This window comes from Bradyrhizobium sp. NBAIM08, assembly GCF_020193935.1.
Taxonomy (GTDB): Bacteria; Pseudomonadota; Alphaproteobacteria; order Rhizobiales; family Xanthobacteraceae; genus Bradyrhizobium; species Bradyrhizobium yuanmingense.
This window is the reverse complement of record NZ_JADYVR010000004.1, coordinates 502,287-685,000: the sequence shown is the minus strand read 5'-3', so window position 1 is coordinate 685,000 and position 182,714 is coordinate 502,287. Positions and strand designations below refer to the sequence as shown.

Annotated in this window: 166 protein-coding genes, 1 tRNA gene and 8 pseudogenes (2 of these 175 cut by a window edge); 108 read left to right on the top strand and 67 right to left on the bottom strand. The window is 62.7% G+C overall.

From position 1 onward, the window contains the following. From I6F37_RS17935 to I6F37_RS17915, 5 genes are all read right to left on the bottom strand, one after another. On the bottom strand, positions 1 to 16 hold the 5' portion of the coding sequence (locus I6F37_RS17935) for a TRAP transporter substrate-binding protein (protein WP_035996972.1). Its footprint begins 1,073 nt before the window's first position; 16 of the gene's 1,089 nt are visible here — the first part of the coding sequence; the start codon lies at positions 14 to 16; the stop codon falls past the left edge of the window. Positions 17 to 196: 180 nt separating this feature from the next. Further along, positions 197 to 1,510, bottom strand: a complete 1,314-nt coding sequence (locus I6F37_RS17930) for an NAD(P)H-dependent oxidoreductase (protein ID WP_109142262.1) — start codon at positions 1,508 to 1,510, stop codon at positions 197 to 199. A 153-nt stretch (positions 1,511 to 1,663) separates the two neighbouring features. Continuing rightward, positions 1,664 to 2,464 (bottom strand): phytanoyl-CoA dioxygenase family protein, encoded by an 801-nt coding sequence (locus I6F37_RS17925; RefSeq protein ID WP_036020838.1) that lies wholly within the window; start codon positions 2,462 to 2,464, stop codon positions 1,664 to 1,666. Positions 2,465 to 2,612: 148 nt separating this feature from the next. Beyond that, positions 2,613 to 3,290 (bottom strand): GntR family transcriptional regulator, encoded by a 678-nt coding sequence (locus I6F37_RS17920; RefSeq protein WP_225152213.1) that lies wholly within the window; start codon positions 3,288 to 3,290, stop codon positions 2,613 to 2,615. A 141-nt stretch (positions 3,291 to 3,431) separates the two neighbouring features. Then, on the bottom strand, positions 3,432 to 4,331 hold the full coding sequence (locus I6F37_RS17915; RefSeq protein WP_225152211.1) for a sigma-70 family RNA polymerase sigma factor: 900 nt from the start codon (positions 4,329 to 4,331) through the stop codon (positions 3,432 to 3,434). Between the two features lie 100 nt (positions 4,332 to 4,431). Between I6F37_RS17915 and I6F37_RS17910 the strand changes: the two genes are divergently transcribed. Beyond that, the gene (locus I6F37_RS17910; protein WP_225152229.1) at positions 4,432 to 4,887 is read left to right on the top strand and encodes a carboxymuconolactone decarboxylase family protein; all 456 of its coding nucleotides are present in this window, start codon (positions 4,432 to 4,434) and stop codon (positions 4,885 to 4,887) included. A 1-nt stretch (position 4,888) separates the two neighbouring features. Here I6F37_RS17910 and I6F37_RS17905 read toward each other — a convergent pair whose 3' ends face one another. Further along, entirely contained in the window at positions 4,889 to 5,701 is an 813-nt protein-coding gene (locus I6F37_RS17905; protein ID WP_225152209.1) for an alpha/beta fold hydrolase, read from the bottom strand. 2 nt (positions 5,702 to 5,703) lie between these two features. Then, positions 5,704 to 6,522 (bottom strand): alpha/beta fold hydrolase, encoded by an 819-nt coding sequence (locus tag I6F37_RS17900; RefSeq protein ID WP_225111502.1) that lies wholly within the window; start codon positions 6,520 to 6,522, stop codon positions 5,704 to 5,706. A 134-nt stretch (positions 6,523 to 6,656) separates the two neighbouring features. On the opposite strand from I6F37_RS17900, the gene I6F37_RS17895 reads away from it, so the two are divergent. Beyond that, on the top strand, positions 6,657 to 7,199 hold the full coding sequence (locus I6F37_RS17895) for a methylated-DNA--[protein]-cysteine S-methyltransferase (RefSeq protein ID WP_035997007.1): 543 nt from the start codon (positions 6,657 to 6,659) through the stop codon (positions 7,197 to 7,199). Positions 7,200 to 7,327: 128 nt separating this feature from the next. Here I6F37_RS17895 and I6F37_RS17890 read toward each other — a convergent pair whose 3' ends face one another. Both I6F37_RS17890 and I6F37_RS17885 read right to left on the bottom strand, forming a co-directional pair. Continuing rightward, complete coding sequence (locus tag I6F37_RS17890; protein ID WP_035997010.1) at positions 7,328 to 8,872, bottom strand: acyl-CoA synthetase; 1,545 nt, start codon at positions 8,870 to 8,872, stop codon at positions 7,328 to 7,330. Between the two features lie 117 nt (positions 8,873 to 8,989). After that, positions 8,990 to 10,162, bottom strand: a complete 1,173-nt coding sequence (locus I6F37_RS17885) for an acetyl-CoA C-acetyltransferase (protein WP_035997013.1) — start codon at positions 10,160 to 10,162, stop codon at positions 8,990 to 8,992. A 232-nt stretch (positions 10,163 to 10,394) separates the two neighbouring features. Here I6F37_RS17885 and I6F37_RS17880 point away from each other — a divergent pair, with 232 nt between their 5' ends. The 7 genes from I6F37_RS17880 to I6F37_RS17850 all read left to right on the top strand — a co-directional run bounded on the left by I6F37_RS17880 (position 10,395) and on the right by I6F37_RS17850 (position 18,770). Continuing rightward, positions 10,395 to 10,973 carry a TetR family transcriptional regulator gene (locus I6F37_RS17880; protein ID WP_244608878.1) on the top strand — a complete coding sequence of 193 codons (579 nt, stop codon included), beginning with the start codon at positions 10,395 to 10,397 and terminating at the stop codon, positions 10,971 to 10,973. A gap of 55 nt (positions 10,974 to 11,028) precedes the next feature. Further along, positions 11,029 to 11,787 carry an SDR family NAD(P)-dependent oxidoreductase gene (locus tag I6F37_RS17875; protein ID WP_024337318.1) on the top strand — a complete coding sequence of 253 codons (759 nt, stop codon included), beginning with the start codon at positions 11,029 to 11,031 and terminating at the stop codon, positions 11,785 to 11,787. Positions 11,788 to 12,030: 243 nt separating this feature from the next. Beyond that, positions 12,031 to 12,837 (top strand): enoyl-CoA hydratase/isomerase family protein, encoded by an 807-nt coding sequence (locus I6F37_RS17870; protein WP_035997031.1) that lies wholly within the window; start codon positions 12,031 to 12,033, stop codon positions 12,835 to 12,837. A gap of 43 nt (positions 12,838 to 12,880) precedes the next feature. Continuing rightward, entirely contained in the window at positions 12,881 to 14,752 is a 1,872-nt protein-coding gene (locus I6F37_RS17865) for an AMP-binding protein (RefSeq protein ID WP_035997034.1), read from the top strand. A 158-nt stretch (positions 14,753 to 14,910) separates the two neighbouring features. Beyond that, entirely contained in the window at positions 14,911 to 16,038 is a 1,128-nt protein-coding gene (locus I6F37_RS17860; RefSeq protein ID WP_035997037.1) for an acyl-CoA dehydrogenase family protein, read from the top strand. Positions 16,039 to 16,156: 118 nt separating this feature from the next. Further along, positions 16,157 to 17,398 (top strand): acyl-CoA dehydrogenase, encoded by a 1,242-nt coding sequence (locus tag I6F37_RS17855; protein WP_035997041.1) that lies wholly within the window; start codon positions 16,157 to 16,159, stop codon positions 17,396 to 17,398. Between the two features lie 127 nt (positions 17,399 to 17,525). Continuing rightward, complete coding sequence (locus I6F37_RS17850) at positions 17,526 to 18,770, top strand: acyl-CoA dehydrogenase (protein WP_225152207.1); 1,245 nt, start codon at positions 17,526 to 17,528, stop codon at positions 18,768 to 18,770. A 69-nt stretch (positions 18,771 to 18,839) separates the two neighbouring features. Here the strand turns inward: I6F37_RS17850 and I6F37_RS17845 are convergent, their stop codons facing one another. Next, positions 18,840 to 20,435: an ABC transporter substrate-binding protein gene (locus tag I6F37_RS17845; protein WP_035997046.1), complete on the bottom strand. Its 1,596-nt coding sequence runs from the start codon at positions 20,433 to 20,435 to the stop codon at positions 18,840 to 18,842. Positions 20,436 to 20,634: 199 nt separating this feature from the next. On the opposite strand from I6F37_RS17845, the gene I6F37_RS17840 reads away from it, so the two are divergent. The 12 genes from I6F37_RS17840 to I6F37_RS17785 all read left to right on the top strand — a co-directional run bounded on the left by I6F37_RS17840 (position 20,635) and on the right by I6F37_RS17785 (position 33,706). After that, a complete protein-coding gene (locus tag I6F37_RS17840) occupies positions 20,635 to 22,296 on the top strand; it encodes an ABC transporter substrate-binding protein (protein ID WP_109142274.1) in 1,662 nt (553 codons plus the stop codon). Between the two features lie 193 nt (positions 22,297 to 22,489). Further along, complete coding sequence (locus I6F37_RS17835; protein ID WP_074447673.1) at positions 22,490 to 23,443, top strand: ABC transporter permease; 954 nt, start codon at positions 22,490 to 22,492, stop codon at positions 23,441 to 23,443. Between the two features lie 3 nt (positions 23,444 to 23,446). After that, positions 23,447 to 24,352, top strand: a complete 906-nt coding sequence (locus I6F37_RS17830; RefSeq protein ID WP_035997066.1) for an ABC transporter permease — start codon at positions 23,447 to 23,449, stop codon at positions 24,350 to 24,352. 3 nt (positions 24,353 to 24,355) lie between these two features. Next, positions 24,356 to 25,417 carry an ABC transporter ATP-binding protein gene (locus tag I6F37_RS17825; RefSeq protein ID WP_035997070.1) on the top strand — a complete coding sequence of 354 codons (1,062 nt, stop codon included), beginning with the start codon at positions 24,356 to 24,358 and terminating at the stop codon, positions 25,415 to 25,417. Beyond that, complete coding sequence (locus tag I6F37_RS17820) at positions 25,414 to 25,611, top strand: hypothetical protein (protein WP_035997073.1); 198 nt, start codon at positions 25,414 to 25,416, stop codon at positions 25,609 to 25,611. The genes I6F37_RS17825 and I6F37_RS17820 overlap by 4 nt, the downstream gene beginning before the upstream one ends. Further along, a complete protein-coding gene (locus tag I6F37_RS17815; RefSeq protein WP_225152204.1) occupies positions 25,608 to 27,023 on the top strand; it encodes an amidase in 1,416 nt (471 codons plus the stop codon). Before I6F37_RS17820 ends, I6F37_RS17815 begins: the two co-directional genes overlap by 4 nt. Beyond that, positions 27,020 to 27,997 (top strand): ABC transporter ATP-binding protein, encoded by a 978-nt coding sequence (locus I6F37_RS17810; RefSeq protein ID WP_036020911.1) that lies wholly within the window; start codon positions 27,020 to 27,022, stop codon positions 27,995 to 27,997. The genes I6F37_RS17815 and I6F37_RS17810 overlap by 4 nt, the downstream gene beginning before the upstream one ends. Before the next feature lie 100 nt (positions 27,998 to 28,097). Continuing rightward, on the top strand, positions 28,098 to 28,367 hold the full coding sequence (locus I6F37_RS17805; RefSeq protein WP_035997080.1) for a GlsB/YeaQ/YmgE family stress response membrane protein: 270 nt from the start codon (positions 28,098 to 28,100) through the stop codon (positions 28,365 to 28,367). 254 nt (positions 28,368 to 28,621) lie between these two features. Then, positions 28,622 to 30,370 (top strand): type I secretion system permease/ATPase, encoded by a 1,749-nt coding sequence (locus tag I6F37_RS17800; protein ID WP_035997082.1) that lies wholly within the window; start codon positions 28,622 to 28,624, stop codon positions 30,368 to 30,370. 10 nt (positions 30,371 to 30,380) lie between these two features. Then, a complete protein-coding gene (locus tag I6F37_RS17795; protein ID WP_225111513.1) occupies positions 30,381 to 31,712 on the top strand; it encodes an HlyD family type I secretion periplasmic adaptor subunit in 1,332 nt (443 codons plus the stop codon). Positions 31,713 to 31,880: 168 nt separating this feature from the next. After that, the gene (locus tag I6F37_RS17790; RefSeq protein ID WP_225111514.1) at positions 31,881 to 33,350 is read left to right on the top strand and encodes an AMP nucleosidase; all 1,470 of its coding nucleotides are present in this window, start codon (positions 31,881 to 31,883) and stop codon (positions 33,348 to 33,350) included. Between the two features lie 89 nt (positions 33,351 to 33,439). Beyond that, the gene (locus I6F37_RS17785) at positions 33,440 to 33,706 is read left to right on the top strand and encodes a DUF1488 family protein (RefSeq protein ID WP_225152202.1); all 267 of its coding nucleotides are present in this window, start codon (positions 33,440 to 33,442) and stop codon (positions 33,704 to 33,706) included. Positions 33,707 to 33,722: 16 nt separating this feature from the next. Here the strand turns inward: I6F37_RS17785 and I6F37_RS17780 are convergent, their stop codons facing one another. Further along, the gene (locus tag I6F37_RS17780) at positions 33,723 to 34,205 is read right to left on the bottom strand and encodes a CinA family protein (RefSeq protein WP_225140821.1); all 483 of its coding nucleotides are present in this window, start codon (positions 34,203 to 34,205) and stop codon (positions 33,723 to 33,725) included. A gap of 145 nt (positions 34,206 to 34,350) precedes the next feature. On the opposite strand from I6F37_RS17780, the gene I6F37_RS17775 reads away from it, so the two are divergent. The 3 genes from I6F37_RS17775 to I6F37_RS17765 are packed head-to-tail and all read left to right on the top strand — an operon-like array spanning position 34,351 to position 37,012. Continuing rightward, entirely contained in the window at positions 34,351 to 35,409 is a 1,059-nt protein-coding gene (locus I6F37_RS17775; protein WP_225129046.1) for an amidohydrolase family protein, read from the top strand. Between the two features lie 25 nt (positions 35,410 to 35,434). Continuing rightward, entirely contained in the window at positions 35,435 to 36,547 is a 1,113-nt protein-coding gene (locus I6F37_RS17770; RefSeq protein ID WP_225152201.1) for an amidohydrolase family protein, read from the top strand. 51 nt (positions 36,548 to 36,598) lie between these two features. Further along, a complete protein-coding gene (locus tag I6F37_RS17765) occupies positions 36,599 to 37,012 on the top strand; it encodes a Rieske (2Fe-2S) protein (protein ID WP_109142280.1) in 414 nt (137 codons plus the stop codon). Positions 37,013 to 37,089: 77 nt separating this feature from the next. Here I6F37_RS17765 and I6F37_RS17760 read toward each other — a convergent pair whose 3' ends face one another. Beyond that, complete coding sequence (locus I6F37_RS17760) at positions 37,090 to 38,418, bottom strand: MFS transporter (RefSeq protein WP_109142281.1); 1,329 nt, start codon at positions 38,416 to 38,418, stop codon at positions 37,090 to 37,092. Positions 38,419 to 38,562: 144 nt separating this feature from the next. Next, positions 38,563 to 39,462, bottom strand: a complete 900-nt coding sequence (locus tag I6F37_RS17755) for a transcriptional regulator GcvA (RefSeq protein WP_225152199.1) — start codon at positions 39,460 to 39,462, stop codon at positions 38,563 to 38,565. A gap of 110 nt (positions 39,463 to 39,572) precedes the next feature. On the opposite strand from I6F37_RS17755, the gene I6F37_RS17750 reads away from it, so the two are divergent. Together I6F37_RS17750 and I6F37_RS17745 are read left to right on the top strand one after the other, a co-directional pair. Then, positions 39,573 to 39,776, top strand: a complete 204-nt coding sequence (locus I6F37_RS17750) for a DUF1127 domain-containing protein (RefSeq protein WP_128266734.1) — start codon at positions 39,573 to 39,575, stop codon at positions 39,774 to 39,776. Positions 39,777 to 39,844: 68 nt separating this feature from the next. Then, the gene (locus tag I6F37_RS17745) at positions 39,845 to 40,468 is read left to right on the top strand and encodes a GNAT family N-acetyltransferase (protein WP_225152197.1); all 624 of its coding nucleotides are present in this window, start codon (positions 39,845 to 39,847) and stop codon (positions 40,466 to 40,468) included. Positions 40,469 to 40,648: 180 nt separating this feature from the next. Here the strand turns inward: I6F37_RS17745 and I6F37_RS17740 are convergent, their stop codons facing one another. Both I6F37_RS17740 and I6F37_RS17735 read right to left on the bottom strand, forming a co-directional pair. Then, complete coding sequence (locus I6F37_RS17740) at positions 40,649 to 41,479, bottom strand: enoyl-CoA hydratase (protein WP_109142285.1); 831 nt, start codon at positions 41,477 to 41,479, stop codon at positions 40,649 to 40,651. A gap of 123 nt (positions 41,480 to 41,602) precedes the next feature. Then, complete coding sequence (locus I6F37_RS17735; protein WP_225140827.1) at positions 41,603 to 42,304, bottom strand: SDR family oxidoreductase; 702 nt, start codon at positions 42,302 to 42,304, stop codon at positions 41,603 to 41,605. Positions 42,305 to 42,338: 34 nt separating this feature from the next. Here I6F37_RS17735 and I6F37_RS17730 point away from each other — a divergent pair, with 34 nt between their 5' ends. From I6F37_RS17730 to I6F37_RS17720, 3 genes are read left to right on the top strand one after another with little or no spacing between them, the layout of a single operon-like run. Then, positions 42,339 to 42,542: a hypothetical protein gene (locus I6F37_RS17730; protein ID WP_035997131.1), complete on the top strand. Its 204-nt coding sequence runs from the start codon at positions 42,339 to 42,341 to the stop codon at positions 42,540 to 42,542. Further along, complete coding sequence (locus I6F37_RS17725) at positions 42,526 to 44,310, top strand: acyl-CoA dehydrogenase family protein (RefSeq protein ID WP_225152195.1); 1,785 nt, start codon at positions 42,526 to 42,528, stop codon at positions 44,308 to 44,310. The genes I6F37_RS17730 and I6F37_RS17725 overlap by 17 nt, the downstream gene beginning before the upstream one ends. 44 nt (positions 44,311 to 44,354) lie before the next feature. After that, complete coding sequence (locus I6F37_RS17720) at positions 44,355 to 45,443, top strand: Zn-dependent alcohol dehydrogenase (RefSeq protein WP_035997137.1); 1,089 nt, start codon at positions 44,355 to 44,357, stop codon at positions 45,441 to 45,443. Positions 45,444 to 45,587: 144 nt separating this feature from the next. Here I6F37_RS17720 and I6F37_RS17715 read toward each other — a convergent pair whose 3' ends face one another. The 6 genes from I6F37_RS17715 to I6F37_RS17690 form a co-directional block, all read right to left on the bottom strand. Continuing rightward, positions 45,588 to 47,060, bottom strand: a complete 1,473-nt coding sequence (locus tag I6F37_RS17715) for an amidase (RefSeq protein ID WP_225152193.1) — start codon at positions 47,058 to 47,060, stop codon at positions 45,588 to 45,590. A 144-nt stretch (positions 47,061 to 47,204) separates the two neighbouring features. Then, entirely contained in the window at positions 47,205 to 48,353 is a 1,149-nt protein-coding gene (locus I6F37_RS17710; protein WP_276573779.1) for an alpha/beta hydrolase, read from the bottom strand. A 167-nt stretch (positions 48,354 to 48,520) separates the two neighbouring features. Beyond that, a complete protein-coding gene (locus tag I6F37_RS17705) occupies positions 48,521 to 49,387 on the bottom strand; it encodes an MBL fold metallo-hydrolase (protein ID WP_225152191.1) in 867 nt (288 codons plus the stop codon). A 15-nt stretch (positions 49,388 to 49,402) separates the two neighbouring features. Beyond that, a complete protein-coding gene (locus tag I6F37_RS17700) occupies positions 49,403 to 50,014 on the bottom strand; it encodes a glutathione S-transferase family protein (protein WP_035997146.1) in 612 nt (203 codons plus the stop codon). A 133-nt stretch (positions 50,015 to 50,147) separates the two neighbouring features. Then, on the bottom strand, positions 50,148 to 50,990 hold the full coding sequence (locus tag I6F37_RS17695) for a fumarylacetoacetate hydrolase family protein (protein WP_225152189.1): 843 nt from the start codon (positions 50,988 to 50,990) through the stop codon (positions 50,148 to 50,150). 84 nt (positions 50,991 to 51,074) lie between these two features. Further along, positions 51,075 to 51,923 (bottom strand): MBL fold metallo-hydrolase, encoded by an 849-nt coding sequence (locus I6F37_RS17690; protein ID WP_225152187.1) that lies wholly within the window; start codon positions 51,921 to 51,923, stop codon positions 51,075 to 51,077. A gap of 125 nt (positions 51,924 to 52,048) precedes the next feature. Between I6F37_RS17690 and I6F37_RS17685 the strand changes: the two genes are divergently transcribed. Further along, positions 52,049 to 52,525, top strand: coding sequence for a DUF3775 domain-containing protein (locus I6F37_RS17685; RefSeq protein WP_035997316.1), 477 nt, complete (start codon positions 52,049 to 52,051; stop codon positions 52,523 to 52,525). A gap of 160 nt (positions 52,526 to 52,685) precedes the next feature. On the opposite strand, the gene I6F37_RS17680 is transcribed toward I6F37_RS17685, so the two are convergent. Together I6F37_RS17680 and I6F37_RS17675 are read right to left on the bottom strand one after the other, a co-directional pair. Beyond that, positions 52,686 to 53,468: an SDR family oxidoreductase gene (locus I6F37_RS17680; protein WP_035997153.1), complete on the bottom strand. Its 783-nt coding sequence runs from the start codon at positions 53,466 to 53,468 to the stop codon at positions 52,686 to 52,688. 130 nt (positions 53,469 to 53,598) lie between these two features. After that, positions 53,599 to 54,111: a CvpA family protein gene (locus I6F37_RS17675; RefSeq protein ID WP_225152185.1), complete on the bottom strand. Its 513-nt coding sequence runs from the start codon at positions 54,109 to 54,111 to the stop codon at positions 53,599 to 53,601. 121 nt (positions 54,112 to 54,232) lie between these two features. On the opposite strand from I6F37_RS17675, the gene I6F37_RS17670 reads away from it, so the two are divergent. Continuing rightward, positions 54,233 to 54,994 (top strand): SDR family oxidoreductase, encoded by a 762-nt coding sequence (locus I6F37_RS17670; protein ID WP_225152183.1) that lies wholly within the window; start codon positions 54,233 to 54,235, stop codon positions 54,992 to 54,994. 188 nt (positions 54,995 to 55,182) lie between these two features. Here the strand turns inward: I6F37_RS17670 and I6F37_RS17665 are convergent, their stop codons facing one another. Then, complete coding sequence (locus I6F37_RS17665; RefSeq protein WP_225152181.1) at positions 55,183 to 56,781, bottom strand: GMC family oxidoreductase; 1,599 nt, start codon at positions 56,779 to 56,781, stop codon at positions 55,183 to 55,185. 388 nt (positions 56,782 to 57,169) lie between these two features. Between I6F37_RS17665 and I6F37_RS17660 the strand changes: the two genes are divergently transcribed. Then, positions 57,170 to 57,246, top strand: a tRNA-Met gene (locus tag I6F37_RS17660). Here the strand turns inward: I6F37_RS17660 and I6F37_RS17655 are convergent. Continuing rightward, positions 57,203 to 58,861, bottom strand: a complete 1,659-nt coding sequence (locus I6F37_RS17655; protein ID WP_225152227.1) for a recombinase family protein — start codon at positions 58,859 to 58,861, stop codon at positions 57,203 to 57,205. The genes I6F37_RS17660 and I6F37_RS17655 overlap by 44 nt on opposite strands. A gap of 543 nt (positions 58,862 to 59,404) precedes the next feature. Here I6F37_RS17655 and I6F37_RS17650 point away from each other — a divergent pair. Genes I6F37_RS17650 through I6F37_RS17630 form a run of 5 tightly spaced genes read left to right on the top strand, consistent with a single transcriptional unit; the run spans position 59,405 to position 65,363 of the window. Beyond that, on the top strand, positions 59,405 to 59,707 hold the full coding sequence (locus I6F37_RS17650) for a hypothetical protein (protein ID WP_036044850.1): 303 nt from the start codon (positions 59,405 to 59,407) through the stop codon (positions 59,705 to 59,707). Further along, a complete protein-coding gene (locus tag I6F37_RS17645; protein ID WP_036044852.1) occupies positions 59,704 to 60,135 on the top strand; it encodes a PIN domain-containing protein in 432 nt (143 codons plus the stop codon). Before I6F37_RS17650 ends, I6F37_RS17645 begins: the two co-directional genes overlap by 4 nt. A 10-nt stretch (positions 60,136 to 60,145) precedes the next feature. After that, on the top strand, positions 60,146 to 61,534 hold the full coding sequence (locus I6F37_RS17640) for an SIR2 family protein (RefSeq protein WP_036044854.1): 1,389 nt from the start codon (positions 60,146 to 60,148) through the stop codon (positions 61,532 to 61,534). Between the two features lies 1 nt (position 61,535). After that, positions 61,536 to 63,530 (top strand): ATP-binding protein, encoded by a 1,995-nt coding sequence (locus I6F37_RS17635; RefSeq protein ID WP_036044856.1) that lies wholly within the window; start codon positions 61,536 to 61,538, stop codon positions 63,528 to 63,530. 60 nt (positions 63,531 to 63,590) lie between these two features. Further along, positions 63,591 to 65,363: a TOPRIM nucleotidyl transferase/hydrolase domain-containing protein gene (locus tag I6F37_RS17630; protein WP_157785248.1), complete on the top strand. Its 1,773-nt coding sequence runs from the start codon at positions 63,591 to 63,593 to the stop codon at positions 65,361 to 65,363. Positions 65,364 to 65,965: 602 nt separating this feature from the next. Here I6F37_RS17630 and I6F37_RS17625 read toward each other — a convergent pair. After that, on the bottom strand, positions 65,966 to 69,079 hold the full coding sequence (locus I6F37_RS17625; RefSeq protein ID WP_036044861.1) for a hypothetical protein: 3,114 nt from the start codon (positions 69,077 to 69,079) through the stop codon (positions 65,966 to 65,968). Between the two features lie 317 nt (positions 69,080 to 69,396). Here I6F37_RS17625 and I6F37_RS17620 point away from each other — a divergent pair, with 317 nt between their 5' ends. Next, a complete protein-coding gene (locus I6F37_RS17620) occupies positions 69,397 to 70,167 on the top strand; it encodes a hypothetical protein (RefSeq protein WP_157785250.1) in 771 nt (256 codons plus the stop codon). A gap of 20 nt (positions 70,168 to 70,187) precedes the next feature. Beyond that, positions 70,188 to 70,382: a hypothetical protein gene (locus tag I6F37_RS17615; protein ID WP_036044866.1), complete on the top strand. Its 195-nt coding sequence runs from the start codon at positions 70,188 to 70,190 to the stop codon at positions 70,380 to 70,382. Positions 70,383 to 71,220: 838 nt separating this feature from the next. Here I6F37_RS17615 and I6F37_RS17610 read toward each other — a convergent pair. Both I6F37_RS17610 and I6F37_RS17605 read right to left on the bottom strand, forming a co-directional pair. Next, the gene (locus tag I6F37_RS17610; protein ID WP_225152179.1) at positions 71,221 to 71,760 is read right to left on the bottom strand and encodes a hypothetical protein; all 540 of its coding nucleotides are present in this window, start codon (positions 71,758 to 71,760) and stop codon (positions 71,221 to 71,223) included. Next, complete coding sequence (locus I6F37_RS17605) at positions 71,757 to 72,095, bottom strand: hypothetical protein (protein WP_225152178.1); 339 nt, start codon at positions 72,093 to 72,095, stop codon at positions 71,757 to 71,759. Before I6F37_RS17605 ends, I6F37_RS17610 begins: the two co-directional genes overlap by 4 nt. A gap of 254 nt (positions 72,096 to 72,349) precedes the next feature. On the opposite strand from I6F37_RS17605, the pseudogene I6F37_RS17600 reads away from it, so the two are divergent. The 6 genes and pseudogenes from I6F37_RS17600 to I6F37_RS17575 all read left to right on the top strand — a co-directional run bounded on the left by I6F37_RS17600 (position 72,350) and on the right by I6F37_RS17575 (position 83,285). Then, positions 72,350 to 73,532 (top strand): annotated as a pseudogene (locus tag I6F37_RS17600) (DUF932 domain-containing protein). A gap of 173 nt (positions 73,533 to 73,705) precedes the next feature. Further along, the gene (locus I6F37_RS17595; RefSeq protein WP_036044870.1) at positions 73,706 to 75,850 is read left to right on the top strand and encodes a ParB N-terminal domain-containing protein; all 2,145 of its coding nucleotides are present in this window, start codon (positions 73,706 to 73,708) and stop codon (positions 75,848 to 75,850) included. Between the two features lie 100 nt (positions 75,851 to 75,950). Next, positions 75,951 to 76,364, top strand: coding sequence for a hypothetical protein (locus I6F37_RS17590; RefSeq protein WP_036044874.1), 414 nt, complete (start codon positions 75,951 to 75,953; stop codon positions 76,362 to 76,364). Positions 76,365 to 76,638: 274 nt separating this feature from the next. Beyond that, positions 76,639 to 80,970, top strand: a complete 4,332-nt coding sequence (locus tag I6F37_RS17585) for a bifunctional class I SAM-dependent methyltransferase/DEAD/DEAH box helicase (protein ID WP_225152176.1) — start codon at positions 76,639 to 76,641, stop codon at positions 80,968 to 80,970. Then, positions 80,970 to 82,031: a toprim domain-containing protein gene (locus I6F37_RS17580; protein ID WP_036046485.1), complete on the top strand. Its 1,062-nt coding sequence runs from the start codon at positions 80,970 to 80,972 to the stop codon at positions 82,029 to 82,031. The genes I6F37_RS17585 and I6F37_RS17580 overlap by 1 nt, the downstream gene beginning before the upstream one ends. Positions 82,032 to 82,355: 324 nt before the next feature. Further along, entirely contained in the window at positions 82,356 to 83,285 is a 930-nt protein-coding gene (locus tag I6F37_RS17575) for a DUF2493 domain-containing protein (RefSeq protein WP_036046488.1), read from the top strand. A gap of 13 nt (positions 83,286 to 83,298) precedes the next feature. Here I6F37_RS17575 and I6F37_RS17570 read toward each other — a convergent pair whose 3' ends face one another. Beyond that, positions 83,299 to 84,570 carry a HEPN/Toprim-associated domain-containing protein gene (locus I6F37_RS17570; protein WP_063710716.1) on the bottom strand — a complete coding sequence of 424 codons (1,272 nt, stop codon included), beginning with the start codon at positions 84,568 to 84,570 and terminating at the stop codon, positions 83,299 to 83,301. Between the two features lie 393 nt (positions 84,571 to 84,963). On the opposite strand from I6F37_RS17570, the gene I6F37_RS17565 reads away from it, so the two are divergent. Together I6F37_RS17565 and I6F37_RS17560 are read left to right on the top strand one after the other, a co-directional pair. Beyond that, the gene (locus I6F37_RS17565; RefSeq protein ID WP_193375114.1) at positions 84,964 to 85,128 is read left to right on the top strand and encodes a hypothetical protein; all 165 of its coding nucleotides are present in this window, start codon (positions 84,964 to 84,966) and stop codon (positions 85,126 to 85,128) included. Between the two features lie 152 nt (positions 85,129 to 85,280). Then, positions 85,281 to 85,721, top strand: coding sequence for a hypothetical protein (locus tag I6F37_RS17560; RefSeq protein WP_036046512.1), 441 nt, complete (start codon positions 85,281 to 85,283; stop codon positions 85,719 to 85,721). Positions 85,722 to 85,775: 54 nt separating this feature from the next. Here the strand turns inward: I6F37_RS17560 and I6F37_RS17555 are convergent, their stop codons facing one another. Beyond that, on the bottom strand, positions 85,776 to 86,522 hold the full coding sequence (locus I6F37_RS17555; protein WP_036046490.1) for a bifunctional 2-polyprenyl-6-hydroxyphenol methylase/3-demethylubiquinol 3-O-methyltransferase UbiG: 747 nt from the start codon (positions 86,520 to 86,522) through the stop codon (positions 85,776 to 85,778). Positions 86,523 to 86,975: 453 nt separating this feature from the next. Here I6F37_RS17555 and I6F37_RS17550 point away from each other — a divergent pair, with 453 nt between their 5' ends. The 3 genes from I6F37_RS17550 (at position 86,976) to I6F37_RS17540 (ending at position 88,600) form a co-directional block, all read left to right on the top strand. Then, positions 86,976 to 87,182 (top strand): cold-shock protein, encoded by a 207-nt coding sequence (locus I6F37_RS17550; protein ID WP_036046514.1) that lies wholly within the window; start codon positions 86,976 to 86,978, stop codon positions 87,180 to 87,182. 265 nt (positions 87,183 to 87,447) lie between these two features. Beyond that, positions 87,448 to 88,062: a hypothetical protein gene (locus tag I6F37_RS17545; RefSeq protein WP_036046493.1), complete on the top strand. Its 615-nt coding sequence runs from the start codon at positions 87,448 to 87,450 to the stop codon at positions 88,060 to 88,062. A 211-nt stretch (positions 88,063 to 88,273) separates the two neighbouring features. After that, the gene (locus I6F37_RS17540; protein ID WP_036046495.1) at positions 88,274 to 88,600 is read left to right on the top strand and encodes a DUF736 domain-containing protein; all 327 of its coding nucleotides are present in this window, start codon (positions 88,274 to 88,276) and stop codon (positions 88,598 to 88,600) included. Between the two features lie 107 nt (positions 88,601 to 88,707). Here the strand turns inward: I6F37_RS17540 and I6F37_RS17535 are convergent, their stop codons facing one another. Then, positions 88,708 to 89,124: a hypothetical protein gene (locus I6F37_RS17535; RefSeq protein WP_036046498.1), complete on the bottom strand. Its 417-nt coding sequence runs from the start codon at positions 89,122 to 89,124 to the stop codon at positions 88,708 to 88,710. A gap of 164 nt (positions 89,125 to 89,288) precedes the next feature. Continuing rightward, positions 89,289 to 89,522, bottom strand: coding sequence for a helix-turn-helix domain-containing protein (locus I6F37_RS17530; protein WP_036046501.1), 234 nt, complete (start codon positions 89,520 to 89,522; stop codon positions 89,289 to 89,291). A gap of 219 nt (positions 89,523 to 89,741) precedes the next feature. Here I6F37_RS17530 and I6F37_RS17525 point away from each other — a divergent pair, with 219 nt between their 5' ends. The 17 genes and pseudogenes from I6F37_RS17525 to I6F37_RS17445 all read left to right on the top strand — a co-directional run. Further along, entirely contained in the window at positions 89,742 to 90,005 is a 264-nt protein-coding gene (locus I6F37_RS17525) for a hypothetical protein (protein WP_036046503.1), read from the top strand. Between the two features lie 112 nt (positions 90,006 to 90,117). Then, positions 90,118 to 90,327, top strand: a complete 210-nt coding sequence (locus I6F37_RS17520) for a DUF6499 domain-containing protein (RefSeq protein WP_081493989.1) — start codon at positions 90,118 to 90,120, stop codon at positions 90,325 to 90,327. Further along, positions 90,239 to 90,904 carry a DUF2285 domain-containing protein gene (locus I6F37_RS17515; RefSeq protein ID WP_225152226.1) on the top strand — a complete coding sequence of 222 codons (666 nt, stop codon included), beginning with the start codon at positions 90,239 to 90,241 and terminating at the stop codon, positions 90,902 to 90,904. The genes I6F37_RS17520 and I6F37_RS17515 overlap by 89 nt, the downstream gene beginning before the upstream one ends. A gap of 196 nt (positions 90,905 to 91,100) precedes the next feature. Continuing rightward, positions 91,101 to 91,352 (top strand): AlpA family transcriptional regulator, encoded by a 252-nt coding sequence (locus I6F37_RS17510; RefSeq protein WP_225152175.1) that lies wholly within the window; start codon positions 91,101 to 91,103, stop codon positions 91,350 to 91,352. A gap of 13 nt (positions 91,353 to 91,365) precedes the next feature. Beyond that, on the top strand, positions 91,366 to 92,481 hold the full coding sequence (locus I6F37_RS17505; RefSeq protein WP_225152173.1) for a replication initiator protein A: 1,116 nt from the start codon (positions 91,366 to 91,368) through the stop codon (positions 92,479 to 92,481). After that, positions 92,478 to 92,981, top strand: coding sequence for a ParA family partition ATPase (parA, locus tag I6F37_RS17500; protein WP_081494005.1), 504 nt, complete (start codon positions 92,478 to 92,480; stop codon positions 92,979 to 92,981). Before I6F37_RS17505 ends, parA begins: the two co-directional genes overlap by 4 nt. Continuing rightward, entirely contained in the window at positions 92,978 to 93,232 is a 255-nt protein-coding gene (locus tag I6F37_RS17495) for a hypothetical protein (RefSeq protein WP_036046882.1), read from the top strand. Before parA ends, I6F37_RS17495 begins: the two co-directional genes overlap by 4 nt. Beyond that, complete coding sequence (locus I6F37_RS17490; protein ID WP_036046883.1) at positions 93,229 to 93,747, top strand: DUF2840 domain-containing protein; 519 nt, start codon at positions 93,229 to 93,231, stop codon at positions 93,745 to 93,747. The genes I6F37_RS17495 and I6F37_RS17490 overlap by 4 nt, the downstream gene beginning before the upstream one ends. Further along, positions 93,744 to 94,289: a S26 family signal peptidase gene (locus tag I6F37_RS17485; protein WP_225152171.1), complete on the top strand. Its 546-nt coding sequence runs from the start codon at positions 93,744 to 93,746 to the stop codon at positions 94,287 to 94,289. The genes I6F37_RS17490 and I6F37_RS17485 overlap by 4 nt, the downstream gene beginning before the upstream one ends. 34 nt (positions 94,290 to 94,323) lie before the next feature. Further along, the gene (locus I6F37_RS17480) at positions 94,324 to 94,659 is read left to right on the top strand and encodes a DUF736 domain-containing protein (protein WP_097669224.1); all 336 of its coding nucleotides are present in this window, start codon (positions 94,324 to 94,326) and stop codon (positions 94,657 to 94,659) included. Between the two features lie 4 nt (positions 94,660 to 94,663). Continuing rightward, entirely contained in the window at positions 94,664 to 95,572 is a 909-nt protein-coding gene (locus tag I6F37_RS17475; protein WP_225152169.1) for a lytic transglycosylase domain-containing protein, read from the top strand. A 468-nt stretch (positions 95,573 to 96,040) separates the two neighbouring features. Further along, positions 96,041 to 97,780, top strand: coding sequence for a VirD2 family relaxase/mobilization nuclease (locus tag I6F37_RS17470; RefSeq protein ID WP_225152167.1), 1,740 nt, complete (start codon positions 96,041 to 96,043; stop codon positions 97,778 to 97,780). Between the two features lie 41 nt (positions 97,781 to 97,821). Continuing rightward, positions 97,822 to 99,804 (top strand): conjugal transfer protein TraG, encoded by a 1,983-nt coding sequence (locus I6F37_RS17465; protein WP_225152165.1) that lies wholly within the window; start codon positions 97,822 to 97,824, stop codon positions 99,802 to 99,804. A 7-nt stretch (positions 99,805 to 99,811) separates the two neighbouring features. Next, positions 99,812 to 100,276 (top strand): CopG family transcriptional regulator, encoded by a 465-nt coding sequence (locus I6F37_RS17460; RefSeq protein ID WP_225152163.1) that lies wholly within the window; start codon positions 99,812 to 99,814, stop codon positions 100,274 to 100,276. 245 nt (positions 100,277 to 100,521) lie between these two features. Then, positions 100,522 to 100,923: a transposase gene (locus I6F37_RS17455; RefSeq protein WP_225152161.1), complete on the top strand. Its 402-nt coding sequence runs from the start codon at positions 100,522 to 100,524 to the stop codon at positions 100,921 to 100,923. Beyond that, on the top strand, positions 100,920 to 101,267 hold the full coding sequence (gene tnpB / locus I6F37_RS17450) for an IS66 family insertion sequence element accessory protein TnpB (RefSeq protein ID WP_035701064.1): 348 nt from the start codon (positions 100,920 to 100,922) through the stop codon (positions 101,265 to 101,267). Before I6F37_RS17455 ends, tnpB begins: the two co-directional genes overlap by 4 nt. 45 nt (positions 101,268 to 101,312) lie before the next feature. Continuing rightward, positions 101,313 to 102,727: pseudogene (locus tag I6F37_RS17445) on the top strand (IS66 family transposase); the annotation flags it as partial. 17 nt (positions 102,728 to 102,744) lie between these two features. Here I6F37_RS17445 and I6F37_RS17440 read toward each other — a convergent pair. Continuing rightward, positions 102,745 to 103,789: pseudogene (locus I6F37_RS17440) on the bottom strand (IS110 family transposase); the annotation flags it as partial. On the opposite strand from I6F37_RS17440, the gene I6F37_RS45920 reads away from it, so the two are divergent. Both I6F37_RS45920 and I6F37_RS17430 read left to right on the top strand, forming a co-directional pair. After that, positions 103,733 to 104,017 carry a hypothetical protein gene (locus I6F37_RS45920; protein ID WP_225152231.1) on the top strand — a complete coding sequence of 95 codons (285 nt, stop codon included), beginning with the start codon at positions 103,733 to 103,735 and terminating at the stop codon, positions 104,015 to 104,017. The pseudogene I6F37_RS17440 and the gene I6F37_RS45920 sit on opposite strands and share 57 nt — an antisense overlap. A gap of 153 nt (positions 104,018 to 104,170) precedes the next feature. Next, a pseudogene (locus I6F37_RS17430) lies at positions 104,171 to 104,440 on the top strand (transposase domain-containing protein); the annotation flags it as partial. Between the two features lie 297 nt (positions 104,441 to 104,737). On the opposite strand, the gene I6F37_RS45555 reads toward I6F37_RS17430, so the two are convergent. Together I6F37_RS45555 and I6F37_RS17420 are read right to left on the bottom strand one after the other, a co-directional pair. Further along, on the bottom strand, positions 104,738 to 105,205 hold the full coding sequence (locus I6F37_RS45555; RefSeq protein WP_225152225.1) for an SPASM domain-containing protein: 468 nt from the start codon (positions 105,203 to 105,205) through the stop codon (positions 104,738 to 104,740). Positions 105,206 to 105,800: 595 nt separating this feature from the next. Next, on the bottom strand, positions 105,801 to 107,198 hold the full coding sequence (locus I6F37_RS17420) for a hypothetical protein (RefSeq protein WP_225152159.1): 1,398 nt from the start codon (positions 107,196 to 107,198) through the stop codon (positions 105,801 to 105,803). 427 nt (positions 107,199 to 107,625) lie between these two features. Between I6F37_RS17420 and I6F37_RS17415 the strand changes: the two genes are divergently transcribed. The 8 genes and pseudogenes from I6F37_RS17415 to istB all read left to right on the top strand — a co-directional run bounded on the left by I6F37_RS17415 (position 107,626) and on the right by istB (position 117,567). Then, positions 107,626 to 108,591 (top strand): glycosyltransferase family A protein, encoded by a 966-nt coding sequence (locus tag I6F37_RS17415; protein WP_225152157.1) that lies wholly within the window; start codon positions 107,626 to 107,628, stop codon positions 108,589 to 108,591. Between the two features lie 202 nt (positions 108,592 to 108,793). After that, complete coding sequence (locus tag I6F37_RS17410) at positions 108,794 to 110,089, top strand: MFS transporter (protein WP_225152155.1); 1,296 nt, start codon at positions 108,794 to 108,796, stop codon at positions 110,087 to 110,089. Between the two features lie 270 nt (positions 110,090 to 110,359). Continuing rightward, the gene (locus tag I6F37_RS17405) at positions 110,360 to 113,029 is read left to right on the top strand and encodes a valine--tRNA ligase (protein ID WP_225152153.1); all 2,670 of its coding nucleotides are present in this window, start codon (positions 110,360 to 110,362) and stop codon (positions 113,027 to 113,029) included. A 414-nt stretch (positions 113,030 to 113,443) separates the two neighbouring features. Next, positions 113,444 to 114,442, top strand: coding sequence for a P-type conjugative transfer ATPase TrbB (trbB, locus tag I6F37_RS17400; protein ID WP_225152151.1), 999 nt, complete (start codon positions 113,444 to 113,446; stop codon positions 114,440 to 114,442). Further along, positions 114,439 to 114,780 (top strand): TrbC/VirB2 family protein, encoded by a 342-nt coding sequence (locus I6F37_RS17395; protein ID WP_225152149.1) that lies wholly within the window; start codon positions 114,439 to 114,441, stop codon positions 114,778 to 114,780. The genes trbB and I6F37_RS17395 overlap by 4 nt, the downstream gene beginning before the upstream one ends. Beyond that, positions 114,780 to 115,055, top strand: a complete 276-nt coding sequence (locus I6F37_RS17390; RefSeq protein ID WP_225152148.1) for a VirB3 family type IV secretion system protein — start codon at positions 114,780 to 114,782, stop codon at positions 115,053 to 115,055. Before I6F37_RS17395 ends, I6F37_RS17390 begins: the two co-directional genes overlap by 1 nt. Positions 115,056 to 115,204: 149 nt before the next feature. After that, positions 115,205 to 116,774: pseudogene (istA, locus tag I6F37_RS17385) on the top strand (IS21 family transposase). After that, entirely contained in the window at positions 116,731 to 117,567 is an 837-nt protein-coding gene (istB, locus tag I6F37_RS17380; RefSeq protein WP_306469132.1) for an IS21-like element helper ATPase IstB, read from the top strand. The pseudogene istA and the gene istB overlap by 44 nt, the downstream one beginning before the upstream one ends. Positions 117,568 to 117,855: 288 nt before the next feature. On the opposite strand, the gene I6F37_RS17375 is transcribed toward istB, so the two are convergent. Genes I6F37_RS17375 through I6F37_RS17360 form a run of 4 tightly spaced genes read right to left on the bottom strand, consistent with a single transcriptional unit; the run spans position 117,856 to position 122,477 of the window. Further along, entirely contained in the window at positions 117,856 to 119,667 is a 1,812-nt protein-coding gene (locus I6F37_RS17375) for a hypothetical protein (protein WP_225152146.1), read from the bottom strand. A 37-nt stretch (positions 119,668 to 119,704) separates the two neighbouring features. After that, positions 119,705 to 120,538 (bottom strand): hypothetical protein, encoded by an 834-nt coding sequence (locus I6F37_RS17370; protein ID WP_225152144.1) that lies wholly within the window; start codon positions 120,536 to 120,538, stop codon positions 119,705 to 119,707. 35 nt (positions 120,539 to 120,573) lie between these two features. Beyond that, the gene (locus I6F37_RS17365; protein WP_225152142.1) at positions 120,574 to 121,413 is read right to left on the bottom strand and encodes a S1/P1 nuclease; all 840 of its coding nucleotides are present in this window, start codon (positions 121,411 to 121,413) and stop codon (positions 120,574 to 120,576) included. A 23-nt stretch (positions 121,414 to 121,436) separates the two neighbouring features. Next, on the bottom strand, positions 121,437 to 122,477 hold the full coding sequence (locus I6F37_RS17360) for a DUF3616 domain-containing protein (RefSeq protein ID WP_225152140.1): 1,041 nt from the start codon (positions 122,475 to 122,477) through the stop codon (positions 121,437 to 121,439). A gap of 246 nt (positions 122,478 to 122,723) precedes the next feature. On the opposite strand from I6F37_RS17360, the gene I6F37_RS17355 reads away from it, so the two are divergent. Together I6F37_RS17355 and I6F37_RS45550 are read left to right on the top strand one after the other, a co-directional pair. Continuing rightward, positions 122,724 to 125,729 carry a DNA/RNA non-specific endonuclease gene (locus I6F37_RS17355; RefSeq protein WP_225152138.1) on the top strand — a complete coding sequence of 1,002 codons (3,006 nt, stop codon included), beginning with the start codon at positions 122,724 to 122,726 and terminating at the stop codon, positions 125,727 to 125,729. A 9-nt stretch (positions 125,730 to 125,738) separates the two neighbouring features. Next, positions 125,739 to 125,912, top strand: a pseudogene (locus I6F37_RS45550) (ATP-binding cassette domain-containing protein); the annotation flags it as partial. 1,289 nt (positions 125,913 to 127,201) lie between these two features. On the opposite strand, the gene I6F37_RS17345 reads toward I6F37_RS45550, so the two are convergent. From I6F37_RS17345 to I6F37_RS17330, 4 genes are all read right to left on the bottom strand, one after another. Further along, positions 127,202 to 127,486, bottom strand: coding sequence for a hypothetical protein (locus I6F37_RS17345; protein WP_225152136.1), 285 nt, complete (start codon positions 127,484 to 127,486; stop codon positions 127,202 to 127,204). A gap of 955 nt (positions 127,487 to 128,441) precedes the next feature. After that, complete coding sequence (locus I6F37_RS17340; protein ID WP_225152134.1) at positions 128,442 to 128,711, bottom strand: hypothetical protein; 270 nt, start codon at positions 128,709 to 128,711, stop codon at positions 128,442 to 128,444. A 99-nt stretch (positions 128,712 to 128,810) separates the two neighbouring features. Next, on the bottom strand, positions 128,811 to 129,191 hold the full coding sequence (locus I6F37_RS17335) for a hypothetical protein (protein WP_225152133.1): 381 nt from the start codon (positions 129,189 to 129,191) through the stop codon (positions 128,811 to 128,813). Positions 129,192 to 129,495: 304 nt separating this feature from the next. Next, complete coding sequence (locus I6F37_RS17330; RefSeq protein ID WP_225152131.1) at positions 129,496 to 130,059, bottom strand: hypothetical protein; 564 nt, start codon at positions 130,057 to 130,059, stop codon at positions 129,496 to 129,498. A 175-nt stretch (positions 130,060 to 130,234) separates the two neighbouring features. Here I6F37_RS17330 and I6F37_RS17325 point away from each other — a divergent pair, with 175 nt between their 5' ends. The 10 genes from I6F37_RS17325 to I6F37_RS17280 all read left to right on the top strand — a co-directional run bounded on the left by I6F37_RS17325 (position 130,235) and on the right by I6F37_RS17280 (position 137,654). Then, complete coding sequence (locus I6F37_RS17325; protein WP_225152129.1) at positions 130,235 to 130,657, top strand: hypothetical protein; 423 nt, start codon at positions 130,235 to 130,237, stop codon at positions 130,655 to 130,657. A 1,141-nt stretch (positions 130,658 to 131,798) separates the two neighbouring features. After that, the gene (locus I6F37_RS17320; RefSeq protein ID WP_225152127.1) at positions 131,799 to 131,984 is read left to right on the top strand and encodes a hypothetical protein; all 186 of its coding nucleotides are present in this window, start codon (positions 131,799 to 131,801) and stop codon (positions 131,982 to 131,984) included. A gap of 109 nt (positions 131,985 to 132,093) precedes the next feature. Then, positions 132,094 to 132,501, top strand: a complete 408-nt coding sequence (locus tag I6F37_RS17315) for a hypothetical protein (RefSeq protein ID WP_225152125.1) — start codon at positions 132,094 to 132,096, stop codon at positions 132,499 to 132,501. Further along, positions 132,491 to 132,832: a hypothetical protein gene (locus I6F37_RS17310; protein WP_225152123.1), complete on the top strand. Its 342-nt coding sequence runs from the start codon at positions 132,491 to 132,493 to the stop codon at positions 132,830 to 132,832. The genes I6F37_RS17315 and I6F37_RS17310 overlap by 11 nt, the downstream gene beginning before the upstream one ends. 860 nt (positions 132,833 to 133,692) lie before the next feature. After that, positions 133,693 to 133,968, top strand: coding sequence for a hypothetical protein (locus I6F37_RS17305; protein ID WP_225152121.1), 276 nt, complete (start codon positions 133,693 to 133,695; stop codon positions 133,966 to 133,968). 484 nt (positions 133,969 to 134,452) lie between these two features. Next, positions 134,453 to 134,986 carry a hypothetical protein gene (locus tag I6F37_RS17300; protein WP_225152119.1) on the top strand — a complete coding sequence of 178 codons (534 nt, stop codon included), beginning with the start codon at positions 134,453 to 134,455 and terminating at the stop codon, positions 134,984 to 134,986. After that, positions 134,986 to 135,276, top strand: coding sequence for a hypothetical protein (locus I6F37_RS17295; RefSeq protein ID WP_225152118.1), 291 nt, complete (start codon positions 134,986 to 134,988; stop codon positions 135,274 to 135,276). Before I6F37_RS17300 ends, I6F37_RS17295 begins: the two co-directional genes overlap by 1 nt. Positions 135,277 to 135,734: 458 nt before the next feature. Continuing rightward, positions 135,735 to 136,307, top strand: coding sequence for an HK97 family phage prohead protease (locus tag I6F37_RS17290; protein ID WP_225152116.1), 573 nt, complete (start codon positions 135,735 to 135,737; stop codon positions 136,305 to 136,307). A 620-nt stretch (positions 136,308 to 136,927) separates the two neighbouring features. Further along, positions 136,928 to 137,128 (top strand): hypothetical protein, encoded by a 201-nt coding sequence (locus tag I6F37_RS17285; protein ID WP_225152114.1) that lies wholly within the window; start codon positions 136,928 to 136,930, stop codon positions 137,126 to 137,128. Positions 137,129 to 137,261: 133 nt separating this feature from the next. Next, positions 137,262 to 137,654 (top strand): hypothetical protein, encoded by a 393-nt coding sequence (locus I6F37_RS17280; RefSeq protein WP_225152112.1) that lies wholly within the window; start codon positions 137,262 to 137,264, stop codon positions 137,652 to 137,654. Here I6F37_RS17280 and I6F37_RS17275 read toward each other — a convergent pair. The 3 genes and pseudogenes from I6F37_RS17275 to I6F37_RS17265 all read right to left on the bottom strand — a co-directional run bounded on the left by I6F37_RS17275 (position 137,651) and on the right by I6F37_RS17265 (position 140,924). After that, a complete protein-coding gene (locus tag I6F37_RS17275; RefSeq protein WP_225152111.1) occupies positions 137,651 to 138,520 on the bottom strand; it encodes a hypothetical protein in 870 nt (289 codons plus the stop codon). The two genes, I6F37_RS17280 and I6F37_RS17275, sit on opposite strands and share 4 nt — an antisense overlap. Before the next feature lie 618 nt (positions 138,521 to 139,138). After that, positions 139,139 to 139,750 (bottom strand): annotated as a pseudogene (gmk, locus tag I6F37_RS17270) (guanylate kinase); the annotation flags it as partial. A 799-nt stretch (positions 139,751 to 140,549) separates the two neighbouring features. Then, a complete protein-coding gene (locus I6F37_RS17265) occupies positions 140,550 to 140,924 on the bottom strand; it encodes a cupin domain-containing protein (protein WP_225152109.1) in 375 nt (124 codons plus the stop codon). A gap of 314 nt (positions 140,925 to 141,238) precedes the next feature. Here I6F37_RS17265 and I6F37_RS17260 point away from each other — a divergent pair, with 314 nt between their 5' ends. From I6F37_RS17260 to I6F37_RS17250, 3 genes are all read left to right on the top strand, one after another. Next, positions 141,239 to 141,406: a hypothetical protein gene (locus I6F37_RS17260; protein ID WP_225152107.1), complete on the top strand. Its 168-nt coding sequence runs from the start codon at positions 141,239 to 141,241 to the stop codon at positions 141,404 to 141,406. 231 nt (positions 141,407 to 141,637) lie between these two features. After that, positions 141,638 to 143,017 (top strand): AAA family ATPase, encoded by a 1,380-nt coding sequence (locus I6F37_RS17255; RefSeq protein WP_225152105.1) that lies wholly within the window; start codon positions 141,638 to 141,640, stop codon positions 143,015 to 143,017. 303 nt (positions 143,018 to 143,320) lie between these two features. Beyond that, positions 143,321 to 144,025, top strand: a complete 705-nt coding sequence (locus I6F37_RS17250) for a hypothetical protein (RefSeq protein WP_225152103.1) — start codon at positions 143,321 to 143,323, stop codon at positions 144,023 to 144,025. Between the two features lie 51 nt (positions 144,026 to 144,076). Here I6F37_RS17250 and I6F37_RS17245 read toward each other — a convergent pair whose 3' ends face one another. Both I6F37_RS17245 and I6F37_RS17240 read right to left on the bottom strand, forming a co-directional pair. Then, positions 144,077 to 144,232 (bottom strand): hypothetical protein, encoded by a 156-nt coding sequence (locus I6F37_RS17245; protein WP_225152101.1) that lies wholly within the window; start codon positions 144,230 to 144,232, stop codon positions 144,077 to 144,079. Between the two features lie 188 nt (positions 144,233 to 144,420). Further along, positions 144,421 to 144,693: a hypothetical protein gene (locus I6F37_RS17240; RefSeq protein WP_225152099.1), complete on the bottom strand. Its 273-nt coding sequence runs from the start codon at positions 144,691 to 144,693 to the stop codon at positions 144,421 to 144,423. Positions 144,694 to 144,998: 305 nt separating this feature from the next. On the opposite strand from I6F37_RS17240, the gene I6F37_RS17235 reads away from it, so the two are divergent. Continuing rightward, positions 144,999 to 145,535: a hypothetical protein gene (locus I6F37_RS17235; RefSeq protein WP_225152097.1), complete on the top strand. Its 537-nt coding sequence runs from the start codon at positions 144,999 to 145,001 to the stop codon at positions 145,533 to 145,535. Then, positions 145,535 to 146,116, top strand: coding sequence for a hypothetical protein (locus tag I6F37_RS17230; RefSeq protein ID WP_225152095.1), 582 nt, complete (start codon positions 145,535 to 145,537; stop codon positions 146,114 to 146,116). The genes I6F37_RS17235 and I6F37_RS17230 overlap by 1 nt, the downstream gene beginning before the upstream one ends. Here the strand turns inward: I6F37_RS17230 and I6F37_RS17225 are convergent. The 5 genes from I6F37_RS17225 to I6F37_RS17205 all read right to left on the bottom strand — a co-directional run bounded on the left by I6F37_RS17225 (position 146,088) and on the right by I6F37_RS17205 (position 152,121). Further along, positions 146,088 to 147,329: a site-specific integrase gene (locus I6F37_RS17225; RefSeq protein WP_225152093.1), complete on the bottom strand. Its 1,242-nt coding sequence runs from the start codon at positions 147,327 to 147,329 to the stop codon at positions 146,088 to 146,090. The two genes, I6F37_RS17230 and I6F37_RS17225, sit on opposite strands and share 29 nt — an antisense overlap. Positions 147,330 to 147,467: 138 nt before the next feature. Beyond that, complete coding sequence (locus I6F37_RS17220; protein WP_225152091.1) at positions 147,468 to 148,097, bottom strand: RadC family protein; 630 nt, start codon at positions 148,095 to 148,097, stop codon at positions 147,468 to 147,470. 132 nt (positions 148,098 to 148,229) lie between these two features. Continuing rightward, a complete protein-coding gene (locus tag I6F37_RS17215; protein ID WP_051057161.1) occupies positions 148,230 to 149,492 on the bottom strand; it encodes an adenylate/guanylate cyclase domain-containing protein in 1,263 nt (420 codons plus the stop codon). Between the two features lie 373 nt (positions 149,493 to 149,865). Beyond that, positions 149,866 to 150,684, bottom strand: a complete 819-nt coding sequence (gene map / locus I6F37_RS17210) for a type I methionyl aminopeptidase (protein WP_036014218.1) — start codon at positions 150,682 to 150,684, stop codon at positions 149,866 to 149,868. 120 nt (positions 150,685 to 150,804) lie between these two features. Then, complete coding sequence (locus tag I6F37_RS17205; protein ID WP_036014217.1) at positions 150,805 to 152,121, bottom strand: mechanosensitive ion channel family protein; 1,317 nt, start codon at positions 152,119 to 152,121, stop codon at positions 150,805 to 150,807. A gap of 208 nt (positions 152,122 to 152,329) precedes the next feature. Here I6F37_RS17205 and I6F37_RS17200 point away from each other — a divergent pair, with 208 nt between their 5' ends. After that, a complete protein-coding gene (locus I6F37_RS17200; protein ID WP_225127050.1) occupies positions 152,330 to 154,123 on the top strand; it encodes a potassium/proton antiporter in 1,794 nt (597 codons plus the stop codon). Between the two features lie 136 nt (positions 154,124 to 154,259). Next, positions 154,260 to 154,520: a PepSY domain-containing protein gene (locus I6F37_RS17195; protein ID WP_036014215.1), complete on the top strand. Its 261-nt coding sequence runs from the start codon at positions 154,260 to 154,262 to the stop codon at positions 154,518 to 154,520. A 15-nt stretch (positions 154,521 to 154,535) separates the two neighbouring features. On the opposite strand, the gene modC is transcribed toward I6F37_RS17195, so the two are convergent. The 4 genes from modC to mepA all read right to left on the bottom strand — a co-directional run bounded on the left by modC (position 154,536) and on the right by mepA (position 158,060). Beyond that, entirely contained in the window at positions 154,536 to 155,198 is a 663-nt protein-coding gene (modC, locus tag I6F37_RS17190) for a molybdenum ABC transporter ATP-binding protein (protein WP_036014214.1), read from the bottom strand. A 2-nt stretch (positions 155,199 to 155,200) separates the two neighbouring features. After that, complete coding sequence (gene modB, locus I6F37_RS17185) at positions 155,201 to 155,896, bottom strand: molybdate ABC transporter permease subunit (RefSeq protein ID WP_225114603.1); 696 nt, start codon at positions 155,894 to 155,896, stop codon at positions 155,201 to 155,203. 67 nt (positions 155,897 to 155,963) lie between these two features. Further along, a complete protein-coding gene (modA, locus tag I6F37_RS17180) occupies positions 155,964 to 156,749 on the bottom strand; it encodes a molybdate ABC transporter substrate-binding protein (protein WP_225152089.1) in 786 nt (261 codons plus the stop codon). Positions 156,750 to 157,115: 366 nt separating this feature from the next. Next, positions 157,116 to 158,060, bottom strand: a complete 945-nt coding sequence (mepA, locus tag I6F37_RS17175; protein ID WP_225147220.1) for a penicillin-insensitive murein endopeptidase — start codon at positions 158,058 to 158,060, stop codon at positions 157,116 to 157,118. A gap of 410 nt (positions 158,061 to 158,470) precedes the next feature. Between mepA and I6F37_RS17170 the strand changes: the two genes are divergently transcribed. Together I6F37_RS17170 and I6F37_RS17165 are read left to right on the top strand one after the other, a co-directional pair. Continuing rightward, positions 158,471 to 160,678, top strand: coding sequence for a bifunctional diguanylate cyclase/phosphodiesterase (locus tag I6F37_RS17170; protein ID WP_225152087.1), 2,208 nt, complete (start codon positions 158,471 to 158,473; stop codon positions 160,676 to 160,678). A 246-nt stretch (positions 160,679 to 160,924) separates the two neighbouring features. Beyond that, positions 160,925 to 161,089 carry a helix-turn-helix domain-containing protein gene (locus I6F37_RS17165; RefSeq protein WP_162131183.1) on the top strand — a complete coding sequence of 55 codons (165 nt, stop codon included), beginning with the start codon at positions 160,925 to 160,927 and terminating at the stop codon, positions 161,087 to 161,089. Positions 161,090 to 161,984: 895 nt separating this feature from the next. Here I6F37_RS17165 and I6F37_RS17160 read toward each other — a convergent pair. The 3 genes from I6F37_RS17160 to I6F37_RS17150 form a co-directional block, all read right to left on the bottom strand. Next, a complete protein-coding gene (locus I6F37_RS17160; RefSeq protein ID WP_036014210.1) occupies positions 161,985 to 162,446 on the bottom strand; it encodes a GNAT family N-acetyltransferase in 462 nt (153 codons plus the stop codon). Positions 162,447 to 162,528: 82 nt separating this feature from the next. After that, a complete protein-coding gene (locus I6F37_RS17155; RefSeq protein ID WP_036014208.1) occupies positions 162,529 to 163,476 on the bottom strand; it encodes an ABC transporter substrate-binding protein in 948 nt (315 codons plus the stop codon). 190 nt (positions 163,477 to 163,666) lie between these two features. After that, a complete protein-coding gene (locus I6F37_RS17150) occupies positions 163,667 to 164,887 on the bottom strand; it encodes an MFS transporter (protein ID WP_036014207.1) in 1,221 nt (406 codons plus the stop codon). A 305-nt stretch (positions 164,888 to 165,192) separates the two neighbouring features. Here I6F37_RS17150 and I6F37_RS17145 point away from each other — a divergent pair, with 305 nt between their 5' ends. The 3 genes and pseudogenes from I6F37_RS17145 (at position 165,193) to I6F37_RS17135 (ending at position 168,320) form a co-directional block, all read left to right on the top strand. Next, positions 165,193 to 166,383, top strand: coding sequence for a serine hydrolase (locus I6F37_RS17145; protein WP_225152085.1), 1,191 nt, complete (start codon positions 165,193 to 165,195; stop codon positions 166,381 to 166,383). A 143-nt stretch (positions 166,384 to 166,526) separates the two neighbouring features. Further along, complete coding sequence (locus I6F37_RS17140; protein ID WP_225152083.1) at positions 166,527 to 167,480, top strand: tetratricopeptide repeat protein; 954 nt, start codon at positions 166,527 to 166,529, stop codon at positions 167,478 to 167,480. A 428-nt stretch (positions 167,481 to 167,908) separates the two neighbouring features. Next, positions 167,909 to 168,320: pseudogene (locus I6F37_RS17135) on the top strand (SRPBCC family protein). Positions 168,321 to 168,467: 147 nt separating this feature from the next. Here the strand turns inward: I6F37_RS17135 and I6F37_RS17130 are convergent. Beyond that, positions 168,468 to 168,713, bottom strand: coding sequence for a hypothetical protein (locus I6F37_RS17130; protein ID WP_036014203.1), 246 nt, complete (start codon positions 168,711 to 168,713; stop codon positions 168,468 to 168,470). A gap of 181 nt (positions 168,714 to 168,894) precedes the next feature. Here I6F37_RS17130 and I6F37_RS17125 point away from each other — a divergent pair, with 181 nt between their 5' ends. The 5 genes from I6F37_RS17125 to I6F37_RS17105 are packed head-to-tail and all read left to right on the top strand — an operon-like array spanning position 168,895 to position 174,185. Further along, the gene (locus I6F37_RS17125) at positions 168,895 to 169,149 is read left to right on the top strand and encodes a DUF2933 domain-containing protein (RefSeq protein WP_036026429.1); all 255 of its coding nucleotides are present in this window, start codon (positions 168,895 to 168,897) and stop codon (positions 169,147 to 169,149) included. Beyond that, positions 169,149 to 169,823, top strand: a complete 675-nt coding sequence (locus I6F37_RS17120) for an isoprenylcysteine carboxylmethyltransferase family protein (RefSeq protein WP_225152081.1) — start codon at positions 169,149 to 169,151, stop codon at positions 169,821 to 169,823. The genes I6F37_RS17125 and I6F37_RS17120 overlap by 1 nt, the downstream gene beginning before the upstream one ends. 48 nt (positions 169,824 to 169,871) lie before the next feature. Further along, positions 169,872 to 170,579 (top strand): ABC transporter ATP-binding protein, encoded by a 708-nt coding sequence (locus I6F37_RS17115; protein WP_225152079.1) that lies wholly within the window; start codon positions 169,872 to 169,874, stop codon positions 170,577 to 170,579. A 4-nt stretch (positions 170,580 to 170,583) separates the two neighbouring features. Then, positions 170,584 to 172,947, top strand: a complete 2,364-nt coding sequence (locus I6F37_RS17110) for an ABC transporter permease (RefSeq protein ID WP_036026435.1) — start codon at positions 170,584 to 170,586, stop codon at positions 172,945 to 172,947. Positions 172,948 to 172,949: 2 nt separating this feature from the next. After that, positions 172,950 to 174,185, top strand: a complete 1,236-nt coding sequence (locus I6F37_RS17105; protein ID WP_225152077.1) for an efflux RND transporter periplasmic adaptor subunit — start codon at positions 172,950 to 172,952, stop codon at positions 174,183 to 174,185. Between the two features lie 210 nt (positions 174,186 to 174,395). Here I6F37_RS17105 and lepA read toward each other — a convergent pair whose 3' ends face one another. Next, positions 174,396 to 176,207 carry a translation elongation factor 4 gene (lepA, locus tag I6F37_RS17100; RefSeq protein ID WP_225147229.1) on the bottom strand — a complete coding sequence of 604 codons (1,812 nt, stop codon included), beginning with the start codon at positions 176,205 to 176,207 and terminating at the stop codon, positions 174,396 to 174,398. Positions 176,208 to 176,319: 112 nt separating this feature from the next. Between lepA and I6F37_RS17095 the strand changes: the two genes are divergently transcribed. Beyond that, complete coding sequence (locus I6F37_RS17095; protein WP_225152075.1) at positions 176,320 to 177,945, top strand: glycosyltransferase family 39 protein; 1,626 nt, start codon at positions 176,320 to 176,322, stop codon at positions 177,943 to 177,945. Between the two features lie 65 nt (positions 177,946 to 178,010). On the opposite strand, the gene I6F37_RS17090 is transcribed toward I6F37_RS17095, so the two are convergent. The 5 genes from I6F37_RS17090 to I6F37_RS17070 all read right to left on the bottom strand — a co-directional run bounded on the left by I6F37_RS17090 (position 178,011) and on the right by I6F37_RS17070 (position 181,992). After that, positions 178,011 to 178,328, bottom strand: a complete 318-nt coding sequence (locus tag I6F37_RS17090) for an HPr family phosphocarrier protein (RefSeq protein WP_036014186.1) — start codon at positions 178,326 to 178,328, stop codon at positions 178,011 to 178,013. Then, complete coding sequence (locus tag I6F37_RS17085; RefSeq protein WP_007597752.1) at positions 178,325 to 178,726, bottom strand: PTS sugar transporter subunit IIA; 402 nt, start codon at positions 178,724 to 178,726, stop codon at positions 178,325 to 178,327. The genes I6F37_RS17090 and I6F37_RS17085 overlap by 4 nt, the downstream gene beginning before the upstream one ends. A gap of 133 nt (positions 178,727 to 178,859) precedes the next feature. Beyond that, positions 178,860 to 179,384, bottom strand: coding sequence for an HPr kinase/phosphorylase (locus I6F37_RS17080; protein WP_036026439.1), 525 nt, complete (start codon positions 179,382 to 179,384; stop codon positions 178,860 to 178,862). Further along, positions 179,381 to 181,177 carry a sensor histidine kinase gene (locus I6F37_RS17075; RefSeq protein ID WP_225152073.1) on the bottom strand — a complete coding sequence of 599 codons (1,797 nt, stop codon included), beginning with the start codon at positions 181,175 to 181,177 and terminating at the stop codon, positions 179,381 to 179,383. Before I6F37_RS17075 ends, I6F37_RS17080 begins: the two co-directional genes overlap by 4 nt. A gap of 113 nt (positions 181,178 to 181,290) precedes the next feature. Next, entirely contained in the window at positions 181,291 to 181,992 is a 702-nt protein-coding gene (locus I6F37_RS17070; RefSeq protein WP_008542552.1) for a response regulator transcription factor, read from the bottom strand. Positions 181,993 to 182,233: 241 nt separating this feature from the next. On the opposite strand from I6F37_RS17070, the gene I6F37_RS17065 reads away from it, so the two are divergent. After that, positions 182,234 to 182,714, top strand: the 5' portion of a protein-coding gene (locus tag I6F37_RS17065) for a HugZ family protein (RefSeq protein ID WP_036026441.1). 269 nt of this gene lie beyond the right edge of the window; the window shows 481 of its 750 coding nt (coding positions 1-481); its start codon is at positions 182,234 to 182,236; the stop codon falls past the right edge of the window.

Below are 182,714 nucleotides of genomic sequence, written 5' to 3'. Positions count from 1 at the left end.
ATTTACGACGTTCCATGCGTTTCCCTCCTGCGGTGTCGTGTCCTCGACGAGGGATCGCGGTCTTGACGCCGCTTCATCTTTCGCCGGTGGCCGACGTTTCTTGGTGTCCGAAATTCAATGTTCCCGGATCGCAGGCAGCATGACCAAAGGGGAACAGCAAATCAAGCTCGCTTTGGTTGTGCGCCTGCCAAGCCGATCAATGCTGCGGCGCGAACGCGGCTTCCATGGCCTTGCGCGCCTTCACCGTTTCGTTGCCCGGGTCGAATTCGACATCGCTCCACCGTACCAACGTGCCATGGGCGACGTCGTGCTTAAGCTTGAGGCGATGTGCGAGCCCGATCGGCAGGGCCCCAGCCCTGAGGCTCGCGGCCGCCGGTATCAGCTTGCCCCATACCGTGTAGCCGCCTTCGCCGTCGAGCATCTCCCCGGCACGCAAGTTACGTTTGGCCACGGCGGCGACGTCGCCGCGAAAGCCGTAAGGCTGCCCGGTGGGCTCGCCCCGCAGCGCGGCCGACAGCACCGAGATGTTCAGCTCGAGCCCGATCAGATGGTAGGGCTTGTACATCGCGGCATAGCGTCCGCTCCCATCGGTCTTGAGGCCGTATTGCCTGAAGCAATCGGCGGCATAGTCGTTGGGCGCCTCCAGTACCACATAGACGCCCCAGCGCAGGTCGCGAAACACCGGCCGGCCGTCGCGCTCGAGCGAGGAGACGACTTCGACGACACCGGATCGCTCCAGCACACCGCCGCGCGAGCGCGGCCGCATGATGTGCGGCAGATCATCGACGCCGCACGGCGGAAAAGCCAGGCCGTCCGCGGGCACGTCGAGGCCGCAGGCATTGGCGATCGCGGCCATCTCGATCGCCGATTTGGTGCCGTCGAGGAACGAGTTGAACATCTGCGGATTCATGCCGGCCGACTGCGCTTCGCCCGCGGTCAGGCCGTAATGCTGCCAGACACCGTCGGGCGTCACGTCGTGATAGGCCGGCAGGTACTTCGTGCCCTTGCCGGCGGCAATGACGTGAAATCCGGTGGCGCGGGCCCAATCGACCATCTCCGCCGTCAGCGCCGGCTGGTCGCCATAGGCGAGCGAATAGACCACGCCCGCTTTTCGCGCTTCGTCGGCGAGCAGCGGGCCCGCCAGCACGTCGGCTTCGACATTGACCATCACGATATGCTTGCCCGCCGCGATCGCGGCGCGCGCGTGGGCAATGCCGACGGCGGGATTGCCGGTCGCCTCTACCACCACGTCCATGGCGCCGCCGGCAATGGCGCGCGCGCCGTCATCGGTGAACACGGTCGCGGCGATGCGTTCGGCATCCCAGCCGACGGTCCGGCAGGCCTCGCGGGCCCGGTCGCGGTCGATGTCGACGATGATCGGCACCTCCAGCCCCGGCGTGTGCGGCACCTGTGCGAGGAACATCGAGCCGAACTTGCCGGCGCCGATCAGCGCGACACGGACAGGCTTGCCGGCGGATGCGCGGGCTTGCAGGAGGCGGAAGAGGTTCATGGGGGGTCCGAGATCGCTATGGCTGTCAGGTGACACTGTCAAACTTCGTCATTCCGGGGCGCGCGAAGCGCGAGCCCGGAATCCATTTCTCCACAAGCACTGCGGCCCGATGGATTCCGGGCTCGACGCTCCGCGTCGCCCCGGAATGACAGGTTACTCCGCCGCCTGCCGCGGTGCCCGTGCCAGCCGCAGCAGCGCGTCGTCGTCCACCGTCTTGATCGGCGTGAAATCGCGATGCGCGATGTAGTCCGGCCGGGTCGGTGTACGGATATGGTTCGAGACCGCATTCAGCGTCAGGTACACGATCTTGCGCGGATAGGGCGTGATGTTGCCGCTGGAGCCGTGCACGAGATTGCCGTGGAACATCAGCATGCCGCCGGGCTTGCCGGTGGGCGCGACGATGCCGCCTTGCTTGACGAGGCGCGTGACCGTATCCTCGTCCAGCGTCCATAGCGGATAAGAGGTGGTGGCGAGATCGTGCGAAGCCTCGAGATCGCCGGCGTTCTGGCTGCGCGGCACCAGCATCAGGGGACCGTTGATCGGCATCACCTCGTCGAGGAAGATCGCGATGTTCATCGCCCGCGGCTCCGGCATGCCGTCATCGCGCTTCCAGGTGCCGTAATCCTGGTGCCATTGCCAGACGTCGCCGGTGAAGGCCGATTTCGCGTTGATCTTGAACTGGTGCATGTAGACGGGCTCCCCGAACACCTGCTCGACCGGCTCGATCATGCGCGGATGCGCGCCGAGGATCGCGAACGCCTCGTTGTAGAGATGCGCGGCAAAGGCCGTGCGCGGCGCTCCGCTCTTCTCGCGCCAGACCTCCGGCCGGTTGGCCTCATAGATGGCGACCGCCTCGCGCGCGAGCAGGTCGACCTCCTCTTGGGCGAACAGCTCGGGCAGGAACAGCCAGCCCTCGCGGTGGAAGAACTCCAATTGCTCCTGAGACAGTTTCATGGGTCGTCCTCCTTGGTTTTGTTTGTTTTTGTCATTCCGGGGCGCGACGAAGTCGCGAGCCCGGAATCCATTTTCCCCGCAGTCTCTGCCGCCCGATGGATTCCGGGCTCGATGCTTACGCATCGCCCCGGAATGACGGTGGCAATCGCTACGCCGCCGCCTCTTCCGTCGCCCGCAATCTCTCCTCGGTCATCCGTCCCGCCGTCTGCGCGTGCGCGAGCGCGGCGCGTTCGGCCGCTTTCGCGTTGCCGCTGAAAATGTGCGCGGCAATATCGGCATGCTCCGCCCAGGCGCTGGCGCGATAATCGAGCTCGGAGAGCACCGTCGCCATCGAGCGACGCATGTGCGGCCATTGCGGCGCCATGGTCTCCTCGATCACGGGATTGCCGGCGAGCTGATAGATCGCGCGGTGAAAATCGACGTCGAGCGCGATGAGCTCGGATAGCGTGGTGTCGCGGTCGCTGCGGCGTCCGGCGGCGAGCGCTGCCTCCAGTCGCGCGCGTCCCGCTGCGTCGCTGGCCGCGCGCTGAGCGGCCAGCCCGGCCGCCAGCGCATCGATGGCGCCGCGCACCTCGTAGAGCTGACGGATGCGCGCGGGATCGAGCTGTGTCACTTCAAAGCCGCGGCGGCCGCTCTCGGCGACCAGGCCCTGCCGATGCAACAGATGCAGCGCATGCGACACCGGCTGGCGCGACACGCCGAGCCGATCGGCGAGCTCGTTCTGCCGGATGCGCTGGCCGGGCCGAAGCGTGCGGTCGGAGATCGCCTCCAGGATCCGCGCATAGACTTGGTCGATCAGGTTCGGGAGCGGGTCGAGAGGGATCACGCCGGCAGCTCCAGAAGAACGAAGGAATACGGAATTCCGTATTCGAACTTACGCTCGGCGAGGTGGAGCGTCAAGCCGTATCTCGGGCGATCCCAAGGGCTTCACGTCACCCGGGTAAGCTGTTGATTTTCCCAAGTCCGTCTACTGTGCATGGGGTTGTTTTCGCGACAACGGGTCCGGATCTGAGCCATCCAGCACCTGCACCTCCATCGCGGCGATGTCGTCCGCATCGGCAACGGCCTCGATCGCGCCGATCCGCTCGCCCGCGAACGTCACGCGCAGCGCGACCCGCAACTGTCCGCCGAGGATGACGGCAGCACCCATCTCGCCATCGACCAGCGCCGTGCGCGCCGTCCGGGCGCGGCCCTTGTAGAGCTGCGCGACAGCCTCGGCGCCGCGCACCTCCGCCAGCGAGCCGAGCCGCACCGCCGCCTGATCGGCGCGGAATACCACGTCGGGATCCAGCACCGCGAGTAGCCCTTCGAAATTGCCCTCGCGCGACGCTTTAAGGAATGCATCTACGATCCTTCGCTGCTGCGTCCGATCCGTCTCTGGCACCGGCGCGCCCTGCACGCGCCGCCGGGCGCGGCTCGCCAGTTGCCGCGAGGCATCGACCGAACGGCCGACGATCGGCGCGATCTCCTCGAACGGGACGGCGAACATGTCGTGCAGCACGAAGGCGAGCCGCTCCGCGGGCTGCAGCGTTTCCAGCACGACCAGCAGTGCCGCGCCGACGGAATCGGCCATCTCCGCCTCTCGCTCGCGGGTATCGTCGACCGGCTCGGGTACGTGCGGACCCATCGGATCCTCGCGACGCGACTTCCGGGCGCGCAGCATGTCGAGGCAGATGCGCGCCACGACCGTGGTCAGCCAGCCGCGCAAATTCGCGATGTCGGACAGGTCGTAGCGGCTGACCCGCAGCCAAGCCTCCTGCACGGCATCGTCGACCTCGGCGCGCGAGCCCAGCATTCGGTAGGCGACCGCACGCAAATGATCCCTGCTCGCCTCGAACTGCTCGGTCAGAAAATTCTCTCCGGTCATCGGTCACATTCCCTCGTCGCGATCCGTCATGCCCATGACGAAGCCAATCCGGCCGATGTGACCGGAACCTTCTAAATTCGACAGATGGAGACGCAACATGATGCACGCCCGCATGAATCATCCCGTCATGGTCCTGCCGGAGGCCATGAAGGTCCTTCAGTCCCTCGGCAACCTGACAAAGCAGGGTCTGCCGGAAAGGCTCCTCGAACTGGTGCACCTGCGCGCCAGCCAGATCAATGGTTGCAGCGTGTGCGTCGATATGCACCCGAAGGTCGCCCGCAGACTGGGTGAGACCGACGAGCGCTTGTTCGCCGTATCCGCCTGGCGCGAGGCGCCCTATTTCACGGACCCCGAGCGCGCCGCGCTGGCCCTGACCGAAGCCGTCACGCGCCTCGCCGATCGCGAGGATCCGGTGCCCGATGCGATCTGGAACGAAGCCGCCAAGCACTTCGACGAGCGCGAGCTCGCCACGCTGATCGTTGCGATCGCGACGATCAACGTGTGGAACCGCCTGAATGCGGCGATCAAAATGCCCGTCGGCGTGTGGAAGGTGTGAGCTACTTCGCCAGGAATCTGCTCACCACCTCGCCGAACTCGAGCGGCGCCTGCTCGAACATCCAGTGGCCGGCGTTCGCGATCACCGCCGTCTCGGCGCCCGCGATGTGCGCGGCCAGCACGCGCCACATCACCGACAGGCTGCCGGTGGTGGCGCCGCCGCCGATCAGCAGCGTCGGCGTCCTGATCGCCTGCGCATCGCTGAGGGTGTAGGGCCGGCGCTGCTCGTTGATCTGGCCAAGGAAGGTGAGCGCGTTGTCGCGGAGTTGTTGCTTGGCCGCAGCCGGCACGCGCCGCCAGGAACCGTCGCCCTCGATGCCTTCGTAGAAATTCTGCAGCGCGCCCTCGAGGTCGCCGCCGCGGATCATCTCGACCGATCGCGCCGTGCGGGCCGCCAGCGACGGATGCGCGGGCGTGCCTTCCGGCACAGGCAGGGATGCGTCGAGATCGCCGCCGGGCTCGGCCAGCACCAGCTTGTGCAACAGATCAGGCCGCGCCTGCGCCACGCGAAAGGCGATGTGTCCGCCGCGCGAATGGCCCATCAGGTCGACGGGGCCGGGCCTGACCTGCTCGATGAAGGCGATCGTATCGGCAACGTGCTGCGCCATCTTGTAGTCCTCGCCGACGGCGTCCCAATGCTCGGGAAAGAAGTGCCGCAGGCTGACCGCGATCACGCGATGGGATTTCGACAGCGGACCGAGCACGGAATACCAGGTGCGGAAATCACCGAGTGTGCCGTGCACGCAGACCAGTGGCGGGCCCTCACCGACCTCGAGATAGGCCATGTCGTAACCATTGACGCGGAAGCTTTGCATGGTCAGCTCGCCAGAAAATCCAAAACCACTTCGGAGAATTTCTGCGGCGCCTGCTCGAACATCGGATGCGTCGCGTTCGGGATGATCGCCGTCTTGGAATAGGGCACATGCGTGGCCAGCGCATGCAGCACTTTCGGCAAGAGGCCCTTGGTCCGCGCGCCCAGGATGAACAGCGTCGGCATCTTGATCGCCTCCGCATCCGCCTTCGAGAACGGCGGGCGGCTGTCGCGGACCTGGCCGATCAGCGTAAAGGCATTGTCGCGCAGGTTCTGCTTCACCATCGCGGGCAATCGCGGCCAGGTGCCTGGGCCTTCCAGCGTGTCAACGAAGACGGCGAGCCCGCCGTCGACATCGCCGGCCGCGATCTTCTCGGCCGAGGCCGTGAAGCGCGCCAGCAGCGGCGAGGGGCCGCCGACGTAGTCCGGATCAAGGCTCGCATCGAGCTCGCCCCCGGGCTCGGCCAGGATCAGCCGGCGTAAGAGATCGGGCCGCTGCTGCGCCACGCGGAAGCAGATATGCCCGCCGCGGGAATGGCCCATCAAATCGACCGGTCCCACATCGAGCTTGTCGATGAAGGCGATGACGTCCTCGACATGCTGGGCGATCGAATAGGTGTCACCGACGCCGTCCCAGCGCTCCGGGAAGAAGTGCCGCAGGCTGACGGCGATCACCCGGTGCCGCTGCGTCAGCGGCCCCAGCACGCAGCCCCAGACGCGGAAGTCATTCAGCGATCCATGCACGCAGACCAGAGGCGGACGGCCCCTGTCTTCGCCCACATCGAGATAGGGCATGTCGTAACCGTTGACGTGGAGGCTCTGCATGATGGACTCGGGAGAGGATTGGAACGCCTGTGCAAGATTCCCGGAAACCGGGTGGATCGCAACTATTTCCAAGCCTAGATTTGGCACGACATCAAAGTGGGGGCCTGCAACGGAAGCAAGCCAGGAACCTAGACATGACCGACCAGCATTTTGCCCTGTTCGACACAAGGATCGGCCTGTGCGCCATCGCCTGGGGCCCGCGGGGCATCAACGGCACGCAATTGCCGATGGGCGGCGAGCAGAAGATCCGCACCCGCATCAGCCAGCGTCATGCCGACGCCGTTGAGACCGAGCCGACCGCCGAGGTGCAACAGGCGATCGATCGCATGACAAAACTGCTCGCCGGCGAGCCGGATGATCTCACCGACATTCCGCTCGACCTCGACGGCGTGCCCGAGTTCAATCGCAGCGTCTACGACATCGCCCGGGCGATTCCGCCGGGCAAGACCATCACCTATGGCGACATCGCAAAACAGCTCGGCGGCGTCCAGCTGTCTCGCGACGTCGGCCAGGCGCTCGGCCGCAACCCGTGCCCGATCGTCGTGCCCTGCCATCGCGTGCTCGCCGCGGGCAACAAGCCCGGCGGCTTCTCGGCGAATGGCGGCGTGGTCACGAAGCTGAAGATGCTGGAGATCGAAGGCGCGCTGGTGAACCACACGCCGAGCTTGTTCGATTGAAGATACCAAAGCTTGCTCGGCGTCATGGCCGGGCTTGACCCGGGCATCCACGTGTTCCTTTGCGGTACAAAGAACGTGGATGCCCGGGACAAGCCCGGGCATGACGGTGTTGAGAGCGGCCGCTCGCCCTAAATCTTCGTCGCCGTCTTCGGCCAATACCGATCACGCAAATGCCGCTTCACCAGCTTGCCGGTGGGCGTGCGCGGCAGCTCGGCTTCGAAATCGATCGAGCGCGGGCATTTGATGGCGGAGAGGCGGCTCTTGCAATAAGCGATCAAATCGGCTTCGAGCGCCTTGCCGGCGCGGCTCATGTCGTGCGGCTGCACCACCGCCTTGACCTCTTCGCCCATCTCCTCGTTCGGCACGCCGAACACCGCGACGTCGGCGACCTCGGGGTGCGTGATCAGCACGTCCTCGGTCTCCTGCGGATAGATGTTCACGCCGCCCGAGATGATCATGTAGGACTTGCGGTCGGTGAGATAGAGGAAGCCGTCCTTGTCGAGATAGCCGACATCGCCGAGCGTCGACCATCCCTTGGCGTTGTAGGCCTTCTTCGTCTTCTCGGGGTCGTTGTGATAGGTGAAGGCGGGCGCGTCGGCGAAATAGACCGTGCCGATCTCACCGACCGGCTGCTCCTCGTCGTTCTCGTCGAGAATCTTGATCTTGCCGACCACGGCGCGGCCGACGCTGCCGCGATGCTCCAGCCATTGCTGCGAATTGCAGACGGTGACGCCATTGCCTTCAGACCCGGCGTAATACTCGATCAGGATCGGCCCCCACCATTCGATCATCTTGGCCTTGACGTCGATGGGGCAGGGCGCGGCGGCGTGGATCGCGCCCTTCAGGGTGGAGACGTCGTACCTCGTGCGCACCTCGTCCGGCAGCTTCAGCATGCGCACGAACATGGTCGGCACCAGCTGCGATTGTGTCACCTTGTACTTCTCGACCAGCTTCAGGAACTCTTCAGCGTCGAAATGCTCCATGATGATGGAGGTGCCGCCGAGCACGATCGCCATCATGTTGAAGCGCAGGGGTGCCGCATGATAGAGCGGCGCCGGCGACAGATAGGTGCTCTCCGCATTCATGCCGCACATGTCGGCGCAGAGCACGCGGAGGAAGGCGTTCGGCACGTCGATCCTGTTGCCTTCGAAAGCCTTCTTGATTCCCTTAGGGCGCCCGGTGGTGCCCGACGAATACAGCATGTCGTAGCCGGCGACCTCGTCGGCGATCGGCGTCGTCGGCTGCGCGGCGGCTTCCTTGTCGTAGGAGCGGAAGCCGGGCAGCGGGTCGTCCATCATGTAGAAGATCGGCTCGCCGGGCGTGCCTTTGATCAGGCCCTTGATCTGGTCAGCGCATTTCGGCGTCGTGATCACGACCTTGGCGCCGCAATCGGCGATGATGTAGTCGATCTCGTCTTGCTTCAGGTAGCGGCTGATCGCGGTGTAATAGAGCCCGCTGCGCTGTGCCGCCCAGCACAGCTCCATGAAGGCGAGCCGGTTCTCCATCAACAGCGCGATGTGGTCGCCGGCCTTGAGGCCAAGCGAGCGGAACAGCTGCGCGCCCTGGTTCGAGAGCTCGTCGAGCTCGCGATAGGTGATCGCTTTGCCGGTCCCGGCCATCTGGTAGGCGATCTTGTCGGGCGTCGTCTTTGCGTGGATACAGGGGTGGGTCATGGCGTTTCCTCAAAACGCGAATGGCGAGTAGCGAGTGGCGAATAGGGAAGAAGGGCAAACCGCTCTTCGCCTACTCACCATTCGCTACTCGCCACTCGCTACTCGCTTTTGTTCTTCTTACAGCCGCTCCACGATCGTCACATTCGCCATGCCGCCGCCTTCGCACATGGTCTGCAGGCCATAGCGCTTGCCGCGCTGGTGCAGCGCGTGGACCAGCGTCGTCATCAGCTTGGTGCCGGAGCCGCCGAGCGGATGGCCGAGCGCGATGGCGCCGCCGTTGACGTTGAGACGCTCCGGGTCGGCGCCGGTGGTCTTCAGCCAGGCGGTCGGCACCGAGGCGAAGGCCTCGTTGACCTCGAACAGGTCGATGTCGCCGATCTTCATGCCGGCCTTCTCCAGCGCGCGCTTGGTGGCGTGCAAGGGAGCATCGAGCATGATCACGGGATCGCCGCCCGTCATGGTCATGTGATGGATGCGGGCGAGCGGCTTGACGCCGAGCTGCTTCAGGCCCTTCTCGTTCACCACCATGACGCCGGAGGCGCCGTCGCAGATCTGGCTGGCGCTGGCCGCGGTCAGCTTGCCGTTCTCGGCGATCAGCTTGACGCCCTTGATGCCGTCGAGCGTGACGTCGAAGCGGATGCCTTCGTCGATGTGGTGGGTGTCCTTGCTGCCGTCGGCACGGGTGATCTCGAGCGGCACGATCTCCTTCTTGAAGTGACCTGCTTGCGTCGCCGCGATCGCGCGCTGATGGCTGTCGTAGGAATATTGATCGAGCTCATCCTTGGAGAGGCCGTACTTCTCGGCCATCATCTCCGCGCCGGTGAACTGGCTGAACACGATGTTCGGATATTTCCTCTCGATGCCCGGGCTCTTGTAGTTGCCAAAGCCGTTCTTGGCCGGAAGCTGCGATGACAGGCCCATCGGCACCCGCGTCATCGATTCCACCCCGGCCGCGATCACGACGTCCATCGCACCCGACATCACCGCCTGCGCGGCGAAGTGCAGCGCCTGCTGCGAGGAGCCGCACTGACGATCGATCGAGGTGCCTGGCACACTCTCCGGCAGCTTCGAGGCCATGATCGCGTTGCGCGCGACGTTGTTGGACTGTTCGCCGACCTGCATCACGCAGCCCATGATCACGTCCTCGACCTGAGCCGGGTCGACCTTGGTGCGGTCGACCAGCTCGTCCAGCACCTTCGCGGCGAGATCGGCCGGATGCCAGCCGGCGAGACGGCCCCCCTTGCGCCCGCCGGCGGTGCGCGCAGCGGCGACGATGTAAGCCTCGGCCATTTCGGTCTCTCCCATGATTATTTTGGATTGGGTTGTCGGGGCGGATTTAAGAGGCGGATCATCGTTTAGTCAATCGATCAATTAACTCTTGTGATGAGGCGCTGCTTGCGCTTATCTGCGCCCCGCTTCCAGCGGCCAAACAGGGATCTCCGTGGCGACCAGCGTACCGAACAGGCTCCCCAGCGGGAAAAATTCCACGGCAGAGAAATTGCTGGTGGCCGCGAGCGAGCTGATGATCGAACGCTCCTCGATCGAGATCTCGCTGTCCGATATTGCGCAGAAGTCGGGCGCCAACGCGGCCCTGGTCAAATATCACTTCGGCAACAAGGACGGCCTCTTGCTGGCGCTGCTGGCGCGGGATGCCGCGACCGAGATGACCAATCTCGAATATCTGCTGGCACAGCCGATCACGTCGACAGCGAAGCTGAAGCTGCACATCGCCGGCATCATCCGTGCCTATCACCGGTTCCCCTACATGAACCGGCTGATCCACTATCTCTTGCACGAAACCAGCGCGAGCTCTGCCGACGAAGTCTCGAAATTCTTCGTTGCCCCGCTGCTGGACTTCCATCGCCGCCTGCTGGCGGAAGGCGTCAGCCGCGGCGAATTCCGCCCGACTGATCCGGTACTGTTCTACACCAGCCTGATCGGTGCCTGCGATCACCTGTTCTTCGGCCGGCACGCGATGTCCCGCGCCACCGGCGTCGGCCCGGTCACTGACGATGTCTGCCGGCAATACATCAAGCACATGGAAACGCTGATCTGCGGCGGCATCCTCACGCAAGCCGGGGAAGCCGCTGCGGCCGGATAGTCCGGCCGACACGTGACAAGTCTAGAGAAGAAACGCTCAAGGAAAGGTACAAGCGATGCAATTAAAAGACGTAGCCGTTCTCATCACCGGCGGCGGCTCGGGCCTTGGTGCCGCGACCGCCCGCGCCATGGCCGCCAAGGGCGCCAAGATCGGCGTGATCGATCAGAGCAAGGAAAACGCCGAGAAGGTGGCCGCCGAAGTGAAGGGCGTCGCGCTGCACGCCGACGTCACCAGCGAGGAGCAGATCAAGGCAGCGATCGCCAAGGCGGAAGCCGCACACGGCGTCGCCCGCGTGCTGATGAACTGCGCCGGCATCGGCGGCTCGCAGCGCATCGTCGGCCGCGACGGTGTCTATCCGCTCGAAAAGTTCGCACGCATCATCAACGTCAATCTGATCGGCACCTTCAACTGCCTGCGGCTGTTCGCCGAGCGCCTCGTTACTGCGGAGCCGATCGGCGAAGAGCGCGGCGTCATCATCAACACGGCCTCGGTTGCCGCCTACGAAGGCCAGATCGGCCAGATCGCTTATTCGGCCTCGAAGGGTGGCGTCGTCGGCCTGACGCTGCCGGCCGCGCGCGATCTCGCCAGCCAGAAGATCCGCGTCAACACCATTGCGCCCGGCCTGTTCTTCACGCCGCTGCTGATGGGCCTGAACGAAGAGGCCCGCAAGAGCCTGGGCGCCCAGGTGCCGCATCCCTCGCGTCTCGGCGATGCCAACGAATACGGCATGCTCGCGGTGCACATCGTCGAGAACCCGATGCTGAACGGCGAGACCATCCGCCTCGACGGCGCGATCAGGATGGCGCCGAGGTAGGTGCTTTCTTCCTTCTCCCCTTGTGGGAGAAGGTGGCATAGGCGGCCTTAGGCCGCCGTTCTTAAGAACGCCGAAGCGAAGCTTCGGCTACGGCGCCGGATGAGGGGTTGTCTCCACAATCTCATTTGTGGAGGCAGACCCCTCACACAAGCGATTGTGCGGCTAGCGATTTACATGCCCTCTCCCGCAAGGGGAGAGGGCGCAGCAATCGGCGCCGCGACTCGCGGCAAGTGCGAGGCCCCCATGTCCCAACCGCTGCTGATCGAGCATGACGATGGCGTCGACCGGGTGACGCTCAATCGGCCCGAGCACCTCAACGCGCTCGATCCCGCGCTGATCGATGCGCTCAACGATTATTTCCAGGGCCTGCAACGCAATCGCGACACCCGCGTCGTCGTGCTCAAGGGCGCCGGCAGGAATTTCTGCGCCGGCCTCGATCTCAAAGCTGCGATGGCGCGCCGGGCCGGGCAGCAGGAGCCACCCGGTGTCACGGAGTCGCTGGATTCGCAGCGGCGCATCGCCGACATCGTGATGCTGATGCGGCGCTGTCCGCAGCCGATCCTGGCGCTGGTGCAGGGCGCGGCTGCCGGCGGCGGCTTCGCGCTGGCGCTGGCCTCCGACATCCGCATCGCGACGAGATCGGCGCGGATGAATTGCGCTTTCATCAAGCTCGGGCTCGGCGGCTGCGATATCGGCACCAGCTATTTTCTGCCGCGCCTCGTCGGCGTCTCCGTCGCATCCGAGCTGATCCTCACCGGGCGCTTTATCGGAGCGGAGCGCGCGCTCGCGGTCGGCCTCGTCTCGGAGGTCGTGGACGAGGACAAGCTCGATGACGCGGCCGCGTCTTATGTCGAGGCGATGATGACGGCCTCGCCCGTGGGCCTGCGGCTATCCAAGGAATGCCTCAACATGAGCGTCGATGCCGGCTCGCTCGAAGCCGCGATCGCGATGGAGGATCGCAACCAGGTCCTGTGCAGCCGCTCGGAAGAGTTTTCGGAAGGCATCAGGGCCTTCCTTGAGAAGCGAAAGCCTGTCTATATCAGGCGCTGAACGATGAAGATCCGCAAAGGACAATAATTCCGGGAGACGCAAAATGAGTGGAAGCGCGGCGGCAGTGATGACGAAGCCCGCCTTTCGCAAGGTCCAGTGGCTCGCGCGCGACATCGACGTCGAGCGTCGCGGCGACGGCACGGTGGTGCTGAAGTCGCGCATTCCGCTGCAGCCTTATGAGAAGCACATCCCGGCGTCGCTGGCGAAATGGGCGAAGGAAGCGCCCGAACGCATCTGGCTGGCGCAGCGCGGCGGTCCGAACCGCGAATGGCGTAAGGTGTCCTATGGCGAAGCCAAGCGCATTGTGGACGCGCTGACGCAAGGCCTGCTCAATCTCAAACTCGACGGCCGGCCCGTCACGATCCTCTCCGGCAATTCGATCGAGCATGCGCTGATGACGCAGGCCGCGATGCAGGCGCGCGTCCCGGCAGCGCCGGTGTCGCCGGCCTACTCCTTGATGAGCCACGACCACGTCAAGCTGAAGTACCTGTTCGAACTCATCAAGCCGGCCGTATTGATGGTGCAGGACGGCCCGACCTTCGAGAAGGCGCTGAAGGCGCTCGACCTCCGCGGCGTCACAGTCGTTCACGTCGCTCGGCCCTGCGAGGGCATCAAGAGCGTCAGCTTCGCCGAGCTCGCGGCAACGCCTGTCATGACCGATGTCGAGGCATCGATCGCGAAGATTACGCCGCAGACCGTCGGCAAACTGCTGTTCACATCAGGCTCGACCGGCATGCCCAAGGCCGTCATCAACACGCAGGAGATGATGTGCGCCAATGCGGCGATGATGATGCAGGTGCGGCCGCGCGATCCGAACGGGCCGATCTCGACCATGCTGGACTGGATGCCCTGGAACCACACCATGGGCGGCAATGCCGCGTTCCACCCGATCCTGGTCGACGGCGGCACGCTCTATATCGACGACGGAAGGCCGATGCCGGGCCAGTTCGAGGAGACGCTGCGCAATCTGCGCGAGATCTCGCCGACCTATTATGCCAACGTGCCGGCCGGCTATGCCGCGCTGGCAGCGGCCATGGAGAAGGACGACGCGCTCTGCCGTTCCTTCTTCAAGAATCTCTCGATCATGGCCTATGGCGGCGCGCGTCTGCCCGACGATCTCTACAACCGCATGCAGTCGCTGGCGGTGAAGACGACAGGCGAGCGCATCGTGTTCTACACCGGCTGGGGTTCGACCGAGACCGCGCCGACCTCGACCGGCACCTATTGGGACACCGAGCGCGTCGGCCTGATCGGCCTGCCGTTCCCCGGCGTCGAGTTGAAGATGGTGCCGTGCGGCTCGAAATACGAATTGCGCCTGCGCGGCGTCAATGTCACGCCCGGCTATTTCGGCCAGCCTGAGCTGACGAAGAAGATGTTCGACGAGGAAGGTTTTTATTGCATCGGCGATGCCGGCGTCTTCGTCGACGATTCCGATCCGGTGCAAGGCATCATCTTTGCCGGCCGCGTGGTGGAGGACTTCAAGCTCACCACGGGCACATTCGTACATGTCGGCTCGCTGCGGACCGATGCGATCGCGGCCGCCACGCCCGTGGTGCACGACGCGCTGGTCGCGGGGCAGGACCGTCCCTTCATCGGCCTCCTGGCCTGGCCGAACCTGCACGCCTGCCGCCAGCTGGTCGGCAATCCCGATCTCAGCTTTGCGGATGCTGTGAAGCATCCCGAGGTGATCGCTTGCTTCAGGCGCGGCCTGGAAGCCCACAACCGTGAATGCGAAGGCGCCAGCAGCCGTATCATCGCGCGCGCGATGCTGATGGTCGAGCCGCCCTCGATCGACGGCAACGAGCTCACCGACAAGGGCTACATCAACCAGCGTGCCGGCCTGGAACGCCGCGCCGCGCTGGTGGAGCGGCTCTATGCGGACAAGCCGGATCAGGATGTGATCGTGCTGAAATGAAGACGACACTCGCTCCATTCGTCATTCCGGGGCGCGCGCAGCGCGAGCCCGGAATCCATCGGGCCGCATATGCGTGGCGAAATGGATTCCGGGTTCGCCGCTGCGCGGCGCCCCGGAATGACGGCAATAAATGACAACGAATAAGAGGTAAGCCCGCCATGAACTTCGATTTCTCCGACGACCAAAAACAGCTCCGCGACCAGGCGCGCAAGTTCCTCGCCGAGAAATGCTCGCCCAAGGCGGTGCGTGTCGTGCTCGACGGCAAGGCGCCTTACGACAAGGAGCTGTGGAAAGGCCTCGCCGAGATGGGCTTCCTCGGCGTCGCGATTCCCGAGGAGTTCGGCGGCGCCGGCGCCGGTCATCTCGAGCTGTGCGTAATCGCGGAAGAAATGGGCCGGGCCAACGCGCCGGTGCCGTTTTCCTCGACCGTGTACCTCGCCGCCGAAGCGCTGCTGATCGCCGGCAGTGACGCGCAGAAGAAGAAATGGCTGCCGGCGATTGCTTCCGGCGAGGCCATTGGCACGCTGGCGCTGTTCGAGGGCAAGGGCAACCCGTCGCCGAAGAACGTCAAGCTGACGGCTGCGAACGGCGTGCTCAACGGCGTCAAGAAGCCGGTCGCCGACGGTGCGATTGCCGATTTTGCGGTGGTCGCCGCGCGCACGGGATCGAGTGGGCGCGACAATGACATCTCGCTGTTCCTGGTCGATCTCAAAGCCGGCGGCGTCGATGTGAAGAGCCTCACCAATCTTGATCCGACCCGCGGACAGGCCGAGATCACCTTCAAGGATGCCAAAGCCGAGCCGCTCGGAGCTGCGGGCGACGGCTGGAGCATCCTCACCCAGGTGCTCGACCGCGCCGCGGTGCTGTGCGCGTTCGAGCAGGTCGGCGGCGCCGACCGAGCGCTGGAGATGGGCCGCGACTACGCGTTGGACCGCATCGCCTTCGGCCGCCAGATCGGCTCGTTTCAGGCGGTCAAGCACATGCTCGCGGACATGTACGTCTCGGCGACGCTGGCGCGCTCCAACAGCTATTACGGCGCCTGGGCGCTCTCGACCAATGCGGCCGAACTGCCGGAAGCCGCCGCCGCCGCGCGCATCAGCGCGACGCAGGCGTTCCAGCACTGCGCCAAGAACAACATCCAGGTCCACGGCGGCATGGGTTTCACCTGGGAGTTCGACTGCCACATGTACTATCGCCGCGCCAACGCGATGGCGCTCGGGCTCGGCAGCCTCACTTATTGGGAAGATCAGCTGATCGATCGGATGCGGAAGAAGAACGCAGCGTAACGACAGGTGCGTAGGGTGGGTTAGCCGAAGGCGTAACCCACCCTCGACCGGCAGTGCTCGACAGAATTGGTGGATGACGCCTCCGGCTAATCCACCCTACGGACAACAGAGAAGCAAGATGAACTTCGACGACACCCCGCAGGAAGCCGAGTTCCGCGCCACCGCCCGCGCCTGGATCAGTGCCAACGCGCCCAAGCAATACGAGGACGAGCTGCGCAAATCCTCACTCGGCCGCACCGTGCTCAAGAACGCCAACATTCTCGAAGTGGCGAAGGCGTGGCAGAAGAAGAAGGCCGACGCCGGCTGGGCCTGCCTGCACTGGCCGAAGGAATATGGCGGCCGTGGCGCCTCGCCGATCGAGCGCGTGATCTGGCAGCAGGAGGAGGGGCCGTTCGGCCAGCTGTCCCGCATGTTCATCATCGGTCACGGCATGTGCGGGCCGACCATGATGGCGTTCGCGCGCGAGGAGCACAAGCGGACCTATCTGCCGCCGCTCGCCTCCGGCGAGAAGGTCTGGTGCCAGCTGTTCTCCGAGCCCGCCGGCGGCTCGGATGTCGCGGGCCTGCGCACACGCGCCGAGAAGGACGGCGACGACTGGATCATCAACGGCCAGAAGATCTGGACCTCGGGTGCACATTATTCAGACTACGGCATCCTGCTCACGCGCACCGATCCGACCGTGCCCAAGCACAAGGGCCTCACCATGTTCTTCCTGGACATGAAGAGCCCGGGCGTCGAGGTGCGGCCGATCAAGCAGGCGAGCGGCGCCTCGGACTTCAACGAGGTTTATTTCACCAATGTCCGCATCCCCGACCATCAGCGCCTCGGCGAGGTCGGTGACGGCTGGAACGTCTCGCTGACCACGCTGATGAACGAGCGCAGTGCGATCGGCGCGGCCGTCTCGACCGGTTTCCCCGAACTGTTCGAGTACTGCTCCAGCCTGATGCTCGACGACGGCCCGGCGATCGAGGATCGCGCGGTGCGATCCAAGCTGGCGAACTGGGCGGTGAAGGCAAGCGGGCTGAAATACACCAGCATGCGCGCGATCTCGGCGCTGTCGAGGGGCGAACGCCCAGGACCGGAGAACTCCATCGGCAAGCTGGTGGCCGGCTCCATGATCCAGGACGTTGCGACCTATGCGCTCGATCTGCAGGGCGCGTCCGGAATCGTCAGCGGCGAGGATGGCGAACTGGCGGGCCGTTTCCAGGCCATGCTGCTGCGTGCGCCGGGTACACGCGTCGAGGGCGGCACCGACGAGATCATGCGCAACATCATCGCCGAACGGGTGCTGGGCCTGCCCGGCGACATCCGCGTCGACAAGGACGTGCCGTTCAACAAGATCCCGACGAAGGGAAGATGACTTCGAATTCGTAGGGTGGGTTAGCGAAGCGTAACCCACCACGTTCGCAACGATACTCGACAGAAGTGGTGGGTTACGCCTTCGGCTAACCCACCCTACGCACCGCGCAAGGATTGAGAGGTCCGCCATGAATTTCGACGACACCCCGCAGGAAGCCGCGTTCCGCGAGACCGCGCGCAAATGGATCGAGGCCAATGCGCCGAAGGAATTGCAGGCCGAGCTGTCAAAGTCCTCGCTCGGCCGCATCCGCCTTGCCAATCGCGACATCGTCGATGTCGGCAAGGCCTGGCAGAAGAAGAAGTTCGAGGGCAATTGGGCCTGCCTGCACTGGCCGAAGGAGTATGGCGGCCGCGGCGCGACGCCGATCGAAAAGGTGATCTGGCAGCAGGAGGAGGGCGTCTACGGCAAGCTGACGCAGCCGTTCCAGATCGGCGAGGGCATGTGCGGCCCGACCGTGATGGCGTTCGGCAGCGAGGAGGCCAAGCGCCGTTACTTGCCGAAGCTCGCATCGGGCGAGGAGATCTGGTGCCAGCTGTTCTCCGAACCGTCTGCCGGCTCCGACGTCGCAGGGCTTCGCACCCGCGCGGAGAAGAGGGGCGACGTTTGGGTCGTCAACGGCCAGAAGATCTGGACCTCGGGCGCCCATTATTCCGACTACGGCCTTCTGATCGCGCGCACCGATCCCAACGTGCCCAAGCACAAGGGTCTCACGATGTTCTTCCTGGACATGAAGAGCCCCGGCGTCGAGGTGCGTCCGATCAAGCAGGCCAACGGCATGCAGGAGTTCAACGAGGTCTATTTCACCGATGTCGTGATCCCCGACAGCCAGCGGCTGGGCGCCGTCGGCGACGGCTGGAACGTCTCGCTGACCACGCTGATGAACGAGCGCATGTCGATCGGTGCGCGGCTCGCGACCGGCGTGCCCGAGATGTTCGAGCTCTGCTCGAACCTGATGCTGGAGGATGGCCTCGCCATCGACGATCCCGCCGTGCGCTCGAAGCTTGCGAGCTGGGCGGCCAAGTCGAACGGCCTGAAATACGCCAGCTACCGCACAATCTCGGCGCTGTCGAAGGGCGAGCGGCCGGGCCCGGAGAATTCGATCGGCAAGCTGGTCTCGGGCATGATGCTGCAGGACATCGCGACTTACGCCATGGACCTGCAGGGCGCGGCCGGTGTTCTCACCGGAAATGACGAGGAAACGGCCCAGGGCCAATTCCAGCAGATGCTGCTGTCCTCGCCCTCGATGCGCATCGCCGGCGGCACCGATGAGATCCTGCGCAACATCATCGCCGAGCGCGTGCTCGGCCTGCCGGGCGACATCCGCGTCGACAAGGACGTGCCGTACAACAAGATCCCGACCAAGGGGCGGTGATCGCGCGCGCTGAGCATGCACCAAGGGTGGGCAAAGGCGCAAAGCGCCGTGCCCACCCTTGCGTGTTGCTCACTCCACCCCGATCGTCGTCAGATCCTGGAACCAGTGCTGCGCCTGCACGAACTGCTTGATCTTCGGTGACAGCGCGTGCGGGTTGGTATCGTGGACGACCCACACCAGCGTGGCATCGTCCACAATCAGCGCGTGCGCCTGCGCCAGCAATTGGTCCTGCTTGGTGCTGTCGAACGTCTGCTTGGCCTCGTCGATCAGCGCGTCGACCTTGGGGTTCTTGTAGCCGCCCCAATTGACGCCAACCGGCGCGATCTGGCCCGAATGGAAGAAGCGGACGATGGCGTAGAGCGGATCCGAGGTGACATAGGCGATGTTGTTGGAGGTGATGCCGGCGTTCATCTCGTCGGCGGCGCCCTTGCGCCAATGCGTATAGAGCGTCTCCAGCTCGACCACCTTGAAGTCGATCTCGATGCCGATCTCCTTGAAGCTCTGCTGCAGGAATTCGTTCATCGGCAGTGACAGCATCTGGCCGGTGCCGCCTTGCGCGATGATGAAGGTGGTCTTCAGCGGCTTTGCTTTGGAATAGCCCGCTTCCTCCACCAGCTTCTTGGCGGCGGCGAGATCATATTTCAGCTCGAAGCTGGGCTTGCCGAACCACGGGCTCGACGGGTCGACCTGGCCCTTGGCGGGCTTGGCGAGGCCGTTCATCAGCCCGACGACTTCGTCGCGGTTGATCGCAAGATTCAGCGCCTTGCGCAGGCGGATGTCGGTCCAGGGCGAGCCCGGCAGCACGCTGAGGTGATAATTCCACACATGCGGCGTGACGTTGTCGACCAGCTTCATGCCCGCCGCCTTCAGCTGCGGCACGGCATCCGGGGCCGGCGTCTCGATCAGGTCGACCTGGCCGGCGAGCAGCGCATTGGTGCGCGTCAGCGCTTCCGGCATCGGCACCAGCACGATCTTGTCGGCCTTGGGAATGCGCTTCTTGTTCCAGTAGTCCGGATTTTTGCTGAGCTCGGCGAGCTCGCGCGGCACCAGCTTCGTCAGCTTGAACGGGCCGGTTCCGGAGGGCTGGCTGGCGAACTTGTCCCAATCCTTCCCGAGCTTCTCATATTGCGCCGGGCTCGAGACCAGGAACCACAGCATCTGATAGGGGAAGAAGGAATCCACCGTCTTGGTGGTGATCTCCACGGTGAAGTCGTCGATCTTGGCGTAGCTGGCGACGGAGGGAAGGCGGGTCTTGACCTGCGCGCTCTGCCGCTTGTCGAATTGCGGCGCCTTGTCGTTGAGCACCTTGTCGAGATTCCAGATCACCGCATCGGCGTTGAAATCGCTGCCGTCGTGAAACTTCACGCCCTTGCGCAGGGCGAAGCGCCACTTCGTCTTGTCGGCGTCGTCCACCTTCCATTCGGTGGCGAGGCCCGGCACCAGCTTGCCGGGGCGGTCGGCGACGTCCATTTCCCAGGCCACCAGCGGATCGTAGATCGTATAGGCCGTGAACTGATAGGCGCCGGCGCCACGATCTGGCTGGCCAGTGGTGAGTGGAATATCCGCCATCGAGATGCCGTAACGCACCACCGTTTCGGCGTGCGCCGTGATTACGGACACCGCCAATGCAAGCACGGCGAGACAGGTCGATAGGCGAATACGCATGGCCCAAAGCTCCAGGGGGGATCTGGAACCGAACCTGCAATCTTGATGCCAGAATAGGCAGCGCGCCGATTTCGCCCGTGCGTCATCACAAGGACTTGTCGTCGCAGGGGCAATTCGCAGAAAAAGTTTTCCCTTGGCATAGCCATTGCATACGATTGCATCAAAATTAATCATCGGAAGCCGGAAAGGGACTGAGGCGATGTTTATCAAGAACAACAACACACGGGCGGCGCTGATCGCGCTGGTGGCGCTTGGCAGCGCAGCTGCATGGCCGCGGGTGGCGGCTGCCGAAACTGTGCTGCGCATCGGCATGACTGCTGCCGATATTCCGCGCACGCTCGGCCAGCCCGATCAAGGTTTCGAGGGCAACCGCTTCACCGGCCTCACCATGTACGATGCGCTGACCAGCTGGGACCTGTCCTCTGCCGACAAGGCGAGCGTGGTGATCCCCGGCCTTGCCACCGAATGGAAGGTCGACGATGCCGACAAGACCAAATGGGTCTTCAAGCTGCGCCCCGGCGTCACCTTCCATGACGGCTCGCCGTTCAACGCCGACGCGGTGGTGTGGAACGTCGAGAAGGTGCTGAAGCAGGATGCGCCGCAATTCGACGCCAGCCAGGTCGGCGTCACGGCCTCGCGCATGCCGACGCTGGCCTCCGCGAAGAAGATCGACGACATGACCGTCGAGCTCACCACCAAGGAGCCCGACAGCTTCCTGCCGATCAACCTAACCAATCTGTTCATGGCAAGCCCGGCGAAGTGGCAGTCCTTCTACGACAAGGCCGAAGGCGCCGATGCCAAGGCGAAATCGCAGGCCGCATGGACCGCCTTCGCCAGGAGCGCCTCGGGCACCGGCCCGTGGAAGATGGCGAGCTTCACCCCGCGCGAGCGGCTCGAGCTGGTCAAGAACGCGACCTACTGGAACAAGGCGCGCGTGCCCAAGGTCGACAAGATGGTGCTGCTGCCGATGCCGGAAGCCAACGCGCGCACCGCGGCGCTGCTGTCCGGCCAGGTCGATTGGGTCGAGGCGCCGGCACCGGACGCGCTGCCCGAGCTCAAGCAGCGCGGCTTCAAGCTCTATTCCAACGAGCAGCCGCACGTCTGGCCGTGGCAGTTCTCGCGCGTCGAGGGCTCGCCCTGGAACGACATCCGAGTGCGCAAGGCCGCGAACCTCTGCGTCGACCGCGAAGGCCTCAGGGACGGTCTGCTCGCGGGGCTGATGGTGCCGGCGTCCGGCACCTTCGAGCCCGGTCATCCCTGGCGCGGCAATCCCACCTTCCAGATCAAGTACGACAAGGCGGCTGCGCAAAAGCTGATGCAGGAGGCCGGCTACGGTCCCAATAAGAAGCTGACCGTGAAGACGCAGACGTCGGCGTCCGGCTCGGGCCAGATGCAGCCCTTGCCGATGAACGAGTATCTCCAGCAGGCGTTGGCCGAATGCTATTTCGACGTCCAGCTCGACGTCATCGAATGGAATACGCTATTCACCAACTGGCGCCGCGGCGCCAAGGATCCCAGCGCCAACGGCTCGCACGCGACCAACGTCACCTACGCGGCGATGGACCCGTTCTTCGCGCTGGTGCGCTTCCTGCAGTCGGGCATGGCGCCGCCGGTCTCGAACAATTGGGGCTTCATCAACAACCCCAAATTCGACGAGCTGGTGAAGAAGGCGCGCCAGACCTTCGATCCCGCCGCGCGCGACGCCGCACTCGCCGAATTGCACGCAGCCTCCGTCGATGACGCCGCCTTCCTCTACGTCGCCCACGACGTCGGCCCGCGCGCCATGAGCCCGAAGGTGACAGGCGTCGTGCAACCGAAGAGCTGGTTCATCGACTTCTCGCCGGTGTCGATCGCGCAGTAGCTCTGTCGATTTGCTCGGTGCACCCTCTCCCCTTGTGGGAGAGGGTGGCTTCGCTTTAGCGAAGCCGGGTGAGGGGTCTCTCTCCGCGGATGCGGACCCTTCGATTGGAAAAGTTGCGTCCGCGGACCGAACCCCTCATCCGGCGCTTGCGCGCCACCTTCTCCCGCAAGGGGAGAAGGAAGAAAGAAGACCAGTGCTCGCCTATACCGCCAGACGCATTGTCTACGTCGTCCCGATCGTCATCAGCGTCGCGCTGGTGTGCTTCTTGCTCGTGCACATCACGCCGGGCGATCCGCTGGTCGCCGTGCTGCCGGCCGATGCGTCGCAGGAGCTCGCCGCGCAGCTGCGCGCCGCCTACGGCTTCGACCGGCCGCTGCCGGTGCAGTTCGGCCTGTGGCTGTTGCGTGCCCTTCACGGCGATCTCGGCAATTCCATCGCGACGGGGCGTCCGGTGCTGGCCGAGGTGATGCGCGCGGTCGGCAACACCGTCACGCTCGCGATTGCCGCCGCCATCATCGGCTTCACCATGGGCGTCCTGCTCGGCCTGATCGCCGGCTATTTCCGCGAGACCTGGGTCGACAAGGTCGCGACCTCCTTTGCCATCGCCGGCGTCTCGGTGCCGCATTACTGGCTCGGCATGCTGCTCGTCATCATTTTCTCGGTCCAGCTGAACTGGCTGCCCGCGGTCGGCGCCGGCCCCAGCGGCTCCAATTCCTGGGCCTGGGATTGGGCGCACCTCAAATATCTCGTGCTGCCGGCGATCACGACGTCGGTGATCCCGATGGGCATCGTCACCCGCACGGTGCGCGCGCTCACTGGCGACATTCTCTCGCAGGACTTCGTCGAGGCTTTGCGTGCAAAGGGCCTGCGCGAAACCGGCGTGTTCCGCCACGTCATCAAGAATGCCGCGCCCACCGCGCTCGCGGTGATGGGGCTTCAGCTCGGCTACATGCTCGGCGGCTCGATCCTGATCGAGACCGTGTTCTCCTGGCCTGGCTCGGGCTTCCTGCTCAACTCGGCGATCTTCCAGCGTGACCTGCCGCTGCTGCAGGGCACGATCCTGATCCTGGCGCTGTTCTTCGTCTTCCTCAATCTCCTGGTCGACATCGCCCAAGCCGCGATCGACCCGCGCATCAAGCGGGGCTAGCCGATGAGCGAGCTTCCGTTGTCCGCCACCGCCAGCGATGCCGCGCTGCAGGCCGCGCCCGCCACCAAGGCGCGCGGTTATTGGGCGACCGTCGGCCGCCGCATCATGCGCGACAAGGTCAGCATGGCCTGCGCTCTGGTGCTGCTGCTGATCTTCCTGTCCGCGATCCTCGCGCCGTGGCTCGGTCTCGAAGACCCCTACAAGGGTTCGATGATCCGCCGCCTCCGCCACATCGGCACCACAGGCTATCCGCTCGGCACCGACGAGCTCGGCCGCGACATGCTGGCCCGGCTGATCTATGGCGGGCGGCTGTCGCTGGTCATCGGCATCCTGCCGGTGATCCTGGCCTTCTGCATCGGCACCTCGCTCGGCATCATTGCCGGCTATGTCGGCGGCAAGCTCAACACCGCGATCATGCGCACGGTGGACGTGTTCTACGCCTTCCCGTCGGTGCTGCTGGCGATCGCGATCTCCGGCGCGCTCGGCGCCGGCATCCTCAACTCCATCGTGGCGCTCACCATCGTGTTCGTGCCGCAGATCACCCGCGTCGCCGAGAGCGTCACCACCGGCGTGCGCAACATGGACTTCGTCGAGGCCGCCCGTGCCTCCGGCGCGGGCGCTTTCACCATCATGCGCGTCCACATCCTCGGCAACGTGCTCGGCGCGATCTTCGTCTATGCCACCAGTCTGATCTCGGTCTCGATGATCCTGGCGGCCGGTCTGTCCTTCCTCGGCCTCGGCACCAAGCCGCCGGAGCCGGAATGGGGCCTGATGCTGAACACGCTGCGCACCGCGATCTACGTCAATCCCTGGGTCGCAGCCTTGCCGGGCGCGATGATCTTCGCGGTCTCGATCTGCTTCAATCTGCTCTCGGACGGCCTGCGTAGCGCCATGGACATCAGGAACTAGGCCATGAGCGAAACCAACACCTCCGTCGAAATGCTGGAGCCGGTCGAGGACCGCGGTGGGCTCGCGCAGCCGCTGCTGCAGGTCAACGGCCTGACCAAGCATTTTCCGGTGCGCGGCGGCCTGTTCGCCGCCAAGCGCACCGTGCGTGCCGTCGACAATGTCTCCTTCTCCGTCGCCAAGGGCGAGACGGTCGGCATCGTCGGCGAGTCCGGCTGCGGCAAGTCCACGACCGCGCGGCTGCTGATGCACCTGATGCCGCGCGATGACGGCGACATCATCTATGACGGCATGACCGTCGGCCAGTCGCTAAGCTTGCGCGAGCTGCGCCGCGGCATGCAGATGGTGTTCCAGGATTCCTACGCCTCGCTCAACCCGCGCCTGACGATCGAGGAATCCGTCGCCTTCGGTCCAAAGGTCCATGGCATGGCCGATGGCGCGGCGCGCAACCTGGCGCGAGAGCTGCTCGGCAAGGTCGGCCTGCGCCCGGAAAACTTCGCCAACCGCTATCCGCACGAGATCTCCGGCGGCCAGCGCCAGCGCGTCAACATCGCCCGTGCGCTGGCGCTGTCGCCGCGGCTGGTGATCCTGGACGAAGCCGTCTCGGCGCTCGACAAATCGGTCGAGGCGCAGGTGCTCAACCTGCTCGCCGATCTCAAGCGCGAATTCGGCCTCACCTATCTCTTCATCAGTCACGACCTCAATGTCGTCCGCTACATCTCGGACCGCGTGCTGGTGATGTATCTCGGCGAGGTCGTCGAGCTCGGCCCGGTCGACCAGGTCTGGGACAGCCCGGCGCATCCCTATACCCGCGCGCTGCTCGCCGCGATGCCGTCCTCCGATCCTGATCGCCGCACCGAAACGCCGCCGATCACGGGCGACCCACCCAATCCGATCGATCCGCCCTCCGGCTGCCGTTTCCACACCCGCTGCCCGTTTGCGGAGCCGCTCTGCGCAAATGCGACACCAAAGCTCACCGCGCTGGATAATATGGGCCACGAGGCCGCGTGCTACATGGCGATACCGGGTTCAGGCCACAGCCGCGCCCCCAGGGGAGAAACCGCATGACGAGACCGACACCGAAAGAGATCAAGCCGATCGCGCATATCGCCGGCGTCCCCGTGGACGACGAGATCGCAACCCGCATCTCCAATGCCATCGGCACCGCCTTCGAAGGCTTCGCCGCGATCGCCGGCACGCTGCCGTTCGATCTGGAGCCCGCAACTTACGTGCTCGCGCAGACGCAGAAGGTGTCCAAATGAGCCGTGAGCCCGCTCTGATGACGCTCACCGAGGTCGCGCGCGCGATCGCGATGAAGCAGGTGTCCTCGCACGAGGCGACGCGTGCGCTGCTGCAGCGCATCGCGCAGTGGCAGCCGCATCTCAACGCCTTCATGTCGATCGAGGCCGAGGCTGCATTGAAAGCGGCGGATGCCGCCGATGCCGAGCTCGCCAAGGGCAATGTCCGCGGTCCCCTGCATGGCGTCCCGCTCGCGCACAAGGACATGTACTACGATGCCGGCCACGTCGCGACCTGCGGCTCGCTGATCCGCCGCGACTTCGTGCCGAACGTCACGTCCACCGCCTTGCAGCGGCTCAAGGACGCCGGCCAGGTCCGGCTCGGCACGCTGCATCTCGCCGAGTTCGCCTATGGCCCGACCGGGCACAACGCTCATTACGGTCCGGTGCGCAATCCCTGGAACGTCGCCCATATCACCGGCGGCTCCTCGTCGGGCTCCGGCTCGGCGGTTGCCGCGCGCCTGACCTATGCGGCGCTCGGCTCGGACACCGGCGGCTCGATCCGCATGCCCGCGCATTTCTGTGGCGTCACGGGGCTCAAGACCACGGTCGGCCGCGTCAGCCGCGCCGGCGCAATGCCGCTGTCGCAATCGCTCGACACCGTCGGCCCGCTGGCCCGCACCGCCGAGGATTGCGCGCTCTTGCTGGCGCTGATGGCCGGGCCCGATCCCGCCGATTCGACCTGCAGCCACGAGCCGCTCGCGCACTACGTCGCAGCCACCAAGGCTTCGCTGAGGGGTCTCAAGATCGGCGTGCCCGCCTCGTTCTATGTCGACGATCTCGACAGCGAGGTCGCGCGCGTGCTGGACGAGACCATCGCGGTGCTCAAGCGCGAGGGCACCGACATCGTCAAGGTCGAGCTGCCGGACCAGCGGCAATTGTCCTCGGCCAGCCAGCTCGTGCTCGCCGCGGAAGCTGCCGCCTTCCACAAGCGCTGGATGATCGAGCGTCCGCAGGACTATGGCCCGCAAGTCCTGATGCGGCTTCAGAACGGCCTCGCCGTTCCCGCCATCACCTATCTCGAGGCGATGCGTTGGCGCGGGCCGGCGCTCGCGGCCCACAATGCCGCGACCGCAGGCGTCGATGCGGTGATCGCGCCGGCGTCCCCGGTGCCGGCGCCGACGATCGAGGAGAGCGACGTCGGCGGCGGCCCGAACGCGCCGGCGCTGTTGCAGCGGCTGACGCTGTTCACCCGCCCGGTGAATTTCCTGGGCTTGCCGTCACTGACCATTCCTTCGGGCTTCACCACGACCGGCCTGCCGGTCGGCATGCAGCTGATCGGCCGCTCCTTCGACGAAGCCACCCTGCTGACCATTGGCGCCGCGTTCCAGCGCATCACCGACTATCACGACCGATTGCCGAAGCTGCCGTCATGACAAACCTCGTCGAGATCTCAGGCCTCAACATCCGCTTCACCGGCGAGCGCACGGTCTATGCCGTGAACGATCTCAGTCTCTCGCTCGGCAATAGCGAGGTGCTCGGCCTGCTCGGCGAATCCGGTTCGGGCAAGAGCGTGACCTTGCGTGCCTTGATGCGGCTGTTGCCAAAGAAGCGCACGCAGATTTCGGGCACGGTCAACGTCATGGGACAGGACGTGCTAGCCATGAACGACGAGCAGCTGTCGTCGTTCCGCGGCCAGACCGTCTCGATGATCTTCCAGGAGCCGGCGCTTGCGCTCGATCCGGTCTACACGATCGGCGCGCAGATCGCCGAAAGCGTGGTGCGCCACGAAGGCAAGAGCTTTGCAGAAGGGCGCGCACGGGCGCTGGAGATGCTCGAGGTCGTGCGCATTCCCTCGGCCAAGCGCCGGCTGGATGCCTATCCGCACGAAATGTCCGGCGGCATGCGCCAGCGCGCGATGATCGCGCTTGCGCTCGCCTGCCGGCCGAAAATCCTGCTCGCGGACGAGCCGACCACGGCGCTCGATGCGACCGTGCAGATCCAGATCCTGCTGCTGCTGCGCGAGCTGCAGCGCGAGTTCGGCATGTCCGTCATCTTCGTCACCCACGACATCGGCGTCGCCATCGAGATCTGCGATCGCGTCGCGGTGATGTATGCCGGTCAGATCGTGGAGCAGGGGACCTTGCGCGACATCGTCCGCTCGCCGGTGCATCCCTATGCCAAGGGCCTGCTCGCCTCCACCATCCACGGCGCCAAGCGCGGACAGCGGCTGGAGACCATCCCCGGCACGCCGCCGTCGCTGGCCGAGAAGCCGCACAATTGCTCCTTCGCTCCCCGCTGCAAGCTCGCCGAGCCGCGCTGCCTGGAGCAATTGCCCGGGAATGTCGCGGTCGGGCCGGGTCGGGCGGCCAGATGCGTCCTGGCGGAGCCGGCCACCGTGCTGTCATAGTTTGGATGAATTGAGCCGGGCTGAGCGAGCCTCCAGCATTCACACCCCATTCATTCCGGTTCCCGTTCCATGGCGCCGTTCACGCAGAGGAACCTCACGGATGTACATTTCCAACGAAGGCCTGCTCGTCATCCTATTCGTCGGTCTCGTCGCCGGTTGGCTCGCCGGCAAGATCGTGCGGGGCGCCGGGTTCGGCCTGATCGGCGACATCGTGATCGGCATCTGCGGTGCGCTGGTGGCGAGCCTTCTGTTTCCAAAGCTCGGCATTCGCCTCGGCACCGGCTTGATCTCCCAGATTGTCTATTCTGCCATCGGAGCGGTCATCCTGCTGCTGGTGGTACGCCTAGTGCGCGGCGGGGGCCGGCTCTAGCCTCTGCATTCGGCTGAGCGGAACTTGAGCCGCGCTTTTCGCGGAAGCGGCTGAAAGCCTGCAAGAAAAAGCCGCAAGCCTGTGGAATTCCGCACTTGCGCGGAAGGCTATCGGGGGTAGATGTGGCCCATGAGGCCTCGGATTAAATTCGACCGCGTCGGACGGCCGGAAAACAGATGTTAATCCAAGGCGAGTACTCCTTGAATCGCCTTTGAAATCAGGGCTTTGCCCGTTAGCCGAAAGAGATCAGACTGATGGCAGCCATCCCTGGCGTCCGCCGTTCGGAGCTCGGTGACGCCTTGCGCGCTTGTCGCACGGCCTTCATCGGCGTCGGCCTGATGAGCTGCATGATCAACCTGCTCTATCTGACCGGGTCGATCTTCATGCTGGAGGTCTATGACCGGGTGCTGCCGAGCCGCAGCATCCCCACCCTGGTCGGCCTGATCATCCTCGCCAGCTTCCTCTACATGGCGCAGGGCGTGCTGGACATGATCCGCAACCGCATCCTGGGGCGGATCGGCACCGCGCTCGACGAGGCCCTCAACAAGCGCGTGTTCGATACCATCGTGCGCCTGCCGCTGCTGGTCGGCAGCCGCAACGAGGGCCTGCAGCCGCTGCGCGATCTCGACAATGTCCGCTCCTTCCTCGGCAGCATGGGCCCGAGCGCATTCTTCGACCTGCCCTGGCTGCCGCTCTATCTCGCCATCTGCTTCGCCTTCCATGTCCTGATCGGCGTCACCGCGCTGGTCGGCGCCATCATCCTGGTCGGGCTGACGCTGGTGACCGAGTTCATGTCCCGCCAGCCGGCGAAGGAGGCGATGGGCCTCGCCGCCCAGCGCAACGATCTCGCCCAGGCCAGCCGCCGCAACGCCGAAGTGATGGTGTCGATGGGGATGGCCGGCCGGATGAACCAGCGCTGGAGCGAGGCCAACGAAAAATACCTCGCCGGCAATCAGCGGGCGAGCGACGTCGCCGGTGGTCTCGGCGCGGTCGCAAAGGTGCTGCGGATGATGCTGCAATCGGCCGTGCTCGCGGTCGGCGCCTATCTCGTCATCCACCAGGAGGCGACGGCCGGCATCATCATCGCCGGCTCGATCCTGTCCGCCCGCGCGCTCGCGCCGGTCGATCTCGCCATCGCGCATTGGAAATCCTTCGTCGCGGCGCGCCAGAGCTGGCAGCGTCTGACGCGCCTGTTGGAGCAGATGCCGGCGCAGGCGATGCCGACCCAGCTGCAGGCGCCGACCAGCCGGCTCTCGGTCGAAGGCGTCGCCATGGTGCCGCCCGGCGATCAGCGTCTCGTGGTGCAGGATGTCACCTTCGCGCTCGCCGCCGGCAACGGCCTTGGCGTGATCGGCCCGAGCGGTTCCGGCAAGTCGTCGCTGATCCGCGCGCTGGTCGGGGTCTGGCAGCCGGTGCGCGGCAAGGTGCGGCTCGACGGCGCGGCGCTCGATCAATGGACGAGCGACGCGCTCGGCCGCCATATCGGCTATCTGCCGCAGGACGTCGAATTGTTCGGCGGCACCATCGCGCAGAACATCAGCCGGTTCGATCCCGAGGCCACCTCCGAGGCGATCATCGCCGCAGCCAAGGAGGCCGGCGTGCACGAGATGATCATCAAGATGCGCGAGGGCTACAACACCCAAGTCGGCGAGCAGGGCGCCGCGCTTTCCGCAGGCCAGGCCCAGCGCGTGGCGCTGGCGCGCGCGCTCTACGGCAACCCCTTCCTGATCGTGCTCGACGAGCCCAATTCCAATCTCGACACCGAAGGCGACGAGGCGCTGACCCGCGCCGTCCGCTCGGCGCGCGAGCGCGGTGCCATCGTCGTCGTGGTGGCGCACCGCCCGATCGGCGTCGAGGCGGTCGACCAGATCCTGGTGCTGCGCGACGGTCGCATGCAGGCCTTTGGGCCGAAGGAGCAGGTGCTCGCCCAGGTGCTGCAGCCGCGCGTGACGCCGCCGGCGCCGATCAAGATCGTCAGCGAAGGCGGAGTGGCCAAACCATGAGCACGAAGCCATGAGCACGTTGGCCATCGGCGGCACCAAGGCGGCCGCGAAGACCGTCCGCGACTCCATCAGGTTCCACCTGATGCTCGGCCTTGTGATCGTGCTGGTCCTGGTCGTCGGCCTCGGCGGCTGGGCCTCGACCGTCCTGATCTCGGGCGCGCTGATTGCGCCGGGCCAGATCGTGGTCGAATCCAACGTCAAGAAGGTGCAGCATCCGACCGGCGGCGTGGTCGGCGAGGTGCGCGCCCGCGACGGCGACCTGGTCAAGTCCGGCGACATCGTGGTGCGGCTCGACGACACCGTCACCAAGGCCAATCTTGCCATCGTCACCAAGAACCTCGATGCGGCGCAGGTGCGTGCGGCGCGATTGCAGGCCGAGCAGCGCGGCCTCGACCGAATCGAGTTCCCGCAAGGCCTCATCGAGCGGGCGGGCGATCCCGACGTCAAGGCGCTGCTTGCGGCCGAGACCAAGCTGTTCGAGGTCCGCGTCAATGGCCGCACCGGGCAGAAGGCGCAGCTCCGCGAACGCATCACGCAGCTCAACGAGGAGATCGCCGGTCTCAGCGCCCAGGAAAAAGCCAAGGACCAGGAGATCGCGCTGGTGCTGAACGAGCTCACCGGCGTGCGTGAGCTCTACGAGAAGCGTCTGGTGCAGATCTCGCGCCTGACCCAGCTCGAGCGCGACTCGGCCCGCCTCAACGGCGAGCGCGCGCAGTACATCGCCGCGCGCGCCCAGGCCAAGGGCAAGATCACCGAGACCGAGCTCCAGATCATCCAGATCGACAAGGACGTGGTCAGCGAGGTCTCCAAGGACCTGCGCGAAACCAACGACAAGATCGGCGAGCTGATCGAGCGCAAGGTCGCGGCCGAAGACCAGCTCCGCCGCGTCGACATCCGCGCGCCGCAGGATGGCATGGTGCTGCAATCGACGGTGCACACGATCGGCGGCGTCGTCACGGCCGGCGATACCTTGATGCTGATCGTGCCGCAGACCGACGATCTCCAGGTCGAGGCCAAGGTCAATCCGGTCGACATCGACAAGCTCCAGATCGGCCAGAAGACGCTGCTGCGCCTGTCCGCGTTCAACCAGCGCACCACGCCCGAGCTCAACGGTGTCGTCAGCCGCGTCTCGCCCGACGTCACCACCGACCAGCGCACCGGCCAAGGCTACTACACCATCCGCGTCTCGATGCCGCCGGAAGAGATCGCCAGGCTCGGCGACGTCAAGATGATCCCCGGCATGCCCGTGGAAGCCTTCGTCCAGACCGGCGACCGCACCATGCTGTCCTATCTGATGAAGCCGTTTCACGATCAGCTGATGCGCGCGTTCCGCGAGAAGTGATGCGGGACAGCGCGTCGTGATCTCGTAGGGTGGGTTAGGCGAAGCCATAACCCAACGCTTCTCTAACCGCGGATGCAGAAGTGGTGGGTTACGCTGCGCTAACCCACCCTACAACACCGCCTTCTTTGCTATAGTTCGACTCAGGCCCAATCACCTGGCGGTCGAACCATGCAATCTCCACCCTCCATCGCCACCCAATCCTTCACCGACGCGTCCGCGGCTGTCGCGCGGCTCGAGGAGATCTACGAGCGCAACACGAAATTCCTGCGCGACCGGTTCGAAGCCTATGTCGGCGGCGAAGCGATCACGATGCGGGTTCGCGCCTACTATCCCTTCGTCCGTATCACCACTGCGACGCATGCGCGGCTGGATTCGCGCCTTGCTTACGGCTTCGTCGCCGGGCCCGGCGTGCATGAAACCAGCGTGACGCGGCCGGATCTGTTCCGCAGCTATCTCACCGAGCAGATCGGCCTCTTGATCCAGAACCATGGCGTGCCCGTCGAGATCGGCGAGTCCGCCGAGCCGATCCCGATTCACTTCGCCTATCGGCGCGACATCAATATCGAAGCCGCCATCACCACCAGCGAGAATTCGCCCGTGACACGCTCGCTGCGCGATGCGTTCGACGTGCCCGTTCTCGCGACCATGGACGATTCGATCGCCGACGGCACCTTCGAGCTCCAGCCCGGCGCGCCCGAGCCGCTGTCCCTGTTCCGCGCCGCCCGCGTCGATTACTCGTTGCGCCGGCTTTATCACTACACCGGCACCGATCCCGAATATTTCCAGAACTTTGTGATCTTCACCAACTACCAGTTCTATGTCGACGCCTTCGCGCAAGCGTGCCAGCAGCGGCTGCAGTCCGGCGAAGCCGGGCTCGAAGCTTTCGTCGCGCCCGGCAACGTGATCACGAACAGCGGCGGCGCGATCAGCGGCACCGCGCCGACTCGCGCACCGCAGATGCCGGCCTTCCACCTGGTCGCACCTGGCTATCGCGGCATCACGTTGATCAACATCGGCACCGGTCCGTCCAATGCGCGCAACGTCACCGACCACGTCGCGGTGCTGCGGCCGCATGCCTGGCTGATGCTCGGCCATTGCGCGGGCCTGCGCAACACGCAGCGGCTCGGCGATTACGTGCTCGCGCACGGCTATGTGCGCGAGGATCACGTGCTCGATCGCGAGCTGCCGTTGTGGGTGCCGATCCCGGCGCTGGCCGAGATGCAGGTCGCCCTCGAGGAGGCGGTCGAGGACGTCACCGGGCTTGAAGGCTTCGAGCTCAAGCGCCTGATGCGCACCGGCACGGTCGCGAGCGTCGACAACCGCAATTGGGAAATTTCCGGGCCTGAGGTGATCCGCCGCCTGTCGCAATCGCGCGCGGTCGCGCTCGACATGGAATCGGCCGCGATCGCCGCCAATGGCTACCGCTTCCGCGTTCCCTACGGCACGCTGCTGTGTGTCTCCGACAAGCCGCTGCATGGCGAGATCAAGCTCGCGGGCATGGCCAGCGAGTTCTACCGCCGCCGCGTCGGCCAGCACCTCGAGATCGGCCTGAAGGCGCTGGAGCGGCTCAAGCAGCAGGAATCGGAACGGCTGCATTCGCGCAAGCTCCGCAGCTTTGCCGAAGTGGCGTTCCAGTAGGGCCGAAGCCGCACTTTGCTGCTGACAAGCGCAGCGATTTTCAGCATTGTCCGGCGCGGGGGCTCGACCGGGACGACTTGATGCCGCTCATGCGCCACAAGATCATTGGCCATGATCTGGAACGGCTGGCCTTTCGCTTCACCATGTTGAACGACGGCGAGGTCGTGCAGTGCCAGATCAGCGACGCCGCGATGGACGAGCTCGCGGGCATGCAGGGCACCGAAAGCAGCGCACGTCAGGCGCAATTCCTGTCGCTGCGCGAGACCATCGAGCGCATCGCGTCGGACCTCTACGACGAGGCACCGCGATTCCCGGGCTATGTGGTGCGCATTTTCATGCGGCATTTAGGACGGTAGCTGTCGCTCCTCTTTCTCACCCCTCCAGCTTCCTCAGCAGCAACCGCAGCGCCGCCGCTGCGAACATCTGCATGTTGCCGAGCCGGTCATTGCTCCCCGTCTCCAGCGTCATCACCTCCATGGCGGGCCCTGCAACCGCCATGCAGCTATGGCCCGCCGAATCGCCGTAGCGGTTGCCGGTGGGGCCGGCGGCGCCGGTCTCGGACAGGCCCCAGTCGCTGTCGAAGCGCGTTCGCATCTGCTCGGCCAGCAATTGCGCGTAGGGCTCCGACGACGACCGAAAGCCCTTCATTCCTTCGTCCGAAATATCCATCAGCACGCGCCTGGCATCGCGCGTATAGACCACCGCGCCGCCGAGGAAATAGGCGGATGCGCCGGGCACCGCGAGCAGGCTGGCCGCGATCAGACCGCCGGCGGAGGATTCGGCAACCGCAATGGTCTGTTTGCGCGCGATCAGTTTGGCGGCGACCTGTTCCGCAATGCCGACGAGCTCTTTCATGTCGTAACCCCTCATTCCTTCGCAACCGAGCTCAGCCTTCCTAGCATATGACAGGACGCTTGGCCGAGTTGCGGGCGGCGGGCAGGCCTGCTTGAATGGCGGGGACAAGAAGAGACATGCGAGGAAACGTGAGAAGGGAGACGTGATGGCGTCCCTGATCGCCGGCGGCATCGACTGCGACGTGCATCCGGCCGTGCCGCATCTGACCAGCCTGCTGCCGTACCTGAACGATTATTGGCGCGATCAGGTCACGACGCGCGGCATGGTCGACCTTATCTCGCAATCCTATCCGCAGAACTCGCCGATTACCGCGCGGCCGGACTGGCGCCCCGAGACCGGCAAGCCCGGTGAGAGTCTGGCGGACATGCAGCGTCACGTGCTCGATGCTTTCAAGCTCGAATACGCCATCTGCAATCCGCTCTACGGCGTGCAGATGGTGTTTTCGGAAGACATGCAGGCCGCCTTCTGCCGCGCGCTGAATGATTGGCTGGCGAAGGAATGGCTCGATCGCGACTCGCGGCTGCGCGGCTCGATCGTGATCCCCACGCAAAGCGTCGAGAAAGCCGTTGCCGAGATCGAGCGCTGTGCACCGGACAAGCGCTTCGTGCAGGTGCTGATGCTTGTCATGGGCGATACGCCGCTCGGCAAGCGCGCGCTGTGGCCGATCTACGAGGCCGCGGAACGTCTGGAACTCCCGGTAGGCATCCACGCCGGTTCCGCCTATCACAATCCGCCGACCGCCGTGGGTTGGGGGTCCTATCACATCGAGGATTATGTTGGGCAGGCCCAGGCGTTCCAGACCCAGCTCACCAGCCTGATCGTCGAGGGCGTATTCGCCAAATATCCGCGGCTGAAAATGGTGATGCTGGAGTCCGGCGTGTCCTGGATCGCGCCCTATCTCTGGCGCCTGCACAAGTTCTGGCGCGGGGTACGGATGGAGACGCCCTGGGTCGATCGCGCGCCGCTGGAGATTGTGCGCAGCAACATCCGCTTCTCGTTACAGCCATTTGATGCGCCGCCGGAACCTCAGACATTAATTCGCCTGTTTGATCATATGCAGTCGGACGAATTGGTCCTATTCTCCACGGACTATCCGCACTGGCAGTTCGACGGCCAGGACGCGCTGCCCGAAGGTCTGTCCCCCGATCTCGTGCGCAAGATCATGATCGACAATCCGCATGCAACCTATCCCCGCCTGAAATGAGCCCGCTGCCAAAGGAGGCAAGGCGATGAATATCCAGTTCCGCGAGAACCAAGAAGCCGCTTCCCCACTGAACGTCAAAACCGCAATCGCGGACTGCGACATCCATCCGGCGCGTACGACCCACACCGAGCTCTACCCCTACCTCGCCAAACGCTGGCAGCACCATCTCGAGGTTTACGGCGTCCATGCCTATCAGGGCATGATGGAAGGCCCGCCCTATCCGAAAGCCCAGCCCAACGCCTCGCGCCGGGATGCCTATCCGCCGGAAGGCGGCCCGCAAGGCTCCTCGCTCGCCTTCATGCAGAAGCAATTGCTCGATCCCAACAACGTGCAGCTGGGCGTGCTCAATCCACTCAACACCGGGCAGGGCATCCGCAATCACGAGCTCTCGGCCGCTCTGTGCTCGGCCATCAACGATTGGCAGATCGACAAATGGACCAGCAGGGATAAGCGGTTGAAGGCCTCGATCGTGGTCGGCAATGAGGACGGGCTATCGGCCGCCGCCGAGATCCGCGAGCGCGCCGGGGACAAGAACTTCGTGCAGGTGCTGCTGCTCAGCCGCAATGTCGAGCCGCTCGGCCAGCGTCGCTATTGGCCGATCTACCAAGCTGCGGAAGAAGCGGGGCTCCCGGTCGGCGTCCACGCCTTCGGCTTCGGCGGCAACCCGATCACGCCGTCGGGCTGGCCATCCTATTACATCGAGGAGATGGTCGGCCACTCGCAGTGCCAGCAATCGGCTTTGGCGAGCCTCGTGCTGGAAGGCGTGTTCGAGCGCTTCCCGAAATTGAAGATGGTGATGATCGAGGCCGGCTTTGGCTGGGCGCCGTCGCTGTGCTGGCGGCTCGACAAGGCCTGGCAGCGCCTGCGCAGCGAGGTGCCGCATGTAAAACGGCCGCCGTCGGAATATATCCGCGAGCAGGTGTGGTGGACGACGCAGCCGATGGAGGATCCTGAAAGGCGCGAGGATCTGTTCGATGTCATCAAATGGATCGGCTGGGATCGTCTCTTGTTCGCCACCGATTATCCGCATTGGGACTATGACGAGCCGTCGCGCGTGCTGCCGGCGGGAGTCAGCGAGGACAATCGCGAGGCGTTCTATCTCGGCAACGCAAAGAAGCTGTACGGGATAACCGCATGATCCGAAAAAGTGTGAAGCGGTTTTTCGGTCAGATCATGTGGAAAACATAGCATGGCGCGGCATGTGATTGCCGCGGTCGACGAGCTTCCGCCCGGCACGCGAAAATTCCTGGAGATCGACGGGCGGCCGATCGCAGTCTTCAACATCAAGGGCGAATATTTCGGCCTGATGAACCGCTGCCCGCATCAGGGCGCGGCGCTGTGTGAGGGCCCGCTGATCGGTCTCGCACAGTCGAGCAACCCCGGCGAGATCGAATACACCAAGTTAGGTGAGATCATCCGCTGCCCCTGGCACGGCTGGGAGTTCGACATCCGCACCGGCCAATCCTATTGCGACCCCCGCCGTTTCCGCGTGAAGGCCTATCCCGCCCATGTCGAGCCGGGCGCCAGCGTGGTGAAGGGACCGTATGTCGCCGAGACGATTCCGGTCAGGATCGAGAGCGATTACGTGGTGGTGGAGCTGTAGGCGGCACGGGCAGTACGCCCCTCGCCCCGTTCTTACGGGGAGAGGTGAAGAGAGTGCGCGTCCCGAAATGACACCGTCTAGCGGCCCGCCACCGGCTCCGGCACCGCATCATAGGCCGGCACTGTGCCGCCGCCGCGATACACCGTCGAGGCCGCGATGATGCCGAGCAGGGCGGCGAACATCAGCCAGAAGCCGGGCGCGGCCTTGTCGCCGGTGCGCTCGATCAGCCAGGTCGAGGCGAACGGCGTGAAGGTGCCGAACAGGGCGGCGGCGAGCGCGAAGGCGAGCGAGAAGCAGGTGGTGCGCACATGCGCCGGCACGATCTCGACGAGTGCGCCGAGCATGGTGCCGCTGTAGACGCCGAAATAGAACGAGAACATCATCTCGACCGCGAGCAACTTGCCGAACGTCGGCGCGGCCACCAGCCAGTGCAGCGCCGGATAGGCGGTGATGAGCGAAAGGCCCGCGATGGCGAGCAGTACCGGCTTGCGGCCGATGCGATCGGACAGCGCGCCGCCGACCGGATTCCAGACGAAGTTGCTCACCGCCACCAGCAGCGTGACCAGCAGAGCATCCTGGGTCGACAGCTTCAGCACGGTCTTGCCGAAGGTCGGCGTGTACACCGTGACGAAGTAGAACGTCGTCGTGGTCAGGATCGCTATCATCATGCCGAGCACCACGATGCGCCAGTTGGCGAGGGCGGAGGCGAGCACCTCGCGCGTCGTCGGATGCTTTCTCATCGCGAGGAAGGCTGGTGTCTCCTCCAGCGTCCGCCGCAGGACGAAGATCAGCGGAATAATCAGGCAACCGACGAAGAAGGGAATGCGCCAGCCCCAGGCGGCCACCGTGTCGGCCGGCATCACCTCGGAAAGAATGAAGCCGAGGATCGAGGCCACGAAGATCGCGACCTGCTGGCTCGCGGATTGGAACGAGGTGTAGAAGCCGCGATTGCCGGGCGTTGCAATTTCGGCGAGGTACACCGACACGCCCCCGAGCTCGACGCCTGCCGAGAAGCCCTGCAGCAACCGGCCGATCAGCACGATGACCGGCGCGGCGATGCCGATGGTCGCGTAGCTCGGGCAGAACGCGATGACGACGGTGCCGAAGGCCATGATGCCGAGCGTGACGATCAGGCCCTGGCGGCGGCCGATGCGGTCAATATAGGCGCCGAGCACGATCGCGCCGACGGGGCGCATGAGAGCGCCGAGCCAGAACACGCCGAACGTGTTGAGTAGCGAGGCCGTCTCGTTGGTGGAGGGGAAGAACGCCTTGCCGATCGCGGCGGCATAGAAGCCGAACAGGAAGAAGTCGAACTGCTCGAGGAAATTGCCCGAGGTCGCGCGCAGGATGGCGCCGATGCGCGATTTGATCGCGGGTGGATTGGTCGATGCGGCTGATCCAGCCATGGCGTTCTCCCCTTGGAAAGGCGTGGCCTTCCGAAAATCGTTCTTTCGGCAAGGCGACAGATTGATGCTGCGACAATATGCCATACCCCTTCCCGCGCGGGGCGAGGCGAGTCAACCGATTTCGCCGGGGAAGCTGATGAATTTTCAGGCTTTATTTTGCGCTGCAGCGATCATCCAGTCGCGAAAAGCGACCAGCTTTGGCGCCTCGCGACGGCCCTCGGGCGAGACCAGGTAAAAGCCGGCGTCCGCCGGCAGCGCGATCTTGAAGGGGACCACGAGCCGACCCTTGGCGATGTCGTCCTGCACGTAGGAGGTCCGTCCCATCGCCACGCCGATGCCGTCGATCGCCGCCTGGATGGTCATGAAGATCATGTCGAAGGTGATGCCAGGGTGTCTTGCGATATCGGCCGGCAGGCCCGCCGCGGTCAGCCACAGCCGCCAGTCGTCGCTGTTGGTGCTCGACGTGTGCAGCAGCGGATGGTTGCGCAGATCCTCGGGGCGGCGCAGCGGCTTGTCGCCGCGCAGCAGCGACGGGCTGCACACCGGAAACAGCTCGTCCGCCATCAGCCAGTCGGCGCGCAGGCCCGGCCATTGGCCGCGACCATAGCGGATCGCGGCATCGACATTGTCGCGCTGGAAGTCGACGAGGCTGGTCGAGGTGGTGATGCGCACATCGATGCCGGGGTGCTGCTCCTGGAAATCGGTCAGCCGCGGCAGCAGCCATTTGGCGGCGAGCGAGGCCAGCGTCGACACTGTCAGCACCTTGTCCTCGTCCTTGCGCAGGAGACGGTCCGTGGCGAGGCGCAAATCGTTGAAGGCGGCGCGGACGCCCGGCAAATAGTCGCGCGCCTCCGGCGTCAGCGCCAGCGCGCGGTTCTGCCGGATGAACAGGCGGATGCCGAGCTCCTCCTCCAGCCTGCGGATCTGATGGCTGATCGCGGTCTGGGTCACGTTCAGCTCGCTGGCTGCGAGCGTGAAGCTGAGATGGCGCGCGGCGGCCTCGAACGCCCGCAATCCGTTCAGGGAGGGCAATCTGGCAGTCATTTGGCAGCAGGATGCATGACGTTATTTCATGCGAAAAGGTACAAATTGTCGTTTGTCGCGGCGCAGCAGAAGGCAGATATTAGCGCTCAACTTAGCTCCAGGAGCTGAAAATGTCTACATTGACCGACAATTCGATGACAAATCATCATGCACAGGGCGTCCTCTACCAGATCGGCGAGGTCCTCCACGTCTGGCACGAGCGCTACCGGACCCGGCGCGAGCTGACCCACTGGACCGCCCGCGATCTCCAGGACGTCGGGCTGTCCTGGTCCGACATTGCCTACGAGGCAGAGAAACCCTTCTGGCGGGCCTAATAGGCCGCCAGGCCGGCGCCGCCTGAGCACAGGGGCGCCGGCGGTCCCCTTTCCGCCGGGCATGTGTCATGAGCACCCTTCGCCTCGAAGACCTCAAGCAATATTCGGACGTGCTGCGCACAAGGCACGATGAGCGGCTCAATGTCCGCTTCGTCGAGCCGCGCGACACCGATGAGCTGCAGCACTATTTCCGCTCGCTCTCGACCCGCTCCCGCTACAACCGCTTCTTCGGCGCGATCAGCGAGTTGCCCAAGGGCCTGCTGCACGATTTCCTCGAGGTCGGCGAGGGCGATCGCTTCACCATCGTGGCGACCATGATGGTCGACGGCTTCGAGACCATCGTCGCCGAAGCCCGCTATGCCTTCCATGCCGAAACCGCGACGCTCGAGTTCGGCCTCTCGGTCGATGACCGCTGGCAGGGCCACGGCATCGCTACCGCGCTGATGAAGAACCTCGAATGCCGCGCGGCCGCGCTCGGCGCCGAGCACATCTACGGCGACACGCTGCGCTCCAACGAGGCCATGGTCTCGCTCGCGCGCAAATCCGGTTTCACGTTCATCAACCACCCCGATGACTGGAAGCTGGTGCGCTTCGACAAGGAGATCAACCTCGCGCCGCAAGACATTCCCTGCGCCAGCTGGCGCCTCGCCGCCCTTTCCCGTCAGGCCGATAGCCCCTCAGCCTCGGCCTGACACCACTGCAGCCCGGCCTGGTTATCCAGAGCCGGGCCTTTTTTGCGCTCTATCTCCCCTCGTCATTCCGGGGCGCGCGTAGCGCGAACCCGGAATCCATTTCACCGCGCGTTTTGCGGCCCAATGGATTCCGGGTTCGATGCTGCGCATCGCCCCGGAATGACGGCGCTTGTGTCGGAGCTACTTCCCCGTGAACACCGCCTTGCGCTTGTCGATGAAGGCCTGCACGGCCTCCTTGTGGTCGGCGGTCGTGGTGAGGCGGACCAGCCGCTCGGCTTCGTGGTCGCGCGCGGTTTCGAAGTCGAACAGCAGGGCCTCGTCGAGATTGTCCTTCATGTAGCGGAGCGCGAGGCGCGGGCCTTCGGCGAGCGATTTGGCCAGTGCGAACGCCTCGGTCTGCAATTTGTCGTCGGGCACGACGCGGTTGACGAGGCCGATCGCCTCGGCGCGCGCGGCATCGACGCGCTCGCCGGTGAACATCAATTCGCGCGCCCGCGCGGTGCCGACCAGCCGAGTGAGCAACCAGGCGATGCCATAATCGCCGCTGAGCGCGATGCGGGCATAGCCGGTGGCGACGAAGGCGGATTGCGCGGCGATGCGGATGTCGCAGGCCATGGCGATGGCGAGCCCGGCGCCGACTGCGGGGCCGGGCAGCGCAGCGATCGTCGGCTTGCGCACAGACACCAGCGCGCCGGTGAGCAGCCGCTGCCGCTCCTGCAGGTCGGCGACCTTGTCGTCAAAGGACATGTCGAGCTTCGCCTTGTCGCGATGCGCACCCATGCCCTTGACGTTGCCGCCGGCGCAGAAGGCTTCGCCCGCGCCGGTCAGCAGCAGCGCGCCGACATCGGGATTCTCGCCGCAGCTCCGGATCATCGTGCGCAGCGCCGGCGTCAGCGCGTCCGACAGCGAATTGCGCGCCTCCGGCCGGTTCAGCGTGATCACAGCGACGCGGTCGCGGATCGTGCAGAGGAGCTCATTGGTGCCGGTGTCGATGGTGGTTTCCGTGGTCATGGTTTCTCCCTTCCTTCGTCATTGCGAGCGAAGCGAAGCAATCCAGAATCTTTCGGCGGAGACAGTCTGGATTGCTTCGTCGCTTCGCTCCTCGCAATGACGGGTATTGTTGTCAGCTTGCCCTCAAAACCTCTCCACCCAGGGCCGCAGCTCCAGCTCCCAGCTCCAGGCGCTGCGCGGCTGCTGCAGCACGTTCCAATAGCTCTGTGCGATCGCGTCGGGATCGAGCATCGAGTCCGGCTTGTCCGCCGGATCCGTCCGCGCGGCGCTCCTGATGCCGCCGTCGATGACGAAATGCGCGACATGGATGCCCTGCGGCGAGAGTTCGCGCGCCATGCTCTGGGCAAGGCCCCGCAGCGCGAACTTGCCCATCGCGAAGGGAGCGGACTGCGCATAGCCCTTGACGCTGGCGGAGGCGCCGGTGAACAGGATCGCGCCGTGCTGGTTCGGCAGCATGCGCTTGGCGGCCTGCTGCGCCACCAGGAAGCCGCCATAGGCGCTGACCGCAATCGCCTGCGCGACGTCGGCCGGCACGAGATCGACGAACGGCCCGCGCGTGCGGCCGGAGGCGTTGTAGACGACGAGGTCGGGCGTGCCGATCTCGCGCTCGACCAGACCGAACAGCCGCTCCACCTCGTCGGGCTCGGTGGCGTTGCAGGCATAGGCCTTGGCCCCGGTCTCGGTGCAGAGCGCGCCAAGCTTCTCGATCTTGCGTGCGGCGAGCGCGATGCGGATGCCCTGCGCCGCTAGCAGGCGTGCCAGCGATGCGCTGAGGCCTTCGCCGGCACCGACGATGAGGGCGATCTTGTACTTCGGGTGTTCCATGGCGTGATCTCTCGGAAGTAGGAGCCGCTGATCTATGCATGGTCCGCGCAGACAACCAGCCGGCGCGATCACAATTCCGCAGGGCGAGTTGCTCCCTCGCGGCGATCATGCCGCCCTGACATTTTGCGGCTTTATCGCTGTCCGCGACTGGAGCATGATCGACATCATCCAAAGCGGCAAGCGCAAAGAATTGCCGTCGGACGGAAACGAAGAGGACGATCATGCCCGGACCGGTTAAAGCGCAGCCAAAAGATATCGCGGCCGCACCCTCCGGCCTGCTGGCGCCCGATACGTCGGGCATGAATTTCTACCGCGCCGATCCCGCGCTCACGGACCTGCTCCGCATCCATCTCCCGGAGAATCTGTTCCGACACATCGAGCCGCATCTCGACCGGCTCGGTGAGCTCGCCGGCGGCCATCTCGACGAATGCGCGCGGCTCGCCGACCGGCACACGCCCATCCTGCACCAGCGCGACAAGTTCGGCCGCGACGTGCAATGGATCGAATATCATCCGGCCTATCGCGAGCTGGAGAACGCTGCATTCGGCGAGTTCGGCATCCACGCGCTCTCCATCCGCAAGGGTGTCATGGGCTGGCCGGACAAATACCCTGTTGTGGCCAAGCACGCCTTCACCTTCCTGTTCAACCAGACCGAATTCGGCATGGGCTGCCCGATCAACGTCACCGATGGCTGCGCCAAGCTCTTGGCGAATTTCGGCAGCGAGGCGCTCAAGGCGAAATATCTGGATGGCCTGACCTCGACCGACATGAGCAAGCTGACCCAGGGCGGCCAGTTCATGACCGAGAAGGAAGGCGGCTCCGATGTCGGCACGCTGACCACGCGAGCCGTGCAGGAAGGCGACCATTGGCGCCTCTATGGCGAGAAATGGTTCTGCTCGAATGCCGACGCCAAGGTCGTGATGCTGTTGGCGCGCCCTGAAGGCGCCGGCCCCGGTACGCGCGGCGTCGGCCTGTTCCTGATGCCGCGCTTCCTCGACGACGGTTCGCAGAACCACTACCGGATCGTGCGCCTCAAGGACAAGCTCGGCACCCGCTCGATGGCCTCTGGCGAGATCAAGCTTGAAGGCGCGATCGCCTACGCTGTCGGCAAGCTCGACCGCGGTTTCGTGCAGATGGCCGAGATGGTGAACTCCTCGCGGCTCTCCAACGGCGTCAAGTCCACCGCGCTGATGCGCCGCGCTTATCATGACGCGATGACGGTGGCGACCAACCGCGTGGTGTTCGGCCAGCGCATTATCGATCTGCCGCTGGGGCGGCGACAAATGCTGAAGATCATGCTGCCGGTGGAGCAGGGCCTGTCGATGAGCTTCCTCACTGCTGATGCCCTCGACCGTGCCGAGGCCGGCAGCCAGGATGCCGCGGCGCTGCTGCGCATTCTCACGCCGACGCTGAAGTTCCGCGCCACGCGCGATGCGCGCAAGGTTTGCGGCGATGCGCTCGAGATGCGCGGCGGCATCGGCTATATCGAGGAATTCGCCACCGCCCGCCTGTTGCGCGATGCGCATCTCGGCTCGGTCTGGGAAGGCACCGGTAACATCGTCGCGATCGATGCGCTGCGGCGGGCAGTCGGCCGCCACGGCGCGGAATCCGCGCTCGCAGCCGATCTGCACGCCCGGCTCGGCGACAGCGCCTCGGTGCCGCAGGCTTGGCGCGATCATCTGCGTGGCCTCACCGACCGCGCCGTCGACTTCGCACGCGAAGTTGCGGCCAAGTCCGAGAACGAAGCCGATGCGCGCCGCGCTACCAGCGCGCTCTATCACGTCGCCAGCGCAGTCGCGCTCGCCTGGGAAGCACACCGCATTTACGAGATGCGCGGCGATGCACGCCGGCTGCTGCTGTCGCGCCTCGTGATCGACCACCGCGTGGCGCCGAACGATCCGTTCCGGCTGACGGAAAATGCCGCGCAGGCGAAGATGGCCGAACTGCTGCTCGGCGATCGCGCAGCCGGCATGAGCGAGGTTGGCGAACTGGTTCTGGCGGCGTAGGCTGCGCGCTGCGATCAAACAAAAAGCGCGATAGGGAGTGTTCGATGAAGGCCGCCGTCCTCTATGAAGTCAACCAGCCGCTCGTCATCGAGGACATCAGCCTGCCGAAGCCGGGACCGCGCGAGGTGCTGATCCGCACCGCCGTCGCCGGCCTCTGCCACTCCGACCTGCATTTCATGGAAGGGCTCTATCCGCATCCGCTGCCGGCAGTGCTCGGACACGAATCCGCCGGCGTGGTCGAGCAGGTCGGCTCCGATGTCACCTATGTGAAGCCCGGCGACCATGTCGTCACATGTCTCTCCGTCTTCTGCGGCACCTGCGACAATTGCACGACCGGCCGCACTGTGCTCTGCACCGACGCGACGGTGAAGATGCTGCCGGGCGTTTCGAACCGGATGCAGTGGTCGAAGCCGGAGAAGCTGCACCAATTCCTCAATCTCTCCTCCTTCGCCGAGCAGATGCTGGTGCACGAGAATGCCATCGTGAAGATCCGCAAGGACATGCCGCTCGATCTCGCCGCGCTGATCGGCTGCGGTGTCATCACCGGCTATGGCGCGGTGGTGAACACGGCGAAGGTGACGGCCGGCGAGACCGTGGCGGTGATCGGCTGCGGCGGCGTCGGCATGGCCGCGATCAACGGCGCGCAGATCGCCGGCGCCGGCCGTATCATCGCCATCGACACCAATCCCGCAAAACTCCAGCTCGCGACCAAGCTGGGCGCGACCGACATCATCAACCCGGCCGACGGCGATGTCGTGAAGCAGGTCCGCGACCTCACCAATGGCGGCGTGCACCATTCCTTCGAGGTGCTCGGCCGCAAGGAAACGGCCGAGCAGGCCTTCGCCATGCTCGCCTCCGGCGGCACCGCCACCATCGTCGGCATGATCCCGTTTGGGCAGAAGATCGAGCTGCACGGCTTCGACTTTCTGCGCGAGCGCAAGATCCAGGGCTCCTCGATGGGCTCGAACCACTTTCGGGTCGACATGCCGCGCCTGGTCGACTTCTATTTGCGCGGCCGGCTGCATCTGGAAGACTGGATCTCGGCCAAGCTGAAGCTCTCCGAGATCAACGAGGGTTTTGCCAACATGAAGGCAGGCAAGACGCTGCGCAGCGTGATCGTGTTCGATAGCTAGCGGCCGTTACGGTGTCATCGCCCGGTCAAGCCGGGCATGACAGTTCGTAGCCCGGATGGAGCGAAGCGCAATCCGGGATCTTTGTCGCGGATCGGCTGTCCCGGATTTCGCTTCGCTCCATCCGGGCTACAGGACTTCGAAGCATCAATCATCGAACATCTTCGGCGGCACGAAGCCGCCGAACTCGCGCTCGATCAGCTCGGCGAGCTTGAGCGGCGTCCTGTCCTCGAGGAAGGGACCGACGATCTGCACACCGACAGGCAGACCGTGTTTCGACAGGCCGAGCGGAACGGCCGTTGCCGGCAGGCCCGGAAGCGTTGCGATGCCCGGCCAGGCGAGCTGGTCGGAATAGGGGTAATCCTTGCCGTCGATGCTGATCGTTCGCAGGCGTTGTTCCGGCGAATGATCGTGCGGAAAGGCCGGCGTCGGCATGATCGGGCAGATCACCGCGTCGAAGCTCTTGAACAACGCGCGCCATTGCGCGCGCAGGACGGCGCGGGTTCCTGCGTCGAGCACCCAGGCGCGGTGGCTCGCGGTGATGCCGCGCAGTCGCTCCGCGCCGAGGCTGCGATCTTCCGGCGAGAGCTGACTCGCCCGTGCCTGCGCATCCGCCAACTCGTCGGGAGGCAAGAACGCGCCGAGGAAGCCCAGCAGCATGCGCATGTAAAGCCGCGACGTCTCCGCAAAGTCCGGGAGCAGCGCGCTCTCCCCTGCGACGGGGACGCCGGCCTTCGCAAGATCGGCCGCGAGCTTGTCGATCGCGGCGCGGACATCCCGGTCGCTCGGCAGCAGGGGATGGCTGTCGATCACCAGGACACGAAAATCCCGCAGCGACTGATGCCGCGCGGCCGGCAAATCGAGCTTGTAGGCGATACCGGAATCGAGCGGATCGGGCCCCGCCATGACGTCGAGCAGCAAGGACAGATCCGCCGCATTGCGCGCCATCGGCCCGATGACGGCGAGGTCGCCCTCGCGCGGAATGGCTGGAAACGGCGGCGGGGTCTCGCCGCGCGCCGCGCAGAGATTGAGGGTCGGCTTGTGCGCGAACACGCCGCAATGAAATGCCGGCACACGCAGGGAGCCACCGATGTCCGAGCCGGTGGCGAGCGCGCAATAGCCTGCGGCGAGGGCTGCCGCCGATCCCCCGGACGAACCGCCCGGCGTGCGGCCGAGATCGTAGGGGTTGTTGGTGGTGCCGTAGATGTCGTTGTAGCTCTGCCAGTCGCCGAGGCCGACCGGCACGTTGGTCTTGCCGAGGATCACGCCGCCGGCCTGCTTGATGCGGGTCACCGCCAGCGCGTCTTCCACGGGCTTGAAGCCCTTCTGCGGCACGAATCCCCAGGTCGTCGGCAGGCCTGCGATGTTGAAGGATTCCTTGATCGTCGTGGGCAGGCCGAGCAGCGGCTTGTGCTCGTCGCGCGCCAGCGCCGCATCCGCCTCGCGCGCCGCAACGAGCGCGCGATCGAAATCGCGCACGCACACCGCGTTGATCCTGCCGTCGTGCCGTTCGATCCGCGCAATCGCATCCTGCGTGAGCTCGACCGCCGAGACCTTCTTCGCACGCAACGCGGCCGACAGTTCGACCGCACTCTTGAAACTCCATTCCGATCCGGCCACGGCGCTTCTCCCGCTCTTGGATGATGATGCGCAGTCTGGCCGAATCTCGCAATGGCTGTTTGATGGAGATTGATGTGCTGCTAGCCGTAAACAGCGAATGTGATACGAGCTACGCTGCCCCCAGCCGTGGTTCCCCCGTCCAGATCAGGCCGCGCCCGCCTTGGCGAGGAAGTCGAGCAACAACCTGCTCACCGCGGCCGGCTGCTCCTGCTGGACCCAATGGCCGGCGCCGTCGACGAGATGGCAACCGAGCATCTTCGTGCACGCGCTGCGCTGCATCGTCTCGAATACGCCGGGCCGTTGATAGGTGCCCCAATCCTGCTTGCCCGAAATGAAGCAGGAGGGCACGTCGATGCTGCGGCCGGCAAACAATTGCATCTCGTTGTTGAGCATGCCCGACGTGCCGTAGCGGTACCATTGCAGCCCGCCCTGAAATCCGGTGCGGCTGTATTCGGTGCTGTAATAGGCGAGCTCGTGGTCCGGCAGCCATTGATTGGCGGCAATCGCGGCCGGCGAGGGCATTTCCTTCGCGACCGTCTCGGCCATGGTCTCGTGCAAGTCCATCACGTAATAGGTTGGCAGCTTCGCCAGCTCCTGTGCCGACCATGCCTGTAGCGGATAAGGCTTGTTGTCGGTCCAGTCCGCGCTCTTGTGATGATAATAGGCGCGCAGGAAATCATGCACGCCTTGCGGTGCGCGGTGCATGTCGGCGTTTGCCTCCGGCGTCGAATAGTACCATTGATAGTGTTTTCGCGGACGCGGCAGCGCGGCGAGCTCCCGATGGACCAGGTCTTCCACCGCGGGCTTTGCCGGATTGTCGACCGTGCCGAACGGCAGCGCCGGTGGACCGCCGAACGGCGCGCTCATCAACGTCACCGAACGAAACACGTCGGGCCGGATCAAGGCGCACCAGGCCGCGACCGGGCTGCCGAAATCATGCCCGACCACGTCGACCTGCCTGTAGCCGAACGCCGACACCAGGGCGAGCGCATCGCGCACGAGATTGAACAGCGAGAACGGCGCGAGAGGGCCGTCGTAGTCCGCGCTCCAGCCCGTAGTGCGCCCGTAGCCGCGCTGGTCCGGTGCGATCACGTGGTAGCCGGCCGCGCTGAGCGCCGGCATCACCTTGCGCCAGGAGAAGGCGAGCTCGGGAAAGCCGTGCAGCAGCAGGATGCAAGGCCGTCCTTTGGTCTCGAATCCGGCCTCCAGCACATGCATCCGCAAGCCGTTGATGCCCTCGACGTGACGCGAGCGGATGCCGGCGGGCAGGGGGATGTCGGGGAGCGCGGTCATGGTATTCTCCACACGGGCAGTATCGTAGGGTGGGTTAGCCCCGGGGATTGCGCGAAGCGCAAGCCGCGCGGCGTAACCCACCTCTTTATGGAGGCAGAAGTGGTGGGTTACGCTCGGCGTCTGCGCTTCGCGTAGCCGCAGAGCTAACCCACCCTACGACAGCCAGACTAAACCGCCACACATTCGAACGCGTTGCCCTTGCGCCTGATCTTCCCGACCGACGGCGAGGGGAAATGCGCGGTGCAGCACAGCGTGTCGGTGTCGCAATAGCGTTCCAGGAAGCTGCGGCGCGTTTTCGCGGCTTCGGCCGGATCGACGTCGAACTTGATCGACAGCTCCGGATAGAGCGTCTGCAGCGGTGAGTGGATGAGATCGCCCGAGAACACCGCATCGTCCTTGCCGCGGCCCATCGTGATGGCGATATGGCCCGGCGTATGGCCAGGTGTCGGCAGGATGCGGACGTGGTCGCCGATCTCGTGGTCGTTGCCGACGAGCTCGTGCCTGTTGGCCTCGACCACCGGCAACACGCTGTCGACGAAGGGCGGGATCTCCGTCTTCTCGTTCTGCGCGGACCAGTGATCGAATTCCTGCTTGGCGAACAAATAGCGCGCCTTGGGGAAGGTCGGCACCCAGCGGCCGTTCTCCAACCGCGTATTCCAGCCGACATGGTCGACATGCAGATGCGTGCACATCACGAAGTCGATGTCGTCGACCGAAAACCCCGCGGCGCCGAGGCCGCGCAAATAGGTGTCGTCGGTCTTCATGTTCCATTTCGGCCGCGGCTGCGGCTTGTCGTTGCCGATGCAGCTGTCGACCAGGATGGTGTGGTGCGGCGTCTTCACCACGTAGGACTGGAAGCACAGCAGCAGCACGTCCTCTTCGTCCAGCGCCTTCGCCTCGCGCATCCACGCCCGGTTCTCGGCCAGCACCTCGGCCGTCAGCCCCGGCAGCATCTCAAGCGCCGGGACGAACGAGGTCTCCTGCTCGATGACGCGATGGATGGTGAGATCGCCGACCGAGAATCTGAGGCTCATGAGAACTCCTGAACTCTATGCAGGTGGCGGCACCGAGATCTTCACCGAGGGCCGCTCCAGCATCTTCTGGTGGAAGGCGTCGAGCTTCGGATAGGCCTTGCGCCAGCCGCAATCGGCGAAGCGGAAGTCGGCATAGCCGAGCACGCAAACGAGGCCGATCTGCGAGATGTCGAACGGGCCGTTCAGCACGTCAGGCATGTTCTCGAAGCGCGCCATGCCGGTCCAGGCCCTGTTCCAGTGGTCGTCCGACCAAGCCTGCCATTGCAGGCCCTGCGGCCGCACCATCTTCTCGTAGCGGCACAGCAGCATGGAATCGAGCATGCCGTTGATCAGCGAGTGATTGGTCTTGGCTTTCCAGCGCCGCGGGCCGTAATCCGGGATCAGGCTGCCGCCGGCGATCTCGTTGAGATATTCGACGATGACATAGGAATCCAGGATCACGTCGCCGTCATTGGTGATCAGCACCGGCAGCTTCTTCAGCGGCGTGATCTTCGAATAATCCTCGTTGGCGGTGCCCGGCGTGACGCTCGCGGGCACGAGCTCGATCTTGTCGATCAGCCCGAGCTCGATCGCAGCGATGCGCACCTTGCGGGCAAAGGGCGAGGCGGGGGAGAAGGTGAGCTTCATGGAGAGTATCCCACAAATGAACGTTTTGTTTCGTCATTGCGAGGAGCGAAGCGACGAAGCAATCCAGAGTGTTGCCGCGGAGGGATTCTGGATTGCTTCGCTTCGCTCGCAATGACGGCGAGAGGGCGGAGGCTTACGCCGCCACGATCTCCTGGCGCTGCTCGCCGAGGCCCTCGATGCCGAGCGTGACGACGTCGCCGACATTGAGGAACGTCGGCGGCTTCATGCCGAGGCCAACGCCGGGCGGGGTGCCCGTGGTGATGACGTCGCCGGGCAGGAGCGTCATGAACTGCGAGACGTAGGAGATGCACTTCGCCATTGAGAAGATCATGGTCTTGGTCGAGCCGGTCTGTCGGCGCTGGCCGTTGACGTCGAGCCACATCGACAGGTTCTGCACGTCCTTGATCTCGTCCTTGGTGGCGAGCCACGGCCCGAGCGGGCCGAACGTGTCGTGCGACTTGCCCTTGGTCCATTGGCCCAGGCGCTCGATCTGGAAGGCGCGCTCGGAGACGTCGTTGCAGACGCAATAGCCGGCGACGTGATTCAGCGCGTCGGCTTCCGAGACGTACTTGGCGCGGGTGCCGATGATGGCGGCGATCTCGACCTCCCAGTCGAGCTTGGTCGAGCCGCGCGGCTTCTCGACGGGATCATTCGGGCCCGACAGCGAGGTATTGGCCTTCATGAAGATGATCGGCTCGCTCGGGATCTCGGCGCCGGTCTCCTTGGCATGGTCGGAATAGTTGAGGCCGATCGCGACGAATTTCGAGATACCGGTGACGGGGGCGCCGAACCGGGGCTTGCCGGAGACGGCGGGCAGCGAGGCGGGATCGAGCGCGGCCAGCTTCTTCAGGGATTCAGGCGAATAGGCCTCGCCGGTGAGGTCCTTCAGATGCACCGACAGGTCGCGCAACTGGCCGGATCTGTCGATCAGGCCGGGCTTTTCCGCACCCTTCTCGCCATAACGAACAAGCTTCATTCTCGTTTCTCCCTGGGAATGGACCGATCGGTTAACTGCTTCATGGAACAGGGCGGCGGGAAATTCAACCGCCCAAAACGGGCATCACCCCAGCGCCACGAACCTGAATGCGTCGCCGTCTCGCTTGATATGTCCGGCGGAATAATGACCGCCGATCACCAGTGTGGGTGTGTCGGCAAAGCGCGAGAACACCGCGTGCCGGCTTGCCGCCGAACGCGCGGGATCGGTATCCACGGTCGAGCACCAGTCGAGATGGGCCATCTGGCAGGGATGATGGGCAACGTCGCCGGTCAGAAGCGCCTGCTCGCCATCGGACTCGATCAGGACGCTCATGTGCCCCGGGCTGTGACCGGGGGTTGGGATCATTTCGATCTCCTCGCAAAGCCGATGGTCACTCGGAACCAGATCGGCCTGGCCGGCATCGACCACTGGCTTCACGGAGTCGTTGAACACCGCGACCTTGTCCGGCTCGGCCGTGTAATCACGCCAATGCTCATATTCGGTCCTGCCGAAAAGATAGCGCGCCTTCGGGAAGGTCGGCACCCATCGGCCGTCAACCAGCCGCGTATTCCAGCCGACGTGGTCGACGTGAAGATGCGTGCACAGCACGGTGTCGATGCTGTCAGGCGGAAACCCCGCCGCGGTCATGGTCTCCAAGAACGGCGTGCTGCGGTTGTTCCAGGTGGGGACGCCGCGGCCTTGCTTGTCGTTGCCAAGGCCGGTATCCACCACGATCCGGCGCGTCGGCGTCTCCACCACCAGCGAGTGGATCGACATTTTCAGCCGGCCTTCGTCGGTGGCGAAATGCGGGATCAGCCAGGGCAGCTTCTGGATCTCGTCATGGGTGGCTGCCGGCAGGATGAAGCGGGTCGAGCCGACCGTCTCCATTTCGACGAATTTCGTGATCCTGACCTTGCCGACCTTCCACTGCATCCGCCGCCTCCCATTTTCTTGCTCTTGCGCTGGAACATGCACGTTTTCTGCCATCGGGCGCAATGGATCATCTGAGGTGATGTGGCGTTATCGCGGGGAACTGGATGCTAGCCGAAGAGGACGCCATGCCAGAGCTTGCGATTTCCGCGGAAAAGGTCGCCTTTATCATCGAGAAGGCGCGCGAATTCGACGTCAAGGAGGGGGCTTCTGATCCGGACTCCGGCTCGAACGCGGCCGACGACGATATGATGGACGTCCTCGACGACGATGGCTCCGATCCTGTCGTCCAGGAGCTCGGAAGCTTCATGATCGCCTTGAACGAGGACGAGCAGCTCGACCTCGTCGCGCTGACCTGGCTCGGCCGCGGCGACGGCACGATCGATGACTGGGACGATCTGCGCGCCCGCGCGTCGGAGGCGCGCCGTGAATATGGCAGCCCACGCCGCGAAACGGTGCACTATCTGCTCGGCGAGCCCATGCTGGGCGATCTGCTCGCGAACGGGCTCGACGAATTCGGCATCGACTGGACCGATGAGCGCACCACCGCCGATTCCTCCGCTCCGAGCCAGCAGGATGAGGACGAGCCGACCAAGCAGCGGTGATGATTTTACCTCGCCCCGCTTGCGGGGAGAGGTGGGCGCGAAGCGCCGGGTGAGGGGGAGTCTCCGCGAGTCCGACTGTCACCGTGCTTGCGGAGAGAGCCCCTCACCCCAACCCTCTCCCCCGTAAGAACGGGGCGAGGGAGTACATCTGCAAACGCGACTACAGCGTCCCCGGGAACGCGCCACCATCCAGCAGAATGTTCTGTCCGGTGATGAAGCCGGCCTTGGCGCCGCACAGGAAGGCGCAGGCATAGCCGAATTCGTCGGGCTGACCGAAGCGCCCCGCGGGGTTGAGCTTGGCGCGCTCGGCCAGGATCTGCTGCGGTGTGACACCGCGCTTGTCGGCTTCGCCCTTCGCGGTGCTGGTCAGGCGATCGGTCTCGAACGGGCCCGGCAGAAGGCCGTTGATGGTGACGTTGTTGATCACCGTCTTGCGCGACAGGCCGGCGATGAAGCCGGTGAGGCCGGCGCGCGCGCCATTGGAGAGGCCGAGAATGTCGATCGGCGCCTTCACCGCGGCCGAAGTGATGTTGACGATGCGGCCGAACTTGCGTGCCATCATGCCGTCGACCGTCGCCTTGATCAGCTCGATCGGGGTCAGCATGTTGGCGTCGATCGCCTTGATCCAGTCGTCGCGGGTCCAGTTGCGGAAATCGCCGGGCGGCGGGCCGCCGGCATTGTTGATCAGGATGTCGGGCTCGGGGCAGGCCTTCAGCACCGCCTCGCGGCCCGCCGGCGTCGTGATGTCGCCGACGATCTCGGTGACCGTCACGTCGGGATAGGCCTTGCGGATCTCGTCGGCGGTCTTCTTCAGCGCATCAGCGCCGCGCGCGGTCAGCGTGACGTCAACGCCGGCCTCCGCCAGCGAGAAGGCGCAGGCGCGCCCGAGGCCCTTGCTGGATGCACAGACGATGGCGCGGCGACCTTTGATCCCAAGATCCACTGTTTCACTCCCGTAAATGTCAGGCAGGTTTTGGACGGCGGCTACATTAGCCAACTGTGATGCCGCTGATAAGGGATCGGCCCGCACCAAAATGCATGCGCCTCGCGGCTAGCGATGCAAATGCGCCAGATCAGATCCGCCGCTCCTGCTTGAGGCGGTCGATCGCGGCGGCAGCCTCCGGCGGCAGGGACTTGAAGCCCATCTGGCCCGCGGTCGAGAACAGCGGCCGCAGATGCGAGCCGGCGAGGAAGGGCGGCTGGCGGTTCGTCGGCACGATGTGATCGAACACCAGCACCAAGGTGGTGGCGACGAGGCCGACCCTGACGGCGCCGAGCGCCGCGCCGCCGAGCCGGTCGCCGAGGCCGGCCTCGCCGATCGTGTCGTTCAGCGCGATGCGGCCGATATGGCCGAACAGCATGCCGACGACCACGAAGATGGCGAAGAACCAGATCCAGTTCTGCAGCAGCGGCGAGTTCGGATTGCCGGCGATCTGCGGTGCGATCAGCGGCATCAGCGCCACCGCGATCGGGGCGGCGAGCAGATAGGCGAGGATGGTCATGGCGCTGCGTAGCAGCCCGGTCCTGAACCCCAAGCCGACCGCGACTGCCAGCGCGGCATAGACGGCGAGATCGAAACTGTTCATGCGCGAAAGCCCTGCCTCGACGGAACGAATGAACGCCGAGCCGATCATTCCGGTTTCAGATCGCTAAAATCGTCTGTATTGGTGGCTCCAAAGCTTAAAGGAACCGTCCAAGGAACGCGTCATGTCAGACCTATTCGACGTCAGTAAAGAAACCATCCTCGTCACGGGTGCGAGCCAGGGGCTCGGCCGGCAATTTGCCCGGGTGCTGGCGGCGCATGGTGCGGCCGTGGCGCTCGCTGCGCGGCAGACCGACAAATTGAAGGGCCTGGAAGAGGAGATCCGCGGCAAGGGTGGTCGCGCCGCTGCGGTCGCGCTCGACGTCACCGACACTGCCTCGATCGCCAAGGCGGTCGATGCCGCTGAGGCCGCGCTGGGCCCCGTCACCGTGCTGATCAACAATGCCGGCATCGCCATCGAGAAGCTCGCGACCGAGCAGACCGAGGCGGATTGGGACGCCGTGATCGGTGCCAATCTCAAAGGCGCCTATTTCCTCGCAACCGAAGTGGCGCGGCGCATGATCGCGCGCAAGCAGCCGGGCAACATCGTCAACATCGCCTCCGTGCTCGGCACCGGCGTCTTGAAGGCGCTCTCGCCTTACGCGATCTCCAAGGCCGGCATCATCCAGGCGACGAGAGCGATGGCGCTCGAGCTCGCGGGCCAGAACATCCGCATCAACGCGCTGGCGCCCGGCTATATCGACACCGAGATGAACCACGCCTTCTGGTCGACGCCGGCAGGCGAGCGCCTCGCCAAGCGCATCCCGCAACGCCGCGTCGGCGCCGAGTCAGATCTCGACGGCGCGATTCTGCTGCTGGCGTCGAATGCGTCGCGCTACATGACGGGCAGCGTGGTGACCGTGGACGGCGGGTTCCTGCTGAATTGAGCCCAACTGTCGTCCCGGACAAGCGCGCCCCAAGCGCGCGCCGATCCGGGACCCATAACCACAGGACGTGGTTTGCCGAAGACTCGGAGTTGCCATCTCGCGGCACGACTTCTCCCTGTGGTTATGGGTCCCGGATCGGCGCTTACGCTTGTCCGGGACGACAGCGGCATATGACGCGAAACCGTCGCCTAACTCGCCCGCATCTCTCCACGGATCATATCCGCTGCCTTCTCCCCGATCATGATGGTCGGCGCATTGGTGTTGCCGCCGATCAGCGTCGGCATGATCGAGGCGTCGACGACGCGCAATCCTGCCACGCCATGCACCTTCAACGCCGGATCGACCACGGCCATCGCGTCGGTGCCCATCTTACAGGTGCCGACGGGGTGATAGACGGTGTCGACACGCGCGCGCAGAATGGCGCGGATGTCCTCGTCCGTCTTCACGTCGGATGTGAACATGTCCTTCTTCTGCAGCGCCCGCATCGCAGGTGTCTCCATCAGTCGCCGCGTCGTCTTAAAGCCGGCGACCATCGCCTCGAGATCCTCCGCCTCGCCCAGAAAGTTCGGGTCGATCATCGGCGCTGCGAGCGGATCGGCGCTTTTCAGCCAAATGCTGCCGCGGCTCTTCGGCCTGAGCAGACAAAAATGGCATGAGAAGCCCGCCTCCTTGTGTTTCTTGCGGCCGTGGTCGTCGAGCATCGCGATGACGAAGTGGAGCTGGATATCAGGCACGTCGAGATCAGGCCGGGTTTTCAGGAAGCCGCCGCATTCGGCGAAATTGGTGGTCATCACGCCGCGCCGCTCGCGGCGATATCGCTGGATACCGCGCAGCAGGGATGGCAACCGACTGATCGAGGCGTGAACGAAGTGCGGATAGTCGGAGGCGTAGACGAACACGAAGTCCGGATGGTCCTGCAGATTGCGCCCGACGCCCGGCAGGTGATGCACGACGTCGATGCCGTGGGCAGCAAGCGCATCACCATCGCCAATGCCCGACAGCATCAATAGCTGCGGCGACTGGAAGGCGCCGGCGGCGAGGATCACCTCGCGGCGGGCGCGCAGCTGCCTTGTCTGCCCGCCCTGCACATATTCGATGCCGACGGCGCGCCCTGCTTCGAACAGGATCTTCGTTGCCTGCGCTCCCGTCTCGACCCGCAGATTCGGCCGCTTGCCGAGATGAGGAGCCACATAAGCCCGCGCCGCGCTCCAGCGCTCGCCGCCCCGCTGGGTCACCTGGTAGCTGCCGAGCCCTTCATGGTCCTCGGCATTGAAGTCCTCGCGGATCCGGAACTGCGCCTCGCGTGCGGCCTGATGGAAGATGTCGTGAATCGGATTGTCCGAGCGCAGCCGGTTGACATGCAGCGGTCCGCCCTTGCCGTGATACTCGCCGTCGAAATCGGCGTTGTCTTCCGAGCGCTTGAAGTAGGGCAGCACGTCCGCATACGACCAGCCGGAATTGCCGAGCGCGGCCCAATGGTCGTAATCCCATTTGTGGCCGCGGATATAGACCATGGCGTTGATCGCCGAGGACCCACCGAGGCCCTTGCCGCGCGGCTGATAGCCGATGCGGCCGTTCAATCCCTTCTGCGGCACGGTATCGAACGCCCAGTTGGCCGCGGCATAGGGCAACGCGAGCCCGAAGGGCGTGGTGATCCGCCAGGTGTCGTTGCGTCCCCCTGCATCAAGCAGCGCGACGGATGTGCCCGCATCCTCCGACAGCCGCCCCGCAATTGTGCAGCCGCCCGAGCCCGCGCCCACGACGACGAAATCGAATGTGTCGGTCAATGTTGTTTCCCCCCCGTTTACCGTCATTCTGGGGCGCGCGAAGCGCGAACCCGGAATCTCGAGGTTCGCTTCGCCTCCCGGAACGGCACCCCGGCGTTTTCGGCCTTAATCTTGTTGCCGCAGGCTGGCCGTTTGTGGAACTTCTGGCAAGAGCGCGCGGAACGGCGCGGAAACTCGTCGATTCCCCTGTCATGAAGTCGAAAAAAACGTTCCCGCAGCCCTTTCCAAAGGCAGTCCGCCTTGATACATACCCACCGCACCCGACGGGCATTGCCCCTCGGGTCGCCTTCCAAGGAAGCCTTTGGGACGGAAGTGGAAAGCCAGCGCGACCAGCGCCGGCCTCAACCGACCGTCCCCAGGATTTAACCGAAGGCACGCAAAGCTTTAACGCGGGGTGGAGCAGCCCGGTAGCTCGTCAGGCTCATAACCTGAAGGTCATAGGTTCAAATCCTATCCCCGCAACCACCGATGCTTGCGATAGCAAGTCATCCAGAGCCCCGGCCTCCGAGAGGAAGTCGGGGTTCTTCTTGCCCGCCGCAAATCGCAGGATCGCAGCCAGGTCACCGCGCAGGACGATGGCGAGTTGTTCCGCCTCGGGCACGAGCGTCACCTGGTCGACCAACGTACGGAACACCTCCGCCGCCTCGGATCTCTCCTCTTCGCTCTGCAGGCTTTCATAAAGCGCCGAGATGCGCTGCCGATAGATCTCCGCCATGCTCGGGTGCAAGAGCGGCGGGGGGTCTTCGGCGTTCGCGAGCAGATCGGTCAACTCCGCCTTGCGAGCTTCGAGCGCATCCATCTCAGCCTTCATCGACGGTTGATACATGCCATCTTTGATCGCGGCGATGATGCCTCGAATCTGCTTTTCGACTCTTCCCAACTCGCTCTGCCAAGCATCCTGATCGGTTCGACGTTCGATGCGCAGCCGGTTCACTTCACGGGTGAATTCCTCGCAGAACTCCTTGAACAATTCGGGCTCCATCAAGTGCGTCCGGAGGCCGCTCAATACGGATGTCTCCAGCGTATCGCGCCGGATGTTCCGGCGATTATTGCACGTCCCCTTGTTGCGCGCCGTCGCGCAGCCGAGCAGGTCCTTCGAAATCATCGTGTACCCGCCGCCGCAACAACCGCATTTCACCAGGCCGGCGAAGAGATACCTAGGCCGCCGACGGTCATTGAGCTTGTTCTCGCCGGGGGCCGAGGGCTCGTAGGCGAGTGCCTGCTGACGCGCCTTGACAGCGTCCCAGGTATCCTGATCGACGATGCGCAATTCGGGGACGTCCAGGATCACCCACTCGGGTTCGGGGTTGAGCCGAGAAACCCGTTTGCCAGTATCGGGGTCCTTCAGGTAGCGAAGCCGGTTCCACACGAGGCGGCCGACATAGAGTTCGTTGTTGAGGATGCCAACGCCGCGCTTTGGATTGCCGTGAATGGTCGATGGTCCCCATTCGGCGCCTTGTGGTCCGGCCACACGCTCGCGGTTCAGTTCGAAGGCGATCGTGCGCGAGGATTTGCCGCAGAGGTAATCTGTGAAGATGCGGCGGACGACAGCCGCTTCGGCCTCATTGATCGTGCGATCGCCGCGGATTGGCTCGCCATTGGCAGCGAACTGCCTGACGACGTCATAACCGAAGCATCGTCCCCCGCCGGACTTGCCGTCCTCGATGCGGCCGCGCAGACCTCGCCGCGTCTTGTCCGCCAGGTCTTTCAGGAACAGGGCATTCATTGTGCCCTTCAGGCCGACGTGCAGATGCGTGACGTCTCCCTCCGAGAGGGTGACGATCCGCACGCCGGCGAAGGCCATGCGCTTGAAGAGCCCAGCGATATCCTCTTGATCACGGCTGAGGCGGTCCATCGCCTCCGCCAGCACAATGGCGAACTTCCCGCGAGTTGCGTCGCTGATCAGTTCCTGGATGCCGGGGCGAAGCAGCGATGCACCGGAGATCGCCCGGTCGGTGTAGCTGTCGCCGATCGTCCAACCTTGCTTCTCGGCGTGCAGGCGGCAAAGCCGCAACTGGTCCTCGATCGAAGCGTCACGCTGGTTGTCGGAAGAATAGCGGGCGTAGAGCGCAACCTTCATGACGCCTCCTTAGTCCGGGAGACAGTCACGCTTTCGGCTATCCGTCTCGGCTTGAACGAAATCCCGCGCGGCTTGCCGAGCCAGCAGCCGCACCAGATTGATGAGGCGCGGATCAGGCCTCGACGTGACGGACGCAACCGAGGCTCCGGGCGCCGCATCGGCGACCACGCGAAGCCTTTCTGCAGTTGTTCCTCTCGGTCGCGCCACCGCGGCGTCCTTGCTGCTACGCGGATCGCTCCGCATCGTGACAAAGATGGCGAGTTGCAGTCGCAACGCAAGAAGAAATATCCAGTCAGATCAATGCATTGTGGCGTAGCTGTGCGCTGTTCCGGAATGCGGAGCGTAGCGGATCGGGAAATCGCAAAGTCGAGCGCACGAGAAACATTCTCGTGATCACCTCTGCGAGATGCAATTTGCTTGACCCCGACGTCGGACAACGCACCGCCCTCATATTCACCGCTGCCGACGTAACACGAGACTCTAGCGGTCTTGCGGCAAGGTCGAGATTCGGCTATATAACCAGATATACTATGGAGGCGGTCGGTGAGCAATAGCGCGCAGAAAAGGGCGATCGAAAATTACCGATCCCGGCTGACCAAGCGGGGCATCGTGCGGTTTGAGCTCCAAGCCCTCGAGACCGACCGCGACCTCATCAGAACGCTTGCCCGTAAGTTGACCGAGGAAGGGCCAGAAGCTGGGGATCTTCGGCGCACGGTGCAACAGGCCGTTTCTGGCGAGCCACCGAAGGCCGGTGGCATCTTGAGTGCGTTGCGTCGCTCGCCGCTCGTTGGTGCCGATCTCGACCTGACGCGCCCCCGTGAAGAAGGGCGTAAGGCCGATCTGTGACGCGCTATCTTCTCGACACCAACATCATCAGCAACATCGTCAAGCCGAAGCCGTCTGAGTCACTATTGGCCTGGATGGGGGAGCAGCGCGATGAGGATTTGTTCATTGCCTCACTGACAGTGGCCGAAATCCGGCGCGGCATTCTGGAAAAGCCGCACGGCAAGAAGCGCGACGCGCTCGACGCCTGGTTCGCCGGGCCGGAAGGACCGCAAGCGCTGTTTGCAGGGCGCATCCTGTCGTTCGACGACAGGGCTGGCTTGGTTTGGGCGCGGTTAATGGCGGAGGGGAAGGCCGCCGGTCGTCCTCGTAGCGGACTCGACATGATCATCGCCGCCGTCGCCGGTGCGAATGACTGCGTGGTTGTGACGGACAACGAAAATGACTTTGCCGGGCTTCAGATCATCAATCCATTGCGCGGCGGCTTGTAGGGGGAAATGCATGACGGGAGGGGCGCCTGAACCCATCGAGTATCAGCTCATCGGTCTGACTGAGGACGGCAATGCTGGCGACCTCCTGCTTGGGCTTGATCAGAAGCAGGGGCGCATTCGCCTCCAGGCGCTGATCTCCGAATGGCTCCGCATGGAGAACCTCGTTGTGTTGACGGGGTCAGGCACGTCGGTTTCCGCTGGCGGTAAAACCATGGCGAACCTTGAAACCGCCGTCTTCGAAACGATCGAGGTTCTCTCCGACGCGCCCGCCTCAGTTGGGCCTGTCATCAAGGCGCGTCGGGATGCCGTCTCATTGGCCGACTTGCTCGACGAGCCCACCATGGGGTTCGAGCAGTGGCTATCATTTGTTGCCAATTCCCTCGTCGTTGGTAACTCAAAGGACGCACCATTTTCTGGCGTCACTTGGCCGGGCACGCCAGCTCCAAGCCTTGATGACCTCCAATGGTTTGTTGATCGCCTGCGCATGTCGATCTTCTTGGAATGCGCCCTGTCTTTGCCTGACTCTGCCAAAGCGAAGTCTGCAAGCGAGATCGCGCCGCAGCTTGCATTTTTGTCCAAGCTCGTCGCGCGTGACAGCAATCTTGGCCGAACCCATCTCTTCACGCTGAATTACGACACGCTATTCGAGCAGGCACTGGAGTTGCTAGGCATCCAATATTTCGACGGCTTCACCGGCCGCGCAGCCGCTCGCTTCGATCCATCGGTTTATGGGCTCGACGTCTATTATCCGGGTGAGGTTGCCGAAGGCCGGGTGCGGCGCTTCGACAAGTTCCTGCACTTCTACAAACTGCATGGGTCCATTCATTGGTTCGAGCAGGACGGTGAGATGCGCGCGCGGCATCCCGACCTCGTCCCGTTCCGAACCTATGCAGGTTTGAATCCGGATGAGAAGGCGGCCGTGCTCGTCAAATTGGCCGGCGGAACGCCATCGGTTGGTATCCTGCCGACTGCCAACAAGTTCGCGCAGACCCTGACGATGCCCTATGCGCATCTCTTCCGGTCCTTTCAGGTACGCCTCGGTGTCCCCCAGACCTTCCTGCTCGTTCTCGGTTACGGCTTTGGCGATGATCACGTTAGTCGCATCATTGAGAACGCGCTCATGAATCCGTCGTTGGTGATGCTCGTGGTCGAACCTAACCCAGCCAGCCCGGTCATCGAGCGGGTGCGCCGCTATAAGGATCTCGGCAAGCGCGCCTTCGTTTTGTGCCCGACGGATGGCGCCTTTGCTGCTGCCAAGTTCAAACACGCGACGTTTGATGATTTCGCCCGCTCGGTGATGCCCGACGTGCAATGGCTGGACGACTTCCTGCGCCTGCGGCGCTTCGAAAAGCAAATAGCTTCGTCCGCGACGCCCGCTGAACCCGCTCCGGGGGCGTAAGATGGATAATCCACGTCTCGTCGGCCATATTGTCTCGGTTCAAGGCTTCCGGGTGAAGGTGGAATTGCTGCCCGAAACCAGATCGGCCCTGCGCGCGACCCTTGATGGGGTTCAGGCTGCGATCGCGATCAACGCGTATCTGACCTTTTCATTGGGGGCGGGCGAAACCGTCATCGGTATCATTACCGATCTTGAGGCACGCGAGAGCTTCGATCCCACCAGCGGCGATGAACTCAACCTGGAACTCATGAGGCCACGCCGGACCGCCAGCGTGCAGTTGCTAGGTACCATCGAGCATACCGACAATGACCCGTCTTTCAGCCCGGGTATATCCATCCTGCCAACACTCGATACACCGGCAGAAATCGGATCACCCGACATCTTGCGCGCCGTCTTTGAAATCCCGCCCCGTCGCAACAGGCCGGAGGGTTATGATGCGACGGACTTTGACTGCGACTTGAAGATCGGATTTCCGACGGGCCAGGCGCGTAACGTCGTCCGGGCGTCCTACAATGACCTGTTCTCGAGGCCCTTGGCCATCGTCGGCAACACCGGGTCGGGCAAGTCATTCTCGGTGTCGAGCCTCATTCAGAAGGCCATGAAAGCGCTCGACGGCGCAGCAGAGGAGCCGCATGTCTTCATTCTCGACATCAATGGCGAATACGCCAAAGCCTTTCCTGCCACAAAAGCAGCGGTACGCTTGCCGGATCGCATCTATCTCAATGGCAAAGAGTTCGGCCTCCCGCTCTGGTTCCTGAACGCGGAGGAGATCTGTGCATGGCTGAGCGCGGCGGAACAGACACAGGAACCCGTGTTGAAAGACTGGTGGGCGATCGCCAAGGGCGGCAATGCCACGGCTGCGGCCAGTCTCGGTTCGCTGCAGAACGCAATGAGCGCGCTCGATCAACTTCTCAGCGAACTTACCAAGATCAAGAAGAAGGCTGCGGGTTCCTATTGTGACGCCGTTACCGGCCATCTCGCAAACACCGACATCGACACCGCGGCGTTCGATAAACTGTTCACCTCACATCGCTCCGCTAACGACTACAACACCGAGGTCATGAACAATCAGGCTGTGATCGCGGCCGAAGCAGAGAAGCTCAAGGACGCCATCCGATCTAAGATTGTCGGCGGGCGTGATACGGCGGAGGCCGGCGCGCGCACTGCGGACTCTCCACTTCCGATCGCGCGCTCGACATTGACCGATCCATCACTGATCAACCGCGCCGTATCGAAGGAGGACACCTTCCGGGTGGACGCCCATCTCACCACGCTGAAGCTGCGTTTGAAAACCCGCCTTGATGACAAAAGGTGGCGTGCATTCCTCAACTATGAAGACGCTGACACTGCTATCGCTAGTTTGTCCGCCTGGTTCGCTCGTTTCGGATTAGGGGCTACGACCGGTCCAAAGGTGTCGGTGCTCGATCTTTCGATGCTGAGCAACGAAGTGCTGCCCTATGCATGTGCCGTCATCGGGCGCGTGTTGCTGGAGGCGCGGGAACGCTTGCCTGCTGCGTCGCGCTACAAACATCCGTGGGTTCTCGTCCTCGAAGAAGCACATAACTATGCCCGACCCGCTCGCGCGGACGAGGATCGAGGTCATCGTCTGGCGCGACTGACCTTCGAGCGTATCGCAAAGGAAGGGCGCAAGTTCGGCCTGTCGCTCATCATCGCCAGCCAACGTCCGAGCGAGATTAGCCAGACCATCATCAGTCAGTGCGCTAACTTCATCAGCCATCGTCTGCAGAATCCGGACGACATCGACCATTTCCGTCGCATCATTCCGATGCAAGCCCGGCGCTTGCTCGATCAGGTGACGATATTGTCGTCAGGCGAAGCGATTGTCTTCGGCAGCGCCTTCCACATCCCCACACGAGTGCAATTCGATAGGCCCGATCCCAGCCCCTATAGCCAGACGGCGGCGCCTTTCCATGAGTGGTCGAAGGAAGACGCCCCGTTTCCGCTGGGGCAGATTATTGATGCTTGGGGGGCCTAATTCAAAGGTTCTTTCGCCAAGCTTCGCGTGGTGCCCTGACTTTGAATTGAAAGCTTCTCGATGCCTTTGCCGGTACGTGTTACGGATCTGATGATTGATCGAGAGGCCTATCATGTCTGCCGGCTTTTGACCTCGCGCGATTTCGTCAGCTTTTGCCGCGACCGGAACATACCCGTGCAGGCCGAGCGGCTGCGTCATCTGGAGCGGCTCGGCTTGTTCTTCCCGATGCTACGCATTCACCGGATCGATGTCGTCCATAAGGTAGAGTTTCTGGACGGCGGCACCCGGTTCCGTGATCTGGGCCAGTTGCGTCCGGACGAGGCTTGGGATGGCGATGTACAAACCGAGCTTGCGTGGTTCGATTTCAGCCAGCGTGTCATGCAAAGCTGGATAGAGCATGGCAACGCGTGGGATCCGCGCGCGCGGAGTTCGCCCCACGCAGCGACCGTCGATACCGACCCGCGGCGCCATGAGGCTTACTACTCGCAATTTCAGGCATTCGAGCTTGACTACCTTCTTCGTCCGCTGACGGCCACCGTCCATATCGAATGGGCCTTAAGGGACGATGGCACAATCGATCCAGCCTGGGGCGATCAACTCAAGCCGAACCTGTCGGAGTTCGCTACGAATATTGCGAGACACAGAACGCCAAATCCCGATAGAGACTTGAGCGCCCTCTGTCAGATTATTTCGGATCGTTATTATCCAAAGACGCAAGGGGACGAACGCCACATCATGATTTCTACGGGTGGTATGGATCACCCCAGATGGGACTGGTATCAATTTGCGCGAAACTGGGACGCCGCGGCCGTGGCCGCTGCATTGGATCTCGGCAAGGACGAGCTGAGGCGCCTTTATGAGCGCGTGTTCCTTCTGTACCGTACCACCGACCCCCTCGAAAGATGGCAAGGACTGGTACGCTTCATCAGGCTCGATAAACGGCAGCGCTTGAAAGACGATGCGCTGCGAGCCCAGACTTTCGGTGAAATGGCGAAGATGCTTCGGCTGTTCTACCGCGATGCCTTCGGCGAGAGCATCGATCCACGTGGCGAGTTCGGCACGACGGTCATAGACCGCGTGCCGGACATTGTGGTAGAAGACGATCCGCTGCGTGCGCTTGAGCTTGTTGCGAACGATTTCGGTATCAATCCCAAGCCCCAGGTCGTGCTGTTCGTCGAGGGCGCGACGGAGCATGCGGCGGTCCCACGATTGTTCGACAAAATGTTTGCCACGACACCCAATGTCTTCGGCATCGAGCTGGTGAACCTCGGTGGGGTGTCGAACGCGACCGGAGGCAAGGACAGCACGCACAGCACGTTATGGCGGCTGATTGACTATCTGCATCACCATCAAACCATTGCCTTCGTCCTGCTGGACAATGAAGGACTTGCGCCGGTCAATATCGGCAAGGGCCTGCGGCGTGCGCAGTCCATCCATTTTCCGGATCGGCGCGCCACCCGGTCAAACTACGTCAAGCTCTGGAAGCTCTCGTTTGAAATGGACAACTTTAACAACGCCGAGCTGGCAAGAGCGCTGACAAGTTACGCGGAGGGAAGGGCGCGCTTCTCGGCGGCCGATGTCAAGCTTTGCCGGGACAGCGTTCGTACCGCGCGCAAAAACATCAAGCTGCTTACCTTGGAAACGCTTTATACGCAGCGTACTGGCGGTCCTTTAAAGAAGCCTCAGTTCGGCCAGATCCTCGTCGATCTGATGTTCGACCCGTCGACCAAGCGCAAGCCGCAGCACCGGCCAATCGTGCGGTTCCTGGACAAGGTTGCCGGACTGGCTTCGACGCAATCATCAGCCCGTGACGCATGCCATCTGGGAGTATAACCAGCGTACCGGGTATTTCGGGACATTGCGCCCTGGCGCAATCGGTCGCCGCAAAAATCCCTTTGGGCCATCCCGAAAGCGGGCCTCCAAGCCGAAAGGCGGCGGATGAGAGAATGGTTCGGCGCAGCCGACCGAACCCTTCACTTAGAGTAAGACACCCAGGATAGATGCGATAGCGCTGAGGATTGCGGCAGCCCCCGTCCAGACTGCGGCGCGGTTGTTGAGGCGCGATGACTCATGAAATGCAACCTGCGTACTAAGAATATATTGTTCCGGAACGTCGGAGATTGACGCCGATACTTGGGATGTATTGACGCGGCTTGCCTTCCACCAATAGGCCGCTGCGACAATGGCGGCGGCAAGTCCAAGGCCCGCACACACGACCGCAAAGATCCTGATAATTGTCATCCTTCACCCTTTGCTGAGCGGCGGATTGGGTAGAAGGTCGAGATAGCTGCTATCGCCTATGGCTGCGAGATAGTTGATAGCCTCGGCGACCATGCCCACCGTTTCCGGTGCCCCGGTTGCAAGACCATTCACAAAGATCGTCCGAATGTCCGCAGATTGAGTCATGTAGATCCAAGAATCGAAATGCCTGCATTTCACGAGGGATGCGAGAGCTTGTGCCACGCGATCCGGGAGCTTGGGCGATATCTTTGCAAGCCGGTCGAGGACGCTGTACGGATCACTCGGCGCAAAGCCGGCCTCAGACATGGCGATAGTCTGATCCAGAAGCCATTAGACACCGCCCGGGCACGAAATGGATCGGGAAGTTTTTTCTCCGGCAGCTCAAGCTCCACGCCGAGAAACCACATAGCGTGCTGGAGCGCGCGCGTGGGCGCGGTGTTCCAGAATTGCTCAAACACATCATCGGGAAGTGCCGCGCTGATATAGATGATTATCAGGTATTCTGCGAGGCGGTCATCGATGTGCTGCTGATCTCGCTCATTCGCCTTATCGTTTAACCGGCTGATTTCGGTAGCATAGCAGTCGCGCATACGTGGCCCCAAAGCACTAATCGGTCCGCTATCGGCGCTGAGGTGCGCGTGCCACGCGGCATCTCGGAGCGAGATGTCATCCGGAAACAGTCTGTTAAAATGTTCGAGGAGCCAGCCTTCGCCAAAGAAATAGAGCCAATTCAGGTAACTGCCGAGGATCGCGCGAGGAATGCGCCCATCGGGCGTGCCATCAGCCAATTCCGCTTCGAATACCTGCCGGATGGCAGGAAGCTTTTCGATCGCTTCGCGCTGGGCCTTGCCCACCTCACTTTGATCGTCTTTGCTCATCCAGTAGATGAAAAGAACGCAGAGCTCGACGGCGGCGCCGCGTGACGTCGATTGGGCCCCGTGATGCGGGAACCGGCGGTAGCTTTCCTCGAAGTCATCCGTGTCCGGCTTGCGCGGCGCTCCTCGGTAAGATTCAAGGATTACCTGCTGGACACGCTCTGCATGGGCAAAGGATACGCCTTCGGCTCCGCGGCGAAGCCCGGAGGCGAGAAGATCCATGGCTGCCTTTCTTGCCCAGGACCAATCAGGGTCGTCGCCCTCCATGCCGCTTGCCGTCAGTTGGCGGCCCGGTTGCCCCACCACCTCGATGAGGGCGATCACACCTGTCCAGTCCAGTTCATTCGTGTTGTTCGAGGTTAACGAGAGGCCTTCGAGAAGGCGGCGCACATAGATGGGCGGCAGAGCCGAAAATTGCGCGGCCCTGGCTGAATAGCGCAATGGACTAGCCATGGCCGCGTCGCGAAGCTGTTGTGCCAGTGCGGTGGCGGTCTCCCGTCTCTCGCCGGCGGAGGGCCGCCACGTATCGAGAAAAGCGACAATCTCCTCGATGGGGCGCGACGAAAAATCTGGTGCCGCAAGCGGGCTCGCATCGGGCTCGTCAAATTTCGCGCGCCATGCCTCGGGATCGCCGAGCTTTTCGGTCGCTTGTCGACGCTCTATGGGCAGGACGTCTCGCCAGTGCCATACCAAGTCACGTACAATGGATGCGTCACGCGCGCGCTGTTCTTCCTCGGTTGGCGCGCGTTTTTCATATTCTTCGAAGCGCTTGTTCAAGCGCTCGCGATACATCCCGGGCACGGAATCCACATAAGCGAGGATGTCCTGTTGAACGGACGGTGACAGGGATGGAAACCAACTGAGCGCAAGCTGCCCGTATTCAATGCGGCACCATGTGGCATCAATCAACTCCGGGGTGGATAGAAGCGCTTGGGCGGTCTCGGGCGCGCGTTCCGGGGCGAATGAGAGTACGTGTAAGGCAATCCGCATGAATAGCCGCGATGAATGGCCCTTGATGCGCGATACAACATCACCCGCGCACGTCGGATCGGCCTCGATAGCGAGTTTGGCTGCGCGAACGGTTTCGCCAACCAGCGCGTCGATGACATCGTGCTTGGTGCCGTGCTCCGACACCGTGCCTGAGAGGTAATAGCTATAGTCATGCGGCGGGTCGTCGGACACCTTGCCAGCGATATGTAGAGCCTGGTCGAGAAGATCAGCCAATAGCGCGACGCCTTCTACCTTGCAAAGGGGCGCAATCGCCTTGACCGCATCCGGCAAAAAGTGCTCGTACATATGCCGGCTGAAAAGCGTGGCAAGCCGTTCATTTTCCGAGAAGAGCTGGAATACGGCGCGGGTCGTGCGGAGCGCGGCGTGTCCTTTGCCACTCCGCGCGAGATTTCGGATTAGGTCGTGAGGCCCCTGCGCCATGATGAAGCGGGCTGCGGGCGTCAGCCATCCCTCGGCGAGATCGACAAGGGATGCTGATTCATCGGCTGGCAACGCCGTAAGGATTTCCATACCCGTGAGCTGGACATCGGGGTGGGTAGACGAGGCGACGGCCCGAAGGGCGCTAGCCACAAGAATCCGGGCTGCCGGATCGGGTGATTTGGCCATGCGAAGCAAGTAGCGGCCTGCGGGCCATTGGCGCATGGGGAGGCCATTACCGCCGGACTCGTCGTCTTGCGAAAGCGGCGCTACGAGCAGCTTGCGTTGCGAGAGATGCGGCAGCCAATCGGGTGTTTCGAGCTTGTTAAAAAAATGCCAGAGAAGCGGCAGGGCTCCGGGAATCTCCTTGGAGAAGCTTGTGACCGCTGCACTCCGATTTGGCATAGCGACCAACTGGTCGATCCGTCGCATGAACGCTGCGTACTTCCCCTGAAGGGCGACCATGAGGCCGCGCACGACGGTGTCGAACGGCGCCTGCCATTCGGCCCGGAACATGTCATCGACCTCGATTGTTTGATGCAGCGCGCGGGCGCCGTGAGCCAGGCCATGGGCCTGCGAGATGGATTTCCAGGCGTGCGCAATGTCGCCGTCCGGCGCCAGGCCGAGGCGCGTTACGATCTTTTCAATTTCTTCCTTGTGGCTGAGCCGTGGTCGCAACTGATTGGCGACACGCTGCAAGTCTTCCTCGCCGTACCCGATCGCTCGCAATCCCGCCTTGGCCTTTTCGATCCTCTCCATGTCTTGCGGTGTCGGCGGGACGGCCACCTCCATTGGAACGTCGAGGGTTTGCCGCAGGATCGATTCCAGTTCTCGCAAGGCGTGGGCAGCCAAGGGCCTTGACACGCGAAGCGGCAGGCCCCCGGTTGCTAGCCGGCAAAAATCGACATAGCGATCCGCGATGCGCTTGCCGAGCAAGCGCTGCATGAGCGTTGCTGTGTCTTGCTGCTCCCGTGAGAGATCGAGAGTTTTAATCGGCTCGTCCATGCAAGGCTCTTAAGGAAAACATTTGCGCAACAATACTGCACGATCGCACGAACCGTGGACCGCGGGCTAGGCGCGGGGCGCAGCTGAGGTGATTTGGCAAGGGAGCAGCTATTTTCAAGGCTTTCTTGCCATCAATGATGCTGGTTTTCTCATTGAAAAGAACGGACGACTCAGCGATGATCAAGTGGGGATTTGGGCACCTCTGACCTGTCGCCGGGTCAAACGCTCTATTGAAATTACAAGCACTCATTCTGCATCTCACCCTGTGGGCTGCTGCGTAATCGGCGAACTGCGAAGCCTGTTGGAGGAGAATGCACATGTTTGTGCTTCGCATTTCTGTGAAGCCTTTTGCTGTCGACCACGTCAAAGCCGACCTCGCCAGAAGCCTTGAGGAAGTCAAATCGTCTCATCGTGTGGAGGCAGTCGCCCGAGGGCTTGGCTTTCGCAGCTATGCCGCGCTACGAGCAGCATCGCAGCAACCCGCACCGCCGACCGCGACGGTGACGGGCGCGGCTTTTGTCAGCTACCTTGGGGAGCATGGCTTTCAGGTTGAGCCTGTACATCTCTACCGGGCTGCCGCGCTGATCGCTATTCGGAGCGTCCTCGATACGTTTCCAAGATTGCATATTCATGGAGGCGGGTTCGGGCGACCGCAACGCAATACCGATGGCACCCGGCGGATCCCTCAGCAGCAATATGCGGAATTCCTTGAGCATCGGCAGGAATGTCTTGAAGAGAACGCGGTGGAAGCCTTCTTGCGGTCTTTGGCCTTGCTGGCGAGGGTCAAGGAGACCAAAACAATCCGCTCGGGCACCGGCAGCTACCGGCTCAAGCACATTGCCGAGAATTATCCTTGCACCTATCCCGAAGGTACGCCGCTCGGCCCGGACTTTGTGCCCAACGGCATGTTGATCGCCGCCGCCGTCCATATGGGGTTCAAGCACAAGGCCCATATCGACGATCTCGGTTACGGCATGCCGAATGTCACCTTCAATATGTCGAAAGCTGTCATCGACGATCTAGATGCTGAGATCCGCCCTCGAGGCGGCTTTGCGCAGGATCGCGGCCGAAGAAGAGCGATCGCGTAGCCGTTCAAGGAGAGGGACGGATGAATCCGTGGTTCGAAATCCTGAAGCGTCATGCGAGCGATCGAGTGCCCGTCCGCGAAGGCGAAACCGACGAGCAATACCGCGCGCGCTTGACTGAAATACTGACGCCAAGTCAGCGCGCGATGATCGCGGCGAGTATGGTAGAGGAGTCGAAGCAGCTCGAACGGGCGAGGGTGGCTCGCCGCCAGATCTAGGTCGCGACGGCCCGCCTGGCCTTTGATCCTGGTCCGCGGCGCCCTGTGTTGTTTGTCTTCAGTATAAAAGTGTCACCGAGGCGCATCATATTTATCCTTTGTCGCTTCAATTCGATGACGTCTTGAGGGAGCCAGTACAGGAATTCTGCTGGTTGTGCCCGACCCATCACAGCCTCATCCACGAGATAATCGAGTCTCTTATGGCCACTCGGCAGCCACGACTGGAGGGCGTGCCGTTCGACGAACGGGGGAGGCTGGATAAGCTCGGTGTTCGGTTTGTGGAACTACGGCAACGACCGCGGGGAAAGGGGAGCAGCCGTCTCGCAAGTGAAAGGCTCGATGGCGAGTGCGAGCAAGCCGTCTTTGCGCCTTGAGAGTTGGTCGGTACGTACGGCACGGCGTCGTTGTATCGGCGACCATCACATCGAAGGCACCGACACCGCAGCCACCTTCCAAACGGGTGAGCTTCGAGGATGGTTCGACTCGAAAGCCGTTGCGGCATCGAGGCGCAGCTGAATTGGCCGACCGCAAAGACCAAAGCGATGTGGGCGTACTTTGCAGCAAGGCTTTACACTGGCCGAGTACGGTACCTGGGATGGCTTCGCCGATGCCAACGCGAAAGTGACATTGCTCAGCGCGCGCCTCCGGCCACACCGGTCCAGATTCATCACTGGGCCGGTGAGACATTATATTCTAGGTCGATGCCGAGCCGCTCGACACTGTGCGGACCGCACTTAATGCCAGGGACCCGGGCCGTTGCGCGCTCTGGTGTTTTAGGATTGTCGGCGGGATCGACATCAGCTACTTGGGCCGGTCGATCTGTCCGGTGCATGACGCGCTAAGATGCTCCCGCCGGTCTCGCTCGCACCGCGTTCTCGATGTTTTCGACGAAGCTCTTGACCAGGTCGGCCGTGTCCTGAACGAACGCCTTGGTGAAGACCTTCAGCTCGTTCCCGTTTTTGTCGAACCCGTTCCGGTGGACACAGTCATAGCGCAGCATCACCGCCTTGAAGAGGCTCGGTTTGTCGTTGGCCAAGCTCAGGATACGAATGCCAAGCGCAATGTTGTAAAGAGCATCGTCCCTAGCGAGATTGTGATACTGGATCGAGCGAAGATGCTCCCAAACTTTTCTCTCGACGAGCGCGGGGTCCTTCGCAATTTCGGTGAGCGTGAACTTCTCCTTCGCAAGATCATCATCCTGATCGATTAGGCGCTGAAAGGCAGCTGCATCAGCCTCGATGTCGCTTTTCAACTCGTCGGCCAGAAAGGCTTCCATTGCAGTGATCTGATGCGAAAAGATCATACGATTGACCAAATGGCCCCCACTATCGCTTCCATAGTCCGCGAGCAAATCGCGGGTATGGTGATAGGAGCTCATGAAGATCGAGAAGGGGTTATCGGGGATAGAGTAATCGACCCATTCATCAGGCTCGGGTTCGCATGCTCGAGGCCGTACTCAAAATCCTCGATCACCTCATGAGGCCCGGCGTTTGTCTCGTGATAATTCTCGAGGCCGACCGGATACTCCCAAAGGCCCCAGGTCAGCTCCCCTAGTTTGGGATGCTCGACGGCTGCCTCATAGTGGATTTCCGGCCCCATCTGGCGTTCGTCGCTAGCCACTGCATCCCAGTCCAGCTCGTCGCTTTCGATCTCGTAGATTTCGCCGGTCATATTGTGCCTGATGCGAGCTGTTCCCTTGCAGTAGATTTCCATTACTTTCTCCAGACACTCGCATGAATAGGCAACCGTCTGTAGAACACGCGACGGGGGCCCGTTGAACAGCTAACTTTGCAAAACCGCCAAAAAGGGGAAAGCCTTCCCCTGCGCCCGAGCCTGAGGTCTCGGCCGACCCCTTCTGCGGGGAGACCCCGCAAAGCCCCCATTAGAGTGAGAGGACGGATCGGCTTCGCCGTGACGGGTTGAGGATCGGAGGAGAGGCTTCCGGCGCCCGTCATGGAGATTGTCCGATGACCAGCATCGAAGTTCTGAACCCTGACCGCGACCGTGCCGGCGGCTACAAGGTGGACGTGAGCCGCGGCGAGCGCGTCGGCCGAGTATCGTCGGAGTGATTCTCGAGGCCGACGGACGAGCGCTATCTATCGCTGTCTGACCTCTTGCCTCCGTGCGCGGACGGACAGAACGCAGCCGGACCCGGACCGTCGAGAGCGCGGCGATCCGGGTAGAGGCCAGCCGCGACGATGCCGAGCGCCTGGCTCTGCTGCTGCCCGGATCAGACGCGCCAATCGCGCCCACTCACTGGAGCTTCGGCCAACTTGCCAGTCTGGTCGGAGCTCCGGCGACTTACCTCCGTCAGCTTCCGGCGCCACTCGCTGGCATCAACCTGCAGTTCGGCCTCAGCTCTCATCGAGCCGAGCAGGTCAAGACGCTCGAGCGTCGAGCTTCGCGCCGCTACGGGTCCCGAATACGGGCGCATATTTGACCACGAACTCGTGGCGGGCCGTTCAGCGCATCGCCGGCAATGGCACGGGCGACACGCGCTGGAAGATCCCTGGCGTGCTCGACTGGTCGACCGGCGTCTATAACCCGAGCGTCGACATCACCCAGGATACGACGACGCTCTACGCCTCCGACCGGGACGTCTTTCTGTTCTTGGTCGACGACCTTAACCCGATCGAGGCCGGCCGGCTTCGCCACGGCTCGCCGGACCTCTACTTCCGTGGCTTCTACTGCTGGAATTCCGAGGTAGGAGCGAAGACGCTCGGCATGGCGAGCTTCTATCTCCGCGCCGTCTGCCAGAACCGCAATCTCTGGGGCGTCGAGGATTTCGAGGAGATCACCATCCGCCACTCCAAATACGCCGCCTCGCGCTTTGCCCACGAGGCGGCGCCAGCGCTCGCCAGCTTTGCCAACTCCTCACCGATGCCATTCATCAATGGCATCAGGGCGGTGCGAGAAATGATCGTCGCCCGCACCGACGAGGATCGCAGCGAGTTCCTGCGCAAGCGCGGCTTCTCGAAGATAGAGACAGCGAAGATCATCGAAAGAGTGCTGTCTGAGGAAGGCCGCAAGCCCGAAAGCGTGTTCGATTTCGTGCAAGGCATCACAGCGGTTGCGCGGGGCAAGACCCATCAGGATGCACGGCTCGATCTGGAGACCCGCGCGAAGAAGCTACTCGACCGCGCAGCCTGATACCCGGAAAACCGGAGATGCGGAACGGCGTGTCTCCGGCTTCGTGCCTTTCCGTCCTTCCTGGTCGTCGGATTTGTGGCGCGGCCCTTGAGAGGAAGAGGGCCGCGCTGCGCTCCGTGACGGGTTGGAGGCCCAGAGAGAGTCTTTGGGCCGCCCGTCGCGGAGTATCACCCATGGCTAACGCCGTTCAGAAGATCACCCTGTCATCCTCGCGCGACATTCCCTTCAACAAGCTAGTGCTCAGCCAATCAAACGTCCGGCGCGTGAAGGCCGGCGTCTCCATCGAGGAGCTGGCTGAGGACATTGCCCGGCGTACTTTGCTCCAGAGCCTCAACGTCCGGCCGGTCCTAAACCCCGAGGGCACCGAGACCGGCATGTTCGAGATCCCCGCCGGCGGACGGCGCTACCGTGCGCTGGAGCTGCTCGTGAAGCAGAAGCGCCTGGCCAAGACCGCGCCGGTGCCTTGTGTTGTCCGCGATCCGGCAAGCACCATTCTCGCCGAGGACGACTCGCTTGCGGAGAATATTCAGCGTGCGCCGCTGCATCCGCTCGACCAGTTCCGGGCATTCCTGGCTTTGCAGGAGAAGGGGCAGTCCGAGGAGGACATCGCCGCTGCCTTCTTCACCTCGGTCAACGTCGTGAAGCAGCGCTTGCGCCTGGCCGCGGTCTCACCGGCGCTGCTCGAAATCTATGCCGAGGACGGCATGTCGCTCGAGCAGTTGATGGCTTTCACCGTCACCGCGGATCATGGACGCCAGGAGCAGGTCTGGCAGGCTATCTCCGGCTCCTGGCAGAAGGAGCCCTATCAGATCCGCCGCATGTTGACGGAGAAGACAGTGCGTGCCTCCGACCGGAGGGTCGTGTTTGTTGGCCTCGATGCCTATGAGGCCGCTGGTGGAGTGCTGCTGCGCGACCTGTTCCAGTCCGACGATGGCGGTTGGCTCGAGGACGTTGCTCTGCTCGACCGCCTGGTCGCCGAGAAGCTGAAGGCAGAGGCGGAAACGATCGCCGCCGAAGGTTGGAAGTGGATCGAGGTCGCGATCGACTTCCCCTACGGTCATACGCGCGGCTTGCGCGAGCTGGACGGCGTATCCGCCGATCTCACCGCCGAGGAGCAAGCGACCATCGAGGCGCTCGAGGCCGAATATGCCAAACTCGAAGCCGAGCATGACGGCGCGGATGAGCTTCCCGATGAGGTTGACCAGCGCATCGGCGAAATTGAGACGGCTCTCGGCGTCTTCAACGATCGACCCGTCATCTATCAGCCGGCCGACATCGCCCGCGCGGGCGCGTTCGTCGGCATCGACGCCGAAGGCACGCTCTTGATTGATCGCGGCTACGTCCGACCCGAGGACGAAGTGCCCGCGTCCGAACCAGAGCAGGCCAGGAGCAGCGAACCCGATGCCGCGGCCCTGGACGGCGCCGAACCATCAGCGCCCGTTATCCAGCGCGCCATCATCACCATCGGCGGGAAGGTTGCGGAGCCCGAGGACGAGGATGACGATGCGGTGAAGCCGCTGCCGGACCGCCTGCTGACCGAGCTCACGGCGGAGCGGACGCTGGCGCTGCGCGACAAGCTGGCGATTATGCCGTCGGTCGCTTTCCAGGCGGTGCTGCACAAGTTCTGCCTGGACGTCTTCTCCCGCTATTCCTCCTACGGCACGGCGATGGAGATCTCTATGCGCAGCGCCAGCTTCCCCGTGCAGGCGCAAGGGTTGAAGGACACGCCGGCGGCCAAGGCGATCGACGCGCGCCACAAGACCTGGGAGGAGCGCCTGCCCAAGGACAAAGCCGATCTCTGGGACTGGCTCATTAGTCTCACGGGCGACGAGCAGGCAGCGCTCTTTGCGCACTGCGCCTCATTCGGCGTCAACGCGCTCTACGAGAAGGGCGACCGTTACGGCGGCGGCGCTACCCCGCACACAGTCGAGCAGCGCATCGCGGACGCTGATCGCATCGCCTGGGCCGTCGATCTCGACATGGTGGAATCCGGTTGGCGCCCAACCGTCGAGAACTATCTCGGCCGCGTGCCAAAGCGTCGTATCCTGGAGGCGGTACGCGAGGGTGCCGGCGAGCGGGCCGCCCAGCTCATCGACCATCTGAAGAAGGGCGACATGGCCAAGGAGGCCGAACGCCTCCTGGCCGAGACCGGCTGGCTGCCCGAGCCCCTGCAAATGGCCGACGTCGACCAGGCTGCGACCGCCCACGCCGCGGAGCCCGAGGGCGGTGGCGAAGCGCTGCCGGAATTCCTCGCCGGCGACGACGACGAAACCCCGGCTGACGAAGCGGCCGAACCGCACATGATCGCGGCCGAATAGCTCGAGCACGCGGGACGGCTTCCGCCGTCCGCGTCTCTCCACCGTCAATCGCCCCAAGCCCGGCTCGTGCCGGGCCTTCTATATTATTATGGAGGCTCTCGTGCCCCTCTTTACCATCGAGACGACCTATCGCCTGCCGATCCATCGGCAGCGAACTTACGAAGCCGAAACGCTCGACCAAGCCTGCGATCTCGCGATCACCGACGAGGGCTGGGACGACAGCAAGTCGGACGTTGAAGCATCCGGCGATACCTATGTCACTGGTGCATGGGAAGGCCGCGACGCCGCCTATTTCGGCCGACTCCTGTCGTTTCCCTCACGTTTTGACGAGCAGGTCCAGCGCAAGGCCGACCATTTCGAGGTGCTGCTGGGTCTGCTCAAGATACTCACCCACGCTCCGGAGGCAGGCTCAGCGGATGTCGAGCTTTGGCGCCGGCGGGCGGACGCCGCCGTCGCGAAGGCCGAGACCATTCTCGCGCGCGAAAACGATCCGATCGAGGGAGCTGCGTCATGAGCCAGTACATCGTCACCGTCGTCAAGCACGACGCGAGCTACCTCGCAGAAGCCGCCGCCGAGGCTGACGACGGCTAAGGTTGGCATTCTTGGCAGTTTCGATACTGACGAATGCTCTGTGCGCGGCGCGCCGCCATCCGGTGGGGCGCCGTTCCTCATGTCGGGCACCGCCTTGATGCTGAGAGGGAGAGGGCGGCCGGAACGGGTTTGAGCCGGCGCGGTCAGAGAGAGCGCCGATCGGCTCGCCCGTTCCCGCTCTCCCTAAGGCTCCCCTCATGAACCACCTTTTCTCGATTGCGGCCGACGAGGCCGCCCCGATCTCGCCTGTGCGCGCTCCCGAAAGCGTCAGCGTCATCATCGCTGCGGCTCAGCAGCTTCTCCCACATCTTGAGCATGGTCGGCGCATCGACGCCGCAATCCTACGCTCCGCGATGGAAGCGGCCTTCGGCGCATCCGATGCGACAGGCGCATGGGATTGGAAGACGGCCTACGATGCCTGTGAAGCTGCCAGCGCCATATTCCTGCGCAAACACGGAAAGGCGCTGTTCCGCAAAGCCGCTTCTCCGGCTTCACGACTTTCCGCCTTGGACAAGATCGCGAAGCTTCTGCCCACCCACACGTGTCGCTCTGCCGAGAGCGAGACTTTCCAGCAATTCTCGACCCCGATCTCGCTCGGCCTGGCCGCGTTGACCGCGGCCGCCATTACGGCGGCGGATCGAGTGTTGGAGCCATCCGCTGGCACCGGCCTGCTCGCCATCCTAGCCGAGATCGCGGGCGGCGCCCTCGTGCTGAACGAACTGGCCGAGACGCGAGCCATGTTGCTCTCCTCCCTCTTTCCGGCCAGCTCCGTCACGCGCTTCGACGCAGCCCAGATCGACGATCACCTCGATCCGGCCGTCGTCCCGAGCGTCGTGCTGATGAACCCGCCGTTCTCGGCGATGGCGAACGTTTCCGGCCGCATGGCCGACGCTGCCTACCGTCACATCGCCTCGGCCCTGGCGCGTCTTGCCGATGGCGGCCGGCTGGTCACGATATCAGGCGCAAACTTCTCACCCGAAGCCTCCGCCTGGCGCGAGGCCTTCGCCCGCCTGCAGGAACGCGGCCGGGTGGTGTTCACCGCCGCGATCGCCGGAGCTGTCTACGCCAAGCACGGCACCACGATCGAGACGCGCCTCACCGTCATCGACAAGAAGCCGGCCGATGATCCAAACGCGTTCGCGGAATCGCCGGGAATGGCGCCCGATGCCGCGACGCTGCTCCGCTGGATCGGCGAACACGTTCCACCTCGGCTGAGCGTCGCATCAACCGGGCCGTGTCCCATGTCAGCGTCGCCGGCACCTCGCACCGTGCGCGGCTATCTCGCGCGGGCCGCCGCGCAGTCGGTCAACGCACCGGCCGCCGATCCCGAGGGCGTCGACCTCGCCTATGAGACATTCGATTGGACGCCGGCCGAGGGGGCACGCCTCAGCGACGCCATCTACGAAGAATACCGTCTCCAATCGATCCGGATCCCCGGCGCGCAGGCGCACCCGACGAAGCTTGTGCAGTCGGCCGCGATGGCCTCGGTCGCGCCGCCGAAGCCGAGTTACAGGCCCCGGCTGCCGGCCAGCCTCATCAGCGGCGGCGTCCTCTCAGACGCCCAACTTGAGACGGTCATCTATGCCGGCGAGGCGCATGCCAACTATCTCGGCGGCACCTGGACCGTAGACGAGACCTTCGACCTCGTCACCGCCGCCCCCGATGATGCGCCGAATACTGTCCGCTTCCGTCGAGGTTTTATGCTCGGCGACGGGACCGGCACCGGCAAGGGCCGCCAGTCCGCCGGCATTATTCTGGACAACTGGCTGCAGGGCCGGCGCAAGGCGGTCTGGATCTCGAAGTCCGACAAGCTGCTCGAGGATGCGCAGCGCGACTGGTCGGCCCTCGGCATGGAGCGTCTCTTGGTCACGCCGCTGTCGCGCTTCCCGCAAGGGCACGAGATCCGGTTGGCTGAAGGCATCCTATTTTTAACCTACGCTACGCTGCGGTCCGACGACCGCGGCGAGAAGCTTTCGCGCGTCCGGCAGATCGTTCAATGGTTGGGCTCCGACTTCGACGGCGTCATCATTTTCGACGAGAGCCATGCCATGCAGAATGCCGGTGGCGGCAAGGGCGAGCGGGGCGATGTCGCGCCCTCGCAGCAGGGTCGTGCGGGCTTGCGCCTTCAGCATGCGCTGCCGAATGCCCGCATCGTCTATGTCTCAGCGACTGGTGCCACCACGGTCCACAATCTGGCCTATGCCCAGCGCCTCGGGCTCTGGGGCGGCGAGGATTTTCCGTTCGCCACCCGGGCTGAATTCGTCGAGGCGATCGAGGAGGGCGGCGTCGCGGCTATGGAGGTGCTCTCCCGCGATCTTCGCTCCCTCGGCCTCTACACCGCCCGCTCGCTTTCTTACGACGGCGTCGAATATGAACTGGTCGAGCACCAGCTCACCGACGAGCAGCGGCGCATCTATGACGCCTACGCCGGTGCGTTCGCCATCATTCACAATCATCTCGACGCGGCGATGCAGGCCGCCAACATCACCGGCGAGACCGGCACGCTCAACCGTCAGGCCAAGTCGGCCGCGCGCTCAGCCTTCGAGTCCGCCAAGCAGCGCTTCTTCGGCCATCTGCTCACCAGCATGAAGACGCCGACCCTGGTCCGCTCCATCGGGCGAGACCTCGCCGACGGCCATGCCGCCGTGATCCAGATCGTGTCAACGGGCGAGGCGCTGATGGAGCGGCGGCTCGCCGAAATTTCACCTGAGGAATGGAATGACGTGCGCGTGGACATCACGCCGCGCGAGTACGTGCTGCATTACCTCGCCCATTCCTTCCCTGTGCAGCTCTATGAGCCCTTCACTGACAGCGACGGCAATCTCTCATCCCGGCCTGTCTTCCGTGACGGCCAGCCGGTCGAGAGCCGCGAAGCCGTCGCCCGCCGCAATGAGTTGATCGAGCGGCTCGCTTCGCTCCCGCCCGTTCCCGGCGCGCTCGACCAGATCGTGCAGCGTTTTGGCACGGACCTCGTGGCGGAAGTGACCGGACGTTCGCGGCGCGTGGTGCGCCGGGGTGACCGCCTTGCCGTGGAGAACCGTTCGGCCTCCGCCAATCTCGCAGAGACCGCTGCGTTCATGGATGATTTGAAGCGGGTACTTGTCTTCTCGGAGGCTGGCGGCACGGGCCGTAGCTACCACGCCGAGCTCTCGGCGCGGAATCGCCGGCTTCGCGTCCATTATTTGCTCGAGCCGGGTTGGAAGGCCGATGCCGCGATCCAGGGCCTCGGTCGAACCAACCGCACCAACCAGGCGCAGCCACCTCTGTTCCGCCCCATTGCGACCGACGTCAAGGCGGAGAAGCGCTTCCTCTCGACCATTGCCCGCCGGCTCGACACGCTCGGTGCCATCACGCGCGGCCAGCGCCAGACCGGCGGCCAAGGCCTGTTTCGGCCCGAGGACAATCTTGAGAGCCACTACGCCCGCGATGCGCTGCGCCAGCTCTACCTGCTGCTCGCGCGCGGGAAGGTCGAAGGCTGCTCGCTCCAGACCTTCGAGGACGCCACGGGTTTGATTCTCGTGGACGAAAACGGCATCAAGGACGAGCTGCCGCCGATCACGACGTTCCTGAACCGGCTGCTCGCGCTCACCATCGACCTGCAAGGCCTACTGTTCACGGCCTTCGAGCAGTTGCTGAACGCCAAGGTCGAGGGCGCCATTGCCAGCGGCGTCTATGACGTCGGCCTGGAGACTCTGCAGGCTGACAGCTTCGTCGTCACCGATCGGCACCCGATCTACACGCACCCCGCGACCGGCGCGGAAACCCGGCTGCTCACGATCACGGAACGCCGGCGCAACCGTCCAATGACGCTGGATCATGCACTCGATTATCTCGCCGAAGCTCGGGCTGTGCTGCTGGTCAACGAGCGCTCGGGGCGTGCCGCCGTGCAGTTTCCGGCGCCGAGCTTCATGCTCGATGACGGCGAGATCGAACGCCGCGTCCGGCTGATCCGCCCCATGGAGCAGCATCATGCTTCGATGAAGGTGATGGACGAAAGCCACTGGCAGCCTGCAGATCGCGAGACGTTCGCCGCAGCCTGGAACGCCGAAGTCGTCGAGATCCCTGAGTTCGCCGAGAGCACCCTCCACATCGTCGCTGGTCTGCTGCTGCCCATCTGGAAGCGGCTCCCGAACGAGTCGACCCGGGTCTATCGACTTCAGACCGACGAGGGCGAGCGCATCATCGGTCGCAGGGTCTCGCCGGCCTGGGCGGCGAACGCTTGCCCGACAGCGACCTGCAGCTTGACCCCACACGAGGCTTTCTCGGCGCTGATGGAGGGGCGCACCGTCCTTAACCTCGCCGAGGATCTGCAGCTCCGTCGTGTCCGCGTGATGGGCGCCCATCGCATCGAGCTGTCCGGCTTCACCGATACGATGCGTGACCGGTTGCGCGCCTACGGCCTCTTCAGCGAGATCATCTTGTGGAAGCTGCGCATGTTCGTGCCGACAGACGAGACCGGTGCCTCGGTGTTGGCAAAAGTGCTCGACCACTATCCGCTCGCGCGCGTCAATGAGCGGGAGGCCGCCTGATGGCCCGCGACGACGTATCCGAACTGGCCCGCCGTCTCGCGCGTGACGCGGAGGCGGTGTGCCGCCATTATTTGTCCAATGGGCGGCGCCAGGGCCGCTACTGGATGGTGGGCGACGTCCGTAATACGCCTGGTCGCTCGATGTTCGTGCGGCTCGAGGAATCGATTAAGGGACCCGCGGGCAAATGGACTGATGCCGCGTCGGCCGAACATGGCGATCTCCTCGACGTGATCCGCGAGAGCTGCGGTTTTACGAACTTTCGCGATGTCGCCAATGAGGCCCGACGCTTTCTGAGTTTGCCGCGTTCAGAACAGGAGCCCGAGCCAAATCACCGCCGGTCGCGAAATTCGCCCGTGCCCCTCGGATCGCCAGAGGCGGCGCGGCGGCTCTTCGGCATGTCGCGGTCGATCACAGGCACACTGGCAGAAACGTATCTCCGCAATCGCGGTATTACGGCTTTGCACGAAACCGGCTGTCTGCGTTTTCACCCACGTTGCTACTACCGGCCCGATGACCACAGCCCGACCGAGACCTGGCCGGCAATGATCGCCGCCGTCACCGATCTGAACGGCCATCTGACCGGCGCGCATCGCACCTGGCTTGACCCCGGAGGCTTCAGCGAGACGACGCTCGGCAAGGCGTTGATCGACACGCCGAAACGGGCGATGGGCGACCTGCTTGGTCACGCTGTTCGATTTGGCGTAGCTGGTGACGTCATGGCGGCCGGCGAGGGCATCGAGACGATGCTGTCGCTCCGCAGCGTCCTGCCGGCCATGCCGATGGTCGCGGCCCTCTCGGCGGCGCATCTCTCCGCCATCCTCTTCCCGGACACTCTCCGCCGGCTCTACATCGCTCGCGACGACGATCCCGCAGGTAGCGGCGCCATGGCGACCTTGATCGATCGGGCGCAGGAGGTCGGGATCGAAGCAATCGTGATCTCGCCACGGCTCGGCGACTTCAACGAGGATCTTCGCCTGCTCGGATTTGAAGCCCTTCGGGCCGCGAGCCGCGTGCAGATCGCGGCGCAGGACGTCGCGCGCTTTATAGAGCTGGCGGCATAGCCGGAACGGGGAGGGGTGCCGCGGCCGCTTCGTTACCGCGAGGCCGGTGGCCATGCTTCCCTCGGCGCCGGAGAGGACCGCCCCACGGCCTTCTTAAGAGGGCGATCGGGCGGCAAGCGGCCCGGACCGGCAACCTCGTGGGCGACTATTTTCCGTCGGCGGGAGAGCCGCCTTTACATCGCGAGGCAAAATAGTCGGCCCCCTTCGGTCCTCCGCTCCGCTTCGGCCCTTCGCTTCGCTGCGGGTGCAAGTCCGTTCGGCCTGCCGCCTTCGTCGCCATGAAGGCCGCGATGGGCGCGGTCGATCCCGGCGAGGAAAGCCGCAATGACCACCGACCACGACGATGATTTCGAGCCGCACCACAGCTCATCCCCGACCGACCAGGTCCTCCAGGAACTCCAGCTCTATGGCTACCGTGCGTTCCAGGACGAGCCTGATCCGCGGCCGCTTCCCGAAGCGCACATCCTCGCCGGCAGCGTCGCCGACATCTTCGATGGTCTCGTGGTGGCGCTGTCCGATAGCCGTCTCGAGCCCGACCTCGAAGACTTGCTCTGGTCAATGGTGAACGTCTTCCATCGCGCCACCGACAGGATCGAGCGTGAGCTCGACGACAACGAGCTGGCGCAGCAACGCTCGCAGCGGGAGCAGGACGGCAGCGAGATCAAATGCGTCGAGCTGGAACGACTGACGGCGGAAGGGCAGACGCTGATCGAGCGACGAGGCGCCTTCGAGCTGATGCGCGACCACGCCGCCGAGGAGTTCGAACGCCACACCCACTCGAGTTGGCGGCCGCGCAACGGGTCGAAGGTCAACCACCGCAATCTGACCGCCGCGATGATTGACAGCCGCGATTTCCTCGCCGCAAAGAAGCGCGCGAGTAACCAGGTGCTCCTGCCGCTCGGCCCAAAGGTCGCGCTGACCGGCGGTCTCGAGTTCAACGATCACCGGCTAGTATGGGCCAAGCTCGATCAGGTCCACGCCAAGCATCCGGACATGGTGCTGCTGCACGGCGGATCGCCCAAGGGCGCCGAGCTGATCGCCGCCAAATGGGCCGACAACCGCAAGGTCTCGCAAATCGCCTTCAGGCCTGACTGGACGAAGCATGCCAAGGCCGCTCCGTTCAAACGCAACGATGCGATGCTGGAGACGCTACCCATCGGGGTGATGCACTTCCCCGGCACCGGGATCCAGGACAACCTCGCTGACAAGGCCAAGAAGCTCGGCATCCCGGTCTGGAAATTCGGCGGCGCGTGAGCGCCGCAAATTTCTACTGCCCGACTTGAACGACGCGATCGTGCAACTTTCGCTCCGCTTCCTCCCCCGCCTTCTCGACGGCACGAAAGATCGTGGTCCACACTTCAGCCAACTCCGGAAACTCCATCCGTGCCTCGGCCGGATTTGAACAATTCGCCACGGCGCGGAGGAATGCAGCCTCTACCTCGGCTTTTCCCTCGATCTCGCCTTGATAGGCATCGGCGGCGGCATTGTAGCCGCTCCAGCGTACCCGCCGTAGCGCGCCATCCTTCGTCAAAGCCGCTTGGCCGAGGTAAAGCTCGATGCTTGCGGCTTTGCCGTTGACGTCGACGACATGCTCTCCTTGAGGGCCGAAAGTCGGATACTGACGCGCAAGCTCTGTGTCCGGGAGCACGACCACGATCATGTTGTCCGGCAGCCCCAAGGCGCTGGCCTGCCGATACGCCTGACGTCCAGTTGTGTCGTTGTCGAAAACGGCGACGAGGCGCAACGGCGCCCGCGCTGCCGCAAATGCCTTGAGAAATTTCACAAGATAAGCGGCGCCGCCATCCACGCTCAGCTCAGCATGGTTGAAGAACGAGAAGTAATCTTTCCGCTCTGGAAACAGCGCCATGAGCGAGTGTTGTAATATCCGAATGTCCGTACTGCCCTCGGCAAGGATGACCGCTGTTGCTAGCGGACGGGGATCAAGGGGAGCAGAAGCTCTCTTGTCATCGCAAATGCTGGCGCCCGACTCGATCCAACCGCCGCCGATCAGCGCCGTGATGTCGAGAGAGACGTACCGCACGCCAACGCAGGCATCCAACAAAGCCCGGAGGCTCATCAAGGATCCATAGCCATCGAACCAAAGCCAGCCCTCGCCGTCGCGATCACGCATCCGGCGATCGATCTCGTCCGTCGCGTCCTCGCGCGTGTACATGGTCGCGAGCACATCGGGCGCCCGCCGATACCAATCCTCGACAGAGAATGAGTGCAGTGCGGCAGCCGTTTCCTCTGCCCAACCGCCATCGGCGCAGTATTCCTCCCAGATCTCGCGCGTTGTAACGAGCCAAGCCTCCAGCCGTTCACGTGCCGTAGCGGCTGTGCAGCCCAAGAGATCCAGGCGGGACAAGACGACCGCTCGGGGCGCCTCGTAGACGACGTTGGAACTTTCCTCCTCTTCATCGACCGACGGCCTGATGGCTCGGTCGCTTTCCTGGAAGAGCGCGCAGAAATGATCGGGAACGACGGACTTTGCGCCACAGACCTCGGTTCGGTCGAAATAGATTTCGCAGTAACTTCCCATCCATCGCTCCTACAGGCCAATGTCCAGCATGGTGGTGCGATCGGCGAACGGTGGCGGCCCTTCGAACTCCGCCACGTCGGCCCCCCCAACCGCACATCGACTCACAATCCATTCTAGCCGATCAGCCACCGCACCGTGACGGCAACGACGTTCCAGCCGAGAGCCACGCAGCCCTGACAACCACGCGACTGTCTGGTGGGCACCGCCCCGCTGGCTCGGCGCTGATCCTTGATCCAGCCGCAGGCCTGACGCCATCAACCCGCAAGGGGTCGGCTTACGCTGAAGCGTGCCGCCGCTTCGTCTTCGCCTGCGCGGTGATTGCGGCCTACGGCCGGATTCATCGGGCGCCTGTCGCGAGGGGATGGTCCCCGCCTCAGAACAGGAGCCGGACAGATGTCTCAAAGCCTTGCCTTCGCCAACGCATGGAATCTCGCCACCACCCTCATGGTCTGCGTCGTTATCTTCCGCACCGGCATGGGCGGATACGGCGTCATGCCGGCCACCGAATACGACGGCGATCCGGCCGACGTGATTTACGAATTCGATCCCTTCCAATGACGAAGGTGCGCTGCAGATCGCTGGCTGGGTGAGCGGAGGTTCTTTCGGATTTCCGCTCCCCGTCGCCGCCGTTTTTGGTTATGCTGTCGGTTGCGCCGTGGTGGTGGTGGAAGGCGCGACCGTCAGACCTTTATCTCACGGAGACCACCACCATGATCATCTTTGGACCACTGCTTATCCTAGTTGGCATCGGCTTTTTCTGCTGGCTGCTGTTCACGCTCGCTGTCTTCGCACTGCCCTTCTTCGTTGGCCTGACGATCGGCACCTGGGCCTTCCACACCGGCGCCGGAGTGCTCGGTGGCGCAGCAGCAGGGCTCATGGCGGGCGGTGTGACCATTGGCATTGGCCAACTCGCGCTCGCCTTGGTGCAACGAACTTGGCTTCGACTCTCGATCATCCTCATCTATGTCGCGCCTGCTACCTTCGCCGGTTACAGCGCGACGCACGGAATCGTCCAGATGGGGATATCTTCACCCGCGTGGCAGATGGTTTTCGCGGTCGTCGGGGCTGTTGCCGTCAGCATCACGGCCCTGGTTCGCTTCACCGGGATGGCCTTAGACGAACCAGCAAGACAACGCGTGGCGCGAGGCTGACATCAGTGCTGGACGCCCGGCAAGACCTAGTCAGACCGGGTATTACGACGGCTTCTAAGCACTACCGGCAATCGATGTGGACGCAGACACTATCAGCATCATGGGACGCTCCAATTCTTCGGCCAATTGAGGCATCTGCTGGATCTGCTCGCGTGTCGGGGCAAACTCCTCGACCCGCCGAATTTGAAAGCCCGCGCTGATCAGCGTGTTCAGGGTCGTGCCAAGCGTCCTGTGGTATTTCAGGACGTCCTTGGCGAACCAGTCCGTCCGACGTTCACCCTCGACGGAATATCGATTGACCGGCCAGGTTTTGCGGCCCTCCTCATCGGAAATCCAGTGCGGATGTGCCGCGGCCATGAAGATCGGATGCTCAATTGTAAAGACGAAATGCCCGTCAGGAACCAGCGCCTTGCGGATCACGCGCACGAGGCGGCCAAAATCCTGAACATAGTGAAAGGTCAGTGCGCTGTAGGCGAGGTCGAAAGCCGTCTCAGGTAGGTCCAGCGTGTCGAGATCGGCGATGCGATACTCGACGGCGCTATCCGCTGTGTCCGCCTTGGCACGCTCGATCATGTTCTGCGACAGATCCAGACCCAGGACCGAGGCCGCGCCCTGCTCGCGCATCCAGCGCGAGGCCCAGCCGAAGCCACATCCCAGATCGACGACACGTTTCCCGCCCAGATCGGGCAGCATAGCCCGGATCGCGGGCCATTCAGGAGCGCCGTCCAGTCCATGCACCTGCCGGGGCAACTGGCTGTAGCCAGCGAAGAAATCGGGATTGTCGTAAATATTCTGCGCCATGTCTGGCCTGCTATTCGGCTTTTCGCTCTGTCCCGGACAGTTCCTGCAGATCCAAGCAGAATTGTCGCAGTCTACGACGCGTCATGATCCTACTCAAATCAGCTGCGCAAAAGGCATCTTGAATCGGCGGGCTTCTCGCGCCAAAAACGAAAAACCCCGGCATGAAGGCCGGGGCTCCCGTGATGCCACGGCGTACATCCGGCCGCGACAACCAGGCAACACTTAGCACGCGGTTTTCGAAGAAAATGTGACCTTCGCGTCGTCGTTCTTGAATGTCGGCCCATTTCAAGGTGCTTGTACGACCATCACGTCGGGCATTTTATTTCCTCTGTGCAAGACCTGCGACCGGGCGAGACAACGGATCCCTTCAAGCTACTATTCGCGCGGAGACTTGCGACCGGATCGTTGATTGATTTAGATGTGAACGTGTTTTTCCTTTTTGGAGCAAATAACGTGGCGTTAGGGCCTGTTAAGTGGTTCAACCCGACGAAAGGCTATGGATTCATTGCGCCGGATGATGGTGGCAAAGATGTTTTCGTGCACATCTCTGCGGTAGAGAAGGCCGGCTATACCTCGCTCGTTGAAGGCGCGAAGGTCAGCTACGAGCTGGTGACGAACCGCAGCGGCGAACAAGCCGCAGAAAATCTCCGCGTAGGATGAGGCGGAGCGCGACGTCCTGGCAGACTTTGAGCTAGCCTGAATCTCGTGCTTTTGAGACCTTTGGAAGATATCCCAGTTGGCGCTCTAGGGCGGCCAAAGTCGCGCGGGCTGAATCCAAACGTGCGGTCGCCTCGGTTAGGTTGGCCCCGGCTTCGCCATGCCGCCAGAAAGCTGCCAAGCCGATCTTGATGCTATTCTTAAGACACCGCGGGTCTTGGCTGCGTAAGGCGCGCCCCAATTCAGGCAGTATCCTGGTCTGCGCTCGATGCGCAGAACGTTCTTTTCGCTCCAGGCCGTCGACCACGGCGAGGGCCTCGCGATAGTGCCGTATCGCTTCGACGGTTCTGTCTTCGAGGGTGCTATTGTCGCTCATCTGATTCTCTTCTTCCTCGAGCTCTTAACGGGCATCGTCCTGCACGAGATCCTCCGTGGGCTGCGCGGCTCGTATGTCGTGACCTCTGCGCCGTCCGAGGAAGGGCCTGGCGACGGTCGATACGTCACATTGAAAGGGCGGATCAGGCATGCAGCGTGCTCGCGATTCTTGTCCTTGAGCTACACTCAGAGCGGCCCAAGCGTCGAGCCTCGACCGATCATCGCAGAGTGGCAGTTTCGTGGCGGTTCGTATGCCGCATCGACCAAACGGCGACGGATCACAGATACGGCCAGCCTCTCTCGTGAATGTGGTGTGCTGTCGACGCGCTATCGTGGAAGCGGAGATCCGTCCACCTACAATAAAGAGAGCTCATCACCATTGCATTCGGTTGCGGCAACTCTTTCAGTGGACTCGCAGATCGCCACGTTCTCCTTGATGTCAGCTCTGTTCGGACCGAGCGCACCAAACGGCCTCTTCGATGGATTGATCTGGCCGAAGGACGGCTGACGCCTCGACCGCCTATGGCGCAATGGCGCCGATCGACTTTCTTCCCCTGCCGGCTGCGCCGTCATTCCTCGCGATACAAGAAAGTCGCCTGGCTGCCATCCTCCGCTGACGCTTCGGCCCTTCGGGGTGCGCCGTCGATCGCCTCCGGCCTGTCGATCACCATCGAGGCCGCAAGGTGCGGGCTCGGAAACAGAGATCAAGGAGAACTACCATGGCGACCATCGGCACCTTCAAGAAGACCGGCAACAACGAGTTCAACGGCGAAATCGTCACCCTCTCGCTGCAGGCCAGGAACGTCCGCATCGTCCCCGAAACCAGCCGCTCGGGTGACAACGCCCCAAGCCACCGGATCTATGTCGGCCGGGTTGAGATCGGGGCCGCCTGGTCCAAGCGCTCCAACGAGGGCCGCGACTATCTCGGCCTCAAGCTCGACGATCCGAGCTTCACCGCACCGATCTTCGCGAACCTCTTCGCCGATGAAGAGGGCGAGGGCTTCAGCTTGATCTGGTCTCGTCCCAACCGTCGGAACAGCGACTGATCCGATCCGCAATGCCTCGCCCGGCTGGTCCGGGCGAGGCATCGCTAAGCTCAAGAGCTGGCCGTGCAGAGCTTGGCGAGCCGGCGCACATGCCGGATCGATTCCGATCAGCGAGCGCGAGCCTGCCCCGCCTTGATCGGCCGTCTTTGATTGGCCTCCAATACGGTTTCGACGATGTCTCCCCAGTCGGGGCAGATTGCGACCAAGCGATCCAGCACCGTAGGATCGCGCTCGATCTGGCCGAGCGCCTGAGCGCGCCATTGGTCGTTGAAGCTGATGCTCATCAACCCCAAACATTCGCCGACCGAACTGTCAGGCGGCAAGTGTTCCAAGACTGCCGTCACTATGCCAGTCCATTGCTGAAGTAGACGCCAATGCTCAGCGGAGGGTCCGCTCTCCAACTTCTCTTGAAGGAGATCAATCAGCAAGAGGAAGCGAATCCGCCAAGGTTGGGGCCTGAGGTCCCCGACGTAAGCGTCCACGACTTCGCGGATGTCGGCTGGCAAGTGCTCGTACAGGGTCATAAAGCCCACTCCATCTCACTCAGCACGCCCTTCCATCCCTGGACAGGTATGCGTCTCTGGAGACAGACCAGATTTACGTTAGGTCGCCTATCAACTTATGCGTGACGGAATGCCGAGTTGATTCATAACGTGCCAAGGCTGCGATGGAGCACAAATTCGTCACATCATCGAGCGCGATGAGGATGAACCGCCGTTCGTTTGATCAGATCGGTTGCTTCGACCCCTAGCGCCTCCGCGATTCGGCCGAGCACGGTTACGCTGGCCGACACATCGGCGCGTTCAATTGCGCCGACGTAACGGACACTTAGCCCGGCACCATCGGCCAACTCTTCCTGCGTCATCTCCTTCTTATGGCGTATCCGACGCAAATTGATCGCCATGACCTCCTTGAGATCCATGGCGATAAGGGAACTCACATCGGAACGATCGTTCCAGGAACGATCGTTCCGATTCGTGCTCAGCCGTGCTATTCATATCGTCTGGTTTGGGCCGAGTTTGCCACTTCCGGGGAGCGCCGCGATGCGATTTGCGCATCACGGCACAAATCGCGTGCGACGATTTCCCAGCTTGCTTTAGATGAATTCTAATCGCTGCATCGATGCTGAGGGGCAATTGCAATGAACGACGCGCCATTCCAAGACTGGCCGCCAATAACCGATCGCGTCAACGCCTATGACGAGAAACATCTTGCAATCTACGTTCGGTTGTTGATGGCCGAAGAGGAGGGCGCCGACTGGCGTGAGGTGGTCAGTGTGATCTTCGGCCTCGACCCCGCGCGCGAACCGGATCGTGCCAGACTCGTCCATGACAGCCATCTCGCCCGTGCGCGATGGATGTCGGAAGCCGGATATCAGGATCTTTTGCAACCCCGGATGCAGTGAACTGCGCCCCTGTCACGCAAATTGCGATCTCGCGTGATGCAACCTCAGGGTCTAGTCTCTCGTGCTGTCTTTTCGGATCGTGTCATGGGGCACAGAGACGAGAAGACAGACCATGCCGACCCAGTATTGGCGCTCGCCGGAGACCATCGAACGCCTGAATCGCCTTGAGCGTCCGGGTTTTGCCCTCGAATTCCTTCGCCGCAACGCTGACTACCGCCGCGACTTCGCCCGTACTGAGCGCCAGATCCCGCGCGACGGCGCTGATCCCGAAACCATCAGAACGAGTTTCGCACGTCGATGGAGGTTGCGGTGTCGCCCATGACCCCGCCTCTCCGGTTGGGCTCGAACCAACCATTTGGCTGCCCGAGGCTTCACCGGGAACACTGATCCTCCAGTCCGCCCCGCCGGAGTTTGAGACCGTTCATCCGATTGATCGCAAGTCTTTCGGACTGGCGACCGTTGAGCAGACGGATGCTGACGGTCGCGAGCTAGTTGTCTCCGACGGCTCGGGCGAGCTCCATGTCCGGTTGCGCGACGAGCAGGCCATGCGCCACCCCGCCGTGCTTGTGCCGCTCGACAGCATGGGCGAACTGCGCGCCGACGTGGCGCTGCACTTGGCCCGCCGCCTTGCTGGCCAGCGCACTGGTCTTCTGCCGGCGGCGCTGCGGCTGACGTCGTTTCAGAAACGGCGACTGACACAGCTTCTTCACGCCTTCGACGTTCACGATCTGGGTGGCGGCCCGCGAGACGTGGCGGCGAAGGTGCTGGCCTCCGACCACGCGCACCGTCGTTCGGTCGAGTGGAAGGATTCGCATGCCCGCCGTAAGGCGAACCGCCTCATTCATGATTCGATCGCCTTGGTCGAGCGTGGTTATCTGAAACTTCTACGCGGCCTGTGATCGGCCACATCAAGCCATCCGCCCCGATGAGTTAATCCGCGCCTCGTGGCAACGCCTGGCTTCGCCCGGTTGCGAATGTGGGGGACACAAACGCACGTAGATTTTCGTCCACCCCCAACGCCTGAACTCTCCGCCACCTTGGCCCGGACATGCCGCGACTTGGCCGCGGCGCTTCGAGGCAAGACGGAGATCTCCCATGCTCGATAGGCCCGCGCAACTCGCCACCCGCTACGTGCGCACCCCCGAGGCCGCGCGCCTCCTCGGCATCTCGCCGCGCACGCTCGAAAAATACCGCTGCCATGGCAATGGCCCGACCTTTCGCAAGCTCGGCGGCCGCGTTGTCTACGCCATCGGCGATCTCGAAGCCTGGGCCGATCAGGCCGCCTGCAGCTCCACGTCGGATCCTCGCTATCTCGAGGCCCGCGCCGCCAGCAACGCGCATCGCTGAGGCAACGCCCACCATGTCGTCGCGTCGCCTCATCACACCCAGCGAGCGAAGCAAGCTCGACCCGTTCGTTGTCGCTACCGGCGATGCCAGTCCGCGCGATCAGCGCGACCTGATGGAGCGCCCATTCTTTTCGCTCGCCAAGGCCAAGCGCACGACGCCGATCCTTTATGAGGCAGGCGACATCTGCGTCGAGGTTTATGCGGTTCCCGAGCACGGGATGGCGACCATTTGGGATGCCGACGTGCTGATTTGGGCGGCCAGCCAGATTGTCGAGGCTGAGAACGTTGGCCTGAAGACTTCACGTTTCCTGCGCTTCACACCTTACCAGCTTCTGACCGCCGTCGGCCGGCAGACCGGGGCCCGCGACTACAAGCTCTTGAAGGGAGCATTGACGCGCCTGCAGGCGACCGTGATCCGCACCAGTATCCGGCAGGGCGAGCATTGGCGGCGCCACCAGTTCTCCTGGATCAACGAATGGGAAGAATGCGCGCGGCGCGACGGCCGCGTGGAAGGCATGGAATTTGTCCTCCCCGACTGGTTCTATCGCGGCGTCATCGATCGCTCGCTCGTTCTCACGATTGATCCGGCCTATTTCAGCCTGACCGGCGGGATCGAGCGCTGGCTCTATCGCGTCGCGCGTAAGCATGCCGGCCGCCAGCCAAGAGGATGGCGGTTCGAGGTCGCACACCTCTATGCGAAGTCGGGCAGTCTGGTGCGTGTCTCTGATTTTGCGCTGCAGATCCGGCGCATCGCCGCGCGTCAGCCGCTTCCCGGCTACCGCTTGCGCATCGAGCGTGAAGCGCGTCGCGAATTGCTGCGCATTGTTCCGGCCGAACTATCCACTGCCCCTGTGGACGGCGCTGTGGAAGCGCTCGGGACTTCGCACGCAAACCATATCGGGATTCCGCACGCAGCCCTATCGGGACTTCGCACGCGTGAACCGCAACTAACGCTTTGGCCGGAAACCGCGATTCCCGGCCTTAACTTAGAGTCTAACTTAGAATCTAACTGTTGTAGTGGGCCCGTACGTCCTGCGGATGAAGACGACGCTCGCGCTGAGCCACCAACCAAGGACCCAGCCCAACCATCTCTGCCGCTTCCAGGTCGCAAGACGGGAGGCAAGCGATGATCGTCGCCGTGCTCAACCAGAAGGGCGGTGTCGGCAAGACCACGCTCGCCCTGCATCTTGCCGGTGAGTGGGCGCTGCGCGGAAAGAGCGTGACGCTGATTGATGCCGATCCCCAGGGCTCGGCATTGGATTGGTCGCAGCAGCGCGCGCGGGAGAACGTCGCACGGCTGTTCGGCGTCGTTGGCCTCGCGCGCGATACCCTCCACCGCGAGGCGCCGGAGATCGCACGCACCGCCGATCATGTCGTCATTGACGGACCGCCGCGCGTCGCTGGATTGATGCGTTCGGCGCTGCTGGCAGCTGATCTGGTGCTCATCCCCGTGCAGCCCTCGCCTTTTGACGGCTGGGCCTCGGCCGAGACGCTCGCTCTGCTGCGCGAGGCGCGCATCTACCGGCCGCAGCTTGCCGCTCGCTTTGTGCTCAACCGCTGCGGTGCGCGCACGATCATTGCCCGCGAGATCGCCGCGCTCGCGGCAGAAGTTGCGAGGTTCGCGCCATGAGCGAGCGCTCCACCAAACGCGGCTTCGCCTCGCGTCCCGGCGATGCCGAAAGTTGGATCAAGGCCAGCGATGTACCGCCACGCAGCGTGAATGACGTAGCCGCATTCACCGCGCGCCTGACCATCGACGTCACGCCGGCGCTGCGCGGCCGTATCAAGGTCGCCGCGTTCCAGCGCGGCGTGACCGTTGCCGACATGCTGCGCGAAGTGCTGGCGCGAGAGTTCCCCACTGACGCCGGAGAGCCGTCATGAATGACAACGAGGCCTTGCCGCCGCGTGCCGTGCCGACCTCGCATCGACGCGGTATCGCGCTCACCCAGGTCGAGCTGACCTGGATCGAGAAGCGGGTCGAGCACTGGCTCCGCTTCGGCCGTCGCGCGGAGGAAAAGATCCTTGACCGCCGCCGCAGTGTATCGAGCTTTACGCCTGGCAGCGTCTTCGGTTTTGTGCGTTGGGCGTCGAATGACTACGGCACCGTTGTATCGCGCATGGACATCGTGCGCGCGGTGGAGGCCGGGCAGCGCTATCAGACGCTACCATTTGTCCGCCCCGGCGGCGAAATCCTGCTGCGCGTTGATAGCTGGCCGAAGGTCGAGCGCGTGTTGCAAGCAATCGACGCCATTGAGGCGCTCTCCATCGACCCGGCTGACGCTGCGCCCGAATACTGGCGGCATCTCCACAACCGTCTCGCTGCCGACCATGTGCCGCGCGCCTACACGCGCGAGCAGCATGTCGCCTGGCTCAAGCGCCGGAGCGTCACGCCATGACCCCCTTCGGCTATCTCATGTTGACCTACCTTGCGGCGCTGGTCGCTGGCGCCCTGGCCCTCATTCATCCTGCGCCGCGGCTGATCTGGAACGCTACCGCGAGCACGCCGATAGGACTCTACGTGCTGCATCCGGTTGAAGAACTGCACGCCCTCGAACTGGTCGCGGTACGGCTGCCGGAGCCGATCGCGAGCTTCCTTGCCGATGGCGGCTTTCTTCCCAAGGGTGTGCCGCTGCTGAAGCGTGTGATGGCGCTGCCCGGGCAGACTGTTTGCCGGTCAGGCGACACCGTTTCCGTCGATCATGTCGATGTCGGCGCCGCACACGACCACGATCATCGCGGCCGTCCGCTGCCGTGTTGGAGCGGTTGCCATACCCTCGAGCCGGGCGAGGTATTTCTCATGAACCCGAACGTCCCGGACAGCCTGGACGGCCGCTATTTCGGCGCGCTTCCCGTTACTTCGATCGTCGCGCGCGCAGTCCCGCTTTGGACCAATGAGGCCGGCGACGGCCGTTTCGTCTGGCGCGCCGCCACCCATTGACTCGCCTCTCAACCCGCCAACCAGGAGCTTTCCCATGGCACAAATCGGCCAGTTCACCCGCGATAAGTCCGGCTTCACCGGACGCGTTGAGACGCTGTTCTTCGAGCGGATTCTCACCCTCGTCCCGGCCGAATCCTCGGATGCCGAGAACGCGCCGGACTACCGCATCCGCCTCGGCGATGCCGACGGCCCGGAGATCGGGGCAGGCTGGAAGCGTACCGGCGAGAAGGCCGGCGAATACGTTTCGCTCGTCATCGACGACCCGGCGCTGCCGCGGCCGATCCGCGCCAATCTCTTCCAGTCGGGCGAGGACAAATCGGCCTGGACGCTGAACTGGAATCGTCTGCCCCAACGCGCCGAGCGGGACTGATTGCATGCAGGGTCCCGTCACGCGTGCTACCGACAAGGCGTATCGAAGCTCCATCCGTTTGCTCGCGGCAAAGCCGTCTCGTCCCTCCGGTCCGCGCAAGCGTCGGCCGGCCGCCGCGCACAGCGGCGGTCAAACCGGTGGTCCGTGCGCACCGCCGGTAGGCAGCAAGACGCCTCGCCATGATGGCGGAGACAGGGCGAGCCTTGCCGTTCTCCTCCTTACCGGCCTGCTGGTGATTGGCGGGCCAACGGCAGCAGTGTCCGGGCAGAGAGCACCGGCACGAAGTCAACCGGCGAGCGATCACTACGCATCTCATGTGGCAGAGGCCGCGCAGCGCTTTGGCATTCCGGCTGCATGGATACGAGCCGTCATGCGGGTCGAGAGCAATGGCGATCGGCGTGCCGTCTCACCCAAAGGCGCACTCGGCCTGATGCAACTCATGCCCAAGACCTGGGCGGACATGCGCGCGCGCTATGGTCTCGGGCGCGATCCCTTCGATCCCCGTGACAACATCCTCGCCGGCGCCGCCTTCCTTCGCGAACTGCACGACCGCTACGGCTCGCCGGGCTTTCTCGCGGCCTATAATGCAGGTCCGGGCCGCTACGAGGAGTTTCGCGATAGACACCGTCCACTGCCCGCCGAGACGACAGCCTATGTCGCGGCCATCGTCCCTTCTGTCGATGCGGAGGGGGCACCAGGGCCTCTTCTCCTCGCGGCCGCTTCTCGTTCATCCTGGACGCGGGCGCCGCTGTTTTTCGGCCACGTTGACGGTCCGTCGTCCGCCGCCCAGGCAGCATTCGGTCGGCCAGTGCTCGACAGATCGGCTGCCGTTCCCGTGCACGATCTCTCTGCGATAGCGCCCCAGTCGGAGGGCCTGTTCGTCGCGCTCTCGGCCACGGGGCGATCGCAATGACTGCACGGCATCTTCAACGTCAATGCGCGGATCGCGGTACGTCTGCACGCACTCTTGTTGCGGCGGCTGCACATCGGGCAGCTCGTGATATCAGCCGTCAGTTTCCAGGTTCGCTGGCGCCCCGTGACGGACATTCGGTTTGCATTCGAAACGCTGCAACACGGTCATGCGGGCGATGCCTTCGGCCCGCGCTCTACTCGTCGCTTCGCTCCTCACCGAGCCACCCTAGGGGTGTCTCGGCCCTTCGGGTAACGATCGCTATCGCAAACGCTCGCAAACAGTTGGGACTTCCGCAAGTACCGACCGGACGATGGCGAGATAAAAGGCCGGAATGTGCGGCTCGGTCGGTCGGTTGTTGTTGCTTCGTTTTTTTGCTGATCCGGCAATGTGTGGCGTCGGCACGCAACGTGCGCCCCACTATCAACTCATTGCACGGATTCTGCATTTCGCACATTGCCGAGGCTGGCAATGGCTGAAGAGAACGAATTTCAGCCCTGGCCAGGCCGCATCCGCTCTTCCAGGGCCCAACGCGCCAAGCCGTTCATCGCCCAGGCGCTTGCGGCCGCTCAGCGCGCCGGCGGAGGCATTTCGCGGGCCGGCCATCTCGTGAGCCGCCGTCATTCGCGCTTCGGCCGCGGCCGCCTCGCCAGCGTGCGGGCAAACCGTCTGCTCACCGGCCGCTCGCGCCTGGTGACGATCAAGACGCGCGTTGTCCGGCATAGAGGGAAATCGGCGCCGCTCGCCGCGCATCTCGGTTATCTCCGGCGGGAGGGCGTCACTCGGGACGGGGAGAAGGCCCACCTGTTCGGCCCGGACACGGAGGATGCCGATCCCAAGGCCTTCGCCGAGCGATGTCAGGATGACCGCCACCATTTCCGCTTCATCGTCTCGCCAGAAGACGCGCCTGACATGGCCGACCTCAAGGGTTTCGCCCGCGAATTGGTCGGCCAGATGGAAGTGGATCTGGGTACCAAGCTCGACTGGGTGGGGGTCGATCACTGGAACACCCAGCACCCCCACGTCCACATCATCGTGCGCGGCGTCGCAGAGGACGGCCAAGACCTCGTCATCTCCCGCGACTACATCAAGGAAGGGATGCGCGCCCGCGCCCAGGACCTGGTCACCCAGGAACTTGGACTGCGCTCCGATCTCGACATTCGTCGCTCGCTCGAGCACCAAGTCGATGCCGAGCGCTGGACCCAGCTCGATCGCCAGCTTGTTCGCGATGCAAACCAGCACGGTGTTATCGACCTTGCGCCGCGTCCCGAGCAGCAGCCCGATCAATTCCATGCGTTGAAGGTTGGCCGGCTGCGACACTTGGAAAGTCTTGGCCTCGCTCATCAACTCGGGCCCGGCCAATGGTCCATGGACGAGGCCGCCGAAACGACCTTGCGCGAGCTCGGCGAACGCGGCGACATCATCAAGCGTATCCACCGCAGCTTGACCGAACGCGGCATCGAGCGCGGGAGCGCGAGTTACGTGTTATCAGGCGAAAATCTTGACGTCCCCGTCATCGGGCGTCTCGTTGACCGCGGTCTCGACGACGAGCTCAAGGCGACCGCCTATGCCGTGGTCGACGGGGTCGACGGCCGCACCCACCACATCCGGCTGCCCGACCTCGACGCTGCCGGCGACAGCGCGCCAGGCTCAATCGTCGAGCTTCGCAAATTCGATGACGCAAGAGGGCAGCGTCGCGTGGCGCTTGCCGTCCGCTCCGATCTCTCGATCGAAGCGCAGGTGACCGCGAGCGGCGCGACATGGCTCGATCGGCAGGCCGTCGCGCGCGACCCTGTGGCGCTTGGCCAGGGCGGCTTCGGCGCCGAGGTCCGCGACGCTATGGAACGGCGGGCCGAGCAGCTCATCGGGCAGGGGCTCGCCGAACGCCAGGCGCGTGGACTGGTGTTCGCGAAAAACCTTATCGGCACGCTGCGCCGTCGGGAGTTAGAGGATCTCGGCAAGCAGCTCGCCGCCGAGACCGGTCAGCCGTTCAACCCGTCGGCTAGCGGCGAGTATGTGGCAGGCACCTATCGGCAGCGCTTCGCGCTCGCCTCCGGCCGCTTCGCCATGATCGACGACGGTCTCGGCTTCCAGCTCGTGCCTTGGACGCCCTCACTCGATAAACAGCTCGGCCGGCATGTCTCTGGCGTCGCGCGCGCGGATGGCGGCATCGATTGGGGTTTTGGGCGCAACCGGGGGCTCGGCTTGTGAGTGATCCTTCCAATCACCGACGTCAGGAGAGGGCGGCCGCCATGTCGGCGACCAAGATTCTTTGGGGGCAGGTCATCATGGTCTTCGGCATCGTCCTGCTCACGATCTGGGCCGCAACGGAATGGACGGCTTGGCGCCTCGGCTTTCAGCCGCAGCTCGGGCAGCCCTGGTTCGAGCTGCTCCATTTTCCGTTCTACCTTCCGCCTGCCTTCTTCTGGTGGTGGTATGCCTACGATGCTTACGCGCCCTCAATCTTCACCGAGGGCGCCTTCATCGCGGCATCCGGCGGCATCATCGCTGCGGCGGTCGCGATCGGTATGTCGGTCTGGCGCGCCCGCGAAGCGAAGAATGCCGAGACTTATGGGTCCGCGCGGTGGGCGAAGGCAAAGGAGATCGAGCAGGCTGGATTGCTTGGACCCGACGGCGTGGTGCTCGGCCGGTTCGAGCGCACCTATCTTCGCCATGATGGACCGGAGCATGTCCTGTGCTTCGCACCCACGCGATCGGGCAAGGGCGTCGGCCTCGTCATCCCTTCGCTCTTGACGTGGCCGGGCTCGGCTATCGTCCACGACATCAAGGGGGAGAACTGGCAGCTCACCGCCGGTTTCCGCGACCGACACGGCCGTGTCCTTCTGTTCGATCCAACCAATGCGAAGTCATCGGCCTATAACCCGCTGCTCGAGGTCCGCCGCGGCGAGTGGGAGGTGCGCGACGTCCAGAACATTGCCGACATCCTGGTCGACCCCGAGGGTAGCCTCGAGAAGAGGAACCATTGGGAGAAGACCAGTCATGCCCTGCTGGTCGGCGCGATCCTCCACGTCCTCTATGCCGAGGAAGACAAGACGCTCGCCGGCGTCGCGGCCTTTCTGTCCGATCCCAAGCGCCCAATCGAGACGACGCTCGCCGCGATGATGCGGACCGCGCATCTCGGCGAGGCCGGTGTTCATCCCGTCGTCGCGTCCGCCGCGCGAGAGCTGCTGAACAAATCCGGCAACGAACGCTCCGGTGTCTTGAGCACCGCGATGTCCTTCCTGGGCCTCTACCGCGATCCGGTGGTGGCGGAGGTGACACGGCGCTGCGACTGGCGGATCACCGACATCGTCGGCGGAGAGCGAGCGACCACACTTTACCTCGTCGTGCCGCCATCGGACATCAACCGCACCAAGCCGCTGATCCGGCTGATCCTCAACCAGATCGGCCGCCGCTTGACCGAGGATCTGCAGGCCAAGGCTGGCCGGCGCCGTCTCCTCCTGATGCTCGACGAATTCCCGGCGCTCGGCCGGCTCGACTTCTTCGAGTCAGCACTGGCCTTCATGGCTGGTTACGGCATTAAGAGCTTCCTGATCGCCCAGTCCCTGAACCAAATCGAAAAAGCCTATGGGCCCAACAACTCGATCCTCGACAACTGTCACGTCCGGGTCAGCTTCGCAACCAACGACGAGCGAACCGCGAAGCGAGTAAGCGATGCCCTCGGCATGGCGACCGAGATGAAGGCGATGAAGAACTACGCTGGCAGCCGGCTGGCACCTTGGCTCGGCCACCTGATGGTGTCGCGGTCGGAGACCGCCCGTCCGCTGCTGACGCCCGGCGAGATGATGCAACTGCCGCCATCGGATGAGATCGTCATGATGTCGGGCCTCCATCCTATAAGGGCCAAGAAGGCGCGCTATTACGAGGACGCGCGCTTGCAGGAGCGCATTCTGGCGCCGCCGGCGCTGACCAAGGCCAACAACAGGCGGCCAGACGATTGGAGCTCACGGCCTCTGCCGCCGCGACCATTGGCACTACAGGCGCCGACGGACGACCAGGCGGATGACGAAGATCCCAAGACTGCCGACCGTCGGCGGCAGCCGGAACTGGACCAAGAGATGGTGGACAAGAAGGAGTCGGTCGACAACGAGTTCGCGTCTGACCTCGCCGACGAGTTCGATGAAGCCGCCCCGCGGATCAGGCGCACGAGCCACATGATGCAGGGCGTGGCGCGCCAGGCCTCGCTCGATCCCGGCGACGATCTCGGCTTGTGAGGCAGGCATGAGCGGAACAAAGAAGAAAGCTCAGATGTCGGTCTATCTCGATCCTGAAGTCATGAAGGCGCTGTCGGCCTATGCCGCCCGGCGCGAGCAATCGCTGTCGCTCATCGCCGAAGCCGCGATTGCTTCCTTTCTGTCGCCGGACGCTGACGAGCGGCGGGAGGCCGCTATTGCCAAGCGACTCGACCAAATCGACCGCCGGATCGCGCGACTTGAGCGGGATGTTGGAATTTCGGTCGAGACCATCGCTCTCTTCATCCGCTTCTGGCTCACAACGACACCGCCTCTCCCCGAACCAGCTGCAAAGGCGGCGCGGGCGCAGGCGGGTGCGCGCTACGACAATTTCGTCGCGGCGCTCGGGCGCCGACTGAGTCAAGGGCCGAAGCTGCGACAAGAAATTTCGGACGACGCAGGTGCCGTTCAATCTTCTCTCGGCCCGAAACAAGTGGGATCGGAGGGTAAATAGCAAAGAGCCTGCTGTGCTACGTCCACATAAGCGTCGGCAGATTGTTGCGCTTGTAGAAAGGGTTATTTCCACGGCGAGGGCCATCGCGCAGCGGCTCGAATTCATTCCCTAGCGCAACCGCGTGACGGACGAAATGCTGCATGAACATGAGACCCTGGGTACGCCTCCGACGAGGACCGTCTTGCGTGACGGGTGGTAATTCGCGAAGCGTGTGACCTTAAGTCTAGCTTTAAGGTCATCAGGCGATGCGGGTCGAGGTTTTGGGCGGGCTCGAGCGGCGGCGGCGTTGGTCGCAGGACGACAAGGCACGGATTGTCGAGGAGACGCTGGCACCGGGCGCGAAGGTAACTGAGGTTGCGCGGCGCAACGGAGTAGCGGCCAGCCTGGTGTTTACCTGGCGTCGCCAAGCACGGAGATCGGAACAAGTTGCACCATCTTTTACGCCGGTGCAGATCGCCGCCGTAGCAGCCTCGGCTGAAGAAACTCCGAAGCTTTTGCCTACGGTTGATGGCCGAGTTCGTTCGGCGGCAGCTGCGCGTACTGGATTGATAGAGATCGATCTCGGCAACCGACGGTGCATCCGGGTGGATGCGCACGTCGATCCGGAGGCGTTGGCGCGGGTCCTCGATGTGCTTGGACGCCGATGATTTCTGTACCAGGGAATGTGCGAGTGTGGCTGGCTACAGGCTACACGGATATGCGCAGAGGCTTTCCATCGCTGGCCCTCCAAGTGCAGGAGGTGCTGCACAAAGAACCGCTTAGCGGTCATTTGTTTGTCTTCCGTGGTCGCCGCAGCGATCTTGTGAAGGTGATCTGGCACGATGGTCAGGGAGCCTGCTTGTTCACAAAAAAACTCGAGAGAGGAAAGTTTATCTGGCCATCGGTTGCCGGTGAAGCGGTAACGATCTCGCTGGCGCAGTTGAGCTACCTGCTGTCCGGGATCGATTGGCGCAATCCGCAAGAAACCCAGCGCCCGACGCGGGTCGGATAATCGTTTTGGGTTTGAATCTGATGCTCGATCTGATTCAATGGCTTCATGACATCAAAGCCGGACGATCTTCCGTCGGATCTCGCAAGCGCCTACCTTGCGCTGCTGGCCGAGCGCGAGGCGTTGCAGGCTGAACGCGATGTGGCAGTCGCGGATGCCGCCAACGCGCAGGCGGAGCTGTCGGACAGCGAGGTGCTGATCGCTCATCTTGAGCTACGGATCGAGAAGCTCAAACGCGAACTGCACGGGCAGCGCTCCGAGCGCACGGCGCGGCTACTCGAGCAGTTGGAATTGGAGCTCGAAGAACTCGCCACCACGGCGACCGAGAATGAGCTGGCTGCGCAGGCTGCCGCGGCAAAAACCCAGAGCGTGAGCGCCTTCACGCGCAAGCGGCCGGTGCGCAAACCGTGGCCGGACGACATCGAACGTGAGCGCGTCGTCATCAAGGCTCCAACGACCTGCGCCTGCTGCGGCGGATCGCGGCTGGCGAAGGTCGGCGAGGATGTGACCAAGACGCTGGAGGAGATTCCGCGTCGCTTTAAGGTCATCGAGACGGTACGCGAGAAGTTCACCTGCCGCGATTGCGAGAAGATCAGCCAGCCGCCGGCACCGTTCCATGCGACGCCCCGCGGCTTCATCGGCCCACAATTGCTGGCGACGATTTTGTTCGACAAATTCGGCATGCATATCCCGCTCAACCGCCAGAGCGTGCGCTTCAAGGCCGAGAGGATCGATCTGCCGCTGTCGACGCTGGCCGACCAGGTCGGCCACGGAACCTTCGCCGTCATGCCGCTGTTCCAGCTGATCGAGCGTCATGTGGTCGCGGCCGAGCGCCTTCATGGCGACGACACCACCATCCGCATCCTGGCGAAGGGCAAATGCACGACCGGCCGGATCTGGACGTATGTGCGGGATGACCGGCCGTTCGCCGGGCCTGCGCCGCCGGCGGCGGTCTATTATGCCTCGGGCAATCGACGGGGCGAAAATCCTCAGAGGCATCTGGCTGCCTTCGTCGGCATTCTGCAGGCGGATTGCTATGGCCGCTTCGAGCCGTTGTTCGACCCAAAAAGGAAAGCAATGCCGATCACGCCGGCATTTTGCCTGGCCCATGCGCGGCGGGGATTCTTCGAGCTGGCTGACATCGAGAAAGCCCCCGGGAAGGCAAGGGCAAACCGGTCTCTCCGATCGCGCTGGAGGCGGTCAGGCGTCTGGATGCGTTGTTCGAGATCGAGCGCGCCATCAACGGCCGTAGCGCCGACGAGCGGCGTGCCGTGCGCCAGGAGCGGAGCAAGCCGCTGCTCGACGACATGCACGACTGGCTGCTCCGCGAGCGAGAAAGCCTCTCGCGCTCCGCCGAGGTCCTGAAGCCCATGAACTACATGCTTAAGCGCTGGGACGACTTCGTCCGCTTCCTCGACGACGGCAGGATCTGCTTGACCACGGATGGTGTTGAGAAGTCCTTACCTTCAGTTCGTAGCAACTTTTTTGGTTTTTCCTTCCAGGCAGCCACCATGCGTTCGTAGGCCTTCTCGACGCGTGCGACGTAACCAGCTTCCCGTTCGCGGATTTCCTTGATCCAATAGTCCCGGCCCGGGCCAGCCTTGCCGTAGGCACGGGGAGCCCCAGCCTTCAGAGCCACCTTCCGGAGTTTCATCGCCGTGAACGCTGGCCGCGCGTAAGCGTAGTCCTTCCCGGTCGTCAGGACGTGCCAGATCATGACTGCGAGCTTGCGCGCCGTCGCGACGGCCGCGACCCCGGCCCCGTGCTTTTTCTGCGTGCGGTTGAAGAATGCTCGCAACGGACCCGGCGCCGTCTTGGCTGACCACGCCGCCTCAACCAGCATCTTGCGGGCGTCACGGTTGCCCTGCTTCGAGATCCGGCCATGCCGTGCCGGGTGCTCGCCTGACTGCCGAACCCGCGGAGTCAACCCGAAATAGCTGCTGAGCTTATCCGGCGGCGGGAAGCGCGCGATGTCGCCGATGGAGGCCAGTACACTCGATGCGACAACCGAACTCACGCCGGGGATCGTCATCAGCTTGAGAGCCCGTGAATCGTCCAGAGCCTGCTGGGCCACGACTTTGTCGATGTCCGACAGTTGCTTCGTCACGCGTTCGAGTTCCGCGATCAGACGCCGGAGCATTGCACGCTCCTCCGATGGAAGAGGCAGACTGTCCAGCCAATGCTGTCCGCGCTTGCCGAAGAGATAGCCTTTGTAGGGCGGGATGAGGTTGGCATGCAGGATAGCCTTCATGCGTCCTTTAATACGGATGATCTGCGCCAAGACGCCAGCGCGCTCGGACATCTGGCGCCGGCGGCTGTAGGTGTCCTCGTCGGCAACCCAGACCTCCGGCAAGAAGCCGGCAGCATGCAACTTTGCCAGGGTCCCAGCATCGACCTTTGTCCGTTTTGACTCGCGCATAGGCGATCGCCCGAACGAGCCTCGGATTGGCGACGGCGACGCGCTTAACGTGCGGGCGCAGAATACGTTCGACCGCCGCGCTGTTGCCCGTCACCTCGATGACCACCTCATCCTCGAGGCTGAGTGTCTTGGCAAAGGCGACAAGCCGATCGTGGACGAGATCTACGCGGAGCTGTCGGATTATTGTTCCGTCCTCCAGGATCGCCACCTGGGCGAACGATCGGTGGATGTCCATGCCGACGATTTGCATGCTTGGTTCTCCTTTGTCTCAGGAGCCAGTGGCTTGCACGACATCTACGGATCCGCGCTCGCAGCGCAGCCGGGCAAGTCGTAGGGGGCGGCCAAGTAACAAAGCGAGCTCACAGCTCATGGTCATGGCGGCCTGCCACCGTTTCGTGCTCCAGCGCCCCTATCCCGGCTTCGACAGACTAATCCGGACGACCAGTCCTCTCCACCGGGTTTGAGCGCTTAAAACATCATGCCCTTTAACAATTGCGCGGAGCGTGCATTGAGAGGCATTGCCTTGGGAAGGCGCAACTGGACCTTCGCTGGCAGCCAGCGTGGCGCCGATCGTGCAGCTATCATGCTGACGATGATCACGACCTGTCGCCTCAACGACGTCGATCCCAAGGCTTGGCTCGCCGACGTCCTCGCCCGGATCGCTGATCTTCCCACCTCGCGTCTGCGCGAACTGCTGCCCTGGGAATGGAAGCTCCTGCACCAAGCCGGCAAGTCCGCCAATCAGCAAGCCGCCTGACCCTTCACGCAACGCCATCGTAGAACTCGCCGTGCTCGCGCGCATGCGTCAATCAAGCGGCCTTCGTCGTATGCGTACGACCCTGGTGCAACTAACGCTCATACAAATCGGAGCTGCCCCCTGTTCGAATGCACGAAAGATTTCTGATACTACAACGTTGCAGCGACAGCTGCCTCAACGACTGTTCGCGCACGATTTCGAGCTGCGCCGAAGCCATTCGCGGTTTGTAGCTCTGTGCCTGGTTAGGCGCCGAGCGTCACTCATTGCTTTACGGTGCCATCGTCATACAAAATTGGACTAGGATATCTTCCGCGAAGCCGAGCCCAATGGCGCTCGCCCGTTGTCATGATCAGTGATCCTACGATTCGGCGTGGCCCGTTCGCACATCCTGCAAAGCAGAGAGCCACTCGCTCCGTTCATGCGGTCGGCGACCAGGCGAAAACCTGGCCGCCTGAACAGATCCTCATATCCGTCGTGCAGCAGATTACCCAGAACGTGGCGTCTCTCGAAATCCATACAGCAGAGTGTCACGTCGCCATTTGGCAGAAGGACATTGCGAAACTCTCGCTTTTCGGTACATGCAAGAGGTCCAGTGATTGGCAGCCGTGGCCTTGCGATCTTGGGATCAACGCTGCCAGCCCGGCTAATCAGTGATCGCGAGTGAATGAGCGCGTCCGCGGGGATTATAGCGGCGAGCTCGGGGTGGACGTCGCCCAAGGCCAGGAACCGAATCGAGGAGATATTCGCCTTGATCAATTGACGCATCAACTTGAGATACGACTTTGTGACAAAACGGCTATTCATATACTGGCCGTCATCGAAGACATGGACCATGAAAGCTCTAAAGCGCAGCGCCAGTAATCGTCCTAGGTCGTGCTCATCCATTCCAATGAGTGTCGTGTAAATCCGAATGTCATGGCCCTTCGTGTAAGCGTGCTCGACCATTTCGGTGCAATCCGGATTGAGCCAGGGCTCAGAATAGCCCGAAAAATGTATGTCGACGTTTTTGGGTACACGCGACAAACATTGCTTGAAAGCTTCAAGGCTGAGATGGCTGGCGTCGGAGACGGCTCTTTGACGTACGACGAACTTCTGCTGCGGACAATATGCGCACCTGATAATGCAGTTGGTAGCCGTCGTTATCTCTATGACTCTGCCAGAGGGGATATACGAACTCGATGGATGTGAACCGTCCACTGTTGTGCTTCTCTGTGAGCTGCGCAAAATTGCAAGTCCGTGACATTAAGGTTGAGCGGCGCGCTTACGCTTGTGTGCGCTCTTGAATACACTGCGTATGGTAATGCAATTGTAAGTCGGATTGGTTTTCCTTGACCTTTGAAGTCGACTCCCATGCAGCAGCTTACCGGTACGCCGCGAACTGCATCACTCGATCGTCGTGGACGATGGCGTTGGATATATGCGTTATCGGCGGCCAGTCAGGCTCTGCGAAATCGAATTCGATTTCAACGATTTCGCCGTTGCTGCGGATCATTCGCGCGAGAGCGCTGGTCACTGCGGCTGTGGGCAAGTGAGATTCCAAGTCGCTGTAGGTGTTTTTGCCGTCGATCCAATCGCGAAACAGCGTGGATTCAGCTGCATAAGAGAAGGAATTTCCATAAGGCTGCGTGATCCGCTCTTCGGTCATGAATTCCTGGGTGCCGGTCACGAGCGCGTTCGACCGTGATGTCACGACCCCAATGTTCTTCCCTCTTAGGTCTACCTGGCCTTTCCGCGCCGAAATGGGAATCTTCGTCACATGCCCGTTCATGGCGAAAAGAGTTCCGAGGCGGACATCGACGTCTGTACAGTGAAGTCTCCCATTGACGTTGTATGGGACTTCCGGAAACGCTCCCCATGACCGCATGCCCGGCGTGGTCTGCTCGAGCGCGATGGTCCCAAGGCAAAGCGCAACTCGGCTGCGCCGAAAGCAGAGCGCAAACGATGCCACGATATCGGTCTCTCCATAAGGACGTCCTGAATCAAACTTAGCCATGTGTTCGAAGTAATTGTCGAGCCTGTTCAGGATGCTGAGAGGGAGTCGCTTTTCTTGATCTTTGGGGAACGCGGAGAAGCCGGTAATGCGGAGGCTGAGTTCATCCTCTCCGTATATCCGACGGTTCATTTGGAGGAGCCGGGTCAGAAGATCAACATAGTGGTAGGCACCGTGCATGAGCATGCCATAACCGTACTTATAAGGATGATCCTCTCTAAGCCCATATTCGTAAGGCAGATTCCAAACACCGGAAGCGGTCTTCAAGTTGATCGAGGTGATAGGAACCTTCAACTTCTCCATCATCACAGCAATTTGGGAGCGAATGCGTTTTTCATATATCTCGTGATGACGGTCCAGTACGATCAGGCTATGTTGACCACTGGCTCGCTTTCCCCATTCAAGTAGATCCTTGGTGCGCTGATAGATCGAGCCGCCGTCGAAGACACCATCCCGCATCGGTACCAATAGCGGCTTTGTCGTCAGCGTGTCGTACCCCTCCGACATGCAATGGCGCAAATAGCTCTCGTGCGCCTGGGGCTCGGTTGCAATCACAACCTTCAGAGGACCGTCGCTCTCTTTGGCTCGGTCCCTAAGGAATGGAGCAATGTAGGTTAACGATGCTTGCGGATTGTCAAGCAGGAGCCGATCGGGGATGAACGCAGTGTGAATTGGCTGCGCTGGCAGGCCGGCCAATCTACGCAGGACGGTATTTCGTTGAGATTCGAGATCAACAACGGAATACTCCTCAATAGCGCCTGATTGCATCGCGGCACCGATGCATCGCGAATACTTGTAGCCCGAAACGGGTCCAAAGCCCACGATTACAAGATGGCAAGACATCATCAATCGTCCATTGAACCGCTCAATATGTGCCTCATCCCCATGCTGCGAAACGTTGATCTTGGGTGCAACACGTCTAGCCGCGTTGCATGTTTAGGGTATTCAACTTCGTAACTTATGAGTCGACGACAGCGTGAGCTCAGCGAAAATCTTAGCGCGAGAGTATTGGTCATCGTACTCCAAGCGCAAAGATGTACCCCGTTATGCAAAAGAGTATTTTGGGTCGCGCTTGTCCAGCTACCAAGAGCAGCAGCTTGTGTGCCCGGAGTGTACGTCCGATCATCGAAGCCGGACATCGTGTCGAGGGGCAGGGACATCGTGTCGAGGGCCAGGCCGCAGCGACGCCCAGCTTTTGGCGCTGATCGGCCCCATAACCGGCGTTGGAGGTACTTTGTTCGAGCTATACCCTGATGGCGCCACGATAGCGGTTGCGTGTTACAACGCCGGCTCCTATTTGGCTGAGTGCCTCACATCCATTCTCGAGCCGCCGCTTCTCTTGCCACATGAAGTCATTGTCATAAATGACGGTAGTGATGACCCCACGACGTTGCGAATACTCAGCCGCTTTGAGGCCAACAAGACAATTCGCGTCATTCATCACGATCGAAACGTGGGCCTGGCAGGGGCGCGCAATTCCGGTCTGTTCGCAGCGCGTCGTAATTATGTGATGTTCGTCGATGCGGATGACTGCCTGAACAGAACCGAGACCGTGTTGAAAGAGGGGGATTACCTTGACCGTGCAGTGACGGCGCTGCGATCGGACCCCGCGCTCGCCTTTACCCATTGTGCAACGCTCATGTTTGGAGATTGCTGCGGCTACACGAGCTCAGCATATCCTTTAACCGAGGAACTTGTGGCAGCCAAGCATCATGTTCCCGCATCAATCGTCTTTCGGACCGAGGACGCGATTGAACTTGGTGGCTTTAAGCCGTCCATAGTCAAATGGACTGATTGGAGCTTCGGTGCATCGCTTCTTTCGCATCGGCTAAGCAAGGGGCTAGCCAATGAAATCGCTTACTTCGCCACTCCCTACTATCTCTACCGCACGTACCGAGCACCACATAGGGTGTCCCAGAAATCGGTCTCGGAGCAGGAGATGATTCGAAGAACCGTCGAGAGTTTCCGGCCATTATTTAGCAAATACTACCCTGGTTTGGACGATACGAAGGTGAGCGAGCGCGTTTTGGCAGCGAAGCCCTCCCTGCTGAAATGTCTCGCTTATATGGCCAAGGCGGACTTGGCTCGCGCGATACAGTTTATCCGTGAGCGCGATCTCGATCGTCTGCTCGGCGACCGCAGTACGGCGCTTGCCCCGTGAACGTGAAGGAGGCGCTATCGCTGTCGTCGACAGCGGCACCGGGTTAATTATTGCATTATGGTCAGCTCGCAATCGATATCCCTCGTAAGGCAGGTTCTGCCATCGATAAGCGGCTCGCTGTTCGACCTTACATCTGCTATGCGTATGTGCCTGGGAACGGAGCCCGACTGCCACGCGTTGCATGATGAAGGAATTAGCTTTTATGAAGATCTCGGGCGCCAGAATGGCGCTCCTATTATATTTGTACATCTCCTTCATGCTTGTTGGAGGCGGCATCGTCCTTTCAGCGTGGATTGCCTTTCACTACGGCGGAACTGGACTTGTTGGGTGGATCCTGATCTTTACCAGTGGATCGACTCTCGTTCTTGCGCCGGTCGCCGGCCACATCGTGGACAAGCACGACAGATGCGGCGCTGCGGCAGTTGGGCAAGCGTTACGCGCGGCTGGGTTCTTGGCTCTTGCGTTGCCGGAGCTGGACATCCATGGAATCTCTGCTTGCGTCACCTTGACGGCGTCAGGCGCCATGGGAACATTTGGGTTCTCGCTGCAGATGGGAGCCATTAATGCGCTGGCGCGGATAAATGTTGCTGCGCCTGACAGTGCGAAACTGTCATTTCAGATGTCGCTCGCAAAGCAGATCGGGATCGCATCTGGCACTGGCCTCGCCGGTCTGTCGATCGACAAATGCGGTCCGTCTGCAACGGCCCTGTTCTTGTCGGTGCTGGCGTTGTGCGCAGCCTCTTGCCTGGGATTGATCCGTTTCCCAGGGGCTGGTGCTCCCGTGGTCAAAAGCAAACTTGGATTGTTCGGTGCCTCTCGGCAGGCACTCGAATATCTTCGCGGGGATCCTGAGGCACTCACGGGGACGATATCGGTTGGTCTGGCATTCGCGATCATCCAAACGACCAATCTTTTGCTGCCAGGGTTTGTGGTGAACAGGCTTGAAGGCAGCACCAGTCTTTTTGGAGCCTTGGAGATGATCGCAGCAACAGCGGGATTTGTGGCCGTTGTCATTTCTGCAAGTACCTCCTCAGCAGAACGACTGAGGCAAGGGGTTGTCCCGCTGCTTGTTGCCGCTGGATTGTCACTTGTCCTGTTCTCAATTGCGAAGCAGAAGGTGACCGCAATTGCACTTTACGCCTTGGTCGGGGTTCTCTGGAGCCTTTCTCGTGCAGCCGCAGATGCCGCGCTGCTCACATTCGTGGAGATTGGATTTATCGGTCGAGTGCAAGCCCTCACAACACTGGTAACGGCAGCGGTCGGCGCTGTCGTTTATAGCCTGCCGACCATCTTCGTGAAGCTTACCGAGGCGCAGCTCTATGCGCTCTGCGGCAGTGTGATAGCGGTGAGTGCCGCGTGCCTTCTTCTGTTCGGACGCTCGGCAGGAGAAAGCTGTTGTTTGGCGCGGAGAGCTGGAAAGCGTAAGGATGAGCGCGGCCTCGACGCCGAAAATCAGATCCGGACATCTGCCGGCAATCAGACGAGACTTGACAGCTAACAGGCTCATCAACGGGCATAAATTAAAGCGACACGGGGCAGTCGGTCACCGATGACAATCGCAAGCTTGGTCGTGCGAGTGCGGGTGTTTACGACTTGTAAGTGAGGCCAAGATGCGCTAGTCGGGGGCATGGTTATTCGTACACAAAGTAACGAAGGCGTAGGCCGTCCTCTGCTGGGGGCGTGAGTCGCGGTTACCATACGCCGCCTTCCGATCCTCACATTGCGGATGGGTCGGAATTCTCCATCTGCAGTAACGATGGAGAAAGCCATGCTTGAAAAGACCTTCGATCCCAAAAGCACGGAGCCCCGCCTGTACGCCAGTTGGGAAGCTTCGGGCGCGTTTGCGCCCTCGGATAATCCGGGGGCGGAACCGTTCTCGATTGTGATGCCGCCACCGAACGTGACGGGATCGCTGCACATCGGCCATGCGCTCAACAGTACACTGCAAGATGTGTTGATCCGCTTTGAGCGGATGCGTGGCAAGGCCGCCCTCTGGCTGCCGGGTACTGATCACGCCGGTATCGCGACGCAGATGGTCGTCGAACGCCAGCTCGCGCAGGATGGGAACATCAATCGCCGCGAGATGGGCCGTGCGGCGTTCCTCGCTAAGGTGTGGGAGTGGAAAGCCGAATCTGGCGGCAAGATTGTACACCAGCTGCGCAAGTTAGGCGCTTCCTGCGACTGGAGCCGGGAGCGCTTCACGCTTGACGACGGCTTCTCGCAGGGGGTGCGCAAGGCATTCGTCACCCTCTATAACGAGGGGCTGATTTACCGCGACAAGCGCCTGGTGAACTGGGACCCTCACTTTCAGACGGCCATCTCGGACCTGGAGGTCGAGCAGCGAGAGGTTGACGGCCAGCTCTGGCATTTCGCCTATCCTTTGGCGGATCGCTCCGGCGAGATCGTTGTCGCCACCACACGTCCCGAGACCATGCTAGGTGACGCTGCCGTCGCGGTATACCCGGATGACGAGCGTTACAAGCATCTCGTCGGAAAGCAGGTCATCCTGCCAATCGTCGAGAGGATGATTCCGATCGTCGCCGACGCGTATGCGGATCCGGAAAAGGGGTCGGGCGCGGTCAAGATCACGCCCGCACATCACTTTGACGACTTCCAGGTCGGTACGCGCCATGACCTGCCGATGATCAACATTTTCGACGAGTTTGCACGTATTAATGAGAATGCTCCGCAGGCTTACCGCGGGCTCGACCGCTTCGCTGCGCGCAAGAAAGTGGTCGAGGCTGTCCAAGATCTCGGTCTGCTGCGCGGAACCGAGACGGTTCGCCACGTGGTGCCCCACGGGGACCGCTCGGGTGTGGTGGTCGAGCCATTTCTGACCGACCAGTGGTTTGTGAATGCCGAGGTACTGGCACAGGCCGCGATCAAGGCTGTGGTTGAGGGCGATACGGTCTTTCTACCCAAGCAGTGGGAAAAAACCTACCTCGACTGGATGCGCAACATTCAGCCATGGACTATCTCGCGCCAGCTCTGGTGGGGTCATCGCGTCCCGGCATGGTTTGGCCCGGATGGCGTCATTTTCGTCGAAGAAACGGAAGACGGAGCTAGGGATCAGGCCCGCGCGCACTATGGCCGCGACGTGCCGCTCGCTCAAGACGAGGACGTACTCGACACCTGGTTTTCCTCGGCGCTGTGGCCATTCTCGACCCTCGGCTGGCCCGAGAACACAACCGATCTTGAGCGCTTCTTTCCAACGAACACTCTCATCACGGGTTTTGATATCATTCCGTTCTGGGTCGCTCGCATGATGATGCAGGGCCTGCAGCTGATGGGCCGGGTTCCGTTCAAGCGGGTGTTCATCAACGCGCTGGTGCGGGATGCGAGCGGCGCGAAGATGTCAAAGTCCAAAGGGAATGTCTTGGACCCTCTGGCGCTCGTGGACGAGTTCGGAGCCGACGCCCTGCGCTTCACGCTGACCGCCATGTCCGGTGCTGCACGCGATATCAAGCTCTCGCGGCAGCGCGTTGAAGGCTATCGCAATCTGGGCACGAAGCTCTGGAATGCTACGCGTTTCGCCCAGTTGAATGACTGCGCGCGCGAAGCGGGATTTTCGCCGGATCGGACGATGATGCCACTGAACCGCTGGATTATTGGCGAGATGGTCCGGACAGCCAAAACCGTGACCATCGCTTTGGCGGATTGCGGCTTCGCTGAGGCTGCGGACATGCTCTACCGCTTCATCTGGAATGTGTTCTGTGACTGGTACATCGAGATGATCAAGCCGACGCTCAGCGGTGCTGACATTGCGGCGCGCGACGAGGCCCGCGCGGTCACCGCGTGGGTGTTGGACATCACCTTTAAATTGCTGCATCCGGTCATGCCATTCCTAACTGAGGAGCTTTGGGCTAAGACGAGCGATCTTGGCGCGCCACGAGAACAGCAGGACTTTCTCATGACCGCATCCTGGCCTCAGCTTGCGGAGAGCCTCATCGATCCGGCCGCAGACGTCGAAATCGGGCTGATCATCGATGCTATCTCCGAAGGTCGATCAGTTCGCCAGGAGCTGAACGTCCCTCCCTCTGCGCGTCCGCCGCTTCTGGTGGTCGACGCCTCCGAGAGGCAACGCAGAACACTAAAAGCCAGCGCGCCGCTTGTCGCGCAGCTCCTCCGTGTTTCCGATGTGCGATTCGTTAGCGTTGTGCCCGCGGGAGCGGTCTCCTACGTGATAGCCGGCGCCACGCTGGCGCTCCCGGTCGCAGAATTCATAGAGCTGACCGCAGAGCGCGCGCGTCTTGCTAAGGAGATAGGCAATCTAGGCGCAGAGGCAGAGAAGCTTTTCAGGAAGCTCAGCAACGAGGACTTTGTCGCTCGTGCCCCGGAACAAGTCGTGGAGGATTCACGCGAGCGTCTTGCCGAAACAAAGATCGCCAAGAGCAAGCTGGAAGCAGCGCTCGCTCGGCTGCTGGCGGTCCTCCACTGATCGGTCTGTAGTCACAAGCACGCGAATAACGACATGGGTCGGCAAACCAAAATTGATCCCGCTCTCGCAGACATACAGGAATGCCTCATGAAGCATAGGTTCACCATCCGAAGCCTGAACTGCACCGGCACTATTGGGTCACCAGGTTTGAAGGCACAGATTTTTTTTCCCGAGGCGTGAACGGATTATCCCAAGAAAATCTGTGCTAGATCCTCACGAGAGTTGGTGGGCGATCCATCCGCTGGAATTCCGTCGTTGGCCTCCAATCGGCGGCGTACGATAAAGCAAGTATTTTTTCTCTGCTCTACGCCCTCTCTACGACGACTGAATACTTGTTGAACTAACCCATTTCCTGCCTTTTCTATCCATCCCCGTTGCTGATCGCTTGCCGCGGTTGGCTTTCGGGGGAAAATCGTGGCGGGCATTTCACTCCATTCGGAAGCGTTCTCGCGTGGTGCGCGCATGCTGCGCACCGCGCTTGGCCCCGCGATCGCGACATTCCTCGAAGACCCGGCGATCGTCGAGGTAATGCTCAACCCCGATGGACGGCTCTGGATCGACCGGCTGTCCTGCGGATTGGAGGATAGCGGCCGGACGATGTCCGCCGCCGACGGCGAGCGGATCGTGCGCCTGGTCGCGCACCATGTCGGCGCTGAGGTGCATGCCGAGAAGCCGCGCGTCTCGGCCGAGCTTCCCGAGACGGGGGAGAGGTTCGAGGGGCTTCTGCCCCCCGTCGTTTCGGCGCCGGCCTTTGCGATCCGCAAGCCTGCGGTTGCTGTCTTCACTCTGGATGACTACGCAGCGGCCGGCATCATGACGGCCGACCAGGCGGGCGTGCTCCGCAAAGCCGTGGCCGCCCGCAAGAACGTCCTGGTTGCTGGCGGCACGTCGACCGGCAAGACCACACTGACGAACGCACTGCTGGCCGAGATCGCCGGCACCACCGATCGCGTGGTCCTGATCGAGGATACCCGTGAGCTGCAATGCCGCGCCCCGAATCTGGTCGCGCTGCGCACCAAGGATGGCGTCGCGTCGCTATCCGACCTCGTACGGTCCTCCTTACGACTGCGGCCCGACCGGATTCCGATCGGCGAGGTCCGGGGCAGCGAAGCATTGGAGCTGCTCAAGGCCTGGGGCACAGGCCACCCCGGTGGGATTGGGACGATTCACGCCGGCACGGCGTTGGGCGCGCTTCGCCGCCTCGAGCAGCTCATCCAGGAAGCCGTGCTCACCGTTCCCAAAGCGCTGATCGCCGAGACGATCAATCTCGTCGCGGTGCTGCGCGGCCGCGGCAGCGAACGCCGCCTCGCCGAACTTGCTCTCGTCGCCGGCCTCGATCCCGCCACCGGCGATTACCGCGTCCAAGCCGCCGAGGCGGGCGGCCAATCCTCGCATGCAAAGGACCCATCATGATCCAGCTTCCTCCCGCGATCCGTCGCGTTCACCGCCGCTTCGCCGATGCAGCGGCAATGGCCTTCCTCTCCATCGCCCTTGCTCCTGCAGCGTACGCCTCCGGCTCTTCGATGCCATGGGAGACGCCGCTCAATCAGATCCTGGAGTCGGTGCAGGGCCCCGTCGCGAAAATCATGTCGGTCATCATCATCACCGTGACCGGCCTGACGCTCGCCTTCGGCGACACGTCCGGCGGCTTCCGCCGGCTGATCCAGATCGTTTTCGGCCTGTCAATCGCGTTTGCCGCATCGAGCTTCTTCCTGACCTTCTTCAGCTTCTCCGGCGGAGCTTTAGTGTAATGGCCGGCACCGTCGATCCAGAAGTGCCGGGCTTCTTCGCGCCGGTCCATCGTGCGCTCACCGATCCGATCCTGATGGGCGGCGCGCCCCGCACGGTTGCCATCGCCAACGGCACGTTGGCGGCCGCGATCGCGCTCGGCCTCCACCTCTGGATTCCCGGAGCTCTGATTTGGGCCGTGGGCCATGCTGCAGCGGTGTGGGCGGCCAAGCGCGATCCGCTATTCGTGGACGTCGTCCGGCGTCACCTTCGCTATCCCGCTTATCTCGGCGCATGAGGTTTCCATGCTGAACCTCGTCGAATACCGTAAGCTGTCATTCGGCCTGCAATATTGACCCCCTGAGCCGGGGGATCGGCGTCCAAAATTGACCCCCTACAGATAGGTCTGTTGCGCTGCCTGCTTTGGAATGAAGCAGGTGGTCGGGGATGCTGATCGTGGAGACGATTGCGCGGATTCGGCGCGAGCACTTCATCAAGGGCAAGACGATCAAGGAGACCGCCCGCGACCTGAAGGTGTCTCGGAACACGGTCCGGAAGGTGTTGAGGTCGGGAGAGACCTCGTTCGAGTACGAGCGGTCGGTGCAGCCGCGGCCAAAGCTGGGGCGATGGGCATCGGAGCTCGACGGTTTGCTGTCGGCGAACGCGGTCAAATCCGCACGAGAACAGCTGACGTTGATCCGGATCTTCGAGGAGCTTCGCGGTCGGGGCTATGGTGGCGGTTACGATGCCGTACGGCGTTACGCCCGGCAGTGGAGCAAGGAGCGCGAGCAATCGACAGCGACGGCCTATGTTCCGCTGAGTTTTGCGCCAGGCGAAGCCTATCAGTTCGACTGGAGCCACGAGGTGGTTCTGTTGAGCGGCACCACAGTGATGGTGAAGGTCGCCCACGTCCGGCTCTGCCACAGCCGCATGCTGTTCGTGCGGGCCTATCCGCGGGAGACGCAGGAGATGGTGTTCGACGCCCACGACCGGGCGTTCGCGCTGTTCAAGGGAACCTGCAGTCGCGGCATCTATGACAACATGAAGACCGCGGTGGAGACGATCTTCGTCGGTAAAGGGCGTCTCTACAATCGCCGCTTTCTGCAGATGTGCAGCCATTACCTGGTCGATCCGGTCGCCTGCACGCCGGCATCGGGCTGGGAGAAAGGCCAGGTCGAGAACCAGGTCGGGCTGGTCCGGGAGCGCTTCTTCACCCCTCGGCTGCGGTTCAAGACGTTGGACGAGTTAAACGCCTGGCTGCTCGACAAGTGCATCGCCTACGCCAAAGCACATCGCCACCCGGAGCTGGTCGATCAGACGATCTGGGAGGTGTTCGAAGCCGAACGTCCCAAACTCGTTCCCTATGCCGGGCGCTTCGACGGCTTCCATGCGGTAACGGCGTCGGTCTCGAAGACCTGCTTGGTGCGCTTAGACAACAACAAGTACTCGGTCGCAGCCAGCGCAGTCGGACGACCGGTCGAGGTTCAAGCCTATGCCGATCGCATCGTGATCCGTCAGGATGGACGCATCGTTGCCGAGCACCCGCGATCCTTTGGCCGCGGCGAGACCGTCTACGACCCCTGGCATTATGTGCCGGTGCTCGCCCGCAAACCCGGCGCCTTGCGCAACGGTGCTCCCTTCAAAGACTGGGTGCTGCCAGCCGCGATCGAGCGGATTCGGCGCAAGCTTGCCAGCACCGACGATGGCGATCGGCAGATGGTCGACATCCTCAACGCCGTGCTGACTGACGGTCTGCCCGCGGTGGAAGCGGCCTGTGCCGAAGCGCTCAGTCACAGCGTCCATTCCGCCGATGTCGTTCTCAATATCCTGGCCCGTCAACGTGAACCCGCTCCACCGGCCAACATCATGACGCCGGCGGCACTGACGCTCCGTCATGCGCCGATCGCCGATTGTGCCCGCTACGACAACCTCCGGAGGACCAACTGATGGAACGAACCCAAATCTTCGATCTTATGGGCGAACTCAAGCTCTACGGCATGAAGGCCGACTTCGATGAGATCATGGCGACTGCGGTCAAGCGCCAGCACGAACCTCAGCGCATTGTCGGTGACCTGCTCAACGCCGAGATCAATGAGAAGCAGGCCCGCTCGATCAAATACCAGCTCACCATTGCCAAGCTGCCGCTTGCCAAGGACATCGGCGACTTCCAGTTCGACGGCACGCCGATCAATCAGACTCTCGTCAATGATCTCGCTGGCGGCGGTTTCATCGCCCAACAACGCAACGTCGTGCTGGTTGGCGGCACCGGCACAGGCAAAACCCACCTGGCCATTGCCATCGCCAGAAGCTGCATTCGATCCGGTGCCCGCGGCCGCTTCTTCAACGTAGTCGATCTGGTCGATCGCCTCGAGACCGAGACCCGCAACGGACGGCAAGGACGGCTCGCCGAGCATCTGACCCGGATGGACTTCATTGTGCTGGATGAACTCGGCTATTTGCCCTTCGCCCAGTCCGGTGGCCAGCTTCTCTTCCACCTCGTCAGCCGGCTCTATGAGCGCGCCTCCGTCATCGTGACCACCAATCTCGCCTTCGGCGAATGGCCGAGCGTGTTCGGCGACGCCAAAATGACCACCGCGCTGCTCGACCGATTGACCCATCACTGCGATATTGTCGAGACCGGCAACGATAGCTGGCGGTTCAAGAGCCGAGACGACGATCACACCACCCGCGCTCGTCTCGCCTCCGCTATCCCGGCCAGCTCCGACGAGACGAGCGCTACCAGCAAAGTTCGCCGCGCGAAGGGGTCAAAATTGGACGCCGATGAGGGGTCAAGTTTAGACGCCGATTGACAGTCCATCGCCATGAATAGGGGGCGAGTAGGCAGCCCACTGTCGGCGGATCGATCACGAGAGAGTAGCGGAATGCCAACGATCAGCGCGGCCGATCTGGACGTGGATTCCTCCCGACTAGTCTTTGGGCTGTAGCCCGTCGGAATGGCCGGCTACAGCCCGTGAACCGGCAAGATCGTCCCTCGGGTGCACTTTGTGAGAGAGAAGCCGACAACAACTTCGATAGGCCTGGCCGACACCATGGATGCACGTCGACATGAGCAGCCGCTCCCAGTTGTTGCCGACACATCAACTTGCCTGTGTCACACCGGAGAGTGCCGCGACGAGCGCTAGCCCAAGCAGATATCCTATCAAAGCCTGGACTCCGAAGTAGAGATGCTGAGTGTTGTCCAATCTCTCCCGTTTCGGGTCGTTAAAAAAGTCGGAGAATTCCTTGTTTAGTTCCACTATCGGCAAGAGCTGATCCAAGCTGGCACCAAAGCACCAAATTGGCCAAATTAGGTCGAAATGCCGGGGCGTCTTCCAGTCCGCTCGCTTGCTCTTCCTCGCCTTTGACGAGAACACCAGCACGAGCATGCCAACCAGGGCCACCCCTCCAATCCACCAAAGCACCCTGAATGTGTACTCGCCAATCCCGTAGCCGATCGTGATCTTGAGCAGACTGAGAAGGGCCACGCTCCCGAAATCCCCCTTCCGCCACGCCTCGCGCAGCTCGCGGTCACGCGCGGCGTAACGTACGGCATTCGCTCGATCAGGGTCACCTTGAGTTTCCAGGACGCGCGCGAGTTGTTGATAGGGCTGGCGCGAAAAATAGGGATCCCGCTCGAGCCAGTTGCGGTACCAGCAAGCATCTCGTGCTCGCAGGTCATGTCCCGGCTTCGCTCCCAATTGCTCGTAGCTGAAGCTCTGGAGGTTAAGCTTGCTCGGCCAGCTGTCGCTCAGCTCACAGCTGTCGCGGCCAGAACTCATGCGGTCTTGCAGCACTTTGGTGCGCGTGCCGTTCAGGTTCAACATTCCATTGCTTTGCCACTGAGGGGCATCACGAGCATCCGAACCGAGGCGAAGAATTCCTCCAACATTCGAGTTCACGAGGTCCAAACTTGGCAACTTCGACGCACTGAGATCAATGTTTCCTTTGATATCGCTCGAGTCGATCCGTGGCACACCGGCCAGGATCGCCGATCGCATTTGAAGGTTGCCTCCGATCTGCGCATTGTCGGCGATGAAGCCGGCCAAGGCTGAACCTTCCAACTCGATATTGCCGTTGATCTCAGCTCTCACGAGCCAGACGCTGCCATGTCGCACTGACGTGCCACGAAGGTCCAAGCTTTTTGCGATCTTGACGCTATCAAGATTGATTGATTCATCAGGCGAACCAGCGGCGGACTTAGGCTCCAACATCGCATCACGCAAGACCAAGTTCGCCCTAACCTCGGCATTCGTGAACCGCACAGGACCGCCACGCACGGTTGTCCGATTCAAGAGGATTCTGTTTGCTTGGAGACCGTCGGCAACCAAGCCAGCCTCGAGGGTCGAACCACTTAGGCTCACGTCTCCATCTACGTGGGCGGTCACGAGATTTAACGAATCGCCGCGCACGACCGCGCCGGATCGCAGGAAAAGATCGCTTTTGACGCGTATGGAGTTTGCAACAATCCCACGCTCGAAAAGCGAACCGCTAAGGTCAAGTAAGGCAGCAAAATTCGCCCTTGGAAGAGAGACCGGCGCGTCAAATCTGCTTTTATACAGTACAACGCTGACACCTACGCTTTCGTCTGTAAGATCGAGCGAGTCTTTTACCCGAGCCCCGATCATGAGAAATCGACGAGGCAACTCGTCGCGCCATGGCTTGCTTACTAGAATTTTCTTGATGAACGCCGCACTGATAGCGCGGCAAGTGTCATCCCACGTCGCATCCCCTGCGGCCGGATCTAAATCGCCGGTCCCGCAGTGTTGGTTTAGGTTGCCTGCCCGTCCTTCGAGCACTTCCGTCCAAACCCATTGCTCGGGCTCGGTCAGTCCCGGATTGTCAACCTGCTGCGTGGACGCTCGTGAGAGGCCAGATACGAACACCAATAAAACGATAAGCAGCCCGCCCACTGCCGTATTGCAGAGTCTACGTAAGAGCCGCATGCACCTACTTTTTTTCTGTGGTTGTCTGTCGGGGTAGCGGACACTGGCTTTCGTTTCCGCTCGCTGTTGTCGCCTCGAAAAGCCCCGGCGCAACACTCGAGCCATTGAACATGAGCGCGACCTGCCTTGCGACACCGAAACCGTCCTGCCCATCTTTTTCCTCTTTCCGCCGCTCATTGATCTTGCGCACGATGTTCCACTCATCGTGAGAGCCGAGGCTGAAGGAAACGGAAGCGCGAAGACCGTAGTAGTTGCGGAACTCGGTCCTGTTTACGGTAGCAAGGCCCGTCTCAGTCTTCCGTAGGCCGTCGTAATATTGCTCCAGCTTTTCAAGATCGGAGCGGCCATCGAAGGAGAAGAACTCAGCGAAATCCGACGGGCCAGCGAAATAGATGACATCGAAATCGCGCCCGAGCCCGTCCTCGCCTTCGAGGATACGGGTCCACATCAGCATGTAGTCGGCGCCCGAGGCCGAACCAGGCAGCGAAAACTCTTTTGCGGCAGTGTTCAATAGCCACAGAGAGCGAACCCCGAAGCGATCCTCGACGCGCTCTTTGGTCCGGGCCGCAACCTTAGCATTGACGCCAAAATAACTGCCGGCGACGGTCGAGATCGGTATGCTTAGATAGCCAATCGCTTTGCCCTGGGCCCGCTGGGCCGCAATGCGGGCGCGGACCTCGTCGACCCGCGCGGAAATCGCTTTCTTGAGGTCATCATGAACGCAGTAGCAAAAGACATTTCGAGAGCATTCAGTGCTTTGCTGCGCGTGTGCATTGACGCCAGCGAGAAATGCGAGCACCAGCAGTGCTCCTAAGCAGGCAGCACGGGATACGTCCATTCGTAATCTCCCCAAATGGCTGGTGCGGCAAGCGATTAGGGACACGATGCCGTGGGCTTCAGCGTGTCCTTTAACAGCCGCGCGAGCCTCAGACCGGCGAGCGCGAGCTGGCGATCTACGACAGGAAGCGCCCGGCTGTAGTAGTTCATCTCAAGGACGGCGCCGTCGGGGATGTCATAGGCGACATCGCGTGCAAACTTGTGCGACTCGAGGGCCCAATCAACCGGCGTGCCACCATCCAATCCAGAGAGGTCGCGCCCCGGCAACCATTTGGTTTCGAGGCGGGTGACGTAGGCACCCCATGCATAGACGGTGCGCAGGATGATATCGGTGTCCCAGACCGCATGCAATTTTGCGCTCTTTCCGAAAAAGCTCACGACGACGTCGTTGCCGCCATGGTCACCGTTTCGCTCACCGGCATGCAAGGGCTGGTGAATGTCGCCCACGAAATGAACGATAAATTTCAGAGCGGCAGTGCGCTCGGCCGGCGATTTTGCACAGTCCGCCAGCGTTACACGCTGTCGCTCGATGGCATTGATAATGCAATCACCATACCGCGAATCCGGCCTGCAATCGACTTGAGGATCATAGGTGCCCCGCTCGAAAGGGATATTCACAAAATGCCAGTTGCGACTTTCTTCGTGCTCAGCGCGATAGTCGTCTGCCCAACTCGCAATGGATCCCAGGGACACGTGGCCGTCTTGAACATCGGGCAAAAGGTCGGTCTTCAGGAGGGCTCGAATACTATCGTAGGTCGTTTGGTCCAGACGATGCGCCGCGATTTCGGCGACGATCGAATGGCCTTCCTGGCCCCAAGCCAGAACGCGATCGGCCTGAACCAAAAGGGCGATGGCGACCAAGAAAAGCAGTCTCATGTGGATCCTCAACGCGTGATGCATCAGGGCGCGGCGATACTGACCGGAGTTGGAGAGCCTTCCTTGTCGCCGTCGAACAAAATCAGGACGCGCAGCTCCAAGCCGCGCTTTTCCAAAGGCAGCAGAGCTTCCGGCTTCCGGGAGGAGCGAAAAGGTAGTTCGGATAGCAACTTGACGTTTTCCGTCCGGCCGTCCCAGGAATAAACGGCATAAGTCCCCGCGCCGTCCTTGGCCGACCCTGCGAGGATCAATATCAAGTCGCCATGGGTGGTAAGATCACGCACGCCGCGCCTGTCCAAGGGAAGCTGGAACAGCTGGTGTGCCGTGCCGCTTCCGCCAAAGAGGATGTCGATCCCGACTGAAACGATCGCTGCTCGCGTGTCCTTAAGTACGGGGCCGCGAAAGCCTGCATAGAGCCGGCCATCCTTGACTGCGACCCCTTCAATGGTCAGGCCATTGTCCTCCAGTCGCCTGTCCAGATAAGGGGTGAGAACCTGATCAGAGGCAATGATCTCTCGCAGCCTTGGTGTCCGCTCGATGTCGACCGCAATACTGTGTTGCTCATCCGGGCGAAAGCGCACGACCTGACTGCTTGCCCGGATGCGAGCCCTGATTTCTTCGGCATCCCTGATGGGATCGAGTTTGTACTTCTTGTCACGCGGGTGACCGTGCGAGCCGATGACATAGTACCGACCGCCGCCAAACGCGACACCCTCGCCATCGAGCTCGAGCGGCTTGCGCTTGAACGTATTGTCGATGAGCTTGGCCGGCTGACCTGCTACAAGCTTGCCCTGCTTGAGGGTTGCGAATTGGGCCTCTTGCAAATTGTCATCGATCACAAGGCAGTAGCGGGGAAATCCATGCTCCGCCGTACACGCAATCCCACTGACGTCTTTGGACTTTTTGCCGTCCTTGCCGATGAGCTCGTGCTTGACGGGCCAGCTGTTGTCGGCTCTCGCTAGAGAAAACGTCGCCGCGACGGCGGAAACAACGATCCCCAGCGCTGCAAAGCGAAGGACCGCGGCATGTGAAAAACCTATGACAGCAATCATGGTGAGCGACAAAAAAGTCGTAGTTGTATTCGGCTAGGATACACCGAATACTCGGTTACACAACCTTTCGTTTTAGAGCATTTGAGTCATGTTGTTTGTTGATGGCAGCTTGGGGATCGCCGTCCCCACAGCGTTTCTGACCATTCTCGAGGCCATACTCCGGAAGATCCGGAGTAGCTGAGACGAGGGTATCGTTTGCACGGGGTCCCTCGCGAAGCTCCTTCTCTCAAACGTATTCTGACCTTTAGGACGATCACCATGACCGCAGAAATGGATAATGATCCTGGCTTCAATTCCGTCTTTCTGGAGCGGGCAGCAGAAGCTGCCAAACGATGGCGGGAGCGCACCGCAGTCCGCGAGCAAAAAGCCATAGCCGTCGAGGAAGGACGTGCGCTCGCTGCCGATACGCCGCCGCGCGTCGCCCTTCGCTTGAATAGATTGATTGACCAAGTACGAAAGGGCGTAAGCGATGGTCGCCTCCCTGACAACCCGACGCTTCAAAACTTGATTAGTCGCCCAACGCCGCTCGCCGCTGAAGATCTCAACGAACAACTCGTTCAGGAAGTCGTGCTTGGCGTGCGCAACTTCTTGTCTGTCGAGTTCCTGGCTCGCGGCATACAAGCAAGCCGGCGCGTCGGCCGCATTCTCATCGATACGGGCGGAGGCCTTCGAGCGCGCGGGACGGGCTTTCTCATTGGCAACGGTGTTGTTCTGACAAATGAGCACGTGCTTCGTACGCAAGAGCAGGCCGCGACTTGCTTCATTCAGATGGACTATGAACAAAATCGCTTCGCGCCAAATCCTCAACCGCAACTCTTCGCCTTCGAGCCGGACCGATTGTTCCTCAATAATCGAAGCCTGGACTTTGCGATCGTAGCCGTAGCGCCGAGGAGCAATCAGGGCGCCGGGATCGACCAGTATGGCTGGCTTACTCTGAACGAGGCTCAGGGAAAGATCACGGTAACACCGGATGACTTCGTCAATATCATCCAGCATCCTCTCGGCCGCGAGAAGGAGGTTGTCGTTCGCGATAACCGGCTTCTTGACCTTTCGACGAGCAGCCAGGAAGCCAACTCTCTTGGCCCATTTCTTCACTACGAGGCTGACACCGAAAAGGGTTCGTCGGGGTCGCCGGTCCTCAACGATCAGTGGGAGGTTGTCGCCCTTCACCATACGGGTGTCCCCGTCGAGGATGCGGGCGGGCGTTGGCTCGATAAGGAAGGCAAGGTCTGGGACGAGACGACGCAGTCTTCCGCCGACATTGCCTGGCGCGCGAACGAGGGGGTCCGCGTCTCGTCACTCATCGCCGAGCTCAGCCAGGTACAGCTTTCAAGCGAGCAAAAGGCACTGCTGGCGCCTGTGTTGAACAAGACGCCGCCGCCTTTGGACGCGCGCAAGGAAGCCATCGAGCTACGCAAAGCCAACGAGCCGGTCGGCCGCCGCGCGCCCGCCCGGCCTCAACGCGAGCAAGTTGCAGCGATCCAACCATCTGTTCGAACGGCGCTCGAACTTGAGATCCCATTGCGTATTTCCTTGGCTATTGGTGAGGCACGTCAACCGCATGCAGGAACGGCAATTCCATCAGCGCCTGTGCGGGTTCCAAGCTTTCGCGGTGAAATTCTGGAAGAAAAGCTCGAGCCGGAGGAGTATGCCGACCGTGAAGGCTACGATCGGCGGTTCCTCGGGGTAAACGTCCCGTTTCCAACCATGAAGGCGCATCCGCGTTTTGGGCATGCGTTGCGCGTGCCTCGGCCTGCGCGACCGCGCGATACGATCGAACTTCGCTACCACCGCTTTAGTATCATCATGAACGAGCGACGGCGCATTGCCTATGTGTCCGCATGCAACGTGAACTTCAATCCACCAGAGTCAGTTTCGCGGGACGAAGGCGGTCAGTCTTGGCGGCTTGATCCACGTATCGATCCGCAAGACCAGCTCGGGGCGAGCTACTACGACGATAATGACTACGACAAAGGGCATCTTACTCGGCGTGACGACGCCGCGTGGGGCAGCGACAAGGAGGATGCCCTGGCAGCGAATTGGGATACTTTCCACTACACAAATGCCGCGCCGCAACACTATCTGCTCAATCGGTCGACCGATTTCACTGGCGCAGATCTCGATCTGTGGGGCGACCTGGAGAACTTCATCTCGGAGCAGGGCGGCCAGCAAAGAACGCGCTTGTCGGTCTTCAACGGCCCCATTTTCGGACACCGGGACAAGAAATTGGACGATGCTCGCGTCCCCTGGGCATTCTTTAAAATCGTGATCTGGCGCGACCGGAACGAGCTTCCCGGTGCGATCGGATTCGTTCTCAGCCAGCGTGACCTGATCGAGAACTTGTCCGAGGAAGCCATCGATCCGGGCCGATTCTCGATACGGCAGAAGCGCATCAGCCAGATCGAAAGCGATCTCGACATCAGCTTCGGTCCGGTGACCGGATGGGACCAGATGTTGTCACGCGGCGCAGAAGAGAGTCTGGACGAAGAGGGCATTGAGATCACACGTGTCTCGGATATCCTAATCCGATCTGACATGCCAACCTCAACGGCCGTTGCCGCGACACTGACAACCAACGTTCGCAATGACGCTCTCAGCGAGGCCATTGACATCCAAGGTGGGGTCGTCCAACTCGATCAATTGGCGAGGGTAGAATACCACCAAACTCTGCAGGAGATCGTTGACGAAAAGGACAAGGAAAGAGCAGCTCGGCGTCTGGGACGCCTGGTGGGAGTGGTGCTCAAAGAGCCCTTTGCAACCCCATCAGAGCTGAAGGAAAAATCTCTTCGCACCTCGGCATATCGAAGCTGGGAACTGAAGCCACAACAGGATTTCGAAGCGGCGGCCAAGACTCACCCCGAGGCTTTGAAGCGCTTGGAATGGTTGCGTGGAGAGCTGTCGAAGCAAGGTATGATGACCAGTGATTCCTATCAACTCGCGCTGCAGGCACATCATGAATCCGGATTTTTCGCTTTATTGATGCGGGCGATGCGCGGCTATATTTGCGGTGATCCCAAAATTCGAAAGATGATCGACCAGGCCTTCAAGAAGATCGGAAAGCTCGGCAAAGCACCGACGCCAGAAACCGTGGTCGGGGCCGGGGGGCTAACACTCGGAGCCTACCTCGTGCAGTTGATTCCGGCGTTGGGTATGCTGGGGGCGCCCGTCATCGCAGCCCTAATTCTCATCCTCTATCTCCTCGGCAGCAAGGCGTTCTGCGAGTGGTCGGGCCAGCTCAATACGACGAACGAAGAAGAGGGTTAGGGCAGCAAGGCCTGGCTGGCAGCACTCGATATCGGGGATCTTGCCAATGAAATCTTGTCCGAGCTGAGCGGGGGACAACGTCAGCTCGTCGGGCTTGCCCAATGTCTCGTACGCGAACCGCAGATTCTCCTGTTGGATGAACCAACCAGTGCACTGGACATGCACCGCCAGCTGGAAGCGATGCGGCAGGTGTGCAGCCTAGGGGACCCACGTGTGATGTTGGAGTTGTACGGCCCCACGCCCTCTACTGTCTCCGTTGACGGCACGCGGGTCGAGTGAAAGAGGCCGCCTACCGAGGCGGCCTCAAACGCCTTTAGTTCCAGCTGCGAAATTCGATCGCTCCGCCAGAGCCGCCTTGGCTGTCGTCATATGGTCCAGAGTAAGACGGGCCGGAGTCCGAACAACTAGTCACAGTTCCTAAGGCCAAGAGGGCCAGCAGCATAGCAAGTGACACGGAGTAGTTAATAGGACGAGGGATGCAAACCTCAAGCAGATTGATATTTCGCATGCGTCGCTCCTCTCAATAGTATCGACAAAATACTACATTTTAAGAAATTAGGGCACCACGCAGAACAAACTAGGACACTAGGGGTCCAAATACGGACAGTACCAGGCCGCCGAAAGTGAGTTCCCCTCGTTCAGGGCTAAATCGCAGCGTTCAATGAAAACCGATTAATGCATCCCGCAAGGGCGCCTAAATTCGGCGTTTGATCTGGCTTCTTTCGTGGCGTTTGTTGCGCGTATTATCGATTTGGGGCGTCAAAACGCGATGTTTGATCTGTGCGCCTGCTGTGATTATCGATGAAAGTCCGCCATGTAGCGGATTGCGAAGAAAGTCACGGCGACTACGGCGGCCGTAGCAGCGAGTGAAAAAGCTACCCGCGCCAGGAATTGGCCAGGGCTAAGTCCGTCCCATGAACTCATTTTCGTACTTTGTGTTACGACCTCGGATTTGCGCCTGCTGGTGGTGCCATTTCAGACCCACGTGTCGCCGATGCGTTGACCAAGCTGACGCTCGACCTTGCTATCGTAAGCTGATCGTGGGAGCGGGCCCTTACCTATCGGATTGGAAATTGGGTTTCCCAAGTCGGACGGATTGTCTTTTATGAACTTCGCGAAAGAAGGCACGAGCGCGAACTCCAGCACAAGTCTGTTGAAGGAAACGCGGTAAACTTCACGGGCTTCCAGGAACACCCTCATGCAGTCGGCGAGGGTTGTCTTGCCGTCAAAAGACCCGAAAGCACTCCAGGCGCAGTTGCTACGCGGATCGACCTCACGACGAACGCGCGCCCATAACTCTCGCTGACCACTTGCGATCACAAACCGATCACTTCAAAGGTCTCTATATCTAATCCACGGCCGCTGTCCGCTGCCCAATACCACTGCGGGGCATCGTCGAAATCAGAATCGGTCATATTAATCCTTCAAATCGCAAAAGTAGGATGAACGGTAACACAGCGTATGCCCTTCAGTTAGACGCGGGCGTTGATCCAGTCCCAGACCTTTTGGGACAACCAGCCTTGATGCTGACCATTCACCAGTTTCGTGACCATCAGCCTGTCGTTGTTATCCATGTATCGCCGGATGTCAGAATCCAGCGTGTCGGCTGTGGAGGCGGACTGGAGGAACCATACCGAGTCGAGACCCTCATCTTTAATATGTGGGTAGTGCGACATGTGATCGATCAGGTTCTGTCGCGCCTGCGCATAGTTCGGCTTGTGTTTGTTTAGATCCCAAGTGACCAAATAGACGCCCATTGCCGATTTCCTTCAAGTAAGACTGTCAGAGCGCCGTACCACACGCGCACCGCGAGTTGGCGGCGGAATCCCGATCACACACGCCTAAAATCATCGCGCGTGTTGAGCCGTGCGCCGAAATCGAGCGATAAGAGTGAGCTCGGACCAAGGTCGAAACACGCGCGAATGTGTCACTTTTTATAGCGGGCCAACGCTAGGCGCCCTTAAGCGGCGTCGCTGGTGGCGGCGCGTTCGGCGTGGCCGGGACCATAGGCATTTCCGTCAACGCAAACACAACCGGCATCACCATCAACAACGCTGCTGCTGGGAGCGCGTCGCGAACACCGATGCGGACGGTTCAGCCAACCGCGGTCGCGGAATGCGTCGTCGCGGTGTTGCCGTAAGGGGGGCGCGGTTCAATCTTAAAGGCGACGTGGTTCAGGTAAGCAAGGTCAACTCATAGGCAGAGGATCCTTGCGCCCCCGAGGGAGACCACAAGGCTTGACGCCGGGCCCCATCAAAAGTTGCGGTTGCGTTGGCGATTTGTAGGACAGCATCGCGCCTGATCTCGACATGCCGGTGTTCATGACGCACCAGTTCGGCCATTGCGATGGAGACAGAGAACTGTAGCCTTGGCCTGGCGGCAAGACCCAACCCCCGGGAGTGGATGCGCAGACAGCCGCGGTGAGGTAGAGCGCGGTCACATATTCAATCATGTTGCTGTCCTATGTCTTCGCAGGCGGCACGTACTTTAATCCTTCAGTTCTTCCGCAAGAGGGACAGCGAGCGTTGAGAGCTTTCATGATGTCGGCCGGCATATCTTTGTAGTTCGTGATGGTCAGCTTTCCCCCTTCGAAACCGTCGAGAGAGTAGCTTTCCCAAAGCGAACTGTAAGGCGCATCGTTTTCGCGGCAGACGACGTGGCCCTGATGTCCGCACTCGCAGACATAGGCTTCCGTGGTTCGCATCGCCACTTTCAGTCCCCTCGTCGCGAAGACTGACGTCGATAGAACTGCTCCATCTTATCGATCACGTGGAGCCATTGGCGCAAGAATGACCATGTCGCCGTTGCCCCTGGTCGACTTCCAACCTCAATTGAGAACGTTCCGACGCGGTGTCGGCTTTCATCGTCAATTTCGAAGCGGATGATCTGCTCTCCAGACTCCCAAAGGTCCAGGCCAGCAAAACGGATCTTCGCGTTTGTAAGACCGTCAGTCGGGTCGAGGTGATCGGGTACTTCAGCCATTCTCAAATTCCTCGAATCGCGGACGGTTTGAAGCATGGCACCGTCAAAACCGCGCTGGGTTAACACGCGAGGATATTCACAGGAATCCGGCGCGGCTGCTCAGCGCCACTTCACCGTGACATCACGGTCGAGCGCCTCAATTGCGCGCAGAATCTTACGACGGTTCAGCGCATGACCGCGCCACTGACTTCGGGAGAAGTAGATGCCGGTCCTCGCCATGCTATCGACGTCGACCATCGTGAGGCGGAGCTGAAAAGCTCTGGCTCGGATGCAATCGATCACCTCACCGGTGGTCGCAAACGGCTTGCGCGCCTTCGTAATGCCGAGGCTGTTGGCCTTCTTGCGAAGCCGCATTTTATTGGACCCCGGAAAGGCGAGCTTCAGTTCATCAAACAATTTGTGCGGGTACATTCGCCTCAGCCGGCTGACCTCGGCTGCGGTCCGGAAATGGCATTTGCGACTGAGACCCAGCTTGGACACGCGGTGAAATATCGCTTGAGTGGATCGCGCGTAACGTTGCGCGCAGTAGCTGATGATCGGGATAAAGGGACCGTACGATCGCGTCCTCTTCCCTCGTCCACAAGGCACCGGACGGCGACCGGCCGGCACGTACCATCCACGCCTTCAGGCGATCACCACGAGCAAGACTTCTGACCGCAGATTTTAGGTGCACCGCCGCCTCTCCGGGAGATCGGGGCAGCGTTGGAATTTGCGGCGGGGCGTGCAAGCCGGCCTGGCCGAGGTATCCCCGCAAACCACCGCCCGCGAGGGGGCATTTCTTAACTCAAATCAGGTGAGATGATAGGCGGAGCTTGACAACTCCCGCCAAAGGCCTTGCCGGGCCTGTGTGGCACCAGGGCGATGGCAGGGCGATCCTTGCCGGGATCAGCCTTAGCCATCTTACCAACCACCGAGGAATTCGTCCCAGCCCTGGTAAGTACGATAGCAGAGCACGCCGCACCCGATTCCTAGCGCTAAAGATCAAGAAACCCATGACGTTGTTCGCCTCGAGCGCTTTGAGCGCTATCCAAGAATTGCCGAAGAGGCCGAACACGATCACGATGATCCACCAGCCCATGATGACCTTTGCGCCAAGCGGGATCTTTCGCTTTGTCGTCACGATTAGAGCACCGTCGCGCGCGGCTTCGACTTCTTGCGCGGCGGCTTCAGCGTCGGCACCCGAGGCGGCAACATCGGTACAAGTGGCTTCAGCGTCGGGATCTTGGGGCGCTTTGGCTTCTTCGTTCCGGTGGTCATTTCTTCTTCCCTTCGGCTGCTGCTTCAGGGCCTGCTCAAGCAGGCGGCGGATAGCCTCCGGCTTCGAGAGATCTGGCTCGCCCTGCCTCATTATCCACTCGTCAATTGGCGCGGAGTGATCTGGCAGAATGCGGAGGTGCACGGACTCGGCGCCTGTGGCGGGGCGGCCGCGTGATTTTCTCGTACCGGATATTGCCTTGACCTAGCACGGCAAGCCCTTCTTTTATCTTCGACGACCAAGCCTCCCGAAGGTCCGGCTGCACGGCTTGCCGGGCTCGCCCGAATTCCTCGCCGAATATGAGGCCGCGAAGGCGGGGGAGGCTGCGCCGCCCTCGATTGGCGCCAGCCGTACGCTGCCGGGCACCGTCAACGCGGCGCTGGTGAGCTACTATCAAGACACCGCGTTCACTGACGGGCTCGCAAAGACGACTCAGCAGAACAGGCGCGCGATCCTCGAGACGTTCCGGGAAAAATCACGGCGACAAGCGCATCGCGCTGCTGCACACTACGGCTCTACAGAACACCATCAACAAAAAGACACCGGCAGCCCAGCGCAACTTCAAGAAGGCAATGCGCGGCTTCATCGATCACTGCCTCTCGCTCGGCATGATCAAAGTGGACCCGCTTCTCGGACTAAAGCTGGCCAAGGGGAAGAAGAGCACCGGACATCACCCATGGAAGACATCTGAGTGCGAGCAGTTCGAGAAGCACCAAGCGATCGGCACACGCGCGGTTGGCCTATGAACTGCTCTTGCAGGCTGGTCAGTCCCGATGCGACGTGGTCCGGATGGGGCGGCAGCACATCCGCAGCGGGCAAATGTCGATGACGCGCCAGAAGACGGACGTTCCGTTCTATGTGACCGTCACGCCGCGCTTGTAGGGTGCGATCGATGCCATGCCGGCTAGCAATCATTTGACATTCCTGATAGCCGCACAAGGCAAGCCATTCACACCTGCGGGCTTCGGCAACTGGTTTCGCGAAGTTTGTCGAGAGGCAAAGTTACCTGTGCGCTGTACGTCTCACGGGCTCCGCAAAGCAGCCGCAACCTATTTCGCGAGCAGGGCGCAACGGATCATGAGCTCATGAGCTGGTTCGGCTTGGACGTCGATCTCGCAGGCACAGGTTTATACGAGAGCCGCAAATCGAAAGAAGATGGCAACGAACGCAGCACGGCTCATTTCAGGAACAGGCTTTGGCTCACCTTCGAACCAGGTGAGCCAAAGCGACCAGCAAGCCATTGAAAAAACCGGAGCGGGTAGATGAAGTGGCGATCCCGGCAGGACTGATTGAACTCAGCTAATTCAATGGCTTAATGCCAAGGTTAGGCAGTTTTTCGGCCATTGCTTCTCATAGTGAAGTTTGGTGATTGCCTAACCCTGGTTTGTGGGGAGCGGCCGTGGGCCCGCAGGGACGAAACACAACCGGCGCAACCATTTAATTCGCTTGTTAAGTTGTGTATCCCGTTTGTTCTCCGGATGAGACCTCGTGGAAATTAAATAGGTCAGCGTTTGTTCCTCATGCGTGTATTTATAAGCGGAACACGTAGAGGTAATGCCAGCTGGAGCTGGGCGGCCTCAACCCCTTGGACAGTCCAGGAACTACCAGCAAGCGACGGGATTGGTGCTGTGCTCCGGCTCCATGCCCCCCGTGGCCCGGAGTAAGTCCAACGGCCCCGGCCGCTGCCAAGACGGCTGGGGCCGTTTTTTCGAGAGGTCGTTTACCGGGCCAGCGGTGGATCCTAGCTCCCGCAGATTTTGGGAGGTGCCCATTTAGTATTTTACCCAGCCAAGCGCACTAATTGGTATGGGGTCCTAAAGCAGTAGGCACAGATGGTTTTCCGGGATGGCAGCTACATCGACGACGTCTACTACACGGGTGGGCGCGACTTCACCATTAAGACCTACCATGGCCGTGACGATGAGCCGGATTGGCGTAGGGTGCCGGTTGCCGAAAAGCCGAAAGAATGGCTTCTGAAGGTGAGGGCTGCGGTGGACGGAGCGTTGCGCGTTGGCTGAAGGCAGCGAAGACGGCCGAAAGACTAAGCCGGCAAGCCTTCTCTCCCAGTGGTGGCCCGTCTTTCGCGTCCAATATGACCCGCGAACGAAGCCGCGCCACGTGAGCGCGATGCTGGTCATTGTCCAGGCATTCCGGCGTGATTTTGGGAATGGTCGTGCCAGCATCAACTACATCAAGCGCGCCACCCGCATGAACGACAGAACGGTCGTCAAGACCTGCCGCGAACTGGCAGACTGGGGCTTCGTGACGAGGCGCGTCGTCAGTGGCCGTACGACTGAATACGTGCCTTCCTGGGCGACAGCAAAACAGTATCCCACCTCTGTCGATTTTGCTGGAGGTGAAAACACCGCTGGTGAGTTTGCTACTGTCGAAAATGCAGGAGGTGCCTCTGTCAATTTTGCAGGAGGTTTGCACCTAACCTCATGCACTTTTGATAGTGAATCCTACTTACAATTACCGGCTGACTCTAAGACAGACGGCCATAGTAGACGTGCGCAGGAAACACGTGCCAGATAACTTCGCAATCGCTGAAGCAGCCCGGCGCCTTCAGCAATCCGCGATTGAATACGACGCGCCTCGGGGCGTGCCGCTGACGATCGTTGAGAGCGCCATTGTTGCGCGGGGCGGTGATCGTTGGCTGCAGTTGCAGACCGACCGGGGAGGCGTTGCCGTCCTCATAGAGGGACACAGTGCCTCGATTCAGGAAGCTGGCCAGGAGCACTTCGCGCGGCTTATCGACGCTTGCGGCATTATCGACGAAGTAAATGACTCGTCAGATCTGCATGGTAAGTCGTTCATAATATCCCGTGACACGTTTGCCGCTCGGCCTGAGGAGCAGGCAGCCTGACCGGGGCGATTTCCTTCAGCCGCATTTCCGCAGCCAAGTGCCTGATCTCTTTGGGCCTGGGGGCGATTTCCAAATGTGTGCAGCCGGATCGGCCACACCAAGACCGCTGAAGCGGCGAAAACGAAAACCCATTATGGGTGCACTCACGTGAATAAACCAGCAAACGACAACACGCGCACTACAGCGGCACCGCCGCTCGCCATCCGTCTCTCTCGCGCAGGCCGGCATGAGGACGTTAAGCGCCTCATCGACCATGGCACCGTTGCCGTCGTCCCGACGTGGCTCTCTGCGGACGGCAACCTCCCAGAGGTAGGCGGCGCGCCGTTGCCAGATCGAGTGATGGAAGCGAGGCCCAGCCCTGACGAAATGGTGCGTCTGGCAGTGGATGACGCCATCGCCGCGCGCGTTGGATATGGGCCTATTACGGGGCCGGAGATGGATGCACCGACGCGTGCACGGCTGCGCCTCGATGCCAAGGGCCAGATTGCAGAGTGGCGCGGATCTGATGAGAGATGGCATGATGCTGCGGAACTGTTTCGGCAGCCGAAGGGTAGCCGGCGCAAGACCGACGGAGAGCGGCAGGCTGATAATGAACGCCACCTCGCCATCCCGGGGACGGGCACATTCCCGGAGCGTCCTGGTTACGTGGAACGTGGCTCCGTGGGCGAGGATTACCGGCGCCAGCGTGCGGCTCACTGGGCGCAGACACTATCCGCGTGCAGCGACAACAGGCGCGCAGAGATCGACCGTATGGGCCTGGGCGGACGGCACACCCTTGAGGATGCGTGGGGCAATGCTGGCCTGTACCCAGCCTCTCGCCTGCCCAGTACAGGACCGCGATAGCGCACGGGGCAGAGTTCTTGGCCTATCGGGTGCACTCGAATCCGACCGCCGCGAAAGGCTCGTTTGTCGGCGCGCCTGATGCAGTCGAATGGCAGATCGTGGAGGCCATTAACGCACCGCGTATTGATGCCGCCCTGAGCGAGCATGCCAAGGTGCTGGACATGTCGATTGCGGGTATGACGGCGCGCGAGATTGCCGCCGCGAACGGCTGGGGTGACGGCAAGTCTGGGGAGAGGCGGGCGGTCAAGGCGCAGGATGCGGCGTTGGCTGCATTGGCGAAGAACGCGGCCTAGCAATGAAACCATGGTCTAGCCTCATTTGAGACTGGAATCGCTGATCAATATCCCCCGCGCTATAACGGGGGAGAGGGCGAGACGTGGCGAACGAGCGGCGACGCAATGTCTATGCTGCACAGATGTTGGTCGACGGTAGTCCCGTGCGGTGTAAGGTACGCCACCTCACGGATTGCTCTGCAATAGTCCAAGTTGATAACGCGCCTTTCGTGCCCGCGGCCTTTGGTCTGCGTGTTCCAGGTGCTGGCTTGGATATTGATTGCTCGGTTGTGTGGCGCGATGCGCGCCGTCTCGGTGTGAAGTTCTTGAGCTAGCGTATTATCTTGAAGGCCACAAATTGTGGCCTGACGTGACGTGCAGACTTTGGCGCGCGCCGGCCCCACTACCGGCGTCGCCATCTTTTTCGGCCTTAGAGCCGTGAGCCGTTTGGCTGCTTTTTATTTCCCCGAACAATCGCAACATAACATTTATGGAGGATGGCCAATTGGCCACGTTGAACGCTGTGCTCGATGCGATCGAGCGACATATCGGCTTCCCCCGATCGCGCGGATATAGCGTCGCTCGGCGGTTGCAGGAGGCCGAACTGCTGCCCTTGGGCGGCCCAGGCTACGCCCCAGAACTCGAACAGCGCGACGTCTGTTTGCTGCTCGCGGTCCTGATGAGTGCACCGAAGCTGCACGAAGCCCCGGACCATGCGCGGGCCTACGCAGCGATGACTCCGGGTGGCGCGGTGTTGTCTGACGATGCGCCGACCAGCATTCCGCGCTCTGCGCTGGAATATCTGGAGGTCCAATCAGAAGTGGCTGTCGGTGGTTCGCCTGAAGCAATCCAGGACGTCCGCGGCCATCGTTTTGAATTTGAGCACTTCTGGCGCGGGTTCTCCGTGCATACACCGGAAGGTGCCGTAACCCGTTTCGTTTTGCCCGGCGCCCTTGCGTCTCACCAACAGGCACCGCATCGCATCGCTGGCGTGGTCAAGGGTGAGGCGTTTGTGAATTTGGTGAAGGATCTATTTTAGTGGCAATTTTGAAGAAGAGACCGGCCGAAGAATTCCGCATTCCAAGCCTCGCGGAGAGTGATGCATCTTATGCTGCGCTACTCGAAAAACGAGATGAGCTAAACGAGCGCTACCGCGGGCTTAATGCGGAACGTTCTAAGCTGCATCACGAAATCGAAAGAGCTAAGGCGGCCGGCGGGGAACGCCTGAGGGCTGATGTAGCCAGGTTGCTTGGCGAATCCCCGGAAGGGAGCATATCCGAGTTGTCGCTGCAGTTGCGCGAAGTCACTAAAGAGAATGTCCAACATTGAGGACGCTCTGGAAGTGCTACCGTCGCCGGAGTCGACGAAGCACGCAACATCGCCAGCAAGGTCGTCTGCGACACGGTGCGACACGAATATCAACGACGTCTTGGCGCTGTATGCGAGGCCGCGCGCGCTTTGGAAGCTGCACGCCAAAGAGCATGATACGCTGCCTGACGATATGGATCGGGAAGATGTGAGTCCTGGTCTTTACGTCCCGTTCGCGCGTACTTCTTGGGCGATCGGCGTGACGGCAAAGTTTCCAGCTTTTTGAGGGAATGTGCGGAGGCTGGTCATAATTTCTAATGGTTCAGAGCGCACCTCCGACGTCGCGGATAGGAAGCCAGTACGGCGCCGCGTGAAGATGCCTGGTGAAAGCCGGCATTCCGAATGCTCGGACTCACCAGCCGTTAAGCGCAAGCTAATGCAAGCCAAGCGCGAGAAGAGATTGCGGGTAACGCAACGCAATGGCTGAAACTATCTCAGGCTTTGCCATTTCGTGGAATCGACCCGCTATCATCGCGGGGCTCTTCGAAGAACGTTTCGCGCGCGGGGCATTCGATAAGCATCTCGCGCAAAACCCAGATGTTGCCGCGCTCTGGAGCCACGATCCAAGCCGGCCGCTGGGGCGTATCAGCAACGGCAGCCTTAAACTGCGCTCGGACAATGCGGGGTTATATTATGCGCTGACACCAGATCCCGCTGCACCGCTCGGTCAAGAGGCGTTGGCGACTGTCGGCAACGGCACGGTCAATGAGGTGAGCGTTTCATTTACTCCAGTGGTGGAGGAGTGGGACGATAGCGGCGACATTCCGAAACGGCTTATCACCGAAGCCCGGCTCTACCAGATCAGCCTCGTTCTTTGGGGGGCGTATGGCAAGGACACCTCCGCTCAGATCAGCCGGGCATTGAGCAACAACGATGCAGCCCGACGCCGTATGGAGGCGTCGCAGCGGATGCGGGGAATTCTCGCTCTGGTCGGTCGGTGGCGCAAGGTGCAATTGTCCTCCGAGGTAGATAAATCGAGTAGTGATAGCTGACGCTGCCGGTTTTTGGTTCATCGGTGGGACCGGGGCTTTCAATACCGGCGGCACATGCTGCAATCTTGCAGCGGAAAAAGTGGCATGAACGCTGCGGGGCCGTGAGACGAACGTGTTTCTTGCGGCTTGTGTGCAAGCGTTCATCGCCAGCCTCGTTCTGATCAACGCCGGGGCGCTCCGAGTCTTTCTGAGGCCAACCGATGAATCGGCCAACTAGCGTCAGCAGACATAGCCGCCGCGGCGATAGCAATTTGGATCGTGCTGCGTCCATACTGATCGTGGCCGTACGACCTGCGGCGGCCGTAATAGCCGCGATCATCATCGAAATCACGATGCCGGCCGCCGCAAACGTACACTTGATGTCGTCCCCGATAGCAATTCGAGCGTTGTCGGCGTTCATTTTGAGGTCACAGCGGAACAGGCTCTCAAGCTCTCTCATGCCTTAGCTATCGCCGCGAGGAACGGGTCGAAATACCTTGCGTCAGTCGAGACGACGCGCCGTTCCCGAAATTCTCATTCTGTCGCAGCGTCGGAGCTTTGCCCGCGTGCGGCGCTCATGGAGAGTTCCTCCCTGAGAACGTGGGAGACAAATCCACAAGGCTTAAACTAGGAGACTTTTGATGTCTGAATATTCCGCCGGCATCTTCCGCAGCGGCATCTATAAGGGGATTCCCACACCTCCCATTATTCGGGGCAGGTTCGATCCGATCTTCGCCAATCGCGATTTCGGTGTCCGCGGCGATGGCCATGAGATGGAGAGCTATCAGGTTCAAGCATTTCTTGACGCCGTCCCGGCGCGCTGTGGCAACTGGACTGGCTAGATCGCGATCGCGTGTCCGCCGCGCCCGAGCTACGCCGCATTGTCGTGGCGATCGACCCGGCCGTTTCCAACAATGAGGGCTCGGACGAAACCGGCATCATCGTTGCCGGCGTGACGAGAGATGAAAAATCTACGTGCTGGAGGATTGCTCGGGCCGCTACGCACCGCATGAGTGGGCGGCAGTGGCGATTGCCGCATGCCGGCGTCACAAGGCGGACCGGAACAACGGCGGCGCAATGGTGGAGGCGACTATTCGCGCGCTGGACCATGGGGTGAGCTTCAAAGCCGTGCACGCGAGCCGTGGCAAAGTGGTGCGCGCTGAGCCGATCGCCGCGTTGTACGAGCAGCGTAAGGTTCATCACGTGGGCGGGTTCGATGTGCTCGAAGATCAGATGTGCGCGTTCACTTCGGATTTCGACCGCGGGAAGGTAGGCTACTCGCCGGACCGGGTCGACGCGCTGGTGTGGGCGCTCACCGAGTTGAGCGGACCGCAGAACATAATCATACGGCAGGAATTGTTGATTTAAGAGCCTGGGCTCTTATCAAATCTTACCAGCCATCGGACGAAACCAGCTCCGGTGCCTATCATCTCAATCGCGAGATCCAGGGGCGGTTGTGACGGCTCCTCGACACCGTGCTCATGTCGATAGTTGTGACAGGCATCGACCCAGTCAGCGAACGCACTGACCATTTTGCTAGCAGCTCTTTGTGCTACGGCATCGGACGAGTACATTGACTGCGCGGCAGACTGTAATTGCTTCGAAGCGTCGGCAGACGTCAATTTAGAAGCCTTGGGAAAGATTAGCCGATAAAGAGATTCTGCAGCTCCGAAGACTCCTCTTATGCCTTCCTTCCCATCAGGAATCGCACCCGAGAGTGCTGATGTGCCTTTGTCAAACTCGGCGCGGACATTCCCATATCTTGGACCGTTAATCGCAGCGATGGTAGCGTTGATGTTGGTGGCGAATTCTGCGTCGACTTTGAAGTGCACGCCACCGGCATCATCAATGGTGTAGGACAGAGATTCTTCGCTAAAGATGCGTCGACATATCGCCAGAAATTTTTCGTTCGCACTGGGATCGCGCATTCCTCTTGGGCTGGTGCGCTGCTGAGTGAAGTACCGATAAATCAGCGAAATTGTGTCAAGGAAATCAACTGTGCCGAATCCTTCGAGAGTTGCTTTCCAATCGTATCCATACTGGTACACGACATCGACGCCCAACTCTGCGACAAGAAAGCTTCCTAAGTCGCTTCCCTCTTTCGATCGAGCGTCCTCGCACTCGATGAGCCAGGCTGCAATTCGACGGCGTGCGCGCGGGCTGTCCTGCAACAGTTCGTCCTTGCGAAGATAGACATGAGAGAACCGTTGGCCAACGGGTTTAGTGCCTGACATGCGAGATTCCCATTCAGTGGCGAGCCATCATTTCACGCAGTCTCAGTACTAGAAAAAGGTTAGCCAGTGCATGAGACTTTCAAACACACCTTGAAGCGCAGAATAAACAGACTGAACCCACGCAGCCTGCGCCAGCTTCTCTGCTACTACCTTCCCGGCCACGAATCCTGCGCCCTTCAATGCACCCTTAGCAAACTCATCTGATCGCTCTCGCCATTTATTGACGGCAGGGTCGGCGACTTGCGCCGCTTCGATCAGCTCCGGCAGGTCAACTGGTGCAGCGGCTCGCTGGTCTCGTAAGCGCGAAATGAAGGTTTCAATTTCGGCTTCGTCCACACTCAGTTCATCGTTGATATTCGGGCCCCGGTTGTGACCCATTCCGGGCGGTCGAGTCGCTAGCGCAGCTTCCAACAGAGCGACACGCGCTTGCAGCAACTCAAAGGCGGACTCCCGCAATTGGGTATCAGAGCGTTCCGCGTTTGGAGTTGAACTGTCCGGGGAAAGCGCCTCGTTACGCGGCTCTGTGGGAGGCGAAGGCTGGTTATTGTCGTCTGCCGCGGTCAAATCTTGGTTGCCTGACGTGGACCAAATTTCGATCGCGGTTCTGATGCGATTGGGCAGCCCAAAGCGCCGTTCGCGCTTAAGCCGCTCTGCCCTAAGGATCGAATGCACTTCGGCAAAGGCAGCGTCGATATCCTCGTTCATGACGACGTAGTCGTACTCGGCCCAATGGCTCATCTCGTGGCTGGCGCGGCCCATGCGGCGCCGGATCACGTCACGGGAGTCCTGCGCGCGTGAAAGCATCCGCTTTTCGAGGTCGGCCAGAGAGGGCGGCAGGATGAAAACGCTGACCACGTCGGCGCGCGCTTTTTCGCGTAGCTGCTGCGTGCCCTGCCAATCAATGTCGAACAGTACGTCCTCTCCTGCCGACAGTGCCGCCTCGACGGGGGCGCGCGGCGTGCCGTAACGATTCCCGAACACGGTCGCCCATTCCAGAAGCTCATCGCGCTTGACCAGGTCCTCGAAGCGCGCCTTATCGACGAACAGATAATCCCGACCCTCCACCTCGCCGGGACGCATAGCCCGTGTTGTCACCGAGACCGACATCCGCAGACCCGGCGTGCGCTCAATCAGGAGGCGTGACAGCGTAGTCGCGCCGGCACCCGGAGGCGCCGACAGCACGAACATCAGCCCGCGCCGCTCAATGCCGTCTTCGTCCTGCACCGCCATCCCCTGGATCGCTCTAGCTCGAATCAACGGCTAATGGTGACACGGTCCATGCGCACGCAGGGCGCCGCTTTTGCTCTATCCGACCTATTCACAGCCCATATCGCGCTTCGTGTCGCGCCGAGTAGCCGGGAGTTGTTGGTAATCGTTGGAACTATTGGGGAATTTTGCGCAACAGGCGCAACACGATTTGAGGAGAGAGTAGCCAGCTAAACGATTGATTTTTCTGGCGATCCCGGCAGGACTGATGGAAATCAAGCTATTCAATAGCTTGATGCCAAGGTTAGGCAGTTTTCCGGCTTTTGCTTCCCATAGGGAAATTCCGTGATTGCCTAACCGGGCTGGGGGGAGCGGAGGGTGGTTCAACTTGGGCCAAAAACACAACCGCACAACCAAATAAATCGCTTTAAAGTTGTTAATTCCCCGTAGTTCTCCGGATGAGAACACGCGTGGATGATAATAGGTCAGCATTTGTTCCCTAGGCGTGTATTTATAAGCGGAACACCTAGAAGTATCGGCGCCTGATTTGTGGCCTCAATCCAGTCCCAGGAACGACCGGCAAGCGACGGGATTGGTGCTTCGCTCCGGCTCCGTATCCCCCTGCGTGTCGGAGTAATTCAAACGGCCCCAGCCGCCGCCAAAGCTGGGGCCGTTCGCTCATGTGAACCTGCGCCCAACTCACGTCGGCGCAGCCGTTCATGCTACTATCCTGAGCCGCGCCGATCGTGCGGAACGTCGCGGCACCCGGCCGCAGGAATTGTCTCAGGGCAGCGCCTGCGGCCGTTTGTTCTTGTAGCGGGCGTTACTGAGCCAGCTCCATCATGGGCTTGCCCTTGTCGATTATGTGGACGGTCAGCATCTTCAGGGTCTTGTCACCGGCAATTTTGAAACCTGCATGCGGCACATCGCGGACGTTGATTACTGCCGCACCAGTGGGAAATTGAATCTCTTTGCCATCCGGGAGCGCGAGTGTTGCGCCATCGAGCACGTACACTGCCTCTTCGCCGTGGTGAGTGTGGCGAGGAAGGCCGTTCCCGGGTGGCACGTCAACGACGCTGACGATGATTTCCATGTTCGTACCGGTGAGATCGGCGCGCTTCAATTCTTGGCGATTTGTCTGGGCTTGAGCGCCGAAGGTGAGGGCGGCGAAAAAAAGAACGGCAGCTAAGCGGAGCATGTCACACTCCCTGAAAATGCGCGCCGTTTGGCGCTGTTAAATGGCTCATTCAGTACCGTCGCGACGCAACGGCCATTTAGAAAGCTGCTTTGCCAATATCGGGACCACCACATGGGCGGTCGTAAACCCTATGCTCGCTAAGGTGGAGGGCAATTCACGAGGCAGTGAAGGCTGAGATTGGACATTCTTCGTGACCAGCCCTTTACCGGACTCGCGCTGGCTTCCTAGCTCTCTGCTGCCGTTTTTGAGGGCGCCCCATTTAGTATTTTCGGGCGCCGCGCCCACTATCCAATAGAACCCAACGGAGCCCACGAATGACGCTCGGCCAGCAAATCGTTGCCGATTGGAAGCAACGCTATCAACCGCATGATCAATTGCATGAGCGCGTCGTCGTCCGAGAGGAGCGTGCGTTTTACGCGATCGACGGTGAGCGCGTGATCTACGGCATCGCGCGGCGCACCGAGGAAAGGAACAATACTTGAGGATATTGTCGGTCCGACCAGGGCGAGCACCGATAATCGGGCACGTCGATGTCGAGACGTCGCCCGGGGTAAGGCTGTACGGCCTGCGCGTATCTCGCGCGCCAGATGGATCGTACAGAGTGTTCGGACTCAGCAACGAGCACGGCCGCACCTGCGCATTTGATCGCGACGCGGTCAACGCGATTGCCAACGCAACAACTCAGTTTTTGACCATGAATGGACCTTCGCACAATGTCTGCGCTGCCAGCTAAATCCTTCACCGCGACCCCGTTCGTTTTCAAAGATCCTACGACGCTGCCGCCAATCGGCATGACGGCAGAGCCCATCTTTGAAGAGATGGATCCGGAGATACTCCAGATTGTTAGGCAATCGATTGCCGCGCGCGAGATCGTCGAGGCGGAGGCATCTTCGGCAAACGATAAAGATGCGGGCGCGACCGGAAAGCCTGCCTTTGCTCTCACGCCATACCTTCCACAGGAACCCGCCAAACTGCCTCGCCGCGATTGGCTGTTTGCGCGGCACTACATCCGCAAGTATGTGTCGGTAACAGTATCGCCGGGTGGCCTCGGTAAGACATCGAATAGCATCGTCGAAGCGCTCGCCATGGTCTCTGGAAGACCCCTTCTATCGCACGATAGCGATGGCGGGCTGTCAGGGCGACTACGGGTCGCGCTATTCAATGGTGAAGACCCGCGCGACGAGATGACTCGGCGGATCGAAGCTGCTCGCCTTCATTACAAATTGAAGCCGGAAGACATTGCTGGTCTTTTCCTGGACGTCGGCCGAGAGCAGGAACTTGTCATTGTCGAGGAAACCAGGAGAGGCATCGATCTCCGCCAGCCCGTGGTGGAGGCTGTGGTTGAGCACATCGTGACCAACGGAATCGACGCCATGATCGTCGACCCGTTCGTCTCGACGCACCGCGTTAACGAAAACGACAATGGCGCAATTGATAGGGTTGCCAAGTTATGGGGCCAGATCGCCGATCGTACCAATTGTTCAATCGAGCTGGTCCACCATCTGCGCAAATTGAACGACAGCAAGGAAGCCACAATCGACGATGCGCGGGGAGCCATTGCCCTCATCGGCGCCGCGCGCTCCGTGCGGCTCTTGAACCGAATGTCGGCTGACCAAGCCAAGGAGGCTGGCGTGCCTCCGCAAGAGGCCTCTAGCCACTTCTACGTCATCAGCGGCAAAGCCAACATGATCAAGCAGGACAATCGACGCGATTGGCGTAGGTTGGAAAGCGTGGGTCTAGGCAACAGTGATGGCCTGCAGAAGCCTCAGGACCATGTGGGCGTTGTGACGCCTTGGCGTTTCCCTTCGAAGGCGGAGACCGCAGAAAAGGCAGTCGGCGATGTGACGCCAAACCAGATGGAGAACATTCTGGTCAGGCTGAAAAATCAGACCGGCTTACTCGCGAGAAACTCAGGTAACTGGGCCGGCTTCCATTTGATGGACGCGCTCGGACTTAACCGTGAAGACAAGGACGACCGCGATTTGGCGGCGAAGATACTTGGTGGCCTGATTGCAGACGGAACCCTTGTGGTCAGGGAGGAGGAAGACCACCGCCGTCACACGAAAAACGTGGTTCGCCCTGGGGCGGAATAGTTTGCGCCAGTGCTTGCGCCAGTACCTGCGCCAGTGCGCCAATAATTTCCCCTTTTGCACCTGCGCCAGTGCGCCAGTACCACCCTTGGGGGACTGGCACATCTGGTGCGGTGCGCCAGTGTGGATCGTTTAGAAGCAGAGCACTGGCGCAAAACAGCCCCCGGGCGAGGGGCCACCGCAATCCCTCAGATCGGCCGCGATTATCACCGGGCGGCCCCCTTGCACGCGTCATTCCGTAAGTTTCAAGAAAATCACACCAGGCCGCACAGACGGCCATCAATCAGCACATCACGTTGAGGTACCATGAACCCAGCAAACGAGAATGGCCCTATACAGGCCAGCGACTTCACCGACCTTGCAGCCCGGCGCGCTTGGCTTGCCTCCGCACCAGCCACGCATGCCGCCCACCGCGAGGTCAGTCCGGTCGAGACGTGGGCCAAGCGCGAGAAGGACGAAACGACGTTCACGGGCCTCCGGCTCTGGCGCACGCTGAACGAGCCGCCGCGTTTCGCTGCGAACGATAACGAGCCCGATGATGAGGACATCGAGGCCGGCGAGCAGTCGGTCGCTCCGAACCTCGATCGCGAGCTGGTCGATGTTTCGGCCAAGCAGCTGATCTATGCCTACGAACACGGCATGACCCGCTGGGTGGGTAATCGGCTTGTGAAGGTTTGGTCTGGGCACCAGTGGACGACCCCGGACGCTGAGTTTGGAGGGGTGCGCCAGCGGAAAAGCGAGAAGGCCGACACCGAAAATTGGGACGCTGAGATGCCCGACGCTCAAGCAGAGTTGGCGCGCGTGTTGGACACCGAGAAGCTGCGTGCCCGCCTAGGCCACAAGGTGACCAGGATCTTGGACATGGCGACATCCGACAGCACACTCGCGGAGATTGGTGAGTATCTGGGACTCAGCGGGCAGTATGCGGTTCGGATGGCCGGTAAGGAGGTCCGCGCGGCGGTGGTGGCGATGAACGCGGCTATCGCAGGCAGTGAGAGGGTGGCGGCTTAAAGCCAGAAGGCGACGTTCACTCGCCTTCACTCCTCTCAGGATTGCAGAGCCTTAAAGATCTCGGAGTCCACGTCTTTTCATCTCGTCCTCCACCTCTTTGAGCAACTTGAGGAGTTCGGGACCGTCCATGTCCTCACGCGCGGCACGCTTATAGCGCTCCACAATCGTCAGCTCAGTCTCTGAAAAAGGCCCTGCCTCGTTTCCCATCGCCGTCTCCCTATCCCTTAGAAGGCGGGAGCATTGCGGCTCTCAGTCACCGATAGAGGCCACGAGCCGTGCGGTGATGCCGAACGCTAGCACGGCGACAATGGCATTGTCTCTGCAAGAATTGAGGGAACGATCAGTCCGGCCGCAATGTAGCTGATTGCCTTGGCGGATATCTGGTCACCGGCGCGTCAAGGAAGGGATCGTCGTTCGGCGTCCACAGCGACCACCCGATGATTGGCGGCAGTTTTCAGGAACATCGCTCCTTGCAGCAAAATGCCGGATTCGTCGCGGTCCTGGATGGACAGGGAGCCTTGTCTGCCGGCGAGCGCCATGTCGCGCGCCGCGTCGGCAAGCGCAACCAACGCAGCTTTTTCGGCCGCTTCGAGGTTTGGCAGTTCCTCGCCGGAGTCATCAGTCCACAGGCTCGCGTCGTCGCGATAGTCAAAATAATAACGCGGCATACGGTTGTGAATCCGGAGGCGCCGCCAACGTTCCTACATCGACAGCGATCTCTTATTCCAGGTTCAACAGAGTTCCGCCATCCACTCCCTCAGGGGCTCCACATTCAGGGGGGCTCAGGCATGTACGCTCGCAAGCCCTCCAATCCCTTTAGTCTTTAGCGGCAGATTTTCTGCCCCGACGTGACGTGCCCCACTCGCGCGGGTTCGATCCCCGCGCATCTCTTTCCACGGCCGAGAGCCGTCAGCCGCCAGTCGGCTTTTTCCGCAACCACCTAATCGACATTTTTCATTGAGGAGTAGAAAACGTGGCGAAACTCGCCAACGTCCTCGCCGCGGTCAATGCCCTTGGCTTTGATCCTGCGAGAGTTAAACACGTGGCTCGCCGGCTGAGCGAGGCAGGGAAGATCCCGTCCGGAGGTCCCGCACGGTCCCCAGAATTGGGCGAGGACGACGTCCTGCGCTTGATCGTGGCCGTAGCAACCTCGCCAAAGCTTCGCCAGGCAGAAACGTCTGTCGATACCTACGGAGCATTGACACCCGTTGGTGCTCAGATTGCGGACGATGCTCCCGACGGTTTTCGATGGAATGCGGCCGATGCCATTGCTGTCGAAGTCAGTTTGGCGCGGGCGGGCGAAGGCCAGGCGCGGCATTCCTTCATTAGCTTTACCCGGTCGTGGCCGGAAATCGTGATCGAGCGCCCAGAGGGCCGAGTCGTGCGATTCCGCCAGCCTGGGGCAAACGCCGGGCATTGGGCGAAAGGTGGTCACCGGACGGCCACCACGATTCCGGTCGCCGCGCTTGCCGATATTCTTGATGCACTGTTTGGAAAGGTTGTTGCCTGATGGCGCCTTTGAAAGCGAAGAAACCCGCCGACACTTATGTCGTGCCGAGCTTGACTGATAGCTCCAGCGAATACGCCAGCCTTCTGGCGAAACAGGTGGAATTGCAAACTCGCTATGGCGAGTTGAACACCGAGCGCGGCTTGCTCCGGCGCGAGATCGAGGTGGCCAAAGCGGCGGGCGGCAAACATCCTTCGATAGCTGTGGCTCAGCTGCTCGGGGACAACACGGAAGCCAGCGTGGCCGGTCTTTCGAAGAAGCTGCGTGAAGTCGGAACGGAGATGGCGAACGTTGAGGCCGCCACGGAAATCTTGCGCAGGCGTATTGATGAAGCGCGGGACGCGGCGAGCAAGGTCGTTTGCGACACGGTGCGCCAGGAATATCAGCGCCGCCTGGCCGCTCTGTGTGAGGCTGCCAGGGCTCTCGAAGTGGCCCGAGAAGACCATGACACGCTGCTGGACGATGTAGAGCGCGAGGACGTGCGCCTCTGCGCGTCGATCTCGGTCGCCGGTCGCGCGCCCTTTCGCGGAGCCGCGGGCCCGGAGGGGCGCTTGGTCATGCCGCTGCTTTCAAGCGCTTCTTAGTGAGCATAGAGCGGACGAACTTGTCCCATCTTGCCATACCGGCACGCTTCTCAGGCATGTAATGCCAGCGGTCGTAGTTCTTAGAGCTGACGTCTTGCAGCGCATGATTTTGAAGACGATCTCGAATTTCCTTCGACACGCCAGCCTTGCCGGCCAGAGTCTTGAACGTTCGCCGGAGGTCCCGGTTTGTTGCATATGGGATCACGCCGCGGTCTCGCTGGCGCCAAACGAAGCTATAGAGCGTACCGTGGCTCACGGGCTTGGATGGGTCCTTCGCTGAGGGAAAGAACCAGCCGTACTCATTTGGCTTGATCGACGCAATCAGTTCGGCGGCGATCGACGGCACTGGGACGGCGTGCGGCTGAAGGTTCTTGGTTTTGGACCAGTCGATGATCTTCTCCGGCGCATCCCATTGATCGACATGCAAGCGCGCGATTTCCTCGACGCGTTGACCGGTCAGCATGATCAGCTGCACAGCGCGAGGATAGGAGGGATGAACCGGCGTATCGGGGCATTCCAGCCAGCGATAGAGTTGAACGAATTCTTCTTCGTTGAGCCAGCGCGTGCCCTGGACCTTGGGTTCGGTCGGAATTTCCGAGGCCGGATTGTATGGGATACGGAAGCGGCGCGGGGATGTGTTCCGATAGTCGTTGTCCGATTTCATCCCCCAACTATATGCCGCGTGGATGTAACATCGCACGTGATCCGCCATCGAGCGGGCGCCACGCTCGTAGATCGGTCGGATAAGCTCGACGATCTCCTCAGACTCGATTTCGCGCGCGAGTCGGTTGCGCCCGAGCGTGTCGGCGATCTTGTTAAGGCCTTTCTCTGTCTCCTTCCAGGACGGCTTGGCGGCGGCCTTGAGCGACGCGACATAGCCCTCGAACAGATCAGCGACGGTCCCGGGGCGGGTGTCTGTTGCGATCTTGATGCTCCGACCCTTCTGGATCACATCGGCGTAGTCGCGCTTGAAGATCTCGCGCGCCTGAGCCAAGGACGTGGATGGATAAGCGCCGAGCTTCTTTTTCGCACGTTTGCCGTCCCGCCATTGCTGCGCCATCCAGTCGGCGGTCACGCGCTTCGGCATCGGCTTGAGGACGAGGACGAGTCGGCCGGTACCTCGGCCTTCACCATCTGCGAGGTTTTCTTGTTTCCGGTTGAGCTCGACGCGCCTCAGCGCGTGTCGGATCGCGGTGTCGGTCAGGCTTGGCATGGCGTTTTTTCTGTTCCGCAACTGGGATCGGTCGGGGAGAAACGGGGATCGTTTGCTGGGGTCGGAAGGCCGTGCTCTACCCCTCTAACCGCTCCCAATTTGCCATGGCCGCCCCCAGTGCGCAATGCGCTAGAAGTACTAATTGTATAGGTGTTTCAAAGGTATCGAGCGTGACCAAGCGTGATCGCGAAGGGGGGTAGTCGGGTGATTGTGCACCAGGATCAGCGCGGTCGCGGACAGCTCGAGCGCGCGCTTGATCACCTCGCGCGGGTAGACCGGGGTGTGGTCGACCGTGCCGGTCTGCTGCACCTCGTCGGAGATCAGCTGGTTGCGCTTGTCCAGGAACAGCAGGCGGAATTGCTCCTTGTCGGCAAACGCCATGCTTGTGCGGCAATAGGCGATCACCTCGTTCCAGGATGACAGCGCGTTGCGGCTGTTGACCTCGCCCTTGGCAACGCGATGCGCGGCCGCGGCGATCAGCTTGAGCTGGTTGATCGCGGACTCGCCGACCCCCTCGACCTCGCGCAAGCGCGCCACTGGCGCATGCACGACCTCGGCGAACGAGCCGAAGGTCTTGATCAGCGTCTTCGCCAGCGGCTTGGTGTCGCGCCGCGGCAGCGCGGCAAACAGCGCCATCTCGAGCAGCTCGTAATCGCTGAGCGCATCCGCGCCCGCGCTATAGAAGCGCTCGCGCAGCCGCTCGCGATGGCCGTGATAGTGCGGCGTGTCGTCAGGTCTGCTCTTGTCGTGGTCCGGCTTGGCGGGCATCGGCCGCCAGCATTGCCGGGGATGGTGGTTTTTGCAACCGTCAATTGCGCGCGCCTTGCATAGGTGCGCTTCCGGCATGAAGCGGATGATGATCAGCCGACCGTTTTTCCCGCCCTTCGTCTCAGCTGGCGATCATGGGCCCTGGTGACGCCAGAAGCTATCGTTGGGCACGACGCCTGCGGGATCGGCAGCCAGGTCCGGCCTGATACGATCGAGGAAGTACATCGGGGTGGGCCCCTTGCCCTTCACCTCGATGCTGCCGCGCGGTTCGCAGGTGAAGCGCGCTTTGACCAGGTTCCAGGTCGCCTCGGCAATGTTGATCCGTCCGGGATCGGCGGCCGCCTGCAGACGCGCGGCGACGTTCACCGCGTTGCCCCAGATATCGTAGCTGAACTTGCGCGTTCCGACGACGCCAGCGATGACCGGGCCGGTGTTGATGCCGATTCGCGCCATCCAGAGCGGCAGCCTCAGCCGTTCGCGCTGACGGTTCGCCTTGGCGAGCAGGTCCTGAATCTCGAGCGCCGCCAGCGCGGCATCGACAGCGTGCGTCCGGTTGATCTCGGGCAGGCCGCCGGCACAGAGATAGGCATCGCCGATGGTCTTTATCTTTTCGAGCCGATGGCGCGCAATGATCTCGTCGAACGTGCTGTAGTACTCGTCGAGCTGGTGCACGACCTGCGCCGGCTCGATCGCCTCGACGTGCCGGGTGAAGTCGGCGAAATCGACGAAGAGGATGCTGACCGACTGGTAGAAGCGCGGCCGCACCTTCGCGTTGGCCTTGAGCTCCTCGGCGATCGCAGGGGGGAGGATGTTGAGCAGGAGCGCATCTGATTTGCTCCGCTCCGCCTCCGCCATTGCGCGCGCCTTGTCGAGCTCGGCCAGCATCTCGTCGCGCTCGCGGAGTCTACGTCTGAGCTCGAGCTGAGCCACGGCCTGACGCGAGATCCGCCGCACTGCTTCTTGCTGCTCGAAGCTGAGCTCGCGCGGCTCGAAATCGATGACGCACAGCGTTCCGAGCGCGTATCCCTCCTCGCTGATCAGCGGCATGCCGCAATAGAAGCGCAGCCCGAACTCGCCGGCGACCAACGGCGAATCGCTGAACCTCGGATCCTTCGTGAGGTCAGGCACATACATGAGATCGTCATGGCAGATCGTCGCCTGGCAGATCGAGATCTCCTTGGGCACGTGCGTAAGGTCAGGCGGCAGGCCGCACTTGGCCTTGAGCCATTGTCGCTTGTCGTCGAGGAAGGTCAGCAGCCCGGCGCTGCAGCCGCAGATCTGCGCCGCCAAGTCCGCCAGTTCATCATAGGCGATCTCCGGCGGCGTATCGAGAATGCGATAGGTTTCGAGGGCTTGCTGCCGCGCCTGCTCGTTGTCCGGCAGGTAGATCTTCATGTCGTCCGCCACCGCTCGACAGAACCCGCCATGACCATATCTCCATGCCCAGTCAAGACGCCTGCATTAGAACACCGGAGGCGGATCATGGAAAGGTGCGACTCCCTGCGCAGTCAGCGAAACCGACGTGATTGTGGTCATGCTTTTCCTATCATGCACGTGCTTTCACCTCGACGTCGGCCGCCTGTTGCCCGTCGCGTGCGTCTCAGCGCTGTTGTGCGGGGCCTTCTGGCGAAGGCAAGATCTGGGACGATCAACCGAGACCCGGACTCGGGCCTAGGTCAGTAAGCGCGTCCTCGACGCGTTGGTGCGCAAAGGCAGAATCGCCACCCGCCAAAGGGGGCCGCCGCTAGCAATAGCTGACGCACCGGGCTCACCCGATCTGCTTCTCGCCGTGCCGCGCCGATAGCGTGAAGATCTCGACGCCGGTCGCCGTCACGCCGACCGAGTGCTCGAACTGCGCCGACAGCGAGCGGTCGCGGGTCACCGCGGTCCAGCCGTCGGACAGGATCTTCACGTGCGGCTTGCCGAGATTGATCATCGGCTCGATGGTGAAGAACATGCCGGGCTTGAGCTGCACGCCCTCGCCGGGCCGGCCGATATGGATGATGTTCGGCTCGTCGTGGAACATGCGCCCCAAACCATGGCCGCAGAAATCGCGCACCACGCTCATGCCCTGCGGCTCGACGAAGCTCTGGATGGCATGGCCGATGTCGCCGGTGGTGGCGCCGGGCTTCACCGCGGCGATGCCGCGCATCATGGCTTCATAGGTCACCTCGATCAGCCGCTCCGCCTTGCGGGCGATTGGGCCGATCGCATACATCCGGCTGGAATCGCCATACCAGCCGTCGACGATGAAGGTGACGTCGATGTTGACGATGTCACCCTCCTTCAGCGGACGGTCGCCGGGCATGCCGTGGCAGACAACATGGTTGAGCGAGGTGCAGGTCGAGTAGCGGTAGCCGCGATACATCAGCGTCGCCGGATAGGCACCATGGCTGAAGGCGAAGTCGCGGACGAATTCGTCGATTCTGGAGGTCGGCACGCCCGGCCCGACGATGTCGGTGAGCTCGTCCAGGCACCTGGCCACCAGCGCGCCCGCCTTGCGCATGCCGGCAAAGGCGGCAGGCCCGTGCAGCTTGATCTGTCCGGTCTTGCGCAGGGAGGTCTCGGTGGCGTCGACGTAGCTCATGCGTGTCAGGTCTTCTCGGGCTGATCTCGATGTCGGTGGAAAGGCTTGATTTCAGGCCCCAATCTAATGATTGGCAGGCTTCATGCAAGCCGAAGGGCCTGCTTGGGGGGTGAAAGTGACCTAATTCGGCACTTCCACGGCGGTTTCCACCGGCAGGGCGCCGCCGCGGATGCGGATTTCGCGGACGGGATAGGGAACCCGGATGCCCTCGCGCTTGAAGGCGTCCCATAGCTCCAGCATCACGTCGCTCTTGACCTTGTCCATGCCGTCGGGGTCGGCGATCCAGAAGGTCAGCGAGAACTTCATCCCGGCTTCCGCGAACTCGGTCAGGAGACAGGTCGGCGGCTTGCCCTTCTGCGCGCGCGGATGAGCGGCGGCGGTCTCGGCGGCGAGCGTACAAACCAGCTTCGGGTCGGCGTCGTAATTGGTGCCGAAGGCGATCTTCACCAGCGTGTTCTTGTCGGTATAGGTCCAGTTGACGACCTTCTGCGTCACCAGATCCTCGTTCGGGACCAGGAATTCGCGCCCGTCGCCGGCAGCGACGGAAATATAGCGCGTCTTCATCGCGCTGATGCGGCCGGTGTTGTCGCCGATGGTGACGAGATCGCCGGGCTTCACCGATTTGTCGGCGAGCAGGATGATGCCAGAGATGAAATTGGCGACGATCTTCTGCAGGCCGATACCGATGCCGACGCCGACCGCGCCGGAGAACACCGCGAGCGCCGACAGGTCGATTCCGACCGCGCCGAGCGCGATCACGATGGCGACCGTGAGCAGCCCGATGCGGATGATCTTGACCAGCAGCACCTGCACCGACGGCGTCAGGTCGGTGGTCGAATTGATCCGGCTCTCGGCGAAATTGCTGGCGATGTTGGTGAGCCAGAGCGCGATCAGCAGCAGCGCGCCGGCCTTCAGCGCCAGGAGGGGGGTCAGCCTGAGGCCGCCGAGCACGATCGCGAAGGAATCCAATAGGTCGACCGTCGCATCGAGCTGGCCGACGATGGAGAGCGCGGCGATGAACCATGCCGTGATCGACACCAGCTTGACGATGAAGGCGTTGCGCAGCACCGAGGTCACGAGCCGGATCACCAGCCAGGCGAAACCCAGCTTGGCTGCGACCATCAGCAGATAGGAGCGGCTCGGCCAGGTCGCGTGATACATCACCACGCGCGAGACGATCACGAGCAGCGTGAACACCGCCGTCGAGGCGCTGGCGACCATGACCCGGACGAAATGCCGGAGCGGCAGCGGCCAGCGCATCGCCAGCGAGGTCAGGTCGACACGGCTGCGAATAGCGGCCTCCGCGGCATAGGCGATGCCGGCGGCGGCCAGGATGAGGCCGAATTGCAGGTAGAACCAGGGTGAGGAGAATTCTGCCCCGACGCTGCGTGCGGTGGTCTGCACGAGCTCCATGAAGTCTTTGAGGTCCATGTCCATCGGGTCTCGTCGGCAAGCGGGGAGGAATTGATTCGAGGGCGCCGGACAATCCCACAAAGGACGCGGCCGGGCCATCGATACACCGTGAAGTGAAGCGCGTTAAGGCCGTAAAACACGGGCAGATTGCCGCGAAGCGCGAAAATGGGTTGGCGCGCGAGTCCACCAACGATAAGGATGAAATTCCAGCGATTTTTTACCCGGAAGGTGGATGGCCTCTCTCGATTCCGTCAGTCTCGCCATATTGCTCGGCGCCGTCCTCGTCATGGCCGGCATCCTCTCCAGCTTGCTGGCGCTGCGCTTCGGCGCGCCCTTGCTGCTCGTCTTCCTCATCATCGGCATGCTCGCCGGCGATTCCGGCCCAGGTCAGCTTCAGTTCGACGACGTCCGCACCACCTATCTGGTCGGCTCCGTCGCGCTCGCCCTGATCCTGTTCGACGGCGGCCTGCGCACGCGCTTTGCCAGCATCCGCACCGTGCTTGCGCCGTCCGTGGTGCTCGCGACAGTCGGCGTGCTGCTGACCGCGCTGGTCACGGCGCCGTTCGCCAAATATGCGCTCGACCTCAACTGGTCGGAGTCGCTGCTGGTCGGGGCGGTGGTGGCCTCGACCGACGCTGCCGCCGTATTCCTGCTGGTGCACACCCAGGGCCTGCGTCTGCGCCCGCGCGTCGGCGCGACGCTGGAGGCCGAATCCGGCACCAACGATCCCTTCGCGATCTTCCTCACCTTGATGCTGGTGGAATACATATCGCTGGGATCGAGCTCGCCCGGCCATGTGCTGATGGAGTTCATCCAGGAGGCGGTGCTGGGTGCCGTCGTCGGCGTGCTCGGCGGCCGCCTCGTCGTCATCGCGCTCAACAAGGTCGCCCTGCCGCAGGGCCTGCATGCGCCCTTCGTGACCACGGCCGCGCTCGTGATCTTCGGCGGCTCGCAGATCATGCACGCCTCCGGCTTCCTCGCGGTCTATCTCGCCGGCATCATCATCGGCAACCGGCCGACCCGCGCGCATAATTCGGTGGTGACGTTCCTCGACGCCGCGACCTGGCTGGCGCAGATCGTGATGTTCGTGCTGCTCGGCCTTCTGGTCTCGCCGAGTCGGTTGGGTTCCAGCGTGCTGCCAGCGGTCGCCGTCGCGCTCGTCTTGATGCTGGTGGCGCGCCCGCTCGCGGTGTTCGTGTGCCTGTCGCCGTTCCGCTTCAACTGGCGTGAGAAGATTTTCATCGCCTGGACGGGCCTCCGCGGTGCGGTCGCGATCTTCCTGGCCTCGATCCCGATGCTGGTCGGGTTGCCCAAGGCCTATCTCTATTTCGACGTGGCCTTTGTCGTCGTCATCATCTCGCTTCTGCTGCAAGGCTGGACCCTGGCGCCGGCCGCGCGCAAGCTGCACGTGGCGCTGCCCCGTGCCGACCGCGGCCCCCGCCGCGTCGAGCTCGATCTGCCCGGCCAGCTCGAGCAGCAGCTGGTCGGCTATCCGGTGCGGCCCAAGAGCCTGTATTTCCGCCGCGGCCTGATCCCGTCCTGGTCCAAGCCGACACTGGTGATCCGCAACGAGCACATCCTGACGCCGACGGAGGCCGATCCAATCGCACCGGGCGACTACATCTATCTGCTGGCGCCGCCGGAAAAGGCCGAAGCGCTGGACCGTTTCTTCGTCGACATGCAGCCGAGCACCGCGCCCGATCCGCATCTGCTCGGCGACTTCATGGTCTCCGGCGAGCACACGCTCGCCGAGCTCGCCGCGATCTACGGTGTGAAGGTCGGCGAGGACGACGGCAAGCTGACCCTGGCAGATTATTTCGACGTCCATCTCGACCACGCGCCGAAAGAGGGCGCCGAGCTGCCGCTGGACGAGATCGTGCTGGTCGCACGATCAATCTCCGGCGGCCGCGTCAACGTCGTCGGCCTGCGTCTGCCGGAAGAAGACGAAACGCCGCCGCCGCTGACCCGCGCGCAGGCGGTGAGAAAGAAGCTCGCCGATGTCTGGACTTCGGTCGCCGGAGTTTGACTTGCGAAGAGGAACTGCCACCAAATCGCCGCAACCGCCGAAGTTTTGCGCGGCTTCGTGACATCCGGATCCGGAACGCTCCGCATTGCCTCTCGTTCTAAGCTGTATAGAAGTTTGGACTGACAGGAGTACGCCAATGCGAAAGTTCGCCCTTCCGATCGCGACTGTCCTCGTGCTGGGCGCAGCGGCGCCGGCTATGGCCTACGACACCGGCGATCAGATCTCGATGCAGGTTGCGCTTGACGTCGCGACCGATCTTGGCGTTGCGACGGTGTCGCACACGAACTTCCTCGGCGACGAATGGCAGATTGAGGGCCGCGACCGCGCCGGCCGCTGGATCGAGGTCGATGTGGATGCCCGGACCGGCGAAGTGCGAAACGTCGACCGCGGCTGGTAGCGGGGGTTGGCCCGATCACGTCAGCACCTTCACCCCGCCGAACGACGTCACCCGCCCCTGCTTGAGCATCACGATCTGCGTCGCGAGCTGGCGCAGCTCGGCGACGTCGTGGCTGACATAGACCATCGGCACATTGGCCTCGTCGCGCAGCCGCACCAGATAGGGCAGGATCTCGAGCTTGCGGCCCTCGTCGAGCGCGCCGAGCGGCTCGTCGAGCAGCAGGAGGCGCGGCTTCGACAGCAGCGCGCGGCCGAGCGCGACGCGCTGGCGCTCGCCGCCGGACAGCTTCCCGGGACGGCGATCCCTGAGCGCGCCGATGTCGAGCAGGTCGATGATGCGCTTGTGCTGCGCCGGATCGGGCGCAAGCCCGTTCATTCGCCGTCCGTAGTCGAGGTTCTGCGCCACGCTCAGATGCGGAAACAGCCGCGCATCTTGGAACACGTAGCCGATGCGGCGGCGGTAAGTGGGCACGTGAATGCCGGCCGCGGTGTCGTCGACGATCTCGCCGTCGATCGCGATGGTGCCGCGATCGGGCCGCAGCAGGCCGGCGATCATGTTGACCAGCGAGCTCTTGCCGGCGCCCGAGGCGCCGAACAGCCCGATGACGCGCCCCTCGCTGCTGAAGGAAGCGGACAGCGAGAATTCACCGAGCTGTTTTTCGACGTCGACGCGCAGCATGGTCAATTCCCGTGCAGCCGCTGCGTGGCGCGGCGGGCGAACCATTCGGCCGCGATCAGCGCACCGATCGCGAGCACGATCGAGACGATCACGAGCCTTCCCGCAGCGGCATCGCCGTCCGGCGTCTGGATCAGCGAATAGATCGCGGACGAAATCGTCTGGGTCTCTCCTGGAATGTTGGAGACGAAGGTGATGGTGGCGCCGAACTCGCCGATCGCCTTGGCAAAGCCCAGCACCATGCCGGCGAGCACGCCCGGCAGCGCCAGCGGCAGCGTCACCGTGAAGAACACTTTCCACGGCGCTGCGCCGAGGGTCTCCGCAGCCTGCTCAAGCCGGCGGTCGATCGCCTCGATCGACAGTCGCATCGGCCGCACCAGCAGCGGAAACGCCATCACGCCGCAGGCGAGCGCAGCACCGGTCCAGCGGAACGCGAAGACGATGCCGAGATGGTCGGCGAGAAAGCTGCCAATGAGGCCTTTGCGACCGAAGCTGAGCAGCAGCAGATAACCGGTGACGACGGGCGGTAGCACCAGGGGCAGATGCACGAGTGCGTCGAGCACCGACTTGCCCCAGAAATCACGCCGCGCGAGCAGCCACGCCAGCGCAATGCCGAACGGCGTCGCGACCAGCGTGGCAATGACGGCGACCCTGAGCGAAAGCAGGATCGCCGTCCATTCGGCGGGAGAGATGTCGAACATCAAGCCGTCATATCAGGTCGCAGAAACAGGTTGCAAAATCAGGTTTGCAGGAATCAGGTCGCAACAATCAGGTTGTGGGGCTGATCAGGAACTTGAAGCCGTATTTTTCCAAGATGGCCTTGGCCGCCGCCGAGCGCAGGAAGGCGAGATAGCCGTTCGCCTCCGGCTTGGCAGTGCTGGTCGCCGCGACCGGATAGACGATCGCAGGATGCGAATCCGCCGGGAAGGTGCCGACGATCTTCACGCCCGGCTCGACCTTGGCGTCGGTGGAATAGACGATGCCGAGCACAGCCTCGCCGCGGGCGACCAGCGTCAGCGCGGCGCGCACGCTCTCGGCCATGGCGAATTTCGGCTCCGCGGCCTGCCAGGCCCCGAGCTTTTCCAGCGCTGCCTTGGCGTATTTGCCTGCCGGTACCGACCTGACGTCACCGGTCGCGATCCTGCCGTCGCCGGCGAGCTTGGCGAGATCGAAACCTGGCGCGATCGTCACGCTGTCAATCTTGGAATCCTTCGGCGCGATCAGCACGATGCTGTTGCCGAGCAGATTCACTCTGGAAGGCTCGTTGATGGTCTTCTTGGCGATCGCGTAGTCCATCCAGTCGGTGTCGGCCGAGACGAACACGTCGGCCGGCGCACCCTGCTCGATCTGCTTGGCCAGCACCGAGCTAGCGGCGTAGCTGACGCTGAACTTGACGCCGGTCCTGGCGGTGTAGGCGGCGTCGATCTCGTCCAGCGCGTTCTTCATCGAGGCGGCGGCGAACACGGTGATGGTCTTGTCCTCGGCCGCGGCGGGCGCGACGGCCGTGCTGGCGAGAATGACGAAGGCGGTGAAAAGTCCTGATAGACGAAACATGGATGCGCTCCGTGCGGGCTCGCGCGCGCAAGGTTGCACGCGCGAAATCTGGCGTTGGCTGGTCAGATGCGACGGGCGGACGCGCTGTTCCACGGTCCCTAGCGACGGCTTACGGCCGGCGAGGATATCGCAGTGCAAACATAGCAGGCCGTAGCCGCAGGTCAAAGCCGGCCGTTTGTCGGCCAGCTTCTATCGGGCCGGCGAGTTCGTCATCCCGGGGCGCGCGTAGCGCGAGCCGGGGATCCATGACCACAGGATTGCGTCGGGCGAAGACTCGGAGTGACCTGCTTCGCGCAAGTATCACTCCCTGTGGTTATGGGTGCCGGGCTCGCTTCGCGCCCCGGGACGACGTCCGTGGGCGAGCCCTTACGGCTTCACATCCCCTGCATGCAGCACCGCCTTGCAGGCTGCCGGCATCTGCGCAAGCGTCATCGGCGGCTTCGGCTTGGGCGGCTCGGGCGGCGGCTTGGGGTGCAGCACCGCATCGGAGAACCAGTAGGCGAGATCGGCGGGCTTGCAGCCTTCGTCCTCGGCCTGTGACGGCTGGCCCTCGCATTCGCCGGCCCCGGCCGGGCAGTGCATGCGGATGTGGAAGTGGTAGTCGTGGCCCCACCAGGGGCGGATCTTCGACAGCCAGGCGCGGTCGCCCTTGGCCTCGCGGCACAGCGCCTTCTTGATCGCGGCGTTGACGAAGATGCGCTGCACGGCGGGCTCTCGCGCCGCGGCGCGCAGCACCAGGACGTGGCCTGGCGTGAACACCTTGGGGTCGATGTCGAGCCGGTCCTGGCGCACCATCATCACCGCCGACATTTCCTCGCGCTCCTCGCGCGAGAGCCGGCGGTCCGGCATCGGCGTCAGCCAGATGTCGGCGTCGAGACCGATCTGGTGGCTGGCATGGCCTGACAGCGCCGGCCCGCCGCGCGGCTGGGCGATGTCGCCGACCAGGATGCCGGGCCAGCCTGCGTCCTTGTGCGCCTTCGCGGCAAGCCGCCTGATCAGCGCGATCATGTCGGGATGACCGTAGCTGCGATTGCGCGACAGCCGCATCACCTGCCAATTGTCGCCGTTGACCGGCATCTGCGCGGCGCCGCCGATGCAGCCCCTGGTGTAGGAGCCGATGACGTGGGCCGGCCCCTTCGATGGCAGCAGCTTGCGCGCGAACAATTCCTTGGCGGCGAGATCGGGGTCGTTGGGATTGGCGAGCGGCGGCAGCGGCTTCGGGTTGATGCTGCCACGGTCCTGGGCCAGCGCGCCACCGGCGCCCAGGCAGACGAACGAGAGCAGGAGGAGGGTGATGCCGCGGCGACTCATGCTGACGCTCTTATAACCCAATGCTGCACCAGGGTTAAGAACGAGGCGACGAGCCCGCCGCCGGCTCATCGCAGCGCGCCCCGAATCGCGTCTCGACCCGCCGTTTCTTAAGGGTGTAATAACCGTATCCTGCATTGACCAAAATTCGTGCGCAGCGCGCAGAAAATATTGCGGTTCGCATGCAATCGCGCGCAATTTCGGAACCGATTCAGGCGCGCGCGCAATTTTGCGCCAGATCGCTCATTGATTGCGGCGCCGCACTCAGTCTGATGGCGCCTGCCGCCGCCCGCCACGCCGCGCAAACAGGCAGTAAGCGCGCCGCGCGCGGACCGCGGCTGGCTAAGATTACTTTTTTTTCAGACACTTGCCTCAAAACTTGCGGCCGCTGGACGCGACTGGGACGAGTGAAGTTGAGTTTGGGGTCTCGAAGAACAAGAAAGCGAAAGCAAAGCACGCTTGCCCGCGCCGGCCAAAAGGCGCGCAAGCCGCGCTTCGCGTGCGCGCACCGTGCCCTTTCCGAACACGACGAAATCCTGCGCAGCCGTGCCGAGGCGGAAGCCGCGATCGCGGAGGCGCGCAAGTCGCATGAGCGCCTGCGCCAGGCCATCGACATCCTGCCGCAGGGCATCGTGTTTCTCGACGCCGAAGGCCGCTACGTCCTCTGGAACAGGAAATACGCCGAGATCTACAGCAAGACCGCCGATCTGTTCGAGGAGGGCGCGCGGCTCGAGGACACGCTGCGCATCGGCGTCGCCCGCGGCGACTATCCCGAGGCCATCGGCAATGAAGAAGCCTGGATCGCAGAGCGCCTGCAAAAACTCTACAAGCCCGGCGCGCGCCACGAGCAGAAGCTGTCGGACGGCCGCGTCATCCTGATCGACGAGCGCTTGACCGATGACGGCGGCGTCGTCGGCCTGCGCGTCGATATCACCGAGCTCAAGCAGCGCGAGGCCTCGTTCCGCCTGCTGTTCGACGGCAATCCCGTGCCCATGATCGTCTGCGCGCTGGACGACGAGCGCATCCTCGGCGTCAACGATGCCGCGGTCGCGCATTATGGCTACAGCCGCGCCGAGTTCGAGCGATTGAAGATCCGGTCTTTGCAGGCGTTCGAAAGCGAGCCGCCCTGGACCGTCGATGGGACCGGCGAGGATCAGGCCGGCCGCACCTGGAAGCACGTCAAGGCCGACGGTGGGCTGATCGACCTTGCGATCTATTCCCGCGAATTGACTTATGCCGAGCGGCCCGCGGTGCTGCTCGCGCTGATGGACATCACCGAGCGCAAGCGCGCCGAGGCGCGACTCGCCTTCATGGCCCAGCATGACGGGCTGACCGGTCTGCCCAATCGCAGCCTGCTGCGGCAGCAGATGGACGAGATGCTGCTGCACACGCGCCGCGGCTCCGAGAAGGTCGCGCTGCTGATACTAGGGCTCGACAATTTCAAGGCGGTCAACGACACGCTGGGGCACGCGGTCGGCGACAAGCTGCTGCGCGGCGTCGCCAAGCGGCTGCGTTCCACCTTGCGCGACGAGGATGGGCTGGCCCGGCTCAATTCCGATGAGTTCGCGGTTCTGCAGAGCGGATTGGCTCGGCCGGAAGATGCGGTGGGTCTCGCAAAACGCCTCCTTGCGGCCATTGCCGATCCCTATCTGCTCGACGGTCACTCCGTGGTGATCGGTGCCTCGATCGGCATTGCGATGGCGCCGGGCGACGGCGAGGATTCCGAAAAGCTGCTCAAGAGCGCCGACATGGCGCTGTCGCGCGCCAAGCTGGATGCGCGTGGCAGCTTCGCCTTCTTCGAGGCCGCGCTCGATGCGAAGGCGCAGAGCCGCCGCAAGATCGAGGTCGAGCTGCGCGATGCGATCCAGAATGACGTGCTGCGGCCGTACTACCAGCCGCTGATCGACCTCGCGAGCGGCCGCATCACCGGCTTCGAGGCGCTGGTGCGCTGGCTGCATGCCGAGCGCGGCATGGTGTCGCCGGCCGAGTTCATTCCGGTCGCCGAAGACACCGGCCTGATCAATCCGCTCGGCGGGCTGATGCTGCGCCGGGCCTGCCTCGACGCCGCGGCCTGGCCCGACGACGTCCGCGTCGCGGTCAACCTGTCGCCACTCCAGTTCCGCAGCGGCAATCTGCTCTCGATGGTTACTGACGCGCTGAAGCATTCCGGCCTGGCGCCGCGCCGGCTCGAGCTCGAGATCACCGAGACGCTGCTGCTGGAGAAGAGCGCGCAGGTGCTGGCGACGCTGCATGCGCTGCGCGCGCTCGGCGTGCGCATCTCCATGGACGATTTCGGCACCGGCTATTCCAGCCTCAGCTACCTACGCAGCTTCCCGTTCGACAAGATCAAGATCGACCAGTCCTTCGTGCGCGATCTCGCGGCCAACCGCGAGGCCCAGGCGATCATCCGCTCGATCGTCAGCCTCGGCAAGGGCCTTGGCGTCACCATCACCGCCGAAGGCGTCGAGACCGAAGCCGAGCTCAGCTGCCTCCGCGCCGAAGGCTGCCATGAGGGCCAGGGCTTCCTGTTCAGCAAGGCCCGGCCGAATGCGGAGATCGTCAGCCTGCTGGCCGCACAGCGCGGCATCGACGGCGACGAGGATGCCGCGCTGGTGGCGTGACCGCTCGCCTCCACGATATCTAAGAACGTACCGCTTCGCCCATCGGCCTCTCCCGCCTTGCCCGGCGCCAGCAGCCTTGATCTGCCTCAACAACGAGGCCAAAGGCCGGGGCGCATGACAGCGCGGCGTCGGTCAATTTCCGTTTGGAGGTTCGGACGGATAATGGCCCGGGCGCGCCACCCGTAAATTTCCCAAGTGCGGACCGTCAGCTGCCGTCGTTAAGTCGTGCGGTCGTGGGGTCGCACCATGAAGTCACCGAAGCCGAAGCAATGGGCCGAGCAGGAGGTTCGACGGCTGGTCACGCTGGCCCGGCAGGGCATTGGGGTATCGAAGATTGCCGCCGAACTGGGCCGCCACGCCGGATCAGTCAGGCGAATGGCGCGAGCGAAAGGAATATTGTTGAAGAAATAGTCGCCGGTAGGGCAGGCGCTGCCTGATCGACGAGGCGCGTGGACGGCGCCCTACAGCCCGAAGCCTCGGCCGATGTCCCGCACAAGGCTGGGCGCAGCCTCAGTATTGCGACCATGGGAGAGCGCTCGATCGAGCCGAGACAAGATGCCTTTTCCGAAGAGCGCTATAGCGATGCTTCTGAGCATGGTTGTGGATCGGGTTTGAACGATGCTGCGAAAGTTCAAAACGGCCCCAGCCGCAGGATGGGGTAACAGCCGGGGCCGGCATTCCCATTCCAATGTGCCGCATCGGCGGTGGGCGGCACTCTTCAGGTTAGGCACACAGAAGCTAACAAATTATTCTGTTTCGCTCTCACCTCGCGTCGGCCGTGGCCGATTGTATCATAGCGTGCTCACGGTGAAGCGGTGAGCGAACCGAGCAATGGTCGACATGCTCGAGCGGCGCATCATTGGCCAAGTGCTCCCAATATTCAGCTTCCGCGAGTAGTTTCCAACCTCGATCCGGATGACGCGCGGCTGTCTGACGGCACAATAATGCCATCGCGCGCAGGCGACCCGCAGTATCCATCTGCTCCTCCCATTATATTCTTGTTGATTGCACCCTATTTTCTTTTTTTGCGTCGGAGTCATTACGATTATGTCGCAAAACTAATTTCCACTTTTCGAAGCGCGACTCGACTTTCGTTGCGGCTACAAATCGCGCATCGAACACAACTGGCGCAATTCAGCTCGTATCGGTAGATCGAGACCGGACCATCAGGCTTCGTGCTTACTAATCAGAACTGGCAAGAACGGCGAGATACTCGCGCCCGTCCGTCGGCGATGGGTTCCGCAAGAGCTCGAACTACCACCACGCGTCGGGCTCTCCGCGGCGATTGCCATGGTGTGGACCAGGTCTAGGTCCGCTCGATGAGCACCCGCTCCATGATGATCGTGCGTTCGTCCCCATAATAGCTGTCGCGCACGGCATTGAACCCCAGTCGCGCATAGAAGGTCTCTGCAGTGACCGATGAAGGGACCGTCAAGGACGGAATGTTCCGCTCGCGCGCCGTGCGCTCGATCTCGGCCATCAGCAGCTTGCCGATCCCGCGGGCCTGAACGTCCGGAGCAACGAAGACTGTGCGGACGACGCTTCCGTCGAGGCTTGCCGTTCCGACCAGGCGGCCGCCGATCGTGGCGACGAAAACGGTACGCTGCCCGATCAGCCGGCGCACGGCATCCGGGCCGAAGCTGGGCTCGATCCGCGCGATGATCTCCGCCGTATAGTCCTTCGCATTCGTTTCGCGCAGCGCACGCAAGATGACCGCGCTGATGGCCGCGGCGTCATCGTCGAGCGCGGGCCGGATGCTGCATTCCATGAACTGCTCCGCCGAAGCTTCGCGAATGACTGGATTTGAGCCCGCCTCACGGCGCGGTAATCGGCGGATTTTCAACGACCCGTCACTCGATCACGTCGTCCGTCAGCACGAGGATGGTGGGCGGGATCGTCACGCCAAGCGCCCGCGCGGTCTTGAGATTGACGGCCAGTTCGAATTTGGTTGGCAGCTGGATTGGCATATTTGCCGGCTTTTGTCCCTTCAGGATCAGATCAACATAGCCCGCGGCGCGACGAAACAGGTCGCCGATGTCGGCGCCATAGCTGATCAGAGCGCCGGCATGCGCGAACTCCTTCTGCTGGCCGATGACGGCGATCTTCATGTCGATGCCGATACGGCAAATTGCGTCCTGCATCGCGGCGGTCATGTAGTCGCGAATGACAATCACGGCGTTGCCGCCGGCGCCCGCGAGCACGTTGAATTGCTCGGCAACCGCCGCCGGCGATGCGCTCGTCAGTCCGAGGCGCACCGGTTCGAGCCCGGCGCGTCGTGCTTCCTCGATGGTTTGCGCGCCCCAGGCGCTGAAGGTCGGGTCCGTCGCATTGTTCAAGACGCCGATCCGCTTCAGCGAGGGCAGGATCTCCCGGATCATCTCGATGCGCTTGGCCGACATCTCCTCGCCGAACGCGGCGAAGCCGGTGAGGCTGCCGCCCGGCCGCGCGAGGCTCTGAAACAATTCAGGGTCGCTTTGCACCGCAGGCAGCGCCACGGCGACGACGGGAATATTGGTTTTCCTGATGATCGCGCGTGCTGCGGCCGGGCCGGGCGAAAGCAGCACGTCCACCTGTCTGGCCACGAGGTCGTCGATCAATGCAAGGCCCCGCGACACATCGCCGGCCGTCGAGTGGGCCTCGATGACGATGGTGCGGCCCTCCACGTAACCCAGCTCGGCCAGCGCCTTCCGGAACGGAACGAGCACCGCATTGTCGATTTCCGGCGTGGCAAATCCGACGAATCCCACGACCGGAACGCGCTTTTGGGCCAAGGCTTCGCGCGCCGATATCGCCGTCATTCCCAAGAAGCTCAGAAACGTCCGCCGCCTCATTTGGCCTCTCGCGATGCCAGAACGATCTGATCACAAGGGCAATGGTACACGAAGATAATCGGTGCCAGAAGGCAGGAAGTAGGATGACCGAGGGAGGCGAAATCCATCAAACTTACATTTATGCAAAGTCAGATCCGGTATTCGCCACTGTCCGGTGTCACGCCGTCGCGCGGCTAAGATCGAGCGATGGCCTGCGCCGCGTCGGAAAACTCAGCGCCACCGCGACCGCCGCAAGCCCGATCGCGAAGGAGCCGGCGTGCAGCCAGGTGTATTGCTGGAAAGTATCGAACACGATCCCGCCGGCCCAGGGCCCGAGCGCCATGCCGAGGCTGGCGAAGGCCGACACGGCACCGAACACCGTGCCCATAATGCGCGGGCCGAAGAACTCGCGGACCAGCACCGCATAGAGCGGCATCACCCCACCATAGGCGAGGCCGAACACGACCGAGAGCGCGTAGAACTCGCCGAGCTGCGCCACGGCCAGATAGGTCGCGATGCACATCGCCTGCACGAACAGCCCGCCGACAAGGACCGGTTTCGCCCCGATGCGATCGGCCAGCACGCCCAGCAGCAGGCGTCCGCCGAGGCCTGAGACGCCGGCGACGCTATAGACCGTCACCGCCGTGAGCGGAGCGATGCCGCAGACCATCGCATAGGACACCATGTGGAAGATCGGGCCGGAATGCGCCGCGCAGCAGGCGAAATGCGCCGCTGCGAGCGCGATGAATTGCGGCGTGCGCAATGCCTGCGCCGCGTTCATCTCGGCCGCCGGCGCCGCGTCGGTGGTCGCGGAGCCCGCGGCTGCCGGCGCCGGACGCACCAGGAAGCAGGCGGGGATCAACAGCGCCCAGGAAGCGATGCCAATCGTCAGCATTGCGGTGCGCCAATCATACGCCGTGATCAGCCAGCTCGCGGCCGGCGCGACCGTCACCGGCGACACGCCCATGCCGGCCGAGACCAGCGCCACGGCGAGGCTGCGGTTCTTCTCGATCCAGGCGCTCGCGAGCGCCATCATTGGCGCGTAGAAGCTGCCCACCGCGATGCCGATCAGCACGCCGAAGCAAAGCTGGAATTGCCACAGGCTTGCTGCCTGGCTCGCGGTGACGAGACCTAGTCCCAGCAGAACGCTTCCCGAGAGCACCACGATGCGGGTGCCGAACCGGTCCGACAGCGTGCCCCATAGGAATGCGGCGAATCCCATAAAGAGGAAATCCAGCGTCGCGGCAGCCGACACCCCGGCGCGCGACCAGCCCATCGCCTCCGAGATCGGCTGCAGGAACACCGCCAGCGACAGCATCGTGCCGAACCCGATGCAGGTCATCAGCGCGCCCGCGGCGACAACGACCCAGCCATAGTCGAAGCGTGACGGCTTGCTCATGCGTTTCCTTGGCGCTTTTGCTCTTGTTGATGGTGCGCGGCAGGGATGGTGACTGATCCGCGGGGCGAGAGCAAGGCGGGTTGCCACCGCAGGCTGACACGGCCCGCCCGCAATGATAGCATGCCGCGCGTCACCAGCCTGCGATGTTGTTCTCGTGAAGCGCACACCCACCAACGTGCGGGGAGGCAAGTGCAATGAACTGGGGAGCGTCGTTTAGGCCGCGCGGGTGCCGCCGGCTTTTCCTGCCCGTCATTTTTGCTTCCGCGGTCTGGTCGCCCCTGGCGTGCGCGCAGGACGTCCGAAGCGTGCCCGCCGCGCCGGGACCGGTCTTTTCGGATAGCGGTCCCGATGCCGAGCTCTACGGTGCGGCTGAGGGCTATCCGGTCGGCACGCGCGGAGCCGCTCCCCCGCTCGACAAGCTCGTCGGCAGCTACAGCCATTTCGGCGAGATCTATCCCTCGCGCCGGGTCGCTCGCGCGACGACGCCCTGGCAATTCAAGCGCGCGCCGGAGCCACAGGTCACCTACAGTTTTGGCACCGAAAAGCTCGGCATCGCGGACTACCTCAGGCGCAATCCGGTGACGGGACTGCTGATCGCCAGGGACGACACCATCCTCTACGAGCATTATCAATATGCGCGGACCGACCATCACCGCTTTGTCTCGCAGTCCATGGCCAAGACGCTGGTGGCCATGCTGGTCGGGATCGCGGTCTCGGAGGGACGGATCAAGTCGATCGACGACCTTGTCTCGACCTATGTCGGCGGCCTTGCCGGTACTGAATATGGCAACACGTCCATCCGCGCCTTGTTGAACATGTCGTCGGGCGTCGAATTCTCGGAAGTCTATGACGGGAACGACGACATCGCCCGGCTTGGGCGGGCCTTGTTCGCCGGCCCGCCGAAAGATCCCGCCGCCATCGTCGCGCAGTTCAACACGCGGACCGCGCCGCCAGGCACCAAATTCCACTATGCCAGCGTTGAAACGGAGATACTCGGCTTGGTCCTGCGCGCCGCCACGGGCACGCCGGTCGCTGACTATCTCCACGACCGGATCTGGGACCCCATCGGCACCGAGGCGGACGCCTCCTGGGTGATCGACGGCAGCGGGCAGGAGATCGCCTATTGCTGCTTCAACGCGACCTTGCGCGATTATGCGCGCTTGGCCCGGTTGCTCGCCCATGACGGCGCCTGGGAAGGCCGGCAGCTGATCCCCCGGCAGTGGCTGCTGGATGCCACGACCGTCAGGCCAGAGGAGGGTCATCTCGCTCCGCGCGTGGCCACGCGCTATTTCGGCTACGGCTATCAGGTGTGGCTCCTCCCCGGCGAGCAGCGCCGATTTGCCCTCATCGGCATTCGCGGTCAGCTCATCCTGGTCGATCCCGCCTCCAAGCTCGTCATGGTGCACACGGCCGTTCGCCAGAAGCCGAACGAACCCGGAGCCTTCAGGGAGCCGCTCGCGTTGTGGTCTGCTGTGCTGCAGCAGCTCGGGCAATGATCAATTGCTGATGCCTGCCAATGGCATACAGCCGCGCTGGCGCGGTCGGTCGCGTCGGAAAGCCGCGGTTGCATTGAACCTGTCCGGCTTCCGGGAGCACCAATGGCGCGTAAGTCCCAATAGCCGCGACGAGGGAAGGCGCGATGAGGACCTTGACAGCATCGATTTGCGTCGCAGTCACAGCGCTCGCCTTGAGCCTGTCGTTCGGCGTGCCGTCCCATGCCGAAGAGGACGAGGCGGGCACGCTGGCCCGGCAGATGAAGCAGCTTTATCGGGCCGGGAAGTACATGGAAGCACTGCCTCTGGCCCAGAAGTCGCTGGCCCTTCGCGAGAAGGAGTTCGGCCCCGATGATGCGCACGTCGCGATGCCGCTGAACGACCTCGGCACGATCCATTACAATCTCGGCCAATACGCCGTTGCCGAACCGCTGTACAAGCGCGCGCTGGCCATTGACGAGAAGACACTCGGTCCGAATCATGCCGAAGTCGCGATGGTGCTGAACAATCTCGGCGATCTCTACCGTGCGGAAGAGCGTTACGCCGAAGCGGAGCCGGTGCTCAAGCGGTCGATCGCCATTCACGAGAAAAGCGGTGATCCATCGATCGTGATGGCGTTGAGCAATCTGGGCGCTGTCTACAGCCATCAGGGCCGATACGATGAGGCTATACCGCTGTTCAAGCGAGGCCTCGCCGTGCTGCAGAAGGCGCTCGGTCCCGACGACCCCGAAGCCACGGTGCTGATGAACAATTTGGCCGACGCCTATATCAATCGCAATCGCTATGCCGATGCCGAGCGGCTGCTGAAGCGGTCGATGGCGGTGACCGAGAAGGCGTTCGGCCCGGATCATCCCGACATCGCCCAGGCACAGAACAATCTGGCTGCGCTCTATGGGCGCCAGGGCCGTAACGCGGAGGCCGAGCGGCTGTTCAAGCGGTCGGCGGCCACTTTCGAGAAAACCCTCGGCCCTGACCATCCGGATCTCGCCGGCGTTCTGGAAAACCTCGCCGGTCTCTACAAGTATCAAGGCCGCTATGCCGATGCCCAGCAGGCCCTGAAGCGGTCGATGGCCATCCGAGGGAAGACGAGGCCGATCTGACGAGCAGCGCAGGATGGTAGTGCGACTTGTCCGCCGCAGCCCGAAGAGCGAAGCTGGCGGGCAGGGCTATCGCATTAGAGAGTTTTTCCCTGCGGCCATCCTTCGAGACGCCCGCTTGAGCAGTCTCCTCACAGGATGAGGGCGGAGTCCGCGGCAGCAGTTTCAACAGGCACCGACGCCCAATGAGCCTCATCCTGAGGAGACGCGTCAGCGTCGTCTCGAAGGACGAGGCGTGCGCGCAGGCACACTTCGCTTGCCCACACCACAACTTCTCCAACTTTTTTGCACATTGACGCCGGACCATGTCGGCGTGAGCCGGTCTCGATCGTCCTTGGGTCGACACGTCGCGGACGTGCTGGAAATGGACCCGGCACACGTGGCGAGATTCCGTCAACTCGAGCGTCAAAGTCGCAACTGGAGCAATGCCCATGAGGATCACTGTCGAAACCAGCGTAGCCGCCCCGATCGATCAGGTCTGGCGTGCCTATACGACGCCAGCCGACATCGTGAAGTGGAATGCCGCGTCCGACGACTGGCATACGACCAGTGCGACGGTCGACCTGCGGGACGGCGGCGCCTTCTCGTCGCGGATGGAGGCCAAGGACGGCAGCATCGGCTTCGACTTCGCCGGCACCTACACCAAGATCGTCGAACACAAGCGGATCGAATACGCGTTCGGCGATCGAAAGGCCGAGGTCGAGTTCGTGCCCGGCCCGAAGAGTGTTGTCGTCGGTGTCGTCTTCGACGCCGAAACCGCACTCGGTCGAACAGCAGCAGGGCGGCTGGCAGGCGATCCTCGACAATTTTGCGCGATACGTCGAGGCAAAGAGGAAATCGTGATCGATTAGCAGCGAACGTGGATGCCTGCATCGCACACGCTGCGATGCAGGTGCCATGCTTCAGCGCGGCCATGAAGCTTCCTGCGGCATGTCGACCTTGCCGAATTGCCGCATCTTCTTCTTGCCTTCGCGTGCCGCTAAGATCGAACTATTTCTTGTTGCCCATGTGATGAGGCGACGACGTGCCGGGGCCGCCCGTGTAGTGATGACCGCCTGATTGAGCGTTGGCAGAGGTGCCGGTCTTTTCTTTCTTGCCCATGTGGTGCGGAACTTCTGTCTTGGGTCCGCCGCTGTAGTGATGGCCGTTCTTTTCCTTGTCGGTGGATTGAGCCGTGGCGGGTACGGCCAGCAGGGAAACAATGCCGATTGTGGCGAGAAGCGTCTTGGTGATCATGTTCGGTCCTCCAGGTTGCGAAGGTCCACGATACGCATCGGCGCAACGTCGGTCTTGACGAATCTCAAGGTACGATCGGTTGCTAATTGTCTCGCGCGCTCAGCTCCCGCGAGCCTTTGATCTGCGTCAAAAGCGATGGTGGCGGTGCTCCTATGCTGCGGGGATTGAGAGGAGCGCGCCCATGCCGGTGCAGGATCATTCCGCTTATCGACAGCGGCATGCCGCGGGCATGTCCATGAGAGCCAAGGCTGGCCTGGTCCTGATCGGATTCCTGGCCATCGCCGGCGTGCTGCTGTTCAGCGAGCACAGGGCTCACGTGCTGGGGCTCCTGGTCTGGCTGCCGCTCCTTGCCTGTCCGCTGATGCATTTCTTCATGCATGGCGGCCATGGTCACCGTCACGGTGGCGGCCGGCCAAACGATTCGAGGAGCGCGTGATGCACGACATTCCGCCTGCTTACGGCCTCTGGAGCCTCGTCACCGTCAACTCGGCGGTGTTCATCCTGTTTTCCTACAGCTTCTTCAAGCCGCAGACCTCGCGCGACTGGCGCTCCTTCGGCGCCTTCAGCGCGTTCCTGGTGGCGCTGTTCGCGGAGATGTACGGTTTTCCGCTCACCATCTATTTCCTGTCGGGTTGGCTGCAGTCGCGCTACCCGAACGTCGACTGGTTCTCGCACGACGCCGGTCATCTGCTCGAGATGATGTTCGGCTGGAAGACCAATCCCCACACGGGGCCGTTCCATGTCGTCAGCTTCATCTTGATCGGCGCCGGGTTCATCCTGATCTCCCTCGCCTGGAGGACGCTGTACGAGGCGCAGCAGACCCGGAGCCTCGCCACCACCGGTCCTTACAGCTACGTCCGGCATCCGCAATATGTCGGCTTCGTGCTGGTGATGTTCGGCTTCCTGTTGCAATGGCCGACGATTCTGACCTTGGCGATGTTTCCGGTGTTGACCGTCATGTACGTGAAGCTCGCCAGGGACGAGGAGCGTGAGGCCCGGAGCGAGTTCGGCGAGGCCTATGCCCGGTATGCCGCGCAGGTGCCGGCCTTCATTCCCCATCTCAACCGGCGATCCGGTCATAGCTCTTCTGGCGGCTATCGTCACGGCTGACCTTCGCGAGGAGATGCCTGCAAACGGCGCTAGCTTTAAAGGACGTCAATGAGCGTTCCCGTCTTCACCGCAAAGGCGCTGACTAAGATCTATGTCTCCGGCGAGGTGATGGTGCATGCCCTCAACGAGGTCGACCTCGACATTCCCGAGAAGGAAGTGGTCGTGCTGCTCGGCCCCTCCGGCAGCGGCAAGACGACGTTGCTCAACATCATGGGCGGCCTCGACCGTCCGACCAGCGGCCGGCTGTTCTTCCGCGATCTGGACCTAACGGACCAGGAGGACCGCGAACTCACGAAGTACCGCCGCGATCACGTCGGCTTCGTCTTCCAGTTCTACAATCTGGTGCCCAGCCTCACGGCCTACGAAAACGTCGCGCTGGTCACCGAAGTCGCCAAGAATCCGATGCGGCCGGCCGACGCCCTCGCGCTGGTCGGACTCGAAGCGAGGATGCATCACTTTCCCGCCCAGCTCTCCGGCGGCGAGCAGCAGCGCGTCGCCATCGCCCGCGCGATCGCGAAGCGGCCGGCGGTGCTGCTCTGCGACGAGCCGACCGGGGCGTTGGATTCGAAGACCGGCATCCGCGTCATCGAGGCGCTGCTTGGCGTCAACCGGCAGCTCGGGACCACTACAGTCATCATCACCCACAACGCCAGCATCCAGGAGGTCGCCGACCGAGTGCTGTTCTTCGCCGACGGTCGCATCTCCCGCATCCGGACCAACGAGGCCCGGCGGGAGGCCGCCGAGCTCACCTGGTGACGACATGAAGGTGCTAGACATCAAGCTGCTTCGTGACGTCAGACGGCTCTGGGCGCAGGTGCTCGCGGTCGCGCTGGTCGTCGGCGGCGGGGTTGCGACGCTGGTGCTCGCGGTGGGCTCGCACCGATCGCTGGAGGAGACCCGGATCGCTTATTACGAGCGTTACGGCTTTGCCGATGTGTTCGCGCAGGCGAAGCGGGCACCGAAGGCGCTCACCGACAGGATCGGCGAGATCCCAGGAGTCGCCGCCATCGACACCCGTATCGCCAAGCCGGCGCTACTCGACATTCCCGGTTTCTCCGCGCCGGCCAGCGCGCAGTTCGTTTCGCTGGCCGACACGGGTGAGCAGCATCTCAACCGGCTCTACATGCGCTCCGGGCGGTTCCCGGCGCCGGGACGGACTGAAGAGGTCGTCGTCAACGAGCCGTTCGCTCGGGCGCACGGTTTCGTCGAGGGGGCGCGGTTCTCCGCCATCCTCAACGGCAGGAAGCGCGAGCTCGTCATCGTCGGCATCGCGCTGTCGCCCGAGTTCGTTTACACGGTCGGACCGGGCGACCTGATGCCGGACGATCGCCGCTATGCCATCGTCTGGATGTCGGAGAAGGTGCTTAGCGCTGCCTACGATCTCGACGGCGCCTTCTCGGCGGTCGCGGTCAAGCTGCAGCCCGGCGCCTCCGAGCGCGATGTGGTCCGGCGACTGGACGCCCTGCTCGATCCTTATGGCGGGCAGGCGGCGCATGGCCGCAAGGACCAGACCTCGCACGCCTGGCTCGATCATGAACTCGACATGCTCAACAACATGAGCCGCACGCTGCCGCCGATCTTCCTGCTGGTCGCGGCCTTCCTCGTCAATCTCACCTTGACCCGGCTGGTCGCGCTCGAGCGCGAGCAGATCGGCCTGCTGAAGGCGCTGGGTTATTCAGACGGCAGCATCGTGCTGCACTATTTCAAGTTCGTTGCCTTCATCGTCGTGGTCGGCATCGTGTTGGGCGGCATCGTGGGCACCTGGCTCGGTTTGCACGTCACCGCGCTGTTCGGCGACTTCTTCCACTTTCCGTTCCTGGTGTTCGCGAAGGCACCGGACGTTTATCTCACGGCAGGTGCGCTTAGCGCGGCGGCTGCGGCGATCGGCGCATTCCGTGCGTTGCGCGAGGTGGTGAAGCTGCCCCCGGCCGTCGCCATGCAGGCGCCGGCTCCGCCGGTCTATCGCCGGCTGCTTTCGGCGCGCATCCAGCTCGACCGGATCGTGTCGCAGCCGACGCTGATGATGATCCGCAACATCGCCCGGCATCCGGTACGGGCCTTCTTCACGGCGCTCGGCATGGCGCTGGCCACCGCGATCCTAGTCGTCTCGCTGTTCACGCGGGACAGCATGGAGCATCTGACCGATGTGACCTACTTCCTCGCCGACCGGCAGGACGCAACCATCGGCTTTGCCGAGAAGCGGATCGCAAATGTCGTGGAGCAGGTGAGCCGGCTTCCGGGCGTTCTCGCCGCCGAGCCGTTCCGCGAGGTGCCGGTCCGGATCCGCCACGGCAACGTCGAACGGCGCATCGTCATCAGCGGCCGACCGGCTGCTGCCCACCTCAGGCGCATCATCGACGTCGAGCTTCGGCCGGTCATCCTGCCGGAGACGGGCCTCGCCATCTCCGGCATGCTCGCGCATATCCTCGGCGTCGGACCAGGCGATAGCGTCGAGGTCGATCTGTTGGAGGGCGCCAGGCGATCCGTGACGGTGCCGGTCGTCGCGACCGTCGAGGACTACTTCGGGATTAGGGGCATGATGGAGATCGAGGCGTTGCACAAGCTGATGCGCGAGGCGCCCGTCGTCACTAGCGTCAATCTCAGCCTCGACGAGAACCGGACGGAGGACTTCTACACGGCGGTGAAGTCCATACCGACGGTCGGCGGCGTGGCGCTGCAGCGCGTTTCGCTGGCGAACTTCCGCAAGACCGTCGCGCTGCTCGTCACCACGATGGCGAGTATCTACACGGGCCTTGCCGGCGTGATCGCGTTCGGCGTCGTCTACAACAATGCGCGCATTTCGCTGTCCGAACGGGCGCGCGAACTGGCCAGCCTGCGCGTGCTCGGCTTCACGCGCGGCGAGGTGCTGCGCATCCTGCTGCTTGAGCTCGCCATCCTCACCCTGATCGCCCAACCGCCCGGTTGGCTGATGGGCTACGGCCTCGCCTGGGTAATGAAAACGAACCTTGCCGGCGAGTTGATGCGCGTCCGCCTCGTCGTCGAGCACTCGACTTACGTGATCGCCACGTCCGTCGTGGTGCTGGCCGCCATCGTTTCCGCCGCCGTGATCCGAGAACGCATCGACAGATTGGACCTTGTTGCGGTCCTCAAGACGCGAGATTAGCCATGCCCGCCAACTGGACCAAACGCATCATCGGCGCCGCGCTCGCTGCTGCGATCCTCGCAGGCCTCGCTTGGTTCGCCTGGCCCCGACCGGTTCTGGTCGATCTCGCGACCGTCGCGAAGGGGCCGATCGAGGTCACGGCGGACGACGACGGCAAGACCCGCGTGCGCCACGTCTACACGGTGTCGGCGCCGATCGCGGGCAAGGTCTTGAGAATCTCGCATCCGCTCGGCGAGCAGGGGCCTTCGCTCCATGTCGGCGACGACGTCGTCGCTAACCAGACCGTCGCCCTGATGCAACCGACGCTGCCCGGCTTCATCGATGCGCGATCGCGCGATCAGCTGCAGGCGGAGGTCCTGGCCGCAGACGCCGCGATCCAGCAGCAGGAAGCTGAAGTGCAGCGGATCGAAGCCGCGCTGGATTTTTCGCGGGCCGAGTTCCAGCGGGTGCAGACGCTGTTGCGGACGCAATCCACCTCGGCCCAGGCCTACGACAAGGCGAAATTCGAGGTCGCCACCAACGAGGCCGCCCTGAGAGGTGCCAAGGCCCAGGTCGAGATGCGCCGCGCAGTGCGGACCAGCCTGGCGGCCCGGCTGATGGACCCGGCAAGCGCTATCCCTCCCGCGGAGCCGACCTGCTGCATCCGTGTGCTGGCGCCGACAAGCGGACGGGTATTGAAGATCATCCAGGACAGCGAGACGACGGTTCTGCCCGGGACGCCGCTGGTTGATATCGGCGACCCGTTCGATCTCGAGGTCGTGGCCGACCTGCTCTCGACTGACGCGGTCCAGATCAAGGTCGGCGCGCCGGTCCGGATCGATGGCTGGGGCGGTCAGCCCATCGCGGGAAAGGTGGTCCGGGTCGACCCGGCCGGTTTCCTGAAAGTCTCCGCACTCGGCACCGAGGAGCAGCGGGTCCGCGTGACCATCGATTTCACCGACCCGCCCGAGAAGTGGGGCACGCTCGGGCACGACTATCGTGTTATCGTTCACGTGACGACATGGAGCGCGACCGAGTCGCTGACCGTGCCGGTGAGCGCTTTGTTCCGAAAAGGCGACCAATGGGCGGTTTTCGCCGACGAGAACGGCCGTGCAAGAACTGTCCCGGTCCGCATCGGCCACCGGAATAACCGCGTGGCCGAAGTTCTCTCCGGACTAGCTGCAGGTGATCGCGTCGTGTTGCACCCGAGCGACCGGATCATCGAGGGCATCAGGATCGCGAAGAGGGGCGAGGAATAGATACACGGCTGAGAGGCAAGCGTTCGATGATGCCACCATACCCCTGTTTTGCCCGACGGGTCAAACCGACTTCGTAGAATCGAAAAAGCACAATGCCGCCAAGAGGGCGGCTACTGTGCATGGGGTTGTTTTCGCACTTTTTTGTTTGCCGTCGGGAGAGCGCCTGTTTGCCGGCCCCGGCGACCCGGCTGGCCCGTCCTGAGCCTCGCCTCAGCTGTCGACCTTCAGCGCGGCAATAAAAGCTTCCTGCGGGATGTCGACCTTGCCGAACTGCCGCATCTTCTTCTTGCCTTCCTTCTGCTTCTCCAGAAGCTTGCGCTTACGCGTGATGTCGCCGCCGTAGCATTTCGCGGTGACGTCCTTGCGCAGCGCGCGCACCGTCTCGCGGGCGATCACCTTGCCGCCGATCGCCGCCTGGATCGGGATCTGGAACATATGCGGCGGGATCAGCTCCTTCATCTTCTCGACCATGGCGCGGCCGCGCCCCTCCGCGCGGGTGCGGTGGACCAGCATCGAGAGCGCATCGACCGGCTCGGCATTGACCAGGATCTGCATCTTGACGAGATCGGCCGGCTTGTAGTCGGTGAGGTGATAGTCGAACGAGGCGTAGCCCTTGGAGACCGATTTGAGGCGGTCGTAGAAGTCGAACACGACCTCGTTGAGCGGCAGGTCGTACTTCACCATGGCGCGGGAGCCGACGTAAGTGAGCTCCTTCTGCGCGCCGCGGCGGTCCTGGCACAGCTTCAAGACGCTGCCGAGATATTCGTCGGGCGTTAGGATCGTCGCCTCGATCCAGGGCTCGTCGATCTCGGCGATCTTGACCACGTCGGGCATGTCGACGGGATTGTGGATCTCGATCTCCTGGCCGTCGGTGAGCTTCATCTTGTAGATCACGCTCGGCGCGGTCGCTATCAGGTTGAGGTCGAACTCGCGGGACAGGCGCTCCTGAATGATCTCGAGGTGGAGAAGCCCGAGGAAGCCGCAGCGGAAGCCGAAGCCGAGCGCAGCCGACGTCTCCATCTCGAAGGAGAAGCTGGCGTCGTTGAGGCGCAGCTTGCCCATCGCGGCGCGCAGCGTCTCGAAGTCGTCGGCGTCGACCGGGAACAGGCCGCAGAACACCACCGGGATCGCCGGCTTGAAGCCCGGCAGCATCTCGGCGACCGGCTTCCTGTCGTCGGTGATGGTGTCGCCGACGCGGGTGTCGGCGACTTCCTTGATCGCGGCGGTGATGAAGCCGATTTCGCCGGGGCCGAGCTCCTCGACCTGCTGCATCTTCGGCGTGAAGAAGCCGACGCGCTCGACGTCATAGGCCGCGCCCGTGCCCATCATGCGCACGCGCTGGCCCTTCTTCATCGTGCCGTCGACGATGCGCACCAGCACGACGACGCCGAGATAGACGTCGTACCAGCTGTCGACCAAGAGCGCCTTCAGCGTGGCGTCGCGATCGCCCCTCGGCGGCGGCAGGCGGTTGACGATGGCTTCCAGCACGTCGGGGATGCCGAGGCCGGTCTTGGCCGAGATCATCACCGCATCCGAGGCATCGATGCCGATGACGTCCTCGATCTGCTGCTTGACCTTCTCGGGCTCGGCCGCGGGCAGGTCGACCTTGTTCAGGACCGGGACAATCTCGTGATTGTTGTCGAGCGCCTGGTAGACGTTGGCGAGCGTCTGCGCCTCGACGCCCTGGCTGGCGTCGACCACGAGCAGGGAACCCTCGCACGCCGCCAGCGACCGCGAGACCTCGTAGGCGAAGTCGACATGGCCGGGCGTGTCCATCAGGTTGAAGATGTAGTCCTTGCCGTCCTTGGCGCGGTAGGCGAGGCGCACCGTCTGCGCCTTGATCGTGATGCCGCGCTCGCGCTCGATGTCCATGGAATCGAGCACCTGTTCCTTGCCCGCCATCTCGCGGTCGGAGAGGCCGCCGGTCATCTGGATCAGGCGGTCGGCCAGCGTCGATTTGCCATGGTCGATATGGGCGACGATGGAGAAATTGCGGATGTTGGAAATAGGGACGGTCGTCATGGGCGCGGGATACCACTCACATCCCCGTGCGGCAACCATATTGCTGTATTTTCAGGGCCTTTGTTCACGCCAAGCTGATTCCATGACGGGCCAAAACGCGCTACGCACGGCCATGTCCACGACCTCTCTTCCCACTGCCGGAGCGCGGGCAAACACCCGCTTGAGTTACAACCGCTTCCGGGCCTTCCTGGTTGCCTGTGCGGTCCGCCCCGAGGCGCGCCTGTGGCTGGTGATCCAATTTGCCATCCTGCATGCAGTGCTCTGGACCTTCATCCTGATCAATCTTAAGGCGGCGCAGGACGTTCACATGGACGTCGCAGAAGCCTGGGGCTGGGGCCAGAAATTCCTCTGGGGCTATGGCAAGCACCCGCCGTTGTCGGGCTGGGTGGCCGGCCTCTGGTTCAAGGCGCTCCCGGCGGCGGACTGGGCGACCTATGCGCTGGCGATGACGACGGTGAGCGTCGGCATGGTGATCTGCTGGCTGATCGCCTTGCGCGCGGTGGATGCGCGCCGCGCGTTCCTGGTCGTGGTGATGATCGCGCTCTACCCGATCTTCAATTTCAAGGGCTTCAAGTACAACCCGGACCTCTTGCAGCTCGTCACGCTGCCGCTCCTGGTGCTGGCTTATCTCAACGCCTTCGAGAAGCGGACCTGGCAATCCGGAATCCTGCTCGGGCTTGCCGGCGCGCTGGCGCTGATGACCAAATATTGGGTGCTGACCATGATCGGCGCGATCGGCCTCGCCGCGCTGATCCATCCCGACCGGTTGCGCTTCCTGTCGTCGCCCGCGCCGTGGGTCGCGATTGCCACGATGGTCGCGGCGATGATCCCGCACCTCGTCTGGCTGGCGGATGCGCATTTCGTGCCGCTGACCTATGCCGGCGACACCTACAGCCTTCAGGACAAGGCCCAGGTGCATCAGCTCGTCGCGGGCTATGTGCTGCACAACTTCGCGCTGCTGGCATTGCCGGTGGCGCTCGCGGCGCTGGCCATGGCGCTGGTGCCGCCATGGGGCAGATTGCTGCTGGCTGCGCCGTTGCGCATCGTCACGCGCGCCTGGGCGCGTGGCGCCAATGCAGGGGTCAATGTCTCGCAGGCGCTGAATGTCTGGATCGTCCAGGTCATCGTCGCAGTCGGCCCGCCGCTCGGCGCGCTCGCCTTCAGCATCTACATGAAGACGGATTGGGGCATCTCGCTGTTCTTCCTGGTGCCGCTCGCACTGGTCGCGATCCCGACGCTGCGCGTGCAGAGCGCCGCGCTGTTCAACATCGCCGCGATCTGGCTCGTGCTCAGCGCCGCGACGCTCGCCGCTTCGCCCTGGATCGCCGCGCGCGAGATGGCGGCCAATGCCGGCAATGCCCAGATCTATGGCGCGCGCTCGGAGCTCGCGCGCGAATTGACCCAGGCCTGGCACACCCGCTTCGGCTCGCGCTGGGCCGTCGTTGCCGGCACGATGGAGCAGATCCAGCCGCTGGTGTTCTACAGCCCGGATCATCCGTCCGCGCTGCTGCCGTTGGAGGCTTGGGATTCCGGACTGACCTCGCGCGACGACGCCAGGAAGTACGGCTTCATCGGCGTGTTCGATCCGACCGACGGCCGCCTGCCCGCGTTCGAGAAATGGGTGTCGGACGTCGCGCCCAACGCCGAGCGCATCGTGATGACAACGCGCCGCTTCACCAACGGCAAGGCCGGACCGTCGATGAGCTGGAACATCTACTTCGCGCCGCCGGGGAAATGATTTCGTCACCTCTCCCGCAAGTACGGGGCGAGGGAGCGCACCTGGCCGCGTGGTGAGAGAAGGGCCTAAACCCCTTCCTCGTTGAACTTGCTTTCAACGAGCTCCGTGATCGCCGCGAGCGCGGCTTCGGCGTCGGTCCCTGCCGCCGCCACCGTGATCGTCGTGCCGGGACCCGCGGCGAGCATCATCAAGCCCATGATCGAGGTGCCGCCGACGGTCTCGCCGCCGCGTGTCACCCACACCTGCGCATCGAAGCGCTCGACCGCCTGGACGAATTTCGCCGAGGCGCGGGCGTGCAGGCCGCGCTTGTTGATGATCAGGAGATCCTTGGAGATCGCGCCCGCGGGCACGCCGGTCGCGGCTTGTGGCGCCTCCTCGCTCATTTGCCGGCGAGCACCCGGCTGGCGATGGTGACGTATTTGCGGCCAGCTTCCTGCGCCATCGCGATCGCGTCGGGCAGCGGTCGCTCCTCGCGCACCTTGGCAAGCTTGACCAGCATGGGCAGGTTGATGCCCGCGAGCACTTCGACCTTGGGCCGGCTCATGCAGGATATTGCCAGGTTCGACGGCGTGCCGCCGAACATGTCGGTGAGGATCGCAACGCCGTCGCCGGAATCGACGCGGTTGACCGCCTCGATGATGTCGCTTCGGCAGAGATCGGAATCATCTTCGGCGCCGATCGTGATCGCTTCGATTTGCTTTTGTGGGCCCATGACATGCTCAAGCGCTGCCTTGAATTCGTCGGCAAGGCGCCCGTGGGTCACAAGTACTAGACCAATCATCGGAAAACTCCTCGCGGGCGCTTTTGGTGCACCGCACGAACGCGCCACTTTGACCATCCAGAGCCCCCGCGCAAGAGGGGATGTTGCGTATCTCCCTGAATCTAGACGGATGGATGAGGGGAGCTGCGCCGGTCTATTCGGTCGCGATAGTGGGGTTCATATGGTTACCATTTCCCTTCAAACAATCGCCTGATGGGTTAACGGAAGATGAACTCTTGGTAGTGGTCAAGGCCGCAACAACCAGGGGAAGGGGCGAATAGTCGCGGGCAACAGGGATTCGCGGTATTTCGACACCAAAAATGCTGGTTTTCAGGGCTTCAGCCGGCGGCAGGCGCTCCGCGTCGGCTGCAGCCAGATCGACCACGAGACCGACGGTCGCATGCTCCACGAAGTCGCAGCGGCGGATTCCGAGGCCCCGGATCTCGATCAGGCCCGCCAGGCGAGGCGCGGGGCGGACCTCAATTTCGTGGCCGAGTGTCGCCAGATGGACACGGTCGTCACCGACCAGAACGGCCCTTTCCACAACGCCCGAGCGCCCCGCCATGATCAGATCGAAGGCAAGCCGCGACTTGCCGGACCCCGAGGGCCCGCGGATCAGCACGGCGTAAGGCCCGACCTTGACGGCAGAGGCGTGAACGCTGGGCCCGCCTTCGTTCATAGCGCCGGCAGCCTCACCACGAAGCGCGCGCCGGCAATTGTCGGCGTGCCGTCGGCGTCCGGCGGGCCTGGACGGTTCTCCGCCCAGATGCGTCCGCCATGGGCGTCGACGATCTGCTTAGAGATCGAAAGGCCGAGGCCGGAATTCTGGCCAAAGCCCTGATGCGGGCGGTCGGTGTAGAAGCGCTCGAAGATGCGCTCCAGCGCGTCCTCGCGAATGCCGGGGCCGTCGTCGTCGACCACGATCTCGATTTCGGAGCGGACGCGCCGGCAGGTGAGGCGCACCTTGCTGCCGCGTTCGGAGAAGGATTGCGCGTTGGAGAGCAGGTTGGAGACCACCTGTCCGAGCCGGGAATCGTGGCCGCTCACGGCGAATGTGTCGGTCGGGCCGCGGCCCTCGAAGCGCGTTTCGACCGCGACGTCGTGGCCGAGCTTGGTTTCGTTGGCGACGGAGGTCAGCGTCGTCAGCAGCCGGCGCAAATCGACCGGGATCGCATCCTGGCGCTGCAGCTCGGCGTCGAGGCGGCTGGCGTCGGAGATGTCGGAGATCAGCCGGTCGAGCCGCTTGACGTCGTGCTCGATCACCTCGAGCAGGCGCGCGCGGCTGTTCTCGTTGCGCGCCAGCGGCAGCGTCTCGACGGCCGAGCGCAGCGAGGTCAGCGGGTTCTTCAATTCATGGGCAACGTCGGCGGCGAACATCTCGATCGCCTCGATGCGGCTGTAGAGCGCGCTGGTCATGTCGCGCAGCGCGCCGGAGAGGTGGCCGATCTCGTCGCGGCGGCGGGTGAAATCGGGGATCTCGATGCGGGCCTTGATGCGGCGGCGGACGCGCTCGGCGCTGTCCGCGAGCCGGCGCACGGGACCTGCGATCGTGCTCGCGAGCAACAGCGACAGCATGATCATGACGGCGGCGGCGACGCCGCCGACCTTCAGGATGGCGAGGCGCTCGGCGGTGACCATCTGGTCGATGTCGTCGCCTTGCGTCGACAGCATCAAGGCGCCGTGGATGGCGCGCGAGCGCAGCACGGGGACCGCGACCGAGACGATCACCTCGCCGCGTGCATTGACCCGCACCATCGAGCGTTTCTGGCCCTGGAGGGCGTCGCCCACTTCGGCATAGCCATTGCCGTTCTCGGGCCCGAGTTCGCGATAGAGCGGCAGGTCGCCGCGGTTCAGCCAGGTCCGCACCGCAACCTTGCCGCGCTCGATGATGCCGGGTTGCTCGGCCGGCGGCGGCAGCGGAAAGCGCAGCACGTTTTCCAGGTTGCGGCTGTCGAGCAGCAGGCTGCCGTTCGGATCGTAGATGCGGGCGCGCGTCTTGGTTGGCGAGATCAAGGTGCGCAGCACCGGCGCGACGCGCTCCGGATTGATCGGGAAGTCCAGCGGCGAATATTCGTCCGAGCCGCCATAGGTCTCGCCCGGCTTGAGATCGAGCAGCCGGTCGGGATCGATGGTGATGGCGTTGGTCTGCACCGTGGCAGAGGCCGCGATCGCGCCGGCGATGATCTCGGCCTGGACCAGGAGGCTCTGGGCGCGCGCATCGATCAGGCCGGCACGGAATTGCGACAGGTACAGGATGCTCGCCACCAGTGCGACGAGGCCGGCGAGGTTGAGCGAGACGATGCGGCGGGTCAGGCTCGAGAAGGACAGCGCGAAGAAGAACTGCCCGGCGCGTTTCAACCAGTTCAGCGGCCGGAAGCCCTGCGGCTTGTTGTCGGCAACGTGCTCCTGAACGCCGTCGGATGCGATATCCCCGGCGCTCTGGTTAGGGTCAGGCTGCGTTCGGTCAAGCAATGCTTACGCCCGCGTTAGGACGGCCCGTGCGAAGGTCCCCGCATCCTAGAGCGATCCTCGTCCCGATGGAACGAGAACCGGAGATGCTCTCGATCGCCGTGGAGGAGGCGCCCTCAGGCTTCCTTGAAACGGTAGCCGACGCCGTAGAGCGTCTCGATCATCTCGAACTCGTTGTCGACCACCTTGAACTTCTTGCGCAGCCGCTTGATGTGGCTGTCGATGGTGCGGTCGTCGACATAGACCTGGTCGTCATAGGCGGCGTCCATCAGCGCGTTGCGGCTCTTCACCACGCCGGGCCGGGTCGCGAGCGCCTGCAGGATGAGGAATTCGGTCACGGTGAGCGTCACCGGCTCGTTCTTCCAGGTGCAGGTATGGCGCTCGGGGTCCATGCGCAGCAGACCGCGGTCGAGCGCCTTGGCGTCGTTCTCCTTCGGCGCAACGGTCGGATCCTTCGGCGCCGAGCGCCGCAGCACCGCCTTGACGCGCTCGACCAGCAGACGCTGCGAGAATGGTTTGCGGATGAAGTCGTCGGCGCCCATCTTGAGGCCGAACAGTTCGTCGATCTCCTCGTCCTTGGAGGTGAGGAAGATCACCGGCAGGTCGGACTTTTGCCTGAGACGGCGCAGCGTCTCCATGCCGTCCATGCGCGGCATCTTGATGTCGAGGATGGCGAGATCGGGCTGGGTGGTGCGGAAACCGTCGAGCGCGGAAGCGCCGTCGGTGTAGGTCATGATACGGTAGCCTTCGGCTTCCAGCGCGATCGAGACGGATGTGAGAATGTTGCGGTCGTCGTCGACCAAAGCGATTGTGGGCATGAGCCTCTCTGCTTTCTGCTTTCCGTTTGGGTCGTGGCTTGAAACGGCGAGCAATCAGTGATGCGCCGCATACATGGGTGCCGAAGTGGCGTTCGAACCTTGTCACCGAGCAATGCAAGCTGGGCTGAAGTGTGACCAAGTTCCACGAAACACGGCAGATTCGCCGCATCTCGACCCATAACCGGGCCCCCGTTTACCCGAAAAAAGGCCCTCCTTGCAACCACCTGAGCCGAGAAAGCCAATGCAACCGACCCCCAATTTCGACCCCGCAAAGCTCGCCAAATCGCTGCTGAGGCGGTCCCGGCAGGGGGCTCTGGCGACGCTGATGGTCGGCAACGGCGATCCCTATTGTTCCCTGGTCAATCTGGCCAGCCATCCCGACGGCTCGCCGATCCTGCTGATCTCGCGCCTCGCCGTGCACACCAAGAACGTCCTCGCGGACTCCAGGGTCTCGCTGATGCTGGACGAGCGCGCGGCCGGCGATCCCCTGGAAGGCGCCCGGATCATGCTGTCCGGCCGGGCCGAGGAGGCCGATTCCAACAAGGATCTGCTCCAGCGACGGTATCTGAGTGCTCATCCCTCGGCAGAAGGCTTTGTTTCTTTTAAGGATTTCTCCTTCTTCCGGATCCGGCCCACGGGAACACATCTGGTCGCCGGCTTTGGCCGGATCGTCGACCTCAAGCCGGAGCAATTCCTGACGGACCTCACCGGCGCCGAGGACC

Excerpts from the sequence above, each read along its gene's own strand:
- I6F37_RS17930 (WP_109142262.1), bottom strand. The coding sequence starts at position 1,510 with ATGAACCTCTTCCGCCTCCTGCAAGCCCGCGCATCCGCCGGCAAGCCT.
- I6F37_RS17925 (WP_036020838.1), bottom strand. The coding sequence starts at position 2,464 with ATGAAACTGTCTCAGGAGCAATTGGAGTTCTTCCACCGCGAGGGCTGG.
- I6F37_RS17915 (WP_225152211.1), bottom strand. The coding sequence starts at position 4,331 with ATGACCGGAGAGAATTTTCTGACCGAGCAGTTCGAGGCGAGCAGGGAT.
- I6F37_RS17910 (WP_225152229.1), top strand. The coding sequence starts at position 4,432 with ATGCACGCCCGCATGAATCATCCCGTCATGGTCCTGCCGGAGGCCATG.
- I6F37_RS17905 (WP_225152209.1), bottom strand. The coding sequence starts at position 5,701 with ATGCAAAGCTTCCGCGTCAATGGTTACGACATGGCCTATCTCGAGGTC.
- I6F37_RS17900 (WP_225111502.1), bottom strand. The coding sequence starts at position 6,522 with ATGCAGAGCCTCCACGTCAACGGTTACGACATGCCCTATCTCGATGTG.
- I6F37_RS17895 (WP_035997007.1), top strand. The coding sequence starts at position 6,657 with ATGACCGACCAGCATTTTGCCCTGTTCGACACAAGGATCGGCCTGTGC.
- I6F37_RS17890 (WP_035997010.1), bottom strand. The coding sequence starts at position 8,872 with ATGACCCACCCCTGTATCCACGCAAAGACGACGCCCGACAAGATCGCC.
- I6F37_RS17885 (WP_035997013.1), bottom strand. The coding sequence starts at position 10,162 with ATGGCCGAGGCTTACATCGTCGCCGCTGCGCGCACCGCCGGCGGGCGC.
- I6F37_RS17880 (WP_244608878.1), top strand. The coding sequence starts at position 10,395 with ATGATCGAACGCTCCTCGATCGAGATCTCGCTGTCCGATATTGCGCAG.
- I6F37_RS17875 (WP_024337318.1), top strand. The coding sequence starts at position 11,029 with ATGCAATTAAAAGACGTAGCCGTTCTCATCACCGGCGGCGGCTCGGGC.
- I6F37_RS17870 (WP_035997031.1), top strand. The coding sequence starts at position 12,031 with ATGTCCCAACCGCTGCTGATCGAGCATGACGATGGCGTCGACCGGGTG.
- I6F37_RS17865 (WP_035997034.1), top strand. The coding sequence starts at position 12,881 with ATGAGTGGAAGCGCGGCGGCAGTGATGACGAAGCCCGCCTTTCGCAAG.
- I6F37_RS17860 (WP_035997037.1), top strand. The coding sequence starts at position 14,911 with ATGAACTTCGATTTCTCCGACGACCAAAAACAGCTCCGCGACCAGGCG.
- I6F37_RS17855 (WP_035997041.1), top strand. The coding sequence starts at position 16,157 with ATGAACTTCGACGACACCCCGCAGGAAGCCGAGTTCCGCGCCACCGCC.
- I6F37_RS17850 (WP_225152207.1), top strand. The coding sequence starts at position 17,526 with ATGAATTTCGACGACACCCCGCAGGAAGCCGCGTTCCGCGAGACCGCG.
- I6F37_RS17845 (WP_035997046.1), bottom strand. The coding sequence starts at position 20,435 with ATGCGTATTCGCCTATCGACCTGTCTCGCCGTGCTTGCATTGGCGGTG.
- I6F37_RS17840 (WP_109142274.1), top strand. The coding sequence starts at position 20,635 with ATGTTTATCAAGAACAACAACACACGGGCGGCGCTGATCGCGCTGGTG.
- I6F37_RS17830 (WP_035997066.1), top strand. The coding sequence starts at position 23,447 with ATGAGCGAGCTTCCGTTGTCCGCCACCGCCAGCGATGCCGCGCTGCAG.
- I6F37_RS17825 (WP_035997070.1), top strand. The coding sequence starts at position 24,356 with ATGAGCGAAACCAACACCTCCGTCGAAATGCTGGAGCCGGTCGAGGAC.
- I6F37_RS17820 (WP_035997073.1), top strand. The coding sequence starts at position 25,414 with ATGACGAGACCGACACCGAAAGAGATCAAGCCGATCGCGCATATCGCC.
- I6F37_RS17815 (WP_225152204.1), top strand. The coding sequence starts at position 25,608 with ATGAGCCGTGAGCCCGCTCTGATGACGCTCACCGAGGTCGCGCGCGCG.
- I6F37_RS17810 (WP_036020911.1), top strand. The coding sequence starts at position 27,020 with ATGACAAACCTCGTCGAGATCTCAGGCCTCAACATCCGCTTCACCGGC.
- I6F37_RS17805 (WP_035997080.1), top strand. The coding sequence starts at position 28,098 with ATGTACATTTCCAACGAAGGCCTGCTCGTCATCCTATTCGTCGGTCTC.
- I6F37_RS17800 (WP_035997082.1), top strand. The coding sequence starts at position 28,622 with ATGGCAGCCATCCCTGGCGTCCGCCGTTCGGAGCTCGGTGACGCCTTG.
- I6F37_RS17795 (WP_225111513.1), top strand. The coding sequence starts at position 30,381 with ATGAGCACGTTGGCCATCGGCGGCACCAAGGCGGCCGCGAAGACCGTC.
- I6F37_RS17790 (WP_225111514.1), top strand. The coding sequence starts at position 31,881 with ATGCAATCTCCACCCTCCATCGCCACCCAATCCTTCACCGACGCGTCC.
- I6F37_RS17785 (WP_225152202.1), top strand. The coding sequence starts at position 33,440 with ATGCGCCACAAGATCATTGGCCATGATCTGGAACGGCTGGCCTTTCGC.
- I6F37_RS17780 (WP_225140821.1), bottom strand. The coding sequence starts at position 34,205 with ATGAAAGAGCTCGTCGGCATTGCGGAACAGGTCGCCGCCAAACTGATC.
- I6F37_RS17775 (WP_225129046.1), top strand. The coding sequence starts at position 34,351 with ATGGCGTCCCTGATCGCCGGCGGCATCGACTGCGACGTGCATCCGGCC.
- I6F37_RS17770 (WP_225152201.1), top strand. The coding sequence starts at position 35,435 with ATGAATATCCAGTTCCGCGAGAACCAAGAAGCCGCTTCCCCACTGAAC.
- I6F37_RS17765 (WP_109142280.1), top strand. The coding sequence starts at position 36,599 with ATGGCGCGGCATGTGATTGCCGCGGTCGACGAGCTTCCGCCCGGCACG.
- I6F37_RS17760 (WP_109142281.1), bottom strand. The coding sequence starts at position 38,418 with ATGGCTGGATCAGCCGCATCGACCAATCCACCCGCGATCAAATCGCGC.
- I6F37_RS17755 (WP_225152199.1), bottom strand. The coding sequence starts at position 39,462 with ATGACTGCCAGATTGCCCTCCCTGAACGGATTGCGGGCGTTCGAGGCC.
- I6F37_RS17750 (WP_128266734.1), top strand. The coding sequence starts at position 39,573 with ATGTCTACATTGACCGACAATTCGATGACAAATCATCATGCACAGGGC.
- I6F37_RS17745 (WP_225152197.1), top strand. The coding sequence starts at position 39,845 with ATGAGCACCCTTCGCCTCGAAGACCTCAAGCAATATTCGGACGTGCTG.
- I6F37_RS17740 (WP_109142285.1), bottom strand. The coding sequence starts at position 41,479 with ATGACCACGGAAACCACCATCGACACCGGCACCAATGAGCTCCTCTGC.
- I6F37_RS17735 (WP_225140827.1), bottom strand. The coding sequence starts at position 42,304 with ATGGAACACCCGAAGTACAAGATCGCCCTCATCGTCGGTGCCGGCGAA.
- I6F37_RS17730 (WP_035997131.1), top strand. The coding sequence starts at position 42,339 with ATGCATGGTCCGCGCAGACAACCAGCCGGCGCGATCACAATTCCGCAG.
- I6F37_RS17725 (WP_225152195.1), top strand. The coding sequence starts at position 42,526 with ATGCCCGGACCGGTTAAAGCGCAGCCAAAAGATATCGCGGCCGCACCC.
- I6F37_RS17720 (WP_035997137.1), top strand. The coding sequence starts at position 44,355 with ATGAAGGCCGCCGTCCTCTATGAAGTCAACCAGCCGCTCGTCATCGAG.
- I6F37_RS17710 (WP_276573779.1), bottom strand. The coding sequence starts at position 48,353 with ATGACCGCGCTCCCCGACATCCCCCTGCCCGCCGGCATCCGCTCGCGT.
- I6F37_RS17705 (WP_225152191.1), bottom strand. The coding sequence starts at position 49,387 with ATGAGCCTCAGATTCTCGGTCGGCGATCTCACCATCCATCGCGTCATC.
- I6F37_RS17700 (WP_035997146.1), bottom strand. The coding sequence starts at position 50,014 with ATGAAGCTCACCTTCTCCCCCGCCTCGCCCTTTGCCCGCAAGGTGCGC.
- I6F37_RS17695 (WP_225152189.1), bottom strand. The coding sequence starts at position 50,990 with ATGAAGCTTGTTCGTTATGGCGAGAAGGGTGCGGAAAAGCCCGGCCTG.
- I6F37_RS17690 (WP_225152187.1), bottom strand. The coding sequence starts at position 51,923 with ATGCAGTGGAAGGTCGGCAAGGTCAGGATCACGAAATTCGTCGAAATG.
- I6F37_RS17685 (WP_035997316.1), top strand. The coding sequence starts at position 52,049 with ATGCCAGAGCTTGCGATTTCCGCGGAAAAGGTCGCCTTTATCATCGAG.
- I6F37_RS17675 (WP_225152185.1), bottom strand. The coding sequence starts at position 54,111 with ATGAACAGTTTCGATCTCGCCGTCTATGCCGCGCTGGCAGTCGCGGTC.
- I6F37_RS17670 (WP_225152183.1), top strand. The coding sequence starts at position 54,233 with ATGTCAGACCTATTCGACGTCAGTAAAGAAACCATCCTCGTCACGGGT.
- I6F37_RS17655 (WP_225152227.1), bottom strand. The coding sequence starts at position 58,861 with ATGAAGGTTGCGCTCTACGCCCGCTATTCTTCCGACAACCAGCGTGAC.
- I6F37_RS17640 (WP_036044854.1), top strand. The coding sequence starts at position 60,146 with ATGACGGGAGGGGCGCCTGAACCCATCGAGTATCAGCTCATCGGTCTG.
- I6F37_RS17635 (WP_036044856.1), top strand. The coding sequence starts at position 61,536 with ATGGATAATCCACGTCTCGTCGGCCATATTGTCTCGGTTCAAGGCTTC.
- I6F37_RS17630 (WP_157785248.1), top strand. The coding sequence starts at position 63,591 with ATGCCTTTGCCGGTACGTGTTACGGATCTGATGATTGATCGAGAGGCC.
- I6F37_RS17625 (WP_036044861.1), bottom strand. The coding sequence starts at position 69,079 with ATGGACGAGCCGATTAAAACTCTCGATCTCTCACGGGAGCAGCAAGAC.
- I6F37_RS17620 (WP_157785250.1), top strand. The coding sequence starts at position 69,397 with ATGTTTGTGCTTCGCATTTCTGTGAAGCCTTTTGCTGTCGACCACGTC.
- I6F37_RS17615 (WP_036044866.1), top strand. The coding sequence starts at position 70,188 with ATGAATCCGTGGTTCGAAATCCTGAAGCGTCATGCGAGCGATCGAGTG.
- I6F37_RS17610 (WP_225152179.1), bottom strand. The coding sequence starts at position 71,760 with ATGAGCTCCTATCACCATACCCGCGATTTGCTCGCGGACTATGGAAGC.
- I6F37_RS17605 (WP_225152178.1), bottom strand. The coding sequence starts at position 72,095 with ATGGAAATCTACTGCAAGGGAACAGCTCGCATCAGGCACAATATGACC.
- I6F37_RS17595 (WP_036044870.1), top strand. The coding sequence starts at position 73,706 with ATGGCTAACGCCGTTCAGAAGATCACCCTGTCATCCTCGCGCGACATT.
- I6F37_RS17585 (WP_225152176.1), top strand. The coding sequence starts at position 76,639 with ATGAACCACCTTTTCTCGATTGCGGCCGACGAGGCCGCCCCGATCTCG.
- I6F37_RS17580 (WP_036046485.1), top strand. The coding sequence starts at position 80,970 with ATGGCCCGCGACGACGTATCCGAACTGGCCCGCCGTCTCGCGCGTGAC.
- I6F37_RS17575 (WP_036046488.1), top strand. The coding sequence starts at position 82,356 with ATGACCACCGACCACGACGATGATTTCGAGCCGCACCACAGCTCATCC.
- I6F37_RS17570 (WP_063710716.1), bottom strand. The coding sequence starts at position 84,570 with ATGGGAAGTTACTGCGAAATCTATTTCGACCGAACCGAGGTCTGTGGC.
- I6F37_RS17565 (WP_193375114.1), top strand. The coding sequence starts at position 84,964 with ATGTCTCAAAGCCTTGCCTTCGCCAACGCATGGAATCTCGCCACCACC.
- I6F37_RS17560 (WP_036046512.1), top strand. The coding sequence starts at position 85,281 with ATGATCATCTTTGGACCACTGCTTATCCTAGTTGGCATCGGCTTTTTC.
- I6F37_RS17555 (WP_036046490.1), bottom strand. The coding sequence starts at position 86,522 with ATGGCGCAGAATATTTACGACAATCCCGATTTCTTCGCTGGCTACAGC.
- I6F37_RS17545 (WP_036046493.1), top strand. The coding sequence starts at position 87,448 with ATGCGCAGAACGTTCTTTTCGCTCCAGGCCGTCGACCACGGCGAGGGC.
- I6F37_RS17540 (WP_036046495.1), top strand. The coding sequence starts at position 88,274 with ATGGCGACCATCGGCACCTTCAAGAAGACCGGCAACAACGAGTTCAAC.
- I6F37_RS17535 (WP_036046498.1), bottom strand. The coding sequence starts at position 89,124 with ATGACCCTGTACGAGCACTTGCCAGCCGACATCCGCGAAGTCGTGGAC.
- I6F37_RS17530 (WP_036046501.1), bottom strand. The coding sequence starts at position 89,522 with ATGGATCTCAAGGAGGTCATGGCGATCAATTTGCGTCGGATACGCCAT.
- I6F37_RS17525 (WP_036046503.1), top strand. The coding sequence starts at position 89,742 with ATGAACGACGCGCCATTCCAAGACTGGCCGCCAATAACCGATCGCGTC.
- I6F37_RS17520 (WP_081493989.1), top strand. The coding sequence starts at position 90,118 with ATGCCGACCCAGTATTGGCGCTCGCCGGAGACCATCGAACGCCTGAAT.
- I6F37_RS17510 (WP_225152175.1), top strand. The coding sequence starts at position 91,101 with ATGCTCGATAGGCCCGCGCAACTCGCCACCCGCTACGTGCGCACCCCC.
- I6F37_RS17505 (WP_225152173.1), top strand. The coding sequence starts at position 91,366 with ATGTCGTCGCGTCGCCTCATCACACCCAGCGAGCGAAGCAAGCTCGAC.
- parA (WP_081494005.1), top strand. The coding sequence starts at position 92,478 with ATGATCGTCGCCGTGCTCAACCAGAAGGGCGGTGTCGGCAAGACCACG.
- I6F37_RS17495 (WP_036046882.1), top strand. The coding sequence starts at position 92,978 with ATGAGCGAGCGCTCCACCAAACGCGGCTTCGCCTCGCGTCCCGGCGAT.
- I6F37_RS17490 (WP_036046883.1), top strand. The coding sequence starts at position 93,229 with ATGAATGACAACGAGGCCTTGCCGCCGCGTGCCGTGCCGACCTCGCAT.
- I6F37_RS17485 (WP_225152171.1), top strand. The coding sequence starts at position 93,744 with ATGACCCCCTTCGGCTATCTCATGTTGACCTACCTTGCGGCGCTGGTC.
- I6F37_RS17480 (WP_097669224.1), top strand. The coding sequence starts at position 94,324 with ATGGCACAAATCGGCCAGTTCACCCGCGATAAGTCCGGCTTCACCGGA.
- I6F37_RS17475 (WP_225152169.1), top strand. The coding sequence starts at position 94,664 with ATGCAGGGTCCCGTCACGCGTGCTACCGACAAGGCGTATCGAAGCTCC.
- I6F37_RS17470 (WP_225152167.1), top strand. The coding sequence starts at position 96,041 with ATGGCTGAAGAGAACGAATTTCAGCCCTGGCCAGGCCGCATCCGCTCT.
- I6F37_RS17465 (WP_225152165.1), top strand. The coding sequence starts at position 97,822 with ATGTCGGCGACCAAGATTCTTTGGGGGCAGGTCATCATGGTCTTCGGC.
- I6F37_RS17460 (WP_225152163.1), top strand. The coding sequence starts at position 99,812 with ATGAGCGGAACAAAGAAGAAAGCTCAGATGTCGGTCTATCTCGATCCT.
- I6F37_RS17455 (WP_225152161.1), top strand. The coding sequence starts at position 100,522 with ATGCGGGTCGAGGTTTTGGGCGGGCTCGAGCGGCGGCGGCGTTGGTCG.
- tnpB (WP_035701064.1), top strand. The coding sequence starts at position 100,920 with ATGATTTCTGTACCAGGGAATGTGCGAGTGTGGCTGGCTACAGGCTAC.
- I6F37_RS45555 (WP_225152225.1), bottom strand. The coding sequence starts at position 105,205 with ATGCGTCAATTGATCAAGGCGAATATCTCCTCGATTCGGTTCCTGGCC.
- I6F37_RS17420 (WP_225152159.1), bottom strand. The coding sequence starts at position 107,198 with ATGCAATCAGGCGCTATTGAGGAGTATTCCGTTGTTGATCTCGAATCT.
- I6F37_RS17410 (WP_225152155.1), top strand. The coding sequence starts at position 108,794 with ATGAAGATCTCGGGCGCCAGAATGGCGCTCCTATTATATTTGTACATC.
- I6F37_RS17405 (WP_225152153.1), top strand. The coding sequence starts at position 110,360 with ATGCTTGAAAAGACCTTCGATCCCAAAAGCACGGAGCCCCGCCTGTAC.
- I6F37_RS17395 (WP_225152149.1), top strand. The coding sequence starts at position 114,439 with ATGATCCAGCTTCCTCCCGCGATCCGTCGCGTTCACCGCCGCTTCGCC.
- I6F37_RS17390 (WP_225152148.1), top strand. The coding sequence starts at position 114,780 with ATGGCCGGCACCGTCGATCCAGAAGTGCCGGGCTTCTTCGCGCCGGTC.
- istB (WP_306469132.1), top strand. The coding sequence starts at position 116,731 with ATGGGCGAACTCAAGCTCTACGGCATGAAGGCCGACTTCGATGAGATC.
- I6F37_RS17370 (WP_225152144.1), bottom strand. The coding sequence starts at position 120,538 with ATGGACGTATCCCGTGCTGCCTGCTTAGGAGCACTGCTGGTGCTCGCA.
- I6F37_RS17365 (WP_225152142.1), bottom strand. The coding sequence starts at position 121,413 with ATGAGACTGCTTTTCTTGGTCGCCATCGCCCTTTTGGTTCAGGCCGAT.
- I6F37_RS17355 (WP_225152138.1), top strand. The coding sequence starts at position 122,724 with ATGACCGCAGAAATGGATAATGATCCTGGCTTCAATTCCGTCTTTCTG.
- I6F37_RS17345 (WP_225152136.1), bottom strand. The coding sequence starts at position 127,486 with ATGGGCGTCTATTTGGTCACTTGGGATCTAAACAAACACAAGCCGAAC.
- I6F37_RS17340 (WP_225152134.1), bottom strand. The coding sequence starts at position 128,711 with ATGGCTGAAGTACCCGATCACCTCGACCCGACTGACGGTCTTACAAAC.
- I6F37_RS17330 (WP_225152131.1), bottom strand. The coding sequence starts at position 130,059 with ATGAGGCAGGGCGAGCCAGATCTCTCGAAGCCGGAGGCTATCCGCCGC.
- I6F37_RS17320 (WP_225152127.1), top strand. The coding sequence starts at position 131,799 with ATGGTTTTCCGGGATGGCAGCTACATCGACGACGTCTACTACACGGGT.
- I6F37_RS17315 (WP_225152125.1), top strand. The coding sequence starts at position 132,094 with ATGCTGGTCATTGTCCAGGCATTCCGGCGTGATTTTGGGAATGGTCGT.
- I6F37_RS17290 (WP_225152116.1), top strand. The coding sequence starts at position 135,735 with ATGGCTGAAACTATCTCAGGCTTTGCCATTTCGTGGAATCGACCCGCT.
- I6F37_RS17285 (WP_225152114.1), top strand. The coding sequence starts at position 136,928 with ATGTCTGAATATTCCGCCGGCATCTTCCGCAGCGGCATCTATAAGGGG.
- I6F37_RS17275 (WP_225152111.1), bottom strand. The coding sequence starts at position 138,520 with ATGTCAGGCACTAAACCCGTTGGCCAACGGTTCTCTCATGTCTATCTT.
- I6F37_RS17265 (WP_225152109.1), bottom strand. The coding sequence starts at position 140,924 with ATGCTCCGCTTAGCTGCCGTTCTTTTTTTCGCCGCCCTCACCTTCGGC.
- I6F37_RS17260 (WP_225152107.1), top strand. The coding sequence starts at position 141,239 with ATGACGCTCGGCCAGCAAATCGTTGCCGATTGGAAGCAACGCTATCAA.
- I6F37_RS17255 (WP_225152105.1), top strand. The coding sequence starts at position 141,638 with ATGTCTGCGCTGCCAGCTAAATCCTTCACCGCGACCCCGTTCGTTTTC.
- I6F37_RS17250 (WP_225152103.1), top strand. The coding sequence starts at position 143,321 with ATGAACCCAGCAAACGAGAATGGCCCTATACAGGCCAGCGACTTCACC.
- I6F37_RS17245 (WP_225152101.1), bottom strand. The coding sequence starts at position 144,232 with ATGGGAAACGAGGCAGGGCCTTTTTCAGAGACTGAGCTGACGATTGTG.
- I6F37_RS17240 (WP_225152099.1), bottom strand. The coding sequence starts at position 144,693 with ATGCCGCGTTATTATTTTGACTATCGCGACGACGCGAGCCTGTGGACT.
- I6F37_RS17230 (WP_225152095.1), top strand. The coding sequence starts at position 145,535 with ATGGCGCCTTTGAAAGCGAAGAAACCCGCCGACACTTATGTCGTGCCG.
- I6F37_RS17225 (WP_225152093.1), bottom strand. The coding sequence starts at position 147,329 with ATGCCAAGCCTGACCGACACCGCGATCCGACACGCGCTGAGGCGCGTC.
- I6F37_RS17220 (WP_225152091.1), bottom strand. The coding sequence starts at position 148,097 with ATGCCCGCCAAGCCGGACCACGACAAGAGCAGACCTGACGACACGCCG.
- I6F37_RS17215 (WP_051057161.1), bottom strand. The coding sequence starts at position 149,492 with ATGAAGATCTACCTGCCGGACAACGAGCAGGCGCGGCAGCAAGCCCTC.
- map (WP_036014218.1), bottom strand. The coding sequence starts at position 150,684 with ATGAGCTACGTCGACGCCACCGAGACCTCCCTGCGCAAGACCGGACAG.
- I6F37_RS17205 (WP_036014217.1), bottom strand. The coding sequence starts at position 152,121 with ATGGACATGGACCTCAAAGACTTCATGGAGCTCGTGCAGACCACCGCA.
- I6F37_RS17200 (WP_225127050.1), top strand. The coding sequence starts at position 152,330 with ATGGCCTCTCTCGATTCCGTCAGTCTCGCCATATTGCTCGGCGCCGTC.
- I6F37_RS17195 (WP_036014215.1), top strand. The coding sequence starts at position 154,260 with ATGCGAAAGTTCGCCCTTCCGATCGCGACTGTCCTCGTGCTGGGCGCA.
- modC (WP_036014214.1), bottom strand. The coding sequence starts at position 155,198 with ATGCTGCGCGTCGACGTCGAAAAACAGCTCGGTGAATTCTCGCTGTCC.
- modB (WP_225114603.1), bottom strand. The coding sequence starts at position 155,896 with ATGTTCGACATCTCTCCCGCCGAATGGACGGCGATCCTGCTTTCGCTC.
- modA (WP_225152089.1), bottom strand. The coding sequence starts at position 156,749 with ATGTTTCGTCTATCAGGACTTTTCACCGCCTTCGTCATTCTCGCCAGC.
- mepA (WP_225147220.1), bottom strand. The coding sequence starts at position 158,060 with ATGAGTCGCCGCGGCATCACCCTCCTCCTGCTCTCGTTCGTCTGCCTG.
- I6F37_RS17165 (WP_162131183.1), top strand. The coding sequence starts at position 160,925 with ATGAAGTCACCGAAGCCGAAGCAATGGGCCGAGCAGGAGGTTCGACGG.
- I6F37_RS17160 (WP_036014210.1), bottom strand. The coding sequence starts at position 162,446 with ATGGAATGCAGCATCCGGCCCGCGCTCGACGATGACGCCGCGGCCATC.
- I6F37_RS17155 (WP_036014208.1), bottom strand. The coding sequence starts at position 163,476 with ATGACGGCGATATCGGCGCGCGAAGCCTTGGCCCAAAAGCGCGTTCCG.
- I6F37_RS17150 (WP_036014207.1), bottom strand. The coding sequence starts at position 164,887 with ATGAGCAAGCCGTCACGCTTCGACTATGGCTGGGTCGTTGTCGCCGCG.
- I6F37_RS17140 (WP_225152083.1), top strand. The coding sequence starts at position 166,527 with ATGAGGACCTTGACAGCATCGATTTGCGTCGCAGTCACAGCGCTCGCC.
- I6F37_RS17130 (WP_036014203.1), bottom strand. The coding sequence starts at position 168,713 with ATGATCACCAAGACGCTTCTCGCCACAATCGGCATTGTTTCCCTGCTG.
- I6F37_RS17125 (WP_036026429.1), top strand. The coding sequence starts at position 168,895 with ATGCCGGTGCAGGATCATTCCGCTTATCGACAGCGGCATGCCGCGGGC.
- I6F37_RS17120 (WP_225152081.1), top strand. The coding sequence starts at position 169,149 with ATGCACGACATTCCGCCTGCTTACGGCCTCTGGAGCCTCGTCACCGTC.
- I6F37_RS17115 (WP_225152079.1), top strand. The coding sequence starts at position 169,872 with ATGAGCGTTCCCGTCTTCACCGCAAAGGCGCTGACTAAGATCTATGTC.
- I6F37_RS17110 (WP_036026435.1), top strand. The coding sequence starts at position 170,584 with ATGAAGGTGCTAGACATCAAGCTGCTTCGTGACGTCAGACGGCTCTGG.
- I6F37_RS17105 (WP_225152077.1), top strand. The coding sequence starts at position 172,950 with ATGCCCGCCAACTGGACCAAACGCATCATCGGCGCCGCGCTCGCTGCT.
- lepA (WP_225147229.1), bottom strand. The coding sequence starts at position 176,207 with ATGACGACCGTCCCTATTTCCAACATCCGCAATTTCTCCATCGTCGCC.
- I6F37_RS17095 (WP_225152075.1), top strand. The coding sequence starts at position 176,320 with ATGTCCACGACCTCTCTTCCCACTGCCGGAGCGCGGGCAAACACCCGC.
- I6F37_RS17090 (WP_036014186.1), bottom strand. The coding sequence starts at position 178,328 with ATGAGCGAGGAGGCGCCACAAGCCGCGACCGGCGTGCCCGCGGGCGCG.
- I6F37_RS17085 (WP_007597752.1), bottom strand. The coding sequence starts at position 178,726 with ATGATTGGTCTAGTACTTGTGACCCACGGGCGCCTTGCCGACGAATTC.
- I6F37_RS17080 (WP_036026439.1), bottom strand. The coding sequence starts at position 179,384 with ATGAACGAAGGCGGGCCCAGCGTTCACGCCTCTGCCGTCAAGGTCGGG.
- I6F37_RS17070 (WP_008542552.1), bottom strand. The coding sequence starts at position 181,992 with ATGCCCACAATCGCTTTGGTCGACGACGACCGCAACATTCTCACATCC.